This is a genomic window from Candidatus Omnitrophota bacterium (assembly GCA_028707125.1).
Classification (GTDB): Bacteria; Omnitrophota; Gorgyraeia; order Gygaellales; family JAQTUX01; genus JAQTUX01.
Window position 1 is genome coordinate 113,036 of the sequence record JAQTUX010000001.1, and the last position, 230,686, is coordinate 343,721.

Annotated in this window: 196 protein-coding genes, 4 tRNA genes, 2 pseudogenes and 1 riboswitch (2 of these 203 cut by a window edge); of the genes and pseudogenes, 183 read left to right on the forward strand and 19 right to left on the reverse strand. The window is 51.0% G+C overall.

Annotation, left to right across the window (positions count from 1 at the left end; translation table 11 throughout):
* The 15 genes and pseudogenes from PHR44_00630 to PHR44_00700 form a co-directional block, all read right to left on the reverse strand.
* Positions 1 to 198, reverse strand: partial view of a YicC family protein gene (locus tag PHR44_00630; GenBank protein MDD4909176.1) — the 5' end (the start) only. The gene continues 615 nt to the left of window position 1, outside the view; 198 of the gene's 813 nt are visible here — the first part of the coding sequence; its start codon is at positions 196 to 198; its stop codon lies off the left edge, out of view.
* A gap of 40 nt (positions 199 to 238) precedes the next feature.
* Positions 239 to 745: a nucleoside-diphosphate kinase gene (locus PHR44_00635; protein ID MDD4909177.1), complete on the reverse strand. Its 507-nt coding sequence runs from the start codon at positions 743 to 745 to the stop codon at positions 239 to 241.
* Entirely contained in the window at positions 742 to 1,590 is an 849-nt protein-coding gene (locus tag PHR44_00640; protein MDD4909178.1) for a ParB/RepB/Spo0J family partition protein, read from the reverse strand. The genes PHR44_00635 and PHR44_00640 overlap by 4 nt, the downstream gene beginning before the upstream one ends.
* A 107-nt stretch (positions 1,591 to 1,697) precedes the next feature.
* Positions 1,698 to 2,447: pseudogene (locus PHR44_00645) on the reverse strand (AAA family ATPase).
* 84 nt (positions 2,448 to 2,531) lie between these two features.
* Positions 2,532 to 2,732 carry a Jag N-terminal domain-containing protein gene (locus PHR44_00650; protein ID MDD4909179.1) on the reverse strand — a complete coding sequence of 67 codons (201 nt, stop codon included), beginning with the start codon at positions 2,730 to 2,732 and terminating at the stop codon, positions 2,532 to 2,534.
* Positions 2,725 to 4,227 carry a membrane protein insertase YidC gene (gene yidC / locus PHR44_00655; GenBank protein ID MDD4909180.1) on the reverse strand — a complete coding sequence of 501 codons (1,503 nt, stop codon included), beginning with the start codon at positions 4,225 to 4,227 and terminating at the stop codon, positions 2,725 to 2,727. The genes PHR44_00650 and yidC overlap by 8 nt, the downstream gene beginning before the upstream one ends.
* Before the next feature lie 23 nt (positions 4,228 to 4,250).
* On the reverse strand, positions 4,251 to 4,460 hold the full coding sequence (yidD, locus tag PHR44_00660) for a membrane protein insertion efficiency factor YidD (GenBank protein MDD4909181.1): 210 nt from the start codon (positions 4,458 to 4,460) through the stop codon (positions 4,251 to 4,253).
* On the reverse strand, positions 4,460 to 4,597 hold the full coding sequence (gene rpmH / locus PHR44_00665) for a 50S ribosomal protein L34 (protein MDD4909182.1): 138 nt from the start codon (positions 4,595 to 4,597) through the stop codon (positions 4,460 to 4,462). The genes yidD and rpmH overlap by 1 nt, the downstream gene beginning before the upstream one ends.
* A gap of 63 nt (positions 4,598 to 4,660) precedes the next feature.
* Positions 4,661 to 6,517: an O-antigen ligase family protein gene (locus tag PHR44_00670; protein MDD4909183.1), complete on the reverse strand. Its 1,857-nt coding sequence runs from the start codon at positions 6,515 to 6,517 to the stop codon at positions 4,661 to 4,663.
* On the reverse strand, positions 6,480 to 7,184 hold the full coding sequence (locus tag PHR44_00675) for a CpsD/CapB family tyrosine-protein kinase (GenBank protein MDD4909184.1): 705 nt from the start codon (positions 7,182 to 7,184) through the stop codon (positions 6,480 to 6,482). The genes PHR44_00670 and PHR44_00675 overlap by 38 nt, the downstream gene beginning before the upstream one ends.
* Positions 7,168 to 8,607 (reverse strand): GumC family protein, encoded by a 1,440-nt coding sequence (locus PHR44_00680; GenBank protein MDD4909185.1) that lies wholly within the window; start codon positions 8,605 to 8,607, stop codon positions 7,168 to 7,170. Before PHR44_00680 ends, PHR44_00675 begins: the two co-directional genes overlap by 17 nt.
* 3 nt (positions 8,608 to 8,610) lie before the next feature.
* Positions 8,611 to 9,207, reverse strand: a complete 597-nt coding sequence (locus PHR44_00685; protein MDD4909186.1) for a polysaccharide export protein — start codon at positions 9,205 to 9,207, stop codon at positions 8,611 to 8,613.
* Between the two features lie 2 nt (positions 9,208 to 9,209).
* Complete coding sequence (locus PHR44_00690; protein MDD4909187.1) at positions 9,210 to 10,592, reverse strand: hypothetical protein; 1,383 nt, start codon at positions 10,590 to 10,592, stop codon at positions 9,210 to 9,212.
* 19 nt (positions 10,593 to 10,611) lie between these two features.
* Positions 10,612 to 12,000: a hypothetical protein gene (locus PHR44_00695; GenBank protein MDD4909188.1), complete on the reverse strand. Its 1,389-nt coding sequence runs from the start codon at positions 11,998 to 12,000 to the stop codon at positions 10,612 to 10,614.
* The gene (locus PHR44_00700) at positions 11,997 to 12,431 is read right to left on the reverse strand and encodes a PilZ domain-containing protein (GenBank protein ID MDD4909189.1); all 435 of its coding nucleotides are present in this window, start codon (positions 12,429 to 12,431) and stop codon (positions 11,997 to 11,999) included. The genes PHR44_00695 and PHR44_00700 overlap by 4 nt, the downstream gene beginning before the upstream one ends.
* A 312-nt stretch (positions 12,432 to 12,743) precedes the next feature.
* On the opposite strand from PHR44_00700, the gene dnaA reads away from it, so the two are divergent.
* The 22 genes from dnaA (at position 12,744) to PHR44_00810 (ending at position 43,179) form a co-directional block, all read left to right on the forward strand.
* On the forward strand, positions 12,744 to 14,108 hold the full coding sequence (dnaA, locus tag PHR44_00705; protein ID MDD4909190.1) for a chromosomal replication initiator protein DnaA: 1,365 nt from the start codon (positions 12,744 to 12,746) through the stop codon (positions 14,106 to 14,108).
* 177 nt (positions 14,109 to 14,285) lie between these two features.
* Positions 14,286 to 15,380, forward strand: coding sequence for a DNA polymerase III subunit beta (gene dnaN, locus PHR44_00710; GenBank protein MDD4909191.1), 1,095 nt, complete (start codon positions 14,286 to 14,288; stop codon positions 15,378 to 15,380).
* 17 nt (positions 15,381 to 15,397) lie between these two features.
* Positions 15,398 to 15,694 (forward strand): DciA family protein, encoded by a 297-nt coding sequence (locus tag PHR44_00715; GenBank protein MDD4909192.1) that lies wholly within the window; start codon positions 15,398 to 15,400, stop codon positions 15,692 to 15,694.
* A 13-nt stretch (positions 15,695 to 15,707) separates the two neighbouring features.
* Positions 15,708 to 18,152: a DNA topoisomerase (ATP-hydrolyzing) subunit B gene (gene gyrB, locus PHR44_00720; protein ID MDD4909193.1), complete on the forward strand. Its 2,445-nt coding sequence runs from the start codon at positions 15,708 to 15,710 to the stop codon at positions 18,150 to 18,152.
* Positions 18,153 to 18,155: 3 nt separating this feature from the next.
* Complete coding sequence (gene gyrA, locus PHR44_00725) at positions 18,156 to 20,585, forward strand: DNA gyrase subunit A (GenBank protein ID MDD4909194.1); 2,430 nt, start codon at positions 18,156 to 18,158, stop codon at positions 20,583 to 20,585.
* Between the two features lie 6 nt (positions 20,586 to 20,591).
* Positions 20,592 to 20,666 (forward strand) — tRNA-Glu (locus PHR44_00730).
* Positions 20,667 to 20,675: 9 nt separating this feature from the next.
* A complete protein-coding gene (gene glmS / locus PHR44_00735; GenBank protein ID MDD4909195.1) occupies positions 20,676 to 22,508 on the forward strand; it encodes a glutamine--fructose-6-phosphate transaminase (isomerizing) in 1,833 nt (610 codons plus the stop codon).
* Complete coding sequence (locus tag PHR44_00740; GenBank protein MDD4909196.1) at positions 22,508 to 23,221, forward strand: glycosyltransferase; 714 nt, start codon at positions 22,508 to 22,510, stop codon at positions 23,219 to 23,221. Before glmS ends, PHR44_00740 begins: the two co-directional genes overlap by 1 nt.
* The gene (gene rsmI / locus PHR44_00745; protein MDD4909197.1) at positions 23,221 to 23,886 is read left to right on the forward strand and encodes a 16S rRNA (cytidine(1402)-2'-O)-methyltransferase; all 666 of its coding nucleotides are present in this window, start codon (positions 23,221 to 23,223) and stop codon (positions 23,884 to 23,886) included. Before PHR44_00740 ends, rsmI begins: the two co-directional genes overlap by 1 nt.
* A 10-nt stretch (positions 23,887 to 23,896) precedes the next feature.
* A complete protein-coding gene (locus PHR44_00750; protein ID MDD4909198.1) occupies positions 23,897 to 24,601 on the forward strand; it encodes a glycosyltransferase family 2 protein in 705 nt (234 codons plus the stop codon).
* A 19-nt stretch (positions 24,602 to 24,620) separates the two neighbouring features.
* On the forward strand, positions 24,621 to 25,595 hold the full coding sequence (locus PHR44_00755; protein ID MDD4909199.1) for a glycosyltransferase: 975 nt from the start codon (positions 24,621 to 24,623) through the stop codon (positions 25,593 to 25,595).
* Positions 25,583 to 26,596 (forward strand): hypothetical protein, encoded by a 1,014-nt coding sequence (locus tag PHR44_00760; GenBank protein ID MDD4909200.1) that lies wholly within the window; start codon positions 25,583 to 25,585, stop codon positions 26,594 to 26,596. Before PHR44_00755 ends, PHR44_00760 begins: the two co-directional genes overlap by 13 nt.
* Positions 26,597 to 26,602: 6 nt before the next feature.
* Positions 26,603 to 27,856, forward strand: a complete 1,254-nt coding sequence (locus tag PHR44_00765; GenBank protein MDD4909201.1) for a polysaccharide biosynthesis C-terminal domain-containing protein — start codon at positions 26,603 to 26,605, stop codon at positions 27,854 to 27,856.
* Complete coding sequence (locus tag PHR44_00770; GenBank protein MDD4909202.1) at positions 27,853 to 29,307, forward strand: hypothetical protein; 1,455 nt, start codon at positions 27,853 to 27,855, stop codon at positions 29,305 to 29,307. Before PHR44_00765 ends, PHR44_00770 begins: the two co-directional genes overlap by 4 nt.
* A 139-nt stretch (positions 29,308 to 29,446) precedes the next feature.
* Positions 29,447 to 31,177 (forward strand): hypothetical protein, encoded by a 1,731-nt coding sequence (locus PHR44_00775; protein MDD4909203.1) that lies wholly within the window; start codon positions 29,447 to 29,449, stop codon positions 31,175 to 31,177.
* Positions 31,170 to 33,845 (forward strand): sulfatase, encoded by a 2,676-nt coding sequence (locus PHR44_00780; protein ID MDD4909204.1) that lies wholly within the window; start codon positions 31,170 to 31,172, stop codon positions 33,843 to 33,845. The genes PHR44_00775 and PHR44_00780 overlap by 8 nt, the downstream gene beginning before the upstream one ends.
* Before the next feature lie 16 nt (positions 33,846 to 33,861).
* A complete protein-coding gene (locus PHR44_00785; GenBank protein ID MDD4909205.1) occupies positions 33,862 to 35,883 on the forward strand; it encodes a radical SAM protein in 2,022 nt (673 codons plus the stop codon).
* On the forward strand, positions 35,855 to 36,850 hold the full coding sequence (locus PHR44_00790; protein MDD4909206.1) for a glycosyltransferase family 4 protein: 996 nt from the start codon (positions 35,855 to 35,857) through the stop codon (positions 36,848 to 36,850). The genes PHR44_00785 and PHR44_00790 overlap by 29 nt, the downstream gene beginning before the upstream one ends.
* Position 36,851: 1 nt before the next feature.
* Complete coding sequence (locus PHR44_00795) at positions 36,852 to 38,468, forward strand: hypothetical protein (GenBank protein MDD4909207.1); 1,617 nt, start codon at positions 36,852 to 36,854, stop codon at positions 38,466 to 38,468.
* Positions 38,469 to 38,504: 36 nt separating this feature from the next.
* On the forward strand, positions 38,505 to 40,280 hold the full coding sequence (locus PHR44_00800; protein ID MDD4909208.1) for a hypothetical protein: 1,776 nt from the start codon (positions 38,505 to 38,507) through the stop codon (positions 40,278 to 40,280).
* Positions 40,274 to 41,623 (forward strand): hypothetical protein, encoded by a 1,350-nt coding sequence (locus PHR44_00805; protein ID MDD4909209.1) that lies wholly within the window; start codon positions 40,274 to 40,276, stop codon positions 41,621 to 41,623. Before PHR44_00800 ends, PHR44_00805 begins: the two co-directional genes overlap by 7 nt.
* Positions 41,620 to 43,179, forward strand: a complete 1,560-nt coding sequence (locus tag PHR44_00810; GenBank protein MDD4909210.1) for a glycosyltransferase family 39 protein — start codon at positions 41,620 to 41,622, stop codon at positions 43,177 to 43,179. The genes PHR44_00805 and PHR44_00810 overlap by 4 nt, the downstream gene beginning before the upstream one ends.
* Here PHR44_00810 and PHR44_00815 read toward each other — a convergent pair.
* Entirely contained in the window at positions 43,176 to 44,261 is a 1,086-nt protein-coding gene (locus PHR44_00815; protein ID MDD4909211.1) for an SGNH/GDSL hydrolase family protein, read from the reverse strand. The genes PHR44_00810 and PHR44_00815 overlap by 4 nt on opposite strands.
* Positions 44,262 to 44,505: 244 nt before the next feature.
* Between PHR44_00815 and PHR44_00820 the strand changes: the two genes are divergently transcribed.
* The 31 genes from PHR44_00820 (at position 44,506) to PHR44_00970 (ending at position 70,102) form a co-directional block, all read left to right on the forward strand.
* Positions 44,506 to 45,903 (forward strand): glycosyltransferase family 39 protein, encoded by a 1,398-nt coding sequence (locus PHR44_00820; protein MDD4909212.1) that lies wholly within the window; start codon positions 44,506 to 44,508, stop codon positions 45,901 to 45,903.
* Positions 45,904 to 45,971: 68 nt separating this feature from the next.
* Positions 45,972 to 47,183, forward strand: coding sequence for an O-antigen ligase family protein (locus tag PHR44_00825; GenBank protein ID MDD4909213.1), 1,212 nt, complete (start codon positions 45,972 to 45,974; stop codon positions 47,181 to 47,183).
* On the forward strand, positions 47,180 to 48,334 hold the full coding sequence (locus PHR44_00830; protein ID MDD4909214.1) for a hypothetical protein: 1,155 nt from the start codon (positions 47,180 to 47,182) through the stop codon (positions 48,332 to 48,334). The genes PHR44_00825 and PHR44_00830 overlap by 4 nt, the downstream gene beginning before the upstream one ends.
* A gap of 175 nt (positions 48,335 to 48,509) precedes the next feature.
* Entirely contained in the window at positions 48,510 to 49,052 is a 543-nt protein-coding gene (pyrR, locus tag PHR44_00835) for a bifunctional pyr operon transcriptional regulator/uracil phosphoribosyltransferase PyrR (protein MDD4909215.1), read from the forward strand.
* A complete protein-coding gene (locus PHR44_00840; protein ID MDD4909216.1) occupies positions 49,045 to 50,004 on the forward strand; it encodes an aspartate carbamoyltransferase catalytic subunit in 960 nt (319 codons plus the stop codon). The genes pyrR and PHR44_00840 overlap by 8 nt, the downstream gene beginning before the upstream one ends.
* Positions 49,985 to 51,268, forward strand: coding sequence for a dihydroorotase (locus PHR44_00845; protein MDD4909217.1), 1,284 nt, complete (start codon positions 49,985 to 49,987; stop codon positions 51,266 to 51,268). Before PHR44_00840 ends, PHR44_00845 begins: the two co-directional genes overlap by 20 nt.
* Complete coding sequence (locus PHR44_00850) at positions 51,252 to 52,490, forward strand: endonuclease Q family protein (GenBank protein MDD4909218.1); 1,239 nt, start codon at positions 51,252 to 51,254, stop codon at positions 52,488 to 52,490. The genes PHR44_00845 and PHR44_00850 overlap by 17 nt, the downstream gene beginning before the upstream one ends.
* A gap of 18 nt (positions 52,491 to 52,508) precedes the next feature.
* On the forward strand, positions 52,509 to 52,784 hold the full coding sequence (locus PHR44_00855; protein MDD4909219.1) for a hypothetical protein: 276 nt from the start codon (positions 52,509 to 52,511) through the stop codon (positions 52,782 to 52,784).
* Between the two features lies 1 nt (position 52,785).
* Positions 52,786 to 52,857, forward strand: a tRNA-Arg gene (locus PHR44_00860).
* A 194-nt stretch (positions 52,858 to 53,051) separates the two neighbouring features.
* On the forward strand, positions 53,052 to 53,504 hold the full coding sequence (locus PHR44_00865) for a TIGR00725 family protein (GenBank protein MDD4909220.1): 453 nt from the start codon (positions 53,052 to 53,054) through the stop codon (positions 53,502 to 53,504).
* Positions 53,501 to 54,613: a glutamine-hydrolyzing carbamoyl-phosphate synthase small subunit gene (carA, locus tag PHR44_00870; protein ID MDD4909221.1), complete on the forward strand. Its 1,113-nt coding sequence runs from the start codon at positions 53,501 to 53,503 to the stop codon at positions 54,611 to 54,613. Before PHR44_00865 ends, carA begins: the two co-directional genes overlap by 4 nt.
* A complete protein-coding gene (gene carB / locus PHR44_00875) occupies positions 54,591 to 57,836 on the forward strand; it encodes a carbamoyl-phosphate synthase large subunit (GenBank protein MDD4909222.1) in 3,246 nt (1,081 codons plus the stop codon). Before carA ends, carB begins: the two co-directional genes overlap by 23 nt.
* 17 nt (positions 57,837 to 57,853) lie before the next feature.
* On the forward strand, positions 57,854 to 58,654 hold the full coding sequence (gene mutM / locus PHR44_00880; GenBank protein MDD4909223.1) for a DNA-formamidopyrimidine glycosylase: 801 nt from the start codon (positions 57,854 to 57,856) through the stop codon (positions 58,652 to 58,654).
* Complete coding sequence (locus PHR44_00885; protein MDD4909224.1) at positions 58,651 to 59,439, forward strand: dihydroorotate dehydrogenase electron transfer subunit; 789 nt, start codon at positions 58,651 to 58,653, stop codon at positions 59,437 to 59,439. The genes mutM and PHR44_00885 overlap by 4 nt, the downstream gene beginning before the upstream one ends.
* A 14-nt stretch (positions 59,440 to 59,453) precedes the next feature.
* Positions 59,454 to 59,813, forward strand: coding sequence for a TSUP family transporter (locus tag PHR44_00890; protein MDD4909225.1), 360 nt, complete (start codon positions 59,454 to 59,456; stop codon positions 59,811 to 59,813).
* Position 59,814: 1 nt separating this feature from the next.
* The gene (locus PHR44_00895; protein ID MDD4909226.1) at positions 59,815 to 60,747 is read left to right on the forward strand and encodes a dihydroorotate dehydrogenase; all 933 of its coding nucleotides are present in this window, start codon (positions 59,815 to 59,817) and stop codon (positions 60,745 to 60,747) included.
* Positions 60,748 to 60,749: 2 nt separating this feature from the next.
* A complete protein-coding gene (gene pyrF / locus PHR44_00900) occupies positions 60,750 to 61,436 on the forward strand; it encodes an orotidine-5'-phosphate decarboxylase (GenBank protein MDD4909227.1) in 687 nt (228 codons plus the stop codon).
* Complete coding sequence (locus PHR44_00905) at positions 61,433 to 61,696, forward strand: F0F1 ATP synthase subunit epsilon (protein ID MDD4909228.1); 264 nt, start codon at positions 61,433 to 61,435, stop codon at positions 61,694 to 61,696. The genes pyrF and PHR44_00905 overlap by 4 nt, the downstream gene beginning before the upstream one ends.
* Before the next feature lie 45 nt (positions 61,697 to 61,741).
* On the forward strand, positions 61,742 to 61,957 hold the full coding sequence (locus PHR44_00910) for an AtpZ/AtpI family protein (GenBank protein ID MDD4909229.1): 216 nt from the start codon (positions 61,742 to 61,744) through the stop codon (positions 61,955 to 61,957).
* A 2-nt stretch (positions 61,958 to 61,959) separates the two neighbouring features.
* Positions 61,960 to 62,334, forward strand: coding sequence for an ATP synthase subunit I (locus tag PHR44_00915; GenBank protein MDD4909230.1), 375 nt, complete (start codon positions 61,960 to 61,962; stop codon positions 62,332 to 62,334).
* Positions 62,322 to 63,026 carry a F0F1 ATP synthase subunit A gene (gene atpB / locus PHR44_00920; GenBank protein MDD4909231.1) on the forward strand — a complete coding sequence of 235 codons (705 nt, stop codon included), beginning with the start codon at positions 62,322 to 62,324 and terminating at the stop codon, positions 63,024 to 63,026. Before PHR44_00915 ends, atpB begins: the two co-directional genes overlap by 13 nt.
* Before the next feature lie 13 nt (positions 63,027 to 63,039).
* Positions 63,040 to 63,297: an ATP synthase F0 subunit C gene (atpE, locus tag PHR44_00925; protein ID MDD4909232.1), complete on the forward strand. Its 258-nt coding sequence runs from the start codon at positions 63,040 to 63,042 to the stop codon at positions 63,295 to 63,297.
* Positions 63,294 to 63,785: a F0F1 ATP synthase subunit B gene (gene atpF / locus PHR44_00930; GenBank protein MDD4909233.1), complete on the forward strand. Its 492-nt coding sequence runs from the start codon at positions 63,294 to 63,296 to the stop codon at positions 63,783 to 63,785. Before atpE ends, atpF begins: the two co-directional genes overlap by 4 nt.
* A 4-nt stretch (positions 63,786 to 63,789) precedes the next feature.
* Positions 63,790 to 64,326 (forward strand): ATP synthase F1 subunit delta, encoded by a 537-nt coding sequence (gene atpH / locus PHR44_00935; protein MDD4909234.1) that lies wholly within the window; start codon positions 63,790 to 63,792, stop codon positions 64,324 to 64,326.
* Between the two features lies 1 nt (position 64,327).
* Positions 64,328 to 65,833 carry a F0F1 ATP synthase subunit alpha gene (atpA, locus tag PHR44_00940; GenBank protein ID MDD4909235.1) on the forward strand — a complete coding sequence of 502 codons (1,506 nt, stop codon included), beginning with the start codon at positions 64,328 to 64,330 and terminating at the stop codon, positions 65,831 to 65,833.
* Between the two features lie 5 nt (positions 65,834 to 65,838).
* Entirely contained in the window at positions 65,839 to 66,717 is an 879-nt protein-coding gene (gene atpG, locus PHR44_00945; protein ID MDD4909236.1) for an ATP synthase F1 subunit gamma, read from the forward strand.
* Complete coding sequence (gene atpD / locus PHR44_00950) at positions 66,698 to 68,098, forward strand: F0F1 ATP synthase subunit beta (protein ID MDD4909237.1); 1,401 nt, start codon at positions 66,698 to 66,700, stop codon at positions 68,096 to 68,098. The genes atpG and atpD overlap by 20 nt, the downstream gene beginning before the upstream one ends.
* Positions 68,095 to 68,838 (forward strand): slipin family protein, encoded by a 744-nt coding sequence (locus tag PHR44_00955; protein ID MDD4909238.1) that lies wholly within the window; start codon positions 68,095 to 68,097, stop codon positions 68,836 to 68,838. Before atpD ends, PHR44_00955 begins: the two co-directional genes overlap by 4 nt.
* An 8-nt stretch (positions 68,839 to 68,846) precedes the next feature.
* Positions 68,847 to 68,923: transfer RNA gene (locus tag PHR44_00960), tRNA-Val, on the forward strand.
* 204 nt (positions 68,924 to 69,127) lie between these two features.
* Positions 69,128 to 69,203: transfer RNA gene (locus PHR44_00965), tRNA-Asp, on the forward strand.
* Between the two features lie 311 nt (positions 69,204 to 69,514).
* Positions 69,515 to 70,102, forward strand: coding sequence for a hypothetical protein (locus PHR44_00970; GenBank protein MDD4909239.1), 588 nt, complete (start codon positions 69,515 to 69,517; stop codon positions 70,100 to 70,102).
* Between the two features lie 73 nt (positions 70,103 to 70,175).
* On the opposite strand, the gene PHR44_00975 is transcribed toward PHR44_00970, so the two are convergent.
* Positions 70,176 to 70,679, reverse strand: a complete 504-nt coding sequence (locus PHR44_00975; protein MDD4909240.1) for an ORF6N domain-containing protein — start codon at positions 70,677 to 70,679, stop codon at positions 70,176 to 70,178.
* A gap of 458 nt (positions 70,680 to 71,137) precedes the next feature.
* On the opposite strand from PHR44_00975, the gene PHR44_00980 reads away from it, so the two are divergent.
* The 19 genes from PHR44_00980 to PHR44_01070 all read left to right on the forward strand — a co-directional run bounded on the left by PHR44_00980 (position 71,138) and on the right by PHR44_01070 (position 90,868).
* Entirely contained in the window at positions 71,138 to 71,845 is a 708-nt protein-coding gene (locus PHR44_00980; GenBank protein MDD4909241.1) for a GAF and ANTAR domain-containing protein, read from the forward strand.
* A gap of 90 nt (positions 71,846 to 71,935) precedes the next feature.
* On the forward strand, positions 71,936 to 73,576 hold the full coding sequence (locus PHR44_00985) for an FMN-binding glutamate synthase family protein (GenBank protein ID MDD4909242.1): 1,641 nt from the start codon (positions 71,936 to 71,938) through the stop codon (positions 73,574 to 73,576).
* 335 nt (positions 73,577 to 73,911) lie between these two features.
* Positions 73,912 to 74,232, forward strand: coding sequence for a methionine--tRNA ligase subunit beta (gene metG / locus PHR44_00990; protein ID MDD4909243.1), 321 nt, complete (start codon positions 73,912 to 73,914; stop codon positions 74,230 to 74,232).
* Positions 74,233 to 74,234: 2 nt separating this feature from the next.
* Entirely contained in the window at positions 74,235 to 75,788 is a 1,554-nt protein-coding gene (gene murJ / locus PHR44_00995; GenBank protein MDD4909244.1) for a murein biosynthesis integral membrane protein MurJ, read from the forward strand.
* Positions 75,767 to 77,392 carry a tetratricopeptide repeat protein gene (locus PHR44_01000; GenBank protein ID MDD4909245.1) on the forward strand — a complete coding sequence of 542 codons (1,626 nt, stop codon included), beginning with the start codon at positions 75,767 to 75,769 and terminating at the stop codon, positions 77,390 to 77,392. Before murJ ends, PHR44_01000 begins: the two co-directional genes overlap by 22 nt.
* On the forward strand, positions 77,382 to 78,620 hold the full coding sequence (locus PHR44_01005) for an excinuclease ABC subunit UvrC (GenBank protein MDD4909246.1): 1,239 nt from the start codon (positions 77,382 to 77,384) through the stop codon (positions 78,618 to 78,620). The genes PHR44_01000 and PHR44_01005 overlap by 11 nt, the downstream gene beginning before the upstream one ends.
* A gap of 37 nt (positions 78,621 to 78,657) precedes the next feature.
* Entirely contained in the window at positions 78,658 to 78,942 is a 285-nt protein-coding gene (locus tag PHR44_01010) for an MGMT family protein (GenBank protein MDD4909247.1), read from the forward strand.
* A 28-nt stretch (positions 78,943 to 78,970) separates the two neighbouring features.
* A complete protein-coding gene (locus tag PHR44_01015) occupies positions 78,971 to 80,044 on the forward strand; it encodes a PilT/PilU family type 4a pilus ATPase (GenBank protein ID MDD4909248.1) in 1,074 nt (357 codons plus the stop codon).
* A gap of 10 nt (positions 80,045 to 80,054) precedes the next feature.
* Positions 80,055 to 81,165, forward strand: a protein-coding gene (prfB, locus tag PHR44_01020) for a peptide chain release factor 2 (protein ID MDD4909249.1) whose coding sequence is annotated in 2 segments (ribosomal slippage) — positions 80,055 to 80,114 and positions 80,116 to 81,165 — 1,110 coding nt in all. Because the reading frame shifts where the segments join, the coding sequence is not laid out codon by codon here.
* The gene (gene secA, locus PHR44_01025; GenBank protein MDD4909250.1) at positions 81,162 to 84,011 is read left to right on the forward strand and encodes a preprotein translocase subunit SecA; all 2,850 of its coding nucleotides are present in this window, start codon (positions 81,162 to 81,164) and stop codon (positions 84,009 to 84,011) included. Before prfB ends, secA begins: the two co-directional genes overlap by 4 nt.
* 1 nt (position 84,012) lies before the next feature.
* A complete protein-coding gene (lnt, locus tag PHR44_01030) occupies positions 84,013 to 85,470 on the forward strand; it encodes an apolipoprotein N-acyltransferase (GenBank protein ID MDD4909251.1) in 1,458 nt (485 codons plus the stop codon).
* Entirely contained in the window at positions 85,452 to 85,958 is a 507-nt protein-coding gene (locus PHR44_01035) for a M23 family metallopeptidase (protein ID MDD4909252.1), read from the forward strand. Before lnt ends, PHR44_01035 begins: the two co-directional genes overlap by 19 nt.
* A 9-nt stretch (positions 85,959 to 85,967) precedes the next feature.
* Entirely contained in the window at positions 85,968 to 86,453 is a 486-nt protein-coding gene (locus PHR44_01040; protein MDD4909253.1) for an adenosine-specific kinase, read from the forward strand.
* A complete protein-coding gene (locus PHR44_01045) occupies positions 86,453 to 87,361 on the forward strand; it encodes a lysophospholipid acyltransferase family protein (protein MDD4909254.1) in 909 nt (302 codons plus the stop codon). Before PHR44_01040 ends, PHR44_01045 begins: the two co-directional genes overlap by 1 nt.
* 11 nt (positions 87,362 to 87,372) lie before the next feature.
* Complete coding sequence (locus PHR44_01050) at positions 87,373 to 87,816, forward strand: CBS domain-containing protein (protein ID MDD4909255.1); 444 nt, start codon at positions 87,373 to 87,375, stop codon at positions 87,814 to 87,816.
* A 1-nt stretch (position 87,817) separates the two neighbouring features.
* Positions 87,818 to 89,200 (forward strand): SLC13 family permease, encoded by a 1,383-nt coding sequence (locus PHR44_01055; protein ID MDD4909256.1) that lies wholly within the window; start codon positions 87,818 to 87,820, stop codon positions 89,198 to 89,200.
* A 6-nt stretch (positions 89,201 to 89,206) separates the two neighbouring features.
* Entirely contained in the window at positions 89,207 to 89,818 is a 612-nt protein-coding gene (locus PHR44_01060) for a DUF502 domain-containing protein (GenBank protein ID MDD4909257.1), read from the forward strand.
* A 6-nt stretch (positions 89,819 to 89,824) separates the two neighbouring features.
* On the forward strand, positions 89,825 to 90,466 hold the full coding sequence (locus PHR44_01065; GenBank protein ID MDD4909258.1) for an HAD family hydrolase: 642 nt from the start codon (positions 89,825 to 89,827) through the stop codon (positions 90,464 to 90,466).
* A gap of 99 nt (positions 90,467 to 90,565) precedes the next feature.
* A complete protein-coding gene (locus PHR44_01070) occupies positions 90,566 to 90,868 on the forward strand; it encodes a YggT family protein (GenBank protein MDD4909259.1) in 303 nt (100 codons plus the stop codon).
* A gap of 114 nt (positions 90,869 to 90,982) precedes the next feature.
* Here PHR44_01070 and PHR44_01075 read toward each other — a convergent pair whose 3' ends face one another.
* Positions 90,983 to 92,929 (reverse strand): DEAD/DEAH box helicase, encoded by a 1,947-nt coding sequence (locus PHR44_01075; protein ID MDD4909260.1) that lies wholly within the window; start codon positions 92,927 to 92,929, stop codon positions 90,983 to 90,985.
* A gap of 31 nt (positions 92,930 to 92,960) precedes the next feature.
* Between PHR44_01075 and PHR44_01080 the strand changes: the two genes are divergently transcribed.
* Complete coding sequence (locus tag PHR44_01080) at positions 92,961 to 93,308, forward strand: hypothetical protein (protein ID MDD4909261.1); 348 nt, start codon at positions 92,961 to 92,963, stop codon at positions 93,306 to 93,308.
* Here the strand turns inward: PHR44_01080 and PHR44_01085 are convergent.
* Entirely contained in the window at positions 93,289 to 95,952 is a 2,664-nt protein-coding gene (locus tag PHR44_01085) for a cellobiose phosphorylase (GenBank protein MDD4909262.1), read from the reverse strand. The genes PHR44_01080 and PHR44_01085 overlap by 20 nt on opposite strands.
* A 101-nt stretch (positions 95,953 to 96,053) precedes the next feature.
* Between PHR44_01085 and PHR44_01090 the strand changes: the two genes are divergently transcribed.
* The 110 genes and pseudogenes from PHR44_01090 to PHR44_01635 all read left to right on the forward strand — a co-directional run.
* Positions 96,054 to 96,944 (forward strand): metallophosphoesterase, encoded by an 891-nt coding sequence (locus PHR44_01090; GenBank protein MDD4909263.1) that lies wholly within the window; start codon positions 96,054 to 96,056, stop codon positions 96,942 to 96,944.
* An 11-nt stretch (positions 96,945 to 96,955) separates the two neighbouring features.
* Complete coding sequence (locus tag PHR44_01095; GenBank protein MDD4909264.1) at positions 96,956 to 97,630, forward strand: hypothetical protein; 675 nt, start codon at positions 96,956 to 96,958, stop codon at positions 97,628 to 97,630.
* Between the two features lie 145 nt (positions 97,631 to 97,775).
* A complete protein-coding gene (locus tag PHR44_01100; protein ID MDD4909265.1) occupies positions 97,776 to 98,675 on the forward strand; it encodes a PfkB family carbohydrate kinase in 900 nt (299 codons plus the stop codon).
* Between the two features lie 19 nt (positions 98,676 to 98,694).
* The gene (locus PHR44_01105; protein MDD4909266.1) at positions 98,695 to 100,791 is read left to right on the forward strand and encodes a sodium-translocating pyrophosphatase; all 2,097 of its coding nucleotides are present in this window, start codon (positions 98,695 to 98,697) and stop codon (positions 100,789 to 100,791) included.
* A gap of 85 nt (positions 100,792 to 100,876) precedes the next feature.
* Positions 100,877 to 102,838 (forward strand): ferrous iron transport protein B, encoded by a 1,962-nt coding sequence (feoB, locus tag PHR44_01110; GenBank protein ID MDD4909267.1) that lies wholly within the window; start codon positions 100,877 to 100,879, stop codon positions 102,836 to 102,838.
* Positions 102,835 to 103,485: a metal-dependent transcriptional regulator gene (locus tag PHR44_01115; GenBank protein MDD4909268.1), complete on the forward strand. Its 651-nt coding sequence runs from the start codon at positions 102,835 to 102,837 to the stop codon at positions 103,483 to 103,485. Before feoB ends, PHR44_01115 begins: the two co-directional genes overlap by 4 nt.
* On the forward strand, positions 103,482 to 104,489 hold the full coding sequence (locus PHR44_01120; protein ID MDD4909269.1) for a hypothetical protein: 1,008 nt from the start codon (positions 103,482 to 103,484) through the stop codon (positions 104,487 to 104,489). Before PHR44_01115 ends, PHR44_01120 begins: the two co-directional genes overlap by 4 nt.
* Positions 104,490 to 104,552: 63 nt before the next feature.
* Positions 104,553 to 105,002 (forward strand): Rrf2 family transcriptional regulator, encoded by a 450-nt coding sequence (locus PHR44_01125; GenBank protein ID MDD4909270.1) that lies wholly within the window; start codon positions 104,553 to 104,555, stop codon positions 105,000 to 105,002.
* Positions 105,003 to 105,019: 17 nt separating this feature from the next.
* Complete coding sequence (locus PHR44_01130; protein ID MDD4909271.1) at positions 105,020 to 106,327, forward strand: O-acetylhomoserine aminocarboxypropyltransferase/cysteine synthase; 1,308 nt, start codon at positions 105,020 to 105,022, stop codon at positions 106,325 to 106,327.
* A 12-nt stretch (positions 106,328 to 106,339) separates the two neighbouring features.
* Positions 106,340 to 107,266 (forward strand): cysteine synthase A, encoded by a 927-nt coding sequence (gene cysK, locus PHR44_01135; protein MDD4909272.1) that lies wholly within the window; start codon positions 106,340 to 106,342, stop codon positions 107,264 to 107,266.
* A gap of 23 nt (positions 107,267 to 107,289) precedes the next feature.
* Positions 107,290 to 108,414, forward strand: a complete 1,125-nt coding sequence (locus PHR44_01140; protein MDD4909273.1) for a homoserine O-acetyltransferase — start codon at positions 107,290 to 107,292, stop codon at positions 108,412 to 108,414.
* Positions 108,404 to 108,994: a methionine biosynthesis protein MetW gene (metW, locus tag PHR44_01145; protein MDD4909274.1), complete on the forward strand. Its 591-nt coding sequence runs from the start codon at positions 108,404 to 108,406 to the stop codon at positions 108,992 to 108,994. The genes PHR44_01140 and metW overlap by 11 nt, the downstream gene beginning before the upstream one ends.
* 140 nt (positions 108,995 to 109,134) lie before the next feature.
* Positions 109,135 to 109,362, forward strand: coding sequence for a NifU family protein (locus tag PHR44_01150; protein ID MDD4909275.1), 228 nt, complete (start codon positions 109,135 to 109,137; stop codon positions 109,360 to 109,362).
* Between the two features lie 11 nt (positions 109,363 to 109,373).
* Positions 109,374 to 112,079, forward strand: a complete 2,706-nt coding sequence (locus PHR44_01155; protein MDD4909276.1) for a cation-translocating P-type ATPase — start codon at positions 109,374 to 109,376, stop codon at positions 112,077 to 112,079.
* Between the two features lie 183 nt (positions 112,080 to 112,262).
* The gene (gene larE / locus PHR44_01160; protein ID MDD4909277.1) at positions 112,263 to 113,054 is read left to right on the forward strand and encodes an ATP-dependent sacrificial sulfur transferase LarE; all 792 of its coding nucleotides are present in this window, start codon (positions 112,263 to 112,265) and stop codon (positions 113,052 to 113,054) included.
* Positions 113,051 to 114,211, forward strand: a complete 1,161-nt coding sequence (gene nifS / locus PHR44_01165) for a cysteine desulfurase NifS (GenBank protein ID MDD4909278.1) — start codon at positions 113,051 to 113,053, stop codon at positions 114,209 to 114,211. The genes larE and nifS overlap by 4 nt, the downstream gene beginning before the upstream one ends.
* On the forward strand, positions 114,201 to 115,163 hold the full coding sequence (locus PHR44_01170; GenBank protein MDD4909279.1) for a biotin--[acetyl-CoA-carboxylase] ligase: 963 nt from the start codon (positions 114,201 to 114,203) through the stop codon (positions 115,161 to 115,163). The genes nifS and PHR44_01170 overlap by 11 nt, the downstream gene beginning before the upstream one ends.
* Positions 115,164 to 115,246: 83 nt before the next feature.
* The gene (bioB, locus tag PHR44_01175; GenBank protein ID MDD4909280.1) at positions 115,247 to 116,227 is read left to right on the forward strand and encodes a biotin synthase BioB; all 981 of its coding nucleotides are present in this window, start codon (positions 115,247 to 115,249) and stop codon (positions 116,225 to 116,227) included.
* Positions 116,227 to 117,390 carry an 8-amino-7-oxononanoate synthase gene (gene bioF / locus PHR44_01180; protein ID MDD4909281.1) on the forward strand — a complete coding sequence of 388 codons (1,164 nt, stop codon included), beginning with the start codon at positions 116,227 to 116,229 and terminating at the stop codon, positions 117,388 to 117,390. The genes bioB and bioF overlap by 1 nt, the downstream gene beginning before the upstream one ends.
* Positions 117,378 to 118,166 carry an alpha/beta hydrolase gene (locus PHR44_01185; GenBank protein ID MDD4909282.1) on the forward strand — a complete coding sequence of 263 codons (789 nt, stop codon included), beginning with the start codon at positions 117,378 to 117,380 and terminating at the stop codon, positions 118,164 to 118,166. The genes bioF and PHR44_01185 overlap by 13 nt, the downstream gene beginning before the upstream one ends.
* Positions 118,159 to 118,941 (forward strand): methyltransferase domain-containing protein, encoded by a 783-nt coding sequence (locus PHR44_01190; GenBank protein MDD4909283.1) that lies wholly within the window; start codon positions 118,159 to 118,161, stop codon positions 118,939 to 118,941. Before PHR44_01185 ends, PHR44_01190 begins: the two co-directional genes overlap by 8 nt.
* A gap of 29 nt (positions 118,942 to 118,970) precedes the next feature.
* Positions 118,971 to 119,594: pseudogene (gene bioD / locus PHR44_01195) on the forward strand (dethiobiotin synthase).
* 114 nt (positions 119,595 to 119,708) lie between these two features.
* Complete coding sequence (gene bioA / locus PHR44_01200; protein MDD4909284.1) at positions 119,709 to 121,049, forward strand: adenosylmethionine--8-amino-7-oxononanoate transaminase; 1,341 nt, start codon at positions 119,709 to 119,711, stop codon at positions 121,047 to 121,049.
* Positions 121,050 to 121,203: 154 nt separating this feature from the next.
* On the forward strand, positions 121,204 to 122,268 hold the full coding sequence (gene mnmA / locus PHR44_01205) for a tRNA 2-thiouridine(34) synthase MnmA (GenBank protein ID MDD4909285.1): 1,065 nt from the start codon (positions 121,204 to 121,206) through the stop codon (positions 122,266 to 122,268).
* Positions 122,265 to 123,167: a quinolinate synthase NadA gene (gene nadA / locus PHR44_01210; GenBank protein MDD4909286.1), complete on the forward strand. Its 903-nt coding sequence runs from the start codon at positions 122,265 to 122,267 to the stop codon at positions 123,165 to 123,167. The genes mnmA and nadA overlap by 4 nt, the downstream gene beginning before the upstream one ends.
* Positions 123,168 to 123,243: 76 nt before the next feature.
* A riboswitch (cyclic di-GMP riboswitch) is annotated at positions 123,244 to 123,318 on the forward strand.
* Positions 123,319 to 123,391: 73 nt separating this feature from the next.
* Positions 123,392 to 125,074 (forward strand): hypothetical protein, encoded by a 1,683-nt coding sequence (locus tag PHR44_01215; protein MDD4909287.1) that lies wholly within the window; start codon positions 123,392 to 123,394, stop codon positions 125,072 to 125,074.
* Between the two features lie 39 nt (positions 125,075 to 125,113).
* The gene (locus tag PHR44_01220; GenBank protein ID MDD4909288.1) at positions 125,114 to 125,530 is read left to right on the forward strand and encodes a hypothetical protein; all 417 of its coding nucleotides are present in this window, start codon (positions 125,114 to 125,116) and stop codon (positions 125,528 to 125,530) included.
* Positions 125,527 to 125,676 (forward strand): hypothetical protein, encoded by a 150-nt coding sequence (locus PHR44_01225; GenBank protein ID MDD4909289.1) that lies wholly within the window; start codon positions 125,527 to 125,529, stop codon positions 125,674 to 125,676. Before PHR44_01220 ends, PHR44_01225 begins: the two co-directional genes overlap by 4 nt.
* Positions 125,663 to 125,986, forward strand: coding sequence for a PilZ domain-containing protein (locus PHR44_01230; protein ID MDD4909290.1), 324 nt, complete (start codon positions 125,663 to 125,665; stop codon positions 125,984 to 125,986). The genes PHR44_01225 and PHR44_01230 overlap by 14 nt, the downstream gene beginning before the upstream one ends.
* 39 nt (positions 125,987 to 126,025) lie before the next feature.
* Complete coding sequence (gspE, locus tag PHR44_01235) at positions 126,026 to 127,744, forward strand: type II secretion system ATPase GspE (protein MDD4909291.1); 1,719 nt, start codon at positions 126,026 to 126,028, stop codon at positions 127,742 to 127,744.
* A 4-nt stretch (positions 127,745 to 127,748) separates the two neighbouring features.
* A complete protein-coding gene (locus PHR44_01240; protein ID MDD4909292.1) occupies positions 127,749 to 128,954 on the forward strand; it encodes a type II secretion system F family protein in 1,206 nt (401 codons plus the stop codon).
* Between the two features lie 17 nt (positions 128,955 to 128,971).
* Positions 128,972 to 129,328 (forward strand): type II secretion system protein GspG, encoded by a 357-nt coding sequence (locus PHR44_01245; GenBank protein ID MDD4909293.1) that lies wholly within the window; start codon positions 128,972 to 128,974, stop codon positions 129,326 to 129,328.
* Positions 129,312 to 129,794 (forward strand): prepilin-type N-terminal cleavage/methylation domain-containing protein, encoded by a 483-nt coding sequence (locus PHR44_01250; protein MDD4909294.1) that lies wholly within the window; start codon positions 129,312 to 129,314, stop codon positions 129,792 to 129,794. Before PHR44_01245 ends, PHR44_01250 begins: the two co-directional genes overlap by 17 nt.
* A gap of 10 nt (positions 129,795 to 129,804) precedes the next feature.
* Positions 129,805 to 130,158, forward strand: coding sequence for a hypothetical protein (locus tag PHR44_01255; GenBank protein ID MDD4909295.1), 354 nt, complete (start codon positions 129,805 to 129,807; stop codon positions 130,156 to 130,158).
* Positions 130,130 to 130,783: a prepilin-type N-terminal cleavage/methylation domain-containing protein gene (locus PHR44_01260; GenBank protein ID MDD4909296.1), complete on the forward strand. Its 654-nt coding sequence runs from the start codon at positions 130,130 to 130,132 to the stop codon at positions 130,781 to 130,783. The genes PHR44_01255 and PHR44_01260 overlap by 29 nt, the downstream gene beginning before the upstream one ends.
* A 92-nt stretch (positions 130,784 to 130,875) precedes the next feature.
* Positions 130,876 to 131,853 carry a type II secretion system protein GspK gene (locus PHR44_01265; GenBank protein ID MDD4909297.1) on the forward strand — a complete coding sequence of 326 codons (978 nt, stop codon included), beginning with the start codon at positions 130,876 to 130,878 and terminating at the stop codon, positions 131,851 to 131,853.
* Positions 131,854 to 131,871: 18 nt separating this feature from the next.
* On the forward strand, positions 131,872 to 133,251 hold the full coding sequence (locus PHR44_01270; protein ID MDD4909298.1) for a hypothetical protein: 1,380 nt from the start codon (positions 131,872 to 131,874) through the stop codon (positions 133,249 to 133,251).
* Positions 133,251 to 133,793, forward strand: coding sequence for a type II secretion system protein GspM (gene gspM, locus PHR44_01275; protein ID MDD4909299.1), 543 nt, complete (start codon positions 133,251 to 133,253; stop codon positions 133,791 to 133,793). The genes PHR44_01270 and gspM overlap by 1 nt, the downstream gene beginning before the upstream one ends.
* Positions 133,794 to 133,916: 123 nt before the next feature.
* Positions 133,917 to 134,138 carry a MerR family transcriptional regulator gene (locus PHR44_01280; protein ID MDD4909300.1) on the forward strand — a complete coding sequence of 74 codons (222 nt, stop codon included), beginning with the start codon at positions 133,917 to 133,919 and terminating at the stop codon, positions 134,136 to 134,138.
* Entirely contained in the window at positions 134,135 to 134,950 is an 816-nt protein-coding gene (locus PHR44_01285; GenBank protein ID MDD4909301.1) for an AAA family ATPase, read from the forward strand. The genes PHR44_01280 and PHR44_01285 overlap by 4 nt, the downstream gene beginning before the upstream one ends.
* The gene (locus tag PHR44_01290) at positions 134,947 to 135,567 is read left to right on the forward strand and encodes a hypothetical protein (protein ID MDD4909302.1); all 621 of its coding nucleotides are present in this window, start codon (positions 134,947 to 134,949) and stop codon (positions 135,565 to 135,567) included. The genes PHR44_01285 and PHR44_01290 overlap by 4 nt, the downstream gene beginning before the upstream one ends.
* A gap of 11 nt (positions 135,568 to 135,578) precedes the next feature.
* Positions 135,579 to 137,573: a secretin N-terminal domain-containing protein gene (locus tag PHR44_01295; GenBank protein MDD4909303.1), complete on the forward strand. Its 1,995-nt coding sequence runs from the start codon at positions 135,579 to 135,581 to the stop codon at positions 137,571 to 137,573.
* Positions 137,574 to 137,705: 132 nt separating this feature from the next.
* Positions 137,706 to 138,332: an RluA family pseudouridine synthase gene (locus PHR44_01300; GenBank protein MDD4909304.1), complete on the forward strand. Its 627-nt coding sequence runs from the start codon at positions 137,706 to 137,708 to the stop codon at positions 138,330 to 138,332.
* Positions 138,329 to 141,577 carry a hypothetical protein gene (locus PHR44_01305; protein MDD4909305.1) on the forward strand — a complete coding sequence of 1,083 codons (3,249 nt, stop codon included), beginning with the start codon at positions 138,329 to 138,331 and terminating at the stop codon, positions 141,575 to 141,577. Before PHR44_01300 ends, PHR44_01305 begins: the two co-directional genes overlap by 4 nt.
* A gap of 176 nt (positions 141,578 to 141,753) precedes the next feature.
* On the forward strand, positions 141,754 to 141,990 hold the full coding sequence (locus PHR44_01310; protein MDD4909306.1) for a hypothetical protein: 237 nt from the start codon (positions 141,754 to 141,756) through the stop codon (positions 141,988 to 141,990).
* Positions 141,980 to 142,189, forward strand: coding sequence for a hypothetical protein (locus PHR44_01315; GenBank protein MDD4909307.1), 210 nt, complete (start codon positions 141,980 to 141,982; stop codon positions 142,187 to 142,189). Before PHR44_01310 ends, PHR44_01315 begins: the two co-directional genes overlap by 11 nt.
* Positions 142,186 to 142,812 (forward strand): ribulose-phosphate 3-epimerase, encoded by a 627-nt coding sequence (locus PHR44_01320; protein MDD4909308.1) that lies wholly within the window; start codon positions 142,186 to 142,188, stop codon positions 142,810 to 142,812. Before PHR44_01315 ends, PHR44_01320 begins: the two co-directional genes overlap by 4 nt.
* A complete protein-coding gene (locus PHR44_01325) occupies positions 142,809 to 143,258 on the forward strand; it encodes a GatB/YqeY domain-containing protein (GenBank protein ID MDD4909309.1) in 450 nt (149 codons plus the stop codon). The genes PHR44_01320 and PHR44_01325 overlap by 4 nt, the downstream gene beginning before the upstream one ends.
* 51 nt (positions 143,259 to 143,309) lie before the next feature.
* Positions 143,310 to 144,797: a PilN domain-containing protein gene (locus PHR44_01330; protein ID MDD4909310.1), complete on the forward strand. Its 1,488-nt coding sequence runs from the start codon at positions 143,310 to 143,312 to the stop codon at positions 144,795 to 144,797.
* Between the two features lie 3 nt (positions 144,798 to 144,800).
* Positions 144,801 to 145,931, forward strand: a complete 1,131-nt coding sequence (locus tag PHR44_01335) for a hypothetical protein (protein ID MDD4909311.1) — start codon at positions 144,801 to 144,803, stop codon at positions 145,929 to 145,931.
* A complete protein-coding gene (locus PHR44_01340) occupies positions 145,931 to 149,629 on the forward strand; it encodes a tetratricopeptide repeat protein (protein MDD4909312.1) in 3,699 nt (1,232 codons plus the stop codon). The genes PHR44_01335 and PHR44_01340 overlap by 1 nt, the downstream gene beginning before the upstream one ends.
* Before the next feature lies 1 nt (position 149,630).
* Entirely contained in the window at positions 149,631 to 151,310 is a 1,680-nt protein-coding gene (locus PHR44_01345) for a GspE/PulE family protein (GenBank protein MDD4909313.1), read from the forward strand.
* 161 nt (positions 151,311 to 151,471) lie between these two features.
* Positions 151,472 to 152,002, forward strand: coding sequence for a type II secretion system protein GspJ (locus PHR44_01350; GenBank protein ID MDD4909314.1), 531 nt, complete (start codon positions 151,472 to 151,474; stop codon positions 152,000 to 152,002).
* 55 nt (positions 152,003 to 152,057) lie between these two features.
* Complete coding sequence (locus PHR44_01355) at positions 152,058 to 153,551, forward strand: hypothetical protein (GenBank protein MDD4909315.1); 1,494 nt, start codon at positions 152,058 to 152,060, stop codon at positions 153,549 to 153,551.
* A gap of 204 nt (positions 153,552 to 153,755) precedes the next feature.
* The gene (locus PHR44_01360; protein ID MDD4909316.1) at positions 153,756 to 162,782 is read left to right on the forward strand and encodes a tail fiber domain-containing protein; all 9,027 of its coding nucleotides are present in this window, start codon (positions 153,756 to 153,758) and stop codon (positions 162,780 to 162,782) included.
* A 77-nt stretch (positions 162,783 to 162,859) separates the two neighbouring features.
* Positions 162,860 to 163,258, forward strand: coding sequence for a four helix bundle protein (locus tag PHR44_01365; GenBank protein MDD4909317.1), 399 nt, complete (start codon positions 162,860 to 162,862; stop codon positions 163,256 to 163,258).
* Between the two features lie 277 nt (positions 163,259 to 163,535).
* Positions 163,536 to 164,312 (forward strand): ABC transporter permease, encoded by a 777-nt coding sequence (locus tag PHR44_01370; protein MDD4909318.1) that lies wholly within the window; start codon positions 163,536 to 163,538, stop codon positions 164,310 to 164,312.
* Entirely contained in the window at positions 164,313 to 167,024 is a 2,712-nt protein-coding gene (locus PHR44_01375) for an ABC transporter ATP-binding protein (GenBank protein MDD4909319.1), read from the forward strand. It begins immediately after the preceding gene.
* Positions 167,018 to 170,191, forward strand: a complete 3,174-nt coding sequence (locus PHR44_01380) for a radical SAM protein (protein ID MDD4909320.1) — start codon at positions 167,018 to 167,020, stop codon at positions 170,189 to 170,191. The genes PHR44_01375 and PHR44_01380 overlap by 7 nt, the downstream gene beginning before the upstream one ends.
* A 5-nt stretch (positions 170,192 to 170,196) precedes the next feature.
* The gene (locus PHR44_01385) at positions 170,197 to 172,401 is read left to right on the forward strand and encodes a radical SAM protein (GenBank protein MDD4909321.1); all 2,205 of its coding nucleotides are present in this window, start codon (positions 170,197 to 170,199) and stop codon (positions 172,399 to 172,401) included.
* Positions 172,398 to 173,717, forward strand: coding sequence for a radical SAM protein (locus PHR44_01390; GenBank protein MDD4909322.1), 1,320 nt, complete (start codon positions 172,398 to 172,400; stop codon positions 173,715 to 173,717). Before PHR44_01385 ends, PHR44_01390 begins: the two co-directional genes overlap by 4 nt.
* Positions 173,717 to 174,772 (forward strand): radical SAM protein, encoded by a 1,056-nt coding sequence (locus PHR44_01395; GenBank protein ID MDD4909323.1) that lies wholly within the window; start codon positions 173,717 to 173,719, stop codon positions 174,770 to 174,772. The genes PHR44_01390 and PHR44_01395 overlap by 1 nt, the downstream gene beginning before the upstream one ends.
* Before the next feature lie 2 nt (positions 174,773 to 174,774).
* The gene (locus PHR44_01400) at positions 174,775 to 175,779 is read left to right on the forward strand and encodes a radical SAM protein (GenBank protein MDD4909324.1); all 1,005 of its coding nucleotides are present in this window, start codon (positions 174,775 to 174,777) and stop codon (positions 175,777 to 175,779) included.
* Positions 175,766 to 177,052, forward strand: coding sequence for a GDSL-type esterase/lipase family protein (locus PHR44_01405; GenBank protein ID MDD4909325.1), 1,287 nt, complete (start codon positions 175,766 to 175,768; stop codon positions 177,050 to 177,052). Before PHR44_01400 ends, PHR44_01405 begins: the two co-directional genes overlap by 14 nt.
* Positions 177,039 to 178,046, forward strand: a complete 1,008-nt coding sequence (locus PHR44_01410; GenBank protein MDD4909326.1) for a radical SAM protein — start codon at positions 177,039 to 177,041, stop codon at positions 178,044 to 178,046. The genes PHR44_01405 and PHR44_01410 overlap by 14 nt, the downstream gene beginning before the upstream one ends.
* Complete coding sequence (locus tag PHR44_01415) at positions 178,021 to 179,091, forward strand: radical SAM protein (GenBank protein ID MDD4909327.1); 1,071 nt, start codon at positions 178,021 to 178,023, stop codon at positions 179,089 to 179,091. Before PHR44_01410 ends, PHR44_01415 begins: the two co-directional genes overlap by 26 nt.
* Entirely contained in the window at positions 179,084 to 180,082 is a 999-nt protein-coding gene (locus PHR44_01420) for a radical SAM protein (protein MDD4909328.1), read from the forward strand. The genes PHR44_01415 and PHR44_01420 overlap by 8 nt, the downstream gene beginning before the upstream one ends.
* Positions 180,072 to 181,058 (forward strand): radical SAM protein, encoded by a 987-nt coding sequence (locus PHR44_01425; protein ID MDD4909329.1) that lies wholly within the window; start codon positions 180,072 to 180,074, stop codon positions 181,056 to 181,058. The genes PHR44_01420 and PHR44_01425 overlap by 11 nt, the downstream gene beginning before the upstream one ends.
* A complete protein-coding gene (locus PHR44_01430; protein ID MDD4909330.1) occupies positions 181,055 to 182,125 on the forward strand; it encodes a radical SAM protein in 1,071 nt (356 codons plus the stop codon). The genes PHR44_01425 and PHR44_01430 overlap by 4 nt, the downstream gene beginning before the upstream one ends.
* Positions 182,091 to 183,134 (forward strand): radical SAM protein, encoded by a 1,044-nt coding sequence (locus tag PHR44_01435; GenBank protein ID MDD4909331.1) that lies wholly within the window; start codon positions 182,091 to 182,093, stop codon positions 183,132 to 183,134. Before PHR44_01430 ends, PHR44_01435 begins: the two co-directional genes overlap by 35 nt.
* On the forward strand, positions 183,121 to 184,101 hold the full coding sequence (locus tag PHR44_01440; protein ID MDD4909332.1) for a radical SAM protein: 981 nt from the start codon (positions 183,121 to 183,123) through the stop codon (positions 184,099 to 184,101). The genes PHR44_01435 and PHR44_01440 overlap by 14 nt, the downstream gene beginning before the upstream one ends.
* A 6-nt stretch (positions 184,102 to 184,107) precedes the next feature.
* Positions 184,108 to 185,097, forward strand: a complete 990-nt coding sequence (locus PHR44_01445; protein MDD4909333.1) for a radical SAM protein — start codon at positions 184,108 to 184,110, stop codon at positions 185,095 to 185,097.
* Entirely contained in the window at positions 185,087 to 187,243 is a 2,157-nt protein-coding gene (locus PHR44_01450; protein MDD4909334.1) for a radical SAM protein, read from the forward strand. The genes PHR44_01445 and PHR44_01450 overlap by 11 nt, the downstream gene beginning before the upstream one ends.
* Positions 187,236 to 188,657: a radical SAM protein gene (locus PHR44_01455; GenBank protein MDD4909335.1), complete on the forward strand. Its 1,422-nt coding sequence runs from the start codon at positions 187,236 to 187,238 to the stop codon at positions 188,655 to 188,657. Before PHR44_01450 ends, PHR44_01455 begins: the two co-directional genes overlap by 8 nt.
* Positions 188,650 to 189,960 (forward strand): GDSL-type esterase/lipase family protein, encoded by a 1,311-nt coding sequence (locus PHR44_01460; protein ID MDD4909336.1) that lies wholly within the window; start codon positions 188,650 to 188,652, stop codon positions 189,958 to 189,960. The genes PHR44_01455 and PHR44_01460 overlap by 8 nt, the downstream gene beginning before the upstream one ends.
* Entirely contained in the window at positions 189,929 to 190,960 is a 1,032-nt protein-coding gene (locus tag PHR44_01465) for a radical SAM protein (protein ID MDD4909337.1), read from the forward strand. Before PHR44_01460 ends, PHR44_01465 begins: the two co-directional genes overlap by 32 nt.
* On the forward strand, positions 190,951 to 193,005 hold the full coding sequence (locus tag PHR44_01470) for a tetratricopeptide repeat protein (GenBank protein ID MDD4909338.1): 2,055 nt from the start codon (positions 190,951 to 190,953) through the stop codon (positions 193,003 to 193,005). Before PHR44_01465 ends, PHR44_01470 begins: the two co-directional genes overlap by 10 nt.
* A complete protein-coding gene (locus PHR44_01475; GenBank protein ID MDD4909339.1) occupies positions 192,986 to 194,596 on the forward strand; it encodes a radical SAM protein in 1,611 nt (536 codons plus the stop codon). Before PHR44_01470 ends, PHR44_01475 begins: the two co-directional genes overlap by 20 nt.
* Positions 194,596 to 195,594 (forward strand): radical SAM protein, encoded by a 999-nt coding sequence (locus tag PHR44_01480; protein ID MDD4909340.1) that lies wholly within the window; start codon positions 194,596 to 194,598, stop codon positions 195,592 to 195,594. The genes PHR44_01475 and PHR44_01480 overlap by 1 nt, the downstream gene beginning before the upstream one ends.
* Positions 195,581 to 196,564 (forward strand): radical SAM protein, encoded by a 984-nt coding sequence (locus PHR44_01485; protein ID MDD4909341.1) that lies wholly within the window; start codon positions 195,581 to 195,583, stop codon positions 196,562 to 196,564. The genes PHR44_01480 and PHR44_01485 overlap by 14 nt, the downstream gene beginning before the upstream one ends.
* Before the next feature lie 4 nt (positions 196,565 to 196,568).
* Positions 196,569 to 198,239, forward strand: coding sequence for a radical SAM protein (locus PHR44_01490; protein MDD4909342.1), 1,671 nt, complete (start codon positions 196,569 to 196,571; stop codon positions 198,237 to 198,239).
* Between the two features lie 4 nt (positions 198,240 to 198,243).
* The gene (locus PHR44_01495) at positions 198,244 to 199,428 is read left to right on the forward strand and encodes a tetratricopeptide repeat protein (GenBank protein MDD4909343.1); all 1,185 of its coding nucleotides are present in this window, start codon (positions 198,244 to 198,246) and stop codon (positions 199,426 to 199,428) included.
* 158 nt (positions 199,429 to 199,586) lie between these two features.
* Entirely contained in the window at positions 199,587 to 200,780 is a 1,194-nt protein-coding gene (locus PHR44_01500; protein ID MDD4909344.1) for a glycosyltransferase family 4 protein, read from the forward strand.
* Positions 200,781 to 200,782: 2 nt separating this feature from the next.
* Positions 200,783 to 203,164, forward strand: a complete 2,382-nt coding sequence (locus tag PHR44_01505; protein ID MDD4909345.1) for a tetratricopeptide repeat protein — start codon at positions 200,783 to 200,785, stop codon at positions 203,162 to 203,164.
* A 6-nt stretch (positions 203,165 to 203,170) separates the two neighbouring features.
* Positions 203,171 to 204,001, forward strand: a complete 831-nt coding sequence (locus PHR44_01510; protein ID MDD4909346.1) for a glycosyltransferase — start codon at positions 203,171 to 203,173, stop codon at positions 203,999 to 204,001.
* Entirely contained in the window at positions 204,001 to 204,981 is a 981-nt protein-coding gene (locus PHR44_01515) for a glycosyltransferase family 2 protein (GenBank protein MDD4909347.1), read from the forward strand. The genes PHR44_01510 and PHR44_01515 overlap by 1 nt, the downstream gene beginning before the upstream one ends.
* Positions 204,968 to 206,095: a glycosyltransferase gene (locus PHR44_01520; GenBank protein ID MDD4909348.1), complete on the forward strand. Its 1,128-nt coding sequence runs from the start codon at positions 204,968 to 204,970 to the stop codon at positions 206,093 to 206,095. The genes PHR44_01515 and PHR44_01520 overlap by 14 nt, the downstream gene beginning before the upstream one ends.
* A 2-nt stretch (positions 206,096 to 206,097) precedes the next feature.
* Positions 206,098 to 206,724, forward strand: coding sequence for a sugar transferase (locus PHR44_01525; GenBank protein MDD4909349.1), 627 nt, complete (start codon positions 206,098 to 206,100; stop codon positions 206,722 to 206,724).
* A 13-nt stretch (positions 206,725 to 206,737) separates the two neighbouring features.
* Positions 206,738 to 207,886, forward strand: coding sequence for a DUF362 domain-containing protein (locus PHR44_01530; protein ID MDD4909350.1), 1,149 nt, complete (start codon positions 206,738 to 206,740; stop codon positions 207,884 to 207,886).
* Complete coding sequence (locus PHR44_01535; GenBank protein MDD4909351.1) at positions 207,873 to 208,814, forward strand: hypothetical protein; 942 nt, start codon at positions 207,873 to 207,875, stop codon at positions 208,812 to 208,814. The genes PHR44_01530 and PHR44_01535 overlap by 14 nt, the downstream gene beginning before the upstream one ends.
* Positions 208,798 to 209,670 (forward strand): radical SAM protein, encoded by an 873-nt coding sequence (locus PHR44_01540; protein MDD4909352.1) that lies wholly within the window; start codon positions 208,798 to 208,800, stop codon positions 209,668 to 209,670. Before PHR44_01535 ends, PHR44_01540 begins: the two co-directional genes overlap by 17 nt.
* Before the next feature lie 18 nt (positions 209,671 to 209,688).
* Entirely contained in the window at positions 209,689 to 210,708 is a 1,020-nt protein-coding gene (locus PHR44_01545) for a methyltransferase (GenBank protein ID MDD4909353.1), read from the forward strand.
* Positions 210,709 to 210,756: 48 nt separating this feature from the next.
* Positions 210,757 to 212,334, forward strand: coding sequence for a radical SAM protein (locus PHR44_01550; GenBank protein ID MDD4909354.1), 1,578 nt, complete (start codon positions 210,757 to 210,759; stop codon positions 212,332 to 212,334).
* Entirely contained in the window at positions 212,331 to 214,067 is a 1,737-nt protein-coding gene (locus PHR44_01555; protein ID MDD4909355.1) for a glycosyltransferase family 39 protein, read from the forward strand. Before PHR44_01550 ends, PHR44_01555 begins: the two co-directional genes overlap by 4 nt.
* A complete protein-coding gene (locus PHR44_01560) occupies positions 214,060 to 215,100 on the forward strand; it encodes a U32 family peptidase (GenBank protein MDD4909356.1) in 1,041 nt (346 codons plus the stop codon). The genes PHR44_01555 and PHR44_01560 overlap by 8 nt, the downstream gene beginning before the upstream one ends.
* An 18-nt stretch (positions 215,101 to 215,118) precedes the next feature.
* Entirely contained in the window at positions 215,119 to 215,985 is an 867-nt protein-coding gene (locus PHR44_01565; GenBank protein ID MDD4909357.1) for a hypothetical protein, read from the forward strand.
* Between the two features lie 15 nt (positions 215,986 to 216,000).
* Positions 216,001 to 217,401: a tetratricopeptide repeat protein gene (locus PHR44_01570; protein ID MDD4909358.1), complete on the forward strand. Its 1,401-nt coding sequence runs from the start codon at positions 216,001 to 216,003 to the stop codon at positions 217,399 to 217,401.
* Positions 217,398 to 218,387: a radical SAM protein gene (locus tag PHR44_01575; GenBank protein MDD4909359.1), complete on the forward strand. Its 990-nt coding sequence runs from the start codon at positions 217,398 to 217,400 to the stop codon at positions 218,385 to 218,387. Before PHR44_01570 ends, PHR44_01575 begins: the two co-directional genes overlap by 4 nt.
* A complete protein-coding gene (locus PHR44_01580) occupies positions 218,384 to 219,493 on the forward strand; it encodes a hypothetical protein (protein MDD4909360.1) in 1,110 nt (369 codons plus the stop codon). The genes PHR44_01575 and PHR44_01580 overlap by 4 nt, the downstream gene beginning before the upstream one ends.
* Positions 219,494 to 219,495: 2 nt before the next feature.
* Positions 219,496 to 220,770, forward strand: a complete 1,275-nt coding sequence (locus PHR44_01585) for a radical SAM protein (protein ID MDD4909361.1) — start codon at positions 219,496 to 219,498, stop codon at positions 220,768 to 220,770.
* Between the two features lie 70 nt (positions 220,771 to 220,840).
* Complete coding sequence (locus PHR44_01590; GenBank protein ID MDD4909362.1) at positions 220,841 to 221,122, forward strand: PqqD family protein; 282 nt, start codon at positions 220,841 to 220,843, stop codon at positions 221,120 to 221,122.
* A gap of 11 nt (positions 221,123 to 221,133) precedes the next feature.
* Positions 221,134 to 222,258, forward strand: coding sequence for a radical SAM protein (locus PHR44_01595; protein MDD4909363.1), 1,125 nt, complete (start codon positions 221,134 to 221,136; stop codon positions 222,256 to 222,258).
* Positions 222,200 to 223,246 carry a radical SAM protein gene (locus PHR44_01600; protein ID MDD4909364.1) on the forward strand — a complete coding sequence of 349 codons (1,047 nt, stop codon included), beginning with the start codon at positions 222,200 to 222,202 and terminating at the stop codon, positions 223,244 to 223,246. The genes PHR44_01595 and PHR44_01600 overlap by 59 nt, the downstream gene beginning before the upstream one ends.
* 253 nt (positions 223,247 to 223,499) lie before the next feature.
* Positions 223,500 to 224,564 (forward strand): radical SAM protein, encoded by a 1,065-nt coding sequence (locus PHR44_01605; protein ID MDD4909365.1) that lies wholly within the window; start codon positions 223,500 to 223,502, stop codon positions 224,562 to 224,564.
* A complete protein-coding gene (locus PHR44_01610; GenBank protein MDD4909366.1) occupies positions 224,558 to 225,586 on the forward strand; it encodes a U32 family peptidase in 1,029 nt (342 codons plus the stop codon). Before PHR44_01605 ends, PHR44_01610 begins: the two co-directional genes overlap by 7 nt.
* Before the next feature lie 28 nt (positions 225,587 to 225,614).
* Entirely contained in the window at positions 225,615 to 226,454 is an 840-nt protein-coding gene (locus tag PHR44_01615) for a hypothetical protein (protein MDD4909367.1), read from the forward strand.
* A gap of 53 nt (positions 226,455 to 226,507) precedes the next feature.
* Positions 226,508 to 227,527 carry a hypothetical protein gene (locus tag PHR44_01620; protein ID MDD4909368.1) on the forward strand — a complete coding sequence of 340 codons (1,020 nt, stop codon included), beginning with the start codon at positions 226,508 to 226,510 and terminating at the stop codon, positions 227,525 to 227,527.
* Between the two features lie 2 nt (positions 227,528 to 227,529).
* Positions 227,530 to 229,479: a radical SAM protein gene (locus PHR44_01625; GenBank protein MDD4909369.1), complete on the forward strand. Its 1,950-nt coding sequence runs from the start codon at positions 227,530 to 227,532 to the stop codon at positions 229,477 to 229,479.
* Positions 229,476 to 230,453: a radical SAM protein gene (locus PHR44_01630; GenBank protein ID MDD4909370.1), complete on the forward strand. Its 978-nt coding sequence runs from the start codon at positions 229,476 to 229,478 to the stop codon at positions 230,451 to 230,453. The genes PHR44_01625 and PHR44_01630 overlap by 4 nt, the downstream gene beginning before the upstream one ends.
* Positions 230,443 to 230,686, forward strand: partial view of a radical SAM protein gene (locus PHR44_01635; GenBank protein ID MDD4909371.1) — the beginning only. Its footprint extends 1,319 nt past the window's final position; only the first 244 of its 1,563 coding nucleotides appear in the window; the start codon lies at positions 230,443 to 230,445; its stop codon lies beyond the right edge, outside the window. The genes PHR44_01630 and PHR44_01635 overlap by 11 nt, the downstream gene beginning before the upstream one ends.

Consider the following 230,686-nt stretch of genomic DNA (forward strand, 5'->3'; position numbering starts at 1 on the left):
GCCTGTGATGTTTACGGCCGCCACCACCCTGCCGCGCTTTAATTTCGCGGCTATAATATTCCTTAGGTTGTCCTCCAGATAGTAAAACCCGTCGGGCAAATGGAAGACGATTTCCAAAAACCTGTGGTTGGTGCTTCTTATTTCCAGGGAAACCTCGGAAGCGCCCGCCTTGCCTTTTGCCGACCCAAAACCGGTCATACCTTTCATGCTATAGCTCCTTCGTATAATCGAAAATTATTTACGCCCAGACCGCCTCTTTTTTTTCTTTTACCACCGCGTCTTTTTTAGGATAGAGCTCCACTATGACCTCGTCCGGGGAAAACCACAGCTTGATCTCCCTTTCCGCGTCCTCTTCATTGGCAGAGACATGCACGACGTTTTCATACATCCCCGATGTGGTTATCCTGCCGTAAGAGCCCCTTATGGTAGTCGGCTCCGCCTCTTCGGGATTAGTAGTACCTGCCAGCTCCCTTACCTTCGGTATGGCACCGGGACCCCAATATATAAGCGCCATGACTTTTTTTCTGTCGTGAAGTTCCCCCTGTATATACTTCATAAGGTCGGGGAAAAACGGCTCATCCTTAAGGTGCTGATAATGTGTTTCCGCTAATTCCCGGCTCACCCTGACCATTTTCGCGGCTACGATCTCAAGCTTGGTCTCAGAAAGCCGGGTCAAGATATTGCCTGTCAGCGACTTCTTTAATCCGTCCGGTTTTATAAGGACTAATGTTGCCTGATTTTTCATTTTTTCATTACCCCCAATATTCTCTCAAGATCTTCATCTGAATAGAACTCTATTATGATCCTGCCCCTTTTTTTGTTCCTCATCAACCTTACCTTTGTGCCCAACGCCTGCTGTAACAACTCCTCTAACTGTCTTAAAAAAGGGCTCGCCGCGGACGCTGCCTTTGCCCTTCTGTGCTTTAACGGCTTCTTAAATCTGATCACGTTCTCTAACTCCCTGACGGACAATGCCTTAGCAATAATATCCTGCGCTAACCTTCTTATCAGATTTTCATCCTCTATTTCTAACAGCGCCTTGCCGTGGCCAAAAGAAATACGCCCTTTCTTGATCTCGTCCTGCACTTCTTTAGGTAACTTCAATAACCGCAATGAGTTAGCAATAGAGGTGCGTGACTTGCCCACTACCTTGCTGATTTTTTCCTGCGTAAATTCAAACTTATTTATCAAAAGTTGATAGGCGCGCGCCTCTTCCAGAGGATTTAATTCCTGCCTCTGTATATTTTCAATAAGAGAAATTTCCAGGGACTCCCTGTCTTCAATATCCTTGATTATTACTGGTATCTCCTTTATTTGCAATAGTTTAGCTGCTCGCCACCTCCTTTCTCCGGCAATCAGTTCAAAATTATCCGCCTTTCTTCTAACTAATATCGGCTGAATAACCCCTTTCTCTCTAATGGAGCTGACCAGGTCCTGCAGCTCCTCCTGATTAAAATCCTCGCGTGGTTGAAATGGATTTGGCTTGATCCTGTCAATATCCACAAAAAGGACTATTTCTTTAGACGTATCTATCTTTTGCTCAGGTATCAATGCGCTCAATCCTCGGCCCAACACTTTTCTTTCTATCATAGTATCTCCTGTTTTAATTGACCCTCTTGATCAGAGGATTCAGTGAGTTGCGCGCCTATGTTCCTGGTTGCCTCTTTTTCAGATTGGACATTTTTTAAAGCATCACGAAGAAACTCATTGGCAAATTCAAGGTATTTCTGCGCGCCTAAACAGTCCTTATCATAATCCATAATGGACTTCCCAAAACTGGGCGCCTCGCTTAATTTAATATTCCTGGGTATAATGGCCTTGTATACCTTATCTTCAAAATGATGCCTTGTTTCAATAATAACCTCTCTGCATAACTTGGTGCGCAAGTCCGCCATTGTGAGAAGGACCCCTTCTAATTGCAAAGAGCCGTTCAGATTATCTCTTACAAGTTTAATGGTATTAAGTAGTTGCGATAGGCCTTCCAGCGCGTAATATTCACACTGAACCGGGATCACTACAGAATGCGAGGCGCTCAAGGCATTGATAGTTAAAAGGCCAAGGGATGGAGGACAGTCAATAAATATAAAATCGTAATCCTGGCTTGCCGGTTCCAAGGCCTTTTTGAGCCGGAACTCACGATTAAGCACGCTCACTAACTCTACTTCGGCGCCGGTAAGATTAATATTTGAGGGGATAAGATCAAGATTGGGAACGGCTGTGCGCTGTATTATGTCTTTTGCCTGAGCTTCGTCCAGCAATAAGTGGTAAGTGCTCTTCTCAACCTGATTTCTATCAATACCTAAGCCGCTTGTGGCATTTGACTGAGGGTCTAAATCAACTAAAAGGATTTTGTTTTGCAGGACAGACAGGCAGGCCGATAAATTGATGGCGGTAGTGGTCTTGCCGGTACCGCCTTTTTGGTTGCAGAAACTTATAATTCTTGCCATAAGTGGTCAATAATGTTCCACGTAGAACAATGTTCTACGTGGAACATTTACACATATTTTACTAATTTATCGCGGTATGTCAAGCTATTTATGCTGCTTGATAACTGTTACGCGCACTTTGGCGGGTTTTGCCCCGGGCATACCAAAAAGCCCTTTTTCTTCCTCGGAGAGAACTTCAATTTTGACATTATCCCTGACCTGCTTTAGCTGCTTTAACGCCTTTTTGACGGCATCTTCAATTGTATTACCTTCGATCTCTATGCTCTGCCCGGATTTATTACGCATTTTTTACCATCCTCAATTGAGAGATAGCCATAAGCGCGCTGTTAAACAACCAGTATAAAACCAGGCCTGAAGGCATATTATAAAAAATAAAGCCGAAAAGCAGGGGAAAGAGCACAGACATAATTTTCTGTTGTTCGGCGTTAACTCCGGAGGAGCTTTTCATGGATGTCTTTTGCTGCCAGAACATAACAACCAGCATAAGCAGCGGTAAGATATTGATGTCCTTACCCAGCAGCGGCAGGGCCTGTTTTAATATAAACGCCCGGTCCGGCTCAGATAAATCCTTTACCCAGAGAAAGGTTGCCCCTTTTAATTCAACAGAACGCATCAGCGCCTGATATAAAGAGAAAAATATGGGTATTTGTAATACTAAAGGCAGGCATCCGCCTAAGGGATTGATTTTATGCTCCTTATATAGTTCCATAATTTCTTTATTCAGTTTTTGGGGATTATCCTTGTGCGTCTTTTTCAGTTTTTCTATATGCGGCTGCACTGCCTGCATGTCTTTCATAGAACGCAACTGCTTTAGGGTCAAGGGGAACAAGGCAAGAAATATGACAATGCTGAACAATATGATGGCCAGCCCCCAGTTTCTCGTCACAACGTGTAACGCCCTGACAACCCCGAAGAGGAATTTGGCGATCCCGTCAAAGAAACCAAAGTTGACCACCTCTTGCCAGCGCTCGTTCAGATGCCGAAGCTGCTGAATATTCTGCGGCCCTATATAGACGTCAAACCTGAATGCCTGGGTTGAACGCGCCGCGACTTCAGCCCCTGAAGATTGCAACCCTATAAGCGCATAGCGTTTACTCACTTTTTCAATAAACGGCTGAAACTTGCCGGAATGCGGCCTTAAGATCGCGCAAAAATATCTGTCGCGGAAAGCAATAAAATCAATGGGCAGGGGAGAGGTAAAATTATTTTTCAGATTAGGCCTGACAATACTTTCAGGCAAAGCAATAATGCCTTGATTAAAACGGGTTGTAAAATCTTTATCCGCGAAATCGTAACCGGCAAGAATGAGCTTCAAAGGAAGAGTGATTGTTTGAAGGGTAAGATTCTGGATTTCTACATCTAACCTATTGATAACACTAGAGTTACGAAATGCAAACCTCAGGGTTATCTTCTTTTGGCTGTCTTCTCCGGAAACAATCAGTACTCCATTCTCAGATCTGACCTCGTTAAATTTCACTCCGGCGAGATTAAATCCCTGGCTTAAGGCAAAGGCATAGTAATTAAAGTCCTTAAATAAAATCCTATCGATCCGCCCGGACTGTTTTCCATAATGGATCTCCGCATCCTCAATCTCAATAACTCCCGTGGGATCATTCTGCGCCAACAAAGCAACTTCCTGAGGCGTTGTTATCGGCGTCCGCGGCCTTATCTCTCGCGCAACCTCTTTACTAGCAATATGATGCGGCTTAGGCGCCAAAAGAGACCAGGTGGTTAAGATTACTAAAGAGAAGAGAATGGCTAATAGTGTGCGTTTTTCCATATTATTATGTCCTCGGGGAAATGTTATTTAACCGGGTCAAATCCTCCGGCGGTAAAGGGATTGCATCGGGTTATTCTCCATAACGACAAAAGGGAGCCTTTAAATATGCCGTACTTCCTGATGGACTGGCCTGCGTACTGCGAACAGGTAGGATAAAACCGGCAGGACCGCGGCAAAAGGGGAGAGGCGTGTTTTTTATACGCGCCCAATAAAAAAAGGATGAACCGCTTCATCATACGCTAAGGCGCTTTCTCCCTTTGCGCCTGCGTCTTTTTATGACATTCCTTCCTAAGCGGGTCTTCATGCGGGCGAGAAAGCCGTGCTTTCTCTTGCCGCGTATCTTGGTGGGTGTCTTAAGATGTTTTTTCATAGAGGGAAATTATAACATAGCGGGGAATTTAGTCAAGGTCAAAGTGAGAAATTCGGAAGGGGGCTACTTATGGCCGGATAATGCCTCAAGCCGCTTGCGGGCGTATTCATCCTGCGGGTTTAAGCCAAGCGCCTTGCGGTAGGACTCTACCGCTTTGGAGAATTTGTTTACGCGGGCATAGAAATCGCCCAGCATATTGACATAGAAAGCGCCGTGAGGGTCGCAGGCAACCGCCCTGATAAATTCTTCTTCCGCGAGATCATCGCGCCTGTGGACAGAATAGAGCCAGCCCAATCTTAAATGAACCTCCGCGCTTAATTTATTGATTCCCAGGGCCTGCTTATATAATTGCTCCGCCCGCTTAAAATCATTGTGCTTCTCGGCGGAATTCATCTGGCTGCGTATCGCGTGTATATTGGCAAGCATGGCAAGCGCGCGTTCATTGCGGGGATTAAAATATACCGACCGGTTTAGCGCCTCTGCCGCGCGGGAAAACTCCAGGCGCTCATACAGGTCTTTGCCTTTTGTGTAATGAAAAACCGAGATGTAGTGGCCGAGGGAGAAAAGATAGGCGCATACAGAAAAAACAATAATGGCGAGCACGATAAAAAAAGACGCCTTTGGCCTGCCTACGCGCGGGACGCTTAGCGGGTTACCGCGTATTTTCCGCGTTACCAATAAATCGGCCCTCAAGGTAAGGGCCGCTATCGTCACAAAGAGTATTGTCAGGGCGGGTATATGAAAGTTAAACTCATAAAGATTGTGCACGAGCAGCCCGAAACAGGAAGCAGACCCTCCTACGATGACCCCTTGCAGCAGGGTCTTCTTTTGAAAGCCCATAGACCTGATAGAGGACTTAAAAAACGCGAAGAGAAACCAGAGAAACGCGGCCAGGCCCAGTATGCCTGTCTCAGAGGCGATCTGCAAATATTCCTGGTGGGCAAATTCAAAGAACGCGATAAGCCGGGGGTTCCTGAACTGCGGGTAGATAAACTGAAACGTGCCTAATCCGCTGCCAAGCAGGGGGCGCGCCCTGATCATACGCAGCGTATCCTGCCATAACACCCATCTTTTCCACAGTGTGGGGTTAGGTGAATTCTCGAGGCCGCCGTAGAACAAACCGGAAAACTTATGGGCGATGCTTGAGCCGTTCATTATAACGATCGCGCTGATCAGGATGATCAGCAGCGCGAAAAGCGTCATCTCTCCTCTATGCTTGACCAGGCCGGCAGCCCTGAGGAACACAAACAGCGCGAATAAGGAGGCGGCGATCTGGATCACTCCTCCTTTATCGGCGCTTACAACCAGCGCGCCTATCATCAAAAATACAAGGGAGGCGACCCAAAATTTATAGTTTGGGTTCAGCTCACAAAAAACCAGGGCGATACCCAGAGGCACGGCCATCCCCACATAAGCGGAAAAATGCGATGTGTTTGTAAAAGTAGAGAAGGCGGCGTATTTCCAGATCGAGGCGATGACGCTGCCGGCCGGGCTGATACTGCGCAGGATGCCTATGACAGAAATGGCGGCTGCCACAAGAAGTACCAGGCCGACTACGCGCATAACCGCGGCCTCGTTATCCAGCGAGTTAGTTATGACATACAGAAGCACGATCCAGGAAAGCAGCCACAATAAAGCCACTGTGGTCGCGTAGGGGTGCACGGAGACGAAAAGCCCGGCAAGCGCTATGGCAAAAAACAATAAAAGAGGCGTATCAATACCTGTCTTTACAAATTCCATTCTGCCCTTGAGCAGCATTCTACTCAACCACAACAGCGCCATCAAAAATACTAAAGAAAACAGGATGACCTGCGACCATGCCTCCACGCAACCATAAACAAAAGCGGAGAAAACCAATAATAGAGCCAGCAATACCTGCATGCTAACGGCCTCCTCGCTGCTTTTTGTATTTATAGTCATAATAATAGTAGTGCTCCTCTTTAATATTAAAATCATTTAATACGGCGCCCAGCAGATTCGCCTTCAAATTGGAAAGCATGACCTTGGACCGGCGCACAGCGTCAATAAAAGACCTGCCGCTCCTGATCACCAGAATAGTCCCGTCGCAGATGCGGGCCAGGACAGCCGCGTCCGTCACGGGCAGAAGGGGAGGGGAGTCAAATATTATATAATCAAAGTCGGACTTCAGCCGTTCAAGCAGCACCTTCATCCGTTCACTGGCAAGCAGCTCCGGCGGGTTTGGAGGCAGTGTTCCCGAAGTCATTAAATACAGATTTTGCTGGGGGGTGTTCTTAATGAACTGCCATCTGTTCGCGGCGTCTTTATCGATCTCAACTATCGCGGAAGACAGGCCGAAGGTATTGCCCATTTGAAAGAACCTGTGCAGAGACGGGCTCCTCATATCCGCGTCTATGAGCAGCACCTTTTTATTTGACTGGGCGATCGCCAACCCTAAATTAGCGGCGAGCGTGCTCCTGCCGCTTTTAGAGTCGGCGCTGGTGATCAATATGGCCTTAAGGTTCCTGTCAACGCCGGCAAACTGCAGATTGACCTTGAGCGTGCGGAATGACTCCGACGCCAGAGAATCCGGCTCAACAGCGACTATAAGTTCATTTCCCAGGTTCATTTTTGCCCTTATTTAAAACCGTTGTTTTGTTTACAGGCCGCCTGCCGCGCCTTAGCCTTATATGAGGGACCGCCCCCAGAACAGACAGCCCCAGGTAGCGCTCAACGTCCTCTATGGTCCTGACGGTGGTGTCCATTGCCTCGCGCATCAATGCCAGCATGATGCCGACGAGAAAACCCATGGCTGAGGCGCCGGATACGGGCAGGCGCGCCGGCTGCGCGGTCTCAACCGGCAGGGAGGCCGGCTCAATGATCTTAACGTTTACCGTCCCCCTTACTTCTTCCTCAAGGCTGACCTCTTTTAATTTTCTCAGGATGTTTTCGTATATATCCCTGTTCAAATTTACCTCTTTTTGCAGGCGCAGCAACCGGGATTGATCCACGCCGGACTCGGGCCTCTTCTGATAAGCGCCCACAACCTCTTCTAAATTACTGAGGGTCTGGATATCCGAAGTCAGGCTGTTGGCGGCGGCTTCCAACTCGTCCCTTATCTGATCCCGCACCAAATCAATTTCGGATTTTACGCGGATTATCTCCGGGTGTTTCTCTTTATAAACCTGGCTCAGGGCGTTCAGTTCATTATCCTTGTCCAGAAGTTTCTGTTTCAGGCCGACATTGACGGTGTAAACGCTGCCTAACTTCTCCGAAACAAACGTGAGGGCCTGTATGATATCGCTCTCTGTAATTTCCCTCAAGGACTTCAGTGTGGATTCCTTCTCCGACTTTTCCTTCTTGATGCGCAGGAGTTCATCCTTTATGTTTTCTTCCGTCTCAATATTCAGCTCCTTCGGGATACCTGTCTGTACGCCGGATTCCTGCTTAAATCGCTCAAGCGCGTCCTCCGATTCATCCACCTTCTCCCTTGCCTTACGCACCTGCTCTACCAGATTGGAATAGATATTTTTAACGATGGAGTCGCGCTCCCGTTTTTTAATATCAACGAATGCCTCGGAGACAGCGTTCGCCATATCCATTGCCGCGCGCGGATTCCTGTCTGTGGCGTTTATGGCGATCACGCTGCTTAACGCCGCGGCCCTTCTAGATTCCTGGATAGGGGCGATCTCTATCGACTTCTGTATCCGTTCAACGGCGGGCTCTTTATCCCGCACCCAGCCCAGGATCTCCGCGGCCCTTTCGGCAACGATGCGGCTGCGCAATAATTCATACTGCGCCTGAAGGAAAGAGGAAGGCTGCAGGCCCCAGGAATCTTCCTTGACGGCCGGCTGCCTGCCCATAAACGGCTCCATCTCCACAAACGGCGGCTCCACTGTAATCTTCGCGGTGGCAACGTAGAGCGGCACCACCTTCTTCTGAAAATATCCGGCTATGGACGCCGCGATGACTACCGAGGCGATAATCCAGCCCTTTCTTTTCAGCAGTATCCGCGCGTAATCACCGAGGCCTGCTTTTGGCGGTATAGGCATCGCTTAAAACACCCTCCTGGTTACCACTACTATATCGTCCTGCTGTATGGGCACATCCGCTTCCGCGCCCTTGATAACATTATTAATATTAACCCTTATCCTCTTCTCTCTGCCGGCCACCCTTCTTTTAACGTAAACTATCTGGGAGGCGTAATCCGTCATCCCTCCGGAAAGAGTGATCGCCTTAAGCACGGTGAGATTACCCTCTATCTTATAGGCGCCCGGCTGCCTGACCTCTCCATAAACGTAAAACTGCCTGTCTGTTTTTGGCCTGTCAACGGCTACCGTAACAAAAGGGTCTACGATATAATCCTTGCCCAAAAGATACGTAAGATACTCTTTCAGCTGCGCGATGGTCAGCCCCTCCACCTTAAGCTCTCCCAGAAGGGGAAAGGTGATGTTCCCTGTCTCATCCACAACCAACTGCTGCGTCAGGTCCTGGTGCCTCCATACGCTTATGGAGAGGGCGTCGCCTCTTTGAAGCACGTAGTCCTGGTCAATGTCTCCCTGGCCCTGGATATCCGGGCCATCCTCCGCGGCGGCAAAGACACTAACGAAAACCAGCGAAACAACAATGAGGGGCATCATCCTTCTGCGCATAATTAAAAATCTCCTCGTAATTCTACGCTATAGGTATTCCTGATATACTTATCGTTAAAATGCAGGGGCGCCCTTATCGCGTCCAGGGTATAGCCTAAACCCAGATTCAGCCAGTCGCTCAGCCTGTAATTCAAGCCGGCGGTAACGGTATATATGTGCTTGGTTCTGCTATCTTCTTCGTGGCCCGCGGTAACGCCGTCTGCCGGATAGTACTCGTGCCTGTAATTAGGGTTTATTCTGGCTGAAAGCCCATTCAAAAAATAGTGGTTCAGGCTGAACCCAACCTCATTACTCACGTAGCTTCTATAGTGGTTGCTGATGGCCTTTCTGTCCATCCAGATGTAATCCATGCTTATGTCTGTGAACGGCGAGATCCTGTGATACAGGTCAAACCTGGCCTTATAATAAAATTCACTGTTAACAAGCGACTCTGTCGTATTCTTTTTATTTATGGCATCATAGTCAAAACGTCCGGTTAATTTCGTAAGAGGAGAAAGATCGCGCCTGAAACCGAAAAACCAATCCCTCTCTCGTTCGTCGTTCCTGCCCCAGCTTCTTTCATCGAACAGTCTATAGCTAAACCCCATAAGCAGCGAGGTAGTCGGATCAAAATACCGCTCAAAGTCAAAATCTATCCGCTCTGTCTGGCTTTCATACTCTTGCACAGCGGCAGAGATATCTTCATGCTGCATCCTAAGGTGCAGCAGATTATGCCTGCCGCCGGGCATATAAGTCAATATGCTGGTAGTCGCATTTCTGTCTTTCCTCCGCTTGCGCTTATTGGAGATGGACTGTTCGCTAAAATTGGTGTCGAACACGCCCAGGTCGCTTGTCCTGACATACTCATGGGTAAGCTCCCAGTTGAATATATCCGACGGACGGTAAAGCGAAGTGGCCCTGAAGGTCTGCTCTCTCTCGCTGGTGGTCCGGTTCGGGAAATGCCTGTAATTATGCGCGTAGTTTGCCTCCAGATAGCTCTGCCCCCGCGGCAGGCGCAGATAATACGCGTAATTCAGGCGCGGCACCATATCGCTTTTTTCATTATCGGGGAACTGGTAAACATTATCGTCGTATTTCAGTTCCGTAACGACGCTGGTACGCAGCTGCGCCCTGCCGAAGCCAAAGCGATTCAACAATCCTTCCGGCCTGCTCTGCTCTTCTGTTCGCGCTGTCTGCGCCTCCGCGCCATCAGCGCCTCTGGAGGCAGCGTAAACCAGCGCCTCCTGCTGGGCGATCTCTCTCAACGCCGACTCCTCTTCTGTAATGCGCGCCTGCAAATGGTCCAACGCCTCTGTGGCAGCAAGCATACGCCTGAGGCGCGCCCTCTCATCTACGGACGCCTCTGCCAGCGTAGCGCAACTCAAAAAGGCCGCCATAGAAAACATGGCCAAGATCCGGCCGCGGCTATTCCGGTTGATAATAAAGGTAAAATCCATCCGCACCATCCGGAGAATCCCATTGTACAGCGCTCAAAAATACATGCTCATTGTCAGAATAAACAAACCCCGGCTTTAAAACAAGAGAGAGACTGCCTTCTTTGGGGTCAAGGACAGAGGGCAGTACAACGTACTGATTCTTGTTTCTGCTTATGAACCCCTGCCCCTTGGCGAACAGTGTGCCCTGGGCCTTCAAAACTGCCGCCGGGACCTCTCCTGTTACCTTATCCACGGGTTTTCTCAGCCGCCTTGCGCTGATCTGAGGGTTGGCTACCTCTTCAGGGGTATCAAGCTTACTCCGCATAACAATGTCACCGCTGCGCAAATCCATGGGGTCGGTCCTGATCCTGGATTTGTATACGCGTAAATCATATACGTATGAGTTGGAAGGGAACTGCCCGGTTTGCGACTGCGCCCCTATCCAGATATTGTTAAAAAACCCTGCTTCGCCCCACCTTCCTTCGGCGCTGCCCACCTCTACATTATTGATAAACATGCGTATGCTCTTGCTGCCCGGCAGCCGGGCGGTATTTGAATAAGAAATACTGACCTCCAGATTCTGGTTAGGGTCAAATGACGCGGGCCACTCTACCTTACGGCCCTTTAGCGAGCCATTCTCATATACCACAAACACAAGCCTGCCCCGTTCCGCTCCGATTTGTGCCGGCATATCCAGAGGATATATATGAGTGGCGTCTGTGAGTATCGGCTCTGCCGGGCCTATGGCGCCTGCCAGGTCTTTGATGGTATCCCTTGCCTGCGCGAGATACACGGCTCTTCGAGAAGGACCTTGCGGCACCAACAGCTTCTCATCCTCCATCCTTTGCCTGAGCACCCGCACGTGATCATCCACCGCCTCTCGCGCCCCTCTGTGGTAATGGAGGTCTACAAGACGATCTGAGTCCGCGTCGACGTATGGCTGTTTAAAAGGACAGACGGGTATCTCGCCTTCAAAGTTAACCGCCTGCAACAACTCCTGTATGCCGGGCCATTTGCCTTGCCGCTTGAACATGCTGAACCACGCCTCATTGATCCTGTAAATGTTCTGCGCGCACCTGTCGGCATCGTTTATGGCTGCCCGCTTAATGCCTCTGGCCTGTATCATCACCGTGGAGAACCTGCCTATGGTCAGTATCCTCGCGGGCTGCCAGCCGTCGAGAGGCTCGATCCCATGGTGCCTTAAAACAGATATGTAGTCGGCATCTTTGGGTTCGGGCGGAAGGTCTTTATCATACCCGGCCGCCTTAACGATCATCTCGGCAAACTCGCTTTCGCTGATCCTGCTGAACTCATCCTGCGCCGACACACCGTAAGAAAACAGTAACTGCAAAACCAGAATCAAAATACCTGTCTTCATATCGCACCGCCATCCTTTCTAAAAACGCGCTTCAGATACGCGAGCCATCTGCCGACCCTGAAGCTCCATAGTCCTTCGCGTTCTGTTTTGTTTATGAAACTTATGTAATCCAAAACATCCTTGCGGTCATCTTCGCCTATTTCTAAAAACCTCGCGCCGACATCAAACAGGTCGGTGCCCTTGACAGGCCTCGCCCAGACGGTCTTCAGGCGCGCCTTTATTGACTTGCCGAACACCGGCATATTAATTTCTATCTCAAGATTTTGCCCGATGGTGAGAGGATCTTTAACGCGGAGCAGGAGCCCGTCTAAGCTGATGTTGCGAGACACAGAGGCAACCGGCATTGTTGACTCGGATGCCCCCTGAGGCCTGTATTTGACAAGGAAATAGATCGGCGTGCGGGGAAACTGCCTTTTATTCTGCTTTTTCATATCATACCTTAATCTCTTATTCTATTGATAGTTATATTGTTTGTCAATTTATATTATGAATAAAACGCCTTGTTTCTCGTCTGTCGGTCGCGGTTGCGCCGCTCGTATCGTTTTACGTTATACGCATAACGTAACCAGCCGCGCAACCGTCCAACGTTAGACGAGTTTTAAATTTCTGCTTGCAAATAACAACATCTTTGTTATAATGGTGATGTTTTCAAAAACAACGGGGATTTTTACGTATCGTATGGCGGTTCTTGTTTATTTTCCCCTGTTAATAATCTGTGGATTCTGTGGATAATTTATAACGATATGGGCACTTCTCCCCTTGTAGCAGCCTGGGAACAGGCAAGACAGATAATTAAGCATAATATAGGCCAATCCGCGTTTGACACCTGGCTTGAACCCTTACAGGCGAAGTCAAAAGACAAAACGTTGATTACGTTAGAGGCCCCGGACGTCTTTTTTAAAGAATGGGTGTCCCAGCGCTATCTCGGGATAATCAAGGATTCTCTCGTAAAAATCTGTGGATATCCTGTTACTGTTGAGTTACAGGCCGGCGCCGGCACATCCGGCGCGCCGGCGCCATCTGGCGGCTACGCGCATAATACATATGCCTCGGAATTAAAAAATGCCGCGGGCCCTGCCGTGAACATCGTAACCGCGCTCAATCCTAAATACACATTTGATAACTTTATAGTCGGAAGCGCCAACAGGTTCGCGCACGCCGCGTCTATGGCTGTGGCGGAAAGCCCGGCCAAATCCTACAACCCTTTATTTATATATGGAGGGGTAGGTTTGGGGAAAACCCATCTTATGCAGGCGATATGCCACTTCGCGTTAAAGAAATACCCCGCCATAAAGATCTGCTACCTTCCATCGGAACGTTTCACCAACGAGCTTATAGACGCGATACAGCACCGTTCTACGCAGCAATTCAGGCACAAATACCGCGGGGCGGATATATTGGTAATAGACGATATCCATTTTATAGCGGGCAAGGAGTCCACGCAAGAGGAGTTTTTCCACACGTTTAATACCTTATACGACGCGCACAAACAGATAATCATCTCTTCCGACAGGCCGCCCAAAGAAATAGCCGGCCTCGAAGAAAGGCTGGTATCGCGGTTCAGTTGGGGCCTGATCACGGATATCCAAATGCCGGATTTTGAAACGCGGGTGGCGATACTGAAAAAAAAGATAGAACGCGAGCCGGTCAACGTCCCCGACGACGTTATATTCTTTATAGCGGAATTTATAACAACCAATATCAGAGAGTTGGAGGGGGCGCTGATAAGGGTTGTCGCGTACTCTCTGTTAGAGGAAAAACCTATTACACTCCAACAGGCCAAAGAGGTCCTCGGGGATACCATTAAAAACAACAAAAAATCCATCACGGTCGAGGGTATTCAAAAAATGGTTGCCGACAACTTCGGGATATCCCTGTTGGACATAAAGACAAGAAGGCGCAATAAAAACATTGTTTTCCCCAGACAGGTAGCGATGTATATAAGCAGGGAATTGACCGAGTTTTCTCTTCCGGAAATAGGTGAGTTTTTTGGGGGAAAAGACCACACGACCGTATTACACGCTTACAATAAGATCAAAGAACATATTAACAGAGATGCCGACCTGCGCGGTAAAATACAAAAACTTATTAAAGATATCACACAATAAATCCAAAGGATATGCAAAGCATATACAAGGCGCCACGATGGCTTAATCTTTGAATTATTATAGGGTTGCGTACTTATTACAGTAACGCAACCCTATTACTACTAATACGTTTATTCTTTAAAATAATATTAATCATATTCAAACATTGGGGACGCGGGGATAACAAGGAGATAATCGATGAAATTTAAAACCCAGAAGCAAGGCCTGCTCAACGGTACATCTATAGTGCAAAACGCGATCAATCCAAGGGGCGCGTTGCCTATCTTATCTAATATATTATTGGAGGATTATCAAAAAACACTAAGGTTGATCTCCACCGATCTGGATATTTGCGTGAGTTATTCCCTGGTAGTGGATTCGCAGGAGGATGGCGCTATAACCGTTCCCGCCAAAAGGTTTTTTGATATTATACGAGAGCTACCCGAAGGAGAGGTGTCTGTAACCACCAAAAAAAACAATATGGTAACAATCGAATCCCAAAACTGCCTGTTTAAAATAATGGGGCTGCCGAAAGAGGATTTTCCAAAACTGCCCGAATTCAAAGATAAAGAGGCGATCAAGATCGAGCAAGGGGTTTTAAAAGAGATGTTCGCCTTGACATCTTTTGCCGTTTCTCATGATGAAGCAAGGTATATTCTGAACGGTATTTTAATGAAGATCAAAAAGAACGCTTTGACGCTGGTTGCTACCGATGGGCGGCGCCTGGCTATAATTGAAAGAAAGATCGATTTTAACAGCACCAAAGAAACACAAGCGATCATACCCCTGAAAACAATCCAGGAGTTATTGAGAAATCTTAATGAAGAAAAGGAATTGTCTTTAGTGATGACCCATAACCAGGCACTCTTTGATATGGGCCAGACAACGGTGATCTCCCGGTTGATCGAGGGGGAATTCCCTGATTATCAACAGGTTGTCCCGGCTCCGGCAGAAGACAAGATAATTGTGGACAGGGAGCCGTTTTTATTAGCGGTAAAACGCGCGTCATTATTAGCCACTCCTGATTATCAGGCGGTAAAAATGGAGGTGTTTAAAAACAGAATGATCCTTTCCAAGTCTACTCCCGACATAGGAGAATCCAGGGAGGAGGTAGAGGTGGAGTATCAGGGTAAAGAAATGGTTATAGGTTTTAATCCATCCTTTTTAGTGGATGCCCTGAAGAACCTCAAGATAGAAAAGGTCTGTTTTGAGATCGCGGGAGCGGATAAGCCGGGGGTAATAAGGACGGACAACAACTATATATATGTTGTTTTGCCGATGCGCCTCAGTTAGCCGGGCGCCTGCTTAGCATGCAGCAGATCAAAGATACGGTTAAAAAGATAGTCGGGGAGATCGGCAGCAGGCGTTCGGGTAATGAATGCGTGGCGCGGGCTTTTGAAAAGGCCTTTTCCAGGCCGGAAAAAAAGCACTTGAGATTTATCGGTTGCAAAAATAAAATATGTGTGGTAAATGTAGATACTTCGGGATGGCTGTATCATTTAAGCTTGAAGAAAGAAAGGGTGAGGAAGCTGATCAATGAAGAACTCGGTGGTAAGGGCGGCTCATCGGCGGTAGATGATATAAGGTTCCGCATCGGAGAGGTATAGATAAGAGGTATTTATGGCGAAGAAAAAAGAAAAACAAGGAGCGCCGCAAGCCCCGGATAAATCCAGGGCGTACGACGCGACCAATATACAGGTGTTGGAAGGCGTAGAGGCCGTACGGCGCAGGCCGGCGATGTATATAGGGGATACCTCTACCAGGGGGTTGCACCATCTGGTTTATGAGGTAGTGGATAACTCTGTGGATGAGGCGCTGGTAGGGTTTTGCGACACTATAGAAGTAGAGATCCATCCTGACAACAGCGTCAGCGTTACCGATAACGGCCGCGGCATTCCCGTGGATATGCATAAAACCGAGAAGAAGCCCGCCGTAGAAGTGGCCCTGACCACGCTTCATGCCGGCGGTAAATTTGACCACCGTGTGTACAAAGTGTCCGGCGGCTTGCACGGCGTGGGCGTCAGCTGCGTTAACGCGCTTTCTGACTGGCTTGAGGTAGAAATAAAGAGGGACGGCAAGGTTTATCACCAGCGTTACGAGCGCGGCAAGACCGCCTCCAAATTAACGGTTATAGGCAAGAGTAACGCCACGGGCACAAAGGTAACCTTTAAGCCAGACCGTACCATATTCAACAAAACGGAATATTCCTACGACATCCTCGCCCAGCGCCTTAGAGAATTGGCCTTTTTAAATAAGGGCTTGAAAATCAAATTAATTGACGAGCGTACAGAGAAAGAGGCGGTCTTTGAATTTGCCGGCGGGATAGTTTCTTTTGTGGAGTATCTGAATAAAAACAAAACCCCCCTGCACCATAAGGTGATCTATTTCCAGAAGACGCAGGATAATGTCGAGTTGGAGGGGGCCCTGCAGTATAACGACGGCTACGCGGAGACCCTGTTTTCTTTCGCCAATAACATTAATACCATTGAGGGCGGCACGCATTTATCGGGCTTTAAATCCGCGCTCACGCGGGCGATAAATCAGTATGCCAAAGGTAAGAATTTAATCAAGGGCGATGAAATCGCTATTTCCGGGGAGGACGCGCGGGAAGGCTTAACCGCGGTGATAAGCGTGAAGGTGCCCAACCCGCAGTTCGAAGGCCAGACCAAGACAAAGCTGGGCAATTCCGAGGTAGAAGGGCTGGTCGCCTCGACGAGCCTGGATGCCCTGTCCGGTTATTTTGAAGAAAATCCCTCGGTCGCGAATAAGATCGTGGATAAGGTGATCGTCGCTTCCCGGGCGCGCGAGGCCGCGCGTAAGGCCCGGGAGCTGACCCGTAGAAAAGGGGCGCTTGAGGGGGCGGGGCTGCCGGGAAAATTAGCGGACTGCTCAGAAAGGGACGCGGCCCTGTGTGAATTATATGTTGTGGAAGGCGATTCGGCCGGAGGCAGCGCCAAACAGGGCAGGGATAGAAGATTCCAGGCGATCCTGCCTATCAAAGGAAAGATCCTGAATGTGGAGAAGGCGCGCCTGGATAAAATTTTGTCCAACGAAGAGATCCGCACGATCATCACCGCGCTGGGCACAGGGGTGGGCGAGGAGTTTGACCTGGCCAGGCTGCGTTACCACAAGATAATTCTTATGGCCGATGCCGATGTTGACGGCTCTCACATCCGCACGCTTTTACTTACACTGCTTTATCGTCACATGCACAAGCTGGTAGAAGGGGGGTATGTCTATATCGCTCAGCCGCCGCTTTATAAAATAAAACGCGGCCAGCGTGAAGAGTATATTCAGACCGAGCAGCAAATGAGCGAGATGTTGTTGGACCTGGGCAGAGAAGGCCACCGATTTGTTGTCTTAAAAGATAAAAAGGAATTTCCGGATAATCAGTTTAAGGAGGCCTTGAAATCCCTCTCAGAATTAGAAAAAATAGGGAAAAATTTAGAGAAAAAGGGAGTTGATTTTGCCAAATACCTCAATTTTAGACATCCAAAGACCAAAAAATTGCCTATTTATAGGGTTAAAGTGGAGGGGAAGGACCATTTTATTTATTCTGACAGAGAATTAGGGGATTTTACAGCCAAGGAAGGCAAGGATAAAGAGTGCGATGTCTTGGAACTCTTTGAAGCGCAAGAGGTTGAAGAGGTTATCCGTAAAATAGAAAAATCAGGCCTGGATATTACCACGTATAGCCCAATTCCTTTGGAAAAACAAGCGGCCGTAGTAAAAAAGGGGGACGAGAAAAAGCCCAGGCCGTTGTATCGTATCGCCAATGAGAAAGAATCAAAGGACCTGTTTGCCTTAAAAGACGCGCTGGTTTATATTAAAGAAGTTGCCGCTAAGGGCATGCATATTCAACGCTACAAGGGTTTGGGAGAAATGAACCCCCAGCAGCTTTGGGATACTACTATGGATCCCGAAAAGCGCACTATTTTGCAGGTCACACTGGAAGACGCGGTTGAGGCGGACAAGATGTTCACGGTTTTGATGGGTGATCAGGTTGAGCCGCGCAGAGAATTCATTGAGACATACGCGCATCAGGTGAAGAATCTGGACATTTAAACTATGTATACCCGCAACGAAAAGATAATACCGGTTTATATTGAAGACGAGGTCAAGGATTCGTATCTGAATTACGCGATGAGCGTGATCGTCGGCCGCGCCCTTCCCGACGTGCGCGACGGCTTAAAGCCGGTGCATCGCAGGATCCTTTACGCGATGCAGGAGCTGGGGCTTGAGCACAACAGGTCCTATAAAAAATGCGCCCGTATCGTCGGAGAGGTCCTGGGCAAGTATCATCCTCACGGCGACGTGGCGGTGTATGACGCGTTAGTGAGGATGGCGCAGGATTTTTCCTTACGCTATCCTTTAGTGGACGGCCAGGGCAACTTCGGCTCTGTTGACGGCGACGCGGCGGCGGCGATGCGTTATACCGAGGCGAGGCTGGCCGGCATCGCGCAGGAAATACTGGCGGACATCGACAAGGACACCGTAAACTTCGGACCGAACTTCGACGCTTCTTTGCAGGAGCCGCTTCTTTTGCCCGCGGCGCTGCCGAATCTTTTGATCAACGGTTCCAGCGGCATAGCCGTAGGCATGGCCACGAATATACCGCCGCATAATTTGAAAGAAGTGGCGGACGCCATAATCTACCTTTTAGATAATCCCGCGGCAGAGATCAAAGACCTGATGCGCTATGTCAAAGGGCCGGACTTTCCTACGGGCGCGATCATTTGCGGCCGGCAGGGGATCAAAGACGCCTATATGACAGGCAAGGGCAAAGTCCTGGTGCGCGCGCGGGCTACGGTAGAACATCAGAAAAACGGTAAAGATCTGATCGCTGTCAGCGAGATCCCTTATCAGGTGCAGAAATCTTCCCTGATCGAAGCCATAGCCGGGCTTGTGGACGACAAAAAGATCGAAGGTATTTCCGATATCCGTGATGAGTCCGACAAGGAAGGTATGCGCATAGTCGTGGAACTCAAACGCGATGCCGAGCCGCAGATCATCTTAAACCAGCTGTATAAGCATACACAGTTAGAGGTGACCTTCGGTATAATCATGCTCGCGCTCGTGGATAACCGGCCGCGGGTCCTCAATCTGCGCCAGATACTCGAGGCCTATATTACGCACCGCAAGATAATCATCCGCAGGCGCACGCAGTTTGAACTGGACAAGGCGCTCAAACGCGCGCACATCCTGGAGGGGCTGAAGATCGCCCTCAAGTTTATAGACCGCATTATTAAGGCGATCAAGACCTCAAAGAATACCGAAGAGGCGAAGCATCGCCTGATGAAAGAATTCGGGCTCTCCGAGATCCAGTCCCAGGCGATCCTGGAGATGCAGCTGCAGCGCCTGACCGCCCTGGAACGCGATAAGATCGACGCCGAATACGCGGAATTACTCAAGAAGATCGAATTGTGCAGGGCCATCCTCGCCTCCGAGAAAAAGATAGAAGGCATTATTAAAGAAGAATTGGAAGGGCTTAAGAAAAAATACGCCGACCCCAGGCGCACGGATATCGTGGGGGAAGTAGAGGAGCTGGAGGTGGAGGACCTGATCGCCGAGGAGGACGTAGTCGTAACCATAAGCCACGGCGGCTATATAAAGCGGCTTCCGGTAAGCGCCTACCGCAAACAAAAGCGCGGGGGCAGAGGCGTTACGGGCGCCGAGGTTAAAGAAGAGGATTTTATTGAGCATCTTTTTGTGGCGTCCACAAAGGACTATCTGCTTATTTTTACCGATAAAGGCCAGGTGCATTGGCAGAAGGTATATGAGATCCCCCAGGCGGGCCGGGCATCAAAAGGCAAGGCCATAGTGAACCTTCTGCAGGTAGAACCGGGAGCAAAAATAAGCTCTACCATACCTATTAAGGAATTCTCCGCGGACAAGTATCTGGTCATGGTCACAAAGCAAGGCCAGGTCAAGAAGACAAAATTGGACGCTTACAGCAACCCGCGCAAAGGCGGCATCATCGGCATCACCCTTGATAAAGGCGATGAGTTGATCGGCGTGGAATTGACCGACGGCAAACAGGAATTGCTTATCGGTACCCGCCAGGGCAAGGCCGTGCGTTTTTCCGAGGCCAATGTGCGCGATATGGGCAGGGCCGCGCACGGCGTTCGCGGCATAAAATTAGCCAAAAGCGACCAGGTCATCGCGATGGTGGTGGTGCAAAAGGGCGCTACAATATTGACCGTAACGGAATTGGGGTTTGCCAAGCGCACGCCCATAGATGAATACCGCCTGACCAGCCGCGGCGGCAAAGGGATCATCAATATGAAGATCACCGGCAAAAACGGCCCCGCGGTAAGCCTCAAAGGCGTCGGCGACAAAGACGAGCTCATGGTGATCACGGAGAACGGGATATTTTTGCGTTGCGCGGTCAAGGACATCCGCCATACGGGCAGGGCCGCGCAGGGCGTGCATTTGATAAAACTGGACGACAAGGATCGCGTTTCCTGCATCGCGCCCTTAATCAGCGAGGAAGAATAATCTCACGACCCCATCGTCTAGCCTGGTCCAGGACAAGAGCTTTTCAAGCTCTCGACGCGGGTTCAAATCCCGCTGGGGTCGCTTTTTATTATGTGCGGCATAGTCGGATATATAGGCCGGAAACAGGCAGCGCCCCTGCTTATCGAGGGGCTTAAACGGCTTGAATACAGAGGGTATGATTCAGCCGGGCTGGCGCTTTTAACGGCCAGGGATAAATTATTTATAAAGAAGCGCAAAGGAAAGATCTCCGGCCTCATTGAAGCCCTGGATAAAGAAGGTATTCCGGCATCTACCCTGGGCATTGCTCATACCAGATGGGCCACGCACGGAGCCCCCACCGAAACAAACGCCCACCCGCATACCGGCTGCGCTCCCAAAATATGCCTCGTTCATAACGGCATTATAGAAAATTACCAGGAACTCAAATCCTCACTCGCGAAACAAGGCCATAAGTTTAAATCAGAGACCGATACCGAGGTCGCGGCGCATCTTATTGAGGAGTATTATAAGGGCAGCCTTTTTGAAGCGGTAAAGCGGGCCGTTAAAAGAATAAAAGGGTCTTTTGCCTTCGGCGTTATCTGCGCGCGAGAGCCGGATATATTGGTGTGCGCCCGCCGGGACAGCCCGCTTATCGTGGGAATAGGCAGGGGCGAGAACTTCATCGCCTCCGACGCGCCCGCTATCCTAAGGCACACAAAGGACGTGATCTATCTTGAGGATGACCAGGTTGCCGAGCTCAACCGCGAGACGGTCAGGATAGCCGATGCCAGAGGCAGGGCTGTCAAGCCCAGGATCCACGCGATTAACTGGGACCTGTCCAGCGCTGAAAAAGAAGGGCTTCCTCATTTTATGTTGAAAGAAATATTTGAGCAGCCCAAGGTTTTAAAGAGGATCATCTCCAGCAGGGTCTCAAGATCAGGCCGGATAATTTTTAAAGACAGCCGCATCCCCGATAGCGAGCTCAAGGCCGTAAGAGATATAATAATCGTTGCCTGCGGTACCGCCTATCATGCCGGGCTGGTAGGAAAGTACGCGATAGAGGCGATAGCCAGGGTGCCTGTTTGGGTGGACTTGTCCAGCGAGTTCAGATATAGAGACCCCATTATTAACAAAAATACCCTGGTTATCTCTATAAGCCAGTCAGGAGAGACCGCGGACACTTTAGCGGCAGTGCGCCAGGCAAAGGCGAAAGGCGCTAAGGCATTGACTATTTGCAATGTAGTGGGCTCCTCTATTGTCCGGGAGTCGGATTGGGTCATCTATACTATGGCAGGCCCTGAAATAGGCGTTGCGTCTACCAAGGCATATACGGCGCAGATCATGACGTTGTATCTGTTGGCCATATACCTCGCGTCTTTAAAAAATAGCGTATCTGCCGGCCGCAGAGGCCAGTTGTTGAAATCACTGAAGGCGATCCCCCTGCTTTGCGAGGCTGTATTATCAGGCCACAGGCAGATAAGATCGGTCGCCAATAAGCATTCGCATTTTGGCTGCTTTCTGTTTTTGGGCAGGAATATCAATTATCCTACCGCGCTGGAGGGCGCGCTCAAGTTAAAAGAGATCTCCTACATTCCGGCCGAGGGCTATGCTGCCGGAGAAATGAAGCACGGGCCCATTGCCTTGATCGATGAATACAGGGCGGTTGTGTGCGTCGCCCCCCATTCCAGGACATATGAAAAGATGGTCTCCAACATACAGGAGATACGCAGCCGCAGGGGCCGGGTTATCGCCATATCCACCCGGGACAATGACCATATTAAAGAGCACGCGGATGAAATAATCTATATTCCCAAAACAGAGGAAATATTTTCTCCTTTACTTGCCGTTATACCCCTTCAGCTCATAGCTTATTATATAGCGGTCAACCGCAAATGCGACGTGGACCAGCCGCGCAACCTTGCTAAATCCGTAACCGTTGAATAATGCAGCATTCACAAAAAGCAATAGTGATACCTGTTTTTAACGAACGGTATACCATTGAGCCGTTGTTGAGCGGCATCATCGCCCTCGGCTTAGAGGGCCTCAATATTTTTGTTGTGGACGATGATTCTCAAGACGGGACCGCGGCAATTTTGGATGGGGTCGCCGCGGAGCATAATTGCGTAAAGGTCATTCATCGCCGCGGCAGGCGCGGCAGGGGGCTGTCCGTTAAAGCGGGATTCGCCGCCGCCTTAGAAAAGGGGTGCAGCTATATCCTGGAAATGGACGGAGATCTTTCGCACCGGGCGGAGGACATACCTCATTTTTTCCAGGCCGTAGAAAATGCCGACATAGTTGTAGGTTCGCGGCGGATCCAGGATGGGGAGGACTTGCGGAAAAATCTGGCAAGGAAGGCCCTTTCGGTATTCAGCAATTTTGTCTTGCGCAGGGCCCTGGCATTAGATATCCAAGACTGCACTTCCGGTTTCAGGTGTTTTAAAGCGGATGTCCTCAAGGGTATACCGCTGGAGCGCTTGAAATCAAGCGGCCCCATGCTGCTGGAAGAGATATTATTGGTATGTCAGCGCGATAAGAAGGCGATGCGGGAAGTCCCGATCAAGTTTTTAGACAGGAGAGGCGGCCGGTCAAAGCTGGGATTAAAGACCGTAGGGATATCGCTGCTGGATTTTTTAAGAATTAAATTCACGTATACTTAATGCTGTATATAGTTTCTACCCCCATAGGCAACCTTAAAGATATCACCCTTAGGGCTCTGGAGGTATTGAAGAGCGTTGATCTGATCGCCTGTGAAGATACCCGCCATACCGCTTTCCTCCTTAAGCATTACGACATAAAAAAGCCCACCGTAAGCTATCATTCTTACAGCAGTAAAAAGAAGACAGAGTCATTGATCCGGGAGCTCAAAGAGGGCAAAAACGTTGCCCTGGTTTCTGATGCCGGGACGCCGGGCATCAGCGATCCCGGCCACTTATTGATAAAGACGGCCATAGATAATGATATCCCGATTACGGCCGTCCCCGGCCCGGCAGCATTTTTAACCGCGCTTACCCTGTCCGGGATGAACGCCGGCCGATTTGTCTATCGCGGATTTTTAAGCCCGAAGCAGTCGCGCAGGCGCAGGCAATTAGAGGAGCTCAAGGGCCTGATAGATGATTATCCGGTTGTCCTTTATGAGTCGCCGCACAGGATATCAAAATTACTTGATGATATAGGAGTGGTATTGGGGCAGCGTGAAGTTATCTGCGTGCGCGAGGCGACAAAAAAATTTGAAGAGATATTACGAGGCAAGCCAGAGCAGTTATCGGGCCATCTGCAACAGAGACCCCCAAAAGGAGAATTCGTTCTTATCATTAGCCGATGAGAACCCGATTATGAATATTTCGGTAGTAGTCCCGGTATATAATGAAGAAGAGAATATCGGGCCCCTGTATTTTCATTTAAGGAAGGCCCTGGATAATAGCGGGGGGCTAGTTAATGATTATGAAATCATATTCGTAGATGACGGCTCCAGCGACGAGTCGCATCTCAAGATCGGCTCCCTGGGGCGTAACCGCCTGAAGACAATAAGGTTTAAGAGGAATATGGGAAAATCCGCTGCTTTGTCAGCCGGTTTTCAAAAAGCGGGATACGAGATAATTGCTACCATTGACGCCGACCTTCAATATGATCCCCGTGACATCCTGGGTATGGCGGAAAAGGTTGCCGCGGGGTATGATTGTGTCTGCGGCTGGAGACATATCAGGAGAGACGCCCCCATTAAGAAATTATCCGCGAAAATCTCCAATTACGTCCGGAGGCTTATTTTAAAAGACAATTTTCATGATATCGGATGCGCGTTGAGGGTTTTTAAAAGCAGCTGTATTCAAGGCATGGAATTTTTCCATGGATCCCATCGATTCCTCCCTTTTTTAATAGAAATGGCGGGCCATAAAGTGTTGGAATATAAGATCAGGCATTACCCGAGAATATGCGGAAAGTCAAAATACAATATAAGAAACAGGCTCTTGGGGACCATGCTTAATTTGATATATGTAATCAAAATTAAAAGGCAACGCAAAAAACCAGATGACAGCTGAATCGGCTGATAGAATACGGATGTCCGTTATTGTTATTGTCTCGAGGGGCCGGGAATTTATCACGCGCCTGCTTAATAGTATCGCTCCTTTTCTTAATGATAAGATAGAAATAGTTATAGTAAGGAATGGCGGGGGCAAAGGATCTTTGGATCCCGCCGATAGGCCACCCCATGGAAATATCAAGTATATTGAATTGCCTCAAGCATCGATCGGCAGCGCAAGAAATGAGGCCATTAGACAATCAAGGGGCGAGATCTTATATTTTTTGGATGACGATGTCATTGTGGGCCACGATATATTCCGGATTGCCCTGGATGGATTTAATGCCCGTTTAGACATAGGCGTGATAGGCGGCCCAAACCTCACTCCGCCAGGCAGCGGTTTTTTCCAAAAATGTTCGGGCATGGTGCTTGCCTCTGTATTTGGTTCTGCGCACGCCCGTTTCCGTTATAAAAAGGCCCGGAAGCAAATGCCGGCAGATGATAGTTCGCTCATAGCATGCAACTTGGCGATAAGAAGAAGCGCCCTGGATAATACCGGGCTGTTTTTTAATGAGACGGTAATACGCAACGAAGAGAATCTATTGTTAGAGGCGTTGGGGGCAATGGGCATACGCATGCTGTATGTGCCGGAGTTATTTATTTATCATGAGCGCAGAAAGAGCGCCGCAGAATTATTCCTGCAAATATTTCATTATGGATATGGCAGGGCGCAACAGGCAAGGCGCGCCCCGCGGACAACGTCGCTGCTTAATCTGCTGCCAAGCGCGCTAATCATATATATATTGTCGGTGTTGATATGCCCTAACAGCCGATTATATTATTGCCCGCTTTTGATATATATAGCATCAGGCACGATTTTCTCTTTTGGGCTGGGGATTTCCGCGAGAAACTTCGCCCATGGTTTTTGCGCATTATGGCTGTTCCCTTTTGTGCATATGGCGTATGGTTTGGGTTTTATACGCGGCATAGCGCCTAAGCCATGGATACGATAAATTTTGATTTTTATACTATCGGTGTGTCGGTGCGTTCTTCCGATCCCGTAGTCATTGATAATATCCGCAGGGATTTTTCTTATTTTCATCGCGCTGATATAGCCAGGGCCGATATAGTGCTTCAGGTATATAATGAGCCTCCCGACTATTCCGTCGTATCCAGACTAAAACCCGCCTTACGTTTTAATACAGCCGCCTGTTATGACAAGCAAAGTATCCGCTATATAGATTATCAGGGCAAGGCGTTGGCAATTTGCGATTATGATAGCGAAGAAATCAAGGTTTATTCTCAGGATGAGGATCTGCTGCATGAGATACCTTATCTTTTGTTGCATTCACGGCTGGGTGTGCTTTTAGACGGCAGGGGCCTGCATAGGATACATGCCTTAGGTTTTTCCATGGACAATAATGCTGTTCTTTGCCTCCTGCCTTCGGGCGGAGGCAAGACATGTTTGGGATTGCGCCTGCTCAGGGATCCGCGCATTAAAATACTTTCAGATGATACTCCACTGCTTACGCGCGAAGGCATGGTCCTGCCTTTTCCTATACGTATCGGGGCCTATGCCCGGGATGTGCAGGGGATACCGCAGCAATATGTGCGGGATTTTCGCAGAAGGAGGCATGGCGCGAAGAAGCTGGTTGACATAGAATATTTTCACAATAGTATTGGCAAGCCGGGTATGCTGCGTATGATATTAATAGGAAGGCGTAGGGACTCATGCGTTCCTGTGATCAGGCCGCTGCGCCGGATATCCGCTATATGGCCCTGTTTTGTCAGCGGGGCGATCGGCATCGGTCTCCCCCAGATCAAAGAGTGCATGCTTAAACCCGGCATAAGCGAGCTCCGGAAAAACGCATCCGTTATATGCAAGCGGGCCGGGGTTTTGATGAATGCTATCCGTGCCTGCGGCACGTATATATTTCATTTGAACAGCGATGGGGAAAGTAATTACGACATTCTTATGAGGTATATATCCAAAGAAATCAGGGCCATTACTTAAGGATATATGAATATTGCGCTGGAGGCCGGGAGTGTCGGCAGAGATGCTATATCACTTGCTGCCGCGCGCGGCTTTTACAAGATTGTTGCGCTCCTGGCAGTTGTGTTTATCGTCAGGCGCCTCGGGCCGTATGATTCCGGAGTATATTTCTTTTCTTTCGCCTTTGGGCGCGTATGGGGATATTTGGTAAATGCCGGGCTCAACCATTACCTGATCAGGGAGGTGGCCGGCGGTAAGGTAGATCCCGCCGTACTGGTAGGGGATATCGCGGGTTTCCGTATAATAAATGCTGTGTGCGCGATGTCTGCGGCAGGCCCGGCGGCTCTTCTTTTATTCCCGCGATCATGGCAGTATATCGTCCTTGGCACGGCATCAATAGTTTTGGATGAGATCGCCTACACGTTTTCTTCATATTTCCTGGCCAGGAGGGAAGTCGTATTTAATATAATCGCGGGCGTATCATCCAGGGTGGTCTTTATCGCGCTGTTGTATTTGGTATTAATCAGCGCGGGAGGGCTGAAGGAGGTGCTGCTGGCCTATTTTTTTACAAGCGCCTTTTTTCTTACGGCGAGCCTGTTGCTGGCCGTCAGGTTATTGGGGAGATTCAAAGTCGGTTTTTTACGCTATAAGCGGCTTTTTGCCTCCGGAGTGTATTTTTTAGGCATCATTATCATTCTACCTTTGGCCCCGGACATGATATCCATACTGTTGGGGTATCTTGGCGATATTCAGGGCACGGCGTTTTTTAATGCCGCCCATACTATTTGCAGCGGGGCGCTATTTATCCCGCAGGCCGCTACGGCTGTGCTATATCCGGTCATGGTAGGGCTATTTAACGCGGATACGCCCGTTGGCTTGAAAACATATGACAGATATCTTATAGTTTTTTTGCTTTGTGGATGCTGTATGTCTGTTTTGCTATGGTTTTTTGCCGGCCCCCTGATCGCGCATATATTCGGCAGCCATTTTATGGCATCGGTTTCGGCCCTGCAGTTGTTGTCTTTATCGCTGCCTTTTTTATTGGCCAATAGCCTGAACTCCGTATGCCTTATGTCGTTATATAAAGAGCGTTTTCTGATAAGCGTGTTATTAGCAGGCATTTTGTTTAATGTCGTCCTGGGGGCCGCATTAATACGCCTATACGGATTGCGGGGCGCGGCTATGACCGTAGTTGTAACCCAGGCCTTGATTTTTGCAGTTGCCGTCAGGGAATGCCGTAAGGCGCAGCCAATCAAAACAGGGATATGCCGAATACCTTGAAGAGAGATAGGGCCATCTTGATCCTGATCTGCTGTATGTCCGCCGCCTTATTCTTTTCGCATTATCCCTTCTCGGGCCCCATTACCACAAACCCCTCAGCCACCCATTATTATATCGCCAGAGAGGTCGCCGGCGGTTCACCGCTGTATAAGGATATCTTTTCCGACAAACCGCCTTTGCATGATTATCTCCTCGCCGCCCCATTTTTATTGACGAGGGGAGACATAATAAAATCCATAATCGTTTCGCGGTTTATCTTCTTCTTTATCTTTCTCTGCGGCGCAGCCGCGTTATTTATATTTTCCAAAGCAGTATTGCAAAAGGAACAGCTCGCCCTTCTGTCCGTCGTATCTTTTATAGGCGTGGGATTCCCGTATTTCGCCCTTGTAGGGGGCAATAAGTGGCAGCTTTTGACCTCCTGCCTGGGGATTATCTCCGTGTTATGTTATATAAGGATGAGATTGTTCCTTTGTGGTGTATTCGCCGCATTGGCGGCTATGACCTGGCTGCCGGGCCTTGTCTTTTTAGCCGGGCCGTTAATATATACAGTATTATTTGAAGATGACAGGATAAAGAAGGGCAAGATATTGATATTTGGTTTTGCGCTCCCGGTTATCTCGATCATTATTCTCCTCCTCCTGCAAGGATCACTGCGTGACTGCATTCTCCAGACCATTTTATTTGGTATGGTCAGTGTCCCGGTTCGCTGGCTGGAGGGGCCGTGGGGCAATATCCGCGATACCATTGTCCGGGATTATCTCTATAATATCATCTTGATCCTGCTGGGTGTTGCCGGTTATATAGCGGGTATTTCGCGCATGTTGATCTGGCGGGTCAGCGGCCCCAGGCATAATCAACACAGAGCTAATTTTCTCGCCCTTTTTTATCTCTCGGCATTGATCTTGATTTCCCTGGCGAATTTCCAGCAGGGGCCCGATTTTATCCCCCTTATTCCCTGGTTATGTTTATACGCGGCGTTTCTGCCGGATGGCCCTTTTGCTTTATTAAGGCGGCGGATAACAGGACGGCTGCTTTACGGCGTTTTTTTATTGTCCGTGGCTATCTCATTATACGGCGCAGTTGGAGAATCTCCCGCCCTGACCCTGCATGATCAGCAGAGCGGCATCCTGGGGCGCCTGGATAGACTGGGCGTGGGCAAGGCAGACGGCATATTTTCTGACAGGGCGTCTATTTATCTGCTGTTTTTCGGCAAGAAAAACATCATTAAATACCATGAGCCATTGGCAACGCATCTATATAAGGCGATAGAGAGGTTTGAAGCCGGCGGATTTAAGTATATCCTGATGGAAATCAAGATGCGCAGGCCAAAGGCGATCATTGTGCGCGCGACAGAAGCCGATGAAGTATTTCCGAGATTTCGTGAATATATTGAAGCAGATTATGCGCTCGCGGATAGTTATGACGGCAGGATGTTTTATATAAGAAAATAAATCCTCTAATAAGATGAATTTCAGAAGATTAAGAGAAGCCGCTCTCCCGCTGCTTTTGGTCTTATACGCATTTACCAGGGCCGTATTGTGGTTATTCCCAAGCAAACAGGCCGTTTGTTTTTACGACTGGATTTCCCTTATGGGTTATGTGGCCGCCAGGGACATAATGAACGCGGGCCTGCGGGCGCCCCTTTATATGTATCAACCCGTGGCTCATATGGGCGGGACATTGGCCAACGGATTTTTTATGATTCCTTTCGCGGCCATATTCAGAAACCCCGCAATTGCGTTGAATGCGCTATCCTTAATGTGGTCGCTTGCCACGCTGGCGCTTCTTTTCTGTTTTTTAAGGACATTCTTCGGTTATCTCGCGGCAATTTTAGCCTGCGTCTTTTATATATTCGCCCCCATGCCCATTTTGCGCTACTCCTTGATTCTCGACGGTACTCATTATCAATCGGTATCCTTGATCCTGGCCGTCGCGTGGTTATTTTATAGAATTATTTTTGAACACAGGAACGGCAGCATTGATTTTTGGTGGTTTGGCTTGCTGTGCGGTTTCAGCGCATTTTTTTCATACGGCAACTTCCTGGCGATCGCCGTATGCCTGTGTATGTATGCCTTATCGGCAGGGCGGCCCAGGGTGAACTTAAAACAGGCCTCTGTATTTTCGCTGTCGGCCTTGGCGGGATTGAGCCCTTGGGCCTACTATAATTTTCATAATAATTGGGCGGGGCTGTTAGTTAAGGCCGAGCAGAATACCGGCAGCATGCATTTTCTGGGCGGCATAAGTAGCCGTTTTCGCCTGTCCGATGTCCTCAGCGCCGATTTTATATACGACGGGTCTTCCGGTGTCGCGGGGGCGCTGCCAGATTCCTTGAGCCGGTTTTTATCATTGCTGTACTATATTATACTTGCCGCGGCTTTGTGCTATGCGCTCTTGCGTTGGCGGCGCAGAGGCGCGGGCATGCCTAAAGAGACATTCTTTATTCTTTATATATTGCTTTTTACGGTTGCGTTTATATCTTCCTTGTTTCTGTTAAAATGGTCATATATCATATTTATTACGCTGAGCGGCATTGTCTTGGCGGCGCTCCTGGTCAGGGACCTATGGCTGCAGCGGGGGATATTTTTAAAAGCATCCGGGCATTGCATATTCATTGTTTTGATCGGCGTTGGTATGATATCCATGGGCAGATGCGTTGCCCGGGACAGGCCAGTTCATGTCCGGATAAAAGAGCCGATGTTGGATAACGCCTTTGTGCAGGCGGTTTCCCGTAATATTGCCTGGGGCTATTTAAGGGGCGGCCCTGAATCAGAGGTCGTTAGGCGGTCGGCATACATTGGCGCCCCGTTTAAGCCGCTATTTTACAATCTGCTTGGGTATTATATTTATTCCGCCGGTAATGATGTATTCTTGCATTCAGGACCTGATAAGGTTGTCCCCGCCGCGTACGTACCCAATTTTTATGAAGGCATCGGCGCGGGGGCAGTGAGGCGTTTCGGGATTTTGTCACGCGGCAAGAAAGTTGACCATGCCCTGTTGTCCTTGCTTCCTGGGTTGTTGTCTGCGGCGATTCCGCAAGGTGATTTTAAGCGCCTTTACCTGGGCGTGGGCGCTTATATAGGGCGGATATGGTCGTATCCCGCGATAGAGATCGACAGGATGGCAGAGTGTATTCCGTCTGAATACAGGGAATATTTTTTGACCGGTATAGGCAAGGGGTATGCCGCGAAATGCGTCTGTTGTCCATCAGCGTTCTCCCCGGCCGCAAAAAAAGAAGACGCCTTGATCTATCAAAAGGGGTTAGAGATGTTCATCAAAGAGAATTACCCTGTTGATAAGGGTATGTCGGTTAACAATGACTAGAAAAAACAGGTTATTTTCGGGGATTACGGCAGCTGTGTTTGTCCCGCCTTTAATATTATGGTTATTATATTTTACCTTAGGCCATAAGGCAGTGGACGTTGTATACGGGGGGCAAGGCCCTGCCTGGGCGAGGAATTTGATCATTGACCATGATCTGCATCCTCCCGAGTACTACTATGCCCTGGCCGACGATGAGATGCTCAAGATTATCGCCCTTGCTTTTTGCGCGCTGTTTTTTATCTGGCTCATCTGTGCCTTTATTTTACATCGCAAGGTGTTTATTGTGACAGGCCTTACAGGGTTAGCCGTTTTACTCCGGCTTAATTTTACCCTGGACAGGGGGGGTGACTACCGCGATTTCGCGCTTCGACTGGAGCAAAAATCAGCAAGGTCAGGGGATATAGTGAAGCGTGCCCGGGCTTTTAATGAACAGGGTATTCTGCGGGCATTGGCAGACAGCCGGCGAGGCGGATTCTGCTTTCGGTTTGATGAGCGTTTATATGAAGCCGATGTTGATACGCGATATAAGCCCTTGGATACAGGGGAACATTGCGTTAGATTTGATTTTGAGGATGAGGAAGGGGTGTTCAGTGTCCGCGATGGCAATCTTTCCGTTGTAAATGGCGCGCTGTTGCTGGAAAATAAGGGAGAGGTTTTGTTGGCAAATCAAAAGCCGTTAGATATTGATCCCCGTAACCTGGGAGAAGTTGTAATACGGATGAAAACGGAAAATTCCAGGAATTTCCTGGTGTACTGGTCTGGCGTAGAGGCCAAGACAAGGGATAAGTTATCAAGGAATATAACGCTTATCCCGGACGGGCAATTTCATACCTACAGGATCAATGCGCAGACCGATATACTGCCGAGCATGGGTTCCGGGGAGAAGATTAAGAATATATTTTTGAAATTCCCCGCGCCGCATAAAGAATCTATCCTTATTGATTATATTTATTTTTTGGATAAACAGTCCCATTATAATAATGCCTGCGGCGTTACTTATATACAGATAGGGAATCAAATGAGGCCCGCCGTATACATGCATCCTTTGAGTGAATTAAAATATTCTTTAACGTTACCAGAAGAGCGTGTTGTATTGTCATTCGGCTTGGGGGTATTACAGGGGGAGTCACCCGTGGATTTTGCCATCAAGGTTAAGGATGAGGAGAATATCGCGGAGATCTTTTCAACGCGGGCCGCCAATGTTGACGCCTGGGGCGATTATTCGCTTGATCTGAGCGCCTGGAGGGGCAAGCCCGTAGAGGTTAGTTTTATTACAGGGGATAATGATGAGAATGTCTTATTTTTGAGCAGCCCGGCATTATTGAGCAGCCCGGCGAATAAATTGAATGTAATCATCTTTCTTGAGGACGCGTTAAGGGCAGACCATTTATCTTGTTACGGGTATGCGCGCGATACCTCGCCTTTTCTGAGCGAGTTTTCCGGTGCGGGCGCGATATTTCTTAATGCGTTTTCTCAGGCTCCTAACACAAGGGCTTCCTGCGCCAGCCTGATGACCTCGCTATATCCTTCTGCTACGGGCGCCTGGTATTTCCCTTTGGACAACGCCTATTTGACCCTGCCGGAGATCATGCGGGCGGGCGGTTTTGTCACGGCCTCATTTTCACAAAGCCCCAAGGCCGGGCCGTATGGCGGGTTGCATCAGGGGTTTGATTATATGTTTGAGATACAAAGGCAGGGCGCGGGAGAAGAGGGATTTTATAATGATCTCTACCGTTGGATCGCGGATAATAGAGACAGCAATTTTTTCCTCTATGTGCATCTTTTGGACCCTCACAGCCCTTACGATGCTCCCGAACCTTTTCGGGATTGGTATGAGCAGGATGCCCGGACGGGCGAGCCGGTTGATATGTGCGACATTTATGACCCCCCATGGGTCCAACGGGCTACGAAGGAAGGGAGGATAGCGCTTTATGACGGCGAGATCAGGCATAATGACGACATATTCCGAAGGTTCATTGAAGACCTGGCGCAGTTAAATCTACTGGACGATTCTTTGATCATATTTATGTCTGACCATGGGGAGTTTTTTGGCGAACATGGCCAATGGCATCATCATCCCCCTTTATATAAAGAGGTGCTTCACATACCCTTGATCATGGCGTATCCCAAGGGCATCGCCGCCGGTAAAAGGATATATGACAATGTACAGATCGTTGATATTATGCCGACCATTCTGGATATGGCCGGCATAGAAAGAGAAGGGCTGTTGCTTTATGGCGAGTCATTGCTTCCGTTGCTTGCCGCTCCATCTGCGCAACACGTCCGGATGGGGATATCCTACGCGGATGAGGTATCTTCAAAGATAGACAGCGAAATTGCAAGGGATGCTTCAGGAGGCCTGTTCTATGGAGCGCACCACATTTTATCTTCTTCGTTGTTCCAGCCGCTTAAGGCCAAGTTGATCCGCCTGCCGCTTGATGTATTTTGGACAAAGATATTTGATTTAAACCATAATCCGTCGGAAAACGCGCCATTAATGTCCTATTTCTCAGATTTGATATTGAAGTTCAAATTCGCGCGGTTTGTGTCGACTATCAAAAGTAATAATGTAGAGATCAAGAACAATATAATCAAGGGCAACTTTACGGAAAACATTTATGACGAAGATTTGTCCCGTCAATTACGAAGCCTTGGTTATACGCAGTGATTAAATCATTTTATAGATGAAAATTTTATTGTTGTTCCCTCCTCAGGCTGATATCACACATCCCTATTTAGCCCTGCCGGCGCTTTCCGCCTATTTAAAACAACAGGGGTTCGACAACGTCATCCAGAGGGACCTTAATATTGAGTTCCATAATAAAATATTGACCAGAGAAAGGCTGCTCAGGGCCTTTAATGTCGTATCTGATGAATTTGAGAGATTGCAGAAAAAGCGGTCACTCACCCCCGCGGAGATATTTCGATATTTCAGGCTGATGCCCGTAAAATTCGCCCCTTATATCATGAATAATCTGGAGTGGGCGATTGATACGGTGAGAGACAAATATGCATTCCCCAGATATTGGCCGAATGCCTTAAGGATCATTGAAGAAGCGTTGATGCTGGTTTCTAACGAATATTTTCCCAGCCGGCTGGCGTTCAGGGATTACCTGTCCGGATATTCACGGGTTTCTACCGAAGAGATCATGAAGGCGTCTTATGATGCGGGCAGCAATATGTTTTATGACTTCTTTCAAGAGTGCGCAGTGCCCTCAATTATCAGGGAATCTCCCGGCTTGATAGGCATATCCGTAACTTACGACAGCCAGATAATACCCGCATTCACGCTTGCCCGCATGATTAAGGAAAAGATGGGCCATGCGCATATTACAATAGGAGGCAGGGTTTTTACGTATCTGCAAAATGAGATATCGCGCGATGAAAGGTTATTCGCATTTATTGATAGTTTTATTATCTTTGAGGGCGAGCGGCCTTTGTGCGAACTCGCGAATCAGCTGGGAAAAGGGGGGGCGCTGGGGGATGTGCCCAATCTTATATTTATGTCAAAGGGCAAGGCCCGATCTACCGTAGAGGCGCCTGATTCCGCGCCCCTTGATTTGGATGCGTTACCCACGCCGGATTTTTCAGGCATACCCCTGGATCGTTTTTTCGCGCCCGGCATAGTCCTGCCTCTGCAGACATCGCGCGGATGCTATTGGGGCAGGTGCGCCTTTTGTGACCGCGGTTATTTTTACGGCAGGCCGGCCAGGCAGAGGAGCGTTGAAAAGATATGTGATGATATCCAGGTACTTTCCGGAAGGTATAATGCCCGGCATTTCTATTTCTCTAACGAGGCAGAGGCACCTCAGAGGCTGGGGGATTTGGCCGTTTTGCTGATAGGCCGCGGCTTGAAGATCTGTTGGGGCAGTGACGCGCGCCTCGAGCCAGGTTTTACGCGGCAGGTCTGCGGTCTGCTGGCTGAATCAGGGTGCCATTCTTTATACATGGGGCTTGAATCAGGCAGCCAGCGCCTGCTGGACAGGATGGACAAAGGCATTATCATACAAGAGGCCGAACAGGTTATCCGGAATGTCTACCGCTCGGGCATCTTTGTCTATCTGTTTAATTTTCAGGGATTTCCCACAGAGACGATAGAAGACATAAAACATGGCACGCACGATTTTATACAAAAGAATACCGATTGGATTGATTATCTTTCGGGCGGCCTTTTCCATCTGCGCAGGGCCAGTCCTGTATGGAAAGACCCCGGGCAATACGGCGTCCGTTTAAACGGCACAGGTATCAATTTTGACCTGGCGGTTGATTTTGAATATGAAGTAGAATCAGGCCTGGAGATGCGCGAGGCAGAGGGCATTGTCCGCCTCTGGGAAGAGCAGGGCGCGCCTGAAAAATTTCGGCATATGGTCTATACGGCCAAGCCGCTGCTGTTTTTTCTAAACAGGGATTCCTTCCACAGGATAAAATACAATGATAACACATGCATGCGGGAGGGCGGTGTTCCCCGTGTATCTGAGGCGCTGACCATGGAAGCGCGTTTATCACCGGAACAATATGGGCATATCCGCCAAATATACCAGTTGAAATTGATGCGGCTTTCCTGGGTTCAGGGTAAAATGCCCGTAGATGACATCGTAAGTGGTTTAAACATCGGCCAGGAGGAGCGGGGCACGTTTGTATTTGATGAAGAGGCGGTAGCCTGGGTGGGGATGCCTAATGAAGCCGGAGCGCGGAAGAATAGATAGGGGCAGCGGGCTCAAAGTAAATATTGTCCTGGGCGCCCACTATAATTGGGTGTTTAAAAAAATAGTGGGCAAGATCCGGGAGATGTCGCGCTGCGATATTTTGATCTCTCCGGAGCCAAGACGGGGCGCGGATGTGTACCATTATTTTTGTCCGCAGCCGGCACAGCAGTTTCGTTATAAATTAAAGCGATCCATTATAACCGTTCATCATTTTGCGGATTATGAGAATGACCATTTTGTGGCAAGGCCGCCTATCAAAAACTGGGCTGATCCCGTTATCTGGGAGTGGAGCCGTTCTTTCAATGCCCGGAAAGACATATTAGAACAGTGCTCTGTCATCGTTTGCGTGGCAAAGAGATACAGGGGCTTTTTACAAAAGCAATTTCCCGATAAGATGATCGCGTATATACCTAATGCGGTAGACGATGTCTTTTTCCGTCTTAAACCCGTAGCTCATAAAGGTTTTACCGTAGGCATTGTAGGCAGGAATTATGCCTCCGGTCGTAAAGGCAACGAACTACGCAGGAGGATAATGCGCGGTTTTCCTGCCCGGTATATTTTTGTCGGTGAGAGATGGGAGCCGGAAGTGCTTTGGGCCGGACAGCACTTTATTATTGCAGAGGCCCATGATATGCCGGGCGTTAAATACCGGCGATTATTCAGTAAATTAGATGCCTTGCTTGTTACCTCAAAAGATGAAGGCGGACCCGTCCCTATGCTTGAGGCCATGGCTGTGGGGATACCGGTCATCAGCACGGATGCGGGGATGTCTTCCGAGATTATAAAGGACGGAATTAACGGGTATGTTGTTAAAGGGCGCATTTCAGCAATTAAGGCATTGAATGCCGCAAAGAAAAAATCTTGGGATCGGCGGACCATCCGTTCTTATGTCCGTGATCTTACCTGGGATAATTTAGTCGGAAGATACGACGAGGTATATTCCTGCATAAAAAAGGCACGCAAATAAGATGGGGATTTTTATTACGGCCTCAAAGACAGGGCAGAAGCACATGCTTAAAGAGGGCGCCAGGCGGCTTATCCTGATGCTTTGCCGCAACAGGGCGGCATTCTCACTGTTCTGCGGTATATATAAATTGTCTTTATATATGTTTACGATATGTATCAGGCGCTTTTGTCCCGGCTGCTCAATATACCTGAAGTCAGGGATGGCCAAAGATGAAATATATCCCGGAAGCAGCGATATCGATATTACGGTAGTAATCCAGGATGCCCCTGTTGAGCAAAAGGTGTCCAAGATGAGGGGGGTCGTTAGAATATTCCGTTTCTTTAAGGCGGCATTCTTCATATTTAGCGACATGCACGTTTTTACAGAGACCGAGATCAATACTTACATTGTATCCGGCTATGGCACGGAGGAATACGGCAAGAACATAACGCCTTGGAGGTTGATCGCAGGCAAAGACCGGGTGGATTTCCAGATGATAGACAGATGCGATTTTAAGCAACCGTTTATTTTTTTAAGGCCCATCGCTATCTATGCGGATGTTTTATTAAGGGAATATTTCTGCGGGCGGGATGGCCAGAGGTATTTTTACCGGGACATTTATAAATCCCTTTTAACTATTTATAAATATAGCCTTTTCCTGAAGGGGCATACTACTACTACGTTCCAGAGCTATAGGCAGATACGGATATCCGCGCAAAGATTTTACGGCGAAGATAAGAGGATCAGGGATGTATTAAGTAAGCTTGCCGCGCTGGAAAGACAGGGGTTTTTTGGGAGGTTTGACAGCGTTTTCGCCGAGGAGGTGATCACCCTGTTTTTGTTAGAGTGCGATAGTTTATTTGCGTTGCTCGATGGGCACCGCCGTATAAGGACAGAAGAGGCGATGGTCCAAAGCACAGGCATATGTCTTCAGGATGAACCGCCTCCCGCGCTATTTAGCGACAGTGAATTGTTCCAGTATTTGAGTGGCTGCGACGGTGTAGCGCTGTTAGATAATGCTCATACCGGCCGCTATGTGATAATGGCGGTGGCGGCCCTGGCAGGGCAGGAGCAGAGATTCAGAAAGAATCTTAAAAATATCCGCGACCTGTACACTGAATATATGCCCCGCCATGATTCTCTTGATGGGTATCCTCTTATATTTGATATTAACTCCGTAAAGATATTTATGAGCATTAATCCCGACCTGTATTTTTCCTTAATGCGCAGCAATAAAATCTATCCGGGAACGGCGCAACTTAAAAAGATGCTTATAGAGGCGGAGGGATTGGTAAGGGGTTCTATCGTCAACAAGATACCGCATTGGTTTTGCAGGTCTTTTATCGCCTTCAGGGAAGGCGACCTGTCGTACCTGAAACGTAATATTAATACCATAATCAGAATGGCGTTGTTTATGAAATATGGGATGTATATAGAAAAAGACGAGGAATTATTGTTCTGGTCAGACAGCAAGTTCGCGGCCTTCTCCGATTACTACCGTAAGATTGTTTCTATCGATTGTTCCAACGTAAGCAGCGCGATTTATAAAAGGGCGATGCGGGATGCGATGGGACTATACTATCGTATGCTGCCGTATCTTGAACAGGAATTATATGATACTAAGGCTTTACGTGCTTAATTGAGGGTAAGACATAATGATATCTACCCCGGCTCAATGAACAGATCAAAGACGGTTAATATCATTATTTTAACTCTGTTGTTCTCTGCGTCGGCATTTTGGTTTATACACCCCGTTTTGCTTAAGGGAATCCACAATAACGGCCGCGGCGATTGGGATGAGCATTTTTTCTATCACGAGTCCGCCCGGAAGGCGATCGTTGAATACAGGCAGTTTCCCCTCTGGAATCCTTATGATTCAGGAGGCACCCCGCTTCTGGGCAACCCGCAGGCGAGGTTTCTCTCCCCAACCTTCCTATTGGAAACGATGTTTGGTACGATCGTCGGGCTTAAATTGGAGGTATTTCTGCATTTTCTGATTGGTTTATCAGGCATGTATTTATTCGCGCGCCATTGCAGCGTTTCTACGCAGGCGGCGTTATTCGCATCCCTGGTATTCATGTTCAATGGTTTGTTCGCAGCCCATATCGCCGCAGGCCACTCCTGGATATTGCCTTATGCCTACATACCTTATGTTGTCCTGTTCTACGATAAGAGCATTGAGGCGGAGGGCGCGAAGAGGTTCAGAAACCTGCTCTATGCAGCCCTGTTTGTCCTGTTGATGCTGTTCGGGGGAGGAATATATCCCCTCCCGCTGCTCATTATATTTATGTCTTTTTACGCATTGGCGTCAGCCATCGTCGGAAGAAAGGCGAGATATGTAATCAATCTTTTTGCGGTGTTCATTCTGGCATTTGCGCTTGGGGCCGTAAAGGCCCTGCCTACAATAGAGGCGCTTGCGCGCGTGCCCAGATATACCCCCGGGGAGTTCGTAGACCTGAATCTCTACGGCCTGATTTATAAGTTCTTCGGCAGGGCGCATCATTTTTCCTGGCCTGGCAAGGTCTTTGAGGGGCAGAACATATTCTGGCACGAGCACGTTTCTTATATAGGCATTTTACCGTTTGTTTTTTTTCTGCTGGGCATGCGCGGCGCCTGGAAGTCGCGGCAGCCGCTGGTTATATCATCGTTTTTTTTATTCCTGATCGCCTTGGGCGGCAGACCGGAGTTTTCACCTTGGCACATTATGCATAACCTGCCGTTTTTTAACTGCCTGCGCGTAGAAAGCAGGGCAACGATGTTATTCCTATTTGGCCTTGCCTTGATATGCGCTCAAGGGGTGGATTATTTTAAGCGATATATCAGACGTTGGGGCAGATTCGCTTCATTGATCCTGCCTTTGGCGCTTCTGGCGGTTTATTGCGACCTTTATGCTGTAAACGCGCAATTCTTTAAAGGAGTTTTTTCTAAAAGGCCGCCTGTTGTAGTTTTTTCAGCAAAAGGCCCTGCCCGATGGAGCCCCGACTATGAACCGCTGGGCAAAAGAAAACCAAGTTTAGAGGCGCTTATGAATAATCGCGGCACGTTTATCACAGCCAATTATATACATCCACCGGTGCGGGCGCTGGCTTATACCGACCTTTCTTACAGGGGCGAGATTTATTTGTTGAACAGCCATGGCACCGTTGAGATAAGGCGCTGGTCGCCTAATACGCTGAAACTTTATTTACAAGGAATCAGCGGCACAGATATAGTTGTTATCAACCAGAATTTTTATCCGGGATGGCGTGTTTCAGGTATAGACAGCAGCGTCAGGCCGCATAACGGGCTCATCAGTTTCAGCGTGGGCAGACAGGACGCGGGGAAGGAGGTCGTGCTGACATTCCTGCCTTTCAGTTTTATCGCGGGGTGCGCATCCTCCATCCTGGCCCTGGCATTTTCTCTTTACTTTTTGACGCGGCGGCCATTCAACCGATCAAAGGCGATATGTTAACCCCTGTTAAGAAATTATCCCGTATTGATTTTATTCTGGCCGCGGTTATTCTACTGGCAAGTTTTCTGAGATTTTATAATCTCCGGTATATGGAATTTAAGGGAGATGAGGCAAGGTCGTCTCAGATGGCAGTTGATTTTATTGAAAAAAGGCAACCCTTCCCCGCCTGGTATTACTCGCATGGCCCGCGTTTTTCCGCATTATTGGCCTGGTTTATCATCCCCCCTTTTTCGTTATCGAAGAATCCCGTTGTCGCGACCGGATACTTAGTTATTTTTAATATCGCGGCAATCTGGTTATGTTATAAATTCTGCAGGGAGAATTTCAGTAAACGGGCGGCGCTCATTGCTTCTATTTTCCTGGCGGTCTCCCCCTGGCATATCCTGGCCGCGAGGAAAATATGGAGCTTTAGCTTGCTCGGGTTTTTTATCATGTTGTTTATGCGCAACTTTTTTAAGGCCCTATATAAGAGAAGGATAAATTATTCTTTGCCCGCCTTTACAGCTTTGCTTATTGCCTCGCATCTCCATATCAGCAATTTGCTATTTTGTGTTTTCGCCCTTATTATGATCGTTTTATATGCCCACAAAGCGTATTGGAAATATACGTTAGTTCTCTTAACGTGTTTTTTCGCAGGATACGTGCCCTATCTGATAGGGGATTATAACGAGCATTTTCACAGCCTTAACGCGCTTTTCCACCTGCCATTTTCAATTTACCCTGTTAGACCGCAGCTGTTCATTTCGGCTGTTAATCAGGCCACTGCCCATGGCCTGCAGTTATATTTGGGCGAATCTTACCCGGAATTTATCAGCGGTTTTAACGCATGCCGATTCCTTAACGCCTTATTAAAAGTGAGTATGGCGGCGGGGATTATTTATTGCATAGTTAACATCAGGAAACATATGAAGTTCGCTTTTCTGGCGCTCTGGTATCTGATCCCGATCTTGCTTATGTCCTTTTTCAGGATCAGGATTTCCAACGCGTATTTAATTATAATATTCCCCGTTCAATTTATCGTATTGGGCGTCTTTTTTGACGGTCTTTTAAGCAAAATACCAAGGGGGCCGGCGCTGCTGGCCGGTGTATTTATAACGACCCTGTTTTTTTACCAGCTCGCCTTTTCATTTCAACTCCTTACATTTATAGGTAATCATAGATATATTAAGGGCGGATATGGCCAGCCGTTTAAATATCAGGTGGAGGACATATCTAAGGCCATAACCCGGTTCGGAAAAGGCAGCATGAAGCAGATTCACGATAGCATACCCCAGGGTGCCGCTCATGACTTGTCCGCCACCGAATATATAGCGCGGAATTTAAGCGCAGGATGGCCGCCATGAGCAGGGGCAGGCGGCGGGTAGTTTTCATTTTTATGCTGCTTATTCTGGCGTTAAATCTGTCCAGTATGCGCAATAACAGCATCACTATTGACGAGAAGGCGTTTCATCGCGAATTTGGGCGGAGGATATTGGACCGCACGGCATTTTTGACGGGCGCGGGGACAATGCCGGTCACGGCCCTCAATGTCCTGCCGGTATATATCCTGGATAGATTGGGCATGGATATTCCCGAAAGAGGAGAATTGTTTATAGGCAGATTGGTTACTGTTTTCTGCTCTATGTTGCTGGGCCTGCTGGTTTTCCTGTGGGCAAACGATCTATACGGTTTCAAGGCGGCTGTTTTTTCTCTCGGGCTTTATGCCTTCAGCCCGAATATATTGGCGCATTCCCAGCTTATCACCACAGACATTTACAGCGCGTGTTTTATTTTCACGTCGCTATATTTATTTGTGAAATATCTTAAACGGCCTTCAATGCCCGGTTTGATCATGAGCGCAGCGGCAACGGCCCCGGCCCTATTAGCGAAAAACACAGCGTTGTTCCTGCCGCCTATTTTTGGCATCATCTTGCTAAGCAGCGGCTATTTACGCTCCCTGAAAAACAGGCGATCTATATTATTGAAAGGCATTGTTTACGCCTCCATAATTATTCTGCTGATCAATGCCGGATACCTGTTTAAGGATTCTTTTATGCCTCTCGGCAGTTTCCAATTTCAGAGTTGGATGTTGAACAAGGTCAAATCCTGTGCCGCGGACATCATTGTTCCGCTGCCGAGGTTATATCTCGAGACGATAGATCTGGGTAAATTTTATAATGATACATGCAGCGGCCATCCCACGCCGTATTTATTGGGAAGATTAAGCGATTCCGGATGCGGCTGGCCGTATTATTTTATTGCGGCCCTGCTGTTTAAATTGCCTTTGGCCATTATTATTTTATTGATCTTGGGTGCCGCGGTATTGATTAAGGATGGCTCAACGGACAATTTTGACAAAATAAGCGTTGGGGCGCCTCCGTTATTATTTTTGGCATTCTTTTTTCCGTTTTTCAATAATCAGGCCGGCATCCGCAATGCGCTTATATTATTTCCGTTCTTCTATCTAATTATTGCGAAGATAATTTCATACCGTCCGTTAATGCGGCATGGTATATTCAGGGTTTTTTTATTATCCATGGTCATGTGGTATTTAATTTCTGCCCTATCTTTCCACCCCCACTATTTATCGTATTTTAATGAACTGATAGGCAGAAGAGAAAATATGTATAAATATTTAGCAGATTCAAATGTCGATTGGGGGCAGAATAAGTATTATCTTAGAGGGTATCTTGATAAACATAAAGGGCTTAACGCGATAGTGAATCCTGAGCAGCCCTCAGAGGGAATTATCATTGTGAATATAAACAGCCTGGTGGGTATTACGCAAGACCCGCAGAAGTACCGATGGCTTAGGGAAAATTACGAGCCAGTCGGCCATATTGCGTATTCCTGGCTTATATATGATACTGCCGCAGGGAATAATAAAGTAGGCCATGCCGAAGTCTTGCCCGGAGGTTAATGCGCAGTATTATATGTTGATGCTCTATTCTGACGGGAGCGCAGGAACTTTAATATGGATTGCGCAATAATCTTGTTCCCGTAGGCGGTATGATGGCAATGGTCAAAAAAGAGCGGTTCCCGGCCTTCTTTGAAAACTTCTCTGAGGATAGGCAGTAAATCCAATACAGCGATATCCAGCTCTCTTGCTATATTTTTTAGCTGGGCCTGCGGATAAGCGTAGATGAATTCCGACTCTACCTGAAGCCTTACCGGAAAGATTACTATATATAACTTGAAACGGTTTTTCTCCGCTTGATACCCGAATTCCTTCAATAAGAGGTAGATCTTTTTCCACGCGCTTTTGCTCCACGCCTTGCCCCAATCCCGGATATTTTGATGGATGGCGCTATTAAAGGCCGGTTTGTCTTTTAAGGGTATTCCCGGCCCCGGAGGGAAATATCGGAGCACCTCTTTCCTTATGGCCGCGTTTTCTGCAGGCGGCGTGCCGCGATAGTCAGCGCCCACTTTTGCCATAAAAAAAGAAAAATATTGAAATAAATATTGCAGTAACCGGCTTTTATGAAAGACCGTAGGGGGGCTGATGATCCGAATACCCGGCGAAGGCCCGAAGTCGTTAAGGTAAAATCCAATAACAACAATGTCGGGGAGGGTCGATAAGCCGGTTTCCATAAGGATGGAATATTCGTTTTGAAGCCCGATAGCTCCGACGCCGGCATTAATGGTTTCTATGGGCCGGTCAGTAGAGCTGGAAAGTGCCGCGACGAGGCTGACAAACGTTTTGTCTTCTTCTAAATAATCCCCGAGGGTTATTGAGTCCCCAAGAAAAAGTATGCGCGTCCTGGTCTTGGGGCCGATCTCCGGATTACGATAACCCAGCGAGTTCGTGCGTATGCAGATATCTTTTTTACTGACGCGGTGATTTAGAATCAATATTTCCGTGTTTGGTTTTAAGCGTCTTCCCGCAGGGGTCTCAAGATATAGGCCGTTTTCCGGCACCGAATCTATTTTTATGATTACTTCTTTTTGATTTTCCTTTTGGATACTTGGCTTGAGGCCGGCAGGGGGTAAGCCGGATACCATTGACGGCCTCGGCAAGAAGGCGCGGGTCGCCGCTTCCGTCAACCCGAAAGCCAATATCGGAATAATCAAGAACGGAAAAATATTTTTGCGCCTCATGTTTAGTAGTATTATACATTTTTTACCGGTATTTAGGAAGCCCTTATAAAATAGATAATTTATTTGGGCTTTATTATTCTGGGGGGTATAATGTCGCCAGGATGAAGATCGCGGGATATATTTCCTGTTGTGAACAGGATATAAAGTGATGGCCGGGGGTTTCAATTTTCGTTTGGATGGTCATAAAGCGATAGAGGACGGGTTGGCGGCAGCCGTCTTGCTAGCGCCGCTTATTCTCTTGAATCTTCCGTTGTTGGGCGTTCCCTATTATTGGGATGCGATGGCTCCGCTTGTGCAGGCGCACGGAATAAAGGGGGCCGACTATATGCACCCGGCGCTGCCCTGCTTAATCACCGAATTATTCCTGCGCATTCTTAATTATGCCACCTGGGTGGGGCATGTCGTATCGCTGGCATTCTCATCCTTGACGCTTATCTTCACCTATAAGCTGGGTTGTCTGATAGGCGATAAAAGAGCGGGCCTATATTCCGCTGTTTTATTGCTGGCCTCACCCCTGTTTTTTACGCAGTCGGCGATGTTTACGAGGGATGTATTCCTTGCCGCCTTTATGATTATGTCAATCTACTATGCGTTAAAAGAGCGGGTATTTCAATATGTACTTTTTGCCTCCTGTGCCGTACTGACAAAGGCAACGGCCATTCCGATGATTGTGCTGTCCGCAGCGTATCTGGCGGGTAGACACCGGCCCGGCGGGAGGGCAAGAATGTTTTTGGTTGCGCTATCTCCGATTTTATGCTATCTGGCGTGGATGATTATGTTTAAAATTCGTTTCGGCAGTTTCATACCCCCGCTGCATTTATATTATGTTGACATGTCCCCGGCCGACGACATACAGCGGTTTCTACAGCGCAGTAAAGAGTTGTTCATAGACGATTATAAATGGTTTATGAGCGCGGCCCTGCTCATTGGGGGCGGTCTGGTCTATACGAAGGGGAGGCCAACCTCCGGCAGGCGGTATCTGGCACCCATTTCTATTTTTATCCTCGTGTATATAGCATTCTTTGCGGCTATACGCAGTACGGTCGCCTGGTATATGCTGTTTTTATACCCCGGATTCTTTATATTATGCTGTGCCGTAATCTCAAGGATAGGTCGCGCCTCCTCCGCATGCCTGCCGATAATCTCCGGGCTGCAGATCATACTTTTTGTAACAAACTGGTATGGTGACGCGGGCGTTTCAGGCGGAGAAAGGATAGGGGCGCACCTGAATTATCTGGACCTGGTTTATGCCGAAAAGCAGGCGGCGGATTTCATAGAGCATAGCTTAGCCGATGAGGTTGTGCTGGCGGTGTGGCCGCAGTCGTTGGCTTTATCATATCCCTGCCTCGGCTATGTCGCTAGGCCACTGGATGTTGTCAGGGCCGGAATGAATTACGCCGAAGCCGACATCGTTTTCTGTTCCCCGAAGAACGGGGGGCACAACCGGAAGCTCTGCGGCATGTTTGATCAAATAGGCGCTGTACCGTTAAGAGGTTTTAAGGTTGACGACAAGAAAGTGTATATTCACAGGATTCCCAAGAGGTAAACGCGTTGTGCCGGACGTTACGGAACAGAGGAGGCGCTTGTTAAGGCGCCGTTTTCCGGGAGGGCCGGATGACCGGTAAACTTATCTGGTTGACAGCTGTTTTATTGATCTTCTCAGTATCTTTATTACCGCAGCCGGTCCTGGTCTCGGGGGCGGCCTTTATAAATTGCGCGCTTATCTCCGCTTTTATATTATCCCTTTTAATTCACAGACGGGAGCATTGCGATAAAACCGATGCCCTGGTATTGCTCTTTGTATTTTTTGCCTTTTGCGGAGTATTTCTGGCGGAAGACAATCTATTGGCTCTGCGCCGTTTCAATTATTCGCTCCTGCCAATCGTACCTACATATTTTATATTCAAACATTTGCCGTATGATAAGCGTAAAAATACACTACGGATTATCTACATATTGGCCAGCGTAATATCCGTATATTGCATAGTGGAGTTTATCATGGGCAGGAATTTTCTTTATGAAGGATTGATAAAAAGCCCGTATTACGGACGGGCATTATATTCTCCCAAGGTATTTGCCACGCTTTATCACCCTACGATTGTGGGTGTATATTTGACGGCGGCAGCGCCATTATCATACCTGTTTGCGCCAGACGCCCACAGCAGGACGGCGAAAGTTATATTAATACTCTCGTTGTTGCTTAATCTTACGGCTATTTTATTGACCTTCAGCAAAATGGCATGGTTGGTTACGGCAATGCTCGTTTTTCTGTTTGTTTTAAAAATATTAAGAAGAGCCAGGGCCGCTTTAATTGTGGTGTTATTAGTACTGATGTTTTTTATCGGTTACTCTTTAGGTTATATAAAGAGAGATATAACCGACCCGGGGCGCCTAAACTCTACGCTAGGGCACAGGGCCAACTCTTATTTTGTCGCTTCGCAGATTATCCTGCGCTACCCGGTTTTTGGTATCGGCTTGGACCATTACAGGCGTGACTTCATGGATTATTCTGGCCTTAAGCGGCAGACGCCGGATTTAGTCAAGGTGCCGGATAATAACTATATGGCAATCTTAGCGGAGATGGGGCTGGCGGCGTTCATTCCTTTTATGCTCTTTGTTGCTGTGCTGCTCAAGAGGATAGCCGGGGTGTTGCGCAGGGCAGAGAGATACGCCGCAGGCGCAATGCAGGTCGCCGTATCGCTGAGTTTAGCCGGGATGTTTTTATTCCATTTGAGCTATGATTCCTTCTATTGGGGTACTCCGCTGGTAATGTTCTGGATGCTGGCCGGCATATTCTTAAACCCCACCCTGCAGAGGCAATTATGATACCAGCTAAATCAAAGCGCCTTAAACGCATAAGTCTGTATATACTATTTAGTATTATTGCTTGGTGTCTTGCGATTGTATTATTGGATAAATTGCTGGCTTTTAATAGCTGGGTCTATAAGAAGGCTTTACTGCACAGACAATATGTAAAAGGGGCAGAAAATAAAAAGTATAAATTTCTTTTTATCGGCGACTCATGGGTAGAAGGCGGTGAGGCGCCTATCGGCAGAGGGTTTCCAGAGCAGTTTATTGAGGGGCTCAAGGCAGGGGCTTTCCAGGGAGATTATTCATACCGGAAGGCCTGTTGGTCTAGTTCAAACTCTTCCCAGGCAGTTTTGCAGTTTATTAATGAGGCATCCCGCAGGGATTTTGAGTGGGTGTTTGTTTTAACCGGCGCAAATAATGGATGGAACTCTGAGGCAGTTGACAGGGTGAGTTCTTTTGCTTACAAAGCCTATGGCCATGAACCACTGTTCTTACAGGAAAAAGATTTAGGAAATCTTTTGGCTAAGATTGGTTTGAGACGTTTAGCAAGACTGGCGTCTTTATATAATTATAATAAATATATAGGGTCCGCCAAGGATGAGAATAGTCAGCAGGGGTGGAGCATGATAGCAAAAATAGAAGAAGAACTTGGTTCAAGCGATCATTCGATGGATGAGGTAAGGGAATCTTTGGCCGGACAGTATATTATAGCAGGGGATTACAATCAATTTTATCACACTATAAAACTTACCTTCGGCAATCAACATAAGCCGACAGAGAAATTCCTTCGGTCAAGAGACCTGTGGGAGCCAGAGCTTATTAAGAATCTTACAGGGGAACGTATGAAAGATAAAATATTGAGTATAGCTTGGAATGTGGCAGAGAGAGACCTGAGGTTGATTGCTAAATTATGCCGCGATTGGAATATAAAACTCGTTTTTCTCACATATCCCTCAAATCACGCTTCATTTGATACCGTTAATAATATTATACGCAAAGTAGCCGATGAAGAAGATGCGGTTCTCGTAGATCAGGACAGGCTGTTTGAGCAACAACTGCCTGATTCGTCAGATTGGGAAGATAAATTTGCCAGGCACCATCCAAATGAAAATGGCTATGCTTTAATGGCAGATAATCTTAGTTCATTATTCCTGGATAACGACTGACATATCAGGACAATTAATTGCTTGACAATAATATTTTTTGTGTTATATTAAAATAACCTTTAAGCCCGGCCCTTGAGAGGCCGGCAAGGGAGACAAGATGATAGTGTGCATAAGCGAGATTACTATACGACCACCCATAACAATGGGTGGTTTATTTGTTTATAGGGGGTAATTGATGAAACAAAAAGCGCTTATTATGGATGGCGCGGCGATCCAGCGCGCGATCATTCGGATCGCCCACGAGATCGTTGAAAAGAATAAAGGCGCGCAGGGCCTGTGCCTTGTAGGCATAAGGAACCGCGGTGTATATCTTGCCGCGCGCATTGCCGCCTGTATTCAAAAGATCGATAATATTCAGGTCCCGGCGGGGATATTGGATATCACCTTATACCGTGATGACTTGACCCTGGTAAATCAGCAGCCGGTAGTGCATAAGACAGAAATTGATTTTGACATCACAGATAAAAATCTGGTTTTAGTTGACGATGTTTTGTATACCGGCAGGACAATCCGCGCCGCCCTGGACGCGTTGATGGATTTTGGCCGGCCCAGATCAATGCAGTTGGCGGTGTTGGTTGACCGCGGGCACAGGGAGCTGCCTATCAGGGCGGATTATGTCGGCAAAAACATACCTACCTCTAAGAATGAGACCGTGGAGGTGCGTTTGGAGGAAGCGGACGGCAAAGACGAAGTCGTAATCGTGGAGACGGATGGCTGAGACAGCAGCATGGACAAGGAAAGACCTGTTGGGGTTAGAGGATCTAAGCAGGCAGGAAATAGAATTGATCCTTTCTACCGCGGAGTCATTTAAAGAGGTATCCACCAGGGAGATAAAGAAGGTCCCCGCCCTGCGCGGGAAGACGGTGGTAAATCTATTTTATGAGCCGTCTACGCGCACCCGCGTATCTTTCGAGGTAGCGGCCAAAAGATTATCCGCCGACGTGATCAATATCGCCACCGAGACCTCCAGCGTGCGCAAGGGAGAGACCCTGATCGATACGGGCAGAAATATTGAGGCCCTGAAAGTAGATATTGTCGTGGTGCGGCATAATTATTCCGGCGCGGGCATTATGCTGGCGCGGCACCTTAAGGCGAGCGTGGTTAATGCCGGTGACGGCTGGCATGAACATCCCACGCAGGCGCTTTTAGATATTTTTACCCTGAAGGAAAAACTGGGCAAGATCGCGGGGTTAAAGGTAAGTATTGTAGGCGACATCGCGCATTCGCGCGTGGCGCGTTCAAACATCTGGGGCTTGACTAAATTAGGGGCAAAGGTAACCGTCTGCGCCCCTCCCATGCTTATACCGCCCGCGATAGAACAAACGGGGGTAAGCGTTACTCACGATATAGGCGCGGCATTAAAGGGCGCCGACGCGGTGAATGTCTTGCGCATGCAATTTGAGCGGGATGATTCGCTGGCGTTCCCCCGGCAGCTGGAATACTTTAAGAGTTTTGGGATCACGCGGGAACGTTTAGAAAAGGCGAAGAAGGACATTGTCGTTATGCATCCCGGGCCGATCAACCGCGGCATTGAGATGTCCAGCGAAGTCGCCGACGGAGCAAATTCCGTGATATTGGAACAGGTGACCAACGGCATAGCGGTAAGGATGGCGGCCCTGTTCCTGGTAGCGCAGGCCAACGAGGCGATCAATGGGAAAGCTGCTGATTAAGAACGGGCGGGTGGTTGACCCGGCAAATAAGGTTGATGCCGTCCGCGATGTTTTGGCGGAGAACGGAAGGATCGCCGGGGTGGCGGAGAATATCAGGGCGAATTCCGCGAAGGTCATTGACGCCGCGGGAAAGATCGTTTTACCCGGGCTTGTGGATATGCATGTGCACTTAAGAGAGCCGGGCAGGGAAGATAAGGAGACCGTGGCAAGCGGGACGAAGGCCGCCTTAAAAGGCGGAGTGACCAGCGTTCTGGCTATGCCGAATACGACACCAAGTATTGACTCCGCGGAAAATGTTTCATTCTTGAAAGAGATAATAAAAAGCACCGCCTCAGCCAACGTCTTTATCGCCGCGGCAATTACAAAGGGGCGAGAGGGAAAAGAACTGACTGACATCGCGGAATTAAAAAAACTCGGCATAGCAGCCATAACCGATGACGGCTCTTCCCTGGATCCCGATAAATTGATGCTCGAAGCCCTTAAGAAGGCAAAGGCAAACGGCATGTTGGCGATCTGCCACTGCGAAGATAAAAAACTTTCCAATCACGGCTGCGTAAATTCAGGGATCATTTCCACGCGCATGGGCTTAAAAGGGATATCGCGGGAATCGGAGTATAAACGCGTAGAGAGGGATATTGATCTGGCCGCGAAAGCGGGTTCAGCCGTTCATATCGCGCATATAAGCTGCCGCGAGTCAGTAGAGATGATCAGGCGCGCCAAAAAGAATGGCGCGAAAGTAACCTGCGATGTCACGCCTCATCACTTTTCCCTGACGGAAGAAGCGGTCCTGGGATTCGACGCTAATTTTAAGATGAACCCGCCCCTGCGCTCTAAAGAGGATGTATCGGCAATCAGGGAGGGCTTAAGAGACGGTACCATTGACGCGATCGCCTCGGACCACGCGCCGCATACGGAGAATGAGAAAGAGATCGAGTTTGAGCGCGCGGAGTTCGGCGTGATCGGCCTGGAGACAGAATTGGCGGCGGCTATTACTGAGCTGTTGGATCAGGGAATATTGGATTGGCCCGGCCTCGTAGAGAAGATGGCGCTTAATCCAGCGAGGATTTTGGGTATAGATAAAGGTACGTTAAGCATAGGCAGGGACGCGGATATCGTTATAGTTGACCCGGACAAGGCATGGATAGTCAGGCGCGAGGGACTGGTTTCAAAGTCCAAAAACTGCGCGTTTTTAGGCAGAGAACTGAAAGGCGCGGTAGAATATACGATCTGCTCAGGTAAGGTGGCTTATGGAATTCATAGCTGATTTTCACATTCATTCAAAATATTCGCGCGCTACCAGCCGCAATATGGACGTGGCCAATATCGCGGAGTGGGCTAAACTTAAAGGCATCGCCCTGATGGGCACCGGAGATTTTACGCACCATCTTTGGTGCGAGGAATTAAAGGCAAACCTTGAAGATGAAGGCAGTGGGCTTTATGCGCACAAAAACGGCGTGCGGTTTATTCTTAGCGCGGAGATAAGCAGCATATACTCCAAGAGAGGCAAGGGCTACCGCATACATAATGTAGTGTTGGCGCCTTCGTTTAAAAGCGTGGAACAGATCAACGCTATGCTGGCTCGTTACGGCAACCTTGCTTCGGACGGCAGGCCGATACTGGGCATGGACGCCGCGGAGGTGGCGCGCATCATATTTGACATTGACGAAAACTGTATGGTCGTGCCCGGGCATATCTGGACCCCCTGGTTCTCGTTGTTCGGCTCAATGTCGGGCTTTGACAGGATAGAGGATTGTTTTGAGCGGCAGACGCCGAAGATATTCGCGCTTGAAACCGGGCTTTCCAGCGACCCCGCGATGAACTGGCGGCTCTCCGCCCTGGACAAATATGCCTTGATCTCCAATTCGGATTCACATTCTCCGCAGAAGATCGGCAGAGAAGCCAATATCTTTGACTGTGAATTAGATTATAAGGCCATAAGAGATACGTTGAGGACAAAGGATAAAAACAGGTTTCTATCCACAATAGAATTTTTCCCCGAAGAAGGCAAATACCATTTTGACGGGCATAGAAACTGCGGCATAAGATTTTCTCCCGAAGAAACCAAGGAGCATAGAGGCAAGTGCCCCAAGTGCGGCAAGTACCTTACGGTAGGGGTGATGAATCGCGTTGACCAGCTGGCAGACAGGCCCGCGGGCGCGCGCCCTGATAACGCCATACCCTTCAAAAATCTCATACCCCTTGATGAAATAATCGCTGAAGTGAAGGGGTTGGGCAAGAGCGCTTTAGCCGTTGAAAGGGAATACCGCAGCGCTATCGCGAAATTCGGCAGCGAGTTTGAGATAACCCTGCGCGCCGGCGAAGACAGCCTGGTGAATAACCTGGAAAGGCGCCTGGCAGACGCTGTCTTAAGGGTAAGGCGGGGAGAGGTTGATATCAAACCGGGCTTTGACGGCGAATACGGCATAATATCCATCTTCGGCGACGATAAGCCGCGAAAGCCGGAAGAGCAGTTAAGTTTATTTTAGGCGCGCGGAGAGCGCATTATGTTATTTCCTACTTATAATGTCGGGTTCAGGAGAGGCGAGGAATGGACGATCGTTACCGGCCAGATAAGGAACGAATCCAGCAGAAACTTCGCCCTGGCAGTATTCAAGATCGTCTTATTTAATAAAACTTACCCCATCGGTTCAGGGATCATAAAAATACGCAATTTTAGAAGTAAGACCACCAAGAGCTTTGAGCAGATGATAATCGGGGTGGGTTTTAATTTAATCCCCTCCATTGAAAAATACGATATAGTTTTAGAAGGCGGGTCTTAATGCCCCTGTTGCGCAATGGATAGCGCACCAGCCTCCGGAGCTGGTTGTACAGGTTCGACTCCTGTCAGGGGCACTGAATATCGCAGGAGGCGAACCTAAGGGGGTGCGGGGGAAAAGTTCCCCCGCGCTTTCGGGGTAACAGCGACCCCGACGATACGTCGGGGGAGCGCCATAGGGGCAGAGCCCCTTTGGGGAGGAGCGAAGCGACGACGGTCGACTCCTGTCAGGGGCATTTCAATACAGAACTAAGATTGGAGAAAGGGTGATATGGCCAAAGTGGTGGTGGGGGTTATAGGGTCGCATAAAAATGAGGCTAAAGTGGAGCAATTAGCCCATAATTTAGGCAAAAAACTGGCTGAAGTGGTAGATAATATCGTTTGCGGCGGGCTTTCAGGGGTCATGGAGGCAGTTTGCAAGGGTTTTAAAGAAGGCGGCGGACAGACAATAGGTATAATCCCCTGTGAGGACAAGGCAGGGGCGAATAAATACTGCGATATAATCATTCCTACGGGAATGGGCCTTGTGCGCAACGTGCTTGTGGTTAAGGCAGCGGATATTCTCATCGCCTTGCCGGGTGAATACGGCACCCTCTCAGAGATCGCCTATGGCCTTCAGTATAAGAAACCGGTTATAGGCATAGATACGTGGGACATACCGGGCGTTATCAAGGTTGACAGCGTTGAGCAAGCAGTAGCAAAGGTCAGAGAGTTGACGAAATGAATAAGGCCGTATTGGCGTTAGAAGATGGTTTTTTCCTGGAAGGGCAGGCCCTGGGAGCCGCGGGAGAGGCAGGGGGAGAGGTGGTGTTCAATACTTCAATGAGCGGCTATCAGGAGATACTGACCGATCCTTCATATGCCGGGCAGATAGTCACGATGACCTATCCTTTGATAGGCAACTACGGGGTCAATGATGAAGACGTGGAGTCATGCAGGATATGGGCTCAGGGGTTTGTGGTGAAGGAGGCGAGCGCGCTGTATTCAAACTGGCGCGCCAAGACGGGGCTGGATGAGTATTTGAAGAAGCACAATATCGTCGGCATACAGGCGGTTGATACGCGCTGTCTCACCCGCCATATACGGCTGCAGGGAGCGATGAGGGGGGTGATCTCAACGCTGGAGCCGGACAAAAAGCGCCTCATAAATAAGGCCCGGGCCGTGCCCTCGTTAGTCGGGCTTGACCTGGTGAAAGATGTGACCTGCGGAAAAGATTATGATTGGGATATCCCTTACGGCAGTAAGGCCAGGGCGCTCAAAGTGGTGGCAATGGACTACGGCATAAAGCGTAATATCTTGAGGATATTGTCCGGGCTCGGTTGTTCTATAAAGGTTGTCAGCGCCCGCGCGAAGGCCGAAGAGATACTTGGGCTTAAGCCGGACGGGCTTTTTCTTTCTAACGGCCCCGCAGACCCTGCCGCGGTCTTGTATACGGTGAGAGAAATAAGGAAACTATTCGGCAAACTTCCTATTTTCGGGATCTGCCTGGGGCATCAGCTTTTAGCCCTTGCCCTGGGCGCGCGTACATACAAACTGAAGTTCGGCCATCACGGCGCCAACCATCCGGTGATGAACCTTGAGACAAGAAAGGTAGAGATAACCGCGCAGAACCACGGTTTTTGCGTGGATATGGACTCTATGCCGGACAGGTCGGTAAAGCCGACGCACATTAATTTATATGACAAGACATCCGAGGGCCTGCGCCATACAAAGATGCCCCTGTTTTCAGTGCAGTATCATCCCGAGGCATCGCCCGGGCCGCATGATTCCAGCTATCTGTTCAATGAGTTCATTGATCTAATGAAAAAATATGCCAAAAAGAAAAGATATTAAGAAGATCCTCATAATCGGCTCAGGCCCTATCATAATCGGCCAGGCCTGCGAGTTTGATTATTCCGGCACCCAGGCCTGCAAGGCGCTGAAGGAGGAGGGTTACAAGGTAGTCCTGGTCAATTCCAATCCGGCGACCATTATGACCGATCCGCAGTTTGCCGACGCCACCTACATAGAACCCATAACTGTTGAGATGGTGGAAAAGATAATCGCCAAAGAAAGGCCGGACGCGCTGCTGCCCACGATCGGAGGCCAGACCGCGCTGAATGTGTCTGTGCAGCTTGCCAAGCAGGGCATTCTGGATAAATACAAAGTCAGGATGATCGGCGCCAGCAGAAAGGCGATAGAAAAGGCGGAGGACAGGGAGCTGTTCAAGAAGACGATGGCCAAGATCGGCCTGGACCTGCCCAGGTCAGACAGGGCTTACAATATTAAAGACGCCTTGAAGGTAGCTAAGAGAATAGGCCTGCCCGTTGTGATACGTCCCAGTTTTACGCTCGCGGGCACAGGCGGCGGCGTGGCTTACAACAACGACGAATTTGTGGAGATCGCCCGGAGAGGGCTTGATTACAGCATGATCTCCGAGATCCTCATTGAAGAGTCGGTGGTAGGATGGAAAGAGTACGAACTTGAGGTGATGCGCGACGCCAAGGACAACGTAGTGATCGTCTGCTCCATAGAAAATTTTGACCCCATGGGGATCCATACCGGGGATTCCATAACCGTGGCGCCTGCCCAGACCCTGACCGATAAAGAATATCAACTGATGCGCGACGCCTCAATACGCGCCATACGCCAGATAGGAGTGGATACCGGCGGCTGCAACATCCAGTTTGCCGTCTGCCCAAAAACCGGCAGGATGGTCATCATAGAGATCAATCCCAGGGTCTCGCGTTCATCCGCGCTCGCCTCAAAGGCGACGGGATTTCCCATAGCCAAGATCGCCGCGAAGCTTGCCGTGGGATACACGCTGGATGAAATACCTAACGACATAACACAAGAGACCCCCGCTTCCTTTGAGCCCGCTATTGATTACTGCGTGGTGAAGGTGCCGCGCTTTACCTTTGAGAAGTTCCCCCGGGCAAAACAGGCGCTTACTACTTCAATGAAGTCGGTGGGCGAGGCAATGGCAATAGGCAGGACATTCAAAGAGGCGCTGCAGAAGGGGCTGCGCTCTCTGGAAACAGGAAGGTCCGGGCTTGTGCCTTTGATAAACAAGGGCGACTTCAAGAACGGTAATCATCTGAAGGAGTTTCTCAGGGAAAAACTGCGCGTGCCTTCCGCCGAGCGCGTATTCTATATCGCGGACGCGATGCGGCTGGGCATGGGCATAGAGGAGATAAACTGCCTGACCTTTATAGACCCCTGGTTCTTAAAGAATATTCAGGAGATCGTGGCGACTGAAGGAGATATAAGGGCCAATGCCGGCGCCGGCAGTATAGACGCGCCTTGCCTGAAGCAAGCCAAGCAGCTGGGTTTCAGCGACAGGCAGCTGGCCATGCTCTCCGGCTCAACGGAGGATAAGATAAGGAGCGCCAGAAAGGCCGCGGGCATAGGCGCGGTTTACAAGCTTGTTGATACCTGCGCCGCGGAATTTGAGGCCTACACGCCCTACTTCTATTCGTCTTATGAATCCGAGGACGAATCACGGCCCAACAAGAAAAAAAAGATAGTGATACTCGGCGGCGGACCTAACCGCATAGGCCAGGGCATAGAGTTTGACTATTGCTGCGTGCACGCCTCTTTCGCCCTGAAAGAGATGGGTTTTGAGACGATAATGGTAAATTGCAATCCCGAGACGGTCTCAACGGATTACGATACCTCCGATAAATTGTATTTTGAACCCATGACAAAGGAGGACGTGCTCAATATTATCGACAGGGAAAGGCCCGGCGGTGTGATAGTGCAGTTCGGCGGGCAGACCCCGCTTAACCTGACAATCCCCCTGATGAAGGCGGGGGTCAACATTATCGGCACCTCCCCCGAGTCCATTGATATTGCCGAGGACAGAGAAAAATTCAAAAACCTGCTGCATAAGCTGAAACTAAGACAGCCGCAGAACGGCACCGCCTTTACCTTTGAAGAGGCGCAGGCAGTTGCCAGGAAGATCGGCTACCCTGTTTTAGTCAGGCCTTCGTATGTTTTAGGCGGCAGGGCAATGGAGATAGTGTATGAGGAGCGGCTGCTTAAGAACTATATAAAAGAGGCGAGCTTAGTATCGTCGGAGCACCCTATACTGATCGATAAATTTTTAGAAGAGGCGATAGAGGTTGACGTGGATATGGTGGCCGACGGTGAAACCTTTGTCGTTGGAGGCGTGCTTGAACATATAGAGGAGGCGGGCGTGCATTCAGGGGACGCGGCAATGGTCCTGCCCCCGCATTCTCTGCCGCGGAAGACGATCAACGAGATAAAGCAGGCCACTTACGCGATGGCGCGGGAACTTAATGTCGTGGGGCTGATGAACGTGCAGTACGCGGTCAAAGACGGGGTCGTTTATGTTCTGGAGGTAAACCCGCGCGCCTCAAGGACCGTGCCTTTTGTCTCAAAAGCCATAGGCGTGCCTCTGGCAAAACTTGCGGCAAAGGTAATGGCAGGGGCAAAACTGAAGGAGCTGGGGTTCACAAAAGAAAAGATCCCGGATTATTATTCTGTAAAAGAGTCGGTATTCCCCTTCAATAGATTCCCCGGGGTTGACGTCATGCTGGGGCCCGAGATGAGGTCAACCGGCGAGGTCATGGGCATAGACAAGGACCTCGGGCGCGCCTATGTCAAGTCGCAGATCGCCGCGGGCCAGCATCTTCCGGTTAAGGGGAACGTGTTTATCTCGGTAAAAGACAGGGATAAACAGGCGATAATACCGATAGCAAAGAAGCTTGTTAAGGCCGGATTTAAGGTCATCGCCTCTTCAGGCACGGCAAAGGCGCTGAAGGAGGCCGGCATAGAGGCGGAGGGCATACAGAAGATTTCCGAGGGCAGGCCCAACGTTCTGGACCTGCTGAAAGACAAAAAGATAAACCTTGTGATCAACACGCCGTCCGGCAGGATACCGCGCAATGACGAGGTCAAGATTCGTTCCGAGGTGATCATGCAGGGCATTCCCTACATAACTACGATCCCCGCGGCAGGCGCTTCAGTGAACGGCATAGAGGCAATAAAAAAGAAGTCGCTTGAAGTCAAGTCGCTGCAGCAGTATCATAAGAAAGTAAAAATTAAAAAGTAAAAACTCGGAGCGGGTTTATGCCGGAATTACCAGAGGTTGAAACGATAAGGCGGCAGTTAGACAGGGCCGTTAAGGGCAAAAAGATAAAAGGCGTCCGCGTGCGTAACGCGAAGGTCATAAAGCAGCCGTCCGCGGAAAAGTTCATACAGGCCTTGAAGGCGGTAACCATAAAAAACATCATCAGGAAGTCAAAGGCGCTGATCTTTGAGCTGTCTTCCGGCAAGTCCCTGGTCGTGCATTTAAGGATGACCGGGCAGCTGGTGTATCCCGGAGGCGGCAAGGCAAGCAGGGTGATATTCCTGTTTTCAGACGGGACATCGCTTGATTTTAACGACAGGCGCATTTTAGGGGAATTGCGTATCATTGACGACTGGAAACAACTTGCCTATATAAAGGAGCTTGGGCCTGAGCCGTTTGACATAGGGCCGGCGGAATTCAAGGCGATGCTGGCGAAGAAGCCCACAAAGATAAAGCCCCTGCTTATGGACCAGAAGTTCCTTGCCGGGGTAGGCAACCTTTACGCCGCTGAAGCGCTTTTCAGGGCGGGCATAAGCCCTTTAAGGCCTGCCTCGTCGCTGTCGGATAAAGAAAAGGGGTCATTATTCAAGGAGATCAAAGATACGTTAAATGAAGCCATACATTGCGGCGGCTCGTCTGTTGACCAGTATGTTCAGCTTACTGGCGGAAGGGGCAGTTATGCCGCGCACCATAAGGTTTACGGCAGGGAAGGTAAGCCCTGTCTTAAGTGCAAGACGCATATAAAGCGCATAGCATTGGCTGGAAGGGGCACATATTTTTGCCCGAAGTGTCAGAAATGAAAAGTCATTATCAGGAACAGGCAGAGATAATCAGGCATTTTAATATCGCGCCTTCGCGCTGTAAATTGATCCTGCGCGCGCCCACGATCGCAAAGCGCGCTAAGCCGGGTCAGTTTGTCCACGTGAGGACCTCTCAATCAGCGCAGGTCCTTTTGCGCAGGCCTTTCAGCGTGCACAGGGCGCGTCCTCAGGCCGGCAGCATTGAGATCGCCTATGAAATAGCAGGCAGGGGCACAGAGTTATTGTCTGAAAAGAGGCCGGGCGTAAAATTGGACATCATCGGGCCGTTAGGAAACGGATTTGACACAAGCTCCGTTTCGGAGGCGGCGATACTGGTTGCCGGCGGCATGGGGGTCGCGCCGCTAATTTTTCTTGCGGAAAAATTAACGGAAGGAAAAAGGAAAAAGGAAAAAGGAAAAATCGTAGTTTTGATAGGCGCCAAAAGCAAGAGCCACTTGATTTGCGTGAACGATTTTAAAAAACTGGGCTGTGAAGTAAGGGTGGCTACTGACGACGGCAGCGCGGGGTTCAAAGGCAAAGTAACGGATTTATTACGACATTATATTTTACGGGAATCCGCGTCCATCTATGCCTGCGGCCCATTACCGATGTTGAAAATAATCGGCGATATTTCCAGAAAACACAATATTCCAGCCCAGGTTTCTATGGAGCAGTTTATGGGCTGCGGCCTGGGCGCGTGTATGGGGTGCGTGATCGAAACAAGATACGGATATAAACGCGTCTGCCATGACGGCCCTGTGTTTGACGCGAGAGATATAATGTAGGAACAGGAGGGGTAATGGAACAACTGTCATATATATTATTAGGTTTAGTCGCCGGCATAGCCAGTGGTATCTTTGGCATAGGCGGAGGGACTATCCTGATCCCGGCTATGGTGTTTATTCTCGGCCTGACCCAGCATCAGGCGCAGGGAACTACTCTGGCGTTGATGGTGCCGCCCATAGGGCTTTTGGCTGCCTGGCGTTATTATCAGAGCGGCAACGTTAAGCTGGCCATGGCCGCCTTTATCTGTGTGGGGTTCTTTGCCGGCGGCTGGTTAGGCGCGCATATGGCGCAGAATATTTCCGAACCGATGTTAAAGCGGCTTTTCGGTTTATTTCTTTTATTCCTTTCCCTGAGGATGATTTTTACAAAATAATATGCCTTCAAAACTATCAGTTAATATAGGAAAGCTTAAATTAAAAAATCCGGTCATGGCGGCATCCGGCACATTCGGATATGCCAGGGAATTCCAGGACCTGATCGACTTAAGCTGTATCGGAGCGATAGTTTCCAAGACAATAACTTTAAAGCCGCGCCCGGGTAATCCGCCGCCGCGCGTAGCAGAGACGCCGTCGGGCATGCTTAATTCCATCGGCCTGCAGAACGAGGGGCTGGATAACTTCATAGAAGACAAATTGCCGTATTTAGCTGGGTTGAATACCCGCGTCATTGCCAGTATCGCGGCAGAGGGACCGGGTGAGATCGCGGCTATCAGCAGCCGGCTGGATAAGACAGCCATAGACGCGATTGAATTGAATCTTTCCTGCCCGAATATAAAAGGTGTCAAGGTGTCAAAGCGTCAAGGTGTCAAGTTGGTTGCCCAGGATGCTGCCGTAACACACAGGTTTGTGAAGGCCGCGCGCGGGTCTACCGGCAAGACCTTGATCGCCAAGTTGAGCCCCAACGTTACCGACATTAAAGAGATCGCCCGGGCAGCTCAAAGCGCCGGAGCTGATGCCGTGAGTTTGGTAAATACCTTTTATGGGATGAGCATTGATATAGATACGCGAATGTCCAGGTTAGGCAATGTTATCGGCGGCTTAAGCGGCCCGGCGATAAAGCCCATTGCCTTAAAGATGGTCTATGATGTATATAAAGCGGTGGATATCCCCGTGATCGGCATGGGCGGAATTATGAATGCCGAGGACGCCCTGGAGTTTATCATCGCCGGCGCCAGCGCTGTCTGCGTGGGCACCGTCAATTTTGTTGATCCCAATACCGCATGCGAAATCGTCCGCGGGTTGGAGGATTATACGCGAAAACATAAATTAAGCGGCATTAAGAAATTGATCGGAGGCCTCAGGGTATAGATATGGCTGGAAAGAATAAGCCAAAACTGGTGGTGGCTTTGGACGTGGATACTCTTGCCGCCGCCAAAAAGATAGCCAACGCGCTTTATCCGCGGGTAAGATGGTTTAAAGTAGGCAGTCAGTTATTCACCGCCTGCGGCCCGGAGATTATCAGGTTTCTGAAGGCGAAAGGCGCGAAGGTATTCCTTGACCTGAAATTTCACGACATCCCCAATACGGCAGCGAACGCGGCCAGGCAGGCGGCGCGGCTCAGGGCGGATATGTTCAACGCGCATATTTCAGGCGGAGAAGAGATGCTTAAGGCGGCGGTTGAGGCGGCGCGCCAGGAGGCAAAGGCGCGGAGGAGCGCCGCGCCGATTATTCTGGGGGTTACGGTCCTCACAAGCCAAAAAACCACTCTCAACAGCGTGTTGGCCCTGAGCGGCCTGGCAAAAAGATCGGGATTAGACGGGGTCGTCGCCTCGGTCAATGAGGCAGGCGCGATCAAAAGGCGGCTGGGAAGGGATTTTGTGGTGCTTTGCCCGGGCATACGGCTTGAAGGCGCGCCTTCCGACGACCAGAAGCGCCGCGCCACTCCCGAAGAGGCGAAAAAACAGGGCGCCGATTTCATTGTTGTGGGCAGGCCGGTGATAAAGGCCAAAGACCCGCGGAAAGAAGCGGGGTTGATCATTGATGCCTTGAATAAATGAGCGAATTTGACCTGCTTATCAGTTCTCCGGTAAAAAAACTCTTTGAGGGAAGGGCGGGTTCGGTCACCCTTCCCGGGAAGAGCGGCCGGTTCACCATACTCGCCCGGCACGCCCCGCTACTTGCCTTGCTGAAGAGCGGCCAGATCAAAGTGGAGGCGGCAGGCGGCGGGCAGTCATTCGCCATAGAGCGGGGGTTTGTGGAGGCGCACGATAACAAGGTATCGGTGTTCGTGCGCACAAGGCCGGCGGCGCTTGAATAAGCGCGATACGCCGAATGATTGACAGCCGGCGGCTTATTGCATATAATGATCTGGCAGGGGGTGGCCTTGAGGGGCCTGGCGCTGTTAACGGAGCTGGGGCTGGTGATCTTTTTCTCTATCGGTATCGGCATATGGATCGGCAGCCGCATTGACAGATTTTTTAACACGCGCGGCATATTTACCGTAGTGTTCCTGTTCTTCGGGCTGATCGCGGCATTCCTTAGCGCCTGGCGCCTGATCCAGAAGGATAAAATGGTTTAACAATGCGTGAAGACCTGAATGAGCTGAAGGCAAGGATCTCAAAAAAGGCGTTTTTTACGGCTGCCCTGTTTGCCGTGATCGCGCTATTGCTGAAGAGGTATTATCTGGGCGCGGGCCTTATGCTGGGTTCGCTGGTAAGCATATTCAATTTTAATATGCTGGCGAAAAAGGCCGAGAAGATCGCGCAGAATAAAATAATGCCCGTTTATTTTGTTTTCGGATACACCGGCAGATACCTGCTTATGGCCCTTGCGCTTTTTGCCGCGGCAAAAAGCGATCTTGCCGCCTTTATAGGCGCGGCAATAGGCCTGTTCAGCGTCCGGTTTGCCGTATATTGTGAGTCATTTTCTAAGAAAGGTATTCAGTGCAGGACATAGCCAGCTTGAAGACGCTGACATTAACCATCTTCGGCAGGGGCGTCGCGGTCAATCCCGATACCCTGCTGATGACGGTAGCGGTAATCGTCATATTATTGGCCCTGGCCTGTTTGTTAAGTATAGGCGCCTCTGTCCGGCCGAACAAAAGGCAGCTCCTTGCCGAGGCGCTTATTGAGTGGTTCCAGGGCATACTTGATGATTCCCTGGGAGAGGGAGGCAGAAGATACCTCAGTTTCACACTCAGCATATTTCTCTTTGTGCTGATCGCCAACTGGGCATCGGTAATACCGCGGCTGAAGAGCCCGACGCGGGATTTGAATGCGACCCTGGCGATAGCCCTTCTCGTATTGATCGTAGCGCACGTCTCGGCCATAAGGAAGAAGGGGTTGAAAAGGTATATCAAGGCGTACTTTGAGCCGTTCTGGTTCTTGTTCCCATCTAACGTGATCTCGGAGTTCAGCAAGACGCTTTCGCATTCATTCAGGTTGTTCGGGAATATGTTCGCGGGAGGGGTGGTCATTGCCTTGATACCGCTTTTATTAATGCGCCTGCCTAAGTTTTTCGGCGCGCCGCTTGTGATCTTAAGCCAGCCGGCGCTCAGCGCGTTTTTCGGGATTTTTATCGGCGGCATCCAGGCGTTCGTATTTGCCATGCTGGCCATTGCCTATATAGGCGTATTACAACAGGAATAAACAGGAGGTTGATATGGCGGTACCTATTGACGGAAATGTAATTATCAGGGCGGCGGCGCTTCTGGGCGCCGGGCTGTGCATGGGCATAGGCGCTATCGGCCCGGGAGTAGGAGAGGGCTATGTAGGAGGCAGGGCATGCGAGGCGCTGGCCAGGCAGCCGGAGCTGCAGGGCCCGATTATCCGTACTATGCTTCTGGCAGACGCTGTAGCAGAGACCACCGGCATATATTCGCTGGTCATCTCCATACTGCTGATTTTTGTGGTTACATGAACCTTAATCTTACCTTAATATTAGAAATCATCAGCTTCCTCATCCTGATGGCGCTGCTCAGCCGTCTTCTTTACCGGCCCATACTCGGAGTTATGAGCAAGCGGCAGGATGAGGTCAACCGCGGCATAGATTCGGCGAATAAGGCGGCTGAAGAGGCGCGTAAGAATGTCCTGCTTTCGGAGAAGAACTTAAAGGACGCGCAGGAACAGATCATGAAACTTAAGCGCGATACCCAGCTGCATGCGGAAAACCTGAAGATGCAGATAGAACAGGAGGCGCGGCAGGAAGCAGGGCGGCTGCTCAAGCAGGCGGGCGAGGAGATAAACAGGCAGTTTAACGCCGCGCAGGAGAAACTTGAGCAGAGAATAGCCGAGTTTTCCGTAGCTATAGCCGGAAAAATACTCAGCAGAGAGATAGACGCCAAAGACCACCAGCGGCTTATTGAGGAAGGCATAAAAAATATTCTGGCATCAGAGAGGGCGGATTAATTTTATGGACGGATGGGAGATACTGCACGAACGTTACGCCAAGGCGCTGTTCCTGGCTTCGGAGCACGCCAAATGCAGCGAAGATGTGCTTGAGGAGCTGGAATGGCTGGTTGCTTTGCTGAAAAACGAACAGTTGCAGCTTCACAGCGTATTTTCCTCGCTGATCATAGGCCGCCGGGAAAAGGAGGATGTCCTTGAGTCCATATGCGCGAAGGCGCGTTTTCCCGAGGTTATGAAGAGCTTTCTTTGCGTGCTCGCGCGGGGAAACCGGCTGAACATGATCCACGGCATATTTTTGAGATACAGGGATATGTTTGACCAGTCGCGCAGGCGCCTTAAGGTATTCGTGACAGCGGCAGAGGAATTGAAGCCCTCTCAGAAGGAAAAACTGGCGCAGGCATTAAGCAGGCGCCTTAAAAAAGAAGTTGATGTGGCGGTCAAGGTGGAGCCGGCATTATTAGGCGGGCTTAAGATCCAGGTGGGGGATGAATTGATGGATTTTTCCGTAAAGAATAGTCTTGAAGCGATAATGGCAGGTTGATATGGAGATCAAACCGCAGGAAATAACTTCAATTATCCGCGGCAAAATAGAGAACTTTAAGGGCAGGGTTGATACCGCGCGCGTGGGCAGGGTCATAGAGGTTGGAGACGGTATTGCCCAGGTTTATGGATTGGGCCAGGCAATGATGTCTGAGCTGGTGGAATTCCCTTCAGGTATAAAAGGAATGATATTGAACCTGGAAGAGGAAACAGCCGGCATCAGCATATTCGGTGAGACAAGCGGCATTAAAGAAGGCGATGAGGTGCGGCTCACGGGGGAGATCATCAAGGTCAACGTGGGAGACCAGTTGTTAGGCCGCATACTTAACGCCCTGGCCGAGCCAATAGACGGCAAGGGCAAGCTGGATACAAACAAACTCAGGCCTATTGATGTTATAGCTCCGGGAGTTGTGCAGAGGCAGCCGGTCAAGGAGCCGCTCGAGACGGGTATTAAGGCGATTGATACGATGATACCCATAGGCCGCGGACAGCGCGAGCTGATCATCGGCGACAGGCAGACAGGCAAGACCGCCATAATCATAGATACGATCATAAATCAAAAGGGCAAAGGGGTATTCTGCGTCTATGTTGCCATAGGCCAGAAGCGTTCAACCGTTGCCCGCGTAGTTGAGACCTTGCAGAAATGCGGGGCAATGGACTACACCGTTGTTATTTCCGCCACCGCGTCAGACCCTACGCCTCTGCAGTATATCGCGCCTTACACCGGCTGCGCCATTGCCGAGGAGTTCCGCGACAGCGGCAGGCACGCCCTGGTCGTTTACGACGACCTCAGCAAGCACGCCAATTGTTACCGCGAGTTGTCGCTGCTTTTGAGAAGGCCTCCGGGCAGGGAGGCCTATCCCGGAGACATCTTCTACACCCATTCGCGCCTGCTTGAGCGCGCCTGCAAATTAAACGACGAGTTAGGCGGCGGCTCTCTTACGGCGCTGCCCATAATTGAGACCCAGGCAGGAGACGTCACCACCTACATACCCACCAACGTGATCTCGATCACCGACGGGCAGATATACCTTGAGAGCGGGCTGTTCCATCAGGGGGTCAGGCCGGCGGTGAATGTGGGCTTAAGCGTTTCGCGCGTGGGCGGCAAGGCGCAGATAAAGGCAATGCGGCAGGTGGCGGGAATGCTGCGGCTTGACCTGGCGCAGTTCCGCGAGATGGAGACCTTCGCGCAGTTCGGCACAGAACTGGACGTTGCCACCCAGAGGCAGATTGAGCGCGGCAGGCGGCTGGTTGAGGTACTCAAACAGGATGAGCAGAGGCCGTATCCTGTGGAGGAGCAGGTGGCGGTCGTATTTTCCGCGATAGAGGGCCTGCTTGACGATATAGAGGTTGAAAAGGTGCGCAGGTTTGAGGCAGAGATGCTCGATGCCTTACGCTCTAAATACTCCGCGCTGCTTAAGGATATAAAAGAGAAAAAAGAATTATCAGGCGCGCTGAAGGACGGGATTAAAAAAGCGGTTTCAGAATTTAAGAAAGGTTTTGTATAGATCGCATGTCCAGAATACGCCAGATCAAGAACAGGATCCAGTCCATAGAACAGATAGGCAAAATAGTTGACGCTATGGAGGTGGTGGCGTTGACGCGCCTTAAGCGCGTTGAGAAGCACGCTGCCAATCTCCAGTTTTATTTTCAGCACCTTGTGTCTTTGATGCGCGTTATAAGCGGGAACATCAACTATACCGCTCATCCTTTGCTCGCGAAGAAAAAAGGCGGCCCGGGCATTGTTAAGATCGTGGCGTTCTCCTCGGACAGGGGGCTTTGCGGCGGCTTTAACAACGCCGTGATCTCCGAATTCTGGCGGCTGATGCGGGAGTTGAAGGACAGGGCAGCCAAAGACATAGAGGTGGTCTCCTTCGGCAAAAAGTTCCTTCGTATTGTCAGGGCGGGCAGGCAGAAGGTGAATTTTGTCAACGCCCTCTCCTCTCATGAGCCCAAGAGCGAAATATTTAACGGCCTGGAAGAAGTGGCGCAGAGTATCTTTTACGACTACGTCCATTCCGGGCTGACAGAGGCGTATCTTATTTATAATCAATTCAAGGCAAAGTCAGCGGGCAGGGCATATGTATTCAAGCTTCTGCCTTTTGACCTTGACACCGAAGAGAAAAATAAGGCATCCCTGGACTACATATATGAACCGGCAGCAGAGGAGCTGCTGGAGGAATTATTTTTCCATTACATCGTCAACAACCTGCATTTTGCCTTATTGCAATCCTGGGCCTCAGAAGAGCTCACAAGGATGATCGCTATGAAGCAGGCGTCGGATTCGGTAAGCGAAGAGGTCGGCAAATTGAATATTAACTATCATAAGGCAAGGCAGGCGTCCATTACTCAGGAACTGATAGAGGTGGTAAATGCGCAAGGGCAGAATTAGGTCCGTAATAGGGCCCATAGTCAATGTTGAGTTCAACAAGGATGAGCTCCCCGGGATTTATAACCTGCTTTATGTGGAGTCCGACGGCAGTTCTTTAAAAATGGAGGCCTACCAGCATATAGGCGATAACGTGGTAAAATGCATAGCTCTGGACAGGACCGACGGCTTAAAGCGCGGGATGAGCGTTGTAGATACGGGCGGCCCCATCACTATGCCGGTCGGCAAGGAGACGCTCGGCCGCGTATTTAACCTTTTGGGCGAGCCCATAGATAACAAAGGCGCCCTGCCTGACAATACGCGGCGTGAGCCTATACACAGGGAGGCGCCGGGATTAGGCAGCCAGGAGACCAGGACCGAGATTTTGCAGACGGGCATCAAGGTTGTCGACCTGCTCGCCCCTTATTCAAAGGGAGGGAAGATCGGGCTTTTCGGCGGCGCGGGCGTGGGCAAGACCGTTATCATAATGGAATTAATACGCAACATCGCCGTGGAGTACGGCGGCGTTAGCATCTTCGGCGGGGTGGGCGAGCGCACAAGGGAAGGCAATGACCTGTGGCTGGAGATGCAGCAGTCAAAGGTGCTGGAAAAGGCCTGTCTGATCTTCGGCCAGATGAACGAGCCGCCGGGAGCGCGTTTCAGGGTGGGGCTTTCCGCCCTGACCGTGGCAGAGCATTTCCGCGATAAGGAAAAGAAGGACGTGCTGCTTTTCATTGACAATATATTCAGGTTTATCCAGGCCGGCTCCGAGGTTTCCGCGCTTTTAGGCAGGATGCCTTCTGCCGTGGGCTATCAGCCAACGCTTGCCTCTGACCTGGCAGCGCTTCAGGAGCGCATAACCTCAACCCGCGACGGTTCCATCACCTCTGTGCAGGCGGTATACGTGCCCGCGGATGACCTCACAGACCCGGCAGTCGCGGCAACCTTCGCGCATTTAGACGCGACAACCGTGCTTTCCCGCGACATCGTTGAGTTAGGCATATATCCGGCGGTTGACCCGCTTGAATCAACCAGCCGCGTACTAAGCGCGGGTATATTAGGTATCAGGCATTACGAGACTGCCCGTTCAGTGCAGAGGATCCTGCAGCGTTACAAGGAGCTTAAGGATATAATCGCGATACTGGGGATTGAGGAGCTGACTGAAGAGGACAAGAGGACTGTGTCGCGCGCCAGGAAGATCCAGAAGTTCCTCTCTCAGCCGTTCTTCGTTGCCGAGGAATTCACCGGGCTCAAGGGAAAATTCGTGAAATTAGAAGAGACCATTGAAAGTTTCTCTCAAATCGTGGAAGGCAAGGCAGACGATATGCCGGAGCAGGCGTTTTATATGTGCGGCGGCATAGAAGAGGCCAGAGAGAAGGCCAAAACATTAGGAGGTGCCAAATGATCCCGTTTATCCCCATTATAGTTATCCTGATAATATCGTCAATAAAGCAGGTCCTTGAATACGAGCGCGGCCTGAAATTCAGGTTCGGCAGATTCGTGAAGATCATGGAGCCGGGCTGGCGCATCGTCATACCGGTATTTGAGAGTTACAGGAAGGTTGATATGCGCGTCAAGGCGGTGGATGTGCCTGACCAGGAGGCGATGACAAAGGACAATATCTCGGTCAAGATCAACGCGGTGGTTTATTACAAGGTATCCAGCGCGGAGCACGCGATCATTGAAGTTGAGGATTACTTCTACGCTATGTCTCAGCTGGCCCAGACCACAATGAGGAATATCGTGGGCGAGGTCACGCTGGACGACCTGCTTAGCAGGAGAGAAGAGGTATCCAACAAGATACAGCAGATCATTGACAAGGCGTCAGACCCCTGGGGCATTAAAGTCATAGAGGTCTCGCTTAAAGACATCGTCCTGCCTGAAGAGATGAAGCGGGTCATCGCCAAACAGGCGGAGGCAGAGCGCGAAAAGAGGGCGGTGATCATCAAGGCCGAAGGAGAGGTAGCTGCCGCGGAGAATATGTCCAAGGCGGCCAGGATGCTGGCTACCGCTGACGGGGCATTGCACCTGCGCACACTTCAGACCATCAATGACGTCAGTTCAGACCAGTCCAACACGATCATCTTTGCCATACCTCTGGAGGTCCTGCGCGCCTTTGAGGCCCTCCGGAAAAAGGCGGAGTAGATAGATCCGGGCGCTTAGCTCAGCTGGTTAGAGCGGTTGACTTACATTCAACAGGTCAGGGGTTCAAGTCCTCTAGCGCCCACCACTCAAAATTTCTCTTGTTTAAATGTTGGAAATTTTGAGTGTTGTCCCGAGCAACTATTGATAGTAGTCATGTTGCGAGGGACCAAAATCAGGTTGTCATTTGTTGCTTGTATGATATAATAACTTCTCTGAATTTTTGTCCCTCGTCGCATCATATAGGAGACAGCGGCGACTCGGGATCAAATTTTTACTTCGTAAAAATTTGGGGGGCGTAGCGTAGCCTGGCTTAACGCGTCAGATTGTCGATCTGAAGATCGCGGGTTCAAATCCCGTCGCCCCCGTTCAAACTTCCATTAATGGAAGTTTGAACGGGTCCTAAAATAATGTATTTTAGGACCTCCGCACCAAAATACAGTATTTTGGTGCCTTATCCGCCGCATCCCCCTGCGGCTTTTTTGTTGCGATGCCCTTCTTACGAAGGGAGGGGGCCTGCCGTCGTTTTGTATCCCGCCGTGCTCCCCGCCAGATGTCTTGGCGGGTCCGCGCGGCGGGAGCCCTCAAAACGACGTCACCCCTCCCGATTAGCCCCAAATAACCATTGACGCCTCTCTAATCGGCGGGTGTATAATAAGGCCAAAACCAGGAGGTCTTTATGAAGATATTAAGCGTGTCTGTATTGATGATAATGTTGACTGCAGTTGTTGGCCCGGTTTACGCCCAGGAGGAGTCGATCGAACTTGAGATCATTAACCCGGAATATATGAAGTCTCCGGATGAAAGCGATAATGTAGAGATCGGTGAAGAGGCCACCATAGAGGATATTCTGAAAAAAGTCAACTACTACTATGCTAACCGTGATTTTGACAAGGCGATTGAATTGGCCGAAGCAGCGGTTAAGGCAACAGATGATCCGGACATTATTGCCATGCTTAGCTTCAGCCTGAGCTCCAACTATTTAGAGAAGGGGATCGAGCCCTATAAGCAGAATAAGGATGATACCTTCTATAAGTTATCGATTGAGTATGCCAAAAAGGTTTTAGAGCAGATGTCGTACAATTGGCAGGCGCTGGGTAATATCGGATCGGCCTACTTGAATATGGGTGATTATGCGCAGGCTGCATCCTACTTTGCCCAGGCAGAGAAGTATCTCGATGAAACTGACCCTAATTATGCATCCATACAGTATCACCGCAAGGTGGCGGAAGAGATGCAGAAGAGTTCAACCGTTCCACTCCCGTAAACCGCTCCACCTCTGAGACGGAGTATGGTTTTGGCCGCATCCCCCTGCGGCTTTTTTGTTGCACAGCCCTTCTTCACGTATGAAACCCGATCCGCCTTTTCTCTTTTTCCGCCGGCTGCTCTAACAGTTGTTTGATTGCCTGGAACACTACGGCAAACTGCTTATCGTATTTTCTCTCCATCTCTTCAATTTTGCGTCTTAAATCTCTATGGGTCAAAAGTAAGCGCCTAAATTGTGCAAAAGCGCGCATGATCTGTATATTTGTCAGAATTGCGCGTTCGCTATTGAGTACGCTTGAGAGCATTGCAACCCCTTCTTGAGTAAAGACATAAGGGAGGTATCTTCTGCCGCCTCGCTTTGAGGTCGCAAAATGCGACCTCAAAAAGTCCGTCTCTTCTTCCGTAAGTTGGAACATAAAATCTTCAGGGAATCGCTTTATATTTCTGTATACCTGTTCATTTAACCTTTTTGTCTTTACGCCATAAAGTACCGCCAAATCGCTATCCAACATGACTCTTTTGCCTCTAATTATCAGAATCTTAGTAGCTATTACTTCTGTAGTAATCAAATCAGCCATTTTACACCTCCCCCCTCTACTATATAGACGTAAAAAGCGGCGTTTTACTTGCGAAAAAGTTTAAGTTTTTAGGGCCGCGTCCCCCGCGGCTTTTTTGTTTATGGTATCACATTTTGTGACACCAGACAGGACCTGCTGCCCTGTATAATTTATACAAGATTGAGCATGCTGTCGAACTCAAAATACTTGACAAACCCGGGATAATATGTTATCCTTTTAATGGAAATCAGGTAAAGGCACAGTGTTTGTGCCGGGAAAGGACAAAGGCGTTAAGCGACAGATACGCCTTTTTTTATTGCCCTCTCCCATTCGGTGTCCGAAGAATTAAAAGGGATGTTCCCTTTGCCTAGTTAGTAATGTTTAGCTGACAAACAGGACATTTCTTTTAGCAAAACAATGGCGTTTTATACCGGTTGATCCGGTATAAAACGCTTTTTTATTTGGGCCGGTACAATACCATGCAAAATAAGTTTTTTGAAGAACAGATAAAAGCGCTGTTCAAGATAAGCAAGGCCATCACCTCAGAGCTGTACCTTGAGGATATACTGCGCCTTATAGTGACCGTGACCGCGGAGATACTGGGTTCGAATATCTGTTCCTTGATGTTAATCAATGAGAAGGGTGAACTTATGATCAGGGCTACGCAGAGCATGAGCGAGGAGTATAACCGCAAGCCCCCGCTTAAGATCGGCGAAGGCGTTGCCGGCAAGGCTGCTAAAGAGAATAAGCCGATGGCAGTTAAGCATGTTGCCAGGGAGAAGGAGTACAAGCATAAAGATATTGCCAAAAGGGAAGGCCTGGTTTCGCTATTATGCGTTCCTTTAGCCGTGAAGAACAAAGTCATAGGGGTGATCAATTGCTATACCTCCGCCCCCCATGATTTTACGGAAACAGAAATTGAGATCCTGATGACCATTGCCAATCAGGCGGCGGTAGCCATTGAGAATACGGAGTTAATGGTCAAAAGCAAAGTTATCCAGGAAGAATTGGAGACGCGCAAAAGAATAGAGCGCGCTAAAGGCATCTTGATGCGGGATGACGGGCTGACCGAAGAACAGGCGTATTTAAAGATCCGTAAATACAGCATGGATAACCGCAAGACCATGCGCGAGGTCGCGGAGGCGATCATCCTCGCGGCTGATATGAAACACTTAACCAAGGGCTAAGCAGCCTTTTGCCTATCGAGCTAAGTCAGCTTGATCCATGTGGATTAAAGCGGGAGAATGGGCAAAGTAAAAAAAGGAGGGGAGGTTAGTATGAATTTAAGCAGGCCGAATGCCAATGACGCGGTAGGGACGTTTAACCGTTCTAAAAATGTGGTCCCCGGATCGGGGATATGCTCGCGTTGCCTGGACGGCTGTAAAGGCAACTGTGATATCTTTAAAGCCGCTTTCCGCGGCCGGGAAGTGATCTATCCGGGGCCTTTCGGCGAGATCACCGCCGGAGCGGATAAGGATTATCCCGTAGATTATTCTCATCTAAATATTCAGGGTTATGCTTTGGGCGCCAGGGGTTTGTCAGGAGACGTCGAAGGCAATCCCGATAATACCAAATTTCCCGATGTTAATACCGAGGCCGAATACGGCTGGGATATCAAGGTCAAGATGAGGGCCCCGATTTTTACCGGTGCTTTGGGCTCCACCGAGATCGCCCGCAAGAACTGGGAACATTTCGCGGTAGGGGCCGCTATTTCGGGTGTCACTCTGGTTTGCGGAGAGAATGTATGCGGTATTGACCCGAAATTGGAATTAGACGGCAAAGGCAAGATCAAGAATTCTCCCGAGATGGACAGGCGCATTGAGACCTACAAGCGTTTTCATGACGGCTACGGCGAGATCCTGGTGCAGATGAACGTCGAGGATACGCGTCTGGGCGTGGCAGAGTACGTGCGCAAGAAGCATAACCTGCAGACCATTGAATTAAAATGGGGCCAGGGCGCGAAATGTATCGGCGGAGAAATAAAGGTGAAGAGCCTGGAGAGGGCGCTGGAATTGCAGAGGCGCGGCTATATTGTTACCCCTGACCCGTCTCTGGAGGCCAACCAGAAGGCGTTCAAGGACGGCGCTATCAAGGAATTTGAACGCCATTCCCGTCTGGGTTTTGTTTCCGAAGAGTCCTTTCTGGCTGAGATCAAACGCTTAAGGGACCTGGGTTTTAAGCGCATTACGCTGAAGACCGGCGCTTATTCCATGCGGGAATTAGCCATGGCGCTTAAATATTCCTCATTAGCCAGGATCGATCTGCTTACTATTGACGGAGCTCCGGGCGGCACAGGCATGAGCCCCTGGAGGATGATGCAGGAGTGGGGTATCCCTACTTTTTATCTTGAGGCGCTTACCTATGAATTTTGCCAGCAGTTAGCCAGGAAAGGGATGCGCATCCCGGATATCGCTATAGCAGGCGGGTTTTCAGCCGAAGACCATGTCTTTAAGGTGATCGCTATGGGCTCTCCTTATGTCAGGGCGGTTTGCATGGGCAGGGCGCTGATGATACCCGGCATGGTGGGAAAGAATATAGGCAACTGGCTTAAAGAAGGCAGCCTTCCTCCCACGGTGTCCGCTTACGGCACTACCGAAAAAGAGATCTTTGTCTGTTATGAGGAGCTGTTGGAGAAATACGGCAAAGATATGAAGGATATTCCTTTGGGCGCGCTGGGTATATATTCTTTTGCCCAGAAAATAAAAGTCGGCCTGCAGCAGTTAATGGCGGGAAGCAGGAATTTCAAGGTTGCCTCTATCTCCCGCAGAGACGTAATGTCTTTGACGGAAGAGGCGGCAAAGGTTTCAGGCATCCCTTATGTCATGGACGCTTACCGGCAGGAGGCAGAGGCGGTTTTGAACGGCAAGGCGGGGCAGGCTTCCAATCACCGCAGGCAAAAAGCCGCGGCGGGGAGGTAGAAGATGGAAAATAAAGGTTTATGCAGCACTTGCAACGCAGATAAAACCTGTGTTTTTCCGCGCCGCTTTCCGGTTTTGCAATGCGAGGAATTCAATGATCATGTTAACCGTAAACGCAGCGCGAAGCCAAGGCCGGGAAACACCCGTTCCAGCCAGGATATAACCGAGGCAGAATAATTATTATTTAACCAGATCAGCTAAGGGCGGCTCAGATTATCCGATCAAGGATAAAACGGGCCGCCCTTATTTTTAAATGATGAGCGTTCAGATTGCCAATTTTCCACTTGAGCGCTTCAACTTATAGTAATATAATATGATTCCTACAAGGAGGGGACATGATCACTTATGAAGATTTTGCCAAGTTAGAACTGAAAGTAGCTACAATTAAAGAAGTTACAGAGCATCCCAACGCGGACCGGCTGTATGTGGTGAAGGTTGACTGCGGAGGCGAAGAAAAGCAGCTGGTCGCCGGCATCAGATCATCCTACACAAAAGAGGAATTAGTGGGAAAGCAGGTGGCAGTGGTCTATAATCTGGCGCCCGCGCTGTTGCGGGGCGTGGAAAGCCAGGGCATGATACTGGCTGCCAGCGATGAAAAGGGCATCGCGGTGCTCACGCTGGACAAACCTGTTGCCAACGGCTCAAAGATAAAATAAGGATGTCGACAAACAGGTCGTTAGCCAAATCAGCGGGTATCATAGGATCGGGGATATTTACCTCCCGCGTGCTGGGATTTATAAGGGATATGGTCATAGCCAACTTTTTCGGCACCGGCGCCATCGCCCAGTCATTTGTAGTAGCGTTCAGGATCCCCAATCTGCTGCGCGATTTTGTGGGCGAAGGCGCTACGAATTCCGCGTTCGTGCCGGTTTTCAGCGACTATCGGCTTAAATCCAGCAAGGAGGAATTTTGGGGCCTGGCCAGCGTAGTGTTAAATATCCTTATCGTAGTCCTGGCAGCTGTCACGCTTTCAGGCATAGTTCTGTCCCCCTGGATAGTGCGGCTTATGGCCCCCGGTTTCATGGCCGACCCGGAGAAATTGAGGATCAGTATATTCCTCAACCGGCTTGTATTTCCCTACATATTCTTTGTAGGGCTGGCAGCGTTCGCGGCCGGGCTTCTGAACACGCTCAAACATTTTTCCACCTCTGCCTTTGCCTCATGTTTCCTGAATCTGTCCCTGATAATATTTGTAAGCGTATGGCATGAAGGGACTGCCGGCCTGGTTACAGGGGTGTTGCTGGGCGGGATGCTGCAGTTGGGTGTGCAGGTGCCGCCTCTGTTGAAAAGAGGGTTCAGGATAGATCTTTTTAAGAAATGGCGCCACCCCGGCGCCACGCAGATAGGCCGGCTTATGCTGCCGCGCCTTGCCTCAAGCAGTATCTACCAGCTTAATGCCTTCGTCCACACCATATTCGCTTCTTTTGCTTTGGTCGTCGGTGAAGGGGCCGTGGCAGCCCTGTATTTTGCCAACCGCCTGTTCCAGTTCCCCCTGGCGATCTTTGCCATCGCGCTTTCTCAGGCGATCCTGCCTTCTATGTCCGAGGACGCGGCCGCGGGCAGCATAGAAGAGCTGAAACGTAAGCTGTCGTTCGGCCTGCGCTCCGCCTTTCTTCTGGTCGTGCCTTCCTCCATCGGGCTGATAGCGCTGGCCCATCCGATCGTGAGCATATTGTTTGAAAGAGGGAAATTCAGCGCGTACTCCACCCGGATCACTTCTGAGGCGCTGGCATTTTATTGCATCGCGCTTTTCGCGTATGCCGCTTCCAACATCCTCATATCCTGTTTCTTTTCCCTCAAGGATACGCGCACCCCGGCGAAGACAGCCTTTGCCACGTTCATAATCAACGTCATATTGAGCGCCATTCTTATGTGGCCGCTGAGGATAAAAGGGCTGGCATTGAGCATGTCCCTGGCGGGGATAGTAAATTTTCTGGTTTTGTTCCATACGCTGCAGCGGAAGATCGGCGCGCTGGGCGCGGCCAGGATCTTCCGTTGTTTCTTGAAGATACTGCTGGCGTCTTTTGTGATGGCGCTTATATGTAAGTTGGTTTACGCCGGGCTCGCGTTGTCGGCCCACACTGTTTATGCCAGGGCGTGCGCGCTTATCGTTACTTTGGCCTCCGCCATGCTCACATTTGTCCTGGCCGCGCTCTTATTCAGGGTCTCCGAGATGGGAGAACTTCTAAAATGGCTCTTCAGAAGGCGGTAGGCGGTAAAAGGCATATTCTCTGGCTGCCGCTCATTTTTATTTTACCTTTTATTATTTACGCGAATAGTCTGCACAATGACTTTTTACGGGGCGGGGCAGACGACGAAGAGATAATCCTGCGCAATCATTACCTGCGCAGCTGGGAGTTCCTGCCGCGATATTTTACCCAGAATTATAAGGCCGGTTCAGGCGGCATATCAAATTTCTGGCGCCCTTTTCAATTGGCCGCCTATAGATTTATCGCGCAATTCGCGGGGATAAAACCCTTGCCGTTTCATATAGCCAGCATCTTGTTCCATGCCTTATGCGGCGTTTTCCTGTATTTGATACTTTCGCGCCTGTTCCACGGTAAAAATATCCCGCGGGCATTTATCGGCTCCACGGTATTGTTATGGCTGGCGCATCCCATACACAATGAAGAGCTGGCAGTTACCTCGGGGATCGCCTCGCCTTCTTACCTGTTCTGGATGCTGCTGGCCTTGTACGCGTTTATCCGTTTTAAGAAAGGCGGCAGGATAGGGTGGTATGCTGTTTCCCTGTCGGGTTTCGCCTTTTCGCTTTTTTCCAAGGAGAGCGCGGTTATTTTTCCCGCGCTTTTGCTTGGCATGCATTTTTTCGGCGCGCGTTCGGGATTATTTTCAAAACAGGGCCCGGCCGCGTTATTCAAGCAGCACGCCGCGTTCTGGTTGATGTCGGCATTTTACGTATTGTCGCGCCTGACATTCCTGAATTTCAGCAATACGCTGAACTTCTACGGCCAGGCCAATATTTTTACCGAGAACTTTATTTATCGCCTGTACACTTTATTCACGGTACTTGTCCGCGGTTTAAAAATATTATTTTTTCCCGCCGGCCTGCATCCTGAGAGCTCCTGGCCGGTATTTACGGACTTTTTTTCCATCCAGGTGCTGTTTTCCGCCCTGATTTTAGCGGCTCTGTTGATTTTATTCGCCGTAAATTATAAGAAGAGGCCGCTTTTTGCCTTTGGCTTGTTCTGGCTCTTTGTCAGTTATCTGCCGATGAGCAACCTGATAGCTAAAATAAACGCCATTGTCTGGGACCATTGGTTCTACGCGCCTTCGGCAGGAATTCTGTTTTGCCTGGTGTCTCTGGCGGAAGGCCGCAATACGCGCAGGGCCGCGTTCGTTATATTGGTCCCCGCGATAATTATTTTTAGCGGGCTGACCATCTCCCGCAATAAATATTGGAAAGACACGGAGGCGGTATCAAGGTTCATCCTGCGCTATGAGCCGCGGTCCGCCAAGACCTGGAACAATCTGGCTATATCTCTGGACAGCAAGGGCCAATATATGGAGGCGATAAATCATTATCTTAAGGCCATATCCATAAGCGACACCTATGCCCAGAGCCACCACAATTTAGCCAATACCTACTTGCGGTTGAGGCAGTATGACCTCGCCGAGAAAGAATACCTGAAGGCGATCGAGTTGGACGCCGCTTTTTACCATTCGCACGCGGGATTGGGCAACCTTTATCTTATGAAGGGCATGGAAGACAGGGCCGCGGATCATTTCAGGAAGGCGCTGGCGATCTATCCGTATTTACCCGAGATCAGGAAATTTTTAGAGCGTAATGATAGATAAAGTTATTATTAAGAAAGCGCCCGATTCTCCCGGCGTGTACCTGATGAAGGACGCTCAGGGAGGGATCGTGTATGTGGGCAAGGCGGTCTCTCTTAAGAAGCGCCTGGCCTCATATTTCACCCCGCCTTATAACGCCAAGACCGAGGCAATGCTTTCCAATGCCGCGCGGGTCGATCTTGTCGGCGCCCGGACAGAGGCAGAGGCGCTTTTGCTTGAGGCGCGCCTGATAAAGCAATACCGGCCGAAATACAATATTTCCCTGAAGGACGATAAGAGTTATCCTTTCGTAAAGATAACCAAAGAGAAGTTCCCTTCGATCTTTATCTGCCGCGGCCGCAAGGACGACGGCGCGACGTATTTAGGGCCGTTTACCAGCGCGAAATTATTGAGACAGGCGTTGAAGACAGCCAGGTCTGTCTTCGGGTTCAGGGACTGCGCCTGCAGGATACCGTCTAAAAAACCCTCTCTTTATTACCGGCTGGGGCTATGCCCCGGCCCTTGCATCGGGGCTATATCCGAGAAAGAATACAGGAATGTCGTAAAAAACGTCAGGATGTTCCTTGAGGGCAGGTACGAAGATGTAGTAAGGAAGCTTTCCGCGAAGATGCGGGAGCTCTCGCGGCAGCAGAGGTTTGAACAGGCGGCCCTGGTTCGCGACAAGATCAACGCTTTGGGCGCGGTCAGCCCCGGGACAGGGCTGTTAAGCGAACACAAGAAAGAGATCGGCGAGTTAAAGGACCTGCTGGGGTTGAAGTTAATGCCGCGGAGCATTGAGGCGTTTGACATCTCCAACATCTCCAGCACGGCCGCGGTGGGCTCAATGGTCAGTTTTTACGAGGGCCTGCCGGATAAGGATAATTACAGGCGTTTCAAAATAAAAGGCGTTTCCGGCATAGACGATTACGCTATGATGCGAGAGGTTGTCAGGAGGCGTTGCGAGCGGCTTATGAAGGAAGGTAAGGAGTATCCCGATCTGATCGTTATTGACGGAGGCATAGGCCACCTTAATTCTGCCGTAAGCGTCCTGGAGGAGCTGCGCCTCAATATACCCGTGATCAGTATAGCCAAACAGGAAGAAAAGATCTATGTAAAAGGCAGGACAGGGCCGCTTGATCTTAACCTGGATTCTCCGGCGATGCATTTGATCCAGCGTATCAGGAATGAGGCGCACAGGTTCGCGCTGAAGTATCATAGGTTCTTGAGGAAGAAGAGGACTTTAGAAGCGTAGAAGAGACCCCACACTTACGTGTGGGGAATGGCAATCTATGAAACTGACTGATTTCGAAAAAAAGGTATACAGAGTTGTATCCAAAATACCCCTGGGGGAGGCGCGCAGTTACAGATGGGTGGCGGCCAAAGCAGGCAGGCCGCGCGCGTATAGGGCCGTGGGCAACGCCTTAAACAAGAACCCCTTCGCGCCGTATGTGCCCTGCCACCGCGTGGTCAGATCAGACGGTTCATTGGGCGGCTTTGCCCGGGGGGCCGCGGCCAAGAATAAACTTTTAAGGCGGGAAAAAGAGATAGCCAAAATCATTAAATTGGTGATATAATGAAACGCTATTTATAAAAGGAGGAAGCATGGACGTCAAAGGCCTTCTAAAAGAGTTGGTTGAGCGCAACGGCTCCGATCTGTTCCTAAGGGCAGGCAGCCCTGTGAGGATGAGGATAGACGGCACGCTGAGCGAGCCCGGGGGTAAGCCGGTGAGCGTTGAGGAGATGCAGAAGATCGTATGCGATGTCGCTTCAGAGCAGCAGAGGAAGGCCTTTGAGCAATGTATGGACGTTGATTTCGCGCTTTACGTATCTGATTTTGACAGAAGGTTCAGGGTCAGCATATTCATCCAGCGCAATACCCCTTCAATAGTAATAAGGAACGTAAACAACGTGATCCTGGATTTTGACCAGTTGCACCTTCCCGGCGATACGCTTAAAAAACTCTGCCAGGAGGCCAGGGGGCTGGTGCTTCTTACCGGCTCAATGGGAAGCGGAAAATCCACGGCCATAGCCAGCATGATAGAATACATCAATAATAATTCTTGCAAGCATGTGCTTACCATCGAAGAGCCGATAGAATTCACGTTTAAGGACAAGCGCTCTCTTATCAATCAGAGAGAGTTGGGGCTTGATGTTTCGTCTTACCCGGCGGCGCTGCGCGCCTTTACGCTGCAGAGCCCGGATGTGATCTTCATCGGCAATATACGCGACGCGGAAACGATGAAGGCGGCCATGACCGCCGCCGAGACAGGCGTATTGGTGTTCAGCACGCTGCACACGGTTAACGCGCCTCAGACGGTGGAAAGGATAGTGAATTTCTTCCCGCCCTATCAGCACGAAGAAATAAGGAGCGAGCTGTCGGGGCTGCTTAAAGGCACGATATCGCTGCGGCTGCTTTCTCTTAAGAAGGGCGGAGGCAGGATACCGGCTTATGAGATCATGCTTCTCAGTCCCACGATCGCACGCCTGATACGGGAGAACAACCTCGTGGATATACCCAAATTCATAGAGGAGGGCGAGATCTACGGGATGAAGTCGTTCAAGCAGTCGCTTATTGATCTGGTCAAGCAGGGCACGGTTTCACAGGAGGACGCGTTGGCGCATTCCGATAACGCGGACGAGTTATTACTGTCATTAAAGGGAATAGGAAGGGTTTAAGGAGGTTAAAATGAGCGCGGAGATACGGGCGAGGTTGAAGGAATTGGATAAGAGGGTTCAGGCGATAAGAGGTTATCTTTGACGTAGATAAAAAGCTAAAAGTCATCTCGGACCTGCAGGACCTGATGTCCCAGCCCAGTTTCTGGCAGGACCAGAATTCCGCCAATAAGTCCGTGGAGGAATTAAAGTCGCTCAAGGCGGACGTATCCGTCGTGCTTGACCTGCAGAAAAGGATAGAGGAGGCGCAGGAGTTTTTAGATATAAGCAACGAAGATAAGGTCATACTGGACCAGATAGAGGAAAATATAAAGGAGATCAGCGGGGAGACAGGGCAGCTTGAATTGAGGGTACTTTTGTCCGGTGAGTTTGACGCGGGCAGCGCCATCTTGAGCATAAATGCCGGCGCCGGAGGCACGGAATCCTGCGACTGGGCGAATATGCTGCTGCGCATGTACAGCCGATGGGCGGAGGACAAGGGCTACAAGGTCAGCACTATTGACATATTGTTGGGAGAAGAGGCGGGCATAAAGAACGCCACGCTTCTAATAGAAGGCCGTTTCGCCTACGGCTACCTTAGATGTGAATCAGGGGTGCACCGCCTGGTGCGTATATCGCCGTTTGACGCCAATAAGAGAAGGCATACGTCTTTTGCCTCTGTGGAGGCGCTTCCCGAGATAGAAGAGGACATAGAGATAGCCGTAAATCCCTCCGATCTGAGAGTGGATGTTTACCGTTCTTCGGGCGCTGGCGGCCAGAGCGTAAATACCGCTGATTCCGCGGTAAGGATCACGCATATCCCCACGGGTATAGTTGTATCTTGCCAAAACGAACGCTCCCAGTATCAGAATAAGCAGGTGGCGATGAAGGTCCTGAAATCCCGGCTCTATACCTTAGAGAGGGAAAAGCAGGCCAGGCAAATGGAGCAGATCGCCGGTAAGAAACAGAAGATCGAATGGGGCAGCCAGATACGTTCTTACGTGATGCATCCGTATTCGATGGTCAAAGACCACCGCACCGATTTTCAGACCGGTAACGTGCAGGCGGTGATGGACGGCCGGCTTGACGAGTTTATGCAGGCATATCTGCGAAAGACAGCCAAAGACAGCACCCTTTCCATATGATCAATTTTATTCTTCAGAAAATAATCGGCACTCAGAATGAGCGCGCGCTCAAGCTTTTAAGCAGGGATATTGAGCGGATAAATTCCTTTGAGCCGCCGCTGGCCAAATTAACCGACCAGCAGCTTAAGGCAAAGACCGTTGAGTTCAAAGACAGGATCGCCGCCCGGGCGAAGGACTACGAGGCCGAGATAGAAGAGCTGCTGGCAGAACTGGCTGATACCGTGCCGGAAGAGCGGCAGAAGCTCAAGGAGAGGCTAAGGGGCCTGCGGAATATCGCCTTTGATGAGGTGATCCATGAGGCGTTCGCCGCCGTGCGCGAGGCCGGCCGCAGGAACATATCAATGAGGCATTTTGACGCGCAGTTGATCGGCGGGCTGGTCCTGCATTCGGGCAGGATCGCCGAGATGGCTACCGGCGAAGGCAAGACCCTTGTGGCCACATTGCCCGTCTACCTTAATGCCCTTCTGGGCAAAGGCGTGCATATCATTACCGTGAACGACTACCTGGCAAGGCGCGACCGGGAGTGGATGGGGCCTATTTATGAGGCGCTGGGATTAAGCGTGGGAGTGATACAGCACGATATGAGCCCGGAACAGAGGCGCTTTGCCTATTCCTGCGATATCACTTACGGCACCAACAATGAATTCGGGTTTGATTATCTTCGGGACAATATGGTCATAGATAAAGACCAGATGGTGCAGAGGCCTTTTTACTACGCCGTAGTCGACGAGGTTGATTCCATCCTTATAGATGAAGCAAGGACGCCTTTGATCATATCCGGCCCGGCGGAAGAGTCCACGGATAAATATTATATTATTGACAAGATCATCCCGAAGTTGAAAGGCAGGATCATACTTGAGAAGGATGAGATAGACGCCAAATACCGGGGAGAGGACCTTTCCCAGGGCTACGACTATATAGTGGACGAGAAGGCGCATACCGCCCACCTTACCGCGGACGGGGAGGCAAAGGCCTGCCAGTTCATAGGTATAGACAATCTGCATGAGATCGACACGATGGAGTACCGCCACCACATCATTCAGGCGCTGCGCGCGCACAATCTCTACAAACGCGATGTTGATTACGTGGTCAAGGACGGCGAGGTGCTTATAGTTGATGAGTTTACCGGCCGGCTTATGCCGGGCAGGCGCTGGTCAGACGGGCTGCACCAGGCGGTTGAGGCCAAGGAGGGCGTGAAGATAGAAAGGGAAAACCAGACCCTCGCCACCATAACGCTGCAGAACTATTTTAAGATGTATGAACGGCTCTCAGGCATGACCGGCACCGCCGCCACAGAGGCGCAGGAATTCAAGCACATATACGGGCTGGACGTTGTGACCATACCCACAAACAGGCCGCTTATCAGGACGACGTTCTCCGACGCGATCTATAAGACGCAGAATGAAAAGTTCAGCGCTGTGGTAGAGGAGATCGCCGAATGCAACAAAAAGGGCAGGCCTGTGTTGGTGGGGACGATCTCGATCGCGAAATCAGAGCATCTTTCCGAGCTGCTGAAAAGGAAAGGCATAGAGCATAATGTGCTGAACGCCAAATACCACGAAATGGAGGCCCAGATAGTGGCGCAGGCAGGGAGGTTCAAGGCGGTGACGATCGCCACCAATATGGCGGGCCGCGGCACCGACATACTCCTGGGCGGAAATCCCGAGTATATGGCAAAGAGCATCGCCTCCCAGCAGGGGCTTGACTACAATAATCCGGAACACAGGGATGGATACAGGGACATCCTCACTTCTTTAAAGGCCAAGGCCGAAAAGGAGCATAACGACGTCGTGGGCGTCGGAGGGCTGCATGTAATAGGCACGGAGAGGCATGAGGCAAGGCGCATAGATAATCAGTTGAGGGGCCGCACCGGCAGGCAGGGAGACCCCGGCTCTTCCAGGTTTTTCGTTTCCCTCGGGGACGACCTTATGCGGCTTTTTGGCTCCGACAGGATAGCCGGCCTGATGGAAAAATTAGGCATGGAAGAAGGCCAGGTAATTGAACACCCCTGGGTTACGAAATCAATTGAGATCGCGCAGAAGAGAGTGGAGCAGCATAATTTTGAGATACGCAAGCGCCTGCTGGAATACGACAATGTGATGAACCGGCAGAGGGAGATAATATATAATCAAAGACGGGAGATACTGGAGGGCGAGGGGCCGGGTTTGGACATAGAAGATATGGTGTCCGAGGCGGTTGACGGCCCGATAAACAGGTATCTGGCGGATAATTTAAGGCAGGATGAGTGGGACTGGGACGGCCTGTTGTCAGCGCTGCGGTTTACCTTTTCTCAGGCGCCGGAGGCGGATTCCGTTAAGTCGGGATCAAAAGAGGAGGCGCGGGAGAAGGTGATCCAATTCCTTATGGCGGGTTATCGCGCCAAGATCGCGTCCATGGGCCCATGGGGAGAGCATTTCCAGAAGATGGTATTTTTGCAGGTCATAGATACAAAATGGAAGGACCACCTTTACGCGATGGATAACCTGCGCGAGGGCATAGGGCTGCGCGCCTACGGCCAGCGCGACCCTTTGATCGAATATCAGCATGAGGGGTATCAGATGTTCCAGGAAATGATCGCCGGCATTAAGAACGAGGCAGTGGAGTTCCTGTTTAAGATACGGCCGGCGGAAACCAGACAGATAAAGGGGGTATTCACTTCCCTGCGGCAGGAATTCATACATCCTGAAGCCGGGGAAATAAAACAGGAACAGGGGCAAGCGCTCCCGTCCCGTCCCGCGCCTTTGCCGGCAAAGTCCGCACCGCATCCCGCCGAAAAAAAGGTCGGCAGAAACGACCCCTGCCCTTGCGGAAGCGGAAAAAAATATAAACGTTGCTGCGGAAAATGAAATGAACTTCATTCTGAGCATTCTTTCCGGGGTAATGCTTGTTTTGGCATTTCCCGATCATGATCTATGGCTCCTGTCCTGGCTGGCCTTTATCCCCTTGTTCGCGGCGATAGAGGGAGGAAACGCCAGAGAACGATTCCTCCGCGCCTATATCACCGGGATCATTTTTTTCTCCGGGACGATCTACTGGCTTACCAACGTTACGATCTTAGGCACAGCCCTCTTGATCCTGTATCTGTCTTTGTATTTCGGGTTATTCGGCATCATTTTTAATAAGGGCAGCCGCGGCTTTCAACTTTTTATTCTCCCCGCTGCCTGGGTGGTCCTGGAATATATCAGGTCGCATTTATTCAGCGGTTTTGGCTGGGCATTGCTGGGATATTCTCAGTACCTTAATCTCCCCGCGATCCAGATAGCCGATGTTACCGGCGCCTGGGGGGTTTCCTTTATCATTATGATGTTCAACGCCGCGCTCTGGCAGGCAGTTTCCCGCCGGTGCCTTAAGGCGCCGGCAGCGCCGTTGCTGATAATCCTCTGTGTTCTTTTTTATGGTTTTTTCAAGTTGGATCAGCCGCTTGAAGGCAGAAGCGTCAGGGCCGCGCTTATTCAAGGCAACATCCCCCAGAGTTTGAAATGGCAGCCGGGGCAGGAGGAATATATTTTCAACAGGTATTTTACATTGAGCCTTCATTCCTGCGACGATAAACCGGATATTATTATCTGGCCCGAATCCGCCGTAGTCAATTATCTGGATTTAGACGCGCCTTTGCGCGGCCAGAATTTTTTCAGGGAGATAGCCGCGTTGACCAGGGAGATGGGTGTTCCGATTTTATTCGGAGCGGTTTCGCGGGGCAAAGAGGGATTCTTCAACAGCGCGCTGTTTTTACAGGGCGGGGAGTTAAAGGGTCAATATAACAAGATCCATCTTGTGCCTTTCGGCGAATATATACCTTTAAGAAAATACCTGCCGTTCTTAGAAACGGTCGTGCCTATCGGGGATTTCTCTTCCGGCAGCGAACCGGTCGTGTTTACTTCGGCGGAAGGGGCCGGCTTCTCCGTTTTGATCTGTTTTGAAGATACCCTGCCGGCGCTTTCGCGCGGATTTGTAAATCGCGGCGCGGAGTTTTTAGTTAATATAACAAACGATGCCTGGTTCGGCAAAAGCGGCGCTCCATATCAGCATCTTCAGGCGTCGGTATTTCGCGCCGTAGAGAACAGAAGGCCCCTGGCCAGGGCGGCCAATACGGGCGTTTCCGCGTTCATAGACCAGCGCGGCAGGATCGTTGATACCGTAAACAAAGCGGGCAAAGAGATATTTGTTGAAGGATTCAAGGTAAAAGATATAATCTTATCATCGGGGCAAAAGAGCGTCTATACCCGCGTAGGCGACATATTCGTGCTCGGCTGCCTTATCCTGTGCTGCGCGCACCTTGTTTTGGGATGGAAGAGAAAAAAATAAACCGCGTTTTATCCGTTATCCTTATCCTTCTGCCGCTTTTTCTTTTGTTGGCCCTGGGTTACGCCGACAAAAGGCCCATGGTCCGGCCATTACGATGCGGGAATGAACTGGTTATAAGGACGGACTCCAGGGGCAAAGGGGTATTTAACGCGCCGAGGAACGGCCGCAGGCGGCATAAAGGTGTTGATTTGAGCGCCGCGGCAGGTGAGCCCGTGTATGCGGCGCGCGCCGGACTGGTCTTGCGCTCAGGGTTCCATAGGGGCCTGGGGCATTATGTGGAAATACGCCACCACGACGGGTGGGTGACTATATACGGACATCTTAAGAGGCGGCTTGTAAAGAAGGGGCAGATGGTCGGGCAGGGCGCGTTGATAGGAGAGGTGGGGAAAAGCGGCAACGCGGATCACCCCGCGATGTCCGCGCACCTGCATTTGGAATTGCGCGATCCCAAGGGCGTTGCCGTAGACCCGATGCGGTACTTAGAGTAGGAGGCGGTTATGGCAGAGATAAAATCAGTTAACATAGAGAAACCGGACGATGTGAACATCATCATAGGCCAGGCGCATTTTATCAAGACCGTTGAAGATATATATGAAACGCTGGTCAACGCGGTGCCCGGCATAAAATTCGGGCTTGCCTTCTGCGAGTCCTCAGGTAAGTGCCTGGTCAGGATAGAAGGCAATGACGAGGGCCTGAAACAGATCGCCGGTAAGAACGCATTGGCTCTCGGCTGCGGGCACTCTTTCATAATCGCTTTAAGGCAGGCATACCCGATCAATGTGCTTCCCGCTGTCAAGAATATCCCGGAGGTCTGCTCTATTTATTGCGCTACCGCCAACTCCGTGGAGGTGATCGTGGCCCAGGGCAGCGAAGGCAGGGGCATAATGGCGGTAATTGACGGCTTATCGCCCAAAGGCGTGGAAGGCCCGGAAGACGTCAATTGGAGAAAAGACCTGTTGCGCAAATTAGGGTATAAAAGATAATGGCTAAGGGAAGGGCGAAGATCATCAAGCGGCGCTCAGGCATTTGGGCGTTAAAGGCGGTATCCGGCATAGTGAACATCCTGCCGTTGCGGGCGGTATATTATTTCGCCGACATATTTTCCCGCCTGGCGCTGCTGTTCGCGGTAAAACAGAAAAGGATCGCCCTGGAGGGCCTCGCTATCGCCTTCGGCAGAGACAGGTCAAAACAGGAGAGGAAGGAGATCGTGCGGGATTGCTTCGCGTTTATGGCAAAGGCCAGCCTTGAGATAATCTATTTTATAGGCAGGTTTGAGGCCTTAAAGGAGAAGGTATCATTTGAGGGGCGGGAGAATCTGGATCAGGCGTTGGCCGCCGGAAACGGGGTTATCCTGGCCAGCGCGCATTTCGGTAATTTTCCCCTGATGTTAGCGCGGCTGGCCCTTGAAGGATACGCGACCAATGCTATAATAAAGCCGATGCGCGACGCGGGCGCGGAGGAATATTTCAACGCTTACCGCGGCAGGTGCGGCGTGAAAACCATATACAGCGTTCCCAGGAAGGAATGCGTGGATACGGCGCTTCGGGCGCTGCGTAACAACGAGATCGTTTTCATACCGCTGGACCAGAATTTCGGCACAGGCGGGGTATTCGTGGATTTCTTCGGAAGAAAGGCGGCAACCGCGACAGGCCCCGTAATTATGGCAATGCGCACAAACGCGGCGATATTGCCGGCATTCATGGTAAGGCAGCCGGATGATACTCATAAGATCATCTTTGAGCCGCCCATGGAATTGGAAACAGGCAGCGATAGCGATCAGACAATACTTGTTAATGTGCAGAAAATAACCAATATAATTGAGAGGTATATCAGGCGGTATCCGGCAGAATGGGGCTGGGTGCACCGGCGCTGGAAGAGCACGCCGAATTAAGGAGGAATAAGATGAAGGTTGGCGAAATTATGACCAGGAAAGTAGTAACCCTGAAGCCGCAGGCCTCGGCTAAAGAGGCGGTGGAATTATTGTTTAAGAGGAAGATAAGCGGCCTGCCGGTGGTGGATGACGATAACGTTGTCAAGGGCATGTTTACGGAAAAGGATATTATGAGCTATCTTCTGCCGGGCTATCTACAGACGGTAGGGAAATTTATTTATGAAGAGCATCCAAAGGGCATAGCCAAAAAAGTCCAGGAACTGGCAAACATCAAGGTGGGCGATATTATGCGTAAGGAAGTGGTAACGGTATTAGAGGATACCTTGCTTGTGGAGGTCAGCAGGATCATGCTTACTCAGAAAATACGGCGCGTCATCGTTGTAGATAAGGACAACCGGCTCCTGGGTATGGTCAGCCGCGGAGACGTGCTTAAGCGCTTCTTAGAAGGGGCTTGAGATGACAAAGAAATTTATTATATTAATATTGGTTTCTGCGGCGGCCATGTTCTCCTGCCGCCTGGCAGGATTGAATATGCATCAGTCGCTGGCAGTGGGCATACTGGCCTCTTCGGTGCTCGGCACGCTATTTTTCTGGGATTTCCGTTTGAGCTTCGCCTTTTTAGGGCTGTCAATATTGCTTCTGACAAGGACCATTGATATTGAGAACGCGATCAAATTCGCCTCGCTTGAGGTCATCCTGTTCCTGGTGGGCATGATGATCATTGTGGGCCTGCTGAAGGAATCAGGGTTCTTCGCCTGGATCGTAAGTTTGATCTTAAGGGTAAGAAAACTTACCGCCAACAAATTCATCATAACGATTTCTTTGTTGTCCGCAGTGCTTTCCATGATGACCAGCGAGGTCGTCTCAATAATATTTATGGTCGCGGCCATACTTGAGATATGCGATTATTTTGAGGTAGAACCGACGCCTTTTATCATTATCGCGGTTATGGCGACGAACATAGGAAGCGCCGGCACTTTGCTGGGCAACCCCATCGGCATCCTTATCGCCACAAAGGCGGGCTTGACGTTTGAGGATTTTCTGATCAAGGCCCTTCCTTTGTCGCTTGTGTGCCTTGTGGCGATGCTGTTCATTGTTGTGTTCTGGTTCCGCAAGGCCGTATCTGAGCTTGATTCCAGAATAAAAGAACTTGGCGCCAATGAGATATTGATAAAGCTGATATCGGTGCCGCCGGAGAAGGACCTCAAGATCTCCCTGGGCATATTCTGGCTGACATTGATGTTGATAGGTTTTCATCATAGATTTGAGATGATGCTGGGCCTGGAGGCAAATACAATGCTGCTGACTATGCCGTTGGTTTCAGCCGGGGCGATAATGATATGGAAATGGAAGAGGGCAAGGAGCTATGTTGAGCATGACGTGGAATGGTGGACGCTTTTGTTCTTTATGATGCTTTTTGCCCAGGCAGGCACGTTGAAATATACCGGCGCCAGCGACGTACTGGCGCAGCATCTGGTTTCCTGGGCAGGTTACGATATTAATAAACTCATAGGGGCTGTTGTATGGCTGGGCACATTTGGCTCCGCGCTGCTGGATAACGTTGTGCTGGTAGCGGCGTTTATCCCGGTCATTCAAGGCCTGGAGTCCATAAGCGCCCATATAGAGCCGTTATGGTGGGCGCTTTTGTTCGGGGGCTGCCTGGGCGGCAATGTAACCTTTATAGGTTCTACCGCGAACATAGTAGCCCTGGGGATCCTGGAAAAGGAACGCAACATAAAGGTGACTTTTCTCAAGTGGATCGGCATCGGTTTCGTCATAGGAACGATCACCACCCTGATCGTCTGGCTGGCGTTGATGTTTATTCCATTTTATCAGTAATAAACTATGAAAAAACTGAAAAGATACCTGATCGCCGGATTGCTCATCACTCTGCCGCTGGTTTTAAGCGCGTATCTTCTTGTGGCTCTTTTCAGATTTATGGACAACATTCTGGGCAGGTATCTGGCTGATTACCTGAGGCAGGAGATAGGGTTTTATGTCCCGGGCATGGGCTTGATCCTCTCCGTGATTTTGATCATCCTCGTCGGGTTCTTTGCCACGCATTTTTTAGGCAGGCATATAAAGGCCGACCTGGAAGGGCTCTTGTTGAGGATCCCGCTTTTAAACAATATCTACCCCCCCATCAAAGAAATAGTAAGGTTTTTTGTCTCGGAGGAGAAAAGGGTCAGATTCAACAGGGTGGTCCTGGCCCCTTATCCCAATAAAGATTCCTGGTCAGTCGGGTTTGTTACTAATGAGGGCTGGGCGGAGGCCAACAGGAAAACAGGAGAAGAACTGGTCAGCGTATTTATACCTTTTGTCCCCAGCCCCTTGAGCGGATTCTACGCCCTCCTGCCTAAGGCAGCGCTTATATCGCTTGATGTTTCTCCGGAAGACGCCCTTAAACTCATCGTTTCCGCGGGGTTGGTCGCCCCTCAAGCCAAAGGCAATAAATAGGCCGATATGATCAAGCTGGCGATCTTTGATTTAGACGGTACTCTTATAGATGCCTATACGGCGATAGGCAAAAGCGTAAATTTTGTGCTGAAGAAATTCGGCTGCCCCGCGCGGAAGAACTCCGTTATAAAAAGGGCCGTGGGCTGGGGTGACGAGAATCTGCTTAAGCCGTTTGTCAGGCCGCCTGATTTGCAGGCGGCGCTTGCGGCCTACCGCGGGCATCATTCAAAGTCATTGGTGAAATACTCCCGGCTTCTTCCTTGCGCGCTGAATGTCTTGAAGCGGCTCGATAACAGCGGATATAAGATCGCCGTTGCCTCTAACCGGCCCACGCGGTTTTCTAAAATCCTGCTGAAACATTTAAAGATTGATAAGTATTTTGATTACGTGCTTTGCGCGGACAGGGTCAAGCGGCTAAAGCCGCATCCGCAGATATTAAACGCGATCATGCGCAGGCTGAAGGTCGGCAAGGCTCACACGATCTATGTCGGCGATATGTTCATTGATGTTCAGGCGGGCAGGCGCGCCGGAGTAACCACCGTCGCCGTACTGGGCGGCTCAAGCAGCAAGGCAGAACTCAAGAGAGAACACCCCGATTTCATCCTCAAAAACGTCTGCGGCTTAATTCCAATCCTTAAGAATCGCTAACTCGTCATTGTGAGCCCGAAGATGCGTCGGGGCAGGCAGGACCCGCTGCCCCGTAAAGCTATACTTGATTTTTGCGGCGATGTCTGATATAAATATGGTATGTTTATAGCGGCGAACTTCTTACGGGCGGCGGCGGGCGTGCTGGACCTGCTGCTCACCATACTTTACTGGCTGATCCTGGTCAGGGCGCTGATAAGCTGGGTGAACCCGGACCCGTTTAATCCCATAGTCCAGTTCCTTTATAAGGCGACAGAGCCGATACTGAATCCTATCAGGCGGATTTTGCCGTTCACTTATACGGCGGGGATTGATTTTTCTCCGGTGGTAGCGTTCTTCGCGATTATTTTCTTGAAGGGCTTTATAGTGAAGTCGTTGATAGATCTAAGTTACAGGATAACATAAGGAAAGAATTCATGAGCAAGCGTAAACGCAGAGGCAAACTTAACTGGCGCTCCAAGAAGGCGAATAAGGGCAGAAGGCCGAATTTAGGATAGTGCCGACCGGCCTTTTGAGGCACTAATACTCCCTTAATTGTTTCTCAGCGTCAACCACATCGCGGTTGATGGCATTGATCGCGTTCCTGACCTTTTCTTTTAAGAGGTTGGATACGACCGGCGCCGAGTATATTTCCCGCAATAGCTGCACTGCCATCCGGAAGTAGCGTATTACCTCTCCCTCGTCAACGTTGGTCTGCATCAGCGTTCTGTTGAAGTCAGCGCCCTGCATCCAGACAAGCAGGCTGCCGGCAAGATGGAAAAAGCAGCGTTTTGACGCCGGGGTGATCCCGCATTTTCGCTCTTCCTTGATTATTTTGTCGGAGAGCCCGGATACGACATCCTGCACGATCTTTGCCCTGCGTATCAAACGCACCGGCTCATCCTGTTTTCTCGGCTCAAATACCAATGCCGCGGCGAGCATGCCCAGCTGGAACTCATCTAACTGTTCCAGCGTTTTCGCCTTATAAAGCTCGGCAAAGGTAAGCTCATATCCGTAGACCTGGCTGGCGAATATGCCTTTGTCGCTCAGTTGATTTTCTGAAATATAGCCCCATCTCTTTAGCAGCTCAACCTTTGATCTCATAAGACCCAGGTTGTCCTGCCGCCTTTTCGTGTTGGATTGAAAATAATGGAATGAAAGCGGGTATATATCATAGAGGTTGTCCCGGTATTGCGCGTAAAGGTGAAGCAGCGTGGCGTATGAGGTGTTGAACTGGCTTATGACCTTCTCATAGCCGCCGAAGATGACCTTCTCTACTTCCTGGAATTTCATCCTGTAGTTGTTCACGCGTGAATATACAAAGCCCTCCTTGTCAATGCCGCGCCTGCCGGCCCTGCCCGCCATTTGGTAGAAGTCCCGCGTCTTTAATTCTCTGTGGAACCTGCCGTAGTATTTCCTCAGGTCGTCAAATACAACGGTTTTTGCCGGCATGTTTATGCCCAAAGCGAACGTCTCGGTGGTAAATATGACCTTTATCAGGCGCGAGAAGAAAAGCCGCTCTATTACTTCTTTCAAGGTAGGCAGCATGCCCGCGTGGTGGTAGGCAATGCCTCTTTTTATGAGGGGTAGAAGCAGCGCCGCGCTCTTTTCATGTTTTAAGTCAAAACGCAGGGCAAGTTCGTTGAAGAGCGAAGTTATTTTCTCCTGTTCCGCGGCAGTCAAGAAATTATTCGCGTATAACTCTTCCGCCAGATGTTCGCATCTTTGCCTTCCGAAAGCAAAATATATCAGCGGCAGCCCGTTGTTATTTTCTATGTGTTCGATCAGGGGTTTTAAGCGGTTGGGCTTTAAATTGTGGGCGTAATGGTATCTTTTGCCTTTGTAGGCATAGGCAGGCGCGTCGCGGCAGAGGCGTTTCAGGTCCTTCATATTGTCGGTTATCTGCCCCTGGCATTGATATGAGAAATGAAGCGGCACAGGCCTGACAGTTTCAATTACGGTCTTTACCGGTTTGCTGTGGACTTTGCCTATCCAGCCGGCCAACTCTTCTATATTGGGAATAGTCGCGCTTAACCCCAGCACGCGCATGTGCGCGGGCAGGAACATCAATGATTCTTCCCAGACCGTGCCGCGTTCGTAGTTATCAATGTAGTGGATCTCGTCAAAGATGACCCAATGTTTGTCCTCAAGCGACCGCGGCTCTTCCAGTATTTTATTGCGGAATATCTCCGTGGTCATGATCAGTACAAGCGCGTCCGGATTGATGGAAACGTCTCCGGTGAGTATTCCGATCTTATCGGCGTATTGCCTTTGGAAGTCGCGGAACTTCTGGTTGGACAGCGCTTTGATGGGCGCCGTGTAGATCACGCCCTTGTCGCTTTGCAGGCACTCATTTATGATATGTTCGGCAATAGCGGTTTTGCCCGCGCCTGTAGGGGCGGAGACGATCACGGAATAGCCCTGATTTATGTGGTCAATGGCCTGTTGCTGAAACGGGTCGTAAAGCATTTGCAGATATTTTAGCATAGAGGTATAATTAATAAAAGAGGAGTTATCCATGCGTTTAACAGCGGTAATAATATGCTTATTCTTTTTTGGGGCGTTCATACCGGTGTTTTCGGCTTACGAGGAAGAAGAGGCGCCGTTGTCGGATGAAGATTTTTTTGAGCAGCAAATAGAAATGATGCGGCAGGAGGAGCTGGAGGAGCAGGGCAGGTTTGAGGCGGAAGGCCGGCTCCCCGCGGAGGAAATCAGCGAAGACCTGCCTGTTGGAGACGGACCCGCCGGCGAAGAACCCGCGAAAGAAGCCCCTGTCGTAGAAAAGCAGCAGGAAACCGATGATACACAGGGCGAGCAGCCCGAACATAAAAGCTGGTACTGGCAGCTTAAGAAAGCGACACAATGATCTCGTTAAGCGCCTCGGGGTGGGTCAATTTCAGTAATTTTTCTCTGGGGATGATCACTCTCGGGGATTTTTCTTTAAGGATAAAGGATTTACCGCAGATCAACACTTCGTTTATTTTATAGCTGCCCCACTCCAGCAGTTTATCGTTGGTGAATTTTATGAGCAGATCCCTGCCCGCGAAGCCGGCCTTGATACTTATGGTTTTGCTTCTGCCGAACTGACGCTTAAGGAGTTTCGGTTCAAGCAGAAGGTCTCCCATCATGCCTTTTATCCCGAATACCTCGCAGAGCCAGGTCAACATAAACCAGCTGGCAGAGCCGGTAAGGTAGCAGTACATACCGCGGCCTTCTGAATTGAAGTATTCCGGGACGCAGGGGTAGACCTTGCTCAGGGAAGAATCGACGGCCATTTTGTATATTGAATCCAGCACGGAGAACCCCTCTTTTACAAACCCGGCCCTATAAAGCGCGAACGCGTACATAACGTTCATATGGCTGAAGAATGAGCCGTTTTCTTTCTCGCCGTAGGCAAATGCAAATGCCCTGCCTAATTTAAGGTAATCCGCGCCAAAATTGGTGTTTAACCTGATGCCGCCGGATCTTTTGTCCCGCAAATATTTGTTTACGTTATTTATGATGGACTCTATTTGGCGCTTATCCGCGATCCCGGCGAGTATGGGGAATACCTGTCCTGTCAGCGTCATCCGGGTTCTTCCTTCTACGCTGCCTTCCACGCGTTCGGCTTCGTTATCGTAATACCCGTTGAAAAAGCCCTGTTTCAGCCATTCATTCTCATTGATGTGCCTGGACATCCAGCCGGCCTTCTTGTTGAGGTCGGCGGCGAGGTCTTTTACCTGCAATTCCTTCCTTACGCCGCTTACGCCTTTCTCTACCGAACTGAAATATTTTTCAAGCAGCGCTGTTTTTTCCCGCGCTGAATCGTAGTCAATAGCGGTTGACAGCGTGTCCAATAAAACACACATTTCTTCAAATACCGTTATCTTTCCGGCGCCGATATGCTGTATGAGCGCGGCAATATTTTTGAGGTTCCTCGCGTAGAAACAGGAGAAGGCAACGCTTTCCCCTTTCGCGGGCGCCATGTCCAGCCCGTCATTCCAGTCGGCGCTCTCAAGGCGTATGTTATTGTGTTCTCCCACGTTGAAGAACTGCACAAGGTGCTGAAGCAATATATGTTCAATAATGCTCCCTTTATAGATTCCGTCCTCCCTGGTTTTAAGTTGTTTTCCGTCTTTTTCATCCCAGGCAGGGTATTTCTTTCTCGCGCGCCAGGCCTGAGGGTCGGAAAAGTAGGGGGTTTCCTCAAGCAGTATGCCTATATCCCTGGTCTGGTTTATGTATAATTCCAGGGTAAAGAACGGCCAGACGCCGTGGTCCATCCAGACGCGGGTTATGCGGTTCCTGTCGGCAATGAATTCCCCGGTATTTTTGCCTATGATCGTGGCGTTAGAGCCGTCTATCCTTACGCCCGCGAAGTTGGAAATGAGCATCTCGCGTATGTCTTCCTGGCCCGCGAGCAGAAGCCCCAGGGCGTCCTGCCATAGATCACGCCAGCCGCGGCCGCCCTTGCCGTAATCAAAGTCGGGCAAAAAAGAGCAGCCGAAAAATCTTCTAAGCGTCGGCTGGATGTTGACCCATTTGAACCAGTTATCAAAATTTCCCTGGCCCGACCTTATATTTATCGCGCCGCTTTTTTTCCGCCAATAGCTGACCGTTTCTTTCAATAGCCCCTCAATTGAATTTGTATCGCGGAACTCCTTTTGGATATCTTTCGCGCTTTCCGGGTCAGGCGATATGCCCATCAGGATAAAATACTGCGCGCTTTCGTTCTTTCGCAATGTAACGGCAGGGAATTTCAGGCCCGCGAACGCCTCTTTGCCTTTGATGTTTGTTTTTAACGGCCCGGCCCCTCTAAATACCGCGGCCGGCCTTTGCAAACTGCCGCCTTCGCCCGCGAAATTCTCAACGGTAGGGAATATTTCTTTGGGCAGCCGGCCCTTCGCGTCAAAGCCAAAGACGTAGAATGTCGTGTGGTTGACCCTGTGTCCGCTTTCATCAAATTTTATGGCCGGCCTGGACATGACGCCGTGGGGCGTAACTGTTATGTGATTAAGCAGGCCTGTTACGTGCCTGTGGTCTCTTAAGTTTTCCGCGGAGCGGCCGTATATAGGTATGGCCGCGAGCGGCGTAAAGGTTAAGCGGCGCTTTTTAACGTTGGTTACGCGCACGCTCATCACTTCAAAGTTTTTATCAGGCGGGACGAAATTGAGGATCTCCGCCCTGACGCCGTTATTGTTGTTGGCGCGCGTGATCCTGTGCCAGAGAAAGCCCGCTTCAAGATATGCCTCATCATTGTCGTCAGGCGGCTCTCCCGTTACAGAATACCCTTCATTTCCTTTAAAGATCAGCCAGAAGTTACGGCTGGATTTCAGGTTGCGCAGGTCTTCCCTTGAGGCCGGCTGAAGCAGGAAGGCGTCCTGGTTTATTTTGATATCGCCGTGCAGGGTGGGGGATATGGATGAAAGCAGTTCGCCGTTGCAGAGGGGGAAGTACAGCCCGCTTATATTCTGGGGCGATCCAAATTTGAACGCCCCTTCATTATCTATGAATTTCCACAGATTTGCCATAACGGAATGATATTCTACCAGAAGCAGAACCTCATTGCAATGAAATTGGCGAAAAGAGGATATGGACAGAGCGGGAAAATTGGTTTATAATATCCCGCAGAATGAGAAGGCGTATTCTGGTATGGCTATTAGCGTTTATCTGCGCCGCCCCTTTTGTAAACCAGGCGGATTGCTTTGCTGAATTCTCCTTCGTGGTGATGGGGGACAGCCGAAGCGACCACGGCAGGGAAGACGGCGTTAACGAAGATGTGCTGGTTAAGCTGGTGGATTTAATCAAGTCGGACAGGCCTGAGTTTATAGTGTTTGCGGGAGATCTGGTGTGCGATTCCAACGCCGATGATATAGAGGAGTTGAGGGGATATTTTTCGCGCTGGAAGGACATCATGGCCGCGGCAGGCGCCCCGATATACATAAGCGTGGGGAATGAAGATATAGATAAATACGGCAGCCAGGCGGAAGGGCTGATAAGGGAGACCTTTAACATGCCCGAGAACGGCCCGCAGAGCCTGCTTGAGCTGGCTTATTCTTTTGATCATCAGAATGCCCATTTCGTGGTCCTGGATACCGCGGTAGGCGGCCAGCAGGGCTTAGTAGGCGATGAGCAGCTAGAGTGGCTGAAGTTTGATCTGGACGCCAATAATTCAAGCATAGTATTTGTGTTCGGCCACCACCCGCTTTTTTCCCTGCTGCATAAGGGTAATTCTTTGGACAGGTATCCCGAGGCGCGCGGCAACCTATTGGCTTTATTCAAAGATAAAGGCGTGGATGTTTATTTCTGCGGGCACGAACATTATTTCCGCAGGGACTTGGAGGATGGCATTTTTCAGGTCGTATCAGGCGGCGCGGGCGCGCCTTTGCATGCCCCGGTAGAAGGGCCGGAGCCGTTTCACCACTATTGCCTGGTGACGGTAAAGGACGACGGCTCCTGTTATATCCGCGCGAAAGATATTGAGGGGAATATCAGGGATGAGTCAAGGATCTCCTTACACTGAAGGGGGTTGATATGGAGCTTATTGCCTCTTTATTTGAGCCGGGGATTTTCCTGCTGATCGCGGGAGGCCTGCTTGGGCTGTCGGGATTTGTCGTGTTTATGATCATACGCGAGAGGTCCATGCAGAGGATAGAGATAGAGTCCCAACAGGACCATCTTAAGGAATTGGAGATCGCCATTGAAGAGGAAACGCAGCGCAAGACCAAAGACATCTCGGCAAAACTTGAGTCCCTGGAGAATGAGGTCCGGGAAAAGGCGGCGTTTAAGCTCAAGGCCGAGGAGCTGCAGGCAGAGCTTGATAAGTCGCAAGGGGAGATGGCAAAACTCGAAGCGGCCCTTAAAGAGAAGGCGGCATCCCCGGATAAGGCAGCCGGCAAAACAGCCTTACAGGGAGAATTAGAAAAGGAAAGAGATACGCTTAAGAAAGAACTCGCCGGAGCCAGGGAAGAGGTGAGGCAGGCAAGGCAGGACCTTGCCAATGCCAAGGAGATGTACGAGGATCTGAAACTGCAGTTTGAAGACCTTAAAGAAAAAGCGCCGCAGGCGGAAGAAAAGGCGCCCGGCGAGGAAAAACCCCGCGTGGTAAGCCCGGAGACCTCTTCAAAGATCCTGGAAGCCCTCAGGGAACTTAAACAGTCGGAACAGAAGAAACCCCCGGAAGAGAAAAATACCGAAGAAAATAAATGACTAATGACGAAATCCGAATGACGAATGAATGACAAATGACCAATGACTAAATGACCAAACAGAAATATATTTGGACATTGGACATTTAAGCATTGGACATTCATTCGACATTCGTCATTGGGTAATTCGACATTAAGATTTAGATATGAGTATAATAGTATTAGGTACGGTCGCGCTGGATACGGTTAAGACCCCGCGGGGGCAGAGGAAAGAGATACTTGGCGGCTCCGCCGTTCATTTCGCGATGTCCGCGCGCCTGTTCACGAAGGTGAATCTCGTGGCGATCGTGGGAGAGGACTTTCCCCAGAAGCACATCGAGTTTTTACGCGGCAAAGGCGTGATCCTCACTTCGCTGATCAAGGAAAAAGGCAGGACCTTCCGCTGGGAGGGCGAATACAAGGGCGACCTGAACAGCGCCCTCACCAAGAGCACGGAGCTGGGAGTGTTGTCCGCTTTCAGGCCCAGCGTCGCGCGGCACCAGAGGCATATCAAATACATTTTTCTGGCGAACGTTGACCCTGATATACAGTCGCATATGCTTTCCAGTATGCGCGAGCCGAAATTCGTGGGTTTGGACAGTATGAATTTCTGGATAAATACAAAGAGAAGGTCATTGCTTAAATTGATAAAGAAGGTGAATATATTTGTGTTGAACGACTCGGAGGCGAGGAGTTTAACAGGAGAGCATAACCTTATTAAGGCCGCCGGGCGCCTGATATCTTCAGGGCCGCCTATGGTCATGATAAAGAAAGGCGAACACGGAGTCATCTTCAAGAGTAAGGATTTATTATTCTGCCTGCCGGCGTTTCCTACGGAGCAGGTGGTTGATCCTACCGGCGCGGGCGATACATTCGCCGGCGGATTTATGGGTTATCTCGCCCGGCAAGGCAGCATCAATAACGCGTCTGTGCGCAGGGCAATATCCTACGCCACTGTGATGGCGTCTTTTAATGTGGAGGGTTTCGGCGTAGAGAGGACGCGGCGGCTGACGTTGACAGAGGTCAACGGCCGGCTTAAGGAATTCAGAGAGTTTATTAAATTCTAAACAAAAGGAGATAGAGAAAATGTTTGACGCGTTGATTTTGGCGCCGGTCGGTTCGATCCTGGCATTGGGATTCGCCTTTTATCTGGCGTTGTCCATACTTAAAAAAGACGAAGGCAATGAAAAGATGCGCTCAATAGCGCAGGAGGTAAGGGAAGGCGCGTTTGCCTACCTCAGGCAGCAGTATAAAGGCGTGGGGCTGTTCTTTGCCGTGGTATTCGTAGTCCTTTTAATAATGGCGATGAATAACTACCTGGTTATATTCGTGCCCTTTGCCTTTATTACAGGAGGGTTTTTCTCCGGCCTTGCCGGGCTTATCGGTATGAACATAGCCACCCGTTCCAGCGCCCGCACCGCGAGCGGAGCGATGAAGAGTTTGAACTCCGGGCTGCGCGTGGCATTTTCCGCGGGAGCGGTAATGGGCCTGACAGTCGTCGGCTTGGGCCTGCTTGATCTCAGTGTCTGGTATTATTTTCTTGATTGGTATTATTCCTCGCATCCTACTCCCTTAGGGCTGGATAAAATAGGAGCCATTACTTCCACGATGCTTTGTTTCGGCATGGGCGCCAGCAGCCAGGCGTTATTTGCCAGGGTGGGCGGAGGTATTTTTACCAAGGCCGCCGATGTAGGCGCCGACCTCGTAGGTAAAGTTGAGGCGGGCATCCCCGAAGACGACCCGCGCAATCCGGCGGTTATAGCCGACAATGTGGGAGACAATGTGGGAGACGTTGCCGGTATGGGCGCCGATCTGTATGAATCCTATGTCGGCTCTATCGTGGCCAGCTCCGTGCTGGGCGTGGCCGCGGGATACGGGGTCAAAGGCGTTACCGTGCCCATGGTTATGGCGGCGGTAGGCGTTGTCGCTTCCATATTCGGCACATTCTTTGTGAAAAGCGGCGAAGAGGCCAACCAGGGGGTGCTGCTTAAGGCGTTAAGAAAAGGCGTATTTGCCAGCGCCATTTTAGTGGCCATACTCTCATTTTTTATCGTCAAATTCTCTTTAGGCATGCAATACATCGGGGTTTATTACGCGGTGCTGGCGGGATTGATCGCCGGCATTATCATAGGGCTGTCCACGGAATTTTTTACCTCAAGCCGTTATTCTCCCACTCGCATGATCTCCAATGCCGCGCAAACAGGGCCGGCAACGGTTATCATTGAGGGCCTGGCGGTAGGTATGTTTTCTACAGCCGTCCCCGTGATAGTAGTGGGCGCGGCGGTACTGGCCAGTTACTTTTTAGCCGGCGGCGCGTCTAATTTCAATGCCGGCCTCTACGGCGTAGGTATTGCCGCGGTAGGCATGCTTTCCACTCTGGGCATCACGCTGGCAACAGATGCCTACGGCCCGGTTGCAGATAATGCCGGCGGCAACGCCCAAATGGCAGGGCTTGAGCCCGAAGTAAGAAAAAGGACGGATGCCTTGGATTCCCTGGGAAATACAACCGCGGCAACAGGCAAGGGTTTCGCCATCGGCTCTGCCGCGTTAACGGCGCTGGCATTGATCGTGGCCTACAAAGAACAGATCGCTATGTACGGCAAGGAGATAACCTCTTCTTTGATGGATCCCGCTGTATTGGTGGGCGTATTCATAGGAGGTATGCTCCCTTTTGTTTTTTCCGCTATGCTGATGCGCGCCGTGGGCAGGGCCGCGGGCAAAATCGTTATAGAGGTCAGGAGGCAGTTCAAAGAGATCCCCGGGTTGATGGAAGGCACTGCCAAGCCGGACTGCGCTTCTTGCGTACGCATCACTACTTTAGCCGCCCAGAAAGAAATGATAATACCGTCGTTACTGGCGATACTTTCTCCCATTGTAACTGGTTTTCTTATCGGCGTTGAGGCGGAAGTGGGGTTGCTGGTGGGCGCGCTGGTATCCGGTTTCGTCTTAGCGGTAATGATGGCAAATTCAGGCGGCGCCTGGGACAACGCCAAGAAATATATAGAAGAAGGATTCCTGGGCGGTAAGGGAAGCCAGGCGCACAAGGCCGGCGTTGTCGGCGATACCGTGGGGGACCCGTTTAAGGATACCGCCGGGCCCGCCTTGAATATATTGATAAAGCTTATGTCCATGGTCTCCATAGTGTTCGCCGGCTTTATTGTGCGGCAGGCGCTGATAAAATAAAACAAAGACCGGGACTTATCTGCGCGCACCCCTGGGGCGCAACGGCTTCTTACGCTCCCGGGGTGTGTCCATCTTGAGGTAGGGCATGGATAAAGACAGGATAGATTTTTCGCATAAAGGCGCGATCGCCCTTGTCGGCAATCCCAATGTCGGCAAGTCGGTTATTTTTAATCTTTTTACCGGCGAATACGTGACCGTGTCCAATTATCCGGGGACGACCGTGGAGGTGGCGCGGGGTATTTTCAGGTTTGACAGATCTTACTCCGTCCTTGACACCCCGGGCACAAACAGCCTTATTCCCTCATCGGAGGACGAGAGGGTAACGCGCGATATACTGTACAAGGAGAACGTAAAGGCGGTTGTGCAGATAATTGACGCCAAGAACCTTAAGCGCTCGCTGTTTTTAACCCTGCAGCTGATCGAGTCCGGGCTGCCGCTTGTCCTCGCCTTAAATATGATGGATGAAGCGGAAGAAAGAAGGGTCAAGATAGATGCAAAGGGCCTTTCGCTGATATTGGGCGTTGATGTCATACCCACGATTGCCATTGAAAAAACAGGCATAAATAACTTGATCCACGCTGTGCCGAAGGCCAGGGTTTCTTCACATGAAGTCGGATACCCCGAGTTTATAGAACAGGCAATAGAGAGGATATCGCGGCTGATTCCTCAAGGCGGGGTTTCAAAACGGCTTACCGGCATTATGCTTTTAAGCAGGGATGCCGCGTTCTTGCGTGATATCTTAGGCGGCGTAGATGCTGAAAATATCCGGCAGATCGAACAAGAGGCCGCGGCCCTGGAGAGCCGCTTATCAGGCAGGATGAGCCGGGTTATTGACCACAGCAAGTTTGCCCATATAGACGCGATTATCAGGAAGGTCGTTAAAGAGGAGATTTTGAAGTCAAAATTATTTCTGGAACGGCTGGGGAACTGGATGGTTTCGCCTTTGTGGGGCGGGATTTTTGCCTTGTTCATATTGTTTTTACTTTATAAGTTCGTAGGTGAATTCAGCGCGGGAACAGCGGTTGATTTTTTGGAAGAAAAGGCCTTCGGAGAATATTTTAACCCCTGGATAACGGCTGTATTGGGCAGGTTCATCCCATACGCGTTTGTAAGAGATATGTTCATAGGCGAATACGGCGTTATAACCATGGCGTTGACTTATTCTCTGGCGATAATCCTTCCCATTGTCTCCGCGTTTTTTCTTGCCTTCGGCATATTGGAGGACACAGGGTACCTGCCGCGGCTGTCTGTGGTTATGGATAAGGTGTTCAGGCGGCTTGGACTGCACGGAAAGGCGGTCCTGCCTATGGTGCTGGGGCTCGGTTGCGGCACAATGGCAGTGCTTACCACCAGGATCCTTGAGACAAAAAAGGAACGGCTTATCGCCACCGTGCTTCTGGCCCTGGCCATTCCCTGCTCAGCGCAGTTAGGCGTAATACTGGGTATGCTCGCGGCTGTTTCAAGGGGCGCGATGCTTATCTGGGTGGCAGTGATCGCGTTTATTCTTCTGGTGATCGGCTTCGTCATGGATAAGGCCATCCCGGGCAAGCGTTCGGATTTCATTATGGAACTGCCGCCTCTGCGCCTGCCCAAAATCAGCAATATTTTGACAAAATTGCTGGCTAGATTACAATGGTATCTTAAGGAGGCGGTCCCTCTGTTTATGATCGGGACATTGATGTTGTTTATATTTGATAAGCTGGGAGTGCTTGTCAGAATAGAGGGCTTTTTTTCTCCGGTTGTTCAGGGTTTCCTCGGGCTGCCTGCTAAGGCGACCGAGTCCTTTATAATAGGTTTTCTAAGGCGCGATTACGGCGCTGCCGGGCTCTATGCCCTGCAGAAGGACGGCGCCCTGACCAACCTTCAGATTCTGGTAAGCATAATCGTGATCACATTGTTTGTGCCCTGCATCGCGCAGTTTTTCGTGGCAGTAAAAGAAAGGGGGCTGAAGGCGGGATTGGCCATATTCTTCTTCGTGATGCTTGTCGCCGTATTGACAGGAGGGGCGGTGAATTTTATTATTAGTTATTTAGGGGTGAGGATATGATCGATCAGAAAAAGACAGATGAGATACTTGAGCAGGTATGGATGTTCAGGGAGAGGGGGCAGAACAGCGTACAGCAGCTTATCAGCTGCAAGGAAGAGAATATAAGCGACGCCCACCTCAGGCAGATGCAGGAGAAGGGGCTGCTTGAGATAAAGGATCAGGCGCTGGGCCTCACCCGTAAAGGCGAGGAGCGCGCCAGAATGATCATCAGGGGCCACCGCCTTACCGAGCGCTTATTTACCGATGTGCTGGAATTGGGCTCCGCGCTGATAGAACCGATCGCCTGCAAGTTTGAGCACATTATCAGTTCCGAGATAGGCGATGCCATATGCACTTTGCTTGGGCATCCAAAGGAGTGCCCTCACGGCTGCCCCATACCGCCGGGAAAATGCTGCGAGCTTGCCCATAAGCAAGTCAGCAGGATCATTTTTCCGCTTTCAGAACTTACCTTCGGCAGCAAGGCAAAAGTGGCCTATGTGGTGAGCAAGCACCATCATAGATTGGACAAGCTTTCCAGTATGGGCGTTGTTCCCGGAGTAGAAATAGTTTTACACCAGCGGCTTCCTGTGCCGATCATACAGGTGGGCCACACGCAGATAGCGATCGAAGAGGATATTTTGAAGGATATTTTTGTGAGGAGGTCATGAAGGCGGTATCGCTGATCAGCGGCGGGCTGGATTCCACCCTTGCCACAAAGTTGATCATAGAGCAGGGCATCGAGGTCTTCGCCTTGAATACCCGCACTCCGTTCTGCACCTGCGATAAAAAACAGCCCAAAGGCGCCGGATGCAGGCACGAGGCAGCGCATGTTGCCGAAAAGTTGGGCATTACTTTGAAGATCGTTAACGTCTCTCCCCAGATGTTGGAGATCATTAAGCATCCAAAGCACGGCTTCGGCTCCAATATGAACCCCTGCATTGACTGCCGTATATTATCGTTTAAGAAGGCGAAGGAGTATATGCGGGAGATCGGCGCTTCCTTTATCATTACAGGGGAAGTTTTAGGCCAGAGGCCGATGTCCCAGCGCAGGCAGATGATGGATCTGATCGAGAAAGAGGCGGGGCTTGAGGGTTTAGTTTTAAGGCCGCTTTCGGCAAAACTATTTGAACCGACAATACCGGAGACAAACGGCTGGGTGGACAGAGAAAAACTGTTAGCCATAAGCGGCCGCTCCAGAAAGGAACAGATGGCGCTGGCAGCGGGGCTGGGCATCAATGATTATCCCTGCTCCGCGGGCGGCTGCCTTTTGACTGACAAGGGTTTCTCGCAGAGGATCAAGGATCTCCTGGCGCACGATGAGTTGACCTTGGACAATGTGGAACTGCTTAAGGCGGGCAGGCATTTACGCCTTGACGATAAGGCAAAGATAGTCGTGGGCCGCGATGAAAGGGAGAATTCCCTGCTGGAGGCCATTAAGAAAGAAGGTGATCTTATCTTCCGGCCTTCAGAAGACCTGGCAGGGCCGACCGTATTAGTCAGAGGGGTGTTGAGGCCTGAAAAGATAGAGTTTGTCTGTGGTGTCCTGGCTTCTTATTGTGATCTGGACGGGCTCAAGGAGGCAGACATAGAAGTTGTTTTTCCTTCCGGCATAAAGCAGGACAGGAAAGCCCCTCCTTTAAGCAGGGTAGAATTTCAGCAGTACATAATTTAATTTGAACTTGACATTTTTTTATTTTGTGTTATACTCTACTATGTTAATAGGGATTATAGAATTATGCAGATAAGCTATAAAGGAGATTACGCGTTAAAGGCGCTGCTTCAACTTGCCTTGCGTTACGGCGAAGGCGTGGTAACCATCCACGAATTAGCAAAGGGAGCGGATATGCCTTTAAAGTTTTTAGAGCAGGTCCTTCTTGAACTGAAGAAAGGCGGATTTGTAGATTCCAAGCGCGGCATACACGGCGGATATTTTCTCACCAGGAAACCCGTAGAGATAAGATTAGGCGAGGTCGTAAGGTTCATTGACGGCCCAATAGAGCCGATATCTTGCGCTACGGACCCTCATTATAAAGGGTGCAAGGATACATACAGTTGTGTTTTTAAGGATATCTGGAAGGATGTAGGGGCGGCGATCAGCGGCATAGTGGACAATGTTACTTTCCAGGACCTGGCGGAGAAACTAAAACAGCGGTTGACCAGACAAACAATAACCTATAATATATAAACCAGGGAGAATTCGAGATGACAAAAGAAAGTGATTACCGTTTCGCTACAAAGGCCCTGCACGCGGGCCAGTCGCCTGATCCAACTACGGGCGCGAGGGCTGTGCCGATCTATCAGACCACTTCTTATGTATTTAAGGATACCGAGCACGCGGCCAACCTGTTTGCCCTGAAAGAATTCGGCAATATATATACGCGGCTGATGAATCCCACCACCGACGTATTTGAAAAGCGCGTTGCCGCGCTTGAAGGCGGCAGCGGGGCGTTGGCCGTTTCCTCGGGCCAGGCAGCGGAGGCCCTGGCGCTTTTAAATATCACCCGGGTCGGCGATGAGATAGTCGCGGCAAACAATCTTTACGGCGGGACATATCAGCTGCTTCATTATACCTTCCCCAAATTGGGCAGGAAGGCAAAGTTCGTGGATTCCACCAGGCCGCAGGAATTCAAAAAGGCGGTTACGGACAAAACGCGCGCGATCTACGCGGAGACCATAGGCAACCCCAAATTGGACATCCCTGATTTTGAGGTGATCGCCAAAATCGCCCACGACGCCGGCATCCCTTTCGTCGTTGACAACACCGTCGGCGTCGGGCTGTCCAGGCCGTTTGATTACGGCGCGGATATTATTATTTCCTCCGCCACGAAATTCATCGGAGGCCACGGCACCTCGGTAGGCGGAGTTATCGTGGATTCCGGCAAATTCAAGTGGAACAACGGAAAGTTCCCCGAATTTACCGAGCCGGACCCAAGTTATCACGGCCTTAAATTCTGGGATGTATTCGGCAATTTTCCCGGCCTGGGAAATGTGGCGTTTATAATCAAGGCAAGGGTCCAGCTTTTGCGCGATATAGGAGCCGCGTTAAGCCCCTTCAACGCGTTTCTTTTTTTACAGGGCCTGGAGACCCTGCACTTACGCGTCAGAAAACATTCTGAGAACGCCCTGGAGGTTGCGCGCTTTCTGAAGAGCCATCCTAAGGTCAGCTGGGTAAATTATCCCGGCCTGCCCGACAGCCCCAATTACGCCGTGGCAAAGAAATATTTAAAGAACGGCTTTGGCGCGTTGATAGGCTTTGGCATAAAGGGCGGGGTCAAGGCGGGCAGGAAATTCATTGATTCGGTTAAACTCCTGTCTCATCTGGCCAATATCGGCGACGCGAAGACACTGGTAATACATCCCGCTTCTACCACGCATCAACAGTTAACCCGGCAGGAGCAGGAGGCCACCGGTGTTACAGAGGACTATATACGGCTTTCGGTCGGGCTTGAGGATATTGAGGATATAAAAGAAGACATTGACCAGGCGTTGAAAGCCACGTCAAAATCATAAAGGAGAGAGAGCATGGCTCGTATCTTTGAAGATATCACCAGGACAGTAGGCAATACGCCGCTCGTGAGATTGAAATCTATCGCTAATGGCTGTGTTGCCGATATCGTCGCTAAACTGGAATTTTTCAATCCCCTGTCCAGCGTGAAGGACCGCATAGGCGTTGCCATGGTCGAAGACGCGGAAAAACGAGGCCTGCTTAAAAAGGGCTCAGTTATAGTGGAGCCCACCAGCGGCAATACAGGCGTCGCCCTTGCCTTTGTTGCCGCGGCAAAAGGATATAAGCTTATATTGACCATGCCGGATACGATGAGCATAGAGCGCAGGCAGCTGCTGAAGATCTTTGGCGCCGAACTTGTGCTTACCGACGGGACGCTGGGAATGAAGGGGGCCGTGGAAAAGGCGGAAGAGCTCACGAGGAATATCCCCGGCGCGTTTATGCCTCAACAATTTGAGAATCCCGCGAATCCGGAGATACATCGTAAGGCCACGGCTGAGGAGATATGGAAGGACACCGACGGAAAAGCGGATATCCTGGTTTCGGGCGTAGGCACGGGCGGCACGATCACAGGCATCGCGGAAGCGATAAAAAAGCGCAAGGGCTCTTTTAAGGCGATAGCGGTTGAGCCGAAGGATTCGCCCGTGCTTTCAGGGGGTAAGCCCGGCGCGCATAAGATCCAGGGCATCGGCGCGGGGTTCCTGCCGCAGGTCCTTAACATGGATACGATTGACGAGGTGATCAAGGTTTCAAATGAGGACGCGGGGGTCTTTGCCAGGCGGCTGGCGAAAGAAGAAGGCATACTGGCAGGTATTTCAGCCGGGGCAGCGGTCTGTGCCGCTGTTAATATAGGTAAAAGAGAGGAAAATAAGGGAAAGCTCATAGTCGTTATAGTGCCTGATACGGGAGAGCGGTATCTAAGCACCTGGTTGTTTCAGGAATAATATATTAAAGGGGCATAATCATAATGAAGAAAGGATCAGACGTGGGCAGGGTAAAGACCTTATATTTTAATTACGACAAAGAGCTGGTTTTGGAGAGCGGATTGAAGCTCTGCCCTCTCACTCTGGCGTATGAGACCTACGGCGCGCTTAATCCTGAAAGATCCAACGCCGTTTTGATAGCGCACGCGCTTTCAGGCGACGCGCACGCCGCGGGGCTGAGCGAGGGCTCAGAGTCGCCGGGATGGTGGGACGGCATGATCGGCCCGGGCAAGGCATTTGATACCGATAAATATTTCGTCATATCCTCCAATATCCTCGGAGGATGCAGGGGCTCAACCGGCCCGTCATCCCTTAACCCCGATACCGGCAAGCCCTACGCCCTGGATTTTCCCATAGTGACTGTCGCGGATATAGTTAACGCGCAGAAACTGCTGCTTGATTATCTGGGGATAGAAAAGGTGCTTTGTGTATGCGGCGGTTCTTTCGGAGGCATGCAGGCGCTTCAGTGGCCGGTGTCTTTCCCCGGCAAGGTGGCATCAGTCATACCGATCGCCACCTGCGTAAAACATTCCGCGCTTCAGATCGCCTTTGATGAAGTGGGAAGGCAGGCGATCATGGCCGACCCTGACTGGCAGGCCGGCAACTATTACGGCAAGAGCGTTCCGGCAAGGGGGCTTTCCGTTGCCAGGATGGTAGGCCATATCACCTATATGAGCGATGTCTCAATGCAGGAGAAATTCGGCAGGCGGCTCAAGGGCAGGACCGAATACGGCTATGAGTTCACTACGGAATTTGAAGTAGAGGGTTATCTGCGCTACAGGGGGGATGATTTTGTCAAAAGGTTTGACGCCAACTCCTACCTTTACATAACAAAGGCAATGGATTATTTTGACCTTACAGAGGGCTCCGCCCCCGCTAAAAAATTCAAGGATACACAGGCGCGCTTCCTGGTCATTTCCTTCAGTTCGGACTGGCTTTATCCGAAATATCAATCACAGGAAATAGTAGGCGCCCTTAAGGCCGCGGGCAGGGATACCACCTTCTGCGAGATAAGGTCTGATTACGGCCATGACGCCTTTCTGCTTGAGTTTGAGGAAGAGACGCATTTAATAAAACATTTTTTACAGAGGGTGTCAAATGGCAGATAAAGTCCGCGCGGACCACAAGATAATCCTTGGTGTTATTGAGCGGGGCTCCTATGTCCTTGACCTGGGCTGCGGCGACGGAGAGCTGCTTTCTTTGCTCCAGGATAAGAAGGGCGTACGGGGCCAGGGCACGGACATCAGGGAGGAGGCGATATACGACTGCGTGGCGCGGGGCCTGAGCGTGTTCCACAGCGACATAGAATCCGGCCTGTCCGGCTATCCGGATAAGTCGTTTGATTACGTTATACTCAACCAGAGCCTGCAGGAAACCAGGAACAGCGAACGGGTGATCTATGAGGCCTTAAGGGTGGGCAAGAAGGTGATAATAGGGTTTCCCAACTTCGCGTATCTGAGGGCAAGGTGCCAGCTTTTCTTCAAAGGCATCTCTCCTGTCACCGCCTCTCTTCCTTACACCTGGTATAATACTCCCAATGTGCATTTTTTAAGCATAAAGGACTTTATGAAATTCTGCGGAGCCAGGGACATCAAGATCATAAAGCCGTATTTTCTCTGGCGGGGAAAGAAAATATATCTGCTGCCCAACTTGTTTGCCCATATCGGTATATTCGTTCTGGAAAAATAAATAAGGACATAAGTTATGGAGCTCTATGCTATAATATGCGACATAACTTATATGTCCGAATTTACCCTTGACATTTTACTGTGGCAAACTGATAATAAAATGTCAAGGGTCTGCTCATTAAACAAACCGGAGGATGAGATATGTTAAAAGACAAGGTTGAGAAAAGCCTGGATAAAATAAGATCTATGCTTTATGCCGATGGGGGCAATGTAGAGTTAGTGGCCGTAGATGAGAAAGAGGGGGTTGTAAAGGTGCGCCTTACAGGCGCCTGCGTCGGCTGCCCGATGAGCTCTATGACATTAAAGAACGGGATCGAAAGGGCGCTTAAAGAAGAGATCCCCGAGGTCAAGAGGGTAGAGGCGGTTTAATACCGGGCAATATGAATCAGCCATTATGGCATAACATTGACGCTGCCGAGGCGCTGGAGCGGCTCGGCTCCGATCCTGCAAAAGGGATCAGCGGGCAGGAAGCGCTCAGGCGCTTAGAGCAATACGGGCAGAATGTCCTGAAAGAAAAAAAAGGGCGTTGTGCCTTTTTTATTTTTTGCGGGCAGTTCAATGACTTTATAATATGGGTCCTTATCGCCGCCAGCATTATTTCCGGCATTTTGAAGGAATGGGTAGACGCGTTGGCGATAATCGTGATCGTGATGCTCAATGCCGTGCTGGGTTTTATACAGGAGTTCCGCGCTGAAAAGACCCTTAAGGCGCTAAAGAAGCTGGCTATCCCCGTATCAAAAGTGGTCCGCGATGGCCTTCTTGATATCCTGCCTTCCTCGCGGCTTGTCCCGGGCGACTTGATCGAGATCGAGGCGGGGGACAGCGTACCTGCCGACGCCAGGATAATATACAGTACCCCTAATTTTATGGCTCAGGAAGCGGCGTTGACCGGAGAGTCCACCCCCGTGGCAAAAACCTCTTATACATTAAAGGAAAAGGACACTGTTTTTGCCGACAGGGCGAACATAATTTATATGGGCACCTCCGCCGTATCTGGTAAGGCCAGGGCGGTAATCGTGGCTACGGGAATGAATACGGAGCTGGGCAGGATCGCCGAGATGGTGCAGGAGGCGAGCATATCGCAGACGCCCTTGCAGAGGAAACTTGAGAAGTTCGGGCAGTGGGTGGTGTATATGTGCCTGGCAGTGGTCACCCTTGTTTTTATATTAGGCATACTGCGGGGCGGCGAAATACTGGAGATGTTCCTTACGGCGGTAAGCCTGGCGGTGGCCGCGATCCCCGAAGGCCTGCCGGCGGTTGTTACGATAAGCCTTGCCCTGGGTGTGCAGCGGATGGTAAGGCACCATGCCTTAATAAGGAAACTGCACGCGGTTGAGACATTGGGATGCACGACCGTTATATGTTCCGATAAGACAGGCACGCTTACGAAGAATGAAATGACTGTCCAGAGGGCCTGGGCAGGCGGCAGGACATATGATGTAACGGGGACAGGATATGCTTCGGAAGGCGGTTTTGAAATAGAGGGCAATAGGATTGATACAGGCAAGCATCCCCTGTTGATGAAGGCCTTCACAATAAGTGTTCTGTGTAATTCGGCGCAGATAAGGGATGAGGCAGGCAAATACAGGATAGTGGGAGACCCTACTGAAGGCGCCTTGCTGGTCGCGGCTGCCAAGGTCGGGATCACGAAGGAGGATCTGGAGGAAACGAATACATTTATTGAAGAGATCCCCTTTGATTCAGAGCGCAAAATGATGACCGTTATACGCCAGGGCGATTCAGGCAAGGCCGCCTACGTCAAAGGCGCTCCCGAAGTAGTGTTAAATAGATGCAGCCATATTATAGAAGAAGGCGGCGGCGTAAGGGAGATGGCGCCGTCCGATACGGGGCAGATCATCCGGGCGAACGACTCCTTTGCTTCAAAGGCAATGCGCGTGCTCGCGGTTGCCTACAGGCCCGTAGGGGAAGAGATCAACAGGTATGATTCGGACGCGGTAGAGAACGGGCTTGTCTTTGCCGGGTTGATCGCGATGATCGACCCTCCCAGGGAAGAGGTTGTGGACGCGATCAACAAATGTTTCAGGGCGGGAATAAAAAGCATCATGGTCACCGGCGACCATAAGAATACGGCCGTGGCAGTCGCCAGGCAAATAGGCATTTTCGGCGAAGGCAGTATTGTCTTAGGCGGCGATGAACTTCAAGATAAAACCGATGAGCAGCTGGCTAAAGAGGTAGAAGGCATACCGGTATACGCCCGCATATCCGCGGAGCATAAACTTAAGATCATCCGCGCCCTGAAGTCAAGGGGGCATATTGTGGCAATGACAGGCGACGGCGTGAATGACGCCCCCGCGCTGGCAGAAGCAGACATAGGCGTGGCAATGGGCGCTGGCACTGATGTCGCCAAGGAAGCGTCGGATATGGTCGTAACAGACAATAATTTCGCTTCCATTGTCGCGGCGGTGGAAGAGGGCCGCGGTATATATGAGAACATAAAGAAGTTTATCCACTATCTTCTCTCCTGCAACGTAGGAGAGGTGCTGGTGATGTTTTTCTCCAGTTTCTTCTGGCTGCCCCTGCCGCTTCTACCCATACACCTGCTCTGGGTAAACCTGATCACCGACGGGCTTCCCGCCCTCGCCTTAGGCACCGACCCATACAGCCCGAAAATAATGCAGCTGCCGCCGCGGCATGCCAACGAAGCGATAGTAACGAGAAAAAGCGCTTATATTATGCTATGCCAGGGCGGGGCAATCGCCTTATGCACGATCCTGGCCTTTGTATTCGTCCTGTTTATTGAAAAGGGCGGCCTGCCGCGGGCGCGCACAGCCGCCTTTGTCGTGCTTTGCTGCTCGCAGTTGTTCCATTCTTTTAACTGCAGAAGCCAGTCGTTATCGCTGTTTAAGATCGGTATCCTTACCAATAAGAGGCTTGTCCTGGCGGCATTTGTCTCGTTGCTGCTGCAGGTGGCTGTAGTCCATCTGCCGTATTTTCAAGTGGTGTTTAAGACGCAGGACTTAAGCCCGCTTGATTGGCTTGTAGCCGCGGTATTCTCCTCTTTTACCTTATGGGCCATGGAAATAGCCAAATCAAGAAAAATCATTGCAAGTTGGATGCAGCAGTGATAATTTACAATTGAAAGCGGCATAATTGAAGGAGGTGCGTTATGAGTTGCGGGAGCTGCGGGCCAAGGAAAAAGAAGAAGAAAAAGAAGAAGTAGCGGAGAAGGACGTTTCGTCATTGTGAGCCCCGCCCTTTTGGGTAGTATACAGAGCGCTAACTAACCAAAAGGGCGGGGCTTAATTCACATGGATAGATCAGAGAGGTTAACGGCGATACTCAAGAAAATGGGCTCGGTTGTCCTCGCCTACTCAGGGGGTGTGGACAGCTCTTTTCTGCTTAAGGCGGCAAAAGACGCGCTGGGAGGCGATGTCCTGGCGGTTACAGCTGTATCTCCGACTTATTCCCATGGGGAATTACAGTCAGCCAAGAAGACAGCGCGTTCCTTAAAGGCCAGGCACCTGGTTATAAAGACGGAAGAATTTAATAACCCGCGATTTACCGGTAATCCGAAAAACAGATGTTATTTCTGCAAAAAAGAGCTGTTTGGCCGGCTTAAGAGGATCGCCGCGAAGAAAGATTACAGGTTTGTGATCGACGCCTCCAACCTCGACGATGACAAAGACTACAGGCCCGGCAGCATCGCCGGGAAAGAAGAGGGCGTGCGTTCGCCCTTAAAGGAAGCCGGTTTTACGAAGGCGGATATCCGCCGTTATTCTAAAAAATTACGGCTTCCTACCTGGGACATGCCTTCTCTGGCCTGTCTTGCCTCGCGTTTTCCTTACGGCCGCAGGATAACCAAAGCCGCTTTACGGAGGGTTGAAAAGGCAGAGGGGCATATACGCAAACTGGGATTCGCGCAGGTAAGGGTGCGAGATTACGGCGGCCTGGCGAGGATCGAGGTGGATAAAAAACGCCTCCCTGAATTGTTGACCAAAAGGCAAACCATAGTAGACAAATTAAAGGGCCTGGGATATAATTATATAACAGTGGATTTAGAGGGCTATAGAACCGGCAGCATGAACGAGGTGAAAAAATGAAGCGCATATACTTTGATTACGCGGCTACAGCGCCTACGGACGCGCGGGTAGTTGAGGCGATGAAGCCGTATTTCAGCGATAAATTCGGCAACCCTTCCAGCATACACTCCTTCGGGCAGGAAGCCAGAAAGGGCATGGAAGAGGCAAGGGAAACCCTGGCAAAATTCTTAGGGGCAAAACCGGAAGAAATAGTATTTACCTCAGGCGGCACAGAGTCAAACAATTATGCTTTGGAAGGGGCTGCCTTTGCCAATGAAGCAAAGGGCGATCACATAATAATCTCTAAGATAGAGCATCATGCCGTAGATGAGCCATGCAAGTTTCTGGAAAAGAGGGGCTTTAAGGTAAGCCGCGTAGGCGTGGACAAAGAAGGCATTGTGGATCCCGATGACGTAAACAAGGCGATAACGGATAAAACGATCCTTGTTTCCATTATGCACGCCAATAATGAAATAGGCGTTATTCAGCCGGTTTCGGAAATTGGGAAGATCTGCCGCGATAAAGGCGTCTTGTTTCATACAGACGCGGTGCAGACCGTAGGGCATATACCGGTAAACGTAAATGACCTGAACGCCGACCTTCTGAGCCTCTCGGCGCATAAGTTCTACGGGCCGAAGGGAGTCGGCGCCCTGTATATAAGAAAGGGCGCCAAGATCGCGCGTTTCCTGCACGGAGGAGACCAGGAGCAGGGCAGGCGGGCTTCAACCCAGAACACCCCCGGGATAGTGGGCCTGGGAGAGGCGGTCCGTCTCTGTTCGGAAAACATAAAAGAGGAGGCGGGTCTTCAGGGCCGTTTACGCGATAAAATCATAAAGGAGATCCCCCGCCTCATAAGCGACGCGCGCCTTAACGGCCATCCTGTAAAGCGGCTGCCTAACAACGCGAATTTCTCGTTCAAATATATTGAGGGGGAAGGTATATTGCTTAATCTGGATATGCTGGGCATCGCCGCCTCAACCGGCTCTGCCTGCACCTCAAGTTCCCTTGAGCCCTCTCATGTGCTGCTTGCCATCGGCCTGCCTCACGATATAGCCCACGGGTCTTTGCGCGTAACCTTAGGCCGCTGGTCAAAAGAGGAAGAGGTTGACTATTTACTGGAGCATCTTCCTAAGATAGTGGATAAGCTGCGCAGGATGTCCCCCCTTTATGATAAGTGATTTTGAGATACTTGAGTTTTTGCGCGGGTCGGATACCTACGTTTCAGGCGAAGACCTGAGCCGGCATTTAAAGATATCGCGCTCCGCGGTATGGAAACACATACAGGAGTTAAGGCAGTCAGGTTATGAGATCTCAGCCGTGCCTCATCTGGGATACCGCCTGGACGCGCTCACGGATAAGTTGTTCCCTCAGGAGATAACCTCTTCTCTCAATACCAAATTCGTCGGCAGGAAGATCCACTATTACGAGAGCGTTTCTTCCACTATGGATATAGCCACGAAGTTAGCCGTGGAAGGGGAAGAGGAGGGCGCTATTGTTTGCGCGGAATCACAGTCAAGGGGAAGGGGCAGGATCGGCAGGCAGTGGTTTTCTCCGAAGGCAAAAGGCATATATATCTCGCTCATACTAAGGCCGAACCTCCCGCCGTCCGAGGCGGCAAAACTTACCATACTTTCCGCTGTTTCCTGTTGTAAGGCGATAAATGAGGAGACGGGCGTGAGCGCGGGAATAAAATGGCCCAATGATCTGCTCGTGCGCGGCAGGAAAGCGGGCGGCATACTGACGGAACTGAACGCCGAAACAGACAGGGTGAGGTTTGTGGTCATCGGCATAGGCATAAACGTCAATAACGCCAGGTCCGGTATCCCTGACTATGCCACGTCATTGCGGCAGGAGAGAGGCGAAAGCGTCTGCAGGGTATCGTTGTTAAGGGCGATACTGCGCCGGATCGAGGCGGATTACATACATCTGTTGAAATACGGCGCCTCAAGCATAATCAATGAATGGAGGGGCCTGTCGCTTACCCTTCATTCGCGCGTAAAGGTAGTATGCTACAACAGAGAGGTTGTGGGAGAGGCGCAGGATATAGATTCAGACGGCGGCCTGCTTATCCGCAAGGACTCGGGGCTTGTTGAAAAGGTCTTTGCCGGAGACGTTGTTAAGGCCGGTTGATTGTAAACTGGATAATATAATATAGTTGACAATTACCGTATCCGTTCTATCATAAAAAGGGACGGATTTTTTATGGGGGATCTATGGATAGAAAATACATAGACAGGATGTTCAAGAAGGTGCTCTCAGGCAGGCAGCTGGATTTTAAAGAGGCGTCAGGGCTGTTTTGTCTTTCTCGAAAAGACAGGTTCTCCTTGTTTGATGCCGCCAACCGCGTAAGGGAGCGCTTCCGGGGCAGAGGCGTGGATCTGTGCTCGTTAGTGAATGCCAAAAGCGGCCTCTGCTCGGAGGACTGCCGTTTTTGCGCCCAGTCGGGTTCCAGCCGGACAAAGATAAAAAGATACGGCCTGCTGGACATAAAGCGCATCCTTCAGGCGGCAGGCGCGGCGCGCAGGTCAGGCGCAAAAAGGTTCTGCGTCGTTACCAGCGGCAGGCGCGTACATGATAAGAGAGAATTCGCGGTTATCCTTGATGCCATATCAGAGATAAAAAGGCGTTATCCCGGACTCAGGCGCGATGCCTCGCTGGGAGAGCTGGATGAGGATATGGCGCGCGATTTAAAAAAGGCGGGCCTTGACAGGTATAATCATAATCTGGAAACCGTGGAGGCGCTGTTCCCCAAGGTATGCACGACGCATAGCTTCCGCGACAGAGTGCGCACGATCAAGATATTGAAAAGACGCGGCATAGAGGTCTGCTGCGGCGGCATATTCGGGCTGGGGGAGACCAAAGGGCAGCGGGTAGAATTCGCCTTTGCCTTAAAGGAGCTGGATGTTGATTGCGTCCCGCTTAATTTCTTGAACCCCATAGCCGGCACGCCGTTTCACGGCAATAAAGCGGTCCAGCCGCTTGAATTGCTGGAGATAGTCGCCGTATTCCGTTTTATTTTACCCGCTAAACAGATAAGGGTCTGCGGCGGCAGGCAGCAGTGCCTGCGCAGCCTGCAGCCGTTGATGTTTGCTGCCGGCGCGGACAGTATGATCCTCGGCGATTATCTTACCACTAAGGGCTCGGCCGCGCGGGATGATATGCGGATGATAAAGGATATGGGGTTAAGAGTTTAATGATTGACTTAAAGAAAGAGTTGGCAGATTTAGAGCAAAAGGGCCTGTATAGAAAGATGCGCCTGCTTGAAAGCGAGCAGGCGGTAAGGGTCAGGATTGACGGCAAAGAGGTCATCAATTTCTGCTCAAACGATTATCTGGGCCTTGCCTCTGACAGCCGCCTGAAACAGGCGGCAAAGCAGGCCGTAGACAGATACGGCACAGGTTCCGGCGCCTCGCGCCTTATCTGCGGCAACACATACCTTCAACAAAAGCTTGAAGAGGAATTAGCCGAATTCAAGAATAGCGAGTCCTGTCTGGTCTTTTCCAGCGGTTATACGGCTAACCTGGGGATGATCTCCGCTCTTGCCTCAAGGGATTCCCTGATATTTTCCGACCGGTTCAATCACGCCTCCATAGTTGACGGCGCGATCTTGAGCCGGGCGCGTTTTAAAAGGTACGGGCATTGTGATACACGGGAACTGGAGGAACTGCTTAAGGGGTCCGGCTCCGGCAGCCGCAAACTGATCATAACAGACAGCGTATTCAGCATGGATGGAGACATCGCCCCTCTTAAAGATATCGCGCGCCTGGCGGATAAATATGAGGCAGAGGTCATGGTTGACGAAGCGCACGCCACCGGAGTCCTGGGAGAGCGCGGCAGAGGCGCGCTTGAGTATCTGGGCGTGGATAATATAGGCATACAGATGGGCACGTTGAGCAAGGCGTTCGGTTCATACGGAGGATACGCCTGCGGCCGCAGGGAATTAAGGGAACTTTTTATAAATAAGGCGCGGCCTTTCATCTATACGACCGGCCTGCCGCCGGCAGTTGCCGCGGCAAGCCTGAAGGCGCTGGAAATTATCAAAGCGGAGCCGCAGCGGCGCGTCCGCCTTCTGGACAACGCGGATCATTTAAGGCGCGGTTTAGGCGCGCTGGGGTTTGATACCATGCGCAGCCAAACGCCGGTCATCCCTGTTTTCGTCGGAGGGTCCGGAGCCGCGGTGGAATTCAGCCGGCGGCTTTTTGACAGGGGAATTTTCGCGCAGGCGATACGGCCGCCTGCCGTGCCGCGGGGCGCGGCGCGCCTGAGATTGACTGTAAGCGCGCTGCATACTAAAGAAGATATGGACACGGCGCTTGATAATATCGGGAATACGGGCAGGGAGCTATGCCTTATATAAGGACAGAAAGGGGCGTAAATCTTTTTTACAACTCAGCGGGCGAGGGAAAGCCGCTTATATTCCTGCACGGTTTTGCCGTGGATTCTTCCATATGGCGGGAACAGATCGGCCTGCTCGCGCCTGATTTCCGCGCGATAGCGGTTGATCTTCCCGGCCACGGAAGATCGGAATGGAAACAGGGCAGCTTAAAGGATATGGTTGAGGACGCGCTTTCTTTATACCCGCCTCTTAAAATAAAGAAGGCGGATATCATCGCGCATTCATTCGCGGGATTAATAGGGATTAAACTCGCGGCGGAATATCCGCGGGCAGTCAATAAACTTGTGCTTGTGTCAAGCACGCCCAAGTTTATAAGAGATGAAAGTTTTGACGCCATGATCTCCCTTCCGGATCTGGAAAAACTGCGGGGGTTGATCGGATCCGAATATCCCGGGATCATCCCGGTTTTCCTGCGTTCGGTTTTTACGGCGAAAGAAAGAGAAGACGGGTTTAAGGCGGTGCCGGAACACACCGCAAAGCGGGAATCTCTGGAGGGCTTCCTTGAGATCATTCGCGATGAAGACGCGCGTTCGGGGTTAAACGAGATCAAGGCGCCCGTGTTGATCATCTCCGGCAGCGAAGATCCTCTTATAGGAGAATATTCCGCGAAGTTCCTCCAGGGCCGGATAAGCGCCTCTCGCCTTGAGATGCTGGCCGGCTGCGGCCACTTTCCGTTTCTCACGCGCAAAGATGATTTTTACCGCAGGGTCAAGGAGTTTTTAGCCGATAATGGATAAGTCAAAGATCAGATACAGGTTTTCCCGTTCAGCGCGCACCTATGAGGATTTTGACGCGGTCCAGAGGTATGTAGCGGAGAACCTGTTTCGCGGCATTTTAAAAGAGGGCGGCATCAAAGAGGGTTCCCTGCTGGATATCGGCGCCGGCACCGGCAGGATGCTGCGGCGCATTAAAGGGGCATTCCCCAAAACGAATTTGTTCGGGCTGGATATTTCCGAGGGCATGCTGGAGCAGGCCGCGGAAAAAGACGCCCTCTCCGGTACGCCTTTATTTCAGGCGGATGCCGAGCGCCTGCCGTTTAAGGATGGTTTGTTTGATTTTGTGGTCTCCAATTCCACATACCAATGGGTTGCCGATCTGTCTTGCGCCCTTAGCGAAGCAAAACGCGTTTTAAAAAACAAAGGAAGGATATTCTTCTCATTGTTCGGCAGGGATACCCTCAAGGAGCTTATCTTCTGTATAAGGGAGGTTGATCCGGACGCCTATTTCTATCCTCTGCCCCATATGTATGAAGTCAGGGCGGTTTTGGAGCAGCTGGGTTTCAAAGATATAGATCTGACAACCGATGTCTATAGCCATAAATACAGAGATATAAAGGACGCGCTTGTGCAGCTTAAATATACAGGGACCTCTTATAGGGGGGTAAACGTTTTTAAAGGATTGGGAGGCAGGGCCTTTATAAAGCAATTACAGGATACCTACAGCCGGAATTTTCACGGCAATGGCGAAGTCACAATGACATACGAGGCCGTTATGGTGAAGGCAAGAAAATAGGGTATTGGGTAATCAGGGAATTGGGATATATGGATAAAGGCATTTTTATTACGGGGACCGACACAGGCGTGGGCAAGACGGTTGTCAGCGCGCTTCTCGCGCGTTATTTAAAGAGAGAGGGCGTTGGTGCCTGTGTTATGAAGCCCATACAGACAGGCGCGCTTTATTCAGGGGATCGGCTGATCAGCCAGGACGCGGAATTCGTAAGAAAGGCGGCCGGGATGAGCAGGGAAGAGGCATCTTCTTCTTACCTGCATAAACTCCCGCTGTCGCCGTACGCGGCATTTAACAGCCGGCAGAGAAAGAAAATGATAAAGGCGATCCTGGACGCGTTTAACGCGTTGCGCCTCAAATATGAATTTGTAATTGTGGAGGGCTCAGGCGGTATAATGGCGCCCATTGACACTGATTATAATATGGCGCATCTTGCTCAGGATATGGGGCTGCCGGTCATTATTGTCTCGCGTCCCGGCCTCGGCACATTAAATCATACCTTGCTGACGATAGAGTATGCCCGGGCATCGGGGCTTGAGGTTAAAGGCGTAATAATGAATCATGCCCACGGCGTCAAAGTGGACTTAAGCGCCGGTAAAAACGCCGGGATCATAGAGAAAATAAGCGGAGTCCCGCTCATAGGCCGCGTTCCTCATATAAAAGGCATTGACGTGGAGAGGATGAAGGCGGGCGGGTTACCCGGCGGCAATAAAATTTACATTGATACGAAGCCGGTTATTAATGACGGGCCTGTCAATAAGCGCGGCACCGGTTTGCTGCGGGATTGGGACAAGAAGTTTATCTGGCACCCCTTTACACAGATGCGGGAATGGGTTGAGGATGAGCCGCTGGTGATCACCGAAGGCAGAGGCAGTTACCTTAAGGATTCCCAGGGAAAGTGGTATTTAGACGGGGTCTCCAGCCTCTGGGTGAATGTGCACGGGCACAGGAAAAAAGAGATAGATCAGGCGCTAAGGCGGCAATTAAACAAGATAGCGCACTCCACGTTCCTTGGCTTGTCCAATGATACGGCGATCTTGCTCTCAAAACGGTTAATTGAGATCGCCCCCGGGGATCTCAACAAGGTATTTTATTCCGACAGCGGCTCAACAGCGGTTGAGGCCGCCCTCAAGATGGCATTTCAATACTGGCAGCAAAAAGAGCCACGGCTGAAGGCGAAAAGGAAATTTATTTCTTTTGTTAACGCCTACCATGGAGACACTGTCGGCTCTGTCAGCGTGGGCGGGATCGATTTATTTCATAAGATATACAGGCCGCTTTTGTTCGGCACCATAAAGGCAAAGGCGCCGTATTGCTACCGTTGTCCTTTGGGCAAGGTATATCCACAATGCCGGTTAAAATGCCTGAAAGAAACGGAGGACATTCTAAAGAAGCAACATAAAAGCATCGCCGGCGTCATAATAGAGCCGATGGCGCAGGCAGCGGCCGGCATACTCACTCAGCCCGCGGGTTATTTGAGGCAGTTGCGCCGGCTTTGCGATAAATACGATGTGCTGATGATCCTGGATGAGGTGGCGGTGGGCTTCGGCAGGACAGGCAGGATGTTCGCCTGTGAACAGGAAGGGGTTAAGCCCGACATCCTCTGCCTGGCAAAGGGCTTGAGCGCGGGATATCTTCCGCTGGCAGCAACGCTGGCTACGGACGAGATATACAAGGCGTTTCTAGGCGATTACGCCGGCAAAAAGACGTTTTTCCACGGCCACAGCTATACAGCTAATCCCCTGGGATGCGCCGCGGCACTGGCAAATCTTGAGGTTTTCAGAAAAGAGCGTACCTTGGAAATGGTTCAGGAAAAGATAAGGTTTCTGCGTAAGGGATTAAAAAGATTTTATGAACTGAAGGCCGTAGGCGATGTCCGCCAGGCGGGCCTGATCGCGGGCATTGAGTTGGTCAAGAACAGAAAGACAAAACAGCCGTATAAATGGGAGGAGAAAACAGGCATCAGGGTTACGCGGCAGGCGCGTAAATACGGGGTGATCCTGCGGCCTTTAGGTAATGTGATCGTGCTGTTCCCGCCGCTTTCAATATCTCTGCCGGAGTTGGAAGAATTGCTGGATGTGACATATAGATCAATTGAAGAAGTAACAAGTTAAAAGCGGATATTAGGTGATTTGGTGATCAGGGTCTGGGGATTAGGATATAAGGAGATTGGGGACAAATACCTAATATCCCAATCTCCCAATATCCAGACCCCAATACCCTAATTACCCAATACCCGCATTAAGCGTGTTTAGCATGAAGAGTAATATGCGTGTAGTAGTAGCAATGAGCGGAGGGGTGGATTCTTCAGTGGCAGCCGCGCTCCTAAAGGCGCGGGGCTGCGAGGTGATCGGGATGACCATGTGTTTTAATATCTCCGGCCCGGGGGGCGGGAGGCCGTCCTGCTGCGGCAGAGAGGCAATAGAAGATGCCAGGCGCGTTGCCGGCTCGCTCGGCATCAGGCATTACGCGTTGAATTTCGCGAAGCCGCTTCAAGATAAAATTATAGATGATTTTTGCGGTGAGTATCTCAACGGGCGCACGCCCAATCCCTGCGTAAGGTGTAATCAGTATTTAAAATTCGGCGTACTTCTTGACAAGGCAAGGTCGCTTGATGCCGATTTCCTTGCCACAGGGCATTACGCGAGGGTGTGTTTTGACAAAGGGCTGAATAAGTTCCTGCTTAAGAAGGCAAAGGATACCCGCAAAGACCAGTCATATTTTCTTTATCGGCTAAAACAGCGCCAGCTAAGGCATATCTTAATGCCGTTGGGTGATCATACGAAGGAGGAGGTAAGAAATTACGCCAGGCGGCTGGGCCTGCCTGTGGCAGACAAGGCAGGCAGCCAGGAGGTGTGTTTCATCCCGGATAACGATTACAGGGGTTTTATCCTTTCGCGTTTCAAAGAGCGGATCAAAGAGGGTGATATCGTTGACAGGCAGGGGAAGGTGTTGGGCAGGCATAAGGGCATATGTTTTTATACGATAGGCCAGCGCGAAGGATTGGGGATCGCCTATAAGTCCCCTTTGTATATAACAGGTATAGACAAGAGGCGCAACAGGATAATAGCCGGCCCCAGGCAGGATACCTACAGGGATGAGTTTCTTGTAAGGAGCCCTACATTTATATATACCGCTATACCGGACGGCGGGCTTGCGCTTACTGTTAAAATAAGATATAATAATATAGGTAAAGAAGGCCGCGTCATACCCATCAGTAAAAGCCTGCTTAAGGTCAAATTACACAGGCCTGAGCAGTCCATAACCCCCGGACAATCAGCGGTATTTTATAAAGGGGATGTAGTTGTCGGTGGAGGGATAATCAGGCAATGAACATAGAGCAGAAGATACAGAAACTTAAAAAACAGCGCAATGCCGTCATACTGGCGCATAATTATCAATTGCCGGAAGTGCAGGATGTTGCCGACTTTCACGGCGATTCACTTGAGTTAAGCAGGATCGCGGCCAGGACCGAAGCCAAAGTAGTTATTTTCTGCGGGGTGCATTTTATGGCGGAGACCGCCTCGATCCTCTGCCCCGATAAGAAGGTCATCGTGCCTGACGTGCAGGCCGGCTGCCCCATGGCCAATATGATCACAACGGCCGACCTGAAAAAACTTAAGGATAAGCATCCTGAAGCGGTAGTTGTGGGGTATGTAAACACCTCGGCAGAGGTAAAGGCGGAGCTGGATATCTGCTGCACCTCTACGAACGCGGCGAGCGTAGTCAATCGCCTGAAAGACAAAAAAGAGATCATATTCGTGCCTGATAAGTATCTGGCTGATTTTGTCTCTAAAAAGACAGGCAGGAAACTCATCCCCTGGAGTGGTTATTGCCCCACACATGTCAAGATACTGCCGGAGGACATTTTAAGGGAGAAGCGGTTCCATCCCGGAGCGAAGGTCCTGGTCCACCCCGAATGCACGCCCGAAGTGATAGAATTGGCTGATGAGGCGCTTTCCACGGGCCAGATGTGCAAATACGCCAAGGAAAGCAATGCGGATGAGATGATCATAGGCACAGAGGTCGGGCTGATTTACCGGCTGAAAACAGATAATCCGGACAAAGGGTTCTATCCTGCTTCTGAGAAGGCGGTCTGCCCCAATATGAAGCGCACCACCATTGAAAAGGTACTCTGGGCGCTGGAGGAGTTGAGGGAGGAGGTGTACGTGCCTGAGCGTATAAGGAAACCCGCGCTTAAGGCAATAGAGGCAATGCTGGCAATAGCATAGGCGCTGCCCTTGACAGAAGCCCATTTATAGGGTATACTTATACTGACAATTAGGGTAGTGTAGGTTGAGGTTTTTCAGCCGATAAAGGCAAACCCGCAGGAATGCGGGGGCGCAAAGTTAGCGGCCCGGAACGGGCGGCGCGACTACCGAAGATGGAAAACTTTTTTATTTCCCGTATTCGGCATTATGGCTGGATACGGGATTTTTTATAGGAGGGCAAGAAAATGAAGATCGGATCTGATCGGAAAAAATATACCGCGTGTATTATTGCGTTTATTTTTGCATGCGAGGCAGTTTTTTCACCCAGTGTATCTGCCGCGGAAGACGAGGCGGACAACATCTGGGAGCCGGCGTATGCCTATAATTGCCAGATCACCTGGCGCAGGGATAGCTGCACAGGCAAGGGATATATGCCTAACCGCGTTACTACCTATGCCCGGGACGAAGAAACAGGCAGCCGCTATCTTGATAGTTACCGCAGGGTTGATTACAGCTGCGACAGGGAACCGGGGCTGGGTTCAATACTGGTGATCAACGGCTACAGCAGGTATTTCAGATTTCCCGACGGCTCGCGCCACACAGAATCATGGGACCAGTCCGGGTGGAGAGAGGCGCACCGTTATGCGGATGGCAGCAACGACATCCGCAGCGGGGATGAGCCGCTGGACTGGATCGAGGTATATGCCGAGGATTACCGGGCGCAGACATTCAAAGACCACGTTTATTTCATGGCCAAAATAATTGCCGAGCAGAACCTGCTCGCCTGTTGTAACACTCCGGGATTCTCTGAACTCTGCCGTAAGGCGGAGGATGTGTTTGACAGGGCAGGGGCTGATAGCGTAAAAAGGGCGCTGCACTTACGGGGCGACCTCTTTGAAACAAGGGCCGTATATCCCTGGCTCTGTTATAATTCTGATCCGGCCCGTCCCAATATCAACTATACTAAACTCTTTGATTCTGAGGAGAGAATGTACAGGACGCTGGCTGCTCTGGAGTTGCTTTCGGCGGCCCCTGTTGTGGGCGGGGCAGCGGAAACAATGGCAGGGCTTATTGAGGCAAGGCAGGGCAATTATAATCGGCTGTTCACGGCTCCGGCGGCATTCATATTCGGCGGCCTGGCTGTCAGGGGAGTATTCGGCGCCGCGGCGAGGATAGCGGCAATAGCAAGGAATCTGGGCATAATGAAGGCGATAGTCAACAATGTGTTCAGGCCCGTCAAACATTTTGCGGGGAGGTATATCGTGTCCCCCATGATCAGAAATGCCGCGCATCTAAGATGGGGCGTTGAATCACTGCGGCAATATTGCTTCAGGATAGAAAACAGAGGGGTCGACGCGTTCGCGTTGGACAAGATCAATGAGATGAATGAGATCGTAAACGGCCTGGAGGAAGGCATAGCCCGTAAAGTTAACGATATGATGCTGCCTTTCTTTAAATTCCTGGATAAGAACGGGCACGAGGTTGTGGATGAGGTCATAGGCGAAAATTCAAGCGCGTCAAGGATCTGGGAGCGGTTTGGAAGGGACGCGGATAATGTGTTTGATGAGGCAAGGGGCGCCTTTGAGAGGTTCACCGATCTCCTCGCGGCAAACAGCGACGATACGGCAACTGCCGCGCGGATGCTGAACTCCGCGGAGAGAAGCATCATAGATGAGATGGAAGAGCTGTTTGACGCCATAGACATTGATGATTACGAAAGATTCACGGAGCAGGTAGGCGAGTTAAAAGGGTTGCTTGACAGGCAGATGCCCATACTGCAGGCCTTAAACAGCGCGGCGACATGGAGCCAGGCGAACAGGTATTTAAGCGCGGGCCGGGCCGAAGCGGCAATGGCTGAATATATGAGGAATCTCAGGGGGTTCTATATACAACTGGACAACCTGTACAAGGACATTGCAAGCCATTAGTTTTTAAAGGCGTAGCCGTGTAATCTCAGGAGGTGCGTCATGATACATAGTAAGATATTGGAAAGGCTGAAGTTCCTTTCATTCGTGCGCAAGGCGCTGGCGACAGTGGGCATGAGCTGTTTTGCCGACGGCAGGTATATCAGGGGGCAGATGATAATCAAGATGAAGGACGGCTGCCTGCTTCGCAGGGAAGACGAGGTCAAATTCAGCTCAGAGCGGCTCAACAGCATAAGCAAGAGGTACGCGCTGATAAGTTTAGACCGGCTTTTCGCGGAAGACGCGCAGGGGCTGCTAAGGGGTATCTACCGCCTTAACTTTCAGAGGAAAGACCTGGATATGGTCAAGGCGGCGGCAGAGTATGAGAGGGACGAGACCTGTGTATTTGCCGCGCCGAATTTTGTGATCGCGCCGACAGCGCCGGTACCGGCCACGGTAGAAAGAAGGAGGGGGCAATGAGACGATTACTTAAACCGAAACTTATGTGCAGGTACGCCAGGATAAGCGCGCACAGGGCGAGGAGGAAGATGTCTGATTTTCTGGGGGATAATTTCCCGGCGATACCTCATATTGGAAAGGGAGAGGCGCGCCATGGAGAAGCGTGAATTCGTACGGCTGAATGTGGAGCTGGAAGTGGCTTACCGCGTAATCGGGTCAATGAGGGACCTTGCCGGCACGCGTACCGAGGATGCCTCTGAAGGCGGCATACGCGTTATGTTCCCGGAGAAGGTCCAGCCGGATACGCGCGTGGAGATCAGCATAAAGATCCCCGGAGAAGAGAAGCCGGTTTTCGCGGTCGGCAAAGTGGTATGGGTCAGGCCCGATATATTTGGCGGCGTGTATATGACCGGCATCCAGTTCGTCCACATAAAGCAGGCCGACAGGCAGCGCCTGTATAAATACGTCGTATTATAAACTTTACATTTGCTTTGTTTGAGATTATAATTTATTGCGATGGGAGATAAATCCGCGGTTTTGACGATAGGGCAGCTGTTATTAAAAGAAGGCGCGGTTACCCCTGAGCAGTTGGACAGGGCATTGGCCCAGCAGAAAGAGGCAGGCGGGTATCTCTGCGCCAATCTTATAAAACTGGGCTTTGTCTCTGAAGAGCAGATCTTTCCCGTGTTGGCCAGACAGCTCAAGGTGCCTTACATCCGCCTCAAAGACGCCATTATCCCCCCGGAAGTGATCAAGACCGTGCCGGCGAAGTTTGCTACGCATTACCGGCTTATACCCGTTAAACTTGAGGGCGGCACGCTGTCGCTTGCCATGGCCGACCCTCTGGACGTGCATACCTTAGATGATATGCGGCTTTTTCTGGGCTATGATATTAAGCCCATGCTTGCCGGCGATACCGATATAGTGGAGGCGATAAGCAGGTATTACGGGGTTGGGGCGGACACACTTGAAGAGATAGTCGCCGGCAGCGAGAAGATATTCGGCAGGATAGAGAAAGAGGGAAGGGCTGCCGAGGATGTTGAGGTGCAGGCAGAGGACGCCTCAATAGTCAAGTTCGTAAACCAGATACTGGCTCAGGCCGTTTCCGACAGGGCCACCGATATCCACCTTGAGCCCTATGAGAACGAACTGAAGGTGCGCTTCAGGATAGACGGCATGCTCTATGACGTCAATATCCCCGAGACCATAAGATATTTTCACTCCGCGATCATTTCCCGCATAAAGATCATGGCGCATCTGAACATCGCCGAGCACCGGCTTCCGCAGGACGGCAGGATAAAGATAAGGGTCAAAGACATAGAGCTTGACCTGCGCGTCTCCATCGTGCCTTCATCCTTCGGGGAGGCGGTGGTCATAAGGATACTCAGCGGCAAAGAGGTCATGTTCCAGCTGGACAGCCTCGGCTTAAGCAAGGAAGAGTCGGAACTCTTAAGCGGCATAATCAAGAGGCCGCACGGCATAATACTTGTCACCGGCCCCACGGGAAGCGGAAAGACAACCACCCTTTATGCCTTCCTCTCCGAGCTGAATAAAAAAGAGACCAAGATCATTACGATCGAGGACCCCATAGAATATCAGATAAGCGGCATAATCCAAATGCAGGTCCATCCTAAGATCGGCTTTGATTTTGCCAACGGCTTGAGGTCCATACTGCGCCACGACCCGGATATAATAATGGTGGGAGAGATACGCGACTATGAGACCGCCGAGATCGCCATACGTTCCTCCCTGACCGGCCACCTGGTTTTTTCCACGCTTCATACCAATGATGCCGCGGGCGCGGTAACGCGGCTTCTGGATATGGAGCTGGAGCCGTTCCTGGTCGCCTCTTCCATTGAATGCCTTATTGCCCAGCGCCTGGTCCGCCTTATCTGCCCGCATTGTAAAAAAGAAGCGCGCCTTTCCGAAGAGGCGGCGCAGATATTGAAGAAAGACATAGATGTTCCCAGGTCGGTATTTTATGCCGGTTCAGGATGCGAGAAGTGCAAACACACCGGCTACCAGGGCAGGACCGCTATATATGAGATCCTGGTGATGGATAACGAGGTCAGGGACCTGATATTAAAGCGTTCATCCAGCCAGCAGATAAAGCAGGCGGCGATCTCCAAAGGTATGACCACTCTTCGCCAGGCAGGCCTCAGAAAGGCGACGCAGGGGATCACCACCATAGAAGAGGTGCTGCGCGTAACGCAGAAAGAAGAGATGTTCATTTAGCCATATGCCGTTATTCAATTATAAGGCAAAATCCGCCCCCAATGAATTAAAAACCGGGACCATAGAGGCCGAAAGCCAATCCAACGCCGCGTCCAGGCTGCAGGAAATGGGGCTTTATCCCTTGAGCATAGAAGAGGCGGAGGGCCGGCCGCGGGGCAGGATTTTAAGAAGAAGGAAGATAAGCCGGAGAGATGTTACTGTTTTCACCCGCCAGCTTCACAATCTCCTTGCCTCAGGCCTGACCATACTTTCAGGGCTTAAGATCCTGCGCGACCAGTCGGAAAACAAGGATATGCAGCGGCTGATAGGCCGGTTGATCGACGACCTGAAAGAAGGGGAGCACTTCTCGCAGGCGCTTTCAAAACACCCGCAGGCATTTTCCACGTTGTACTGTTCTATCGTGGCGTCAGGCGAAGCAGGCGGATTCATAGACGAGGCGCTTGAGCGCGTAGCCGGATTTTTGGAGAAAGACCAGGCGGTAAGGTCAAAGATCATTTCCAGTTTGATCTATCCAGCATTGATCGCGATAGTAGGGAGCATCACCGTGTTTGTCCTGCTCACCTTTGTCATACCGAAGTTTGTTTCCATGTTTGAAGAATTCGGCGAGACCCTGCCGCTTCCCACGGCAATACTCATAAGCATAAGCGCTTTCTTCAATAGTTATTACTGGCTTATCGCTTTGCTGGCTGCTATCGCCGTGTTTATTTTTAAGAGGATATACGGCTCTGATGAGGGGCGCCTGGCCATAGACAGTTTTAAGTTGAGGGCGCCCTTTTTCGGTAATTTCAACACCAAAGCGAGCATAGCGGATTTTACCCGGACGCTCTCAGCCCTGACAGGAGGCGGGGTATCTATACTTTCCGCCCTGGAAATAGCGCAGAACTCCGCGGGCAACGCGTTATTGAAACAGGAGATAGCGGCCTTCCGGGAAAAGATAAGGGAAGGCGGCAAGCTTTCTTCCTGTATCGCTGCCTCTGCCCATTTCCCCACCTATGTTTCAAATATCGTAGCTGTCGGGGAGGAGACCGGCACTATGGATAAGTCGCTGGAACGCATAGCGCGCACATACGAAGATGAGGTGGACCAGGTCACCAAGGCGATGCTTACCGGCCTTGAGCCGGCAATGATACTGATAATGGGCTCTGTCGTGGGGTTTATCGTGATCGCCATGCTTTTGCCGATATTTCAGATAAATTTTATGGCTCAGTGACAAAAACGGAGGATAGGATGGATCTAAGACGGAAAAACGGCTTTACGCTCATTGAAATAATGCTGGTTGTCATCATTATCGGCATACTCGCGTCCATAATCGTGCCCAGGTTTGCCGGCCGCTCTGAGCAGGCGCGCAAGGCAGCGGCAGCGGCCAATATAAAGTCGCTTGCCATCGCGCTGGATATGTACGAACTGGATACCGGAGCGTATCCTAAAACGCTGGCAGAGCTTTCCCCAAAATACCTGAAAAAACTGCAGAAAGACCCCTGGGACCAGGAATACCATTATGCGCAGAAGGGGACGAACGAATACGAACTGCGTTCCTGCGGCCCTGATAAAAATTGCGGCGGCCAGGATGACATTACAGAATAAGGCGTTCACCCTTCTTGAGCTTATTATCGTCATAGTCATCCTCGGGATCATCTTCTCCATTTCCACTCCCAGGTTCCGCGCCACGTATACAACCATACAACTCAGGAATACAGCTCAGGGAGTAATAAACTTAAGCCGCCTCATACGGCAGCAGGCCATACTTAAGCGGGCCGTCTATAAGATAGAGTTTAAGCAGATGCCCGCGGACAGCAACGATAAATCCTATTTCTCCGTTTTCCATAAGGACGGCTCAAGCGGTGAGTTTATAGCAGATACGGATCGCCTGGCGAAGGTTGAAACGCCTAAGGGCATAAAAATCGAGATGAGCAAGCCCGCGCAGTTTTATAGCGACGGCACAATGGACATGGGTGGAACAGAGATATATCTAAAGAGCGATGTTAAAAAGATCACGCTTAAACCTTCAAATACAAATGGTTTCTTTCTTCTTTCGGAAGATCCGCTATAGTTCCGGCTTTTTGCTTCTTGAAGTCGTCTTTGCCGTTGCCATTGTTTCTGTCAGCATAGTTATGGTCCTGAACACATTTTTCGGCGTAAGGCGCGCGATAAGGCAGACAGAAGATTATTTGCGCGCCGGCATATTATTAAAAGAGAAGATGAGCGAATTTGAGAAGCAGGCGTTAGCCGCGGGGAGCGCGGGCATAGATACCAGGAAAGAAGAAGGGGGTTTTCCCGAAGCAGAGGGGTTCAAGTGGGAGAGAAATTTTGTCAGAAAACTTCCTGGCCAGCCTGCCCTTGGAGAATTTAATCTCATCGTCTCCTGGGACGAGGACTCAAAAATAGATGCGCTTACCTGCCTTAAGGCAAAATAAGGGTTTTACATTAATCGAGCTGCTTATCGCCTCAAGTTTACTTGTGGTAATAATCCTCGCGCTCTATACGGGATTTCGCGTGGGCGCGCTTACTCATTCAACTTCGCAGCAGGTCTCCGATGACCTGCAGGGGTTGCGGCTGTTTTTTGACGGCCTTGAGCGGGATCTAAGGAACTGCGTTGATTACGATAAGGTAACTCCCGATTCAAAATTCAACGGAGGTGATACAAACTTAGGCCTGCTTACCACCACGACCAGATTTACCACCGTTGCGGGAGACACCAAAGAGATCAAGACAATGGAAGCGGTTTCTTATGCGTACGGCAACAAAGAGATTTTCAGGGAGAGCTTACCGTTTTCCGAATTCCTGGCAAAGGGCCATTCAGCGCCCGCTTCAGGCAGTGCCAAAGCCGAAAGGATATGCGGCGGAATAGAGGAATTCAAGATAACATACCTTGCCTCGCTTCCTTCCGCGTCTGATCCGGATCCCGCCGAGTTGGATGACTGGGACGCGAAATCAGGCGTACCTGCCGAGGTAAGGATCACGCTCGTATTCTCCCGGGGTGTCAGGAAGATCAGGTTCACAAGAAGCATAATCTTGCCTTTAAATTTAAAACTTCTATGAAGAAACGCTGCCGCCGGTCCGGCCAGGTTTTAATGATAAGTTTATGGGTTTTGGCTATCCTGGTCATTTATAGCATCAGCGTCAGTTACAGGATGCTGGTTGAAGTGCGGCTGAGCCGTTACTACAGGGATAAAACAAAGGCATATTATCTGGCGCGGGGGTATCTGCTGAAATTGATTGAAGATAAAAAAGAGCAGAATGCATTACTTGGCGGCCTGTATTTTCCCTACGACGATCCTGCGCCCAAGCCGCCGGAAGTGATCAATGACAGCGATGGGAAAATGGCGGGGCAAGTAACACATTTGATTATTGATGAGCACAGCAAGATCAATGTGAATAAACTTATAAATACTTCAGGCACGGTTAATACGGATCTATGGAATACACTTAAGGCCTTACTTGAAGATCGGGCGCCCGGAATAAATGATAATGATGCGGAAGATTTAGTTAAAAATCTTGTGGACTGGATAGACAAAGATGAGGACGCGCGCACAGGAGCCAGCTCACTGGAGAAGGATCTTTATAAGGATTACACTCCGGAAAATAAAGAACTTTCAGATCCCTCTACGATACTGCTGGTTAACCGCTGGAATGAGGAAATATTTAATAGTATCATTGATTTTATAACTATTTATTCTTCCAGCGAAAAGATAAATATTAATTCTTGTTCCAAGGAGGCGCTTGCCGCCGTACTTAAAGCGCATCAACCGCAAAATGTTACAATTGATACTGATGGTATGGCTCATAAATTAATAGATTTCAGAGCCGGAGGTGACGGAAAAGTTGGAGAAGGCAATGATGATCAGTATTTTGGAAGCGATCCATCGCCTCCATCAATACCAGAAGGCGCAATTTATTATATAAATAATATTCCGAATACATTGAATCTTTCTACGGATGCAAGTACGTTATTGTCTGGTTCGTCCGGTTTGTTTAGTAAGAATATTCTCGCTACCGGTTCCGATATCCTGCGTTTTGAGGTTGAGGCGGATGTGCGCGGGATAAAACAGAGGATAACCGCGATCGTTAATTTTTCAACCGGAAAAATTATTTATTGGCAGGAAGAATAGAGTGGTATAATCAGGACTATGTTACCTTGCATTGAATTTTTCAATAATGGGCTTAAGTTCTGCGCGGCCGGCCAGGGCAAGGGCAAGCCGTCCATAGAGCATCTGGCTGTGTTTGATACCCCTGTTCAATTAAAGCCCTATCTGGAAAAGCACAATATTCCATTAAAGGAATACACCGTTCTTATCCCCACGCATCTTGCTTCAGTAAGGTTCTTGAAACTCCCTTCTCACAACCGCGCGGAGATCGCCGATATGGTCAGGTGGCAGGCGGCAAAACAACTGCCTTATTCTCCCGAGGAGATCATTTATAGTTATCATGCCATAGGTACGCGGGAGGGAGGCTTTTCCGATATCGTTCTTTTTCTCGCGCGCAGGGACACCGTGGCTAAATACCTTGAGGCGCTTGAGCCCATAGGCAGCCACCCGAGCGCGGTTTCCCTGTCCTGCGAGGGATTAAAATTACTTTATGATCTTCAGGCGGCAGGCGATGCCGCCGGCCGCCAGGACAACGTCGCCTTAATAGAGATCGCGCCTGATTTTACCTCCGTATCTCTAACGCATAAGGGCTCCCTTGTGTTTGTGAGGGGCGTGCCAATGCCGGGGGCGGCGCATTCGGCGGATAAGGCGGTTTCGGAGATCACGCTTTCGCTTGACGCCTACCGCAGGCAGGCATTCGCGCGGCAGATCAACCGCCTGCTGATAAGCGGGCCGCGGAAATTGGCCGCCGCGGTTATAGACGCGCTTAAGCCGAATGTCTCGCTGCCGATAGCCAGGATCGACCATCAGGCGGGCCTGGATCTTTCTTCGGAGGCAGGCGCGCTTTTAGCAAAAGAGGAATATTCATTCGCGCCTTGTTTGGGCGCGGCATTGAAGGCGGAAGGCGTAGAGATCAATCTTCTGCCGCGGGAGATCATAGGAAAACTCTCGCATCATCGTTCCCGCAGACAGCTTATGAAGAGCGCTGCCCTGGCAGCGGTGGTGTTCGCTCTGGCCGGCTTGATATTCGCCAGGAAATTCTACGATAAAAATAATTTTCTCGCCTACCTTGACAGGGAGCTGGGCACGCTCGGCGAAGATACCGTAAAGCTGGATGAAAAGGCCAGGCGCCTGGAATTGATAAATAAGCAGCTCAGCAAGGGCTCTTCAGCGCTGGACGCCATAAGCGCGCTTTATAAGGCAGTGCCTTCCGGCATTACCTTCAGCGGCGTGCTTTATGAGGCGGATAAGGCCGTAAACATCAAGGGCAACTGCCAGGATATGTCCCTGGCGCTTAAGTTAGTCAGCGCGCTTGAGGCGACCGAATATTTCGCGGGCGTGCAGGTCGGCTACGTTACCAAGAAAAAATCGTCTTCCGGGGAAGAGATCGATTTTGAGATAAACGCCCCGCTGGAGAAGTGATGAAAGCCGTATTCTTAAGTAATCTCTCAAAACGTGAAAGGCTGATACTGTTTTTGACTGTGTCGGTGTCCGCCCTGGCAGTTGTTTATGTGTCGGCGGTTGAGCCGCTATCGGCAAGGTTCAATAAGCTCAACAGCGAAATAACCCTTAAGAAGAGGAAGCTGGAAAAGATCTACCAGCTGCTTGGGCACAGGGAAAAGATCGAAGCGGAATATGAGAAACTTGTCAGGGCGGCCATAAAGGAGAACTCTGATGAGGAGATAATCGCCTCCATATTAAACCAGATGGAAGCCATTGCCAGGGGCTCCGGAGTGCAGATAAACAATGTCAGGCCGGACAGGGTCAAAGAGGAAGCGGGGTATAAACGCCTGAGCATAGAAGTAAGCACGGAATCCAATACAGACGCGCTTTTTAAATTCATATATAACCTGGAGACATCCCCTGCCTTGCTTAAAATAGAACGCCTGCAGATATCTCCCTCCCGAAAACAGGACGGCCTGGTAGAGGCCACATTCAGCATCGTCAGGATCTCCTTCATCTAACGAAACCCACAAATAAGGCATATTCTTACTTATATTGATATCGCTGTCTAAGTAGAGAGTAGATAGTGCTTGACAAATATGTAAAGAAGCGCTATCACTATCTACATGGAGAGTTGAGCAAAAATGAGCGATAATATCTTTCTTATCAAGGACTTAAGCCAGCTGAGCGGACATTCTGTCTATACGCTCAAGTATTATCTTCGTTTAGGGCTGATAAAGGAATCCGGCAGGAGCCCTGAGACGGGTTTCAGGTATTTTAATCAGGATAACCTGGAGGCGTTAAAGAGGATCAGGGAACTGCAGGTCCAGGGCAGGACGCTGAAAGAAATAAAGGCGTTATTATGAGCTACTACACGATATTCGGTTTGGAAAAAGAGCCGTTCTCTACCAGCCCCGATCCTCACTTTTTTTATTTATCCCAGGCGCACAATACGGCATTGAAAAGGGCGGAGATCAATATACGCCTGCGGCGCGGTTTAAGTTTGATACTCGGCGACGTGGGCACAGGCAAGACCACGCTTTCCCGGATGCTGCTGCAGACATTTGAGGGGGATGAAGATTTTGAATTCTATATGATACTGGACCCCGATTATAAATCAGAGTATCAATTCCTTGTCAACCTCGCCAAGATGTTCAAGCTCGACCCCCTGTTAAAATCAACCCTTGATTATAAAGAGGCGATAGAAAAATACCTTTTCCACAAAGGCGTGGACGAAAATAAGGTGATCGTGCTTTTGATCGACGAGGGCCAGAAGCTTAATCCCAATCAGTTAGAGACGCTGCGCACGCTGCTCAATTATGAGACCAACGAATATAAGCTGCTGCAGCTGGTGATACTGGCGCAGGTGGAGCTGCTGCCGCGCGTGAGAAAGATACGCAACTTTATGGACAGGGTGTCGTTAAAATATATTATAAACCCCCTGGATATGCAGGAGACAAAGCAGATGATAAATTTCCGCCTGAGCCAGGCAGGCAGGAACGGAAGAGGGGGGCTTTTTGACGAAGGCGCCTGCGGGCTCATCTATCAATATACTCAAGGATACCCCCGTAAGATCGCCCTGCTCTGCCACAACGCGATGGAGCTGGCGGTAATGCGCGATAAGGACAGCGTTGATAAAGAGATCGTGGAAGAGGTGATAAGGAACGACGTTAGATGAACAATCCGGGAGACGTTTCGCCCGAGGAGAAACTCCTTCGGCTTATAAAGAACAAACCGGGGAAGAGAAAGGATGAGGCAGCGCCCGCGGCGGTTGATTTGAGCGCCCCTGCCGCGGCGGGAAAGATAAATTTTCAGGCGCTGGCAGGGTTTGACCCGAAAATTATAAACAATGTCCTGACGGCGCTGGCGCTGATTTTTCTGGCGTACCTGCTGGCGGACTTCCTGTTTTTGTCGCCTTCTTTTCGCAATGAGCTGCAGCGTATCAAGAATGCGGCCCCCGGGGAAGAGCCGGATATAATTGAGGCGATCAGCCCCATGCCTTATTCATATTATTCCGAGCAGGTCAAAGGCAAAAACCTGTTCAGGTCAACGGCGAGAAGGGAGAGCCAGGCGGGCGGCGCCCCCAAAAAGGAATTAAGGGAGTTGATAAAAGACCTGGCGTTGATAGGCATAATCGCCGATGAAGAGCCGCAGGCGATAATAGAAGACAGGGCGACCAGGCAGAGTTATTTCCTCAAAAAGGGAGAGGGCGTCAACGGATTGGAAGTGGCGGAAATAAAAGAAAATAAAGTCGTATTTGAATATCAGGGAGAGAGAGTTGACCTTTACTTATAGGGGGGGCAGAGATGTTTAAGTTAAAGACCGCCTTTTTTCTTATGGGATTGTTGAGTTGCCTGTTTTCTCCGGCGATCGCGCGGGAAGAAGGGCTTCCTCCGGAAGAACAACCGGTTATTGACGAGCGTTTCCTGGAGGAGATGCCTCCTGAGGAATGGATGAAACAGCCGGAACCGGAAGAGGGGATGTTACCTGAGACAGAGCCGCTGTTCTCTCCGCCCTCCGCCTCGCCTCAAGTTCCTGAGGACGGCCGGCAGGAGGGCAAGATATCCCTTGATATAAAGGGCATGAATATCCTTGATGTGCTTAAATTGATCTCCCAGCGTTCAGGGATGAATATCGTGGCAGGCCGCAATGTGTCGGGCCGCGTTACGATGTTCATCAGGGATGTTGAGCCGATAGACGCGCTGGAGGTGATCCTGGCGGCAAACGGGCTTGCCTACGAGAAGAAGGGCGGCATCATCAATATCATGTCAGCGCGGGATTACGAGCTTGCCCACGGAGACAAGTTTGATGATAAAAAGGAGTTTACCACGATCAAATTACAATATGCCCAGGCAGCCACCCTGAGCAAGGCCTTGACCACGGTAAAAAGCGCCCTGGGCAAGGTGGTTGTGGATGAAAGCAGCAATACCCTGATAATCCTGGATATGCCGGAAAAGATAAAGCAGATGAAACAGATAATAAAAGACGCGGACAAGCCGATAGTCACAAAGGTATTTAACCTGCAGTACGGAACAGCTGAAGACATGAAGGCCGCATTACAGGAAAAGGTGACAAAGAATATCGGCACGCTGACCATTGACGCGCGCACGAACAAGCTGGCGATCAGGGATTATCCGGAGAAGATAAATGAACTGACGGAAGTCATCCAGCAGTTTGACGAGAAGCCAAAACAGGTTCTCATCGAGGCAAGAATCATAAAGATTGACTTAGACGATGAATTCAAGTTCGGTATTGATTGGGACTACTGGTTGGAAAAGTATTTCAGGGTTACTCAGTCATTTAAGCCAACCGCTAGCAAGGGTACCGCCACGGTATTTACTTTCGGGCCAAGTACAATCAATGCAAAAGAAGAATATCGGGGAATAATGAATATGATAAGTTATTTTGGTAAGACAGAGACCCTATCCACTCCCCGCATAATAGTGCTGAATAATCAAGAGGCAAAAGTTTTACTCGGTAATAAAGAATCATATATTGAGAGCACCACGTCGCAGTCAGGCACTGGTACGCAGGTAACGGCACAGGAAATTAAATTTATAGAAGGCGGAGTTAAATTGTCTGTAACTCCAACCATAAATGACGAGGGTTATATTACGATGAAGATAAAACCCGAAGTAAGCACAGCAGGACTTACGCCCATTACTGTCAGCGGTCAAACTACGCAGGTGCCCACGTTTAATACCTCAGAAGCGGAGAGTACGGTAATGGTGAAAGACGGCGCTACCATACTTATCGCGGGTTTGATTAAAAACGTAGATACGAAGAGCCGTAATAAAATTCCTCTTATGGGAGATGTCCCGCTTATTGGAAACTTGTTCAGGCAGAACAACAATCTGGTGCAGAAGAATGAACTGGTTATTTTCCTCACGCCGACAATTGTAAGCGGTAGTAAGGTTGTTGAGTATAAAGGGGAAGCTGAAACACCGAGATTAGAAGATATGCAGAGAGACGCGGCTGATGATCCGATGATCAAAAAGGCGGCGCTGCCCTCGGAGGGCTTCAGGAATTTCCTGGAATATTCCGATTTTGTCTCAAGAAAGATAAGCCAGACAGCGAAGGAGAACGCGGGCCAGACCTCGGAGTCGGGCAGGGTCACGGTTTCTTTTATATTGCTGTCCACCGGAGAGATCCAGGATAAGCCGCGGGTCGTATCGTCTACGAATGAGCTGTTGAACAACCTTGCTCTTAAGAACGTAATGGAGTCGGCGCCTTTTCCGCCGTTTTACAGGCTTTCTGAGAAAAATATGGAGCGGTTCAGGATAGCGATATCGTATAATTAAATGACAAATGACGAGTAAATTTCCAATGACCAATTACCAATGTCAAATAAATTCCCAATTACCCAATGTCCAATTGGGAATTGTTAATTGGTCATTTATTGGGATTTGGTCATTGGCGAATTGGGAATTGACATGCTGAGAACTATCAGAGTAGTGTATGAGGACGCTCATCTATTGGTCGTGGAAAAGCCGGCGGGGATGCTGACTGTGGCAACGGTCAAGAATGAACGCGGGACGCTGGTCAATATTTTAAGGGACGAGGGCTACAGGGTGTATCCCTGCCACCGGCTGGACAGGGATACTTCGGGCTTGATCATGTTCGCCAAAGACAAAAATACGCTGGATAAGATGCGGCAGCAGTTCCGGGAGCACAACGTGAGAAAGGCCTACAAGGCAATAGTGCAGGGCTCCCTGCAGAGAAAAGGCGGCACGATAAGTTACGATATCATTGAAAAGGGCGTAAAAAAACCCGCCCGCACCGACTATGTGGTGCTTGAATCCAATCCCTTGTTCACGCTGGCAGAGGTGCGCCCCTTGACAGGCAGGACAAATCAGATAAGGATACACTTCAAACAGATAGGCCATCCGCTGGTAGGCGAGAGAAAATTTTTTCTGGCAAAGAGATCCGGAGTTAAATTCAGGAGGGCCGCCTTGCATGCCGAACGCCTGGATTTCAGGCATCCTTACACCGGAGAAAAGATACGGCTGAGAAGCGCGCTGCCTAAAGACATGGAAAACTTCTTGAGAGGAACAAAATGAAAAAGACAAACCAATGTAAATACTACCTGAATAACAGCGATGAATTCGTGATCGAAAATTATAATCAGGCGCGGCCGTTTTCCTCGTTCTTTCCCGGGATCGCGGGGCTCTTCGGCATACCTATGTGGGTGTTTTACGCCAACCGCGGCCAGTGCATTTCCAGCTTCGGCGTGCGGGACAAGGACAACCCCATACTTGAATTTTATCCCGCGAACAAGGCCTACCAGCATACGGGCCGGCTGGGCTTCCGCACATTTATAAAGATAAAGAAAAACGGCAAAGAGGCCTTCTACGAGCCGTTCCAGCGGGCATCCGGCAACCGCATGCGCGTACGCCCTTACGAATTGTCGCTGGAAGAGTCCGATCCCGCGTCGGGCCTGCGCGTCAAGGTGGAATATTTTACCTTGCCCAACGAAAATTTCGCGGCGCTGGCAAGGATGGTTGAGATAACCAACGAGTCATCCAGGGTAATTCCCATCCAGGTATTGGACGGCCTGCCGCAGGTCATCCCCTTCGGCATAAATAATTTTTTCCTGAAGGAAATGCACCGCACCATAGAGTCATGGATGAGGGTGGAGAACCTGGAGAATAACGCCGCGTTCCTGCGGCTGGCGGTTGACCCGCGCGACAGGTCTGAAGTCGTGCATCTTGAGGAGGGCAATTTCTTCTTAGGGTTTTCCGACGAGGGAGGGCTGCTCGCCCCCATAGTTGACCCCAGGGCGGTATTCGGCCAACAAGGCGACTTTTCTTCCCCCCGGATTTATCTTCAAGGGGATTTCAGGCATCCGGCGTTTCAGCTGACGCAGAGCATAACGCCCTGCGCCTTCGTATTCAAGAAGGCCGCGCTTGCAGCCGGCAAGGGCATCAGGTTGTATTCGCTGTTCGGCCATATGAGGAATATTGAAATACTGCGGCAGAAGGCGGGGGCCATCAGCCGCGGCAGTTATTTCAAGCGCAAACGGGAAGAGAACAAATCCCTGATCGAGTCGCTGGAGGCGAATTGTTTTACCGCCAGCAGCGATAAGGCGTTTGACCTTTATTGCCGGCAGACGTTCCTGGACAACTGCCTGAGGGGCGGCTTCCCCCACAGTTTTGAATATGACGGCAATTCAACTATCTATGTCTATTCCCGCAAACACGGAGACCCTGAGCGCGACTATAACAGGTTCGCGCTTAACCCCACGTACCTGTCCGAAGGCAACGGTAATTTCCGCGACGTAAACCAGAACAGGAGAAGCGACTGCCTGTTCAATCCCCGCCTGGGCGACCTGAATCTTAAGACGTTTTTTAACCTGCAGCAGTTAGACGGCTATAACCCGCTGGTGATAAAAGAGAACATCTTTATCCTGGCCGAAGCAAAGAAGTCCGAAGAGGCATTGAAGAGGTTCTTTAAGGAGGGCGATATCGGCTGTGTCCTGCCGCTTCTGGAGGGGCAGTTTAACATAGGAAAATTTTTAACGCAGATTGACGACAAGGGTATCAGGATAAAGGGCGCGCCGGAGGCGTTGATCCATTTTCTCTTCCTTAATTCATCAAGGGTCCAGGATGCCGAGTTCGGCGAGGGATACTGGTCGGACCATTGGCAGTATAATATTGACCTGCTGGAGAACTACCTCTCCGTCTTTCCCGAGCGGCTCAAATATATACTGCTTGAAGACAGGGGTTTCAGCTTTTACGACACCGCCGAGAGCGTCCAGCCGCGCGGCGCCAGATACGTTGTTAAGGACGGTAAGGTAAGGCAGTTCCACTGCCTGGCCAGGCACGGCGATAAGAAAAAGATGCTCGCGGAGCGCCAGGCAGAGCCGCATAAAGTTAGGGTTGATTTTGGCCGGGGCGAGGTCTACCATACCACTCTTTTAGTAAAACTCTTAACGCTTATCCTGAATAAACTCGCCACGCTGGATCCTTTCGGCGTAGGCATAGAGATGGAGGCGGATAAACCCAACTGGTTTGACGCGTTGAACGGCCTGCCTGCCCTGCTTGGTTCATCCTCCTGCGAGACATTTGAGTTAAAGCGGCTGATCGTTCTTTTATCCGGCCTGCTGAAAGGCCTGCCGCGAGATACGATAGCAGGGATCCCCGAAGAATTGAAGTCGTTTATGGATGACCTGACGGCCGCGATAGAGAGCTATCTGAACTCCGGCGTAAAAACAAGGGATTTTGACTATTGGGACAGAAGCAACGGTATTAAGGAAGCATTCAGGAAGAGGACGTTCTTTGGCGTAAGCGGTAAGGAAGTTGAGGTGGGGATAAAAGAGGTGGCCTCTTTTCTGGAGAGCGCGTCCAGGCGGATAGGATCATCGCTGAGCAGGGGGTTCGACAAGAAGAGAGGCGTATTTTTCAGTTATTTTATCAATGAGGTAAGCCGATATAAGATCGAGGGAACAGCTGTCAAGCCGCTGGAATTTAAACAGAGCGCCTTGCCGCTTTTCCTGGAGGCAAACGTCCACGCCCTCAAGGTGTGCGCGGATAGAGGCAAGGCAGAGGCGTTGTACCGCAATATAAAAAAGAGCCCGCTTTACGACAGGAAGCTGAAAATGTATAAGGTCTGCGCTTCTTTGAAAGGACAGCCGGAAGAATTAGGCAGGTGCGTGATCTTTACGCCCGGATGGCTGGAGAACGAATCGATCTGGCTGCATATGGAATACAAATATCTTCTGGAGCTGCTTAAGGCAGGGCTGTATGAGGAATATTTCCGCGAATTACATAATACGCTGGTTTGTTTTCAGAGGCCGGAGGTTTATTCAAGGAGCATCCTTGAGAATTCTTCATTCATTGTATCCAGCGCCTTTCCCGACCAGTCAATGCACGGGGCGGGGTTTGTGGCGCGGCTGTCCGGCTCAACCGCGGAACTCATTAATATATGGCTGGTCATGTGCGCGGGCAAGGCGCCGTTTTTCCTGGGCAAGGATGGGAAGCTGTCCCTTAGATTCGAGCCGGCGCTTGAGGGCGGATTCTTCTTGGACAGGGCGGCGGAGTTTGAGCTGCCTTCCGGCAAGTCAGCGCTGAAACTGAAATTGTCCAGAGGCGACTTCGCGTTCAGGTTCCTGAATTCAGCGCTGGTCGTATATCATAATCCGCGGAGAAAGGACACCTTCGGCGGCAAAGGGGCCCGCGTAAAAGAGATCAAGTTCAGGGATAAAGACGGCGCGGCGCACAGCATAGAGGACGGATATATTCCCGCGCCTTTTGCGGGGCAGGTGCGGGACGGGTTGATCGATAGGATAGATATTATTTTAAGGTAGTTAATTTTCGGTTACGTTTGTCGGTCAGGGTTACGGCTACGTATCGGTAACGGTATTCGGTTACGGTTGTCGTTTACGTAACCTGAACCGTTACACGCAACCGATACATAACCGTAACCTGAACCGTAACCGATAGACGAGATATCGGTGTTGATGTATATAAAAAAGAGGTGATTATGAAACGCGATGTTCTAATCAGGCATCTGAAAGACGACGTGGAGTTCGAGGACCACGCGGTCGGGGTCATTGCCGATGTGCTGAAGGCCTCGCTCGCGGCAGACGATCTGAAAACTGAAGACAAGAGGCAGATCAATCTTCTGCTGGATAAGCTCAGCGCCGACACCAAAAGGCATTCGGAAACCATAAAAAAGCTGCTTATAAAAATAAGGACGGAGATGGGAGATGATTTTTAGCCGGATCTTTAAGAGAAGGAATGCGTTGAGGAAACAGTTTGAGGACCTGGAGGCGATAGAGGAAAGAATGCTTAATACCTATACGGGATTATTAAAAGAAATGAAGCATCCGCAGATGTGCGCTGAGATAGGCCGCATTGCCGAAGATGAGCGCGGCCACCTGGAGGCAGCCCGGAAGATGCTGGACATATTGAAATGAAGATAGTGCCGGCGATACTTACAGACAGCAAAGAAGAACTTAAGGCGATGTTTGACAGCGCCTCCAGGTTCTGCGATTTCGCGCAGGTCGATATTATGGACGGGAAATTCGTTCCATCGCGAAGCATAACCGCCGAGGATATCAGGGCGGTAACGCCGCGGATGCCCTATGAGGCGCACCTTATGGTTTCAGAGCCTTTGGGCCATATCGCCGATTTCAAAAAGGCGGGGGCGGCGAGGGTTATTTTTCATTTTGAATCGGGCGGCGATCCTGGAGAGGTGATAAACGCCATAAAAGGCGCGGATATGAAAGCGGGTATCGCCATAAATCCGGATACGCCGGTGGGCGCCGTTAAGGGCCTGCTCGGGGAAGTCGACCTTGTGCTGCTGATGTCCGTTAACCCGGGGTTTTACGGAAGCAAATTTGTCCCTGAGGTTATTAATAAGATAGAGGAATTAAAATCCGGGGCAAAAAATTATATCATTGCCATGGATGGAGGTATAAAGCAGGCGAACATCAAGATGCTCAAAGATAGGGGGCTGGAGGTCGCCTGCGTGGGCAGCGCCGTGTTTAAGGGAAACGCCGAGGATAATTATCGGAGATTGATGGAGGTGATCGCGTGACACTTGAAGAGAAGATCCTGAACGATTTTAACCAGGCGCGCAAATCCAGGGACGAGATCCGCGCCTCAACGCTGAGTTTCTTAAGGGCGCAAATGAAGAACCTGGCAATTGAGAAGCGCAAAGACAGTTTAGACGACGGCGAGGTGCTCTCCGTCATAAAGAAGCTGGTCAAGCAGCGCGAGGACTCCATTGAGCAGTTTAAAAAAGGCAAGAGGGATGACCTGGCGGACAAGGAGACAAAAGAGAAGGGGATATTGACCGCCTATCTTCCTCAGGCGCTTTCGCAAGGCGAGCTGAAGAAAGTAGTCGATGATGTCATCAAAGAGCTTGGGGTTGCCGATTTAAAGGGTATGGGGAACGTGATGAAAGAGGTATCAGCCCGTACTCAGGGCAGGGCGGACAATAGAATGCTGTCGGAGATCGTAAGGCAGGCGCTGGGCAAATAATATTGACCATCATATATATGGATAATATAATATTGTATCATCATAAATAAAATGCGGAATATCAAAAGGGTCCTGGAGGGTTTTTCTTTGCGCCCCAGAGAGGTAGCCGGCGTAGACCTTGATGCCCATAAGATAATTGTCTGCGAGGTAGAAAAGAGGGGCCAGGAATTAACGCTTAAACATGTTTACATAAAGGAATTCCCCCAGGCCGGCGCCGCGGCGGATAATCTGCGGGGATTCCTCAAAGAGAATAAATTCGCTGAAGCCAAATACAGCTGCGTGGGGGCGATAAGCGCGGAGGAGTCATTCTTCAAGGGCTTCGCCACCAAAACCAATATCTTCAAAGACAAGGGCAACATCCCCTCATTTCTTTCCCGCCAGCCCCTGCCCGTTAACCTCAATGACTGTTACTGGGATTATCTGCTTACGGGAAAGAACCTTAATCTTGTAGCCGCGAGGAAAGAGATCGTTGACGCGCAGTTTAACGCCTTCAAGGAAGCCGGCGTGCAGTGCGCCTTTATCACGGCCGTGCCCTTCGCCCTGTATAACGTCTTTACCTTTAACTACCCCGACAAGAAGAATTTCTGCATCCTGCACGTCAGATGGCAGTGCAGCAACCTGTGTATCTTTGAAGACGGCAGGTTCTGGATCCATACCATTTCAATAGGAAAGGATAAGCTCGCGGCAGGCGGCAGGATCGCGGAGGATGTGATCAGCGAGTTCGCGCAGGAGATAAAGCGGCTGCTTAATTCCAACTATCTCCAGATGGGTTCCTCGCACAAGCCGCTTGAGGAGATATTCCTTTCCGGAGAGCCCATCGCCGAAGACCTTCAGCCGTTGAGTTCGTCTTTAGGGATCAACGTGGCCTATCTTGATCCGCTGAAGAAGATCTCCCGCGCTGTTTCCGTTGATAAGCCGTCGCAGCTTTCCTTAAGCATCGGTTTATGCGCGTCTTTCCTCAGCCCTTCCGCCTTCAGGTTGAACCTGTTGAAGGAAAAGCAGCGTTCCCTGGACGATACCAGGCATTTTGATACCGCCAGGAAGGCGTTCAGCGCCTTTATGCTTGCCTTGCTGGCGTTATTGGTCTTTTTGAATTTCAGGATGGGCAAGGCCGCGGGCCTGAAGGATAAGGAACTGGAGCGGTACAAGTTCATATCGGACAAGGTCGTGCCCGGCTATAAAACACTCCTGGAGGAAGAGAAGTTCGTAAGCGAAAGATTGCAGTATCTGGAAACCCGGGCTAAACTGCACAGCCTCTGGCTCAAGATGCTGCGGGATATATCGGTAAGCAAGGCAGACGATATGCGCGTTACTCTTTTAGACGCGCGCAACATTGACGGCCTGCTGGTCGTTATGCTGGGGGGCAGGACCGCCGACTACAGCGATATAAACGATTTCCTCAGCAGCCTGAGGCAAAATGAGTACGTTTCGGGGGTTAAGATAGTTTCTTCCGCTCAGGGCAGCGGCAAAGAAAGCGGCGTTGAATTCAAGGTCCGCCTTGACATAGGGCTTGAGAAAGGCGCCGCCGCTCAAGAATAATATATGGCGATACATTCAGATCTGAAAGAGGCGTCCCGGAGATGGGCGCGGTTCTTTAAGGAAGGCGTTAAAGACGAAAGGATCAAAAAGCATCTTGCCTTCAGCATGCTCCTGATCTTCCTGGCAATATTTTTGATTTTACGCTTGTTTTTTTTATCGTATAAGATTAAAATGATAGCAGAGGACAAGGCGGCGGTAGCCGCTTCTATCTCCAAGGATTACCGTGACATAGACGAAGCGGCGCTGGCGGATATGCAGAAAAAAACAGGCCTGATGTGGCAGCGCCTTTTGGGGCTGACGGAAATGTTTGATCCGGCCCAGGAAGGCCGCAAAGAAGGATATGAGGCAAGCTTGTATTTTGTGGAACAGTTACAAAGCATAGAGAAGTCGCTTAAGCTTAAGGCGGAGAATAAAAAACTTCTTTTCCAGGGGCTTGGCTTCAACGAAGACCTGCCTTCCGAAAAGGATTCTGTATTTTACCTCAAACAGATGGACGCGTTGAGGTCGGCTGTAGAGCTTGGCCTTGACTCCAATATAAGTTTCGGCCCGGTAATGCCTCAGGGCATAGACCAGAAGGATGAAAGTTTGGGTTTTTTGCGGCTTCTGGCAAGGGCGGAATTTACGGCAGCGCCTTCGGACCTGGTAGAGTATATAAATGAGATCAGAGATACGGCGCCTCTATTGGTCATAACCTCGCTGAAGGCAGAGGAGAAGGACGGCCGGATGCAGGCCTCTATGCTGTTTGAGCGGCTGCACTGCGGTCAGGATTGGCGGGACAGGAAACTGGAGAAGCCGCTTTCCAGGGCGGAGGCCGTAGAGAAAGCCGACGATTACCTTAAGATATTGAGGGGGGTTAACCCCTTTTTCCAGGACCAGAAAAAAGAAGAGCCGGCAGCGCCGGCAGGCGCCGCGGGCGGCGCGGAGTTAAAAAAGGAGAGGCTGATTTTCAAGGGTTCGGCGGTTTTCCGGGACCGCCCCGTGGCAGTCATAGAGGATACCTTAAGCAAGGAAACATTTTTTATAGCGGAAGGCCAGTCCATAGCCACATTCAAATTGCTCAGTTTTTCCAGCGACAGCGCGACACTTACCGCTATAGACAGCGGCAAGGAGATCGTGCTGCAGAGAGGCAAATAATGGGTTTCAGGCGCATATCGATACTTGTATTATTCTGGCTCTGCTTATTCGGAGCGCTTAATTGCCGGGGCATCTATGCCGGGGGCGACAAAGAGGCATTGGCCGGCTATAAACAGGCAAAAAGGTTGATAGCCGGAAAGCATTACCAGGAGGCGTTGACCCTTCTTGATGATCTGCTGAAACGTTTTCCTCAAAGCGCGCATATACGCCAGCTGAAGGATTCCACTATAGAGCGGCTTGCCGTTGCCGAGGAAAAGGCGGAATACCGCAGGCGCCTGCTTGAGCAGAGGCAGCGGGAAAAGCAGCGCGTCGCGGAGAAGCCGGCCCGGGCATCAAAGGCGTCAGAGCAAAACGCTGAGGAATTTACCGGGCAGAAGAAACAGACAAAGCAGCAGATCGCGGAAGACAGGCGCAGGAGGAAAGAAGAGGTCCTCAGAGAAAGGGCGCTTGTAAATGAAGAGCAGGCCGCCAGAAAGAAGGATCTGTCAGAGCAGAAGAGCCGGGAAAAAGAAGAGCGGATTCTGCAGGCGCGCCGCGAGAAAGAGGAGAAGAGGGCGGATGCCCTGGCGAAAAAAGAGCAGGCGCGCATGAAAAATGAGCGCCGCAGGGATGCCCGGCTTGAGGAAGAAAATCGCAGGAAAATGATAGAGGCGCGCGAACAGGAGGCAAGGCAGCGGCGGGAGGCCGCTGAAGCAGGATCGCGCCCGGCTCCGGAGAAAAAGAGCGCGCAGCCCCAGGAGGCCGAAGGGCAGGCGCCGGCCCGGAGCGCTATAAGCGAAAGCCCTGAGGTTCCCAGCAAGAAGTTGGAGATCATCAAACAGGATTTTTCAGATTACCGGCAGACAGCGCGTTTTATAGAAGAGGAAGAAAGAAAGGCGTATAAGGAAAAGTTATTAAGGGAGCGGGAGGAACTGAGAAAAAAACTTGAGTTGGAAAAAAAGCGGCTTGAGGAAAGAAGGGCGAAAGACAGCCGCTCCGCAGAGCAGGGCGCGGCTTCAAAGCCGGCGGAAAAGAAGCAGGAGGCGAAGAGGCCGGAAAAAGAAAATCCCGGAAATAACAGGGCCGCCCTGCGCAAGGCGATGATAGAAAAGAAACGGCTCCTGATGCTGGAGGCGCAGCTTCGCCGCCAGGATAAGCTTGAGGAGCGGAAGAAAAAGATAGAAGAGAAAAAGAGGCGCATAGAGGAGCGTTACGGCTCTTCCCTTGAGAAAAAGGGAAAATTGCGGGAGATCAAAAAATCAGTTGCCGCGGGGAAGCTGGAAGAGGCAGAGGCCCTGCTTAATGAGTTGACCACCAAATACCCCGAGGATATACGGCTTTTAAAATATGCCGATAAACTGGACAGGATCATAGAAAAGCGCCGGCAGAGAAAGGGGCCAAACAAGCCCGGCGGCGCCGCGCGGAAAGCGGCTATAGCGGTCGCCAAGGAGATGATAACAGCTAATAAGCAAGAGGCGGCCGAGCCTGAACCCGAAGCCAGCCCGGAGTTAAAGGAAAAGAAGATAAAAGAAGAGATCCTCCAGCAGAAGCTCAAAGAGCGGGCCGCCAGGCGCCGGCAGAAAAAGGAAAGAAAGCCGTCCGTCCTGTCCGAGCGCAGGGAAAAGTCCCTTAAGAAGACGGCGGTGCTTAAGGAAAGAAACGCGATCTCCGGCCAGATCAGAAAATATATCGGTAGCGCCGACTTCAGCAAGGCGAAAGAGGCGCTGGATTCCTTCAGGTCAAAATTCCCCGAGGACACAAGGATCTCCTCGCTTGATGATCTGCTTAAGAAAAGGATCAGGGCTGCCGGGGAAAAAGACAAACGCCGCGACGCGGCCCTGGAGAGGCGTGAAGAGCTGGCAAGAAAAAAGAAAGAACACGCGCTCGCCCGCCAGGAAAAGATTGCCAGGGAAGAGAAAAACGTCATTGTCAGGGAACAGGTAGAATCAAAGAAGCAGGAGGCGCGGGAGAGCATAACCAGGCGCGGTAAGGATAAGCAGCTCAAAAAGCACAAGGAAGACAGGGAGAAGATACGCAAGATCAACCAGCTTTATAAAGAGGCAAGGCAGTTATTCGCCAGGGAGATGTATGAAGAGGCGATAGAGAAATTTGAGAAGGTGGTCGAGCTTGAAGGCAACCCCAGGATATATTACACCCCGTCCGCCAGGAAATTTATTGATAAGGCAAAGGACTTGTTAAAAGAGCAGCATATGGAGAATATTTCCGCGGAGGCGGGCCTTATGGAAAAGGAGATGATCAATAAGGTAATTGAGAAAGGGATGCCGCCGTATATTGAGCCGCAGAAAAAGATCGAAGAGATAGAGAGGGTCCCCCTGGTCAAGGTGCCGATTATCAGGCAGCGGCTGCAGAAGAGGGTCACGCTTGATTTTGACAAGGTATCGCTGAAATCGGTGATGGATTTTCTTTCCGACGAAACGCAGGTGAATATAATGCTCTCAAAGAAGGCGCTGGAGCAGGACTTCAGCGTGACCGCGAAGCTGGACAAGATCAAGGCGGAGGAGGCGGTAAAATATATCCTCAAAGGGCTGGGCCTGAAGCACAGGGTAGACGACCAGATCGTCTGGATCGCCGTTGAGGAAGAGATCGACGACGAGAACCTTGAGACGAGGGTATACTCTTTCAACAAGGGCAGCGGCCTGTTCACCGAATTTACCACTACCACTGCCGGAGAGGTGGGGCTGGGAGGCACCTCCGAGATAACCAAGATAACCACGATAGAAGATGTGCTGAAAGAGGCAGTGCCCTGGCCCGCCGAGGCAAAACTTGTTTTTGATAAGAGGACGGGCACCATAATCGCCACGAATACCCCTTCCAACCTGCAGAAAGTAGAGGACATACTTTATAATATAGACGTGGTCCCTTATCAGGTCCTCATCGAGGCGCGTTTCCTTGAGGTGACCATTAATGATATTGAAGAACTGGGCCTGGAGTGGACATTGACCGGGGACTTTCCTTCCAAGAAGGCGGGGGCGCTGAATTCATTCTCGCACGGGCTGGGCTCAGGCAGCGGGGCGGACTTCACGACCTTTTCCAGGTCATCGGAAGGGCTGAATATAACTTATAAGGGCGTGCTCACTTCCCCTCAATACCAGGCGGTCCTGCATATGCTGGAGGAGAATAAGAAGACCAAGACGCTTTCCGCCCCGCGCGTTACCACGCTCAATAACCAGTTGGCCACGATCAAGGTCGTGGATGAATGGATATATCCCACGCGTTATGAATTTCAGATCGTGCAGAACGACTCCAACGGAGACGGGGACTTTAACGACGCCGGCGAGACGCAATATAAGAATGTCCCTTCCGATTTTGTCAAGCGCGACATAGGCATACTTTTGAGGGTTGTGCCTTCCGTAGGCGAGGACAGGCAGACCATCACCCTTTCGCTCATCCCGGAGGTAAGCGAGGCAGTGGCGGACTTCTTTACCTATACGGGCGGCGTGACCCTGCCTAAATTCACATCAAGGAATCTCTCTACCACCATAGTGGTCAAGAGCTCCGAGACCGTGGTCTTGGGCGGGCTGATCAAGGAATCCCGCACCAAAACAGAGACCAGGGTGCCCGTCTTAGGCGATCTGCCTTTCATCGGCAGGGCGTTCAGAAAGAACTCAGACAGCATAGAGCGCAAGAACCTGCTTATTTTTGTTACGGCGAAGATCCTGAGCCCGGAAGGCGAAGAAGTACAGATCGTAAGTAAATAATATGCCTCAGGAAAGACAGTCAGAGCGTTCAAGGCAGGCAACGCCGATAGAAGAGGCGCTGATAAAAGAGGGCATAATCACGCCCGAGCAGCTTGAGACGCTGAAGGTGGAGCAGGAAAGGAGCAGCGTCTCCATAGTTGAGGCGGTGCGCCGGCTCAAGGTCATAGATGAAGACGTCCTGCTTGATTTCCTGAGCAGAAAACTCAATATAAAAAGGCACAGTTTAAAAGGCTTCATCCCCTCTCCCGATATCCTCAATAAGGTCCCGCCGCATTTTGCCAGAGGCAAAAAGATCATCCCCCTTTTTCAGGAAGGTAAAGAATTGGCCGTAGGCATGGCAGACCCGCTGGATTTCGCCAGCGTGGAGGAATTGCGGTTCGGTTCCGGGCTGTTTGTCAAGCCGTACCTGGTCAAAGAAGACGAGGTGCTGGAATTTTTATCTTCTTATTACCCTGAGTCGGAAGAAGACATTAAGGCGGCGCCGCGGCAGAAAGAAAAAGAAAGGGAAGACGTGGAAAAGCCGTCAATAGTCAGGAGCGTCAACCTCCTCATTTTGCAGGCGGTAAAGGCGGGCGCCTCGGATATACATATAGAGCCGCTGGAGGATTCTTTGAGGGTGCGTTTCAGGGTGGACGGCGTCCTGCATGAGGTCACGCCGCCGGAAAAATATTTATACAGCGCCATCGTCTCGCGCATCAAGATCATGTCCAACCTTGATATCGCCGAGAAAAGGATACCGCAGGACGGCAGGTTCCAGACGCAGGTGGGGGAGAGGTCTATTGACGTGCGCGTCTCAACCATCCCCATGATCTACGGCGAAAGCATAGTGCTGCGCCTGCTTGAGCAGACAAAGAAGGTGCTGACGCTGGAAGAGATCGGCTTTTTAAAAGACGACTTAAGCGTATACAGGCGCCTGATACAGCAGACAGCGGGCGTAGTCCTGGTTACCGGCCCCACGGGGAGCGGAAAGACCACGACCCTTTATGCCTCGCTTATGGAAATAAAGAGCGTGGAGAAGAATATTATCACAATAGAAGACCCTGTGGAGTATCATCTTGACTTTGCCCGCCAGATACAGATCAATTCCAAGGTAAACCTCACCTTTGCCTCGGGCCTGCGTTCAATATTGCGCCATGACCCGGATATAGTCATGGTGGGAGAGATCAGGGACCTGGAGACCGCGGAGATCGCCACGCAAGCGGCCCTCACCGGCCACCTCGTATTCTCAACCCTTCACACAAACGACGCGCCCTCCGCCATAACGCGGCTGGTGAATATGGGGGTTGAGCCGTTTCTGGTCGCCTCCTGCGTTAAAGGCGTGGTCGCCCAGCGGCTTGTGAGGGTGTTGTGTACCTGCAAAAAGCAGAGAAAGATAAAACTTTCCCTGCTTCACGGGCTGCTGCGGCTGGAGCAGCCGAAAGAGGACAAGGAGGTACCGGTCTTTGAGGCGGGCGGCTGCCAGAATTGCATGCATACCGGCTACAGGGGCAGGGTGGCGATATTTGAGATAATGGAGATGAACGACGATATAGGCGCCCTCACCGTTGAGAAGAAAAGTTCGGAGGATATAAAGCGGCTGGCTGTTTCGGGAGGGATGCACAGCTTACAGCATAACGGCCTGGACAGGATACTCGCGGGCGTGACCTCGCCCGAGGAAGCGGTGAGGGTTTTGGGAGCATAAATACAATAAATGACCAATGGCCAAGCTCCAATGACGAATGAAATCACAATGACCCAAATCCCAAACAGGAAATATAAATTGGGTATTGGGATTTGGACATTCATTCGTCATTGTGATTTGGTAATTGTTACATTATTCTGTAATTGGATATTGATTCCAAGATGTCCGAACGAAAAAATGGTTTTACCTTAGTAGAAATACTTATATCATCGGTAATCCTGGTCAGCGTGATAGGCCTGGTGTTCGCCACATTGGTCACTACCTTTAATTCCTGGCGCAGGGCCGAGGAGGCCAGCATAAAACAGCAGCAGGTCAGGTTCCTGTTCTTCCGTATGAACCGAGAGCTTTCTTCCGCCGTGCGTAACGGCAAGTTCGCCGGTGACGGGAGCGCGTTCCATTTTATCACCGCCCTGATGCCCATGGCGGAAATAGGATACGAATACAACGGCGCGGACAAGACGCTGACAAGATCGTTTGAGAAAACCGCGGACCTTAATTTTGACACATTTGACAGAAAAGATCAGGTTATGTCCGGGCTTCAGGCATGGAGGGTTTCTTTTCTTGATTCAGGGGGGCAGTGGCAGGAACAGTGGCTTAAGGATGAGCTGCCGAGGGCGGTAAAGATCGCTTTTAAGATAGATGAAAAAACCCCTGAACAGGAAAACATAGTGCATATAGCTGTCGCGGAATGAATAGAGAATAGTGTTGCATTGATGATGATATTTTGATATAAAATGAGATATGCATATGATTAAAGGGGGTCTTATAATCATAGGCATCCTGGCTGTTTCTCTGGGGCTCAGCCCGTTTGTTTTTTCCGCCTCATCCGGCAGTTCCATTTACGACGCCACCCTTATTTCTTTTTACGGCGGCGGTTCAAGTTCCGCCCTGTCTTCCACGAATTTTTCTTCCCCTTATTCTTTATTAGGCGAGACGCCTGCCGCTCCGGACACGCTATCCAGCACTGCCTTCAACACCTATGTCAGCGTGCTTAAGCTTATCGCGCCGGCTGAATCTTCAGACATCTATAAGATAGGCAACTTAATGGCAAAGACCGATACCCTGGGCCAGGGTATCACCGAGAGCGCTTGGCAGGCGGACAACAGCCCCTATTTTTACTGGTCAATATTGACCCAGCCGCCCGAGCTTGTTACCGGATTCAGTTTTTCCCTTGACTCTTCCCCCGACGATGAAGTCGATACCGCCAGCACGTTCTATCAATATCCCCAGGACGGTATCTCCGACGGTAAGCATATCTTTTATGTAAAGCCGTTCGGCGGAGACCTCTGGGGCGATGCCGTAAGCTTCAATATATGGGTAGATACCGCCCCGCCGGCAATTAATTCCAGCATGCCTCAGCCCGGAGCGGTCATCAAAGACAGCGCGGTTGAAGTATACTGCCATATCAGCGATGCCTCATCGGGGGTAAACAGCCTGAAGACCTCAATGTCCATAAACGGCTCTCAGGTTTCAGCCATATACGAAGAGGCCACGGGTAAACTCAGCTTTAACGCCGGCGGCCTTCCTGAGGGCAGCAACACCGTCTTCATAAAGGCGGAGGATATAGCGGGCAACGACGCGAATAAAAGCTGGTCGTTCACCAAGGATACAGCGGCGCCCTTAGGCGCCGTGCTGATCAACGCGGGGGACGACACGGCTTATTCGCCTTACGTCATACTTGATCTGGCGGCTGAAGATGACACCACATCCGTAGTAAAGGTCTATATATCAAATGACGGAGTATTTGACGATGAATTTTCCCAGGCCCGTGAATACAGCAGCCAGATAAAGGGCTGGCTTCTGAAGGAGCCGGACAAGGACGGTTTAAAGACGGTTTATGTGATCTTTGAAGACGCGGCAGGCAACCGCTCCGAGGCATATTCGGCGAGCATAACCTTACGCCTGCTTACCCCTGATACGCGCATAATCAGCGCCCCTCCCGGCATTACCCAGGAGACAGGCGCTGATTTTATATATGAGGCAAGCAAGCCCGGCTGCGTATTCAGCTTCCGTTTAGACGATGCGCAGTGGTCCGGCTGGGCGAGCGCTGCCCAGGCATCATTCAGCGGCCTGGCCGAAGGCAATCATTATTTTCTCGTAAAGAGCGCCTTTGACCTGGACAGCGACGGAGTGATCACCATAGACGAGGAGGACGCCACCCCGGCGCAGTGGGTCTGGGCCATCGGCGAGGCAGTCGCCCCCGCGGCAGGGGAAGAGACGCTGTTCTGGAAAAGACAGTAGATAAATGATAATTCACAATTACCAAATCCCAATGACGAATGAATGTCCAAATCCCAATACCCAATTTGTATTCTTTATTTGGGACTTGGGTCATTGTGATTTCATTCGTCATTGGAGCTTGGACATTGGTCATTATTAGCCATTAATAATTTTATGATATCAATATTTAAACCCGCAATCATATCAATAATCCAGGAGGTTAAAATGAACGCGAAGAGAATCGATCTATCTAAAGTATTTATCCTGTCCTTATTATCCCTCTTGCTGAGTAGTATCTTCTGGAACTCCTCTTTTGCCGCGCCGCCGAGGGAGATGTACATTCAGGCAAAAGTTACTAATAAGCAAGGGGATGCCATCACCGGCTCTCACAGCGTTATCTTCCGCCTTTACAGCGCATCGAGCGGAGGCACTGCCATTTGGACAGAGACCCAGACCGTCACCGTCGGCACAGACGGCATACTCGGCGCCTATCTGGGCTCATCCACAGCCCTGCCCACGACCCTTGATTTTGACTCAACCTATTATCTTTCCATTGAAGTTGATTCCGACGGCGAGATGTCGCCGCGCATAAAGCTTTCTGCCGCGCCTTACGGCCTGGGCGCCTATATGATAGGCGGTCTTGAGGCAACATCGTTCTTACGTTCCGACGCGGCCGATACAGCCGCGGGCAACATCACCTTCCAGAAGGCGGACCCGTCATTGATATTTGACGTAAGCACAGACGATGATACCGATTTCTGGTTAGGCGTGCAGGATGACGCGGGAGAGGATGACGACGACCTGTTCCAGATAGGCGGCGGCACCACGCCGGGCACAGGCCCGTTTCTGACGCTTGATACCTCCGGCAACCTCGGCATCGGCACTGTCGCGCCGACTTCAAAGCTCTACGTTGTCGGCGACATAACCGCCACCGGCTCGGTCAGCGCTGCCTCAGGCAGCGGCGGCTGGATTGACGACGGGACCGTTGTGCGGCTGGCCGCTTCAACCGATACCGTAGGCATCGGCACGGCAACCCCGGGCTCAACGCTTGATGTGGAGGGCACGCTGCAATTGCAGTCAGGCGCATCCATCAGCGAATTTTCCACTGACGGCACGCTGGCAGATGATAGTGATACCGCTGTGCCTACGGAGAAGGCGGTAAAGACATACGTTGACACGGAAATCGGAGGCATCTCACAGGACAAGATCACGGAGGGCGATACCACAGTTGAGGTAGTTGATACGGAAGACGGCTACATCACATTAACCGAGGATAATGATGAAAAAATGCGCATAACCGGCGGTCAGGTAGGCATCGGAACAACGGCTCCCGGCGCCTCGCTTGATGTCGTGGGCGGTTCTGTCCGTACGGATAACCAGTTGATCTCTACTGTGGCAACAGGCACCGCTCCTTTGGCTGTTACCTCAACCACCGTTGTTACCAACCTTAACGCCGATACAGTAGACGGCTCCAGCGCGGCGGACTTTATGGCAGCCGGCACAGATACCTGGGTGGATACCACAGGCGATACGATGACCGGTCAGCTGATTATGTCGGGCGTGGCCTCTGACATTACAACCGGCTCAAACGAACATCTGGCGTTAATGCCGGAGGGAACCGGCAAGGTGGGTATAGGCACCAGCTCTCCCGGAGCCATGCTTGAGGTAGCGGGCGACGTTCTTGTGGATACGACCGGCGCCGACGAGCTTGATTCCGTCACAACAAGCGATGTAACCACGTCTCTGGCAGTTGCCACAAACCCCGGCGGCACAGGGGACGTTGACGGCGTGATAAAACTGGGCAAGGATGACGGCGGCTGGCAGTCCATATGGTATGACGCCTCTTTACGCAGCAATCAGGGGCAGTTTGTGTTCAGCAGGCCGATCAAGGTCCAGGGCTCAAGCCCGGCGCTTATCACCTTTGACGACGGCAGCTCCACGCAGACGCTTACCTTTGATTCAACCGCCGATAAGACCTTGAGCTACAGCGACTCAATGAGCGTCAACGCCCTTGAGATACGCGCGGCGTCGCCTTCAGTGCTCAGTTTCGGCACCGGCTCAAACCTGGTTAATCTTATCTATGACCCCGAGACCGACGGCATCCGTTTTTCGCGCGGCGTTTTTGACCACGATTTCCGTAACCGGATCAAGAACGGTTCATTTGAGGCGTTCAGCGCGTTAGAGGAGTTCCATAATTATGATCTAACGTATAGCACCGATGCCGCCGTATATAATACAACCGCCGGATACCAGGGCGGCTGGAATAATTTTGCCCCGGATGAATGGACATATGTTTCCGGCAAGGTATTCCAGCAGGCGCCGACATTTTTTGAGTCGGGTTTTACCGACGCCAACATTACCTCAACTACCTACCAGCAGGATTTTGCCGAAGGCCGCAGTTCCGTGCGTTTAGCCTATGACAGCGGAGCGCCAGGCATTATCAGCCAGGTAATTTCCGGGCTTAAGCCCTCCACCCTATACAGCGTAGGCGTGAAGATGCGTGTGGACACCGGCGGGTCTGCCGAGGTTGACATAGAAGGGGAAGATGCCTCAACCTCAACAACACTTTCCGCTAATCTCACTGCCGCGGCAACAGATGAGATGTCGGTTTCCAGCGTATCGGGATTTCCCGCTTACGGCATAGTCCTCATAGATTCAGAGCGCATCTCCTACGCCGGCCTGGACGCGGATAATAACAAATTCCTGCGCCTGGCCCGCGCCGTAGAAAGCACCACAGCCGCGTCGCATAGCTCCGGCGCGACAGTAGGCATCGCCCCATTTAAGGTGTTGACCACTTCAACCGATACAACCTACGCCAAATTCAAGGGCCAGTTCTCAACCAGCGCCAGCGCGGGCGATGTCACAATTAAACTTAAGGCAACCGCGACCGACGGAACCGCCGCGTATTTTGACACGGTGCAGATCGTGGCAGGCGGCACCGTGCCGGAATACACCTCTAACACGCTGGTTGATACCGGAGACCAGACGCTTTACGGCAGCTTGCGCATCGGCCGCGCCTCCGACGAGAAGGGCGGCATCCTTTCGGTGGATAAGTTTGTGCGCGCCCGCGGCATAGAGCTGTTTACCGACGACCCGGGGCTTTCAGGCGCGATAGGCGGCGGCGCGGCTACGCAGGAAAGCAGCGGCATCTATCCTCCGGGCCAGGGCTGGAACACCAACGGCAGCCAGGCAACGGTTACGATGTACACCACAGGCACATACGCGTCAACCGCTCCCCAAAACCGTTCGTATAAGGTGCAGATAGATACGGCAGGCAATACATTTTCCTGGTGGTATATGGACGATACCACCAACTGGACGAATACCGTCGGCGGCAGCGCAGTGGCAATGTCCACCAATTCCGCGGGCACTGACTTAAACGCCGGGGTCAAGGTGTATTTCAGCGCGGCATCAGGCACTGCCAACGACAGCTGGTATTTCTCCGCCTCAAACGGGACCGCCTATGGCGGGTATGATTCCTATGCCCAGACAGCCGCCTATACCGCGGGCGAAACAAGGATTTACAAGGACGGGGACCCGTTTTCTCCATATTACAACAAGATGGTATTCCAGAGCGGGGCGACCAAGGTTACCCTTGACCAGCTGGCAGGCACTGTCGCCACCAACGCCACCATCTATAATCCCGCTATTGTCGGCGCCAACTCAGGCGGGCTTACGATGTACAGTTCGGGAAGCTATACCGGTTCCGAGAGCCGCGCGTATCAGGTAAAGATCTCTTCGCAGGGTGTTGCCGGCACAAGCTCTGATAAGTTCCAGTTTAAATACGGCGTCAATGACTGGGGCCCGGTAGGCGGCACAAGCATAACCGGCTCGCAGCAGTCCTTAGGCGACGGTATTTTTATCAGTTTTTCCGAGAGCAACTACACTAACGACGGCACGATCACAGGCGGCAGCTCCTCAAATCCCGACCAGTGGAGCTTTAACGTTGTCGCCGGCTCAACCTCTACCAGCGCCGGCGGCTGGACGGATTCTGGTACAGATGTGTACAGCTCCGCGGTAACCGACAATGTCGCCATTGGTACCACTGTTCCCGGCGGATACAAGTTGAATGTCAGCGGCACAGCCAACGCCACCACCTTGACAGAAGGCACAAACGCCGTGCCCAACGCAACCGACCACCTCGGCTTCTTTGCCGCAACCACCTCAGCGCAGCTTGCCGGAGTGCTATCGGATGAAACCGGCTCAGGTGGTGTCGCAGTATTCGCCACATCCCCTACAATCGCCACTCCCATTATTTCAACCTCTGCCACAGTTCCTCTGGTTATAGGCGGCAGCGCGACCACCAGCGATCTTTCCCTTCAGACCACTTCAGCCGCTGGTGAGGCAGGCGCGGATATGCATTTCCTCGTCGGCAATAACGGACAGACAGAGGCGATGACCATACTTAATTCCGGCTACGTGGGCATCGGCTCAACTGTCCCCACAGCAGCCCTGGACATAAACGGCAATATCCAGGTCTCTGGTACCATCACCGGCACCGTTGCCACAGCAGGCGGCTGGACAGACGCGGGCACATCTATGTATCCGACCAATGTGGACGATAACGTGGCCATAGGCACAACAGACCCCGGCTCCTACGACTTGAATGTCGCGGGCACAGCCAATATGGGCACTCTATCCATAGGCGGCACTGCAGTCACAGCCAGCGCGACAGAACTCAACTTCGTTGACGGGGTAACATCAGCCATTCAGACACAGCTTGATTCAAAGAGCGCGGCAAGCGACACACTTACTGGTTTAGTCCAGTCCACTGCCGCGGGCACAAGCTACATTACGGGCGGCTCTGTCGGCATCGGGACGACGAGTCCTCAATATTTGCTTGATGTAGACAAATCAGCCACAGGAAACTATATTGCTCATATAAAGAATAGCGGGACTGCATCTTACGGGCTTTTTATAGAAGCCGGGACTGATACGGGTGATTATATTGTGAGCGTGGCAAGTAAGACAGGAAGTAACAAATTTGTAATAAGGGGTGACGGCAACGTCGGTATCGGCACGGTTGCACCAACCGCGCTATTGGACGTCAACGGCACTGCCAATGTTAACACGCTTTCAATAGGCGACACTACGATCACCCCCACGGCAGCAGAGCTCAACTTCGTAGACGGGGTAACATCAGCCATCCAGACACAGCTTGACGCAAAGGTGGGCACAAGCACCGCCTTCATAGGCGACGTCACCGGCGCCTACAACGCCACAGTTGTCGGCAACGACTCCCACGACCACACTGCCTCTACCATCTCCGGCCTGGGCGTCTCTGACTTCACTTCAGCCGCTATCTCCCAGTGGACCAATGACTCCAACTTCATCACCGCGGCAAGCACCATCACAGGGCTCATCCAGTCCACAGCCGCAGGCACCTCCTACATCACAGGCGGGAGCGTTGGGATAGGCACAGCAGTGCCGGGTGGTAAACTTGATATTTACGCTGACCAAAGCACCGAATACGCGTTGGTGGCGAGAAACACCGCCGACGCCAACCAGATTACGCATGCCTTTGACGCCAGCGCCGGCAATGCCCTTTTTAGATTGTGGGATGTTAATGGAGGTTTGAATGTTAATCTAGCTGCCAGTGGAAACAGCTATCTTAACGGCGGCAACGTCGGCATCGGGACGGCAGTGCCGGGTAGCGCATTAGAGGTCCAGGGAAATGTAACGCTTAACGACCGTTTGATTATGAGCGGTGATAGTATTGGCGCAACTGTTGATACAGCATACAACACGATTAAGGGCGCCATAGGGCCAACTATAAACGGCCTAACATTAACCGGGGCATTAGTAGATTCTAACTTTTCAGACGATAATGCAAATATTACAAATGTGTATGGGTTAAAAATAGCAACTGCGGTTACGGGTCAGTATACTACAACTAATGCCTATGGATTATATGTAGACCAACCCACAGGTGCTACAAATAATTATGGCGCATATATAAACGGCAACCTCATTGTCTCCGGCACCATCACAGGAACAGTTGCCGCGGCCGGCGGCTGGACAGACGCGGGCACATCTCTCTACAACACCGAGCTGACTGACAAGGTAGGCATAGGCACTGCCACTCCTTCCCAGCTCCTGGACGTCAACGGCATTGCTAATGTGAACACGCTCTCCATAGGCGATACCACCGTTACATCCACTGCGGCAGAATTGAACATATTAGACGGCGTAACAGCCACCGCAACCGAGCTCAACTATGTTGACGGCGTAACATCAGCCATACAAACACAGCTGAACGCCAAGGTAGGTACAGCCACTTCATTCTCAGGAGACGTGACCGGCGCCTACAACGCCACAGTTGTCGGCAACGACTCCCACGACCACACCGCCTCAACCATCTCAGGGTTAGGCGTCTCTGACTTCACTTCAGCCGCCATCTCCCAGTGGACCAATGACTCCAACTTCATCACCGCTGCCTCTACCATCACTGGACTGATCCAGTCCACAGCCGCAGGCACAAGTTACATCACAGGCGGGGATGTAGGCATCGGGACTGCAGTGCCGGGAGAGAAACTTCATGTTTACAAAGAAAGTTTAACTGATAATAGTCAGGCAAAATTACTCAAGTTAGAAGGGAAGTTTAATGATGCTAGCATAGATAGCGATGATGTAATAGGAATTTCAGTAAAGGCGGTTAACTCTAGTGGGGGATCCGGAGAGAATATGATTATTGGTGGCTCATGGGGAGGATCAGCGGTCAATACTTTATTAGCAGTAGATGGCGGCAACGTCGGCATCGGGACGACGGTGCCCGCGGCGAAATTGCATGTCTCGGCCCCGGCGGTTATTGCCGGCGGGTTTTATTCGGTCGCGGCAAATGACGCTGACGCGGATATCTGGGGTATTTCAACGACCTATTATCCATCTCATGGAACAGCAGCCAACCAGTGGGGTATCAAGTGGCAGTCCACGCCGAACGCATTCTCTTTTGTGGGGAATGGCAGCGAGAAATTAAACATCGATGTGGATACGGCAGGGCATATTTCGATGGTCGTGAACGGCGGCAACGTCGGCATCGGCTCAGCCGTGCCAGTTGCGAAACTTGATGTTGTCGGGACTGCCGAAGTGGACGGCCTCTCCATAGGCGGTACAGCAGTCACTCCCACCGCGGCTGAACTCAACTACGTTGACGGCGTAACCTCTGCCATACAGACACAGCTTGACGCCAAGGTAGGCACAGCCACTTCGTTCTCAGGCGACGTGACCGGCGCCTACAACGCCACAGTTGTCGGCAACGACTCCCACGACCACACTACCTCTACCATATCAGGGCTGGGTGTTGCTGACTTCTCCTCAGCCAACATCTCCCAGTGGACCAATGACTCCGGATATTTCAATACCAGTAACGACGGCGCAGGCAGCGGTTTGGACGCGGATATGGTGGATGGGTTGCATCCTACGCAATTCTTCAACGCCCACGGTCAGAATCACGGCACATATACGGACTTCAATACGCCTACAGATTTTGGATTTAGATACATTGTGGGTACCACAAACGGCCCTGGCATAGCCGGCGCAAGCCAATACTATAATCTTGGCATAGGGTTAGGTAATGATTATGCCTATACAAGTTACGCTATGCAACTGGCGATTCCGAGAAACTTAAGCACTCCATATATATCTGTGAGATATAGAGAGAATGGAGCTTGGGGGTCGTGGTATAAGATTTATGCCGGATATGCTGATACCGCGGCCGCGCTTTCCAGCATGAACATCAGTCAGTTTACCAATAATTCCGGTTACTTTAATACTAGTAATGACGGCGCGGGAAGCGGCCTGGATGCTGACCTGCTGGACGGCCAAAGCAGCGCTTATTATATGACTGCCGCAACCGACAATTGGGTGAATACGACCGGGGACACGATGAGCGGGAATCTGTATTTCAATAATTATGGGCTGGGAGTCATCGGCACCTATAGTGATATAAGATATCAGGGCGTATTTGCCATGGGCGATGCTTATAAGCTCGCTCTGGACGGTACGACATCAGGGACTTTATATGGCATTGCCTGGACCCATAGCAATATCGGAGGCCAATCCAAGGCGGGGTTAAGTCATCAGGCATTGTTTATGACAAATGGCGTGACTCAGACAGCAATAGGAACGGGTATATGGACGCTTGGCGGCTATACGCAAAGCGGGACAAGCACGAATGCTTTTATGGGCAGCGTCGGCATCGGCACAGTGGCGCCGGGAGCGAAGCTGCATGTGACAAGCGCCAATACCGGAGCAGGGTTGTTGAGGTTGGATAATACCGGTGGTTCAGCCGGGGATGTAAACGGGGTAGATTTTTATCATAATAACGGAACGTATTTACAGGCGTTTATACGCGATGAGATTCTGAGCAGCTGGCCCACGAAATTACATTTCGGCGTTGCCTCAACGAGCAACAACGCCGCGACAAAGATGACCATACAGGGGTCAAACGGCTACGTGGGCATCGGCACAGTGAGCCCGGCGGCGCATCTTCAGGTCGGCACAGGCACTCCCGGCTCTGCCACAGGCGCGGGCGACCTGTATGTGGCAAGCGACCTCGAGGTTGATTCCACCGCCTATCTTGACCTGGACGCGCGGGTAGGCCGCGACTTTATCGGCACAGCCGCCACTTCGTATATGTATATGACCGGCACGCTCACGGTTGACCTGGACAACGACAACAATGGTACGGACAAGTTTTCTATAAGGGACGGCGGCAATACCGAGATATTCTACGTGAATGAAGATAACGGAGGCGGAGGCAATGTTGTGGCAAAGGGAGTCACCGAAGGCTCATACATAGGGTTATTCAAGGGCTTGGGTTCGCTTCCGGGCTACGGCTCCAGCCGTTATCCGACGCTGAAGACGGATTACTCCTACTTGTATTTCTCCGTTGCCGGCGCGTACTCCGCGTATATGGGCTCTAACGGCGTCCTGACCGCCCAATCCAGCCGCGAGAAGAAGGAGAACTTTAAGGAGCTTGACTTTGATAATGTCCTGGCAAAGATTGATAAAATGCCGGTTATGGAGTGGAACTACAAGAACGAAGAAGATTCCATAAAGCACATCGGCCCGTTTGCCGAGGATTTCCACGCGCTTTTCGGACTGAACGGCACCGATAATACAATGATCGGCCACAGCGACCCTCCGGGCGTTGCCCTCGCCGGCGTAAAAGGGCTGTATAGGAAGGTGAAGGAGCAGGAGAGGGTGATTGAAGAGCTGGAGACAAGGATAGCGGCGTTGGAGAAGAAGTAAGACCAAAAGCGTATATCAGATTATCAGTGTGTCAGTTAGAGTTTATCAGTTTATCAGAATATCAGAGAGAATGACCAATGTCCAATTTACCAATGACGAATGAAATCACAATGACTCAAATCCCAAATAGAAAGTATGATTTGCGGGAGAGAACTGCTAAATTTGGAGAAAACATAGTTAATTTCGCGAAGAGCATACCTGAAAATAGTGTGAATAGGCCATTAATAAGTCAGCTAGTAAGGGCAGGTACGAGCGTAGGAGCTAATTATTGTGAAGCAGACGATGCCTCAACAAGGAAGGACTTCTTTTACAAAATTGGGACCTGTAGGAGAGAATCAAAAGAGTCTAAGCATTGGCTTAGGATGATAACGACTGCTGTGCCTTCTTTGAAGGCTGAAGCCGAACTGTTCTTAAACGAGGCTCAAGAGTTAAATTTGATATTTTCCGCCATTATTAATAGGGCCGGAAAACGTTAATTGGGTATTGGGATTTGGACATTCATTCGTCATTGGGATTTGGTAATTGTGGCTTAAGCTGATATACCGTTCTCTGATGTTCTCTAACTGATAAACTGATGTTCTGATATACGCAGTTAACCCTGATAACCTTTACTTATCCGTAACCATAACCGATAAACGTAACCCAATACCCGTTCCCTCCCTAGATTTTCATTGTAAAAGCCGCGAAAATATGATATAAAATCAGTTATACACCGAGTCCCGAGCCCTCCCAGCAGGAGACAATTAATACAAGATGTCCGGTTATTTTCTGAGGCTAATCAAGGCGCGGCATATTCTGCGAAGCATGGTCCTGAAGAACTTGAAGGACAAATATGTCGGCTCAACACTGGGTATCTTCTGGGCGGTGATAAACCCCCTGTTGATCATGTCGGCCGTATCCTTTGTTTTCACTCAGGTGATGCAAACCCCGATACGGCGCTACCCGCTGCTGGTATTAAGCGCCTACCTTCCCTGGAATTTCTTCGTTAACTCCGCCACTGAAAGCGCCGCCTGCATAAGGCAGAATCAAGGCATACTCTCTCAATACACCATCCCCCGCGAGGCCATACCCGTATCAGTCGCGCTCGCCGATTTCCTGAACTTTTTATTCGGATTCGCGGCGATGCTGCCGATATTCATCTTCATGAACAGGGGGGCCGCGGGATGCCTGTGGCTGCTGCCTTTGGTAATGGCCCTGCATCTGGCATTCACCGTCGGGATCTCCTTATTGTTCAGCATCATCAATATATATTTCAGGGATTTTTCCCAGCTCCTGGGAGTGGGAATGCTGTTCTGGTTCTGGGTCACGCCGGTCTTCTACACCCTGGAGATGATGCCTGCCGGCCTTCGCGGGGCATTCCTGGCCAACCCCGCCACATGCTATACGGTTATTTACAGGGAATTATTATATAACGGCCGCTGCGGCGGCATATCCATGTGGGTATTGGCCGTTATCTTCGCTTTGGCGAGTTTGGCGGGTGGATACATCTTATTTGCCGCCAAAGAAAAGGATATCCTCAAGCATATTTAGATGATAACGCTGGAAGACGTTTGGCTGAAATACAGGATAGCGTTCAAGGAAGGCGCGAGGGCCGTTTGCGAGGATTTCTGGGCGCTTAAGGGCATAGACCTGAATGTCGGCAAGGGAGAGTGTTTCGCGGTCATCGGAGAGAACGGCTCAGGCAAGACCACGCTCCTGAGGGTGATCAGCGGCATGCTAATGCCTGACAAGGGCAGGGTGCGCCTGGGAGGAAGGGTCGCCGGGCTTATGGAGATACAGGCCGGTTTCCATCCTGAACTGACCGGCAGGGAGAATATCTACAATATCTCGGCGCTTTCAGGCCTGAGCGCCGATGAGACAGGCGCCTGTTACGCGGACATGGTTGAGTTTGCCGCCATCGGCAGGTTCATCAACGCCCCGGTAAAGACATACTCCCAGGGCATGCTTGTGCGCCTTGCCTTTGCCATAGCCATACACGCGCGCACCGACATATTGCTGGTTGACGACATATTCGCGGTAGGCGATATTTATGCCCGGCGCAAGTGCATTAATAAGATGTTTGAGCTGAAGGATAAGGGCCTGACCATTATTTTTGTTTCTCATGACCTGGATATTGCCAGGCGGCTGTGTAAAAGAGGCGTGCTGCTCAGGGAAGGCAGGGTTATCAGGGCCGGTTCAATAGACGGACTCGTCAGTTATTATCTTGAGACGGTAGGCAATAAGGAAGGTATAGCCCTGCTGCAAAAAGGGCGGCTGGCAATTATTTTTAATAACGGCAAGCTGATCATCAGGTGGAACGACTCCGCTCTTACCAAGGGCGCGGCCGGGCATACGGTGATGAGCTCTTCGGGCAGGACATATCAGTCAGATACCGCCTCCTGGATTATCCGGCAGCCGGCGGCAGCCGATGAGATCGTTGCCGTAGGCAGGTGGCCGGATATGCCGGCTGAGCTTATCTGGAAGATACGCTGCCGCGGCGAAAAGGAATTCAGCTGGGATGTAACTCTGCAGGCGCGCGCACAGGCCCGGATAGAGGATTACACGGCCAGATTGATCCTGACCGACGAATACGAGGGCTGGTTTACATCGCAGGAGGAATACGTTTTTCCGGAGGCGTTCCTGCATGAGAACGAATGGCAGAGCCGCCGGATAGACGATCATCTTAACTGGCTGATAGGGTTAAAGACGGGAGCCGATAGCGGCGAAGGCCTGCCAACGCTTGTTTTAGACAGCTCAGGCGCGGATAAACAGGGCGCCTGCCAGATCGGCAATACCGGCATTGAGGCCTCTGCCAGAGGTATTCAGTTCAATTACGTTAATCCGGAACCAGAGCATGCCGCGGGCAGCTATAAGTTTTTTTCAACCGGCGTGAAGTTATTTGAGGAGCGGGACAGGCAGGATTTTGAATGTTATATGGCGCGGGCAAGGCAGGCCGGCAGGCGCAGGATCATCAGCCGCGGCCCGCTCGCCCTGTGTTGCGGGCAGCGCAAAATAGAGATTTTCCTGCGGGATGCGCTTTTAAGCAGCGGCGCGGGGCTGGATACGAAATTCATCTGGCAGGGCCGTACCTACAGCGCCGCCGGAGGTAACTGGTCCGTAGAAAAAGAAGGAGATAATTATCTTGTAGTTAATATCTTTTGGGGGCCCGAAGCGCCTTTTTTCCAGGTATGGAGAATGGAACTGCGGGATGAGTCCGCCATTTTCTGGCAGGCGGATATGGAAATAAGAGATGGGCTGGAGATCAGGAACAGGCAGGTTGAGCTTTTTCTCAGCGGCCGATATGACAGGTGGTTTACGCCTTCGGAAAACGGCGACTTTGGGGCAGTGGAAAAAAAAGGCAACACAGTCATACTAAGTAAATACATAAACGATTTTTCCGGCGTAGAACAGTCCTGCCTTATGCCGGCGGTTACCTTCGCCAATCAAGACGGCCGCGCCAGAGTGTCGTATATTTCCCGGGGCCAGGACAAGGAATTAAATACGAAGCTGCATTATCTGGAGATAGATCCCGCCGCTGACGCGGCGCTTGAAGCAGGCAGGCACGCCTTTTTTAAGGGGGCCATAAGGATAGCGCCCAGGCAGGGACAAAAAGGCGTTGACGCGGTTGTCAATAATAACGGCGCGGCCGCGGCGATAAATTTTAACGGCGTTTCTCTGGATTTCAGGCACGGCAGGATGCGTCTTTTCTATGAAGGCGTTGAATTGACAAAAGGGCTGGGCCTTTACTCTGCGGTTTTGCATGAAGGCAACTGGCATGATTCTTCGCAGGGACTATGGAAGGTCGAGGCCTCGGACAGGGAAAGGTTCGTCGCCGTGGGCCGCTGGCCGTGGCTGCCTGTCAGGCAGGAATGGGAAGTAACGCTATTGGATGGCCGCGATATCATCTGGCGCATAACCAGGGATACCCGGGACGGCTTTGATCCCGACAAGGAGCAGGTTAACCTGATGCTGTCGGATAATTACCGGGAGTGGTTTGTCCGGGAAAGGGCGCGGGGAAGGTTTCCCGAAGAGTTTGCCGAGCATACCCGCGGCGGGTTCTGGGAGCGGTTATGGTCGGCGGCAGCGCAGTCGCCGGTCGGCGCCAAAGGGCCTGGGCTGCCGTCTGTCCTCCTGGACTGTTCAGAGAGCCCGGTTCCCGGCCGCCTGTGCATTGAGAACACGGACGCGTTATTCAAGGCCAGGGTCCTGCAGTGCGAATCGGCGCAGCAAAAACATTTTAGCGGAAAGATAAAGATATGCTGAAGGGCCTTTTATTTAATAACAGGAACAGGCGCGCGATAGAACGCGCCGGCATAAAAATAGATATTGATGAAGAGCGCCGCTTCAGGATCTACCATAACGGCAGCGAGCTCAGCAAGCTGCAGGGCATGCGCGTCTGTTTGTTTTCAGAGGGCAGATGGCACTATTTTCCCGCCAAAGACAGTATCTTGAAGATAAGCAGGCCCGATGAAACCAGTTTTAGTTTGCGGCTTTACAATAGAACGCTGCCTGTTGTCCTGCATTGGGGAATGGAGCTGGGTGAGGGCAGCCGGTTGAAATGGAGCGTGGAATTAGAGCTAAAGGGGCCCATACGGCTGGATGCCGTGAAGGCCGTAGTGCTCCTCAGCCGTTCCTATAAAAGCTGGTTCTCTTATTCCGGCGCTAAAGAGGGCCTGTTCGCTGATAGCGCCGGAGAATTCCGGCAGGAGATCGGTATTGCCGATTCTGATTTTTTAAGCATTGGCGCGGACAGGCCGGAAATTGCCACGCTGCTGTTAAGGGCGGTTGATTCGCCTTTAAATGTTTCTTTGTGTAACACGGATGATCTGTCTTCCTCGCGTGAAGTTGATCTCTGCTGCAACGGGCAGAAGGAATTTTATGCCCCCGGCAGGCACTCTTGTTTTCAGGCGGTTATTGAACTCTGCGGGGATAAGTCCGCAGTAGAAAATATCATTCAGGATGTAAAAGGCAGAAAGAGGCGCGAAGAAGAAGAGGCGCTGCGTAAAAAGGAAGAGGAGCGCCTGGCGGAAGAAGAACAGCGCCGGCTAGAGGAAGAACGCCTGCGCCAGGAGGAACAAAGGCGCCTGGAAGAAGAGCGCCGAAAACAGGAAGAGCTCAAGCGCCTGGAAGAAGAGCGCCTGAGAATTGAGCGCGCGCGGGACCGGCAGCGGCGCACGCTTGAGGCGGGTGATTTCAGGATTTATTTTGACTACAATAACCGTTTCCATTTCTACCACAGGAATGAGGAGTTTACCAAGGCGCATGGCCTGCATACGGGTATATTTTCAGAGGGCCGCTGGTATGGTTCGGCGGATTCAGAGGCCGCTATAGAGAATAGTGAGCCGGGTAGATTAAGGATCAATTTCAGGCACAGACATCTGCCCGTTATTCAATCCTGGGACCTGCGGTTAGATTCCGCGGGAGTAATCAGGTGGAGCGTTGATATGCGGCTTGAGCAGCCGTTAAGGATAGAGCGCAGGAACGCCTGCCTGTTTTTGTCCCGCGCCTATGACAGGTGGCTTGCGCCTCCGGACGCGGGGGCGTTCCCCGCGGCATTCGGCCTGCAATGGCAGATGGCCAGCCCTTCGGAGAGCAGGCCGGGCTTTATAGGGCTGACGTCCGGGATGAAGCAGCTGCCGGGCATAACATTAAAGGGCTCCGAAGACGGCGGCCGCCTGGCTGTTCATAACGCGGATATGGATGTCTCATCCCGCGTCCTTGAGGAGCGTTTTGAAGAGCGCGTAGAGTTTTACAAGGCAGGCGATTACTCTTTCTCGCGGGCGGTCATCCGGCTTTATAATGATAACGCGGCCATCGAGGGCGCGTTCAAAGAGGCGGAAGAAAAAGAGAACGCGCTCAGAGAGTTGCGCAAAGAGCGGCTGAGGCGCGCCGCCGGGCTAAGGCAGGGGAGAAAAGAATTTGAGGGGCTGCGCCTGCGCCCCGCGGCCTCGCGCGTCGTTATTTACGGCGATTCCCAGGGCCTGCACGATAAGATCAGCGGCGAGGCAGGCGGTTTTAACAGGGCCGTAGCGTGCATTAAGGCAGAAAGCGGCACAGCCGCGGTAGGTATCTCACGGTTTAATTTCTTCAAGATCCATGAGGTCGTCCAGTTCATCTCTACTTTGAGGAACGCGCGGATCGATACGCGCCCTGTCTGCCTGCCGCTGTTTCCGGCAAGCGGTATTTACTCCAGTTTTCTTAATTACATAAAGGAGATCAAATCTCTCGTCGCAGGAAAGGGCATCGAACTTTTCTTAAAAGACGTTGATCTGCTCAAACTCCTGCAGGCTGTGTCTTCGCAGTCCAATAGAGATAACGAGAGGGACCTGCTGCGGCTTCTGGGGCTGATAGCCGAGCATCCCTTTATCGGGCCGCAGACGCTGGTCCTCGACACAACGCATAAATGCAATACAAACTGCGCCCATTGCTGGATACACAACCCCCGCAGCAAGACGCCCCCCGCCGTGCTCGAATCAAAGATGGACGACCGCCTGTACAGGAAGATCATTGACGACGCGGCAGCCATTTTGAGCGACGAGGTCATAATACAGGGCGACGGAGAGCCGCTTCTGGACGACCGCTTTATCGAGATGGCGCGTTACGCCAGGGACAAGGGGTTAAAGGTCCTGTTCTTTACCAACGGCATACTCCTGGATGAGGCGACGGCTAAATGCCTGATAGACCTGGAGGTCAATGAGATATTCTGCAGCCTGCCCGCCGGGACCGACCTGACCTACAGCTGGATAAATTCGCGGCAGTCAAAAGACACCTTCCACAGGATCGTCGGCAATCTGAAAAACCTGATCTCCCTGAGGAACGGCTCGGGCAGGCCCCTGCCGCTTTTGCAGATGACCCACGTGATACACAATATGAATTGCCATGAGATCGAGCAGATGTCCGCTGTTGACGCGGACATAGGCGCGGACAGGGCACGCTTCTACCTGGCCCGCCTTGACGAGAACATCGCGCATTTAAAGATACTATCTTCACAGGTAGAGGCGCTAAAGGCATCCCTGCGGAAGGCCGCCGCGTTGCTTAAAGAAAGCAAAATAGACCTGCAGGACAATATTTTTTTCCAGCTGGACAATTATCAGCCGGAGACCGGTTACTGGTCGCAGGGCCGTTTTCTTGAAACGGGCTGCCCGGTGGGGTGGTTTTTCGCGCTGATATTGGCTGGAGGAGAATTGAGCATGTGCTGCCATATGCGGGTGGTCGGGCGCCTGGGGGAAAGATCGCTGAGGGAGGCGTGGAATTCCCGGGAATACAACGATTACAGGGTCAAGGCCAAACATATGCGGGACAATATGGACGCGCGTTTCTCAAACGGCGTCAAGCTTTACGATGATTTCTGCAATCATTGCGATACGCATCAGGTGATCTTAAGGATAAACGGCCTGCTGGAGCGATACGGGCTGAAGAAATTCTTATAAAAGATATGAAGATATCATTGGTAAATCTGCCCTGGAGGAGTTTTGGCAGGGAGGGGGTGAGGGCTGGTTCCCGCTGGCCGCATTTGAAGGCCCGCTCGGAGAAAGAATATCTGCCTTTCCCCTTTTTTCTCGCCTACGCGGCGGCGCTGCTTAAAAAGAACGGATTTAACGCGCGGCTCATTGACGCCATCGCCAGCGGCCTGTCTTACAGGCGGTTTTCGCGCCGGATGCGCTCCAGCCGCCCCGACATCCTGGTCTGCGAGACGTCCACGGTGACCCTCAAGCATGACTTGCGGGTCCTGAAGGGCCTGGGGAGCAAGGCGGAGATCATCCTTTGCGGCCCGGATGTCAATATCCGCCGGCCGGATTTTCTCAGGGAGAACGGATTTATAAAATATGTGCTGTCCGGAGAATATGAATTTACGCTCCTTGAACTGCTGCAGCATCTTGATGAGGGCCGCGGCCTTGATGAGGTAAAGGGGATCATATACCGCTCTAACGGCGGCGTGAAGATCAATCCCGCGCGGCCCCTGGTTGACCTGGACCGCCTGCCCTGGCCTCTGCGCGAAGGCCTGCCGATGTCGCGTTACAACGATGCCCCGGGAGACATACCCATACCGTCGGTGCAGATGATGGCCTCACGCGGCTGCCCGTTTCGCTGCAAGTTCTGCCTCTGGCCGCAGGTGATGTATCAGGGCAGCCATTACAGGGCCAGGAGCGTCGTGGACGTCGTTGATGAAATGGAATACCTGGTCAGGAATTCGGGATACAGGTCGGTCTATTTTGACGACGATACCTTTAACTGCGGCAAAGAAAGGATGCTCGGCCTCTGCGCTGAGATCAAGAAGAGGGGCCTGAATATCTTCTGGGCGATAATGGCAAGGGCCGACCTGATGGATGAGGAGATCCTGGTGAATATGAAAGAGGCGGGGTTGTTTGCCGTCAAATACGGCGTGGAATCCGCCGATAACTCCCTGTTGGACAATATCAATAAGGGTATGTCGCTTGAAAAAACAGAGGCCGTCATCAAGATGACCAGGGCGCTGGGCATCAAGACCCACCTGACCTTTACCCTGGGCCTTCCGGGAGAGACCAGGCAGACCATAAAAAAGACGGTTGATTTCGCCTTAAAGGCCGATCCGGAATCGCTTCAGTTTTCCCTGGCTACGCCGTTTCCGGGAACGGAGTTCTACAGGGAGATGAAGGAGAACGGCCGGATAATCTCCGCTGATTGGGCAAGATACGATGGAAGCCGCAGCAGCGCGCTCGCCTATGACGATCTCTCCGCGGGCGAGCTTGAGCGCGCCATGAGGTCGGCTTACAGGCGGTGGGCAATGCACCGTTTGAAAAGGGCCCGTTTTGACCGATTGGGGCTAAAGGCGTATTGCCGCTATTCCCTTGTCAATTCAATAAATAGCAACGGAATTGTCATGACCGCTTATAAGGTTTCGCGGTTTGCTTTCAGGTACGCGCTTATGCACGTGAGGGAGGCGTTGGTGTCCTCGCCCCGTAAGATTGAAAACATCGCGCGGGAAAAGGGGTTGAAACTGGGAAGGATGTCCCTGGTCCCGGACGGCCGCGGCCTGAGTTTGTTCTGGGGCGGCCTCAAGTTGACCCGCGGACGCGGATTTTACAGCTTTCTAAATTTTGAAGGCGCGGATAACGGCAGCGACGGCGCGCTTAAATGGGACACGCAGAGGCCGGACGCGGGCAGCATTATATTGAGGCGCCTGTATGACGGCGCCGGCATTGAGGAGATATGGAAGATAACCGCGCTGGATGAAAAGCAGATCGGCTGGGACGTGGATATTGAAATAAAAAAAGAGACGGGTGTGCGGCAGGAAGATATCGGCCTGGCGCTTACGCGCAAATACCGCAAGTGGATAGAAGAATGGGGCGAGGGCAGGTTTCCCCCTTTGAACGATTACCGCGAAGTTGAGCTCAGGAACGCGCGCAGCGCCGTTGTCGGCGTAAGGGGCAGGAGGGCATTGAGGAATACTCTGCCCACGGTCCTGCTTGACCTGTCCGCCGGCAATAACGGTTTTCTCCCGTCGGTAGGGAACTCGGCAGAAGGGCATCACGGCCGCCTGCTCGGGGTCAGGCTCGCGCGAGGGGCCCGCGTCCGCAGATACGCCGCCGGAAGGCACAGGTTGTTGTCGGCCAGGATAAAGATAGTGGAAGAGGATTTCGCGAAGGGCGGGCGAAGATGAAGAGCGGCTCACGCTGGGTGAAGTTCAGGGATAGGCTGAAAAACAGCGGCCTGAAGGATACGCTGAGGACGGCTATGCTGGAATTGAGGCCCGGGCGTTTTTTCGGGGATTATCTTGATGTGCTGGGGGTGCTGGACGGGCTGCACGCTTATAAAGGCCCGGAGTTCGCCCAGATAGACCTTACCAACGACTGTAATAATAATTGTATCGGCTGCTGGTGCAATTCGCCGCTTCTCGGAGACAAAAGGATAAGGTCCGGTGATAAAAGGCGGACACTGTCCCTTAAAAGCGTGCTGAAACTTCTTGATGAGTTGTCCGCCATGGCCACGCGCCATATTTATTATGCCGGCGGCGGCGAACCGTTCATGCACCCCGATATTATGGAGATACTCAGATACACAAAGCGGAAAGGGTTTGTCTGTTACGTAAATACCAATTTTACCCTGCTTGACGAAGAGAAGATAAGGAAGATCGTAGATTTGAAGGTTGATCATCTGACCGTGAGTGTCTGGGCGGCAACGCCTGAGGCCTACTGCTTCACGCACCCCAACAAGGAGGGGGCGGATTTTCTGAGGATAAAGGAGATGCTTTCGCTGCTTAACCGGATCAAGCGCGGATACCCGGTAGTCAAACTATACAATGTGATCTTCAATATGAATTACCATGAGCTTTCCGCCATGGTGGATCTTGCCGCGGACACGAATTCAGAGGCGGTTGAATTCACGGTCATCGATACCATCCCCGGCAGGACGGATAAGTTGTTGTTGAACCCCCAAGAGCGCAGCGCGTTGTTGGAGGAATGCAGGAAGATTGAACAGCGCAGCGCGAACGCGCATCTTCGGCCGCGGCCGCAGATAATGAATTTGCGGCAGTTCGCGCGCCGGATCGAAAACGCGGCCTCCTCAAGCGCCGAATATGATTCAGATGTGATCGGCAGCATGCCTTGCTACGCCGGATGGGCGTTCACGAGGATACTGGCCGACGGCAGCGTGAATTCCTGCCTGAAATCCCACCGTTTCCCCGTGGGCAATATCCGCCAGGAGAGCTTCAAGAAGATATGGAACGACAGGCGCCAGAGGTATTTCAGAAGGAAGGCCTACCATCTGGATAGATCGGACCCCTTTTTCAAGATCATAGGCAACGACCCTGATTCGGCAATGGGCTGCTATAAAAGCTGCGATAATCTCGGACATAACATGGAGATGCACGGCAAGATGTCCGCTTTGAGCGCCCGCCAAAGAAGATGGCTTGAACGCGCGGCAGGGATCATGAAGTCAGGGCGCAGATATTACTACGGAATGGCCGGAGGTAAATAATGGAAAAGCTGAAGCCCGGGTTCTGCTGCCCCGGGATAACCGATGACTGCATGCTGCGCTGCCGGATGTGCGACAAATGGAAGGCGGACAAGAACACCTACGGCAGGCCGCGCCCCACGCTCGAAGAGTGGAAGAGGGCGGCCACGCAGCTCAGGGAGCTGGTGGACGAGGGATTTGAGATAGATATTGGTGGAGGAGAAGCCCTGCTGGTGGACTGGCTCTGGAGTTTTGTGCGGCATTGCGCGGACAGCGGTTTCAGGGCGACCATAGCCAGCAACGGATACCTGGTTGACGAGGAGATGGCCAGGAAGATCGCCGGCTCCGGGCTTTCCAGCATCATCTTTTCTTTGGACAGCTTGGACCACCGGGTCCATGATTATTGGCGCGGCAGGCAGGGCGTCTATGACCGGGTGATGCGGGCTATTGAGAATGTGGCGCGCTTTGCCCCTGATGTGCACATAGGCATTTGCAGCATCATAATGGAAAATACCCTGGCAGGAATGGTCAAGCTGGCTAAATGGGTAAACAAGGACCCGCGGCTTAAATCGGCCTATTATATGGTGCCGATGCAGCCCAACAATACTTACTGGGGCAAGGATGGTTTTGATAAATACTGGTTTAAGTCAAAGGAATACGGATTCTATTGGCCGCAGAATACCGCTAAGGTATTAAAGGTCATAGATGAGCTTATCCGCAGGCGCCGGGCAGGAGAGTTGATCGGGAATACCGTTGTCCAGCTTGAGGCCTATAAGAATTATCTGGCGCATCCGGAGCGTTTCGTGAAAACCGCCCCCTGTAATCTTGACCGCGCCCTGCACATCAGTTCTGTGGGAGATATATTTTTATGTTATAACTGGCCGTCCCTGGGCAACATCAGGAATAAGGAAGACGACCTGCGCGAGATCTGGTTCTCGGAAAAGGCCGAGGCAGCAAGAAAGAATATCAGGGAATGCAGGGAAAACTGTCATTTCCTGTTGAACTGTTTCTTTGAAGGGGATTACCCCTTTACCACGGTGGATGAACATAAGCAGGCGTCAATTTTAGAAAAGACATGATCGTGAAGCCGAAATTCTGCTGCGTGGCGGCTACGGATTACTGTATGCTGCGCTGTAAAATGTGCAATAAATGGCAGGAGAGGTCCCCCCGGCCCGACGAGGTCCCTTCCCTGGATGAGTGGAAGAACTTTATCGCCGCTTTCAGGGAGCTGGTGGACGAGGGTTTTGAGATGGATTTCGGCGGCGGCGAGGCGTTGTCGCTGCCGGGCATCCTGGAACTTGTAAAATTCGCCAAGGGCAGGGGCTTCCGTACCACCCTTGCCTCCAATGGCTATCTTATAGATAAAGAGATGTCCAGAAGGATAGCCGACTCCGGCCTTGATGCGGTCAGCCTGTCTCTGGACAGCCCTTATCCTGAAGTCCACGATAAGATGCGCGGCGTAGAAGGTGTTTATCAGCGCGTAATGGCCGCGCTGGATAATCTCTCTTTATATTCCCCTTCAACCAGAAAGGGCCTTTGCTGCATAATTATGAATGAAAATATGGACAGTTTGATACGGCTGGCTGATATGGCTGATAAAGACCCCCGCGTTGACTGGCTTTATTTTATGTCGGTGGTCCAGCCCAATTACAGCGGCCCGCTGGACAGCGCCTGGCGCGATGAATACAGCTATCTTTGGCCGCGGGATACCAGGCGGCTGCAAGACATAATAGATGAGTTGATACGCAGGAAGGCTGACGGCTCAAAGGTGAGCAACCGGCCCGAGCACCTGCGCGCCTACAAGGCCTATTTCGCCGACCCAAAGACGTTTGTGAACAAGGCGAAGTGTATCGTGGGCGGGGCGGCGATAAGTGTGAATACCTACGGCTTCATTCAGCTTTGTTTTTTCATGGATTTTATCGGCAACATCAGGAAGGATGATATCCGCAAACTCTGGTATTCTCAGGGCGCGGAGTCGGTAAGAGGCAAGGTAGGCGCCTGCAAGGCCAATTGCCATCTGCTTCTTAATTGCTGTTATATAGAAGACGATCCCGAGTTATATTCCGTAAATAATGAAAGCCGTTAGATTCTGGCTTGTGTCGCTATTTGCCGCCGCCGTATTGCTGGAGGCGGTATTAAGGGTTTCCGGGTCCGCGTATGCCGGGGCTCATTGGTTGAGGCAGGGCCTGTCAAGAGGCAGCCAGGGCAGGCCTTTTACCGTACTTTGCCTTGGTGATTCTTTTACCTTCGGCGTAGGCGCCGCCGCCAAAGACAGCTATCCGGCGCAATTGCAGCGGATGCTGCAGGGCAACGGAGAGAAAGGATTCCTGATAATTAACGGCGGACGGCTGGCGAATACTTCTTCTCTGCTCCTGGAAAATCTGCGCTCCGACCTGGATACTTACAGGCCGGACTTGCTGGTGATCATGGTCGGCTGTAATAATTATTGGAATCTCCGCGGCAGCAGCTATTTCCATCTCAAGGGCGAAGGCGCGGGATTCCGGCAGAAACTGGACAGCGTAATGAGCAACCTGCGTTTCTACCAGGCATGTAAGATAGGTTATTTGAATCTGAAGTCAAGATTGAATAACCGGCGCAGGCAGCCGGATATTGCCGGCGTCCCCGATATGAAGGCGCGGCGGATAGACCCTGACGCTGACCGGCTGGTGGTGGAAGCGCAGAAGCTATACGAAACAGGCGAGTACGCGCTTTCAAGAGAAAAGTTGGACGAGGCGCTGGCGAGGGACGAATTCAGCCACCGCGCCCATTTCTTGTCGGCCATGCTGCTGAATATAGAAGGCAATGATACGGCGGCAAGGGATGAGCTCTGGCGGTCTCTTCAGGCGGCCAGGGAAACCGGCGAATGGGACGGCGGTTTCTTTTGCAATATTATTAATATTTGTTTACGGATTGAGAAAGACATCCCCGCGCAGCGAAGGCAGTTGTCAAAGATGAGGGAGTTCGCGGCGCTGCACGCGCCGCCCGATAAGAAACAGGATATCCTTTCGCTCTTGGACGCGAAGGCAGGGCTGTTGGATGATAATAGCGATATGTATGAGGTCGCGAGGTTTGATATCGGACGGGTCGCCGGCCTGGCAAGGCAGCGTGGCTGCGCGGTCATACTCCAGACATACCCGGCAAAAAGCGATCTGAATTCAATGTTAAGACGGGTGAGCAAAGAATACGGCCTTGTTCTGGCAGATAATGAATTATTCTTTGAAGAGAGAGGCAGAGAAGGCCCGTTAGGGGATCTTTTCGTGGCTGACGGCCACTGTTCAGCTGCCGGGTATAATTTGATCGCCGCAAACGTCTACGCGGCATTAGCCGATAATGGCTATATCAAAAATGCGAAAAGATAATACCGCCTGCGTTCCACGTTATTGCTGCTGGGTGATAAATTACCGCTGTATGCTCAGGTGCAAGATGTGCCATATCTGGAATACCGATTATGATCCGGCGCAGGAAACGACCATGGAGCAGAAGAAGCGGCTGGTGAGCTCGTTGAAGGGCGTGGTGGAGCCGGGTTTTGAATTTCATCTTTCAGGGGGCGAGCCCTTGATCAGCGAAGGCATACTGGAGCTGGTGGATTTTATCGCCGATCAGGGCTATAAGACAAACCTGGTTACCAACGCCTTCCTCATTGACGAGAGAATGGCGCGGGATATTGCCGCGTCTTCTCTGGGGACCCTGACCATTTCCCTGGACGGGATAAAAGCCGAGACGCACGATTTTATCAGGGGCGTAAACGGCAGTTACGAGAGGATAATGAAGGCGATCGGATATGTTGATAAATTCAGGAAAGGCGATGCGCCGCGCATTTCTATCCTGACCACAATTATGGAGCGCAATATTGATGAGCTTTTGCGATTAGCGGATTGGGTGCAGAGCGACAGGCGGCTGGAGATGATCAGCTTTCAGGCCATAACCCAGCCGTTCTGCGAGGAGGCGGATCAGGCCTGGTTTACAAGGGAGAAAAACCGCGCGCTCTGGCCGCAGGACGCGGAAAAGACAGCGGCCGTTATGGATAAATTGGAGCAGCTGAAGCGGCAGGGCCGCAAGATCGGCAACCACCCGGACCACTTCCGCCATTTCGGGGAATATTTCAGATCGCCCGATACGTTCTTGAAGAAGATAAAATGCAACCTCGGCGATTATGAGTTCCACATTGACCCATACGGCAAGGTCTTCTTCTGTTGCCTGGTTGAACCCATCGGCAATATCAAGTCAGACGATACGGCGAATATCTGGTTTACTCCCAATACCGCCAGGATCAGGCAGGAGGTTTATAACTGCCGTCGTAATTGCCATATCATGATCAACTGTTTCTATGAAGAAGAGAAATCCGCTGCTTGATTTATTATTTCCGGGAAAGATGAGGCCTGCTCCGGCATTCTGCCTTCTGGTCGTCTCCAAGGCATGCACGTTCAGATGCAAGATGTGCAATATGTGGAAGAGCGCTGGGCGCAAGATAGACAGGAAGGAGCTTACGCTTGATGAGATAAAGGGCTTTGTGGATGACCTGAGGAATGTCACCACCGAGCCGATATTTATCCACCTCATCGGAGGCGAGGCGTTGTTGAGGAAAGACCTGATGGAGATCATCGCCTACATCAGGAAAAGGGGATTCAACGCCTCTATCACGACAAACGGATATTATATAGACGAGGAGATGGCCGGGAGGATCGTGGCCTCGGGCCTTACCGGCATATTCCTATCCCTGGACGGTTATAAGGAACAGACCCATGATTATCTCCGCGGAGTTGAAGGCAGCTACAAAAAGGTGATGGATGCCATAGAGCTGCTGGACCGGTATCGCGGGACCGATAAGTCCAACCGGCTGAGTATAGGGATCACCACGACGTTGATGAATAGAAATCTGGATGAGGCGCTTGATCTGGAGCGATGGGCAAACGCCAACGACAAGATAAACGATTTTTTCATCAACGCCTGCCTGCAGCCGTTTGACTGCGACGGCTATGAGCGCGACTGGTATAAGAACAGCAAGAACAGCGATGTCTGGCCGCAGGATATAGCTAATGCCTGCGATGTCCTGGAAGAGTTGGCGCTGCTTAAGGAAAAAGGGCATAAGATCTGCAACCCCCCTGAACAGCTGCGCCTGGTAAAGGAGTACTTCCGCAATCCCTACAGGTTCATTCACGACAGCCGGCTGAAATGCCCGAGGGGAGACCTGGCGCCGGAGATAAACGCCTACGGAGACATAAATATGTGTTTTTATATGGAGCCGCTCGCCAACATCAGGGACAGGAAATTTTCCGAGGTCTGGTCTTCCCGGATGATGGATAAGGCCAGAGAAGAGATCAACAGCTGCAAAAAGGACTGCGATATCGTAGTCAACTGTTTCTACAAAATAGAGAATATAGCCGATAGCCGTGCTTAATAAGAAAGAGAAAATAGCCGCGCCAAGGACCTGCCTTCTGACGGTCACCAACCAATGCTGCCTGCGCTGCCGTATGTGCCGGCTTTGGAAGCTGGATACCATAAAAGACGAAGTAAACATTGAGGATTGCCGAAAATTCGTTGATGCGCTAGGCGGCTTCGGCCCGGGCCCCATGGAGGTGCACCTTATCGGCGGAGAGGCGCTGACCAAAAATGGCATATTTGATCTTATCCGGCATATCAGCGCCAAAGGGTGGCGCACTGTAATGACCTCTTCAGGATATACCATAGACGAGCCGACAGCGCGGGCGCTGGTTGAGGCGGGCTTAAGCATGTTGAACTTGTCGCTGGAGAGTATGGATCCTTCGGTCCACGACCACTTAAGGGGGCAGGGCGGTTGTTTCAGCCGCCTTATGGAGGCGATCCGGCATCTGGGCAGGCATAAGAATGATTCTTTTAAGCTGGGCATTAATTCCGTTATTTCCGCGGCCAATCTGGAAGATATCGCTGAGTTAGCAGAGTGGGTGCAGGGTAACGACATCCTGGATTCCATTTATTTTATGGCGGTTATGCGGCCTTTCGGCTCAGGGGCGGATTGGGATTGGTTTAAGCAGGAGGAATACCGCCATTTGTGGCCTTCAGACCCGGCAGGCGCAGGTCGCGTTCTGGACCGGCTTATCCGTTTAAAGGAAGGCGGCTCCTCTAAAATAGAAAATCCCGCCGGACAGCTGGAGTCGTTTAAGTCATATTTCCGCGACCCGTCCCATTTTATAAGATCCAACCGCTGCAATGTTTCGGAACAGGCGGTTAACGTCAACGCAGTAGGCGATATGTATATCTGTTTCTTCATGGAAAAACTCGGCAATATCAGGACCGACAACGTCGTTGAACTCTGGTATTCGGAAAAGGCCGATGAGATACGCAGAAAGATGCGCGCCTGCAGGAGCAACTGCGAGCTGGTAGTGAACTGCTATTATGAAAATGAGCGTTAAAAAACCGGATTCCTGCTCCATAGTCCTTCTTACAAATTGTCTCCTGAAGTGCAGGATGTGCCGGATGTGGAAGTCAACTGATGATCCGATGCGGGTCTCCACACAGCAGTGGAAGGCGTTTATAAGTTCGCTTGACGGCCTGCTGGGAGGCCCGCGGGAACTTGTTTTCAGCGGAGGCGAGCCGCTGCTCAGGAAGGACATCCTGGAACTGATCAGGTTCGGGACGGACAAGGGCTTTAAGACGCTTATGCCTTCCAACGGCTATCTTATAGACGGGGATATGGCAAGGCGCATAGCCGATTCCGGCCTGAAAGAGATATTTATCTCGCTGGACAGCGTTGATCATGAAACGCACGACTTTTTAAGGGGCGTTGACGGCGCGCACAAAAGGGCGATGTCGGCATTTGACAATCTGCGCAAGCACTGCCCCGGCCTGAAAATAGGGATAATAACGGTGATATCGGGGCGCAATTATGCCGAAGTTGCCGGGGTGGCCAGATGGGTAAAGGATACCGGTTTTATAAGCGGCGTATATTTTCAGGCCGTCGCAAAGCCGTTTTTTGCCACGTTAGGCGATGATTGGTACAGGCAGGAGCCCTACGCGTTACTCTGGCCCGGGGATACCGCGAAGATGCTTTCCGCCATCGACGAGCTTATAGCGATGAGAAAATCGGGTTTTCCCATCCATAATTTCCCGCTTCAGCTGGAGATATTCAAGGCGTATTTTCAGGACCCGCAGAAACGCGCCAGAAGGTCAAGGTGTTATGCCGGCGACTATGTGGTCAATCTTAATCCCGCGGGAGACATATCTCTGTGCTGCTTTATGGAGCCGTTGGGCAATATAAGCAGCGACGACATCGGAGAGTTATGGTTTTCCCAAAAGGCGCAGGGTATGAGGCAGAGGATGCGTGAATGCGATGTCAATTGCAATAACATGGTAAATTGTTTCTTTAAAGAAGACGAGGAGGCCGGATGAAGCCGGGCAGCAGGGATTCTTTTTTCAGCCGGCTTAAGGAGCGGATAGAAAAGACCGGCTCAGGAACGGGCAAGCCGTTTTTCTGCGACTTATTGATCTCGGAAAAATGCAATTCCCGCTGCAGGACATGTTATTTCTGGAAGAATGGCATAGAGGAGCGTTTGACGCTTGAGGAATGCAAGGGCTTTATCAGCGGCTTGAGCGGCCTGGCGGCGGCGCCTTTTGAGATAAACCTGGGAGGCGGCGAACCGCTGTTGAATGAAGGCATTCTGGAGCTGGTTAAGCATTGCCGCCGGCTTGGTTTGCAGCCGACAATATCCACTAACGCGATGTTGATAGACGGAGATATGGCCAGAAGGTTGTCGGAGAGCGGGCTGCACAGATTAAGCCTGTCCTTAAAGGGATTTAGTGAAAAGACGCACGATTTTCTCACTGGCGTAGACGGCTCATACCGTAAGTTTATGGCCGCGCTTGAACACCTGAGGCGGTATTGGCGGGGCAAGGATCTAAATATCCATACAATTATATTGGAACAGAATCTTGATGAAATAATCGGGCTTACGGAATGGGTAAATAAAGACGATCTTTTTACCGGCATAGCTTTCCAGGCGCTTTCCCAGCCCTTCCGCACTGATCAGGTTGATAACTGGCATACAGGCGGTGAATACAGCTATCTCTGGCCCGGGGACAGCCATAAAGTCAATTCCGTGTTAGACGCGTTAGTAGAATTTAAGTCGTCGGGTTACCGCATCCTGAACCCGCTGCCTCAACTGCTGATCTATAAGAGGTATTATCAGGATCCCGGGGCATTCGCCCGGGTGCACCGTTGTAATTCCGGTGATTATATTTTTAATGTCAACGTGCTGGGGCTGGTGCATCTTTGCTGCTTTATGCAGCCCATCGGAAATATAAATAAGAGCGATATTAAGGCGATATGGCATTCCAGAGAGGCGGCCTCAACAAGAGAGGCGATGCATAACTGCCAGAAGAGCTGTAACAACATCTTGAACTGTTATTTTCAGGAAGAAGGCGATGAAGGCGCGGGAAGCGACGCTGAAAAGCTGTGATCTGATACTTACGCATTGCTGCAACTTGCGGTGCAAGATGTGCTATTTATGGGACCGCCGTGAGTACGGCAATAAAGAAGGGCAGTTGGGCTTAGAAGAGTGGAAACGTTTCATCGATGCCCTTGTCCCCTTTTCCGGAAAGGAGCCGATACGCCTGCATTTCGGGGGCGGTGAGCCATTTTTGAAAAAAGGTATTTTAGGCCTTGTAAAACACAGCAGCCGGAGGGGATTTACCACGATGACCACCTCCAACGGGTTCCTGCTTGATAAGGGAATGGCGCGTAAAATAGCCGATTCGGGGTTGTCGCATATAACCCTGTCTTTAGACAGCATGGATGAGCGGGTCCATGACTATATACGCGGGACCAGGGGCAGCCATTCCAGGGTCTTGAGGGCGATCGATGTGCTTAGCAGGCAACGCGGGCGCCCGACTATCGGGATAAATTGCATAATTTCGGACATAACACTGGATAGCGTCATCCCTATGGCGGAATGGGCCATCAATGACGACAGGATTTCCGGCATTATATTCCAGGCGGTTGTCCAGCCGTATGAGACGGCGCCCGATGAGGCCTGGTATGAACAGGAGAGGTTCGGGGAGCTTTGGCCTCGTGACGGCGGGAAGGTCGGCTCTGTGCTTGAAAAGCTTATCGCTTTAAAGATCCGGGCGCGCGCGGATAGAGGCATAGGCGGGGGCGACGGCGATAAGATAAGCAATCCCGTATCCCAGATATCCGCTTTCGCAGAGTATTTCCGCCATCCACGGGAGTTTATACACAACAGGCCCTGTCCGCTGGATAGTTCTTCGCTGCTTGTGAATTGGTCCGGGGAGCTGCATTTATGCGGAATGCTGCAGCCGGTGGGCAACGTCAGGCGCCTTGACCTGAAAGATATTTTGTTCTCAGGGGCGGCCTCGGAAAGGCGGGAGGAGATAAGGTCATGCCGCAGGGGCTGCAATAATAAGGTCAATTGTTTTTTTAAAGAGGCCGTTGCCGATGATGGAAATTAAAAAACCGATATTCTGCGATATAGGGATCACCGAAAGATGCATGTTCAGGTGCAGGATGTGCAGGTTCTGGGAGACAGCGGAGAACAGGCCGGAGCTCTCAGGCCGGCAGTGGATAGAGTTTATAGGGTCGCTTAAGGAATCCTGGGGAAACGATATCAGATTGCATTTTGCCGGAGGGGAGCCGTTATTAAAGGATGGTTTTCTGGATATATTGGACTTCGCCAATGATGCCGGCTTCAGGACTTTTATCGTGACCAATGGCTTTCTTATGGATGAGAACATCGCCGGCCGGCTAACGCGTTCCGGCACGGAAGGCATCACGATCTCTCTGGATAGCCTGGACGCGCAAACACATGACTTCCTGAGGGGCACCAGAGGGGCCCATAGGCAGGCAATAACGGCGATCGGCCATTTAAGGGAAAAAGGCGCCAAAGGCATAACCGTACTCGCGGTGATCATGGGCTATAATCTCGGCCATATAATAGAGCTTGCCGATTGGGCGCAGGCCAATGAGCATATAAGCTCCATATATTTCCAGGCGATATCGCAGCCCATTGCCACGGCTAAAGACAGCCGGTGGTATGAGAAGGAAGAATTCAGCTGTCTCTGGCCCGGCGACCTGGCGCGCCTTGACTCCGTGATCGAGCGGCTGGCAGATTATAAAAGACGGGGGTATAAGATATCCAATTCAATAAGCCAATTGGAGATGTTCAAAACATATTTCCGGCAGCCTGAGAGGTTGTTTGAAGGCATGGTGTGCACACAGGGCGACTACGTGATCTATATCCGCCCCGGGGGCGATGTCCTGCTTTGCGGCTCTATGGCCCCCATCGGGAATGTGAGAGAAAACAGTATAAAAGACCTTTGGGATTCCCCTGAGGCTTCCTTGAGGAGGGAGCAGATCCACAATTGCCAGGAGGCCTGCCTTAACGTGATAAATTGTTTCGTAGACAAAGATCTGCCTTAGTTGATTATGCGCGCCGCTTACGATAGACCGCGTTTTTGCGACCTCGTCGTCACGGAGAACTGCATGTTGAGATGCCGGATGTGCAGGATGTGGCAGAGCAGGGCCGGAGGCGATGAGCTGCCCGTCGACGCATGGAAAGGGTTTATCGATTCCTTCGCGGATTTCGCGGGCGGCAATGCCCAGGTGCAGTTTGTCGGGGGAGAGCCGCTGCTTAAAAACGGGATAACAGGCCTTATCAGCCATGCCCGCAGCAGGGGGCTGGCAACCACCATGACCACCAATGCCTATCTTTTAGACGGGAAGGCATCCGGTGATATCGCGCTTTCAGGGTTGGGCACGCTGGTCCTGTCGCTGGACAGCCTGAAGGCGCAGGTCCACGATTTTCTGCGGGGACAGGCAGGCGTCTACGCGAGGGTAATGGCGGCACTGGATTTCTTCAGCAGGCACAAGGATGATCGCCCCCGCCTGCATATAGTCACCACCATAATGCAGCCGGATTTAGACGGTGTCCTGGAGCTTGCCGAATGGGCAGAGGCCAACAGGGCGATAGACGCCATAAGTTTTCAGGCGGTGATGCAGCCATTTTTCATGCCGCCGGATGATGCCTGGCATGAGAGAGAAGAGTTTGCCTTATTATGGCCGAAGGATGCGGAAAAAATTGACGAGGTCATGGACGGGCTTATACGCCGTAAACGTTCCGGTTTTAAGATAACCAACCCCGCGGCGCAGTTTGAGGTTTTCCGGTCTTATTTCAAAGACCCCCGGAGATTTGTGAAGGCCTCAAGATGCAATCTGGGGTATGACTCGCTGACGGTGAATACGGCAGGCGGCATATTCCTGTGTAATTCAATGGAGCCCATAGGGAATATACGCGACGGGGCGGATATCGCGGAGTTATGGCATTCAGAGAAGGCCGAACTCGTAAGGAAGCAGATCGGCGACTGCCGCCGCAACTGCAAGCTTATGATCAACTGTTTTTTTGACGATGAAGGATAATACCGACGAATTCCAGCTGCACAAATTGATCCAGGCCCATCTTCAGGCCGGGGAATACGGCCCGGCCAGGGAGGCCTGCCGCCGGCTCTTGAAGATCAGGCCCTCAAGCATAGCCGCGCACCAGGAACTGGGCAACATACATCTTGAGGAAGGCGATCCTGCCGGGTCAATAAAATATTTCCGGAAGTCCCTGCGGCTGTGCGCGCGGCAGGGCGGCGGGGACGGGCCGTTAAATGTTTATATAAGGGAATCATATATCAATATGGGCCGGGCATATCTATCGATGAAAAAGTACGGCCGGGCGGTCAAGATGTTGAAGAAGGCGCTTGAATTAGCGCCGCGGGAGGAGAGGATATACAGATTCCTCGCCTCGGCATACCTTGAGGCGAAAGATTATGATGCGGCGGTAGATACCGCAGCCGGCCGTTTCAAATCCGCGGGAAAGATCAAGGCCTGCCAGGCGCAGGCCCGGATAAAGATGCTGCGCATCCCCAATTTTTACGGGCCCGATATCTTTTCCACGGAGATGAATTCCATTATGCTGCCGCCTCTGGCGCTGGGGAATATTGTCTCTTATGTCAGATCACGGGGGATCCCTATGGACCAGGACGATCTGCATATAAAAATACATCACGATAATTATTTCGGCGGCGGAGAGGAAAAGATAGACGAAGAGGTCTTCTTTGACGCCTCCAGGGTGGCCGGATACGCCGGGGGAAACAGCGATCCGCTGATAGAAGGGATCATGGAAAGGGTATGCCGCAAAACCGGCATTGAAGGATACAGGATAATCCTTTTTTCTTTAGACAGCTGTTCCATGAACGACAGCCATGCCTTGTTCGCCGTCTGCCTGGCAAGGTATCTAAAGAAGGTCTATGGCCCGATAATAATTTTAGGCGGGCTGAATTATTTCCTGGACTTAACGCGCAAGATCGGCTGCCCGCGTTCGGACATAGATCATATAATAGGCAATGAAGGGGAGGAGGTTGTGGCAGAGTTGCTGGCTTCCTTATTGGATAACAAGGCATATTCAGGCACGGGCAGACAGGAGGGCGAGGGGGCCATTTATTCCCTGAAGGTCCCCGCTCCGGTAATGCCGGATTTTGAGGGGCTGCCCATTGACAAGTACCGCTATCGCGGCCTAAGGAGCGATTATTGCCCGGACGATGCGTTGAGCCGGGAAATAAAAGAATTCAACGATTCCCGGACATTGCTTCTGCCTTTCAGGTTCATAAAGGGCTGCACCAATAAATGTATATTTTGCGCCAGCTCCGCCGGCGGGCTGATCCATGTGGCGCCGCCCGCGGTCGCGGCCGAATGGCTCAAGCAGCTTCAGGAAAGATACGACCCGACAGGGTACCTTTTTCTTAACGATACTTTAAATATCTCCAAGAAATACGTTGACCGGTTTTGCGAAGAGGTGATAAAAAGAAAGATCGGGGCCCGCTGGTCTGATTGCGCGCGGGTGGACCGGCTGGATAAAGAATCCATATACAAAATGGCTGAAGCAGGATGCGTGCGGCTGGTATTCGGGATGGAGACCGCCAGCAGGCGGCTGCTGAAATATATCAATAAAGAAATAGACCTGGCCCAGCTGGAAAAGGCGCTTTACTGGGCTGACAAGGCCGGCATCTGGACAGGGGTGGAGATAATCAGCGGCCTGCCTTATGAGAAGGAAAGAGATGTCGAAGAGACGATCTCTTTCCTAAAACGCAACAGAGAGCATATTGACGCCTTTTACTATAACGCCTTTAATATAAAGGACACCTCCGCCATACGAGCGCACCCTGAAAAATACGGCATAACCAATATATTTGAGCTATCCAGTTACGAAGAAGGGTTTTCCACATTTGTCAAATACGGCTTTGATGAAACGGGCGGACTGAAGTGGCCGGAGAAGAGGAGGCAGGTGGTCTCCAGTTTTAATAAGGTCATAGATGCCTTGGGGAGGCCTCCTTTTCCGGAACACGAATATGAAAGTTTTCTATTTTTCCTCTATTCCAAGTACGCCGACAAGAGGGCCATAAGGGACATCTTTTATTCTGTAGGCAGGCACAAGAACGCATGCCTTGAGCTTTTCAGGAAGGCGAAGAGGAACGATCGGCAGCCCGGGCAAGCAGCCGAGAGGACACTGGTTTATGGTTGACGGCAATAACGAGACAGGGATCCTTCTGGTGCAGTCCCCGCCCTGGGGCGTTTATGCCCCGCCGCTGGGGATCGCCTACCTTTCCGCTTTTCTTAGGTCCGGCAGGCCGGGCGCGATGATATACGACTTGAATATGGAGATATTCCGCGGCTGTCCCGAACGGATCAGGGCAAAATGGGATACGGGAGATTTTGAGTTCTGGGCATCCGGAAAGGCGGCGCAGGAGTTACGGGGGTCATTGGACGGGCTGGCGGAGGGGATAATTTCTTACGGCGCCTCCGTGATCGGGTTTTCCGCAACTTTTGCCTCCGCGCCGTTTCTGAACGCGTTTATCCCCATGCTCAGGAAAAAGTCGGACAGGAAGTTGACGATCATAGTCGGCGGCGGCGGCGCCAGCTATGCCCAGACACGGTCGTTATTTACCGACGGCACGATCGATTATTTTGTGATCGGAGAAGGAGAGCGCGTTTTATCCGATTTGTTGGCTGAGATACGCGGGGGCGGCTTTAACAGCGCTCCGGCGGGTTGCATAAGCTGGAAGGATGTATCCGGCAGCCACGCCGTCTGTATAGCGGCGGACAAAAACAATACCGATATCAACACAATACCGTTTCCTACCTTTGAGGAATTTGACTTGAGTTATTACACTCAGGACGACCTTATCCCGCTCATAACCAGCCGCGGCTGCATACGTAATTGTATCTTCTGCTGCGATTCACCGCTGAAGAGGCCTTATCGCTGCCGCCGGCCGCGGGCGGTAGCGGATGAGATGGCTTATCATGTGAAGCGATACAAAAGAAAAAGATTTGAATTCAGCGACCTGTTGATAAACGGAGACCTGGGCTTCCTGGATGAGCTCTGCGACTGCCTGATCGCCATGGATATGGGAGTCGCCTGGGGCGGCCAGGCGACCATCAGAAGAGATATGGGCCGCGGCTTGTTGGGTAAAATGAAGGCAGCCGGCTGCGGAGGGTTGACATTCGGTGTTGAAAGTTGCTCCGACAGGGTGCTGGAGCTGATAGGCAAGGGCGTCAGCGCCGCGGACATCCGCAGGGGCCTGGCGCGGGCAAAGGATTCCGGCATGCAGGTAGAGATAAACCTTATCGTCGGCTTTCCCGGGGAGGCAGAGGAAGATATTGATGAGACGATAGATTTCATAAGGAAGAACGCGCCGTCCATTGATAAGATAAACAGCCTGAATATCTGCACCATAGGCCCCGGCACGCATATTTATGAGCATCTTCAGGACTATAATATAGATAAGGATATGATAACGGACTGGTATGCCTGGTTCACCAGGGATATGTCCAATACGCTTGAGGTGAGGATGGCAAGGCACCGCCGGATATTATCGCTTTGTTCGGAATTGAACCTCGCGCCCGCCTGGCAGAATGTGAAAAAGAGCGATGTTTAAAAAGGCGCTTTCTTTTATATTTATCACGCTCTCTACCATCTTTTTATTAGAGGCAGGCCTTAGATCCGGCGGATACCTTGTTCTGAAGTTTAACCCGCCCTCGCAAAGCGGCCGCCTGAAACAAGGGGGAGAAACAGTCATTCTTTGTTTGGGGGATTCTTTTACCTTCGGAGTAGGCGCCGCCTATCAGGATAGCTATCCGCGGCAGCTGGAAGGCATGCTTAAGGAGAGGTTCCCCCGGAAGTCCATCAAGGTTTATAATCTGGGTATCCCCGGGAGTAATTCCTCGCAGCTTGAGAGCGGGCTTCAACGGGATATCGATAAATACCATCCGGACCTGGTAATAGTCATGTCCGGACGCAATGATATCTGGAATATGGCCGGAGCCGGCAGGCCGGTTTTTTTACTGAGCGGATCGCGTTTATATAAATTGATAAAGGCCGCGCAGGCAAATATAGCGGCCAAGATGAGAAAGATTGAGGAAAATGAACGCGCCTTAGCGCCGAGAAAGGCGCCGCCGGAGGCAAGCCGGTTGATTACGCAGGGCCATGACTTGAAGGAGCAAGGAAGGTATGATCTGGCGAAGGAGTGTTTTCTTGAGGCGCTGCGTATCGACCCGGGCAATCCCGACGCCAACCGGCAACTGGGCACTATTTATAGAGAGGGGGCGGAATACGAGCTGGCTGAGAAGTGTTTGACTGAAGCGGTGAGGCAGGGTTATGGCGGGGATGGGAATATCTATGTGGAATTGGGTATGGTCCACAGGATACAGAACAGGCCCGGGTTGGTCCGGGAGGAGTTAAGGCGGGCATTGGTGGACCCGCGCGCGGCAGCGCTTGCCTTTATTGAATTTCAGCAGACCTGTGCCGACAGCAGCGAGTTTTATAAAGAGATGGAGGCCTTCAGCGCGGGGCTTAAGGACAGGGGGAGTCGCAGGATGATCAAGGCCATGATAGCATTGCACAGGGACAAAGAGGCGATAGCGGCAATAATGCGCGATAACTTCCTGAAGATATATAAGGCCTGCAGGGATAACGGTGTCGGGCTGATATTGCAGACATATCCGGAAACGGAGAACGTAGCGGAAGGTGTAAGGCATATAGCCGATAGATACGATATCCCCACGGTGGACAACCATCTGGTATTTGAGAAAGAATTGAATGGCCGCGATAGAAGGGAGTTTTTTGTAAGCGATGACCATTGCAATGCCGAGGGGTACCGGCTTATCGCGGAGGGCGTATACGAGGCCATGATCAGGGAAGGGATGATTGATGATACCGTCGCCATCGCCGCAAAAAATTAACGAGCCAAAGAGTTGCGTCATACTGCTCACTCTTGGATGCGTTCTAAGATGCAGGATGTGCCATCTCTGGAAGAACGACGAGGCAGGGATAAAAAAGCCCGGCCTGCAGGACTGGAAGGATTTTATTTCTTCCATAAACAGGCCGCGGGATCCCGAATTTACGGTCATATTCGGCGGAGGAGAGCCGATGCTGTTTCCCGATACCCTGATAGAGTTGATCCGCTTCTGCCGCGCAAGAGGATTCAGGACCTCTCTGGCGACAAGCGGATATTTCATAGATGAAGCAATGGCTAAACGCCTGGCAGATTCAGGGTTAAACTATATAGCCCTTACTTTATACAGTTTAAATGAAAAGACCCATAATTTTTTGCGCGGTATGCCCGACAGCTATGACAAGCTCATACGGGCGATCGGCTATCTTGCCGGACAGCGCGCCTCTCTCGAAACAGCCATAGACACCGTGATCATGGCGCCTAATCTGGGAGAGGTCTTAGAATTGGCGGATTGGGTAAAGGGCGACGGAAGGATATCTTCCGTTTTCTTCCAGTCGGTTGTGCAGCCGTTCCATACGCCGGCGCTGGAAGAGTGGTATAAGTCAGGGGAATACGGATTCTTATGGCCAAAGGACGCCGCTCAGGTGGATTCCGTCATTGACGGATTGATAGAAAGGAAGGAGCGCCTGGGGGAGGGAAGGGGCAGGATCAATAATCCCGTTTCGCAGCTTAAACTTTTCAAGGCCTATTTCAGGGACCCGCGCAAGTTTATAAAACGTTACTCCTGCAACGTTATTAATGACAGCGCCTTTACCGTGTCTCCCGACGGAGGAGTGAATCTTTGCCCGTATATGAAGCCCATCGGCAATATACGCGGCGGCTCCCTGCGCGATATCTGGCATTCGCAGGAGGCGCTGGCCAGGCGGGATGATATAGCGCGGTGTAAAAAGAACTGCCACCACATAATCAATTGCTGGTATGAGGAAGAAAAGGCGGTATGTGCTTAGATAGTGAAAACGGCCATATAATATCCGGCAACCGGTATCTGGACAGAAAGAAATACAGCCGGGCGCTGGAAGAATTCAATAAGGCGCTGGATGCTGACCCGCGCAACGAATACGCCTATCAGGGGCTGGGGCATCTATATCTGCAGCAGGGAAAATATGAGCAGGCATTAGAGGCATTCCGGAAGGGGCTGCGGATCAACAGCCGGAATCAGTATATACATCAGGGTTTAGGGTATATATACCTGGAACAGGGCTCATATGATGCTGCAGAGCGGGAGTTTGAGGTGACCCTGCGGCTGGGCGGAGATAATATGTTCGCCCGTAGGATGCTGGGATATATCTATAAGAGAAAGGGAAAGGACGAGGCGGCGGCGTCGGAATTCATAAAGGCGACGGAATTATATCTGGGAAGAGAGGAAAATAATAAAAGGCCGGCTTCGGGAGACGGCCGCCGGGATTGGAAGGTCAAGCTGTTAAGGATGCCCGGCTTTCCCGACGAAAATGATATCGGCGGCAGGCAGCTGAATTACTGCCTGCTACCGCCTCTGGCGCTGGGCTGCCTTACCGGTTTTCTGAGGCAGAACGGGTTTGATATCGATCAGGATGACCTGAACATAAAGATCCATTACGATAATAAATATTGCGATGACGCCGGAGATAAGGTAGATATCTCCGTTTTTTACGATGAGGGCAGGATACTGAGGTGGCTGCGGGAAGGAGGAGACGGGTATTTAGATTCGGTTATGGAGGCAGTCGGGCGCAAGACAGGGTTGAGCGGATACCCGGTCGTCTTATTGTCGCTGCCCGCGTTTTTCAATAATTCCGGCTGTCTTATGTTCACCCTGGCGCTGGCAAGATTCCTCAAGAATAGACACAATCCCGTCCTGGTTTTAGGGGGAGCCAATCAATCGGTTGAATTGTTGAGCAAGTATGACAGGCGTGACATAGATTTTGTGATCTACGGTGACGGAGAGGTGGCGCTGCTTGAACTACTTGGGGCCATAAGACAGGATGCCGACCCCGGGGAGTGCCTGTATTCCTGCGTTAAAGAAGAGGGCAGGTTTATGGCAACAGAGGTCCATCCTCCGCTTAAGCCGGATTTTTCCGGACTGCCCATGGACAAATACAGGCATGAGGGGACGCTGCTTCTTTTGTTTAAGTTTATCAAGGGATGCGCCCATGAATGCGTTTTCTGCCCTGAATCCACAAACAGACTGGTTTATGTTTTGAAGCCGGAGAAGGCAGCCGGTTATTTAAAAGAGCTTCAGGAAAAATACAACCCCACAGGATTTTTCTTCTTAAGCGATACCATAAATATCTCCAGGGGTTTCCTTAATGAGTTTTGTGATGAGATAATCGGCAGCGGAACGGACATACTCTGGACCGACAGCGCGCGCGCGGACAACCTGGACAGGGATACGCTTTTTAAGATGCGCCGCGCCGGATGCATACGCCTGGTCTTCGGCATGGAGACGGCCAGCCCGGGATTGTTGAGGTATGTGGACAAGCGCATCAGTTTAAGGCGGCTGGAAGATGTATTGAGATGGGCTGATGAGGCCGGGATATGGACGGGGGTGGAGATAATCTGCGGCCTGCCGCACGAGAAAGAAAGAGATGTTGACGAGACGGTATCCTTTTTGAACAGGAACAAGGAGTTTATAAACAGCGCGTATTTTAATCAATTCGGCCTCAGGGACGGCAGCGTGCTTATGCGCAGCCCGGAAAGGTTCGGGATTGAAAATATAAAAGAGATATGCCAATACGCGGACGGGGAATTTACCTATTTTCATAAATACGGATACGACGAGACAGGCGGCCTTCAATGGCAGGAAAAGAAGAGGCAGATCATTGCCGCGCATAAAAAGCTCATTAATAATACCTGCTGGCAGAGCGCCTTTCCCATCTATGAGTTTGAGCATGTTTTGTTTTCGCTTTATTCCAGGTTCGCTGATAAAAAGGCGGTTTCCGGCATATTCAATGAGATGCTGAAAGAGAGGAATTATCAGAGGCAACAATCTACAGACCATGCCAAAGCGCGGTATTAAAGTCATAAGATTGCCCGGTTTTTTCAAGAAGCGGCAATTCTCTTCAGGGCCGAATTGCTGCCTGATACCTCCTTTGGGACTGGGGCTTATCAGCGCGCACCTTCGCTCCAAAGATATGCCGGTAGAGCAGGCGGATCTCAATATTGAGATCCATCACAATAATTACTATTCCGATTCAGCCGCGGACAAGATTGATACCGAGGTATTTTTTGACCTGCCGCGCGTAGAGAGATACGCGCTTGGCGGCAGCGATCAATATATAGATTCTATTATGGACAGGGCAGCCGGTAAGGCCGGGGTGGGCCAGGGGCAGTTTATGCTTCTTTCTCTGCCGGACAATATCGAGAATGAAACAAACCTTTCTTTCGCGCTGGCCTTTACGCGTTTTATCAAAGACCGATACGGCACCATAAACATATTGGGCGGGCAGGGGCCGTGGCTGGGCCATATGCGTTCCCGGTATGGCTGCCGAAATATAGATCATATCCTGCGCGGCGACGGCGAATACCTTCTTGACCGGATTTTTGACGCGCCGGAAGCGGGCCCCGCGTTCTCCGGCGGGCCGTATCTGTCGGTTGAAGACGGCGGCAAGGTGATAACTTCAAATAAGATATGCAGGCCGATCAAACCCGATTTCTCCGGCCTGCCCATGGACAAATACAGGTCCAGGCAGGAGGTGCTGGAGCATCCGCGGGAGCTTGGGGGTTTAATGGATGAATTCCAGAAAAATGGGGCGTTGCTTTTGCCGTACAGGTTTATCAGGGGATGCCCCTTTGAGTGCATCTTTTGTGTTTCCTCAACCCAGAGTTTAAGCCACGCGCTTTCTCCGGCGGAGATCGCCGGGCACCTGGAGTCCATGCAGGAACAATACCGGCCGGACGGGTTCTTCTTTTTGAACGATACCATAAATATATCCAGGAAGTTCATAAATGAATTGTGCGATGAGATATTAAACCGCGGGCTTAAGGTCTTGTGGAGCGACTGCGCCAGGGCGGACAACCTGGACAGGGACACGCTTTTTAAGATGCGCCGCGCCGGATGCATACGCCTGATCTTCGGGATGGAGACGGCCAGCCCCCGTTTGCTGAAGTACATAAATAAACGGGTGGACCTGGCGCAGCTGGAGAACGTCCTGCGCTGGTCTGATGAGGCCGGCATCTGGACCGGGGTTGAGGTGATCTGCGGTTTCCCCCACGAGCGGGAGGAAGACATACGGGCCACGATCTCGTTCCTGAATAAAAATGAGGAATATATCAACCGCGTGTACCTGAATCATTTTGACCTGAGGCAGGGCAGCATGCTTTACGATTCTCCCCGGAAATACGGCCTGAAGCGGGTCATTGAAGTCAATCAATGCACGCAGAGGGATTTCAGCAGTTATGTTCAGTTTGGCTTTGACGAAGACGGGGGGCTGGCCTGGGAAGAAAAAGAGAGGCAGATGGAGCGTTCCCTGGGAATGGTCCGGGACAGCTGCGCGCGGGGCTCGAGGTTTTTTACAGACGAGCATCTTTTATTTTTTCTTTATTCCAGGTTCAGCGATAAGGAGAGGATAAGATCCATTTATCTCAAGATCCTCAAACAGGAGGGGTGATGGCCGCTGGCAATCCCCGTTTTTGCGATATCGTGGTCTCCAACCGGTGCCTGCTCAGGTGCAGGATGTGCAAGTCCTGGCAGTGCGGGCCTCAATCAAACGAGATTACTCTTTCGGAGGCAAAGCGGTTCGTAGAGGGGCTTTCCGAATTTGTCAAGGAGCCCCTGGAAATAAACGTGATGGGCGGAGAGCCGTTATGGAAGGATTGGTGCCTGGACCTCTGCGCCTTTATTTCCAAAAAGGGCTTCAGGTCCATAATTTCCACAAATGCCTACCTTATAGACGAAGATATGGCAAGGCGCATAGCGGATTCGGGGTTGAACGTGCTGGCGATCTCGCTGGAAAGCCTGAATCCGGCGACGCATAATTTCTTAAGGGGCAGGGAAGATGTATTCTCCAGGGTGATGAAGGGCATAGAGAACATCCGCAGGTTCTGCGGCCCGGACCTGACAGTCACCATCCTCACCATAATAATGGAGAGGAATTTAAGCGAGATAATCGAGCTGACGGAATGGGTGAACAGCGACAGGTTGTTCCAGAACATCTCTTTTCTGGCACTGCTGGAAACAGGCCTGGTAGAGGACAGGAATGGATGGTTCAGAAGCCCGGTGTACAAGGAGCTTTGGCCGCAGGACACGGAGAAGCTTTACCGCCTCATAGATGAATTAAAGGAGAAAAGAACGCGGGGTTACAAGATCTGGAATCCGCTTTCGCAGCTGGACGCGTTCAAAGATTATTATACCGAGCCGGAGCGGTTTATGAGAGAGACGCAATACCGCGTTCATGATTATATAATAGATTTAGATGAGAACGGCATTATCTACCTTAGCGGAGAGGCCCTGGGCAACATCAGGGATGATAATGTGCGGGGACTCTGGTTTTCAGATAAGGCGCAGGCGATCAGGGAGAAGATCGATGCGCGCGGCCCGGGGAAGAGGTGCTGCGTTATTAACTTTGTCTGCGCCTTCCCGCAGGACAGTGAATATGCCAAACGATAAATCCCATATGATTGGAAGGCCGAAATTCTGCGTTATAGAGGTATCGCATAGATGCATGTTCCGCTGCAAGATGTGCAACTACGGAGTATCCGCGCCCGAGCCGGAGGTCAGCGTCGGAGAACTGATAGGATACGTATCGTCATTCAAGGATTTTGTGAACACGCCTTTTGAGATAAACATCTCCGGCGGAGAGCCGCTTTTAAAAGAGGGCGCGCTGGAATTGCTGGGGTTCATCAGCGGCCTGGGATTTAACAGCTCCATGGCCACCAACGCCTATTTGATCAACAGGGAAAACGCCAGGCGCCTGGCGGATTCAGGGGTGGGGGTTGTCCCCATATCCTTGGACAGTTTAGATGGGCGCGTCCACGACTACCTTAGAGGAAAGGATGGGGCGCATAAGAACGCCATGGATGCCTTAAATTATTTTATGGAATACAGGGGCAGATTGAGGGGGGTGGTTATCCAGTCGATCATCATGGAGCCGACGCTGGATGGGCTGGTGGAGCTTGCCGGATGGGCCGATCAAAGGGACATCTCGGTATCATTTATGGCGGTAATGCGGCCGAATATGGTCCCTGTTGATTTAAGATGGCATGAAAGAGAGGAGTTCAGCTTTCTCTGGCCGAAGGATACCGCTAAAGCGCATTCCGTCATTGATAAGCTGATAGAAATGAAACAGTCGGGCTGCCGCGTAGATACGCCTGTCGGCCAGTTGAGGCGTTTTAAGTCGTATTTCGCCGATCCGCTTCAGTTCGTAAGAAAGGCCAGCTGCGGCCTGGGCGAGGATATCGTCCATATAAATAACAAGGGCGACATTTACCTTTGCTGCGAGATGGAACCGATCGGTAACGTAAAAGACGCCGATATACGCTATACCTGGTTTTCGCCGAAAGCCGCGCGGGTCAGGCGGGAGATAAAAAAATGCCGGAGAAATTGCGCGGAGATGATAAACTGCTATCGGGAGGAGTGACGGCGTGAAGGCGGGGAAAATAAGCATTTTTTATAAAGAGCTAAGAAGCGCCTGCCCCAGGAATATAAAGGGGGTTTTCCGCAACCCGGGAAAGCTGCTGCGGTATGCCAGGGCATTTTTTAATTATGATATGGGGGCCGACGATAAGAACATGCGGCCTATGGATACGGCCAACGCATGCTGTTTATTCGGGGACTTTGAAGAGCTGCACGACAGGATCGCTGGCAGAGAAGGCGGCTACAAAGATAAGATATCGAGCATCGGGTCCGCCTTGAGCCGGAAACAACCAGTGAAGATAAGCGTGGGGATATCGCGTTATAACTTCGGGCGGCTGCATAAGGTCTGCGAGCATGGAATGGCGCTTTTGGGAGAGAAGGCGGATCTATCAGGGATCGGTCTTGAGGTCTTTCCCGTCAAGGACCTGCCGCAGAATTTCATCGCTTATATTGAGGCATTGAAGCAGCGCCTTGACCCGCAAAAAATAGAACTCGTTGTCCACGACAATGAGTTGATGGATATCCTCAAGACCGTGGGGCTGCACGCGCGGGTAAACGACGAGCGGGAGAAGGACCTCCTGCGGCTTCTGGGGGTCATAAGCGAACAGGTATTTATCGGGCCGCAGACGATCGTCTTTGATCCCTATCACAGGTGCAATACCAGATGTAAACATTGCTGGGTGCATACGCCCGGGGTCAGCCATCCCGAGGAGTTCCTTGACCGCAAATTTGATTTTGAGATATTCAAGCGGATTATAGACGATGCTTCGGAGATGAAGGTGGACGGCATCATCCTGCAGGGTGACGGCGAACCGCTGATATACGACAAGTTCATGCCCATGCTCAGATACGCCAAGTCCAGGGACCTGGGTGTCCTGTTTTTTACCAACGGCATCCTCCTTGATAAGGAAAAATCAAAAGAGGTGATAGACCTGGGGGTCAATGAGATATACTGCAGCTTTCCCGCCGGGACAGCCGTTACCTACGAAAAGATATCCTCTGTGCAGCCGGCGGAAACATTTTATAAGGTCCGGGATAACCTCAAGAGCTTTATGTCGTTAAGAAGGGGGATGAATAAACCGCATCCGCGGCTTATCATCAGCCACGTAATACATAATATGAATTATCATGAATTGACGGAGATGGCCGGGATGGACGCCGATATAGCGCCCGACGCGGTCAGGTTCTACCTTATAAGGCTGGACGTGATGAACAGGTTCCTCCAGCTTGAGCCCCGTCAGATAGAGGAGATAAAAAGGCAGGTGCCGGAGATCTCCAGGATCTTGAAAGAAAAGAACATAGAGTTCGTGGATAATTTCGGTTTCCAGCTGAACAATTATGATGAAAAGACCGGCGCCTGGTCCAAGGATTTCTTCCTGAGGCACGGCTGCAATATCGGCTGGTATTTCAACCTTATACCGGCGAGATACGATATGAGCTTCTGCTGCCACCTGCGGACCGTGGGATACGTTGACAGGCAGTCATTCAAGGATATCTGGAACTCGGTGGATTACTGGCGCTGGAGAAGGCAGGCGAAATATTTAAAAGACAATAAATACGCGAAATTCGCCAACGGGCAGGTTCTTTATGACGAACATTGCGACCATTGCGATAATCACCAGACGATAATAAGGAATTTACGGGAGATCAGGAAGTATGGTCTGGATAAATACTATTAATTCAATGCGCCGATCTAAGGAAAGAGCCGCCTCAATAGCCTTCGGCATAGTGTTGTTTTTTCTGCTCCTTGAGCTTGGCATGCGCGCGGGAGCGGCCCTGCTGGCGTATTCGCAGGAACACAGGAACATAGTTTCCTTAAGGCAGAAACATACCTGCCGCATCGTCTGCCTTGGAGAGTCCACGACAGCCGGAGGGATGTATTCTTATCCGGCGCGGCTGGAAGAAGTCCTGAACAACGCCGGCATAGGCAGGGAATTCAGCGTGATAAATAAGGGCGTAGTTGGGATAGATACATCGGGAATACTGGCTGGTTTAGACGGCGTCCTTGATAAATATGAGCCGGATATAGTGATCGCGATGATGGGGGCAAACGATGAGCGGCCGCACCTGCTCTTTCATGTTGATTCCGGTTCGACGATAGTGGATCTTCTCGCCGGCTTAAAGACCGTTAAGCTGGCAAGAATGCTTTGGTTTAATATCAATAGCAGGATCAGGCCGCCGCGGGCCATAAGGTCCGCCACGGAAAACAGCACGGTATATTTTGACCTGGGCCAGTTTTACAGGGACCGCAGGGAATATGTGAAGGCGGAGGAGATGTTCAGGGCCGCCGCGCAGGAGAATACGGCTGATTACAGGCCCTATTTTGAGCTGGGCTGCCTCTATAAGAAAAGAGGGGATTTTTCCGGAGCGGCGGGGATGTTCAAGAGGGCGATAGAATTGGAGCCGGACAATGACAGGGCCTACAGAGGCATCCTGGCCATATATAATGAATTATCCCTTTATGGAGACGGAAAGGAATACCTTGCCTTGCTGTTGGAAATGAAAAAGAGGCACTATCGACCTTCGGCTATCATTACTCTGACGCCCAATAACTACCGTAAATTGAAGGAGGCCCTGGAGAAGAGAGGGATACTGTTGGTCTGCGCGCAATACCCGATGCGCAGCATCGAGCCGCTGGAGGAGATATTCGGCTCCGGGGAGGGCGTGATCCTTGTTGATAATGAAAAGATATTTAAGGACGCGGTCCGATCGGGAGGTTATGACAGGTATTTTACCGATACCTTTGGCGGTGACTTCGGGCACTGCACGGCAGAGGGTAACCTGCTTCTGGCGAAGAACATAGCTGATGTGATCATGGCCAGGGTGTTTGATAAAAATGGCCGGCTCGCTTATCGCAAAACCCATTGACAGGGACAGCGGCCGCTATAGAATAAAATATACGTAGCAGAAAGGAAGGATGCGTTTTATACTGACGGTATTATTAACGATCGCGGCTTTGGGCATGGATTGTTTCCTGTGGCTGCTTAAGAGGATCAAAAAAATATGCGTTTTCCCCGGGGGGTAAGATGAACATCCTGATGGTCCATCCTCATGATCTGTTCTCGGCGTCCGAACCTTGGACCATACGCATTGTTTCCATCGCCAGGGAATTTGTTAAAAGCGGCCACGGGGTAAAGCTGGTATATTTTCCGCTGGAATGGGAAGGCCGTAGGCCGCGTAAACTTGGCCCCCATATTGACTGCTATCCCTTTTGCCGCAGGTCCGGCCCGCATATTTTAGCCGCCAATACCCTGCGCCTGTCAAAGTTAGCGGCCTGGGCGGATATCGTGCATTTTCAGAAGTGCTTCCATCAAGCGTCTATCCCCAGCATTATCGCGGCCCTGTTGAATAACAAGCCGCTTCATTATGATTGGGATGATTGGGAGGCCAAGATCTATGAGATCTCCACGCGGCCGGGTTTCTTAAGCTGCCTCATCCGGAATTTCCTGGGTGCCCTTGAGGCATTTATCCCGCGGATAGTTGATACGGTGTCCGTTGCCAGCCGTAGATTAGAAATAGAGTGCAGGCGCCTGGGGGTAGGGCCGGACAGGATATTTGAGGCCCATGTCGGCGCAGATATTGACAGGTTCCGCCCCGATATTTCGGGTTCGGCGGTAAGGCGGCGCTATAATATAGGCAAGCCGCTTGTTTTGTATCTCGGCCAGCTTCACGGCGGCCAGTATGCCGAACTGTTCATCAGGTCCGCGGCAAAGATAACCCGCGGTTCCGGCCAGGACGCCGTGTTCATGATAGCGGGCGACGGATACCGGCGGCGGGAATTGGAAGAGCTCAGCCGCGGCCTGCGGCTTAACGGAAGCATGATCTTTACCGGGCCGGTCCCCCATAGCGATGTCCCCGAATACATCGCCGCCTCCGACATATGCGTCGCCTGCTTTGAGAAGAACGACGTTACCTTGTGCAAGAGCCCTCTTAAGATAGCCGAATATATGGCTTCGGGAAAGGCGATAGTCACCAGCGATGTGGGAGAGGCGCCGCGCATGGTAGGGCAGGCGGGGTTGATCACGGCCCCGGGAGACCCTGATTCGTTAGCCGAGGGGATATTAAAGCTTCTGAGGCGGGAGGGTCTAAGGAAAGAGATGGCTTCGCGCAGCCGCCTGAGGGCGGAAGAGAAGTATAATTGGGCTGTAACGGCAGCGAATCTGATGCGGGCATACGGGAAGGCGGCGCGGATAAAAGGCCGCAAGGGAGGAAGGTCCTGACAATGAATACTACCGTTAAAACGCGGAGGCCGGCGGAAAGGATCATTTTCGCGGCCATCCTGCTTCTTATAATAACCGTGCCTTTGATCTTCAGCGGCAAAACCAGCCAGATATACGGGCTTATCAAGATCGCCGCCATGGAATTCCTGCTTATCCTGCTTACGGGCCTTTGGGTCTTTAAGATGAACCGCAGGGGGGATTTTAAGATCATTTTTACTCCGGCAGGTATACCTTTGTTGATCTTCTCCCTTATTTGCGCGTTATCACTTTTGCGCGCCATAAATCTGCGGGAAGGGATAGTGCATCTGGCGCAGGTTTTATCTTACGTCGCCCTTTTCTTCATAGTAGTAAATAATATTGAATCTAAAAAAGAGGTCTCGCTGATAGTTAACGCCGCGATCTTGACGGCATTTTTGAGTTGTATCTACAGCATGTACCGCGACCAGGGCCCTTATCTGTTTACCGCCATACGCCAGACATATATATCTACCTTCGGCCATCCGGTATTCTTCGCTCAGTTCCTGGGGCTTGTCGCGCCTGTGTGCCTGGCGGTTTTTCTGCAGAGCAAAAGCCTCCGGTCCAAACTATGCAGCGGCATCGCCCTGGCCACGCTCTTCTTCTTTTTATTATTGACCAAGGCAAGGGGGGCGTGGCTTGGCCTCATATGCGCCTCGCTTGTTGTCATTTTCATCCCGGCGGTTATGCATAAAGAGCGCAGATATAGATTCTTCCGCTTCATCCCCTGGAAAAGCATAGGCATATTCCTTCTTTGCCTTTTACTGCTTTTTTCCGGCCTGTCCGTATTCGCCCATTTCCGCGTCTGGCATAAGGAGATGGTAGAGCGTTTTTATTCGGCATTCAGCCTTTCCCATGTAACCAACGTAATGCGCGTTGAGGTATGGAAGAATACCTGGCAGATGATCATGGGCAGCCGTTTATCAGGGGTGGGCGCGGGGAATTTTCCCGTTATTTATCCTGCTTACCGCAGCGTGGCCGAGATCTCGATCACGCCGGAAGGCAGGACGTATTTAAGCGCCCATAACGATTACCTGCAGGTCCTGGCTGAGACGGGGATATTCGGCCTGGCCTGTTTTATGTTCATTATTTATTCTTTATTCAGAATGGGCATATCTGTCCTGAAGAAGACCGGGGACAGGGACCTGTATTATATAACTCTGGGTATCCTGGGCGCGATCAGCGTGATCCTCGTGTACGCGCTTTTTAACCCTTCTTTTCAGATCCCTTCCACGGGAATGATATTCTGGCTTTGGGCGGGGTTGCTCGGCGTATTATACAAGAAGGAGTGCCTGTCCGCGCGCGAAGAGGCAGCTCCGAAGCCGAAGGGCCCTCTGGCCCAAAGCGCGATACTGGCGGTTACCTCAGCCGCGGCCATATATCTGGCCGCGCTGCTGATCAGGCATTTTGCCGCCGACTTATATTTTACCAAGGCAAGAGCATATAGAGAATCGGGGAGAGGGCTGGAGGCGATAAGTATCCTGGAAAGGTCCGCCCTGCTTTATCCCGGTAATTACGAAGCATATTTTTTGCTGGGGAACTATTACCAGGAACTGGAAAGGTTTAATGAGGCGTTCGCCCAGTATGAGGCCGCCCTGGAATTGCATCCGTACCAACCGATCGTTTTTAATAATCTGGGGACGGTATATTTTAAGACAGGGCAGTATCAGAAATCTGCCGTGGCCTTTAACAGGGCGGTAGACCTTAATCCCCGCTACTTCGGGGCGTATTACAATCTTTATCTGGCCTATAACGCGATGGGGCAGCAGGAGAAGGCCCAGGAGTGCATACGCCTGATCTATGAGTTAAAGCCCGATTTCCTGGGCGGGATGTATATGGATCAGGAACAGTATGATGCCGCGATCGTGGCCTATGCCGCGGCTATTGAGAAGGATCCCGGAAATTACGGAGCGCATTTTAATCTGGGCCTGACCTATAAGATGAAGGGCCTGGATGATGAAGCGGCCGATGAATTCAGGAAGGCGATCGCGCTTAAGCCGGACCACGTGGGGGCTTACCGCAATCTGGGATTTCTGTTGTTTAAGAGTTTCAAAAGATATGATGAGGCAATAGAGATCCATAAGAAGCTGCTGGCCTTGGTGCCGGTGGATATAGAAGGCCACCTGAACCTCGGCCTGCTGTATACGGAGTCGGGAGATCACGCGCTCGCGGAACAGGAATTCAGGAAAATAATCGGGCTTAATCCTTATTACGGCAAGGCCCATACCGCGCTGGCGGCGCTGTACCGCAGGCGGAATGATTTAGACGCTGCGGTCAGGGCGCTCAAGGAGGCGCTGGCGATAAGCCCGGAATCCTCCGAAATAAAAGTGATGCTGAACGATATTTATAAAGAAAAATTAATGCGGTAGGTCGATATGTGCGTGAGCGTATATATCCCCGCGTACAACGCGCAGGGCAGCATAGAAAAGAGCGTCAGGTCCATATTGAGCCAGTCCTGCCCCATAGATGAGATAATGGTCATAGACGACGGCTCCACCGACCGGACAGCGCAGATCGCCGCCGGCCTCGGCGTAAAGGTGATCCGCCATAGCCGGAACAGGGGGATCGCGGCGTCCCGTAATACCGCCCTCAAGGCCGTAAAGAGCGAGTTTGCCGCCTCCATAGACGCGGATTGCGTCGCCGAGAGCCGTTGGCTGGAGAAATGCCTGCGCCATTTTAACGACCCCGGCATCGCCGGCGTGGGAGGGGCAATGGCAGAGAGCGGGCGTTCTCTGCCGGACAGGTGGCGGGCGGTAAACCTGCGGCAAAACAATTGGAAAGGCGCTGACAGCGCGGTCCCTTTTCTTGCCGGCTGCAATACCGTGTACAGAAGAAGGGCGCTGTTGGATGCGGGGTTGTTCGACGAGAGGTTCAGGTCGCATCATGAGGACAGCGATATGGGCCGGCGCCTGCGCGAGAAAGGGGCTGTTTTACGTTATCTGCCGCATGCCATGGTCACGCATATAAAGGAAGATACGCTTTATTCGGTGATGAGGTCATGCTGGGGGTTCAGGCATAAGGCGGCGCCGCAGACATTGGCGGCGTTTACCGGAGATATCCTTGCCGATTGCAGGCATTACGTTTCAATTGTGCTCAGGGATGTCCGGAACAGGGAATTGCGCCTTTTGCCGATAGACCTTGCATATTTATTTTTTCAGGCGTATTTTTCAATGAAATATTTCGCGCGGCAAGGCCGCATTAAATAATGACAGCCAAACCGTTAGTGTCTTTATTGATCGTCAATTACAACGGGCGGCAGCTTCTTCCCGCTTTATTTTCTTCCATTGAGCGCCTTGATTATCCCCGGGAAAGGCTGGAGGTTATTTTTGTGGACGATAATTCAAGCGACGCATCGGTCGCCTTTCTGCGCGATAAATACCCCGGCATAAAAATAATCGAGAACAGGAAGAAGCTGGGCCCGGCCGGAGCAAGGAACGCGGGCATGCTTCGGGCGCGGGGAGAGTTTGTGGCCACGCTGGATAACGATGTGGTCCTTGACCCTGGCTGGCTGAAGCCGCTGGTGGAATTCATGCAAGGCGACGCGAACACGGGGGCCTGCGCTTCAAAACTGCTTTTTTATGACGATAAAGAGGTCATCAACGGAGCCGGAGGCATCGTGAACATATACGGCGACGGGATGGACAGAGGCATATTCCAGAAGGATTCAGGCCAGTATGATAAGCCCGAGCGGGTATTCTTTGCCTGTTCCGCGGCAATGCTGCTGCGCAGGAGCGTTATTGAGCGGATCGGCCTCTTTGACGGGGATTATTTTTATCTATATGAAGACCTGGATTATTGCTGGAGGATAAACCTGGCGGGATCCAAGGTCGTCTATGTCCCTTCCGCGGCCGCATACCACGGGTTTTCCCGGACGATGAAAAGGGATACCCTGCGGGTAAAATACCTCCTTGAGAAAAACCGGCTTACGACGCTCCTGAAAAATTACAGCTTATGGACGCTGGCGCGCCTTTCCGCGGGGCTGTTAAGGCACAGGTTTAGAAAGGCGTCTCTGCCCAGGGAGGGAGGGCATCCGGCCCTGGTCCTGTTCGCCGTCGGTTTAACCGCCTGGCTGTGGAATATCGCCAACGCGGGGCGGATCATTAAAAAGCGCTTATGGGTACAACGGCATGTGAGGAAGATAGGCGATCGCGAGATCGCCCGTCTAATGTGCGATGGAGCGATTTAAGGACATAAAAGTAGCGATAGTCCACGATTATTTAAATCAATACGGCGGCGCGGAAAGATGCCTGGAGATATTCCACCGGCTGTTTCCCCGCGCCCCGGTATTTACGCTGTTATACGACAAAGACGCGCTTCCTCAATACAGGGATTGGGATATCAGGACGTCTTTTATCCAGGGCATCCCTTTTGCCGGGCGTTCATACAGGAATTTTATGTGGCTTTTTCCGCTGGCGATGAGGCGCCTTGACTTGAAGGGGTTTGACCTTATCTTGAGCAGTACTCACGCCTGGGGCAAGGGCATAAGGACAGGGCAGGGCAGCTGCCACATCTGTTTTTGCCTTACCCCCATAAGGTATTTCTGGGATCTATATGATGAGTACAGGCGCAATTACCACTTTAGCCCGCTTATGCGCCTGAGCCTGCCCTTGTTTGTCAACTCTATCCGCAGATGGGACCTTAAAATGTCGCGGCAGGTAGATTATTTTATCGCTATATCCAAGGTGGTATCCGGCAGGATACGCAGGTTCTATGCGAGAGAGTCATCTGTAATATACCCTTCTATTGACACCTCTTTTTTTTCCCCCTCCAACACCGGCGCAGACGGCGGCTATTATTTAAGCGTGTGCCGCCTGAAGGAATACAAGCGCGTGGACCTGATAGTAGAGGCGTTCAACCGCCTGAAATTGCCGCTGAAGGTCGCGGGCAGCGGGGAAATGGCCGCGAGATTAAAAAGGAACGCCGGGCCCAATATAGAGTTTGTGGGCCCGGTGTACGGCAACGGCCTGCGCGATCTTTATCAGGGCTGCCGGGCGCTGGTCTTCGCCGCCAATGAGGACTTTGGGCTGGTGCCGCTTGAGGCCCAGGCCTGCGGACGGCCTGTGATCGCCTTTGCCGGGGGCGGGGCGCTGGAGACGGTTATTGAAGGGGTGACGGGCACGTTTTTCCGGGAGCAGGACGCGCGGTCGTTGATAGAGGCGGTTACCAGGTTCCAGCGGATGAGATTTGATGCCGCCGCGATACGCCGGAATGCCGCGCGTTTTGACAACGCCAGATTTGAGACGGAATTCCTGGATTTTGTATATAAGCGGTACGAAGAATTCAACAGGGCAAAGGCATAGCGATGCGAAGGCCATATCTATTGATCAAAAGATCCGCCGATATAATCGCCGCCTCAGTGCTCCTGTTGCTGTTTTCCCCGTTATTTATAATACTGGGCCTGTTGATCGGCATGGATTCCGGCGCCCCTGTTTTTTTCAGGCAGACGAGGATAGGCAGGAACGGACGGAGGTTTAACATCTATAAATTCAGGACAATGCGCGAAGGCGCGGACAGATCGCAGGATCAATATGCCGATCTTAATGAATGGCCGCGGCCTTTATTCAAGGTCCGCAATGACCCGCGCCTTACCCGCATAGGCGCGCTCTTGCGCGACACGAATTTAGACGAGCTGCCGCAGCTGCTCAATGTTTTAAAGGGCGATATGAGCCTTATCGGGCCCCGCCCCTTTCAGGCAAACGAGGTGGATCTTTCCGACCGGCGGCAGCGCGGGCGCCTGGAGATCCTGCCCGGCATGGTCTCGCTGTGGCACGTGTCGGGCCAATACAGGCAGGGTATGAGTTTTGACGAGTGGATGGAGAGCGACCTGCGCTACGCAAGGGATATTTCTTTGTTTCTGGACGCGCAGATCCTGTTGAGGACTATCAGGATGTTAGGCCGGCACATTATTTTGAAGTTTTCCCTACGCTGATAATCAACACATTATGATAAGCAGGGCTTGGAAGGTATTTTTATTGCTGTTGGGCGTAAAGGCCCTTACTCTAGGGCAGAAATGCGTCATCCCCGCCGTATACGCGATGGAGAAGATCCATCTTAGCAAGCCCGGAGAACGCAAGGTCCTTTCATCCGATGTTGCCGTAGTCAAAGGCATGGATATAGGCGCCTTGACCAGGCGCGCGATAGACCTGATCGGCGGCATGAAGTCAATAGTCAGGAAGGGGGACAAGGTCTTCATAAAACCGAATTATGTCACAGGGGGCCTCGACGGGCACGACCCCGTGGCTGCAGGCGAGATAGCCCACCCGGCTGTGGTGGCGGCGGTTGCCGAGGAATGCGTAAAGGCGGGGGCCAGAGAGGTGGTCATCGGAGAATGGGTTGAGCGGCCGGTAGCGATAAACTTCGGCGGCAGGGAGGGCAGGGAAGGGGCGCAGGTAAAGCACAGGATAGACCTGCTGAACAAGAAATACGGGAATAAGATCTATCTTGTCAATCTGATGAACCGCACTTCGTATTTCAAGTATGTGCCTTCGCAGACCTCGCTCAGGTTCTTAGCCATACCTAACCTGGTCGCCGAGGCAGATGTGATTATTTCGATACCTTCCCTGAAGACGCATCATAAACCCTGCCCGGTCAGCTTGGGGATGAAGAATTTTATGGGGATCATGCCTTCCATCTTTTACGGCGAGCCGCGCAGGAAACTCCATGAGGCGGGCGTACACCAGATCATCGTAGATATCAATAATGCGCTTAAACCTGACCTGGTTGTTGTTGACGGCAGCTTCGGCATGGAAGGCAGAGGGGCTTCTGTTTTTCTGGGAGGGGAACCGGTTGACGTCAGCAAGCGCATCGGAGGATACCTTGTGATCGCGGGCACGGATCCAGTTGCCACCGATGCCACGGCAACGCGTATTATATCCAGAAACTGGACGCCTGTTCCGGAAGCCGGCGTGCTGGGCGCGCCCTGGTATGTGCATCATATCAGGATGGCCCATGAACAGGGGTTAGGCAACATAGGCGCCGATCTCATAAATATCAAAGGGGACACTTCTCTGGAAGGCGTATCCATGAATTGGAAACAGTCGGATGACGGGGTGTATCCGGAAAGGCCGGGCGATAAATATGAAGCGTGGTAGAAGGGCCGGACTGGCCGTTCTTTTCGCGGCCGCCCTGTCCAATTGCCTTGTTTTCGCCGGCGATCGCGGGTTGGTCAGGCATGCCGTTGAGGCAAAGGGGGGCTGGGAAAGGGGGATAGTCTTAAAAAGGGCGGTGTTGTTGACGGATAAGAACAACGCCGGCGCTGCCATAGATTTTGAAGTGCCTGTTGACGGAGATTATCAGCTTTACGCTTATGTTTATCACAACTGGAGGAAGTATACGCCGTTCATTCATTTTGAAGCGCGGGATGCGGCAGGGGTTTTGCATGCCGGCTATATGTTTTTTGAGCATTGCTGGTATCTGGACAAAAGCCAGCCGGGCAGATGGCTGATGCATTCTCCCAACGCCATGCCGTTTTGGCGGCTGCCTAAGGGCAGGCTTTCCTTGCGTTTCCGGGCTACGGGCAGGGATTCCATGTGGGATCAGGATGATTCCGGAATGGAAGGCGTCATTGCTTTGGAGACATTGATATTGGTCCCGGTATCGGACGGCTTCTCCGCAAGCCCCATGGACCCGGAGTTCTTGCAGGGAGGGGCGCGGGATATGGTATATTCTGAAGACCACGGAACAGGGATAGCCGTGATCTCAGAAAACAAAGTTTCTTATCGGGGGATCAAGCTCCCGGTATCGGGAAACTACGCGGCGCTGTTCTCGCTCTATTCGCAGGGGCCCTATAAGCTTGAGGTGTCGTTCAGCAAAGGCGGAGTTGATCGGAACTTTATCATTGAAGATCAGGCCGCTTCATCTTTATGGCGAAACGCGGTCTCCGGCCAGTTTTATATCGAGGCCGGAGATTATACCGTGGGGTTAAGAGATATGTCCGGATCAGCTGCCGGTAATGGAATGGCGGTCGACTACTTTATTCTTATGCCGTTGCCGAAGGAGGCGCATGGAGAGTTTGAATGACCAGATCAGATCCATAAAGAAGCGTATGCGGGCAGTACCAGGTTTAGTTATAGATAACTTTGGCCTGTCTTCGCATCTTGGGAAGCGGCTTTCCCCGGGATGCCGCGCCTGCAAGGAGAACAAGTGGACGACCGTCTTTATCGGCAAGGCCTGTAATTGTTCATGCTATTTCTGCCCTCAGCCGCATAAAAAGCCGGCCCTGGGAAGCAGGGAAGATAATGACGGTATGATCAGCACAAGTTTCTCAAGGGAATCTTTTGAGCATCTTTTAGTTAAGCTGAAGAACGCGGCCCATAACGGCTCCATACGCGCGGTGGGATACTCCGGAGGCGACCCCCTTCTTTATGCCGAAAGGATTATTTATTTTGCCGGAGAATTAAACGACTCCGCCCCATCTTTATATCAATATATTGAAACCAATGCCAGATCGCTGAACAAGAAAATGGCAGGGGAACTTCGCGGCGCCGGCATCAAAGAAATACGCTTTAATCTTGCCGCCACGGATTATTCTCCGTCGATAATAAAGAAGATGAAATACGCGAGGAAGGCCATGCCTTTTCTGACGGTTATCCTTCCGGCGTTAAGGCAGACGCCAAAAATGATCGCGAGGCATATCGGAGAATTTATTGACATCGGGGTAGACCAGATCACTTTATGCGAGATGGTCGTCAACAGCAACAATGAACGCTATTTCAAAGGCGAGTCCTTTTACAGTATGGGTAATGAAGAAAGGTATCCGATTTTCAGCAGGCATGTGATATACGACGTTATGAGCACCGCCGCTAAAGAGAAGTGGCCAATTACCATTAACGAATGCTCCGCCTTGAATCATCAGAAACCCGGCCCGCTGTTCTAAGGGCCCGACAGGACTAACGTGATACAGATCAAGCCAGAGCGGATAAAACGGCTGCGCGCGACGCTAGACGATATTTCTTACGATGTTATAAGCAGAGATGTCGGAGAGGCAGCGGCACACCGGCTTCCGGAAAAGATCAAGGTATTTATCGATCTTTTTGTTTTGGGTTCAAGTATCAAGCCGCCCTTGGTAAAAAAGGCCCTGGGAAGACAGTCCTTTGAGGATCTGTCGCGCCTTGGCCTTATCAGCTCTGATAAAGAGCGCGTAAAGCCCAAATACAGGATAAGGTCGTTTAATAATTATTACTTTTTATATGAAAAAGGCAGCAACAGGCATATAGATTTCGTGTACCTGGATCAGGATTCTTTTCATCTGGCTGAAAACCTTCCCTATAATTTCAAAGCTAAAAACGCGCTTGACCTGTGCACGGGAAGCGGCATACAGGCGGTCCTTTTATCAAAAACAGCCGAACGCGTCACCGCGGTTGAACTGTCTTCCAGAACCGCGGAGGTGGCGCGGTTTAATATCATATTGAACGGGCTTTCAAAGAAAGTATCGGTATTGCAGGGTGACATATACGCCCCCGTGGGCAGGCGCAGGTTCGACCTTATCGTTTCCAACCCGCCCTTTATGCCTGTGCCCGACAATATAACCTATCCGCTTTGCGGCAGGGGAGGAGAAGACGGGCTGCTGGTCAGCCGAAGGATAATCGACTCGTTGGACAAACATTTGACCAGAAAAGGCCTGGCGGTCTTCTTAAGCATTACCTTTGGCGACAGATACGCCCCGTTTATCCTTAAGAACCTTGAATCTGCCGCCAAGAGGGATGATTTTGACGTTGACCTCATTTTATTCAGGCGCACCCCAAAACACTCCGAGATATCGGGAAGGGCGGCCACCTTGCGTAAAGATAACGGCGTAAACCCGCTGGATGAGATGAGGCGGATCTACAAACAGGCGGGCGCTGACCACATTTACGTGTATCTTGTGAAGATTAAAAGGGGCAGCGGCTCTGTGAGGGTCATAGACCTATGTTGAAAGTCCTTATGCTTCAGTTATCCGTAACCGGCAGCGTTGTTTGATTAAATGAATAAGGTACCCTATACAAAATCAATGTTCATCAAAGACATGCTTTTAAGCCGGAGAAAGCTGGCGGTTTATATCCATATACCGTTTTGCCGGCGCAAATGCGCGTATTGTTATTTCTTTTCGCGCGCCGGATCAACCCTGTCCGAACGAGACAGCTATATCCGAAAGGTATGCGATGAGCTGCGCATTTACAGCGAGGTATTCCGGAGGCGGCGCGACAGCATAGCGGCGGTGTACATAGGGGGCGGCAGTCCTTCTTTGCTTAATAAGAGGCAATTGAGATCCCTGTTGTCCTGCATAGATGAGGTTATAAGGCCGGCAGAATTCCCTTCCGTTAAACAGCTCACTGTGGAGGTGAACCCCGAGATGTTCGCGCGGCGGGAATGTGAGGAAAAACTGGCTATAATGAAGTCGTATTCGGTCAACCGCCTTAGTTTTGGCGTCCAGGCCTTTAACAATGCCGTGCTCAGAAAGAATGGGTGCATTCACCGCCTGTCGCATATATACAATGCGGTCAATAAGGCAACGCTTAACGGATTCAGTTACAATATTGACCTGATGTTCGGCCTGCCGGGAAGCGATTTTGGGTCGTGCATTGATACCATATTTTCCGCGATAGGCATACTGCCGCCCCATATTCAGCTCAACGCCCCCATTCATTACGTGCGCGGCAACAGGCCGTCCGGCCGCGTGCTTAGCCCCGTAGCGCAGGGCCTGCTGGCCATGATCGCCAGGATACTGTTGTTGAAGCTGCGTTATGGCCATAGCCCGTACCGTTATTTAACAGAGCTTTCGTTAAAGCGCGATGACCTGAATGTATTTTCGCATCTCCAATGGACGGGGTCTTCAGACGTGATAGGGATCGGTTCTTCCGCGCGGTCAGTGTATATTAAACGCAATATTATCGCGCGGAATACGGCCGATACCCGCAAGTATTGCATGAGCGATAGGGAATTTACTTTTGACAAGGCGAACTTCAATTATAAGCGGCTGCTGAAGCAGGGAGTTATAGAAGAATTCTTTAAGGAGAGATTGATAAAACCGCCCCTGCCCCTGCGCCGTTGCGGCAAGGTTATTATACGCAAAAAGAGCGCGGCCTATGTTCTGGCAGTTTTAAAAGGCATAGAAAGCGAGGTCAACGGCTTAAGTGACGCGGCATTTTTCCATTACCGTCAGGCCATGGATATTATACCCGGTAATTCTCTCGCGTACTTTTGTATGGCTGACCTGTTCCTGCTCGAAGGCAGGCCCGGCCCGGCCCTGGAATATATCAGCGGCTTTCCCCTGAATAATAACAGCGCGCGGATGCTTTCAATCCTGTTCTTGCTGGCGAAGAATGCCGGAGAGGAAAGATGCGTAAGGATACTGGCAAAGAAACTAAAGGATGACGGGGTGGAAATTAACGGGCTGGATATAAGGCATTATCACTATGCAGGCCTTCGCCCTCCGATAAAGCGCATGCGCCGGCTATTTAAGGAGTGCAGAGCGCTGGCGCGGATGTGCGGGATGACATTAGATTTTAAAGATCCCCTTAAAAGGGAGCATGAGGGATTAAAACTTATTAAATCATTATGAGGGCCAATTCAAATAACCTGATACTTGCCTCCGCGCTGATATTGGTCGTTATCGTCCGTTTTCAAGGTTTGGGCAGCGGGCTTCCTTTTCAGTTTGTCAGGGGCGAACCCATAGGCTTTACGGCAGCGCGCGTGCGGGGGCTGGATATAAAGTCAATGCGGGGCCGGTATCCCAATTTCCTGCCGATAAGCATAAAGATCGCCGAAGGCGTATTGAGCTATCTAAAGCTGGATAAGCCGATCCTCGCCGCTTATGGACTTTCGCCCCGGGAAGAAAAAACGTCATTTTTCCTTTCTCAGATAATCTGCCGTTTTTATTCGGCTTTGTTCGGGATAATGGGGATCATCGCTGTATTTCTATTTTCTAAACGGTATTTGTCATACACCGTGGGGCTCATTGCCGCGTTTCTGCTTTGCGTTCACCCGCTCCACTTTTTTTACTCCCATTTTGACACGCCCCATATCACGCAGTCATTTTTTATAATCCTGACCGCCTTTGCCGGATATAACGCGCTGCGAAGAATGAGTGTTGTTAACTTTCTGGCACTCGGCCTGGTTTCCGGCCTGACGGCTTCAACGCTGCAAAACGGCCTTCTGACATTACCCTTTTTCTGCTGGTTGTTTTTTTATTCTCAGAAGGGCAGGGCCTTTTCCGGGAAGGATTGGCGCCTTCTTTTTGCAGCGCTGGCGGCCTTCGGCTTATGCGCCCGCATGGTGGGTTATTCATCCGCGTCCACAGGGGGAGATTCGCTTCGTTTCGGTTTTCTCACGAGCCCGGATATGCCGGCAATCGTCTTGAATAACGCGCACGAGATATTTTTAAGGGAGTTTGGATTCAAAGGGTTCCGGTTTATGGGATACATCTTGATGCGCACAAGCCCGGTTATGCTGCTGTTCGCCGTTTTCGGCGGCGTTATGATATTGCTTGACAAAAAAAGGCTTAAGTCGTATCTGCCTTTATTTGTGCTTTATGGTCTGTTCATATTCGCTCACGGGACATATAATATGACCACAGAGCGTTATTTTACCGAACCGCTGCCGCTTATGGCGTTGTTGGCGGCGGAGACGGTCATATTTTTAAAAGAGCGGATAGTCCAGCGTTTCCCCATGAGGCGCGGATGGCTGGCGGCGTCTGTGCTGGTGGTTTTTATCGCTGCCCCCATGTGCCTTAGGGATGCCGGCATAAATAATTTCCTGAAAAGCAAGAGCACATATACGTTGCTATACGAATGGATGGTGGATCAACGACGGTCATTCGAAGGCAAAAGGGTGCTTTTTCTGACGAATGTCGGCATGCAGAATGAATCCCTGTTCTTTAAGGCGGCAGACATTATTTTTACCCACAGTAATGTATTTTCCGGAGACAGGCAAGGTCTGCTTAAGGCGGCTGCCGGGCAAAAGATAGATTATATTATTACTTCAGAATCGTCGTGTTCCTTGCAGCTGCGTGAGGGGGCCTTTCAGCTTCTGCCGGAGTTTCCTGGATTCGCCAAAATGATAAAGACATTTAACCCCTTAAGGAAGGCGCCTGTTTCAGCCGTGCCCATTCTTGAGGAATGCAGGCAGCTCGCCTATGAGGAGCGGCTTTACGGCGTGACATTGAAGCAGGATTATTTGTGCTCGGCGATGTTTTTTAGCGCCCTGAGCTATAATATGCACCTGTATTACAGGCACGCGGAGCGCCCCGGGCCGATGCTTGCCGTGTACAGGGTAACAGCGGAAGATAATGATTAAGATCACAGCGCCGTTTAACAGCAGGGATGAAGTGAAGATAATGGCCGGATACGGGGCGGATGAGCTTTACTGCGGCTATCTTGCGCCTGAGTGGGCCAGGCATTATTCAAACCTTGAATTTGAAAGAAAAGGGGGGGTGGAAAGCAATTTTACGGATTTGGACGAACTTAATAAATCGGTTGAGCTGGCGCACCGCTATAATATCCCTGTTTTTCTCGCCTTGAACGGGCTTTACGTAAGACATCAATATCCGCTCCTTTTGAAGATTATCGATAAACTCAGGCAGATTGATTTTGACGCCTTTATAGTCGCGGATATGGGCCTGATATTAACGCTGGTTGAGCGCGATATCGGCAAAAAGCTCCACATATCCACGGGAGGCACGGTATTCAATACGGACGCGGTGGGTTTCTACCGCAGGTTCTCTCCGGAGCGCGTCATTTTAGACCGTCAGCTTACAATCCGGCAGATCAGCGGACTGGTCAAGAGAAACCCGGGCGTGGATTTTGAGGCCTTCATTTTCAGTACGATCTGCGTTCACATAGACGGGTTTTGTACATTTATGCATTCATACGGCGCAAACAGGGAAGAAAGTATCGCGCACTGCTCAGGGCTGGATCCAAAGCTGTATTTCGCCACAACATACGATCCCGAGGCTTTTGAGGATGCCTGCTCTTTGCGCTACGCCGTTAAAGTTTATGAACAAGGTAGGGCGGCCAGCCGCAAAAATAATGTAATGCCCGCTTTTTATAAACGTCAGATGGACGGTATGGCCTGCGGGATATGCGCGATGTACGACCTGAATAAGGCGGGGGTAAGGGCGGTCAAGGTGGTGGGAAGGCAGGTTGGCCGTATAAGACGGTTGAAGAGCGTGGAATTCGTCGCGCGGGCGCGCGCCTTATTGGATGCGGATCCCGCTATTAAACGGAAAGAATTTATTCGGCGCTGTAAAGATATGTATCGCGAAGTTTGGGAATATAAAGGCCGGTGCAAAGGGAACAACTGCTATCATCCTTCTTTTGCGCGCGATTAAAACAAAGGGAACATCCGGATGGAAAAAGCGGTTTATATAGCGGATAAAAGGCGGCTGAAGAGTTTGAAGAAGGGCGCGGCCACAAGGATCTATTTCGGGGCTGAGTTCTGCGAGCGGCTTATCCCTTCCATTGGGGAGTGCAGGGAGGTTATTTCCCGGGCGCGCGATAAAGGCATGGATTTCTCGCTGGTCACTCCTTATGTGACCGACACAGGTATCAGCCGCCTAAGGTGTTTATTCGATCTTATGTCCTGCCTGGATGTGCCCGTTGAGGTGATAGTGAATGATTGGGGTGTTTTGGGCCGGTTGCGTAATGAATATACCGGACTTGTGCCTGTTCTGGGGCGTCTTTTGACCAAGCAGAAGAGGGGGCCGCGCATAAGGCGGCTGCTGGAAAGGCGCCTTCCTTCAAAGATCATCCGGCCGAAAGAGCCGTCGCGGCAGGGCGCAATGATTATTGTCGCCGAGAAACTTCCTCCGGATACCGATTTTTATTACCGCGGTTCCAGTGTCACGAGCGTGCCCGTAATCCATAAATTTCTTAAAGAAAATAACGTATACAGGATCGAGATTGATAACCTTCTGCAGGGTATTTATCTGGAGATGGAGAATTCAGGCATTTCGGTGTCCGTCTATACGCCCTACGCGTATATATCGACTACGATGTTCTGCCCTACTGTCGGCTGCGAACGGAAGAAAAAGCCGTTTTTAAGGGTGCGCCCCTGCGTGAAAGAATGCCGCAGGTACACATTCCGCCTGAGGCATAAAAGCATGCCGGAAGATATCATTTTAAAAGGGAACACGCAATTTTACAAAAACGGCCTCGGCTCGATCAGAAAATTAGAGCAGGCAGGTATAGATCGTATAGTGTATCAGCAATTGTAATTTAAGGGTGGGGTTGTGATCGTGACACGGATCAAACATAAGTTTTTCCTGATGTTCGGTGCTGTTTTAGTTTTCCTGCTCATGCTTGAGGTCGTATTTCGCATAGCGGGATTCATTCTGCTGTCGTTTCAGGAGAGGGATAACCCGGTTTTGCTGGATAAACAGGAGGAGCTCCGTATTGTGTGCCTGGGAGAGTCCACCACCGCCTTCGGCGGCAGGGATTCTTATCCTTATCAATTGCAGGAGGTCCTGAGCGCCAGGATCCCCGGGGTTAAATTCAAGGTCATCAACAAAGGCGTTGCCGGAGTTGATACGGCGTTTTTCCTTTCCAAACTTGATGAGAATTTGGCCAGATATAAGCCCGATATGGTCATTACGATGTTGGGGACCAACCAGAATGATAATTCAATGAAATTTGAGGAAACACTGAGATTCAGGATAAAGCTGCTGGTGTATGAAATCAAGGTCTATAAGATGGTACGCCTGCTTTTTGACAGGATGAGGGTTAAATCCCGCAACCGCATCTACGATAGAATGTATATGCCGCCGAATGAGGCGGGCGCCGGAGTGGCCCCTGATAGCGACCGCGCATACACGGAGATGGGGTTTATGGAGAAAGAGCAGGGCCGCCGCATCAGGGCGCTGGGACATTTCAAAAAGGCGATCCGGATGAATCCTTCAAACAGCTGGGCGCGTGTCGGCCTGGCCATGGTTTATAAAGAGATGGGCAGATTGGATGAGGCAATAGGCGCGCTCAGGGCCGCTATAGAAATAAACCCTTTGAGCGAGGCAGGCAACAGGGAGCTGGCGTGGTGCCTAAAGAAACAAAAGAGGTATGATGAGGCGGGATCCATATATCAAAAGATCATTAAGGATATAAAACCGCAAAACGGCTTCCTGTATATGGAGGCGGGATTATTTTATAAAGAGATGGGCAGGTACCCGGAGGCGATTTCCGCCTTTGAGCGCGGTTTTGAGCTTAACCCTGAGACGGAAAACTTCTACGGCGACCTCGCCTTTTGTTATGAGCAGGCCGGCAAAGACGACCTGGCAAAGAGGTGCTATAGTAAATTTAATAAGTCGCTTTACACAACTTATAACCCCGCCACGATCTACAATTACAGGCAATTGCGTGACAGGATCCTGGCAAAAGGTATTTTGCTGGTTTGTATGCAATATCCGGTGCGTCCCGTGGAGCCGTTAAGGCGCATCCTTGAGGGGCGTGAAGTGGTCATCTTCGTTGATAACGAGCGGGTCTTCAAGATGGCGGTAGCCAGGGACGGCTATGAGGAGTATTTTTATGATAATTTCCGCGGCGATTTCGGCCATTGTACCCGCAAGGGCAACCGGCTGCTTGCCGAAAACCTTGCCGGTGTGCTGGAAAGGGAATGTTTCCGGGAAAGGACGAAGATATGAATGTCGGATTGACGAACAGGTGTAATTTCAACTGTCCGTTTTGTTTTGCCAGGGACGCCATGTCCATCAGCAGGGCGATGAAGCAAGACAATGAGATCAGCATGGACAGTATAAACAAGGTAATAAGATTCCTTAAAAAGTCGGGGCAGGATACCTTTAATATGATAGGCGGCGAGCCCACGCTGCATTCCAGGTTCAGGGATATTTACGAGAAGATCGAGAATGAAGGCCTTGCCGTGTCGGTTTTTTCCAATGGCCTGATGCGCGAGGGCATAGCAGAGTTCCTCAGAGAAAGAAAAGGCCTCAGATGCGTCCTCATTAATATCCTTGAGCCGAGGCATTACACCAAGGAATTATGGGGCACGCTCAACAGGGCCCTGTCTGTGCTCAAGGATAAGGCCGTCCTGAGTTTCAGGATATACGAAACGGCCTTCAGGATCGATTTTCTCATTCCTTTGATCGACCGCTACGGCCTTTGCAGGGCAGTGAACCTGGCGCCGGCCTGCCCCAGCCTGAAAAGAAAAAACGTGTTTTTGCAAATAGAAGACCATAAACGGGTTTCCGCGAAGCTTCTGCGTTATTCATACAGGTTCCGGCAGCACCGGATAAAGTGGTATTCCGATAACGGATTTATATATTGCGCCTTTACGCGTGAGCAGCTTAAGGGGCTGTACGCAAACACAGGGTTTATCCCGGCTTGCGTATGCCGCGCGCCCGTAGAGGTGGCGCCGAATCTTACGGTATTCAGGTGTTTCGGCATGGCGGAAAAATCCGACAGGGATATGAAGCTGACAGATTTCAGCGACCTGGCTTCGCTTGAGTGGTTTTTTGATAAAAAAACCTTTGTCTTGAAACGCGCCGGATTAAAGGACGAATGTCTCTACTGCGGCGATATGGAAAAGGGCAATTGCGACGGCGGCTGCGCGGTGCATATTATCAGAAGATTTCCGGGTTATAAGACGGCATCGGCACTGTATAAACAATGATCGGGATAAACGTAAACATAAACAGTTATTGTGATCTTGATTGTCCATACTGTTTCGGCAAGGAGTATATGCGCAGCAGCGCTCATAGGCTTGCCAGAAGCGAGATGACGTTTAACGGATTCAGGAAGGCCGTTGATTTCCTGAGGAGGGCCAGGGTGAATATCTGCAATATAGGCGGAGGCGAGCCCACCCTGCATCCGAGATTCATTCAATTCGCCGCCTACGCCCTTTCGCAGGGCTGTTTTCCGGTACAGGTTTATACGAACGGCTTATTTTCCGAACGCGTCCGAGGCGCGCTGACAGATATTAAAGATAAAAGAAGATTATTCTTTCTTTGGAATATCAATCATCCGAAGTCATATTCAAAAGACAACTGGAGGCGGCTCAATGAGAACTTAAGCGTTATCGCCGCTCTGGGCACCTCCAGTTTCGGGGTAAACTTATATAAGAGACGGCAGGACCTGGATTATGTTTATGAATTAGCGGATAGATATTCGCCTTTGCAGCTGCGTTTATGCGTTGCCCATCCGTCCGGTCCCGGGGCGCGCAATCGGTTTGTGGCAACCGGCGAAAGCCCGGCTGTGATAAAGGACGCCATGAAACTGATAAGGGGCCTGCGGCGTCGAGGGATGAGGGTTATATTTGACTGCGGCATAGTGCCTTGCCTGTTGAGTGATAAGGACCTCGGCTTCCTCACCAGGCACGGCGTTCATTTAGGCGCCTGCCGCAACCTCGCCGTGATAGGGCCCGATCTGAGCGTCTTTAATTGTTTTCAGAACGACAGCGTTACGGACAGGAGGACTCTTGGAGATTTTTCTTCTCTTCAGGAGATAGAAAAGCATCTTTCTGAAATAAGGTCGCGATTCGATATGGTCTTTCTTTTCAAGGAATGCCTGCGCTGTCCGATGTCGTGCGACCTCGGATGCCTGGCTGAAAGGAAGATGATCGCCGCTGACTATGCCGGCTCCTTGCGGCGTACGCTCAAGAGGAAAGGCGCTGATCCCGGAGCCGGCCCGGCGATCGGGATGTTCCATTCCGGGCAGGAGAAAGAAGCCGGGGCGTATATTTACGGCAGCTCTTCCAGGGGCATTAAGGCCGGCAGATGAAGATGAAGCCCACATTCACGTTTATTTCCCTTTTCAATCAGCATGCCATCAGTTTAAGGCCGCTTTTGTCTGTCCTGGAAAACGCGGGATTCAGCACGAACGTTGTTTTCTTCAAGCGCAGGGAAGACCAGGGGCGTTTCACGCCTAAAGAGCTCGCCCTTCTTACGGCCGTGATTGATATGCTTAAGACCGATTACGTTATGATCTCGCTCGTCTCCGGGGCTTATCAGGCCGCCAAAGCAATATCCTTAAAGCTGCGGAAGGAAAAAAAGAGGCGGTTTATCGTCTGGGGCGGCGTGCATCCTACCCTGGCCCCTGAAGATTGCATTAGGTATGCCGATGCCGTGTGCATAGGGGAAGGTGAGGGGGCTGTCCTGGATCTGGCAAGGGAGTTTGCCACGGGCCCGTTACGCAGAAAGACGATAAGAAACTTATGGGTCAGGGGCGGCGGAGACGGGGTCAAATGTAAGTTGCGCCCGCTTTGTGATCTAAACGCCATTCCGGCCTATAAACCCAGGGATAATATATACCTGATAAGCAACGACCGCATAGGCAGATATAGCGATGCCAGCGAACTGGTTATTATTTCAAGAGGATGCCCTTTTGAATGCGCCTTTTGCTGCAATGCGGCCGTCAGGGGTTTATACGGAAGGCCGAAGGGTTTTCACAGGGCGCTTACCGTTGAAAACGCGATCAAGGGCCTTTTAGAGATGAAGTCCCGGGGGGTAAGGCGCCTTGTCTTCGTTGACCCGATATGGCCCTATAATGACATTGATATTATGAAGGAGTTTAAAAGGGATTATAAAAAGCATGTCGGTCTCCCTTTTTCCTGCGCCGTGTACCCTACCATGGTAAACGAACATCTGGTGGAGGGGCTGGAGCAATGCGGCTGTAAGAGTTTATTTATGGGGATACAGAGCCCTTCGGAAGATGTGCGGCAGCTGTTCCGGCGGCCCTATTCCGATGACGCGGTCGTAAATGCCGCGCGCATTATCGATAAAAATAACATCATCGGGATATACGATTTCATAGATAAGAACATATTTGAAGGGCCGGAGCATCTTTTGAGAAAGAAGCTGCTTATTGAGCGGCTGCCCGCCGGCTCCGTTATCAGTAATTACAACATGATGTTCTTCCCGAAAATAGAGATTACCGAATTGGCGTTAAAAAAACGCAAGATCGGGAAGGGGGGCATAGAAGGCTATGCCTCTGATTCTTTGGGGTTCTCCTGGTCCAAAGACAGCTATACGAGGGAAGAGTTCCTCTCCCGGTTTTGATTGACGCTATAAGGTTATTGTGATATAGGTTAGGTATATAAACCGCTTAATTTTAAAGGAGGGAAAAGGCATGGCAGCCGATAAGGTTTTGCGCAAAAATCCGGACATAGTAAGCAGGGTGATCGAAGACGAAACGATACTTTTGCCTATTTATAAGAAATCTGAAGAGATTGATTGTATCTATACCCTGAATGAAGCCGCCTCTTTTGTCTGGAGCAACATCAACGGAAAGAACTCGACAGGGCAGATCAAGAAGAAAATATTGAAGAAATTTGGCGCTTCGGATGATGAGGCGGACAAGGGATTGAACAGGATCTTGAAGGAATTCAAGAAGATACGGGCGGTTTCTTAATAATAGGGCCCATGCGTGAACAATCTTATATGGAGTTTTTATACGCGCACTATGAAGGGAGGGCGCGGGCACCCCTTTACGGGCTCCTGGAGCTTACATACAGATGTAATTATAATTGCGTCCATTGCTATAACAGGAGGTTTGCAGGCAGCGAAGACGAGCTGAGAACGGAAGAATTTAAGGATATCATAGACCAGATCAGCGCCCTTGGGGGTCTGCGGCTTTGCTTCTCCGGAGGAGAACCACTGTTAAGGGAAGATTTTTTTGAGATATATTCCCATGCTAAAGAACAGGGGTTTATAATCAGTATTTATACGAACGGCTCTCTGCTTGACGATGCCGCTGTCTCTTTTTTCAGGAAGCACCCGCCCTTTAATATTGAAATTACCTTTAACGCGGTAGACAGCGACACATACGAATCGATCGTAGGGGTAAAAGGGACTTTTGGCAAGGCGGCTAAGGCAATAAAAAGGGTCGCTGGATCGGGCCTGCCGCTTACAATCAAGGCCAACTGCTTGAGGCGGAATAAGGGCCAGATACGTAAGATAAAGGCCTTTGCCGAGAAAGTATCCGGCGGCAGAAACAATTGTTTTAAGTATGATCCTCTTGTCCTGGCAGGCGCGGCTTTAAGAGCGCCTGAGGGCATAAGATTAACAGCCGAGGAGATTATGGAGGTCAAGAAGTCTAACCCGGAAATCTGGCAGGAGGCAGCCCGCCAGATGTGCAATGACGGATTTCTGGAAAGGGAAAGGAAATTTCTCTTTCAATGCGACAGCTGGCATACGGATTTCGTGGTCAGCCCGTCCGGCCGGCTGAAATTCTGCCCCTTCCTTGATAAGCACGGCGTAGACCTGAGAAAGGCCTCTTTCCGGCAGGGATTTTATGATGTATTGCCGCTTGTCACTGAAAGGCAATTCACGAGCGATTCAAAATGCCGGGATTGTTCTTTGAGGGCGGACTGTTATTTTTGTCCCGGACGTTCCTTTATTGAGACAGGCAGCGAAGAGGGACCGGTTGATTATTTTTGTGAGCTTGCCCGCGGCAGGCGCCGGGAAGAGGCACGGATAAGGTCTGACTATGAAGACAGAGAGTTTTCCTGTCTTTTCTCAGAGGATAAGAGAAAAGGCAGAACTTAAGCGCGTTCCCATCCGCGCGATGTTTGAACTGACTTACAGGTGTAACTTTGACTGCCGGCATTGTTATATTCCCGGAAGCTACAGAGATTCTCGGGCGGATGAGCTTGGCACAAAAGAAGTGTTCGGTATTATTGACCGGCTGCGCGATATCGGCACGTTGTATTTAGGGTTCACGGGAGGCGAGCCCTTCCTGCGGGAAGATCTCTTTGATATACTTGAATACGCCGGCAGCAGCGGATTTCAGACAATGGTTTATACCAACGGGTCTTTAATAACCGCCGAGGCGGCGCGAAAATTGAAGCGCTGCCGCGTGAGCAAGGTGTCTGTTTCCTGCCATTCTATTTCAGAAGCTACCTTTGAATTTATTACGCGGCGCAAGGGCTCTTTTGTAAAGGTGAGGAAGGCGATCAGTGATCTGTTGAAGGCGGGCATACCCGTTGAATTAAAGACAAATGTGATGGAATGTAACCGCGAGCAAGTGTCCGCGGTCGCCTCTTTTGCTGAGAAGGAAAATATTCAGTTCAGGTTCTCTGAGGATCTTTTTCCCATGCTTGACGGCTCATCAAAGCCGTATGAGATGTCTCTTAAGGCGCCTGCCGGCCCGGTTGACATTCAAGAGGAAGATATTTGCCGCGGGACCACCCGGCGCAAACATGGCCGTATGGAGAGGGAGTTGTTCACGTGCGGAGTAGGTAAGAGCAATCTTGTTATCAACCCTTTTGGGCTGCTCAAGCCCTGCCTGATGTTGGAGAAGCCCGCGTATGACCTGAGAAACGTCTCTTTGGTCCGGGCCTGGGACGGGATCAGCGCATTTTTCAGCGGCCTAAACAAGTCCGGTCTTGAATGCGCATCCTGCGGCCTGGCGCGGTTCTGCAATTGGTGTCCCGCCGTAAGTTTCCTTGAGAGCGGCAGCTTTAATAAATGCAGCCGGGCAAGCCGCGGGTACGCCTTAATCAGAGAAAGGTACCATAAAACAAAAGGAGGGTAAATGGCCAGGAAAAGAAAGCTTAAATTCGATCCCCAGATAACGAAAGTGAAGCTTCATCCTGAACAGGCGGTTCTGGCCTGTCAGTGCTGGAATACGGGACTATGGGGTCCTAATTGGCAGCACAGCGGCAGCAGTTCGGGCTGCGCTTTCAATGGCAAGTACTATGTCAGTTTCCTGACTGGCGCCGGAGCTACAAGCTCTTAACTTTCGGCCCGGCTACCAAGGCGTCAGCACATTCTTTAGCTTATGATCGATGATATACGCTCAATACAAAAGTTTCAGCCGGAAACTCCATAAGAAATATTGGTTTAAGAAACTGCCTTCCGTATGTCAATTTGAACTTACCCATAACTGCGGCTTAGCCTGTCGGTACTGTTCCACGCGCTGCTATAATACCCCGCGCCTTCTCAAGAGAGAATTGGAAACCCCGGAAGTGAAGTCAATTATTGATAAGATAGCTGATTTTGGGGTGTTGTGGATATGTTTTACGGGCGGAGACCCGTTGGCCAGAAGCGACTTCGCGCAGGTCTACCGTTATACCCGGGCCAAAGGATTTATTATAAGCGTTTTTACCAGCGGCGCCTCGATCACTCCCGAGGTAACGCGGCTTTTCAGGGATTCTCCTCCCTTTGTCGTTGAGCTCACCCTTAATTCATCCGATGAAAGGACGTGCGATAAGATTACCGGGGTCAGAGGGTCTTTCAGGCGCATATGTTCAGGCATAAATACGCTGAAGAAGGCCGGTATTAATCTGAGATTGAAGGCTATCCTGACCAGGGAAAATAGCAGAGATGTGGTGCCGCTGAAGAAATTCGCGGAAGATGCCGGCGTTGAATTAAGGATCACCCCTGTTATTTACCCCAGGTTCAATGGAGACAACCGGCCTGTCCGGCTGCGGCTGGAGCCGGATGAGGTCCTTAGGGTCATGGGCGTATCCGCTCCCGCGGCTGAGCGTGTAAGAAGAAAGAGTCCCGGCTACGATAAGACATTGTTCAATTGTTCCATACTCGGCGGAGACGGTTTTCATGTAGATCCCCGCGGGAATATGCTTCTTTGTCCGCTTATGAGGCCCCTGGCGGTAGACCTGGTCCGCAACGATATCTCAAAAAGCTTCTTTTTACTTTTAGAGAGATTTAAGAGCATGGAATTTAAGAGCGATTCTCCCTGCCGCGGATGCGCGTTGCGGTATCAGTGCGGAAGCTGCCCGGGAAGGGCCGTCCTTGAAACAGGCGACCCTGAGAAGCCGGTGGCATTCTTTTGCGAGCTTACAAAAAAGATGTCTCCAACGCTGACAGGCACAGCGCCTTTCGGATGCTGATGAACGGAAACTTCAGGATAGCCGCGCCTTTTATTAATAAGAGACAGGTGTCCGGTTTAAAAAATGCCGGTGCCGACGAGCTCTATTGCGGCTATGTGGATGAAGAATGGGAGCGGCGCTGGCCGTCCGAATTCCATACGGTCAACAGGCGGGGCAGGGGAGCCAGTTTCTCAAATACCGCCGACTTCAGAGAAGCAGTTCTTGAAGCGGAAAACCTGGATATGCCGGTATTCGTTACGATGAACGGGCTGTACACAGAAGAACAATATCCCTGGCTGTTTAATACAATAGATATGCTGAGCAGATACCGGGCGGTTTCCGGAATTATTTTAGCCGATATGGGGCTTATGCTCGCCCTGAAAAAACGCAAATACCCTAAGAAAATACATATTTCAACCGGCGCCGCCGTCTTTAATCATAACGCGGTGGATTTCTTCTCTTGCATGGGGGCGGACAGGGTCATATTGGACAGGCAGCTGGATACCGATGAATTGCGGGAGATCATATCGCGTAGAAGGTCTTTGACGGAGATCGAGATATTTGTATTCTATACGGCGTGTTTGTTTATTGACGGATACTGTTCCTTCCTGCACTGCCTGGATAATGCCCGCCCCGATCCGCTGGATAAAAAAGGCATGATATGCCATTCTTACGATGCGGGCCCTTTTCATAAGGGGTGCGATATAATCAAATACGCTTACAGCTCGTCAGGTTTCCGCGCGCATAAGCTGCAAAGGGGCTTTCGCGCCGAAGGTTTAAAGTACGCGGAAGACAGATATCCCTTCGGGTGTAATCTTTGCGCGCTCTTTGCCCTGAAAGACAGTTTACCCATTACGCTCAAGGTCGTGGAGAGGCGGCCTGAACGCGTAAAGTGCGTCAGGAACGTAATCCGGTGTATTCGGGCCATAAACAGCGGGATGGAAGAGGGCGCTTATAAGAAGATGGCAAGGCAGACATTTAAGAAAATAACCGGCAGGGACTGTAACGGCGATCAATGTTACTTTCCCCAAGGGCTGTGTTGACGCGCCCTTGAATAATTGAATAGCGGATATGCAGAGGGCCGTACTTGTAAATAGTTTACGTCAGTTGCGCGGGACCCGCCTTGACGCCTTCTCGCGCGTCTATTTCGGCACTGAATTTTGCCAGAACCTTATCCCTGACGCGGAGGACGTAAGAAATGCCGCCGGGATCTTGAAACGCAAATCCAGGGAGCTTACCTTTGTCACGCCCCCTGTTACGGACCGGGGCCTTGATAAACTTGAATTGATATTTGAGTATATGAGCGAATGCCTTCCCGGCGCTGAGGTGGTTGTTAACGACTGGGGGGTATTGAATCTTCTCAGGCAGCGCTTTCCCGGCCTGGAGGCGGTCCTGGGGCGGCTGCTTACCAAGCAAAAACGCGATCCAAAGTCCGTTGATATACTTTTTAACCGGCAGAAGGCAAAGAGGATACTCAATGAAAGCGCGGGCAGGTATATGTTTATGATCCCCAGGGAAGCGCCTTCTTCATTGCTGGAACATTACCGGCAAAGCGTTATAAACGTAAAGTATTTTCAGGGGTTCTTGAGATCAAATAATATAAGGAGGGTCGAAGTTGACAATCTTCTCTGGGGCATGGATATCAGGATGCCGAAGGACATCCACGCGAGCGTTTACTTTCCTTACGGATATATTGCGACCACCAGGATGTGCGGACTGATAAACCTGACATACTCGCGGTGCCGCCGTCAATGCGATAAATTTTATCTTTCGTATAAATACCCCTGGGGTAATTTCAAATATTATATGAGGGGCAACACGGTTTTCTATAGATCAAAACCGCCGTCCGACAGGCAGCTAAAGGGCAACGGGATAAACAGGACGGTATTCCAGGGCTCGCTGCCGGTTTGAGGCAGCGGCACAAAAGCGCGTATGCGAAGCGAGGACCATTACCAGTCGGCAGAATGAAGAAAGTTTACAGGCATAGGATTTGCATTGCTGAGATAGTAATAGAGTTTGAAAGCGAGTTTCCCCGCATGATGCGGGGGCCGGATGAGACCACCGCCGGGACCTTCATCTACAAAGGAAGGCGCGCGCCGGACATAAGATTAAAGGTAGGCCTTATCGAAAGATTCCCCCGGATAAGGCCGGGCAAGAGCATGTTTGAGGTAAAGAACATCAACGGCGCTACCGCCTGGAAGATGTTCGGCTATAAAGGCGGATATCTTATATTGTGGTACCGCCAGGAGGAACGCCTGATTAAATACCATGCCTGCGTTTCCAGGGATTATGCTTCCGGGCAGATATGGATGATGCCTGCGACCAACCCCGATATCCTTAATGTCTATCATGAGCTGGCCGGGCAGTGTCCTTCAGCAAGGGAGTTCAGAAGGCGGTTAAACGAGTTTGTCAAGGCCAACAATGTCAAGGTGTTTTACAGGATCATGCATGAGGACTTTATTCACGGTGTGCTTGAAGTAATTTTCCAGAACTTTCTGCTTTCGCGCAGGGGGCTGATGCTGCATGGAAGCGGGATCGTGGACCCTGCCGGAGACGGCATTATTTTCTGCGGGCAGAGCGGAGCGGGGAAATCAACTCTGGCGCGCCTTTATTTCAGGGACAGGTCATTCAGGGTGCTTAACGACGACAGGATCGTTGTGAGAAATACCGGCGGCGTCTTCAAGGCATATACTAATCCGTGGTCCGGAGATTTCAGCGATTATCTCTCTGAAAGGCCGGAGCCGGCCGTGATAAAGAAGATATTTTTCATTAAACATGGCAGCAAAAATACGGCAAGGCGCATAGACCGGCAGGGTATTATACAGCATATTTATCCCAATACGTTTGCGCCCTTCTGGGATAAGGCGTCCCTGGATAAGATCATGCTGTTTTGCATGGAGATATCAAGATCGGTGGACTGCTATTCCCTGAGTTTCAAGAACGACGAATCCGCCGTATCATTTATTAAGGATCACAAAGGTTAAAATTGAAAAAGACGCTTGTTCTGGTTGAGCCGTTTTTATCCTCCGACCTGATCGACAGGCCGCATCTGGGCATAGCAATGCTTGCCGCTTGCTGCAGGCAGCAGGGCATAGATGTCAGGCGCGCCTACGGCCAGGCGGACTTTATCAAGGATATGTTCCTTCATGAGGCGGATGATGTTTATGAGATGATGCGCGCGTTGAAGGGACCGGATGCCGCGGCGCTGGGTTTATCAGGCCTAAGGGAGCGGATCCGGCAGAAGGGGCGCGGGCCTTTTCGGGATGAGCTGCGCTCTATTTATGAGACGGTATACATTCAAAAGTCAGCCAGAAATTTCCTGGATGCCGGCGCGATCGGCAGATTGAGGGGTTATGCCAGGGCATTTTTAAGGGCGTACGCGCATCAAATAACTGCTTACGGCAGAGAAGACGTTTTATTGGTGCGCAACTGCCTGCGAAGGATAAAGGGGCATAATCCCGACTATGTCGGTTTCTCGCTGGCGTATGATCTCGATCCATTTTCCAGGCAGGTCCGCAGGAGATTAAGCAAGGGGAGCGGGCTGATCCAAATCGCCGGCGGCTCGCTCACGCCTTTTCTTAAAAAAGATGATATGGGCCGCTTGCTGGCGGATGAGCATATTGACTATCTTCTTATCGGCGAGTCGGAGGCGTCGCTGCCCATGCTTATCAATTCTCTGAGCAGGGGGTCGGCGCCGGACAGGGTCGATAACCTGGTTTATCTGCGCGGCAATACGGTTCACGTAAACGAACGTTCGGTCATCAAAGACCTGGATGCCCTGCCTTTTCCGGACTTTACGGTCTTCAACCTGGATGAATACCCGGTGCCTGAAAAGATGCTTCCTATACAGACCTCCCGCGGATGCAGCTGGAGAAGGTGCAGGTTTTGCCATTTTGACAGGATATATTCCGGCACATACCGCGAATTCAGCGCGCGCAGGGTCGTTTCCATGATCCGGTATCTCAGGGATAGATACGACTGCCGGCATTTCGCGTTTAACAATGAAGAGATCACCGCGTCTCAGGCGGTGCGGCTGTCAAAGACGCTCGTATCGCTGGGGATGAAGGACCTGTTCTTTTTTTCCGCGGCCAGGGCCGACGGCGGCTTTAACAGCGCAGGCAAGCTGCGCCTGCTTAGAAAGGCCGGTTTCCGGCAGATCCATTGGGGTATTGAATCAGGCAGCCAGAGGGTCCTGGATCTTATGGATAAAGGCATTAACCTGTCAGAGGCATCTTGTATTTTAAGGAAGGCCCACGCGTGCGGCATAGGCAACGTATGTTTTATCATGTTCGGCTTCCCGGGCGAAAGGAAAAGAGACGCTCAGAATACCGTCAGTTTCCTGAAGCGGCATTCCGCCTGTATCCAGGATATTTCGCTGGGGGCTTTTGAGGCGCTTACCCGGCCTTTGCCCGGCAAAGAAAATCTTATAAGCAGAGAAGGGCTTGCTTCAATGCGTTCCTTTATCGGGCATACCGGGCTTAACAGCGACCACGCCGCCTCCGCGGGGATACGTTTTCTGCCTCCGGGAGACCTCAGGTTCGCGTTGAGCTTTTTTAACCTGAGTTACGGCATTTTGGGCAGCCGGCAGTCGCTGAAGATGCTTAATAATGAGAGGCGTGATTTTTATCCGGCGCTGTCCGGCCGGATGAGTGAACGCCGCGGCAGATACAGCTATATGCCTGTTAACCTGAATGAAAATTATTTCATTAATTTTAATGTGCGGCTGCCACGCAGGCCTGTAAACGACCTGGAGAAAGAGGTGTTCTTTCTTTCGGACGGCTTGTCGCCGATTTATGATATAATAAAAATACTCCGCTGTGAATACGGAGGCGCGTCAGCGGAAAAGGGGTGCAGGGATTTCTTAAGAGAGGCGTTTAAAAAGGGATGGGGCATCGCGTATAAAAGGCCGTGGGCAAAAGGGGTTTATAAGACGTGAAAACGATAGGCGCCGGAGATAGCAATATAATAAAAAGCATAAGCAGGAGGACCGGTTTAGGGAATTTCCTTAATCAGAAATATCTCCTGAGCAATATTACCGTAAGAGACAAAGGCGCCTTGAATGATATCAAAACGATGGTTGGGCGGCTGGCGGCCATGGGCGTGAAGGCCGCTTACGGACGCACCAAATTATATCTGGGAAAGCTGCCTCAGGCCTGCCGCTTTTGCGCGATGGGCAGATGGGCGTGTATTTTTCCCGTGACCTCCTGCACAAGAAGATGCTTTTTCTGCCCGACAGAATTAAATGACAGGCATAGAGACAGGTTTGCGTATGTGTGGAAGGACAGGATGAAGAATGAAAAAGGCCTGATCGATCATCTGTCCGCCCTTAAACCGGCGACAGTCAGCTTTTCCGGAGGCGAGCCGCTGCTTGCCCTCAAAAGGGTATTAAGGATAACCAGGGCTATAAGGAAGCGGTTTGGCAAGGCCGTCAGGGTATATCTTTATACCAACGGCGATCTGGTCAACGAGGGAAACCTGAAGAAGCTCAAGGAAGCGGGCTTGGATGAGATGCGTTTTAATCTCGCCGCGAACGGCTATAATATCAAGCCGGTGAAGCTGGCAGTCAGGTATTTTGAAGATGTCTATGTTGAGATGCCGGCTGTGCCTGAAGATGAGCCCAGGGTAAGGCGATTATTGCTTAAGCTCAGCCGCGTCGCCGTAAAAGGCGTCAACCTTCATGAGCTTAATGTGCACGCGGAAAACGCGGGGCGGCTAAAGGCCAGAGGGTATGAATTCCTTCTGGGCAGGCAGGCCAGCGCTGTCCTGGGAAGTTTTGAGATGATCTTAGGGCTTTTTGAGTTCGCGGCCGGAAAGAATCTGGGGCTTAACCTGACTTCCTGCACTAACGAGTATAAGGAAAAGGTGATGGTCCCGATGACCAGGAGTTTCTTGTCGGAAAATGCGCTATAATAAAGATTACAAAGTCCTATTAAGCATACCTCCTGATTACGATACGCAATATCCGCCTTTAGGCACGCCGATGCTTACCGCCTTCCTTAAATCCAGGGGGATCGATGCCAGGCAGCTGGACTTGAATATGATGCATATGGATTACAGGGAAAGACAAAGGGGCCCGCTGAAGATCGATTATGCCCGGAAGCTTAATTCGGCCAGGCCCGTCTATTATAAAAGATTCCTTAAGC

Bases quoted from the DNA above. Each gene is read 5' to 3' on its own strand.
- PHR44_00915 (MDD4909230.1), top strand. From the start codon at position 61,960: ATGCGTGAAGACCTGAATGAGCTGAAGGCAAGGATCTCAAAAAAGGCG.
- PHR44_01360 (MDD4909316.1), top strand. From the start codon at position 153,756: ATGAACGCGAAGAGAATCGATCTATCTAAAGTATTTATCCTGTCCTTA.
- PHR44_01085 (MDD4909262.1), bottom strand. From the start codon at position 95,952: ATGGCAAATCTGTGGAAATTCATAGATAATGAAGGGGCGTTCAAATTT.
- gspE (MDD4909291.1), top strand. From the start codon at position 126,026: ATGGGAGATAAATCCGCGGTTTTGACGATAGGGCAGCTGTTATTAAAA.
- PHR44_00865 (MDD4909220.1), top strand. From the start codon at position 53,052: ATGGCCAAAGTGGTGGTGGGGGTTATAGGGTCGCATAAAAATGAGGCT.
- PHR44_01605 (MDD4909365.1), top strand. From the start codon at position 223,500: ATGATATACGCTCAATACAAAAGTTTCAGCCGGAAACTCCATAAGAAA.
- PHR44_01070 (MDD4909259.1), top strand. From the start codon at position 90,566: ATGTTTATAGCGGCGAACTTCTTACGGGCGGCGGCGGGCGTGCTGGAC.
- PHR44_00850 (MDD4909218.1), top strand. From the start codon at position 51,252: ATGGAATTCATAGCTGATTTTCACATTCATTCAAAATATTCGCGCGCT.
- PHR44_01460 (MDD4909336.1), top strand. From the start codon at position 188,650: ATGTTTAAAAAGGCGCTTTCTTTTATATTTATCACGCTCTCTACCATC.
- yidD (MDD4909181.1), bottom strand. From the start codon at position 4,460: ATGAAGCGGTTCATCCTTTTTTTATTGGGCGCGTATAAAAAACACGCC.
- PHR44_01115 (MDD4909268.1), top strand. From the start codon at position 102,835: ATGATCGATCAGAAAAAGACAGATGAGATACTTGAGCAGGTATGGATG.
- PHR44_01535 (MDD4909351.1), top strand. From the start codon at position 207,873: ATGAAGCGTGGTAGAAGGGCCGGACTGGCCGTTCTTTTCGCGGCCGCC.
- PHR44_01260 (MDD4909296.1), top strand. From the start codon at position 130,130: ATGCGCTTACCTGCCTTAAGGCAAAATAAGGGTTTTACATTAATCGAG.
- gyrA (MDD4909194.1), top strand. From the start codon at position 18,156: ATGTATACCCGCAACGAAAAGATAATACCGGTTTATATTGAAGACGAG.
- atpH (MDD4909234.1), top strand. From the start codon at position 63,790: ATGGACGGATGGGAGATACTGCACGAACGTTACGCCAAGGCGCTGTTC.
- mnmA (MDD4909285.1), top strand. From the start codon at position 121,204: ATGCGTGTAGTAGTAGCAATGAGCGGAGGGGTGGATTCTTCAGTGGCA.
- PHR44_00905 (MDD4909228.1), top strand. From the start codon at position 61,433: ATGAGCGAATTTGACCTGCTTATCAGTTCTCCGGTAAAAAAACTCTTT.
- PHR44_01515 (MDD4909347.1), top strand. From the start codon at position 204,001: ATGACAGCCAAACCGTTAGTGTCTTTATTGATCGTCAATTACAACGGG.
- PHR44_01345 (MDD4909313.1), top strand. From the start codon at position 149,631: ATGCCTCAGGAAAGACAGTCAGAGCGTTCAAGGCAGGCAACGCCGATA.
- PHR44_01380 (MDD4909320.1), top strand. From the start codon at position 167,018: ATGCTGAAGGGCCTTTTATTTAATAACAGGAACAGGCGCGCGATAGAA.
- PHR44_01140 (MDD4909273.1), top strand. From the start codon at position 107,290: ATGAAGAAAGGATCAGACGTGGGCAGGGTAAAGACCTTATATTTTAAT.
- PHR44_01265 (MDD4909297.1), top strand. From the start codon at position 130,876: ATGCTGGTTGAAGTGCGGCTGAGCCGTTACTACAGGGATAAAACAAAG.
- PHR44_01095 (MDD4909264.1), top strand. From the start codon at position 96,956: ATGGAGCTTATTGCCTCTTTATTTGAGCCGGGGATTTTCCTGCTGATC.
- PHR44_01610 (MDD4909366.1), top strand. From the start codon at position 224,558: ATGCTGATGAACGGAAACTTCAGGATAGCCGCGCCTTTTATTAATAAG.
- PHR44_01525 (MDD4909349.1), top strand. From the start codon at position 206,098: ATGCGAAGGCCATATCTATTGATCAAAAGATCCGCCGATATAATCGCC.
- PHR44_01405 (MDD4909325.1), top strand. From the start codon at position 175,766: ATGAAAGCCGTTAGATTCTGGCTTGTGTCGCTATTTGCCGCCGCCGTA.
- PHR44_01000 (MDD4909245.1), top strand. From the start codon at position 75,767: ATGGCTCTTCAGAAGGCGGTAGGCGGTAAAAGGCATATTCTCTGGCTG.
- PHR44_01520 (MDD4909348.1), top strand. From the start codon at position 204,968: ATGGAGCGATTTAAGGACATAAAAGTAGCGATAGTCCACGATTATTTA.
- pyrF (MDD4909227.1), top strand. From the start codon at position 60,750: ATGGCTGGAAAGAATAAGCCAAAACTGGTGGTGGCTTTGGACGTGGAT.
- PHR44_00800 (MDD4909208.1), top strand. From the start codon at position 38,505: ATGAACAGATCAAAGACGGTTAATATCATTATTTTAACTCTGTTGTTC.
- PHR44_01015 (MDD4909248.1), top strand. From the start codon at position 78,971: ATGGACGTCAAAGGCCTTCTAAAAGAGTTGGTTGAGCGCAACGGCTCC.
- PHR44_01410 (MDD4909326.1), top strand. From the start codon at position 177,039: ATGCGAAAAGATAATACCGCCTGCGTTCCACGTTATTGCTGCTGGGTG.
- yidC (MDD4909180.1), bottom strand. From the start codon at position 4,227: ATGGAAAAACGCACACTATTAGCCATTCTCTTCTCTTTAGTAATCTTA.
- PHR44_01190 (MDD4909283.1), top strand. From the start codon at position 118,159: ATGGATAAGTCAAAGATCAGATACAGGTTTTCCCGTTCAGCGCGCACC.
- PHR44_01250 (MDD4909294.1), top strand. From the start codon at position 129,312: ATGACATTACAGAATAAGGCGTTCACCCTTCTTGAGCTTATTATCGTC.
- PHR44_01370 (MDD4909318.1), top strand. From the start codon at position 163,536: ATGTCCGGTTATTTTCTGAGGCTAATCAAGGCGCGGCATATTCTGCGA.
- PHR44_01005 (MDD4909246.1), top strand. From the start codon at position 77,382: ATGATAGATAAAGTTATTATTAAGAAAGCGCCCGATTCTCCCGGCGTG.
- PHR44_00955 (MDD4909238.1), top strand. From the start codon at position 68,095: ATGATCCCGTTTATCCCCATTATAGTTATCCTGATAATATCGTCAATA.
- PHR44_00640 (MDD4909178.1), bottom strand. From the start codon at position 1,590: ATGATAGAAAGAAAAGTGTTGGGCCGAGGATTGAGCGCATTGATACCT.
- PHR44_00885 (MDD4909224.1), top strand. From the start codon at position 58,651: ATGAAAAGTCATTATCAGGAACAGGCAGAGATAATCAGGCATTTTAAT.
- secA (MDD4909250.1), top strand. From the start codon at position 81,162: ATGATCAATTTTATTCTTCAGAAAATAATCGGCACTCAGAATGAGCGC.
- PHR44_01440 (MDD4909332.1), top strand. From the start codon at position 183,121: ATGATGGAAATTAAAAAACCGATATTCTGCGATATAGGGATCACCGAA.
- PHR44_01350 (MDD4909314.1), top strand. From the start codon at position 151,472: ATGTCCGAACGAAAAAATGGTTTTACCTTAGTAGAAATACTTATATCA.
- PHR44_01450 (MDD4909334.1), top strand. From the start codon at position 185,087: ATGAAGGATAATACCGACGAATTCCAGCTGCACAAATTGATCCAGGCC.
- PHR44_00670 (MDD4909183.1), bottom strand. From the start codon at position 6,517: ATGACTATAAATACAAAAAGCAGCGAGGAGGCCGTTAGCATGCAGGTA.
- PHR44_01620 (MDD4909368.1), top strand. From the start codon at position 226,508: ATGAAGAAAGTTTACAGGCATAGGATTTGCATTGCTGAGATAGTAATA.
- atpA (MDD4909235.1), top strand. From the start codon at position 64,328: ATGGAGATCAAACCGCAGGAAATAACTTCAATTATCCGCGGCAAAATA.
- PHR44_01480 (MDD4909340.1), top strand. From the start codon at position 194,596: ATGGCCGCTGGCAATCCCCGTTTTTGCGATATCGTGGTCTCCAACCGG.
- rsmI (MDD4909197.1), top strand. From the start codon at position 23,221: ATGCTGTATATAGTTTCTACCCCCATAGGCAACCTTAAAGATATCACC.
- PHR44_00855 (MDD4909219.1), top strand. From the start codon at position 52,509: ATGTTATTTCCTACTTATAATGTCGGGTTCAGGAGAGGCGAGGAATGG.
- carA (MDD4909221.1), top strand. From the start codon at position 53,501: ATGAATAAGGCCGTATTGGCGTTAGAAGATGGTTTTTTCCTGGAAGGG.
- bioB (MDD4909280.1), top strand. From the start codon at position 115,247: ATGGATAGAAAATACATAGACAGGATGTTCAAGAAGGTGCTCTCAGGC.
- PHR44_01120 (MDD4909269.1), top strand. From the start codon at position 103,482: ATGAAGGCGGTATCGCTGATCAGCGGCGGGCTGGATTCCACCCTTGCC.
- PHR44_01445 (MDD4909333.1), top strand. From the start codon at position 184,108: ATGCGCGCCGCTTACGATAGACCGCGTTTTTGCGACCTCGTCGTCACG.
- PHR44_00845 (MDD4909217.1), top strand. From the start codon at position 49,985: ATGGGAAAGCTGCTGATTAAGAACGGGCGGGTGGTTGACCCGGCAAAT.
- atpF (MDD4909233.1), top strand. From the start codon at position 63,294: ATGAACCTTAATCTTACCTTAATATTAGAAATCATCAGCTTCCTCATC.
- atpE (MDD4909232.1), top strand. From the start codon at position 63,040: ATGGCGGTACCTATTGACGGAAATGTAATTATCAGGGCGGCGGCGCTT.
- PHR44_00985 (MDD4909242.1), top strand. From the start codon at position 71,936: ATGAATTTAAGCAGGCCGAATGCCAATGACGCGGTAGGGACGTTTAAC.
- PHR44_00750 (MDD4909198.1), top strand. From the start codon at position 23,897: ATGAATATTTCGGTAGTAGTCCCGGTATATAATGAAGAAGAGAATATC.
- PHR44_01560 (MDD4909356.1), top strand. From the start codon at position 214,060: ATGATTAAGATCACAGCGCCGTTTAACAGCAGGGATGAAGTGAAGATA.
- PHR44_01430 (MDD4909330.1), top strand. From the start codon at position 181,055: ATGAAGCCGGGCAGCAGGGATTCTTTTTTCAGCCGGCTTAAGGAGCGG.
- PHR44_01340 (MDD4909312.1), top strand. From the start codon at position 145,931: ATGGGTTTCAGGCGCATATCGATACTTGTATTATTCTGGCTCTGCTTA.
- PHR44_00910 (MDD4909229.1), top strand. From the start codon at position 61,742: ATGATCTGGCAGGGGGTGGCCTTGAGGGGCCTGGCGCTGTTAACGGAG.
- PHR44_01455 (MDD4909335.1), top strand. From the start codon at position 187,236: ATGGTTGACGGCAATAACGAGACAGGGATCCTTCTGGTGCAGTCCCCG.
- PHR44_01580 (MDD4909360.1), top strand. From the start codon at position 218,384: ATGATCGGGATAAACGTAAACATAAACAGTTATTGTGATCTTGATTGT.
- PHR44_01125 (MDD4909270.1), top strand. From the start codon at position 104,553: ATGCAGATAAGCTATAAAGGAGATTACGCGTTAAAGGCGCTGCTTCAA.
- PHR44_01170 (MDD4909279.1), top strand. From the start codon at position 114,201: ATGATAAGTGATTTTGAGATACTTGAGTTTTTGCGCGGGTCGGATACC.
- dnaN (MDD4909191.1), top strand. From the start codon at position 14,286: ATGAAATTTAAAACCCAGAAGCAAGGCCTGCTCAACGGTACATCTATA.
- PHR44_01555 (MDD4909355.1), top strand. From the start codon at position 212,331: ATGAGGGCCAATTCAAATAACCTGATACTTGCCTCCGCGCTGATATTG.
- PHR44_01375 (MDD4909319.1), top strand. From the start codon at position 164,313: ATGATAACGCTGGAAGACGTTTGGCTGAAATACAGGATAGCGTTCAAG.
- lnt (MDD4909251.1), top strand. From the start codon at position 84,013: ATGAACTTCATTCTGAGCATTCTTTCCGGGGTAATGCTTGTTTTGGCA.
- larE (MDD4909277.1), top strand. From the start codon at position 112,263: ATGGATAGATCAGAGAGGTTAACGGCGATACTCAAGAAAATGGGCTCG.
- PHR44_00820 (MDD4909212.1), top strand. From the start codon at position 44,506: ATGGCCGGGGGTTTCAATTTTCGTTTGGATGGTCATAAAGCGATAGAG.
- atpD (MDD4909237.1), top strand. From the start codon at position 66,698: ATGCGCAAGGGCAGAATTAGGTCCGTAATAGGGCCCATAGTCAATGTT.
- PHR44_01010 (MDD4909247.1), top strand. From the start codon at position 78,658: ATGAAACTGACTGATTTCGAAAAAAAGGTATACAGAGTTGTATCCAAA.
- PHR44_01540 (MDD4909352.1), top strand. From the start codon at position 208,798: ATGGAGAGTTTGAATGACCAGATCAGATCCATAAAGAAGCGTATGCGG.
- PHR44_01150 (MDD4909275.1), top strand. From the start codon at position 109,135: ATGTTAAAAGACAAGGTTGAGAAAAGCCTGGATAAAATAAGATCTATG.
- murJ (MDD4909244.1), top strand. From the start codon at position 74,235: ATGTCGACAAACAGGTCGTTAGCCAAATCAGCGGGTATCATAGGATCG.
- metW (MDD4909274.1), top strand. From the start codon at position 108,404: ATGGCAGATAAAGTCCGCGCGGACCACAAGATAATCCTTGGTGTTATT.
- PHR44_00980 (MDD4909241.1), top strand. From the start codon at position 71,138: ATGCAAAATAAGTTTTTTGAAGAACAGATAAAAGCGCTGTTCAAGATA.
- PHR44_01320 (MDD4909308.1), top strand. From the start codon at position 142,186: ATGAAGATAGTGCCGGCGATACTTACAGACAGCAAAGAAGAACTTAAG.
- PHR44_01155 (MDD4909276.1), top strand. From the start codon at position 109,374: ATGAATCAGCCATTATGGCATAACATTGACGCTGCCGAGGCGCTGGAG.
- PHR44_01105 (MDD4909266.1), top strand. From the start codon at position 98,695: ATGTTTGACGCGTTGATTTTGGCGCCGGTCGGTTCGATCCTGGCATTG.
- PHR44_01475 (MDD4909339.1), top strand. From the start codon at position 192,986: ATGCCAAAGCGCGGTATTAAAGTCATAAGATTGCCCGGTTTTTTCAAG.
- PHR44_01355 (MDD4909315.1), top strand. From the start codon at position 152,058: ATGATTAAAGGGGGTCTTATAATCATAGGCATCCTGGCTGTTTCTCTG.
- carB (MDD4909222.1), top strand. From the start codon at position 54,591: ATGCCAAAAAGAAAAGATATTAAGAAGATCCTCATAATCGGCTCAGGC.
- bioF (MDD4909281.1), top strand. From the start codon at position 116,227: ATGATTGACTTAAAGAAAGAGTTGGCAGATTTAGAGCAAAAGGGCCTG.
- dnaA (MDD4909190.1), top strand. From the start codon at position 12,744: ATGGGCACTTCTCCCCTTGTAGCAGCCTGGGAACAGGCAAGACAGATA.
- gyrB (MDD4909193.1), top strand. From the start codon at position 15,708: ATGGCGAAGAAAAAAGAAAAACAAGGAGCGCCGCAAGCCCCGGATAAA.
- PHR44_01495 (MDD4909343.1), top strand. From the start codon at position 198,244: ATGCGCCGATCTAAGGAAAGAGCCGCCTCAATAGCCTTCGGCATAGTG.
- PHR44_01565 (MDD4909357.1), top strand. From the start codon at position 215,119: ATGGAAAAAGCGGTTTATATAGCGGATAAAAGGCGGCTGAAGAGTTTG.
- PHR44_00700 (MDD4909189.1), bottom strand. From the start codon at position 12,431: ATGAAAAAGCAGAATAAAAGGCAGTTTCCCCGCACGCCGATCTATTTC.
- PHR44_01100 (MDD4909265.1), top strand. From the start codon at position 97,776: ATGAGTATAATAGTATTAGGTACGGTCGCGCTGGATACGGTTAAGACC.
- PHR44_01240 (MDD4909292.1), top strand. From the start codon at position 127,749: ATGCCGTTATTCAATTATAAGGCAAAATCCGCCCCCAATGAATTAAAA.
- PHR44_00785 (MDD4909205.1), top strand. From the start codon at position 33,862: ATGAAAATTTTATTGTTGTTCCCTCCTCAGGCTGATATCACACATCCC.
- PHR44_01270 (MDD4909298.1), top strand. From the start codon at position 131,872: ATGTTACCTTGCATTGAATTTTTCAATAATGGGCTTAAGTTCTGCGCG.
- PHR44_00760 (MDD4909200.1), top strand. From the start codon at position 25,583: ATGGATACGATAAATTTTGATTTTTATACTATCGGTGTGTCGGTGCGT.
- PHR44_01185 (MDD4909282.1), top strand. From the start codon at position 117,378: ATGCCTTATATAAGGACAGAAAGGGGCGTAAATCTTTTTTACAACTCA.
- PHR44_01600 (MDD4909364.1), top strand. From the start codon at position 222,200: ATGAAGACAGAGAGTTTTCCTGTCTTTTCTCAGAGGATAAGAGAAAAG.
- PHR44_00775 (MDD4909203.1), top strand. From the start codon at position 29,447: ATGGGTTATGTGGCCGCCAGGGACATAATGAACGCGGGCCTGCGGGCG.
- PHR44_00675 (MDD4909184.1), bottom strand. From the start codon at position 7,184: ATGAACCTGGGAAATGAACTTATAGTCGCTGTTGAGCCGGATTCTCTG.
- feoB (MDD4909267.1), top strand. From the start codon at position 100,877: ATGGATAAAGACAGGATAGATTTTTCGCATAAAGGCGCGATCGCCCTT.
- PHR44_01090 (MDD4909263.1), top strand. From the start codon at position 96,054: ATGAGAAGGCGTATTCTGGTATGGCTATTAGCGTTTATCTGCGCCGCC.
- PHR44_01055 (MDD4909256.1), top strand. From the start codon at position 87,818: ATGACAAAGAAATTTATTATATTAATATTGGTTTCTGCGGCGGCCATG.
- PHR44_01485 (MDD4909341.1), top strand. From the start codon at position 195,581: ATGCCAAACGATAAATCCCATATGATTGGAAGGCCGAAATTCTGCGTT.
- nifS (MDD4909278.1), top strand. From the start codon at position 113,051: ATGAAGCGCATATACTTTGATTACGCGGCTACAGCGCCTACGGACGCG.
- PHR44_00970 (MDD4909239.1), top strand. From the start codon at position 69,515: ATGAAGATATTAAGCGTGTCTGTATTGATGATAATGTTGACTGCAGTT.
- PHR44_01530 (MDD4909350.1), top strand. From the start codon at position 206,738: ATGATAAGCAGGGCTTGGAAGGTATTTTTATTGCTGTTGGGCGTAAAG.
- PHR44_01285 (MDD4909301.1), top strand. From the start codon at position 134,135: ATGAGCTACTACACGATATTCGGTTTGGAAAAAGAGCCGTTCTCTACC.
- PHR44_01500 (MDD4909344.1), top strand. From the start codon at position 199,587: ATGAACATCCTGATGGTCCATCCTCATGATCTGTTCTCGGCGTCCGAA.
- PHR44_01435 (MDD4909331.1), top strand. From the start codon at position 182,091: ATGAAGGCGCGGGAAGCGACGCTGAAAAGCTGTGATCTGATACTTACG.
- PHR44_01315 (MDD4909307.1), top strand. From the start codon at position 141,980: ATGATTTTTAGCCGGATCTTTAAGAGAAGGAATGCGTTGAGGAAACAG.
- PHR44_01130 (MDD4909271.1), top strand. From the start codon at position 105,020: ATGACAAAAGAAAGTGATTACCGTTTCGCTACAAAGGCCCTGCACGCG.
- PHR44_00635 (MDD4909177.1), bottom strand. From the start codon at position 745: ATGAAAAATCAGGCAACATTAGTCCTTATAAAACCGGACGGATTAAAG.
- PHR44_01045 (MDD4909254.1), top strand. From the start codon at position 86,453: ATGGCTAAGGGAAGGGCGAAGATCATCAAGCGGCGCTCAGGCATTTGG.
- PHR44_01295 (MDD4909303.1), top strand. From the start codon at position 135,579: ATGTTTAAGTTAAAGACCGCCTTTTTTCTTATGGGATTGTTGAGTTGC.
- PHR44_01510 (MDD4909346.1), top strand. From the start codon at position 203,171: ATGTGCGTGAGCGTATATATCCCCGCGTACAACGCGCAGGGCAGCATA.
- PHR44_01425 (MDD4909329.1), top strand. From the start codon at position 180,072: ATGAGCGTTAAAAAACCGGATTCCTGCTCCATAGTCCTTCTTACAAAT.
- PHR44_00810 (MDD4909210.1), top strand. From the start codon at position 41,620: ATGAGCAGGGGCAGGCGGCGGGTAGTTTTCATTTTTATGCTGCTTATT.
- PHR44_00685 (MDD4909186.1), bottom strand. From the start codon at position 9,207: ATGCGCAGAAGGATGATGCCCCTCATTGTTGTTTCGCTGGTTTTCGTT.
- PHR44_00975 (MDD4909240.1), bottom strand. From the start codon at position 70,679: ATGGCTGATTTGATTACTACAGAAGTAATAGCTACTAAGATTCTGATA.
- PHR44_00765 (MDD4909201.1), top strand. From the start codon at position 26,603: ATGAATATTGCGCTGGAGGCCGGGAGTGTCGGCAGAGATGCTATATCA.
- PHR44_01215 (MDD4909287.1), top strand. From the start codon at position 123,392: ATGAAGATCGGATCTGATCGGAAAAAATATACCGCGTGTATTATTGCG.
- PHR44_01305 (MDD4909305.1), top strand. From the start codon at position 138,329: ATGAAAAAGACAAACCAATGTAAATACTACCTGAATAACAGCGATGAA.
- PHR44_00805 (MDD4909209.1), top strand. From the start codon at position 40,274: ATGTTAACCCCTGTTAAGAAATTATCCCGTATTGATTTTATTCTGGCC.
- PHR44_01230 (MDD4909290.1), top strand. From the start codon at position 125,663: ATGGAGAAGCGTGAATTCGTACGGCTGAATGTGGAGCTGGAAGTGGCT.
- glmS (MDD4909195.1), top strand. From the start codon at position 20,676: ATGTGCGGCATAGTCGGATATATAGGCCGGAAACAGGCAGCGCCCCTG.
- nadA (MDD4909286.1), top strand. From the start codon at position 122,265: ATGAACATAGAGCAGAAGATACAGAAACTTAAAAAACAGCGCAATGCC.
- PHR44_00680 (MDD4909185.1), bottom strand. From the start codon at position 8,607: ATGCCTATACCGCCAAAAGCAGGCCTCGGTGATTACGCGCGGATACTG.
- PHR44_00830 (MDD4909214.1), top strand. From the start codon at position 47,180: ATGATACCAGCTAAATCAAAGCGCCTTAAACGCATAAGTCTGTATATA.
- PHR44_01390 (MDD4909322.1), top strand. From the start codon at position 172,398: ATGAAGAGCGGCTCACGCTGGGTGAAGTTCAGGGATAGGCTGAAAAAC.
- PHR44_01585 (MDD4909361.1), top strand. From the start codon at position 219,496: ATGAAGCCCACATTCACGTTTATTTCCCTTTTCAATCAGCATGCCATC.
- PHR44_01310 (MDD4909306.1), top strand. From the start codon at position 141,754: ATGAAACGCGATGTTCTAATCAGGCATCTGAAAGACGACGTGGAGTTC.
- PHR44_01395 (MDD4909323.1), top strand. From the start codon at position 173,717: ATGGAAAAGCTGAAGCCCGGGTTCTGCTGCCCCGGGATAACCGATGAC.
- mutM (MDD4909223.1), top strand. From the start codon at position 57,854: ATGCCGGAATTACCAGAGGTTGAAACGATAAGGCGGCAGTTAGACAGG.
- PHR44_00890 (MDD4909225.1), top strand. From the start codon at position 59,454: ATGGAACAACTGTCATATATATTATTAGGTTTAGTCGCCGGCATAGCC.
- PHR44_01415 (MDD4909327.1), top strand. From the start codon at position 178,021: ATGAAGAAGAGAAATCCGCTGCTTGATTTATTATTTCCGGGAAAGATG.
- PHR44_01040 (MDD4909253.1), top strand. From the start codon at position 85,968: ATGGCAGAGATAAAATCAGTTAACATAGAGAAACCGGACGATGTGAAC.
- PHR44_01290 (MDD4909302.1), top strand. From the start codon at position 134,947: ATGAACAATCCGGGAGACGTTTCGCCCGAGGAGAAACTCCTTCGGCTT.
- PHR44_01505 (MDD4909345.1), top strand. From the start codon at position 200,783: ATGAATACTACCGTTAAAACGCGGAGGCCGGCGGAAAGGATCATTTTC.
- PHR44_00790 (MDD4909206.1), top strand. From the start codon at position 35,855: ATGAAGCCGGAGCGCGGAAGAATAGATAGGGGCAGCGGGCTCAAAGTA.
- PHR44_00825 (MDD4909213.1), top strand. From the start codon at position 45,972: ATGACCGGTAAACTTATCTGGTTGACAGCTGTTTTATTGATCTTCTCA.
- PHR44_00755 (MDD4909199.1), top strand. From the start codon at position 24,621: ATGTCCGTTATTGTTATTGTCTCGAGGGGCCGGGAATTTATCACGCGC.
- PHR44_01465 (MDD4909337.1), top strand. From the start codon at position 189,929: ATGATACCGTCGCCATCGCCGCAAAAAATTAACGAGCCAAAGAGTTGC.
- PHR44_01245 (MDD4909293.1), top strand. From the start codon at position 128,972: ATGGATCTAAGACGGAAAAACGGCTTTACGCTCATTGAAATAATGCTG.
- PHR44_01075 (MDD4909260.1), bottom strand. From the start codon at position 92,929: ATGCTAAAATATCTGCAAATGCTTTACGACCCGTTTCAGCAACAGGCC.
- PHR44_01575 (MDD4909359.1), top strand. From the start codon at position 217,398: ATGAATGTCGGATTGACGAACAGGTGTAATTTCAACTGTCCGTTTTGT.
- PHR44_01385 (MDD4909321.1), top strand. From the start codon at position 170,197: ATGAAGATATCATTGGTAAATCTGCCCTGGAGGAGTTTTGGCAGGGAG.
- PHR44_01590 (MDD4909362.1), top strand. From the start codon at position 220,841: ATGGCAGCCGATAAGGTTTTGCGCAAAAATCCGGACATAGTAAGCAGG.
- PHR44_00715 (MDD4909192.1), top strand. From the start codon at position 15,398: ATGCAGCAGATCAAAGATACGGTTAAAAAGATAGTCGGGGAGATCGGC.
- PHR44_01035 (MDD4909252.1), top strand. From the start codon at position 85,452: ATGGAAGAGAAAAAAATAAACCGCGTTTTATCCGTTATCCTTATCCTT.
- PHR44_01615 (MDD4909367.1), top strand. From the start codon at position 225,615: ATGCAGAGGGCCGTACTTGTAAATAGTTTACGTCAGTTGCGCGGGACC.
- PHR44_00690 (MDD4909187.1), bottom strand. From the start codon at position 10,592: ATGTTTTCTATGGCGGCCTTTTTGAGTTGCGCTACGCTGGCAGAGGCG.
- pyrR (MDD4909215.1), top strand. From the start codon at position 48,510: ATGAAACAAAAAGCGCTTATTATGGATGGCGCGGCGATCCAGCGCGCG.
- PHR44_00795 (MDD4909207.1), top strand. From the start codon at position 36,852: ATGGGGATTTTTATTACGGCCTCAAAGACAGGGCAGAAGCACATGCTT.
- metG (MDD4909243.1), top strand. From the start codon at position 73,912: ATGATCACTTATGAAGATTTTGCCAAGTTAGAACTGAAAGTAGCTACA.
- PHR44_00650 (MDD4909179.1), bottom strand. From the start codon at position 2,732: ATGCGTAATAAATCCGGGCAGAGCATAGAGATCGAAGGTAATACAATT.
- PHR44_01365 (MDD4909317.1), top strand. From the start codon at position 162,860: ATGTCCAATTTACCAATGACGAATGAAATCACAATGACTCAAATCCCA.
- PHR44_01330 (MDD4909310.1), top strand. From the start codon at position 143,310: ATGCGGAATATCAAAAGGGTCCTGGAGGGTTTTTCTTTGCGCCCCAGA.
- PHR44_01300 (MDD4909304.1), top strand. From the start codon at position 137,706: ATGCTGAGAACTATCAGAGTAGTGTATGAGGACGCTCATCTATTGGTC.
- PHR44_01050 (MDD4909255.1), top strand. From the start codon at position 87,373: ATGAAGGTTGGCGAAATTATGACCAGGAAAGTAGTAACCCTGAAGCCG.
- PHR44_01470 (MDD4909338.1), top strand. From the start codon at position 190,951: ATGTGCTTAGATAGTGAAAACGGCCATATAATATCCGGCAACCGGTAT.
- gspM (MDD4909299.1), top strand. From the start codon at position 133,251: ATGAAAGCCGTATTCTTAAGTAATCTCTCAAAACGTGAAAGGCTGATA.
- PHR44_01335 (MDD4909311.1), top strand. From the start codon at position 144,801: ATGGCGATACATTCAGATCTGAAAGAGGCGTCCCGGAGATGGGCGCGG.
- PHR44_00815 (MDD4909211.1), bottom strand. From the start codon at position 44,261: ATGGTATCCGGCTTACCCCCTGCCGGCCTCAAGCCAAGTATCCAAAAG.
- PHR44_01280 (MDD4909300.1), top strand. From the start codon at position 133,917: ATGAGCGATAATATCTTTCTTATCAAGGACTTAAGCCAGCTGAGCGGA.
- PHR44_00780 (MDD4909204.1), top strand. From the start codon at position 31,170: ATGACTAGAAAAAACAGGTTATTTTCGGGGATTACGGCAGCTGTGTTT.
- PHR44_01550 (MDD4909354.1), top strand. From the start codon at position 210,757: ATGAATAAGGTACCCTATACAAAATCAATGTTCATCAAAGACATGCTT.
- PHR44_00895 (MDD4909226.1), top strand. From the start codon at position 59,815: ATGCCTTCAAAACTATCAGTTAATATAGGAAAGCTTAAATTAAAAAAT.
- PHR44_01595 (MDD4909363.1), top strand. From the start codon at position 221,134: ATGCGTGAACAATCTTATATGGAGTTTTTATACGCGCACTATGAAGGG.
- rpmH (MDD4909182.1), bottom strand. From the start codon at position 4,597: ATGAAAAAACATCTTAAGACACCCACCAAGATACGCGGCAAGAGAAAG.
- PHR44_01080 (MDD4909261.1), top strand. From the start codon at position 92,961: ATGCGTTTAACAGCGGTAATAATATGCTTATTCTTTTTTGGGGCGTTC.
- PHR44_01060 (MDD4909257.1), top strand. From the start codon at position 89,207: ATGAAAAAACTGAAAAGATACCTGATCGCCGGATTGCTCATCACTCTG.
- PHR44_01220 (MDD4909288.1), top strand. From the start codon at position 125,114: ATGATACATAGTAAGATATTGGAAAGGCTGAAGTTCCTTTCATTCGTG.
- atpG (MDD4909236.1), top strand. From the start codon at position 65,839: ATGTCCAGAATACGCCAGATCAAGAACAGGATCCAGTCCATAGAACAG.
- cysK (MDD4909272.1), top strand. From the start codon at position 106,340: ATGGCTCGTATCTTTGAAGATATCACCAGGACAGTAGGCAATACGCCG.
- PHR44_00740 (MDD4909196.1), top strand. From the start codon at position 22,508: ATGCAGCATTCACAAAAAGCAATAGTGATACCTGTTTTTAACGAACGG.
- PHR44_01065 (MDD4909258.1), top strand. From the start codon at position 89,825: ATGATCAAGCTGGCGATCTTTGATTTAGACGGTACTCTTATAGATGCC.
- PHR44_00695 (MDD4909188.1), bottom strand. From the start codon at position 12,000: ATGAAGACAGGTATTTTGATTCTGGTTTTGCAGTTACTGTTTTCTTAC.
- PHR44_01225 (MDD4909289.1), top strand. From the start codon at position 125,527: ATGAGACGATTACTTAAACCGAAACTTATGTGCAGGTACGCCAGGATA.
- PHR44_00840 (MDD4909216.1), top strand. From the start codon at position 49,045: ATGGCTGAGACAGCAGCATGGACAAGGAAAGACCTGTTGGGGTTAGAG.